The organism is Gracilibacillus phocaeensis, from assembly GCF_900626275.1.
Lineage (GTDB): Bacteria > Bacillota > Bacilli > Bacillales > Amphibacillaceae > Gracilibacillus > Gracilibacillus timonensis.
Map to the genome: position 1 here is coordinate 230687 of NZ_LR131144.1, position 230686 is coordinate 461372.

Annotated in this window: 220 protein-coding genes, 3 tRNA genes and 1 riboswitch (2 of these 224 cut by a window edge); of the genes, 164 read left to right on the forward strand and 59 right to left on the reverse strand. The window is 40.9% G+C overall.

The window, feature by feature from the left end; translation table 11 throughout:
• The 6 genes from E0E32_RS08830 to E0E32_RS08855 form a co-directional block, all read left to right on the forward strand.
• Positions 1–704: the final stretch of a carbohydrate-binding domain-containing protein gene (locus E0E32_RS08830; RefSeq protein WP_130859619.1), read on the forward strand. Its footprint begins 1372 nt before the window's first position; the window shows 704 of its 2076 coding nt (coding positions 1373–2076); its start codon lies off the left edge, out of view; the stop codon is at positions 702–704.
• 152 nt (positions 705–856) lie between these two features.
• On the forward strand, positions 857–1537 hold the full coding sequence (locus E0E32_RS08835; RefSeq protein ID WP_130859620.1) for a response regulator transcription factor: 681 nt from the start codon (positions 857–859) through the stop codon (positions 1535–1537).
• Between the two features lie 13 nt (positions 1538–1550).
• Positions 1551–2942 (forward strand): HAMP domain-containing sensor histidine kinase, encoded by a 1392-nt coding sequence (locus tag E0E32_RS08840; protein ID WP_286171852.1) that lies wholly within the window; start codon positions 1551–1553, stop codon positions 2940–2942.
• Between the two features lie 318 nt (positions 2943–3260).
• On the forward strand, positions 3261–5156 hold the full coding sequence (locus tag E0E32_RS08845) for a PrkA family serine protein kinase (RefSeq protein WP_130859622.1): 1896 nt from the start codon (positions 3261–3263) through the stop codon (positions 5154–5156).
• A gap of 227 nt (positions 5157–5383) precedes the next feature.
• Entirely contained in the window at positions 5384–5617 is a 234-nt protein-coding gene (locus E0E32_RS08850; protein ID WP_130859623.1) for a hypothetical protein, read from the forward strand.
• A gap of 199 nt (positions 5618–5816) precedes the next feature.
• Positions 5817–6770 (forward strand): 2-hydroxyacid dehydrogenase family protein, encoded by a 954-nt coding sequence (locus E0E32_RS08855; protein WP_066191774.1) that lies wholly within the window; start codon positions 5817–5819, stop codon positions 6768–6770.
• Positions 6771–6842: 72 nt separating this feature from the next.
• On the opposite strand, the gene panF is transcribed toward E0E32_RS08855, so the two are convergent.
• Positions 6843–8285 carry a sodium/pantothenate symporter gene (gene panF, locus E0E32_RS08860; protein ID WP_130859624.1) on the reverse strand — a complete coding sequence of 481 codons (1443 nt, stop codon included), beginning with the start codon at positions 8283–8285 and terminating at the stop codon, positions 6843–6845.
• Positions 8282–8551: a YhdT family protein gene (locus E0E32_RS08865; RefSeq protein ID WP_066191776.1), complete on the reverse strand. Its 270-nt coding sequence runs from the start codon at positions 8549–8551 to the stop codon at positions 8282–8284. Before E0E32_RS08865 ends, panF begins: the two co-directional genes overlap by 4 nt.
• Positions 8552–8727: 176 nt before the next feature.
• Here E0E32_RS08865 and E0E32_RS08870 point away from each other — a divergent pair, with 176 nt between their 5' ends.
• The 5 genes from E0E32_RS08870 (at position 8728) to E0E32_RS08890 (ending at position 15171) form a co-directional block, all read left to right on the forward strand.
• A complete protein-coding gene (locus E0E32_RS08870; RefSeq protein WP_066191779.1) occupies positions 8728–9312 on the forward strand; it encodes a chromate transporter in 585 nt (194 codons plus the stop codon).
• 43 nt (positions 9313–9355) lie between these two features.
• The gene (locus tag E0E32_RS08875; protein ID WP_066191782.1) at positions 9356–9892 is read left to right on the forward strand and encodes a chromate transporter; all 537 of its coding nucleotides are present in this window, start codon (positions 9356–9358) and stop codon (positions 9890–9892) included.
• A gap of 31 nt (positions 9893–9923) precedes the next feature.
• A complete protein-coding gene (locus E0E32_RS08880; protein WP_066191785.1) occupies positions 9924–10868 on the forward strand; it encodes a formylglycine-generating enzyme family protein in 945 nt (314 codons plus the stop codon).
• Positions 10869–11177: 309 nt separating this feature from the next.
• Positions 11178–13091, forward strand: a complete 1914-nt coding sequence (locus tag E0E32_RS08885) for a BglG family transcription antiterminator (protein ID WP_130859626.1) — start codon at positions 11178–11180, stop codon at positions 13089–13091.
• Positions 13092–13185: 94 nt separating this feature from the next.
• Positions 13186–15171 (forward strand): PTS fructose transporter subunit IIABC, encoded by a 1986-nt coding sequence (locus E0E32_RS08890; protein ID WP_066191791.1) that lies wholly within the window; start codon positions 13186–13188, stop codon positions 15169–15171.
• Between the two features lie 115 nt (positions 15172–15286).
• On the opposite strand, the gene E0E32_RS08895 is transcribed toward E0E32_RS08890, so the two are convergent.
• Positions 15287–15520, reverse strand: a complete 234-nt coding sequence (locus tag E0E32_RS08895) for a hypothetical protein (protein ID WP_066191793.1) — start codon at positions 15518–15520, stop codon at positions 15287–15289.
• A gap of 297 nt (positions 15521–15817) precedes the next feature.
• Here E0E32_RS08895 and E0E32_RS08900 point away from each other — a divergent pair, with 297 nt between their 5' ends.
• From E0E32_RS08900 to E0E32_RS08930, 7 genes are all read left to right on the forward strand, one after another.
• The gene (locus tag E0E32_RS08900; protein WP_066191796.1) at positions 15818–17002 is read left to right on the forward strand and encodes an ROK family transcriptional regulator; all 1185 of its coding nucleotides are present in this window, start codon (positions 15818–15820) and stop codon (positions 17000–17002) included.
• Between the two features lie 329 nt (positions 17003–17331).
• Entirely contained in the window at positions 17332–20208 is a 2877-nt protein-coding gene (locus E0E32_RS08905; RefSeq protein WP_130859627.1) for a 2-oxoglutarate dehydrogenase E1 component, read from the forward strand.
• The gene (gene odhB / locus E0E32_RS08910) at positions 20195–21487 is read left to right on the forward strand and encodes a 2-oxoglutarate dehydrogenase complex dihydrolipoyllysine-residue succinyltransferase (RefSeq protein ID WP_130859628.1); all 1293 of its coding nucleotides are present in this window, start codon (positions 20195–20197) and stop codon (positions 21485–21487) included. The genes E0E32_RS08905 and odhB overlap by 14 nt, the downstream gene beginning before the upstream one ends.
• A gap of 110 nt (positions 21488–21597) precedes the next feature.
• Positions 21598–22029, forward strand: coding sequence for a hypothetical protein (locus E0E32_RS08915; protein ID WP_130859629.1), 432 nt, complete (start codon positions 21598–21600; stop codon positions 22027–22029).
• 54 nt (positions 22030–22083) lie between these two features.
• Positions 22084–23235 (forward strand): sporulation protein YhbH, encoded by a 1152-nt coding sequence (gene yhbH / locus E0E32_RS08920; protein WP_130859630.1) that lies wholly within the window; start codon positions 22084–22086, stop codon positions 23233–23235.
• Positions 23236–23354: 119 nt separating this feature from the next.
• The gene (locus E0E32_RS08925; RefSeq protein WP_130859631.1) at positions 23355–24536 is read left to right on the forward strand and encodes a NupC/NupG family nucleoside CNT transporter; all 1182 of its coding nucleotides are present in this window, start codon (positions 23355–23357) and stop codon (positions 24534–24536) included.
• Between the two features lie 344 nt (positions 24537–24880).
• Entirely contained in the window at positions 24881–26305 is a 1425-nt protein-coding gene (locus tag E0E32_RS08930) for an aldehyde dehydrogenase family protein (protein WP_130859632.1), read from the forward strand.
• Between the two features lie 23 nt (positions 26306–26328).
• On the opposite strand, the gene E0E32_RS08935 is transcribed toward E0E32_RS08930, so the two are convergent.
• Positions 26329–27693: an MATE family efflux transporter gene (locus tag E0E32_RS08935; protein WP_066191811.1), complete on the reverse strand. Its 1365-nt coding sequence runs from the start codon at positions 27691–27693 to the stop codon at positions 26329–26331.
• A gap of 124 nt (positions 27694–27817) precedes the next feature.
• On the opposite strand from E0E32_RS08935, the gene murG reads away from it, so the two are divergent.
• Together murG and E0E32_RS08945 are read left to right on the forward strand one after the other, a co-directional pair.
• Positions 27818–28888: an undecaprenyldiphospho-muramoylpentapeptide beta-N-acetylglucosaminyltransferase gene (murG, locus tag E0E32_RS08940; RefSeq protein WP_130859633.1), complete on the forward strand. Its 1071-nt coding sequence runs from the start codon at positions 27818–27820 to the stop codon at positions 28886–28888.
• A gap of 62 nt (positions 28889–28950) precedes the next feature.
• Positions 28951–29781, forward strand: a complete 831-nt coding sequence (locus E0E32_RS08945; RefSeq protein ID WP_130859634.1) for an aldo/keto reductase — start codon at positions 28951–28953, stop codon at positions 29779–29781.
• Between the two features lie 79 nt (positions 29782–29860).
• Here E0E32_RS08945 and E0E32_RS08950 read toward each other — a convergent pair whose 3' ends face one another.
• Positions 29861–30406 carry a beta-class carbonic anhydrase gene (locus E0E32_RS08950; RefSeq protein ID WP_066191818.1) on the reverse strand — a complete coding sequence of 182 codons (546 nt, stop codon included), beginning with the start codon at positions 30404–30406 and terminating at the stop codon, positions 29861–29863.
• Positions 30407–30562: 156 nt separating this feature from the next.
• On the opposite strand from E0E32_RS08950, the gene E0E32_RS08955 reads away from it, so the two are divergent.
• The 4 genes from E0E32_RS08955 (at position 30563) to E0E32_RS08970 (ending at position 33723) form a co-directional block, all read left to right on the forward strand.
• A complete protein-coding gene (locus tag E0E32_RS08955; RefSeq protein ID WP_130860172.1) occupies positions 30563–31378 on the forward strand; it encodes a S1C family serine protease in 816 nt (271 codons plus the stop codon).
• A 142-nt stretch (positions 31379–31520) separates the two neighbouring features.
• Positions 31521–31799: a hypothetical protein gene (locus E0E32_RS08960; protein ID WP_130859635.1), complete on the forward strand. Its 279-nt coding sequence runs from the start codon at positions 31521–31523 to the stop codon at positions 31797–31799.
• A gap of 311 nt (positions 31800–32110) precedes the next feature.
• Positions 32111–32842: an RNA polymerase sigma-I factor gene (sigI, locus tag E0E32_RS08965; protein WP_066191825.1), complete on the forward strand. Its 732-nt coding sequence runs from the start codon at positions 32111–32113 to the stop codon at positions 32840–32842.
• On the forward strand, positions 32839–33723 hold the full coding sequence (locus tag E0E32_RS08970) for an anti-sigma-I factor RsgI family protein (protein ID WP_066191827.1): 885 nt from the start codon (positions 32839–32841) through the stop codon (positions 33721–33723). The genes sigI and E0E32_RS08970 overlap by 4 nt, the downstream gene beginning before the upstream one ends.
• A gap of 135 nt (positions 33724–33858) precedes the next feature.
• On the opposite strand, the gene E0E32_RS08975 is transcribed toward E0E32_RS08970, so the two are convergent.
• On the reverse strand, positions 33859–34092 hold the full coding sequence (locus E0E32_RS08975) for a YhdB family protein (RefSeq protein WP_078060083.1): 234 nt from the start codon (positions 34090–34092) through the stop codon (positions 33859–33861).
• Positions 34093–34270: 178 nt separating this feature from the next.
• Between E0E32_RS08975 and E0E32_RS08980 the strand changes: the two genes are divergently transcribed.
• The 8 genes from E0E32_RS08980 (at position 34271) to E0E32_RS09015 (ending at position 41629) form a co-directional block, all read left to right on the forward strand.
• Positions 34271–34843, forward strand: a complete 573-nt coding sequence (locus E0E32_RS08980; protein WP_066191832.1) for a YhcN/YlaJ family sporulation lipoprotein — start codon at positions 34271–34273, stop codon at positions 34841–34843.
• Positions 34844–35032: 189 nt separating this feature from the next.
• On the forward strand, positions 35033–35500 hold the full coding sequence (locus E0E32_RS08985; RefSeq protein WP_066191833.1) for an S-ribosylhomocysteine lyase: 468 nt from the start codon (positions 35033–35035) through the stop codon (positions 35498–35500).
• 179 nt (positions 35501–35679) lie between these two features.
• A complete protein-coding gene (locus E0E32_RS08990; RefSeq protein ID WP_130859636.1) occupies positions 35680–37050 on the forward strand; it encodes a dipeptidase in 1371 nt (456 codons plus the stop codon).
• A 51-nt stretch (positions 37051–37101) separates the two neighbouring features.
• On the forward strand, positions 37102–37476 hold the full coding sequence (locus tag E0E32_RS08995) for a rhodanese-like domain-containing protein (protein WP_066191837.1): 375 nt from the start codon (positions 37102–37104) through the stop codon (positions 37474–37476).
• Between the two features lie 444 nt (positions 37477–37920).
• Positions 37921–39207: a globin-coupled sensor protein gene (locus tag E0E32_RS09000; RefSeq protein WP_161485703.1), complete on the forward strand. Its 1287-nt coding sequence runs from the start codon at positions 37921–37923 to the stop codon at positions 39205–39207.
• A gap of 122 nt (positions 39208–39329) precedes the next feature.
• Positions 39330–39650 carry a hypothetical protein gene (locus tag E0E32_RS09005; RefSeq protein ID WP_130859637.1) on the forward strand — a complete coding sequence of 107 codons (321 nt, stop codon included), beginning with the start codon at positions 39330–39332 and terminating at the stop codon, positions 39648–39650.
• A gap of 69 nt (positions 39651–39719) precedes the next feature.
• Positions 39720–41135, forward strand: coding sequence for a SpoVR family protein (locus E0E32_RS09010; protein ID WP_130859638.1), 1416 nt, complete (start codon positions 39720–39722; stop codon positions 41133–41135).
• Between the two features lie 80 nt (positions 41136–41215).
• Positions 41216–41629, forward strand: coding sequence for a hypothetical protein (locus E0E32_RS09015; protein ID WP_066191841.1), 414 nt, complete (start codon positions 41216–41218; stop codon positions 41627–41629).
• 42 nt (positions 41630–41671) lie between these two features.
• Here the strand turns inward: E0E32_RS09015 and E0E32_RS09020 are convergent, their stop codons facing one another.
• The 4 genes from E0E32_RS09020 to E0E32_RS09035 all read right to left on the reverse strand — a co-directional run bounded on the left by E0E32_RS09020 (position 41672) and on the right by E0E32_RS09035 (position 45126).
• Complete coding sequence (locus E0E32_RS09020; protein WP_066191844.1) at positions 41672–41980, reverse strand: ArsR/SmtB family transcription factor; 309 nt, start codon at positions 41978–41980, stop codon at positions 41672–41674.
• Between the two features lie 10 nt (positions 41981–41990).
• Positions 41991–42908 carry a cation diffusion facilitator family transporter gene (locus tag E0E32_RS09025; RefSeq protein WP_130859639.1) on the reverse strand — a complete coding sequence of 306 codons (918 nt, stop codon included), beginning with the start codon at positions 42906–42908 and terminating at the stop codon, positions 41991–41993.
• A 150-nt stretch (positions 42909–43058) separates the two neighbouring features.
• Positions 43059–44444, reverse strand: a complete 1386-nt coding sequence (locus E0E32_RS09030) for a sensor histidine kinase (RefSeq protein ID WP_130859640.1) — start codon at positions 44442–44444, stop codon at positions 43059–43061.
• Positions 44434–45126: a response regulator transcription factor gene (locus E0E32_RS09035; RefSeq protein WP_066191852.1), complete on the reverse strand. Its 693-nt coding sequence runs from the start codon at positions 45124–45126 to the stop codon at positions 44434–44436. Before E0E32_RS09035 ends, E0E32_RS09030 begins: the two co-directional genes overlap by 11 nt.
• A gap of 471 nt (positions 45127–45597) precedes the next feature.
• On the opposite strand from E0E32_RS09035, the gene qoxA reads away from it, so the two are divergent.
• The 6 genes from qoxA to E0E32_RS09065 all read left to right on the forward strand — a co-directional run bounded on the left by qoxA (position 45598) and on the right by E0E32_RS09065 (position 51888).
• Positions 45598–46602, forward strand: a complete 1005-nt coding sequence (gene qoxA / locus E0E32_RS09040) for a cytochrome aa3 quinol oxidase subunit II (protein ID WP_066191853.1) — start codon at positions 45598–45600, stop codon at positions 46600–46602.
• A gap of 17 nt (positions 46603–46619) precedes the next feature.
• Positions 46620–48566, forward strand: coding sequence for a cytochrome aa3 quinol oxidase subunit I (qoxB, locus tag E0E32_RS09045; protein WP_066191855.1), 1947 nt, complete (start codon positions 46620–46622; stop codon positions 48564–48566).
• The gene (gene qoxC, locus E0E32_RS09050; RefSeq protein ID WP_066191857.1) at positions 48563–49159 is read left to right on the forward strand and encodes a cytochrome aa3 quinol oxidase subunit III; all 597 of its coding nucleotides are present in this window, start codon (positions 48563–48565) and stop codon (positions 49157–49159) included. The genes qoxB and qoxC overlap by 4 nt, the downstream gene beginning before the upstream one ends.
• Complete coding sequence (qoxD, locus tag E0E32_RS09055) at positions 49160–49465, forward strand: cytochrome aa3 quinol oxidase subunit IV (protein ID WP_130859641.1); 306 nt, start codon at positions 49160–49162, stop codon at positions 49463–49465.
• A 1081-nt stretch (positions 49466–50546) separates the two neighbouring features.
• Entirely contained in the window at positions 50547–51437 is an 891-nt protein-coding gene (locus tag E0E32_RS09060; RefSeq protein ID WP_066191862.1) for a diacylglycerol/lipid kinase family protein, read from the forward strand.
• A 19-nt stretch (positions 51438–51456) separates the two neighbouring features.
• Positions 51457–51888 (forward strand): N-acetyltransferase, encoded by a 432-nt coding sequence (locus E0E32_RS09065; RefSeq protein WP_066191864.1) that lies wholly within the window; start codon positions 51457–51459, stop codon positions 51886–51888.
• 67 nt (positions 51889–51955) lie between these two features.
• On the opposite strand, the gene E0E32_RS09070 is transcribed toward E0E32_RS09065, so the two are convergent.
• From E0E32_RS09070 to E0E32_RS09085, 4 genes are read right to left on the reverse strand one after another with little or no spacing between them, the layout of a single operon-like run.
• Entirely contained in the window at positions 51956–52729 is a 774-nt protein-coding gene (locus E0E32_RS09070) for an energy-coupling factor transporter transmembrane component T family protein (protein ID WP_066191866.1), read from the reverse strand.
• Positions 52726–54297, reverse strand: coding sequence for an ABC transporter ATP-binding protein (locus E0E32_RS09075; RefSeq protein ID WP_066191868.1), 1572 nt, complete (start codon positions 54295–54297; stop codon positions 52726–52728). The genes E0E32_RS09070 and E0E32_RS09075 overlap by 4 nt, the downstream gene beginning before the upstream one ends.
• Complete coding sequence (locus E0E32_RS09080) at positions 54275–54880, reverse strand: ECF transporter S component (RefSeq protein WP_066191871.1); 606 nt, start codon at positions 54878–54880, stop codon at positions 54275–54277. Before E0E32_RS09080 ends, E0E32_RS09075 begins: the two co-directional genes overlap by 23 nt.
• Entirely contained in the window at positions 54881–55471 is a 591-nt protein-coding gene (locus E0E32_RS09085) for a YkoF family thiamine/hydroxymethylpyrimidine-binding protein (RefSeq protein ID WP_130859642.1), read from the reverse strand. It abuts the gene before it with no gap.
• 98 nt (positions 55472–55569) lie between these two features.
• A riboswitch (TPP riboswitch) is annotated at positions 55570–55674 on the reverse strand.
• A gap of 232 nt (positions 55675–55906) precedes the next feature.
• Here E0E32_RS09085 and E0E32_RS09090 point away from each other — a divergent pair.
• The 7 genes from E0E32_RS09090 to E0E32_RS22170 all read left to right on the forward strand — a co-directional run bounded on the left by E0E32_RS09090 (position 55907) and on the right by E0E32_RS22170 (position 61341).
• Positions 55907–56749, forward strand: a complete 843-nt coding sequence (locus E0E32_RS09090; protein WP_066191873.1) for a DegV family protein — start codon at positions 55907–55909, stop codon at positions 56747–56749.
• A gap of 22 nt (positions 56750–56771) precedes the next feature.
• The gene (locus tag E0E32_RS09095) at positions 56772–57905 is read left to right on the forward strand and encodes a trans-sulfuration enzyme family protein (RefSeq protein ID WP_130859643.1); all 1134 of its coding nucleotides are present in this window, start codon (positions 56772–56774) and stop codon (positions 57903–57905) included.
• Positions 57906–57915: 10 nt separating this feature from the next.
• Entirely contained in the window at positions 57916–58668 is a 753-nt protein-coding gene (locus tag E0E32_RS09100; RefSeq protein ID WP_066191877.1) for a (S)-benzoin forming benzil reductase, read from the forward strand.
• Between the two features lie 123 nt (positions 58669–58791).
• The gene (locus tag E0E32_RS09105) at positions 58792–58893 is read left to right on the forward strand and encodes a YjcZ family sporulation protein (RefSeq protein ID WP_078060086.1); all 102 of its coding nucleotides are present in this window, start codon (positions 58792–58794) and stop codon (positions 58891–58893) included.
• Between the two features lie 283 nt (positions 58894–59176).
• A complete protein-coding gene (gene map, locus E0E32_RS09110; RefSeq protein WP_066191879.1) occupies positions 59177–59938 on the forward strand; it encodes a type I methionyl aminopeptidase in 762 nt (253 codons plus the stop codon).
• A 408-nt stretch (positions 59939–60346) separates the two neighbouring features.
• Entirely contained in the window at positions 60347–60874 is a 528-nt protein-coding gene (locus tag E0E32_RS09115; protein ID WP_066191880.1) for a GNAT family N-acetyltransferase, read from the forward strand.
• A gap of 155 nt (positions 60875–61029) precedes the next feature.
• Positions 61030–61341: a hypothetical protein gene (locus tag E0E32_RS22170; protein WP_165445003.1), complete on the forward strand. Its 312-nt coding sequence runs from the start codon at positions 61030–61032 to the stop codon at positions 61339–61341.
• On the opposite strand, the gene E0E32_RS09120 is transcribed toward E0E32_RS22170, so the two are convergent.
• Positions 61338–62228 carry a cation diffusion facilitator family transporter gene (locus E0E32_RS09120; RefSeq protein WP_130859644.1) on the reverse strand — a complete coding sequence of 297 codons (891 nt, stop codon included), beginning with the start codon at positions 62226–62228 and terminating at the stop codon, positions 61338–61340. The two genes, E0E32_RS22170 and E0E32_RS09120, sit on opposite strands and share 4 nt — an antisense overlap.
• Positions 62229–62382: 154 nt before the next feature.
• Here E0E32_RS09120 and E0E32_RS09125 point away from each other — a divergent pair, with 154 nt between their 5' ends.
• Complete coding sequence (locus E0E32_RS09125) at positions 62383–62625, forward strand: IDEAL domain-containing protein (RefSeq protein ID WP_066191885.1); 243 nt, start codon at positions 62383–62385, stop codon at positions 62623–62625.
• A gap of 102 nt (positions 62626–62727) precedes the next feature.
• On the opposite strand, the gene E0E32_RS09130 is transcribed toward E0E32_RS09125, so the two are convergent.
• The gene (locus E0E32_RS09130) at positions 62728–63975 is read right to left on the reverse strand and encodes a helix-turn-helix domain-containing protein (protein WP_066191887.1); all 1248 of its coding nucleotides are present in this window, start codon (positions 63973–63975) and stop codon (positions 62728–62730) included.
• Between the two features lie 134 nt (positions 63976–64109).
• Between E0E32_RS09130 and E0E32_RS09135 the strand changes: the two genes are divergently transcribed.
• The 9 genes from E0E32_RS09135 (at position 64110) to E0E32_RS09175 (ending at position 74306) form a co-directional block, all read left to right on the forward strand.
• Positions 64110–65420, forward strand: coding sequence for an ABC transporter substrate-binding protein (locus tag E0E32_RS09135; protein WP_130859645.1), 1311 nt, complete (start codon positions 64110–64112; stop codon positions 65418–65420).
• A 57-nt stretch (positions 65421–65477) separates the two neighbouring features.
• Positions 65478–66395, forward strand: coding sequence for a carbohydrate ABC transporter permease (locus E0E32_RS09140; protein WP_434059208.1), 918 nt, complete (start codon positions 65478–65480; stop codon positions 66393–66395).
• Positions 66395–67222: a carbohydrate ABC transporter permease gene (locus E0E32_RS09145; RefSeq protein WP_187374479.1), complete on the forward strand. Its 828-nt coding sequence runs from the start codon at positions 66395–66397 to the stop codon at positions 67220–67222. Before E0E32_RS09140 ends, E0E32_RS09145 begins: the two co-directional genes overlap by 1 nt.
• Before the next feature lie 22 nt (positions 67223–67244).
• Positions 67245–69281: a beta-galactosidase gene (locus tag E0E32_RS09150; protein ID WP_130859646.1), complete on the forward strand. Its 2037-nt coding sequence runs from the start codon at positions 67245–67247 to the stop codon at positions 69279–69281.
• 151 nt (positions 69282–69432) lie between these two features.
• Complete coding sequence (locus E0E32_RS09155) at positions 69433–69567, forward strand: maltose acetyltransferase domain-containing protein (RefSeq protein ID WP_130859647.1); 135 nt, start codon at positions 69433–69435, stop codon at positions 69565–69567.
• Between the two features lie 166 nt (positions 69568–69733).
• On the forward strand, positions 69734–70489 hold the full coding sequence (locus E0E32_RS09160) for a M15 family metallopeptidase (RefSeq protein WP_078060088.1): 756 nt from the start codon (positions 69734–69736) through the stop codon (positions 70487–70489).
• A 1148-nt stretch (positions 70490–71637) separates the two neighbouring features.
• A complete protein-coding gene (yabG, locus tag E0E32_RS09165; protein WP_066191893.1) occupies positions 71638–72498 on the forward strand; it encodes a sporulation peptidase YabG in 861 nt (286 codons plus the stop codon).
• A gap of 134 nt (positions 72499–72632) precedes the next feature.
• Positions 72633–74018, forward strand: a complete 1386-nt coding sequence (gene fumC / locus E0E32_RS09170; protein WP_130859648.1) for a class II fumarate hydratase — start codon at positions 72633–72635, stop codon at positions 74016–74018.
• 87 nt (positions 74019–74105) lie between these two features.
• Positions 74106–74306 carry an alpha/beta-type small acid-soluble spore protein gene (locus E0E32_RS09175; protein ID WP_066191897.1) on the forward strand — a complete coding sequence of 67 codons (201 nt, stop codon included), beginning with the start codon at positions 74106–74108 and terminating at the stop codon, positions 74304–74306.
• Between the two features lie 431 nt (positions 74307–74737).
• On the opposite strand, the gene E0E32_RS09180 is transcribed toward E0E32_RS09175, so the two are convergent.
• The 3 genes from E0E32_RS09180 to E0E32_RS09190 all read right to left on the reverse strand — a co-directional run bounded on the left by E0E32_RS09180 (position 74738) and on the right by E0E32_RS09190 (position 78255).
• Entirely contained in the window at positions 74738–75838 is a 1101-nt protein-coding gene (locus E0E32_RS09180) for an ABC transporter ATP-binding protein (RefSeq protein ID WP_066191899.1), read from the reverse strand.
• Between the two features lie 144 nt (positions 75839–75982).
• On the reverse strand, positions 75983–76882 hold the full coding sequence (locus E0E32_RS09185) for a PucR family transcriptional regulator (RefSeq protein WP_066191902.1): 900 nt from the start codon (positions 76880–76882) through the stop codon (positions 75983–75985).
• Between the two features lie 122 nt (positions 76883–77004).
• Entirely contained in the window at positions 77005–78255 is a 1251-nt protein-coding gene (locus E0E32_RS09190) for a YheC/YheD family protein (protein ID WP_130859649.1), read from the reverse strand.
• Positions 78256–78357: 102 nt separating this feature from the next.
• Between E0E32_RS09190 and E0E32_RS09195 the strand changes: the two genes are divergently transcribed.
• The 7 genes from E0E32_RS09195 to E0E32_RS09225 all read left to right on the forward strand — a co-directional run bounded on the left by E0E32_RS09195 (position 78358) and on the right by E0E32_RS09225 (position 87572).
• Positions 78358–79470, forward strand: coding sequence for a DUF445 domain-containing protein (locus tag E0E32_RS09195; protein ID WP_066191906.1), 1113 nt, complete (start codon positions 78358–78360; stop codon positions 79468–79470).
• Positions 79471–79608: 138 nt separating this feature from the next.
• The gene (locus E0E32_RS09200) at positions 79609–79959 is read left to right on the forward strand and encodes a YlbF/YmcA family competence regulator (RefSeq protein WP_066191908.1); all 351 of its coding nucleotides are present in this window, start codon (positions 79609–79611) and stop codon (positions 79957–79959) included.
• A gap of 301 nt (positions 79960–80260) precedes the next feature.
• Positions 80261–80842: a helix-turn-helix domain-containing protein gene (locus E0E32_RS09205; protein WP_130859650.1), complete on the forward strand. Its 582-nt coding sequence runs from the start codon at positions 80261–80263 to the stop codon at positions 80840–80842.
• A 141-nt stretch (positions 80843–80983) separates the two neighbouring features.
• The gene (locus E0E32_RS09210; protein WP_066191911.1) at positions 80984–81883 is read left to right on the forward strand and encodes an ABC transporter ATP-binding protein; all 900 of its coding nucleotides are present in this window, start codon (positions 80984–80986) and stop codon (positions 81881–81883) included.
• Positions 81876–83135: an ABC transporter permease gene (locus tag E0E32_RS09215; protein ID WP_066191912.1), complete on the forward strand. Its 1260-nt coding sequence runs from the start codon at positions 81876–81878 to the stop codon at positions 83133–83135. Before E0E32_RS09210 ends, E0E32_RS09215 begins: the two co-directional genes overlap by 8 nt.
• 414 nt (positions 83136–83549) lie before the next feature.
• A complete protein-coding gene (locus tag E0E32_RS09220) occupies positions 83550–84740 on the forward strand; it encodes a metallophosphoesterase family protein (protein WP_066191916.1) in 1191 nt (396 codons plus the stop codon).
• A 12-nt stretch (positions 84741–84752) separates the two neighbouring features.
• On the forward strand, positions 84753–87572 hold the full coding sequence (locus E0E32_RS09225; protein WP_130859651.1) for an ATP-binding protein: 2820 nt from the start codon (positions 84753–84755) through the stop codon (positions 87570–87572).
• A 215-nt stretch (positions 87573–87787) separates the two neighbouring features.
• Here the strand turns inward: E0E32_RS09225 and E0E32_RS09230 are convergent, their stop codons facing one another.
• The 4 genes from E0E32_RS09230 to E0E32_RS09245 form a co-directional block, all read right to left on the reverse strand.
• Complete coding sequence (locus E0E32_RS09230; protein WP_066191922.1) at positions 87788–89014, reverse strand: hydrolase; 1227 nt, start codon at positions 89012–89014, stop codon at positions 87788–87790.
• A gap of 141 nt (positions 89015–89155) precedes the next feature.
• Complete coding sequence (locus E0E32_RS09235; RefSeq protein ID WP_130859652.1) at positions 89156–90160, reverse strand: peptidylprolyl isomerase; 1005 nt, start codon at positions 90158–90160, stop codon at positions 89156–89158.
• A gap of 236 nt (positions 90161–90396) precedes the next feature.
• Positions 90397–90576, reverse strand: a complete 180-nt coding sequence (locus E0E32_RS09240) for a hypothetical protein (protein ID WP_066191926.1) — start codon at positions 90574–90576, stop codon at positions 90397–90399.
• A 281-nt stretch (positions 90577–90857) separates the two neighbouring features.
• Positions 90858–91397, reverse strand: a complete 540-nt coding sequence (locus E0E32_RS09245; RefSeq protein ID WP_066191928.1) for a metalloprotease family protein — start codon at positions 91395–91397, stop codon at positions 90858–90860.
• A 140-nt stretch (positions 91398–91537) separates the two neighbouring features.
• Here E0E32_RS09245 and E0E32_RS09250 point away from each other — a divergent pair, with 140 nt between their 5' ends.
• The gene (locus E0E32_RS09250) at positions 91538–91753 is read left to right on the forward strand and encodes a hypothetical protein (protein WP_165445004.1); all 216 of its coding nucleotides are present in this window, start codon (positions 91538–91540) and stop codon (positions 91751–91753) included.
• A 28-nt stretch (positions 91754–91781) separates the two neighbouring features.
• Here E0E32_RS09250 and E0E32_RS09255 read toward each other — a convergent pair whose 3' ends face one another.
• A complete protein-coding gene (locus E0E32_RS09255) occupies positions 91782–92141 on the reverse strand; it encodes a YtxH domain-containing protein (RefSeq protein WP_066191931.1) in 360 nt (119 codons plus the stop codon).
• A 67-nt stretch (positions 92142–92208) separates the two neighbouring features.
• Positions 92209–92628 (reverse strand): HIT family protein, encoded by a 420-nt coding sequence (locus E0E32_RS09260; protein ID WP_066191933.1) that lies wholly within the window; start codon positions 92626–92628, stop codon positions 92209–92211.
• A gap of 250 nt (positions 92629–92878) precedes the next feature.
• Between E0E32_RS09260 and E0E32_RS09265 the strand changes: the two genes are divergently transcribed.
• Positions 92879–93625 (forward strand): ABC transporter ATP-binding protein, encoded by a 747-nt coding sequence (locus tag E0E32_RS09265; RefSeq protein ID WP_066191934.1) that lies wholly within the window; start codon positions 92879–92881, stop codon positions 93623–93625.
• The gene (locus E0E32_RS09270) at positions 93618–94826 is read left to right on the forward strand and encodes an ABC transporter permease (protein ID WP_066191937.1); all 1209 of its coding nucleotides are present in this window, start codon (positions 93618–93620) and stop codon (positions 94824–94826) included. Before E0E32_RS09265 ends, E0E32_RS09270 begins: the two co-directional genes overlap by 8 nt.
• A gap of 37 nt (positions 94827–94863) precedes the next feature.
• Here E0E32_RS09270 and E0E32_RS09275 read toward each other — a convergent pair whose 3' ends face one another.
• On the reverse strand, positions 94864–96027 hold the full coding sequence (locus tag E0E32_RS09275; protein ID WP_130859654.1) for an amidohydrolase: 1164 nt from the start codon (positions 96025–96027) through the stop codon (positions 94864–94866).
• Positions 96028–96354: 327 nt separating this feature from the next.
• On the opposite strand from E0E32_RS09275, the gene E0E32_RS09280 reads away from it, so the two are divergent.
• Together E0E32_RS09280 and E0E32_RS09285 are read left to right on the forward strand one after the other, a co-directional pair.
• Positions 96355–96777 carry a disulfide oxidoreductase gene (locus tag E0E32_RS09280; protein WP_207302283.1) on the forward strand — a complete coding sequence of 141 codons (423 nt, stop codon included), beginning with the start codon at positions 96355–96357 and terminating at the stop codon, positions 96775–96777.
• A 1-nt stretch (position 96778) separates the two neighbouring features.
• Positions 96779–97258: a thioredoxin family protein gene (locus tag E0E32_RS09285; RefSeq protein ID WP_286171855.1), complete on the forward strand. Its 480-nt coding sequence runs from the start codon at positions 96779–96781 to the stop codon at positions 97256–97258.
• Positions 97259–97290: 32 nt separating this feature from the next.
• Here the strand turns inward: E0E32_RS09285 and E0E32_RS09290 are convergent, their stop codons facing one another.
• Entirely contained in the window at positions 97291–97764 is a 474-nt protein-coding gene (locus E0E32_RS09290) for an antibiotic biosynthesis monooxygenase (RefSeq protein WP_130859656.1), read from the reverse strand.
• 897 nt (positions 97765–98661) lie between these two features.
• Here E0E32_RS09290 and E0E32_RS09295 point away from each other — a divergent pair.
• The 7 genes from E0E32_RS09295 to E0E32_RS09325 all read left to right on the forward strand — a co-directional run bounded on the left by E0E32_RS09295 (position 98662) and on the right by E0E32_RS09325 (position 108891).
• Complete coding sequence (locus tag E0E32_RS09295) at positions 98662–100836, forward strand: transglycosylase domain-containing protein (RefSeq protein ID WP_235817524.1); 2175 nt, start codon at positions 98662–98664, stop codon at positions 100834–100836.
• Positions 100837–100946: 110 nt separating this feature from the next.
• A complete protein-coding gene (hemE, locus tag E0E32_RS09300; protein WP_066191944.1) occupies positions 100947–101978 on the forward strand; it encodes a uroporphyrinogen decarboxylase in 1032 nt (343 codons plus the stop codon).
• Positions 101979–102111: 133 nt separating this feature from the next.
• Positions 102112–103047, forward strand: a complete 936-nt coding sequence (gene hemH / locus E0E32_RS09305; protein ID WP_130859657.1) for a ferrochelatase — start codon at positions 102112–102114, stop codon at positions 103045–103047.
• A complete protein-coding gene (gene hemY / locus E0E32_RS09310; protein ID WP_130859658.1) occupies positions 103044–104459 on the forward strand; it encodes a protoporphyrinogen oxidase in 1416 nt (471 codons plus the stop codon). Before hemH ends, hemY begins: the two co-directional genes overlap by 4 nt.
• A gap of 1231 nt (positions 104460–105690) precedes the next feature.
• On the forward strand, positions 105691–106686 hold the full coding sequence (gene lplA, locus E0E32_RS09315; RefSeq protein ID WP_066191951.1) for a lipoate--protein ligase: 996 nt from the start codon (positions 105691–105693) through the stop codon (positions 106684–106686).
• 76 nt (positions 106687–106762) lie between these two features.
• Positions 106763–107932, forward strand: coding sequence for a M48 family metalloprotease (locus tag E0E32_RS09320; protein WP_066191953.1), 1170 nt, complete (start codon positions 106763–106765; stop codon positions 107930–107932).
• A gap of 14 nt (positions 107933–107946) precedes the next feature.
• Positions 107947–108891: a hypothetical protein gene (locus E0E32_RS09325; protein ID WP_130859659.1), complete on the forward strand. Its 945-nt coding sequence runs from the start codon at positions 107947–107949 to the stop codon at positions 108889–108891.
• On the opposite strand, the gene E0E32_RS09330 is transcribed toward E0E32_RS09325, so the two are convergent.
• On the reverse strand, positions 108888–109181 hold the full coding sequence (locus E0E32_RS09330) for a TIGR04104 family putative zinc finger protein (protein ID WP_130859660.1): 294 nt from the start codon (positions 109179–109181) through the stop codon (positions 108888–108890). The two genes, E0E32_RS09325 and E0E32_RS09330, sit on opposite strands and share 4 nt — an antisense overlap.
• A gap of 99 nt (positions 109182–109280) precedes the next feature.
• Here E0E32_RS09330 and E0E32_RS09335 point away from each other — a divergent pair, with 99 nt between their 5' ends.
• From E0E32_RS09335 to E0E32_RS09350, 4 genes are all read left to right on the forward strand, one after another.
• Complete coding sequence (locus tag E0E32_RS09335) at positions 109281–109859, forward strand: chloramphenicol phosphotransferase CPT family protein (protein ID WP_066191961.1); 579 nt, start codon at positions 109281–109283, stop codon at positions 109857–109859.
• A gap of 78 nt (positions 109860–109937) precedes the next feature.
• Complete coding sequence (locus E0E32_RS09340) at positions 109938–110729, forward strand: carbon-nitrogen family hydrolase (RefSeq protein WP_130859661.1); 792 nt, start codon at positions 109938–109940, stop codon at positions 110727–110729.
• Between the two features lie 5 nt (positions 110730–110734).
• Positions 110735–111907 carry a pyridoxal phosphate-dependent aminotransferase gene (locus E0E32_RS09345; RefSeq protein WP_130859662.1) on the forward strand — a complete coding sequence of 391 codons (1173 nt, stop codon included), beginning with the start codon at positions 110735–110737 and terminating at the stop codon, positions 111905–111907.
• An 18-nt stretch (positions 111908–111925) separates the two neighbouring features.
• Positions 111926–112213, forward strand: a complete 288-nt coding sequence (locus tag E0E32_RS09350; protein ID WP_066191967.1) for a hypothetical protein — start codon at positions 111926–111928, stop codon at positions 112211–112213.
• Between the two features lie 30 nt (positions 112214–112243).
• Here the strand turns inward: E0E32_RS09350 and E0E32_RS09355 are convergent, their stop codons facing one another.
• The 6 genes from E0E32_RS09355 to E0E32_RS09380 all read right to left on the reverse strand — a co-directional run bounded on the left by E0E32_RS09355 (position 112244) and on the right by E0E32_RS09380 (position 118506).
• Complete coding sequence (locus E0E32_RS09355; RefSeq protein WP_165445005.1) at positions 112244–113149, reverse strand: sensor domain-containing diguanylate cyclase; 906 nt, start codon at positions 113147–113149, stop codon at positions 112244–112246.
• 357 nt (positions 113150–113506) lie between these two features.
• A complete protein-coding gene (locus tag E0E32_RS09360; RefSeq protein ID WP_286171856.1) occupies positions 113507–113959 on the reverse strand; it encodes a DUF2269 family protein in 453 nt (150 codons plus the stop codon).
• A 45-nt stretch (positions 113960–114004) separates the two neighbouring features.
• Positions 114005–114436 (reverse strand): small multi-drug export protein, encoded by a 432-nt coding sequence (locus E0E32_RS09365; protein ID WP_066191973.1) that lies wholly within the window; start codon positions 114434–114436, stop codon positions 114005–114007.
• A gap of 147 nt (positions 114437–114583) precedes the next feature.
• Positions 114584–115027 (reverse strand): flavodoxin domain-containing protein, encoded by a 444-nt coding sequence (locus E0E32_RS09370; RefSeq protein WP_066191975.1) that lies wholly within the window; start codon positions 115025–115027, stop codon positions 114584–114586.
• Between the two features lie 18 nt (positions 115028–115045).
• Entirely contained in the window at positions 115046–116095 is a 1050-nt protein-coding gene (locus tag E0E32_RS09375; RefSeq protein ID WP_130859665.1) for a ribonucleotide-diphosphate reductase subunit beta, read from the reverse strand.
• Between the two features lie 119 nt (positions 116096–116214).
• Positions 116215–118506, reverse strand: a complete 2292-nt coding sequence (locus tag E0E32_RS09380; protein ID WP_130859666.1) for a ribonucleoside-diphosphate reductase subunit alpha — start codon at positions 118504–118506, stop codon at positions 116215–116217.
• A 359-nt stretch (positions 118507–118865) separates the two neighbouring features.
• Here E0E32_RS09380 and csaA point away from each other — a divergent pair, with 359 nt between their 5' ends.
• The 4 genes from csaA (at position 118866) to E0E32_RS09400 (ending at position 121987) form a co-directional block, all read left to right on the forward strand.
• Positions 118866–119195, forward strand: a complete 330-nt coding sequence (gene csaA / locus E0E32_RS09385) for a chaperone CsaA (RefSeq protein WP_130859667.1) — start codon at positions 118866–118868, stop codon at positions 119193–119195.
• 234 nt (positions 119196–119429) lie between these two features.
• Positions 119430–120299, forward strand: a complete 870-nt coding sequence (locus E0E32_RS09390; RefSeq protein ID WP_078060091.1) for an ROK family protein — start codon at positions 119430–119432, stop codon at positions 120297–120299.
• Between the two features lie 131 nt (positions 120300–120430).
• Positions 120431–121348, forward strand: coding sequence for an aldo/keto reductase (locus tag E0E32_RS09395; protein ID WP_066191986.1), 918 nt, complete (start codon positions 120431–120433; stop codon positions 121346–121348).
• Positions 121349–121591: 243 nt separating this feature from the next.
• Positions 121592–121987: a DUF5412 family protein gene (locus E0E32_RS09400; RefSeq protein ID WP_066191988.1), complete on the forward strand. Its 396-nt coding sequence runs from the start codon at positions 121592–121594 to the stop codon at positions 121985–121987.
• Between the two features lie 175 nt (positions 121988–122162).
• Here the strand turns inward: E0E32_RS09400 and E0E32_RS09405 are convergent, their stop codons facing one another.
• From E0E32_RS09405 to E0E32_RS09415, 3 genes are all read right to left on the reverse strand, one after another.
• Positions 122163–123149 carry a polyprenyl synthetase family protein gene (locus E0E32_RS09405; RefSeq protein ID WP_066196344.1) on the reverse strand — a complete coding sequence of 329 codons (987 nt, stop codon included), beginning with the start codon at positions 123147–123149 and terminating at the stop codon, positions 122163–122165.
• Positions 123150–123176: 27 nt separating this feature from the next.
• Entirely contained in the window at positions 123177–123728 is a 552-nt protein-coding gene (locus tag E0E32_RS09410; RefSeq protein ID WP_066191990.1) for a Gx transporter family protein, read from the reverse strand.
• Between the two features lie 131 nt (positions 123729–123859).
• Complete coding sequence (locus tag E0E32_RS09415) at positions 123860–125755, reverse strand: FAD-dependent oxidoreductase (RefSeq protein ID WP_130859668.1); 1896 nt, start codon at positions 125753–125755, stop codon at positions 123860–123862.
• A gap of 344 nt (positions 125756–126099) precedes the next feature.
• Between E0E32_RS09415 and E0E32_RS09420 the strand changes: the two genes are divergently transcribed.
• From E0E32_RS09420 to E0E32_RS09445, 6 genes are all read left to right on the forward strand, one after another.
• A complete protein-coding gene (locus E0E32_RS09420; protein ID WP_392388609.1) occupies positions 126100–127155 on the forward strand; it encodes an FAD:protein FMN transferase in 1056 nt (351 codons plus the stop codon).
• Positions 127156–127171: 16 nt separating this feature from the next.
• Entirely contained in the window at positions 127172–128113 is a 942-nt protein-coding gene (gene menA / locus E0E32_RS09425; RefSeq protein ID WP_130859669.1) for a 1,4-dihydroxy-2-naphthoate polyprenyltransferase, read from the forward strand.
• A 36-nt stretch (positions 128114–128149) separates the two neighbouring features.
• Positions 128150–128956 carry an energy-coupling factor transporter ATPase gene (locus tag E0E32_RS09430; RefSeq protein ID WP_130860176.1) on the forward strand — a complete coding sequence of 269 codons (807 nt, stop codon included), beginning with the start codon at positions 128150–128152 and terminating at the stop codon, positions 128954–128956.
• Positions 128947–129804, forward strand: coding sequence for an energy-coupling factor transporter ATPase (locus E0E32_RS09435; RefSeq protein WP_066196347.1), 858 nt, complete (start codon positions 128947–128949; stop codon positions 129802–129804). Before E0E32_RS09430 ends, E0E32_RS09435 begins: the two co-directional genes overlap by 10 nt.
• Positions 129801–130601 (forward strand): energy-coupling factor transporter transmembrane component T family protein, encoded by an 801-nt coding sequence (locus E0E32_RS09440; RefSeq protein WP_066192000.1) that lies wholly within the window; start codon positions 129801–129803, stop codon positions 130599–130601. The genes E0E32_RS09435 and E0E32_RS09440 overlap by 4 nt, the downstream gene beginning before the upstream one ends.
• A gap of 313 nt (positions 130602–130914) precedes the next feature.
• Positions 130915–131451 (forward strand): hypothetical protein, encoded by a 537-nt coding sequence (locus E0E32_RS09445; RefSeq protein WP_066192002.1) that lies wholly within the window; start codon positions 130915–130917, stop codon positions 131449–131451.
• 270 nt (positions 131452–131721) lie between these two features.
• On the opposite strand, the gene E0E32_RS09450 is transcribed toward E0E32_RS09445, so the two are convergent.
• Both E0E32_RS09450 and E0E32_RS09455 read right to left on the reverse strand, forming a co-directional pair.
• Entirely contained in the window at positions 131722–132912 is a 1191-nt protein-coding gene (locus tag E0E32_RS09450; protein ID WP_066192004.1) for a M14 family metallopeptidase, read from the reverse strand.
• A 171-nt stretch (positions 132913–133083) separates the two neighbouring features.
• Positions 133084–133683, reverse strand: a complete 600-nt coding sequence (locus E0E32_RS09455; protein WP_130859670.1) for a TetR/AcrR family transcriptional regulator — start codon at positions 133681–133683, stop codon at positions 133084–133086.
• Positions 133684–133973: 290 nt separating this feature from the next.
• Between E0E32_RS09455 and E0E32_RS09460 the strand changes: the two genes are divergently transcribed.
• The 9 genes from E0E32_RS09460 (at position 133974) to zupT (ending at position 144451) form a co-directional block, all read left to right on the forward strand.
• Complete coding sequence (locus E0E32_RS09460; protein ID WP_066192010.1) at positions 133974–134900, forward strand: AEC family transporter; 927 nt, start codon at positions 133974–133976, stop codon at positions 134898–134900.
• A 15-nt stretch (positions 134901–134915) separates the two neighbouring features.
• Positions 134916–136187, forward strand: a complete 1272-nt coding sequence (locus E0E32_RS09465; protein WP_130859671.1) for a nickel pincer cofactor-dependent isomerase, group 22 — start codon at positions 134916–134918, stop codon at positions 136185–136187.
• Between the two features lie 32 nt (positions 136188–136219).
• Positions 136220–136990 carry a glucose 1-dehydrogenase gene (locus tag E0E32_RS09470; RefSeq protein WP_066192015.1) on the forward strand — a complete coding sequence of 257 codons (771 nt, stop codon included), beginning with the start codon at positions 136220–136222 and terminating at the stop codon, positions 136988–136990.
• Between the two features lie 19 nt (positions 136991–137009).
• Entirely contained in the window at positions 137010–137846 is an 837-nt protein-coding gene (larE, locus tag E0E32_RS09475; protein WP_130859672.1) for an ATP-dependent sacrificial sulfur transferase LarE, read from the forward strand.
• A 72-nt stretch (positions 137847–137918) separates the two neighbouring features.
• Positions 137919–139382: a gluconokinase gene (locus E0E32_RS09480; protein ID WP_066192019.1), complete on the forward strand. Its 1464-nt coding sequence runs from the start codon at positions 137919–137921 to the stop codon at positions 139380–139382.
• A 21-nt stretch (positions 139383–139403) separates the two neighbouring features.
• A complete protein-coding gene (gene larB, locus E0E32_RS09485; protein ID WP_066192021.1) occupies positions 139404–140144 on the forward strand; it encodes a nickel pincer cofactor biosynthesis protein LarB in 741 nt (246 codons plus the stop codon).
• A gap of 436 nt (positions 140145–140580) precedes the next feature.
• Positions 140581–141063, forward strand: a complete 483-nt coding sequence (locus E0E32_RS09490; RefSeq protein WP_066192023.1) for a PH domain-containing protein — start codon at positions 140581–140583, stop codon at positions 141061–141063.
• Complete coding sequence (locus tag E0E32_RS09495) at positions 141056–142519, forward strand: PH domain-containing protein (protein WP_066192025.1); 1464 nt, start codon at positions 141056–141058, stop codon at positions 142517–142519. Before E0E32_RS09490 ends, E0E32_RS09495 begins: the two co-directional genes overlap by 8 nt.
• 1122 nt (positions 142520–143641) lie before the next feature.
• Complete coding sequence (gene zupT / locus E0E32_RS09500; RefSeq protein ID WP_078060093.1) at positions 143642–144451, forward strand: zinc transporter ZupT; 810 nt, start codon at positions 143642–143644, stop codon at positions 144449–144451.
• An 18-nt stretch (positions 144452–144469) separates the two neighbouring features.
• Here zupT and E0E32_RS09505 read toward each other — a convergent pair whose 3' ends face one another.
• Positions 144470–144604 (reverse strand): lmo0937 family membrane protein, encoded by a 135-nt coding sequence (locus E0E32_RS09505; RefSeq protein ID WP_130859673.1) that lies wholly within the window; start codon positions 144602–144604, stop codon positions 144470–144472.
• A gap of 146 nt (positions 144605–144750) precedes the next feature.
• Between E0E32_RS09505 and E0E32_RS09510 the strand changes: the two genes are divergently transcribed.
• From E0E32_RS09510 to E0E32_RS09525, 4 genes are all read left to right on the forward strand, one after another.
• Positions 144751–144824 (forward strand) — tRNA-Gly (locus E0E32_RS09510).
• A 190-nt stretch (positions 144825–145014) separates the two neighbouring features.
• The gene (locus E0E32_RS09515) at positions 145015–146715 is read left to right on the forward strand and encodes an ABC-ATPase domain-containing protein (RefSeq protein WP_130859674.1); all 1701 of its coding nucleotides are present in this window, start codon (positions 145015–145017) and stop codon (positions 146713–146715) included.
• Positions 146716–146767: 52 nt separating this feature from the next.
• On the forward strand, positions 146768–147895 hold the full coding sequence (queG, locus tag E0E32_RS09520) for a tRNA epoxyqueuosine(34) reductase QueG (protein ID WP_130859675.1): 1128 nt from the start codon (positions 146768–146770) through the stop codon (positions 147893–147895).
• Between the two features lie 133 nt (positions 147896–148028).
• Positions 148029–148553, forward strand: a complete 525-nt coding sequence (locus E0E32_RS09525) for a methylated-DNA--[protein]-cysteine S-methyltransferase (RefSeq protein ID WP_078060218.1) — start codon at positions 148029–148031, stop codon at positions 148551–148553.
• A 174-nt stretch (positions 148554–148727) separates the two neighbouring features.
• Here the strand turns inward: E0E32_RS09525 and E0E32_RS22175 are convergent, their stop codons facing one another.
• Entirely contained in the window at positions 148728–148880 is a 153-nt protein-coding gene (locus tag E0E32_RS22175) for a hypothetical protein (RefSeq protein ID WP_161485705.1), read from the reverse strand.
• 186 nt (positions 148881–149066) lie between these two features.
• On the opposite strand from E0E32_RS22175, the gene E0E32_RS09530 reads away from it, so the two are divergent.
• A complete protein-coding gene (locus E0E32_RS09530; protein WP_235817526.1) occupies positions 149067–149891 on the forward strand; it encodes an amidase domain-containing protein in 825 nt (274 codons plus the stop codon).
• Between the two features lie 71 nt (positions 149892–149962).
• Complete coding sequence (gene trmL / locus E0E32_RS09535) at positions 149963–150436, forward strand: tRNA (uridine(34)/cytosine(34)/5-carboxymethylaminomethyluridine(34)-2'-O)-methyltransferase TrmL (protein ID WP_130859676.1); 474 nt, start codon at positions 149963–149965, stop codon at positions 150434–150436.
• Positions 150437–150485: 49 nt separating this feature from the next.
• Here trmL and E0E32_RS09540 read toward each other — a convergent pair whose 3' ends face one another.
• Positions 150486–151208 (reverse strand): metallophosphoesterase family protein, encoded by a 723-nt coding sequence (locus E0E32_RS09540; protein ID WP_066192032.1) that lies wholly within the window; start codon positions 151206–151208, stop codon positions 150486–150488.
• A 118-nt stretch (positions 151209–151326) separates the two neighbouring features.
• Here E0E32_RS09540 and E0E32_RS09545 point away from each other — a divergent pair, with 118 nt between their 5' ends.
• Together E0E32_RS09545 and E0E32_RS09550 are read left to right on the forward strand one after the other, a co-directional pair.
• Positions 151327–151761 (forward strand): DUF5392 family protein, encoded by a 435-nt coding sequence (locus E0E32_RS09545; protein ID WP_066192034.1) that lies wholly within the window; start codon positions 151327–151329, stop codon positions 151759–151761.
• Positions 151762–152268: 507 nt separating this feature from the next.
• Complete coding sequence (locus E0E32_RS09550) at positions 152269–152934, forward strand: response regulator (RefSeq protein ID WP_066192035.1); 666 nt, start codon at positions 152269–152271, stop codon at positions 152932–152934.
• Here E0E32_RS09550 and E0E32_RS09555 read toward each other — a convergent pair.
• Complete coding sequence (locus E0E32_RS09555; RefSeq protein WP_066192037.1) at positions 152931–153704, reverse strand: helix-turn-helix transcriptional regulator; 774 nt, start codon at positions 153702–153704, stop codon at positions 152931–152933. The genes E0E32_RS09550 and E0E32_RS09555 overlap by 4 nt on opposite strands.
• Positions 153705–153878: 174 nt before the next feature.
• Between E0E32_RS09555 and E0E32_RS22180 the strand changes: the two genes are divergently transcribed.
• The 23 genes from E0E32_RS22180 (at position 153879) to E0E32_RS09665 (ending at position 175899) form a co-directional block, all read left to right on the forward strand.
• Complete coding sequence (locus tag E0E32_RS22180; RefSeq protein ID WP_165445006.1) at positions 153879–154103, forward strand: hypothetical protein; 225 nt, start codon at positions 153879–153881, stop codon at positions 154101–154103.
• A 285-nt stretch (positions 154104–154388) separates the two neighbouring features.
• Entirely contained in the window at positions 154389–155099 is a 711-nt protein-coding gene (locus E0E32_RS09560; protein WP_066192039.1) for a ThuA domain-containing protein, read from the forward strand.
• Between the two features lie 24 nt (positions 155100–155123).
• Positions 155124–156152, forward strand: a complete 1029-nt coding sequence (locus E0E32_RS09565; protein ID WP_066192041.1) for a Gfo/Idh/MocA family protein — start codon at positions 155124–155126, stop codon at positions 156150–156152.
• 15 nt (positions 156153–156167) lie between these two features.
• Positions 156168–157136: a sugar phosphate isomerase/epimerase family protein gene (locus E0E32_RS09570; RefSeq protein ID WP_066192043.1), complete on the forward strand. Its 969-nt coding sequence runs from the start codon at positions 156168–156170 to the stop codon at positions 157134–157136.
• A 19-nt stretch (positions 157137–157155) separates the two neighbouring features.
• Positions 157156–158196 (forward strand): Gfo/Idh/MocA family protein, encoded by a 1041-nt coding sequence (locus E0E32_RS09575; RefSeq protein ID WP_066192135.1) that lies wholly within the window; start codon positions 157156–157158, stop codon positions 158194–158196.
• Between the two features lie 119 nt (positions 158197–158315).
• Positions 158316–159080 (forward strand): sugar phosphate isomerase/epimerase family protein, encoded by a 765-nt coding sequence (locus E0E32_RS09580; protein ID WP_066192138.1) that lies wholly within the window; start codon positions 158316–158318, stop codon positions 159078–159080.
• Positions 159081–159434: 354 nt separating this feature from the next.
• Positions 159435–159926, forward strand: coding sequence for a PTS sugar transporter subunit IIA (locus tag E0E32_RS09585; protein ID WP_066192140.1), 492 nt, complete (start codon positions 159435–159437; stop codon positions 159924–159926).
• Positions 159927–160007: 81 nt separating this feature from the next.
• A complete protein-coding gene (locus E0E32_RS09590; RefSeq protein ID WP_066192142.1) occupies positions 160008–161012 on the forward strand; it encodes a zinc-dependent alcohol dehydrogenase family protein in 1005 nt (334 codons plus the stop codon).
• A gap of 12 nt (positions 161013–161024) precedes the next feature.
• Positions 161025–161510 (forward strand): hypothetical protein, encoded by a 486-nt coding sequence (locus E0E32_RS09595; protein WP_066192144.1) that lies wholly within the window; start codon positions 161025–161027, stop codon positions 161508–161510.
• Positions 161511–161982: 472 nt separating this feature from the next.
• Positions 161983–163275: an ABC transporter substrate-binding protein gene (locus E0E32_RS09600; RefSeq protein WP_066192146.1), complete on the forward strand. Its 1293-nt coding sequence runs from the start codon at positions 161983–161985 to the stop codon at positions 163273–163275.
• Positions 163276–163334: 59 nt separating this feature from the next.
• Entirely contained in the window at positions 163335–164267 is a 933-nt protein-coding gene (locus tag E0E32_RS09605; RefSeq protein ID WP_078060094.1) for a carbohydrate ABC transporter permease, read from the forward strand.
• 18 nt (positions 164268–164285) lie between these two features.
• Entirely contained in the window at positions 164286–165119 is an 834-nt protein-coding gene (locus tag E0E32_RS09610; RefSeq protein WP_066192149.1) for a carbohydrate ABC transporter permease, read from the forward strand.
• A gap of 18 nt (positions 165120–165137) precedes the next feature.
• Positions 165138–166016, forward strand: coding sequence for a sugar phosphate isomerase/epimerase family protein (locus tag E0E32_RS09615; protein ID WP_066192151.1), 879 nt, complete (start codon positions 165138–165140; stop codon positions 166014–166016).
• 34 nt (positions 166017–166050) lie between these two features.
• Positions 166051–167133, forward strand: a complete 1083-nt coding sequence (locus E0E32_RS09620) for a Gfo/Idh/MocA family protein (protein ID WP_066192153.1) — start codon at positions 166051–166053, stop codon at positions 167131–167133.
• Positions 167134–167210: 77 nt separating this feature from the next.
• Positions 167211–168296 carry a Gfo/Idh/MocA family protein gene (locus E0E32_RS09625; protein ID WP_066192155.1) on the forward strand — a complete coding sequence of 362 codons (1086 nt, stop codon included), beginning with the start codon at positions 167211–167213 and terminating at the stop codon, positions 168294–168296.
• A 23-nt stretch (positions 168297–168319) separates the two neighbouring features.
• Positions 168320–169027, forward strand: a complete 708-nt coding sequence (locus E0E32_RS09630; protein ID WP_066192157.1) for a YesL family protein — start codon at positions 168320–168322, stop codon at positions 169025–169027.
• A gap of 64 nt (positions 169028–169091) precedes the next feature.
• Entirely contained in the window at positions 169092–169202 is a 111-nt protein-coding gene (locus E0E32_RS22825; protein ID WP_078060095.1) for a type II toxin-antitoxin system prevent-host-death family antitoxin, read from the forward strand.
• Positions 169203–169681: 479 nt separating this feature from the next.
• Positions 169682–170803 carry a GntR family transcriptional regulator gene (locus E0E32_RS09640; RefSeq protein ID WP_066192159.1) on the forward strand — a complete coding sequence of 374 codons (1122 nt, stop codon included), beginning with the start codon at positions 169682–169684 and terminating at the stop codon, positions 170801–170803.
• A gap of 247 nt (positions 170804–171050) precedes the next feature.
• Positions 171051–172079 (forward strand): substrate-binding domain-containing protein, encoded by a 1029-nt coding sequence (locus E0E32_RS09645; RefSeq protein ID WP_066192161.1) that lies wholly within the window; start codon positions 171051–171053, stop codon positions 172077–172079.
• An 86-nt stretch (positions 172080–172165) separates the two neighbouring features.
• Positions 172166–173434, forward strand: a complete 1269-nt coding sequence (locus tag E0E32_RS09650) for an extracellular solute-binding protein (RefSeq protein WP_066192163.1) — start codon at positions 172166–172168, stop codon at positions 173432–173434.
• A gap of 57 nt (positions 173435–173491) precedes the next feature.
• Positions 173492–174412, forward strand: coding sequence for a carbohydrate ABC transporter permease (locus E0E32_RS09655; RefSeq protein WP_235817528.1), 921 nt, complete (start codon positions 173492–173494; stop codon positions 174410–174412).
• 17 nt (positions 174413–174429) lie between these two features.
• Positions 174430–175263 carry a carbohydrate ABC transporter permease gene (locus E0E32_RS09660; protein ID WP_078060097.1) on the forward strand — a complete coding sequence of 278 codons (834 nt, stop codon included), beginning with the start codon at positions 174430–174432 and terminating at the stop codon, positions 175261–175263.
• 27 nt (positions 175264–175290) lie between these two features.
• Entirely contained in the window at positions 175291–175899 is a 609-nt protein-coding gene (locus E0E32_RS09665; RefSeq protein WP_161485706.1) for a DUF624 domain-containing protein, read from the forward strand.
• A 995-nt stretch (positions 175900–176894) separates the two neighbouring features.
• Here E0E32_RS09665 and E0E32_RS09670 read toward each other — a convergent pair.
• The 3 genes from E0E32_RS09670 to E0E32_RS09680 form a co-directional block, all read right to left on the reverse strand.
• On the reverse strand, positions 176895–177851 hold the full coding sequence (locus E0E32_RS09670) for a ribose-phosphate diphosphokinase (protein ID WP_066192167.1): 957 nt from the start codon (positions 177849–177851) through the stop codon (positions 176895–176897).
• Between the two features lie 85 nt (positions 177852–177936).
• The gene (locus E0E32_RS09675) at positions 177937–179064 is read right to left on the reverse strand and encodes a glycerate kinase (protein ID WP_066192168.1); all 1128 of its coding nucleotides are present in this window, start codon (positions 179062–179064) and stop codon (positions 177937–177939) included.
• A gap of 185 nt (positions 179065–179249) precedes the next feature.
• A complete protein-coding gene (locus E0E32_RS09680) occupies positions 179250–179528 on the reverse strand; it encodes a spore morphogenesis/germination protein YwcE (RefSeq protein WP_066192169.1) in 279 nt (92 codons plus the stop codon).
• A gap of 431 nt (positions 179529–179959) precedes the next feature.
• Here E0E32_RS09680 and E0E32_RS22185 point away from each other — a divergent pair, with 431 nt between their 5' ends.
• On the forward strand, positions 179960–180103 hold the full coding sequence (locus E0E32_RS22185) for a hypothetical protein (RefSeq protein ID WP_165445007.1): 144 nt from the start codon (positions 179960–179962) through the stop codon (positions 180101–180103).
• A gap of 108 nt (positions 180104–180211) precedes the next feature.
• On the opposite strand, the gene ppc is transcribed toward E0E32_RS22185, so the two are convergent.
• The gene (ppc, locus tag E0E32_RS09685) at positions 180212–182962 is read right to left on the reverse strand and encodes a phosphoenolpyruvate carboxylase (protein ID WP_066192171.1); all 2751 of its coding nucleotides are present in this window, start codon (positions 182960–182962) and stop codon (positions 180212–180214) included.
• A 475-nt stretch (positions 182963–183437) separates the two neighbouring features.
• Between ppc and E0E32_RS09690 the strand changes: the two genes are divergently transcribed.
• The 7 genes from E0E32_RS09690 (at position 183438) to dhaM (ending at position 190674) form a co-directional block, all read left to right on the forward strand.
• Complete coding sequence (locus E0E32_RS09690; protein WP_066192173.1) at positions 183438–183974, forward strand: glycerol-3-phosphate responsive antiterminator; 537 nt, start codon at positions 183438–183440, stop codon at positions 183972–183974.
• A 203-nt stretch (positions 183975–184177) separates the two neighbouring features.
• Positions 184178–184984, forward strand: a complete 807-nt coding sequence (locus tag E0E32_RS09695; protein WP_066192175.1) for an MIP/aquaporin family protein — start codon at positions 184178–184180, stop codon at positions 184982–184984.
• Positions 184985–185045: 61 nt separating this feature from the next.
• Positions 185046–186536, forward strand: coding sequence for a glycerol kinase GlpK (gene glpK, locus E0E32_RS09700; protein ID WP_130859677.1), 1491 nt, complete (start codon positions 185046–185048; stop codon positions 186534–186536).
• Positions 186537–186600: 64 nt separating this feature from the next.
• Complete coding sequence (locus tag E0E32_RS09705; protein WP_130860178.1) at positions 186601–188250, forward strand: glycerol-3-phosphate dehydrogenase/oxidase; 1650 nt, start codon at positions 186601–186603, stop codon at positions 188248–188250.
• 402 nt (positions 188251–188652) lie between these two features.
• Positions 188653–189642, forward strand: a complete 990-nt coding sequence (gene dhaK, locus E0E32_RS09710) for a dihydroxyacetone kinase subunit DhaK (RefSeq protein ID WP_130859678.1) — start codon at positions 188653–188655, stop codon at positions 189640–189642.
• A 19-nt stretch (positions 189643–189661) separates the two neighbouring features.
• Positions 189662–190282 (forward strand): dihydroxyacetone kinase subunit DhaL, encoded by a 621-nt coding sequence (gene dhaL, locus E0E32_RS09715; protein WP_066192182.1) that lies wholly within the window; start codon positions 189662–189664, stop codon positions 190280–190282.
• Between the two features lie 2 nt (positions 190283–190284).
• Positions 190285–190674, forward strand: coding sequence for a dihydroxyacetone kinase phosphoryl donor subunit DhaM (dhaM, locus tag E0E32_RS09720; protein WP_066192184.1), 390 nt, complete (start codon positions 190285–190287; stop codon positions 190672–190674).
• A 38-nt stretch (positions 190675–190712) separates the two neighbouring features.
• Here dhaM and E0E32_RS09725 read toward each other — a convergent pair whose 3' ends face one another.
• The gene (locus E0E32_RS09725) at positions 190713–191897 is read right to left on the reverse strand and encodes a Gfo/Idh/MocA family protein (protein ID WP_130859679.1); all 1185 of its coding nucleotides are present in this window, start codon (positions 191895–191897) and stop codon (positions 190713–190715) included.
• A 166-nt stretch (positions 191898–192063) separates the two neighbouring features.
• Here E0E32_RS09725 and E0E32_RS09730 point away from each other — a divergent pair, with 166 nt between their 5' ends.
• From E0E32_RS09730 to E0E32_RS09745, 4 genes are all read left to right on the forward strand, one after another.
• A complete protein-coding gene (locus E0E32_RS09730; RefSeq protein WP_066192187.1) occupies positions 192064–192876 on the forward strand; it encodes a helix-turn-helix transcriptional regulator in 813 nt (270 codons plus the stop codon).
• Positions 192877–192992: 116 nt separating this feature from the next.
• On the forward strand, positions 192993–194144 hold the full coding sequence (locus tag E0E32_RS09735) for a Gfo/Idh/MocA family protein (RefSeq protein ID WP_066192189.1): 1152 nt from the start codon (positions 192993–192995) through the stop codon (positions 194142–194144).
• Positions 194145–194156: 12 nt separating this feature from the next.
• Positions 194157–195335, forward strand: a complete 1179-nt coding sequence (locus tag E0E32_RS09740) for a dihydrodipicolinate synthase family protein (RefSeq protein WP_066192191.1) — start codon at positions 194157–194159, stop codon at positions 195333–195335.
• Positions 195332–196156 carry a sugar phosphate isomerase/epimerase family protein gene (locus E0E32_RS09745; protein ID WP_066192193.1) on the forward strand — a complete coding sequence of 275 codons (825 nt, stop codon included), beginning with the start codon at positions 195332–195334 and terminating at the stop codon, positions 196154–196156. The genes E0E32_RS09740 and E0E32_RS09745 overlap by 4 nt, the downstream gene beginning before the upstream one ends.
• 484 nt (positions 196157–196640) lie before the next feature.
• Here the strand turns inward: E0E32_RS09745 and E0E32_RS09750 are convergent, their stop codons facing one another.
• Positions 196641–197168 (reverse strand): GNAT family N-acetyltransferase, encoded by a 528-nt coding sequence (locus E0E32_RS09750; protein ID WP_066192194.1) that lies wholly within the window; start codon positions 197166–197168, stop codon positions 196641–196643.
• Positions 197169–197392: 224 nt separating this feature from the next.
• Here E0E32_RS09750 and E0E32_RS09755 point away from each other — a divergent pair, with 224 nt between their 5' ends.
• The 3 genes from E0E32_RS09755 (at position 197393) to E0E32_RS09765 (ending at position 199294) form a co-directional block, all read left to right on the forward strand.
• Positions 197393–197911 (forward strand): DoxX family protein, encoded by a 519-nt coding sequence (locus tag E0E32_RS09755; protein ID WP_066192196.1) that lies wholly within the window; start codon positions 197393–197395, stop codon positions 197909–197911.
• 62 nt (positions 197912–197973) lie between these two features.
• Positions 197974–198492: a DoxX family protein gene (locus tag E0E32_RS09760; RefSeq protein WP_066192200.1), complete on the forward strand. Its 519-nt coding sequence runs from the start codon at positions 197974–197976 to the stop codon at positions 198490–198492.
• Positions 198493–198820: 328 nt separating this feature from the next.
• Positions 198821–199294, forward strand: a complete 474-nt coding sequence (locus E0E32_RS09765) for a hypothetical protein (RefSeq protein ID WP_130859680.1) — start codon at positions 198821–198823, stop codon at positions 199292–199294.
• 301 nt (positions 199295–199595) lie between these two features.
• Here E0E32_RS09765 and E0E32_RS09770 read toward each other — a convergent pair whose 3' ends face one another.
• The gene (locus E0E32_RS09770) at positions 199596–200771 is read right to left on the reverse strand and encodes an ROK family transcriptional regulator (RefSeq protein WP_130859681.1); all 1176 of its coding nucleotides are present in this window, start codon (positions 200769–200771) and stop codon (positions 199596–199598) included.
• A 538-nt stretch (positions 200772–201309) separates the two neighbouring features.
• Between E0E32_RS09770 and xylA the strand changes: the two genes are divergently transcribed.
• The 5 genes from xylA (at position 201310) to E0E32_RS09795 (ending at position 207022) form a co-directional block, all read left to right on the forward strand.
• A complete protein-coding gene (gene xylA, locus E0E32_RS09775; protein WP_066192207.1) occupies positions 201310–202629 on the forward strand; it encodes a xylose isomerase in 1320 nt (439 codons plus the stop codon).
• 96 nt (positions 202630–202725) lie between these two features.
• Positions 202726–204225 carry a xylulokinase gene (gene xylB / locus E0E32_RS09780; RefSeq protein WP_066192209.1) on the forward strand — a complete coding sequence of 500 codons (1500 nt, stop codon included), beginning with the start codon at positions 202726–202728 and terminating at the stop codon, positions 204223–204225.
• 202 nt (positions 204226–204427) lie between these two features.
• The gene (locus E0E32_RS09785; RefSeq protein ID WP_130859682.1) at positions 204428–205444 is read left to right on the forward strand and encodes a Gfo/Idh/MocA family protein; all 1017 of its coding nucleotides are present in this window, start codon (positions 204428–204430) and stop codon (positions 205442–205444) included.
• 142 nt (positions 205445–205586) lie between these two features.
• Positions 205587–206240, forward strand: coding sequence for an SGNH/GDSL hydrolase family protein (locus E0E32_RS09790; protein WP_066192213.1), 654 nt, complete (start codon positions 205587–205589; stop codon positions 206238–206240).
• Between the two features lie 152 nt (positions 206241–206392).
• On the forward strand, positions 206393–207022 hold the full coding sequence (locus E0E32_RS09795; RefSeq protein ID WP_066192214.1) for a hypothetical protein: 630 nt from the start codon (positions 206393–206395) through the stop codon (positions 207020–207022).
• 24 nt (positions 207023–207046) lie between these two features.
• On the opposite strand, the gene E0E32_RS09800 is transcribed toward E0E32_RS09795, so the two are convergent.
• The gene (locus E0E32_RS09800; protein WP_066192216.1) at positions 207047–208012 is read right to left on the reverse strand and encodes a LacI family DNA-binding transcriptional regulator; all 966 of its coding nucleotides are present in this window, start codon (positions 208010–208012) and stop codon (positions 207047–207049) included.
• Between the two features lie 172 nt (positions 208013–208184).
• Between E0E32_RS09800 and lacZ the strand changes: the two genes are divergently transcribed.
• From lacZ to E0E32_RS09820, 4 genes are all read left to right on the forward strand, one after another.
• On the forward strand, positions 208185–211286 hold the full coding sequence (gene lacZ / locus E0E32_RS09805; protein WP_130859683.1) for a beta-galactosidase, LacZ type: 3102 nt from the start codon (positions 208185–208187) through the stop codon (positions 211284–211286).
• Positions 211287–211348: 62 nt separating this feature from the next.
• Positions 211349–211531: a cold-shock protein gene (locus E0E32_RS09810; RefSeq protein ID WP_066192221.1), complete on the forward strand. Its 183-nt coding sequence runs from the start codon at positions 211349–211351 to the stop codon at positions 211529–211531.
• Between the two features lie 195 nt (positions 211532–211726).
• Positions 211727–212368, forward strand: a complete 642-nt coding sequence (locus tag E0E32_RS09815; RefSeq protein WP_161485707.1) for a DUF624 domain-containing protein — start codon at positions 211727–211729, stop codon at positions 212366–212368.
• Positions 212369–212556: 188 nt separating this feature from the next.
• Complete coding sequence (locus E0E32_RS09820; RefSeq protein WP_130859684.1) at positions 212557–212793, forward strand: hypothetical protein; 237 nt, start codon at positions 212557–212559, stop codon at positions 212791–212793.
• A 124-nt stretch (positions 212794–212917) separates the two neighbouring features.
• Here E0E32_RS09820 and E0E32_RS09825 read toward each other — a convergent pair whose 3' ends face one another.
• The 3 genes from E0E32_RS09825 to pxpB are packed head-to-tail and all read right to left on the reverse strand — an operon-like array spanning position 212918 to position 215284.
• On the reverse strand, positions 212918–213652 hold the full coding sequence (locus E0E32_RS09825) for a 5-oxoprolinase subunit PxpA (protein WP_066192226.1): 735 nt from the start codon (positions 213650–213652) through the stop codon (positions 212918–212920).
• Positions 213649–214611: a 5-oxoprolinase subunit C family protein gene (locus E0E32_RS09830; protein ID WP_130859685.1), complete on the reverse strand. Its 963-nt coding sequence runs from the start codon at positions 214609–214611 to the stop codon at positions 213649–213651. The genes E0E32_RS09825 and E0E32_RS09830 overlap by 4 nt, the downstream gene beginning before the upstream one ends.
• Positions 214601–215284 carry a 5-oxoprolinase subunit PxpB gene (pxpB, locus tag E0E32_RS09835; protein ID WP_130859686.1) on the reverse strand — a complete coding sequence of 228 codons (684 nt, stop codon included), beginning with the start codon at positions 215282–215284 and terminating at the stop codon, positions 214601–214603. Before pxpB ends, E0E32_RS09830 begins: the two co-directional genes overlap by 11 nt.
• 221 nt (positions 215285–215505) lie before the next feature.
• Here pxpB and E0E32_RS09840 point away from each other — a divergent pair, with 221 nt between their 5' ends.
• Positions 215506–217203 (forward strand): methyl-accepting chemotaxis protein, encoded by a 1698-nt coding sequence (locus tag E0E32_RS09840; protein WP_066192231.1) that lies wholly within the window; start codon positions 215506–215508, stop codon positions 217201–217203.
• A 57-nt stretch (positions 217204–217260) separates the two neighbouring features.
• Here the strand turns inward: E0E32_RS09840 and E0E32_RS09845 are convergent, their stop codons facing one another.
• On the reverse strand, positions 217261–218322 hold the full coding sequence (locus E0E32_RS09845) for an FUSC family protein (protein WP_066192233.1): 1062 nt from the start codon (positions 218320–218322) through the stop codon (positions 217261–217263).
• A 322-nt stretch (positions 218323–218644) separates the two neighbouring features.
• Between E0E32_RS09845 and E0E32_RS09850 the strand changes: the two genes are divergently transcribed.
• The 4 genes from E0E32_RS09850 (at position 218645) to E0E32_RS09865 (ending at position 220245) form a co-directional block, all read left to right on the forward strand.
• Positions 218645–219088, forward strand: coding sequence for an IDEAL domain-containing protein (locus E0E32_RS09850; RefSeq protein ID WP_066192234.1), 444 nt, complete (start codon positions 218645–218647; stop codon positions 219086–219088).
• A gap of 70 nt (positions 219089–219158) precedes the next feature.
• Entirely contained in the window at positions 219159–219908 is a 750-nt protein-coding gene (locus E0E32_RS09855; protein WP_066196374.1) for an SDR family oxidoreductase, read from the forward strand.
• Positions 219909–220020: 112 nt separating this feature from the next.
• A tRNA-Thr gene (locus E0E32_RS09860) sits at positions 220021–220093 on the forward strand.
• 59 nt (positions 220094–220152) lie between these two features.
• Positions 220153–220245, forward strand: a tRNA-Ser gene (locus E0E32_RS09865).
• Positions 220246–220273: 28 nt separating this feature from the next.
• Here E0E32_RS09865 and E0E32_RS09870 read toward each other — a convergent pair.
• From E0E32_RS09870 to E0E32_RS09880, 3 genes are all read right to left on the reverse strand, one after another.
• Complete coding sequence (locus E0E32_RS09870; RefSeq protein WP_130859687.1) at positions 220274–220786, reverse strand: hypothetical protein; 513 nt, start codon at positions 220784–220786, stop codon at positions 220274–220276.
• A gap of 234 nt (positions 220787–221020) precedes the next feature.
• Complete coding sequence (locus tag E0E32_RS09875; protein WP_130859688.1) at positions 221021–223024, reverse strand: penicillin-binding transpeptidase domain-containing protein; 2004 nt, start codon at positions 223022–223024, stop codon at positions 221021–221023.
• Between the two features lie 72 nt (positions 223025–223096).
• Positions 223097–223672, reverse strand: coding sequence for a class D sortase, LPxTATN-specific (locus E0E32_RS09880; protein ID WP_066192241.1), 576 nt, complete (start codon positions 223670–223672; stop codon positions 223097–223099).
• A 480-nt stretch (positions 223673–224152) separates the two neighbouring features.
• Here E0E32_RS09880 and E0E32_RS22190 point away from each other — a divergent pair, with 480 nt between their 5' ends.
• Positions 224153–224299 (forward strand): hypothetical protein, encoded by a 147-nt coding sequence (locus E0E32_RS22190; RefSeq protein WP_161485708.1) that lies wholly within the window; start codon positions 224153–224155, stop codon positions 224297–224299.
• Between the two features lie 151 nt (positions 224300–224450).
• Here E0E32_RS22190 and E0E32_RS09885 read toward each other — a convergent pair whose 3' ends face one another.
• A complete protein-coding gene (locus E0E32_RS09885) occupies positions 224451–225092 on the reverse strand; it encodes a YigZ family protein (protein ID WP_066192245.1) in 642 nt (213 codons plus the stop codon).
• A gap of 180 nt (positions 225093–225272) precedes the next feature.
• Here E0E32_RS09885 and E0E32_RS09890 point away from each other — a divergent pair, with 180 nt between their 5' ends.
• From E0E32_RS09890 to E0E32_RS09915, 6 genes are all read left to right on the forward strand, one after another.
• On the forward strand, positions 225273–226418 hold the full coding sequence (locus tag E0E32_RS09890) for a sensor histidine kinase (protein WP_066192247.1): 1146 nt from the start codon (positions 225273–225275) through the stop codon (positions 226416–226418).
• Positions 226419–226504: 86 nt separating this feature from the next.
• Positions 226505–227206, forward strand: a complete 702-nt coding sequence (locus E0E32_RS09895) for a response regulator transcription factor (protein ID WP_066192249.1) — start codon at positions 226505–226507, stop codon at positions 227204–227206.
• A gap of 423 nt (positions 227207–227629) precedes the next feature.
• Positions 227630–228472: a DegV family protein gene (locus E0E32_RS09900; protein ID WP_066192253.1), complete on the forward strand. Its 843-nt coding sequence runs from the start codon at positions 227630–227632 to the stop codon at positions 228470–228472.
• Between the two features lie 59 nt (positions 228473–228531).
• Positions 228532–229866 carry an ATP-dependent helicase ComFA gene (locus E0E32_RS09905; protein WP_130859689.1) on the forward strand — a complete coding sequence of 445 codons (1335 nt, stop codon included), beginning with the start codon at positions 228532–228534 and terminating at the stop codon, positions 229864–229866.
• Positions 229866–230564 carry a ComFC family protein gene (locus E0E32_RS09910; RefSeq protein WP_130859690.1) on the forward strand — a complete coding sequence of 233 codons (699 nt, stop codon included), beginning with the start codon at positions 229866–229868 and terminating at the stop codon, positions 230562–230564. Before E0E32_RS09905 ends, E0E32_RS09910 begins: the two co-directional genes overlap by 1 nt.
• A 42-nt stretch (positions 230565–230606) precedes the next feature.
• A protein-coding gene (locus E0E32_RS09915) for a TIGR03826 family flagellar region protein (RefSeq protein WP_066192259.1) crosses the window boundary here: on the forward strand, positions 230607–230686 show its beginning. Its footprint extends 328 nt past the window's final position; only the first 80 of its 408 coding nucleotides appear in the window; the start codon lies at positions 230607–230609; the stop codon falls past the right edge of the window.

Here is a 230686-nt window from a genome sequence, read left to right on the forward strand (position 1 = left end):
ACATTCACGTGGTAGCTGCAGATGATGGGGTGAATATTAGTGGGAATGGAAGCTCCGCTGTTTCTGAAACAAATCAGGAGGAAACAAATGAAACAACAACAGGACAGCTGTTAATCGAAGACGGTTATCTATATATAAATGCCGATGGTGATGGCTTGGATTCGAACACATCGGTAGAAATGACGGGAGGAACCGTGCTTGTTTATGGCCCGACCACGAATCAAAATGGTGCATTAGATTATGATCAATCTTTCACCATTACAGGTGGTACCCTACTAGCAGCAGGTAGCAGTGGTATGGCCCAAGGAGTATCGGACACGTCGACGCAAAATAGTGTGATGATGACCTTCCCCGAACAGCAGGATGCTGATACAATGGTATATGTGACGGACAGTGAAGGGAATCTGATGACGGCCGTGAGTCCAGAAAAGGCATTCCAATCAATTCTTATTAGTTCTCCAGAATTACAGCAAGATGAACAGTATATACTTTATACTGGAGGACAGTGGAAGACAGAAACGACAGATGGTTATGCAGGAGCAGGAAGTGTGGAGAATGGTAGTGAGGTCGTGACGTTTACCTTGAATCATTCGATGATGTATTTAAATGAAGACGGGGAAACAGAAGGTGGCAATGAGATGTTTGGTCCCCCAGGCGGACAAGAAGGTCAAGACAGACAAGCAATTCAGAACAGAATGCCATGAAGACCTGAGCTATTGATAGCTTGGGTCTTTCCACATAGAACAAGATGGCAGATGTTTTTTTGGGGAAATGGTATGTTCTTTCTAAATCAATGAGAATGGACATGTGTGTGGTATGATAATAGCAAAGTTGATCAAAGACGGAGTGGAAGAAGATGGAGAAAATTTTAATCGTCGAAGATGAAGCAGCCATTAGCAAGGTGCTCCACGCCTACTTGAAAAAGGCCGGTTTTGAGACCAGAATAGAGGTGGATGGAAATATGGCGATGACAGCATTCAAAGAGTGGAGACCAGATTTAATTTTGTTAGATGTCCTTCTTCCATATAAAGATGGATGGGAAATTTTGCGAGATATTCGCCAAGAAAGCGACTGTCCTATCATTATGTTAACGGCACTTGATGATGTGAATTATCGTTTAGATGGTTTCAATGGAGGAGCAGATGACTACATTGCAAAACCCTTTAATGGGGAAGAAGTGGTTGCAAGGGTATCCGCTGTTCTGCGTCGGGCCGGACATAAAGGTGAAGCACTTCGGAAATTTGGTGGATTGGAAATCGACCAAGAGGCCTACCGTGTGCGTTTAAAAGGTCAAGAAGTTGAGCTGACTCCTAGAGATTTGGCATTATTGCTTTTTTTATCCGAATATCCGAATAAAACATTTAGTCGTGATCAATTAATCGAACAAGTCTGGGGATGGGACTATGACGGCAGTGATCGAGCAGTTGATTTATCAATTAAAAGACTAAGAAAAATGCTGCATTTCTGGTCTAGCGAAGAAGGAGAAATCAAAACCATTAGAGGGGTAGGTTATCAATTCAGTGTTTACATCAAATAAACAAAAAATTCCTATGCAAACATACTGGACAACTTGGTATCTCGTTTCTCTCGTTATTGGCCTAGCGATTGTGGCTGTTGTTTCTGCCCTTTGGATTCGTCATAACACGCTGGAAAATAGATTGAATATCATGGAGTTTATGGCAGAGGAAACCGCCGATCGGATCGCAAATATAAGTGAAGCAGATGATATACCACCTAACTTTGATCAGCGTCATATCCTGGACAATCCCGGGAGATTTATGGATATAGAAGGGAACCCGACCATATATGTAACTGATATGAACGGTCGTATCACAGATAGCAACTTACCTCCCCATCGACAAGATCAACTCATCGACACTGCGGTATTAGAGAGTAATGAGACAGTGCAAAACATATCTACTGATAATGGAGTGGTGTATGTCATTAAGAAAGCTATTCAAACAGAGGAAGAGCAGTTAGGCTGGGTGTTTTATCTCGAAACAAAGGCCAATTTATCACACGTGAATCAACAATATGGTCAGTTAATTCTGATGATTATCAGTTTATTAATCATTGGTTGGTGCGCCATTTATTTTTTAACAGGTAAGCTAACCAAACCAATGAAAGAGGTAGCCCATGCGGCGAAGCAAATTGAACAAGGAAATTACCAGGTCACCTTTCATCATCAAGCGAAGGAAAAAGAAGTAGCAGATGTCATACAATCCTTTCAAGAAATGTCTCAGAAACTAGAGAATTTGGAAGCACTGCGTACGGAGCTGTTAGCAGGTGTTTCACATGAATTAAAGACACCGATTACCTCGATTAATGGATTGTTAAAGGCCATACAAGACGGGGTGGTCGAGGATAAAGAAGAAGTCAGCGAATTTTTGAACATGTCTGTAAAAGAAACCGATAAAATGAGCAGGATGGTGGAAGATCTTCTGGATTTTAATAAGTTTGCAGCAGGTGCTATATCGGTTGCAGTTGATACGTATCTCCTTCGTGATTTATTTGTAGACGTGATGGAGAGCTGGTCAAATATACCAGTGACAGCCGAAATCCAGGTAGAATTACAAATAAGTGATGAAGATTTGACTGTAGATGTTGACCCTATCCGTTTTGCCCAAATAGTAACGAATTTATTGAATAATGCCGTTCATGCTATGAAAGGTAAAGGGACGATTCAGATTAATGTCCATCATGATGAACAGAAAGTAAATATGGATGTGAAAGATAGTGGGTTAGGGATTCCTAGCGAAGAACAACCGTATATTTTTGAACGGTTTTATCGTGGTGAGTTAAAAAAGCAGCAAGTGGGAGGTTTGGGCTTGGGGCTTCCTTTTAGTCGAATGGTTGCCAGAGCAATGAACGGAGACCTATTTCTGGTAAACAGTTCATCGGCAGGGACAACATTCTGCTTTACACTTCCACGCCTTAAATAGCACAACAAAAGCTTGCCCTCATCAAGAGAGCAAGCTTTTTGTTAATTTCATTAATGCTTCGCTTCATACCCCGCAGCAAAAATAGCAACCAAAAAGGAAATAGACACACCAATAATTAACGCAACACCCATACAAGTAGCCTCCTTTATTTATCTTCATCTGTCCATTATGTACGTTTTTCTATTATCTCCATATATTATAACGAAATACAGTTCATTTGTGAAGGGCTCATTTCCATTCATGATTTTGATTCTTTCATCATACATTTAGTTATAGTCACAAGCCATGAAAAGCTTCACATCACTGGGAGGTTGTTGAATGGATATTTTAAGAAGAGTACAGGAATATCGCCAAACACAACAGGCTTTAAAATGGGAGGGAACCTTTGTTGAGTACCTGGAGTTACTAAAGGAAAAGCCTTATCTGGCGCAATCGGCGCATTCACGGATATATCAAATGATTAAAGATAAGGGGATAGAAGAAACGAATGATGGGCGCAGGTACCATTTTTTTAGTGAGCAATTGTTTGGCCTAGAAGATGCCTTAGAAAAATTAGTAGAGGAATATTTCCATCCTTCAGCCAAGCGATTAGACGTGAAGAAACGGATCTTGCTGCTGATGGGACCAGTAAGCGGTGGGAAATCTACCTTGGTCACCATGTTAAAAAGAGGGCTGGAGCAATATAGCTTAACGGATCGTGGTGCCGTCTATGCAATTAAAGATTGTCCTATGCATGAAGATCCACTACATCTAATCCCAGCGCACTTACGAGCTGACTTTGAAAAAGAATATGATATCAAAATTGAAGGAACACTCTCTCCCCTAAATCGTTTACGCCTAGAGGAAGATTATGATGGGCGGATTGAAGATGTTATTGTTGAACGGATTTTCTTCTCGGAGGATAATCGTTCGGGGATTGGTACATTCAGTCCATCTGATCCTAAATCACAGGATATCGCTGACTTAACAGGTTCGATTGATTTTTCAACGATTGCTACCTATGGTTCCGAGTCAGATCCACGTGCCTACCGATTTGACGGGGAATTAAACAAAGCCAATCGAGGATTAATGGAGTTTCAAGAAATGCTCAAGTGTGACGAGAAATTCCTCTGGCACCTACTTTCTCTAACACAGGAAGGAAATTTCAAAGCGGGAAGATTTTCCCTGATCTCCGCTGACGAAATGGTGATAGCCCATACGAACGAAACAGAATATCGTGCGTTTATTTCCAACAAAAAGAATGAGGCGCTGCACTCCAGAATGATTGTGATGCCGATCCCGTATAATCTAAAACTGGATCAAGAAGAACGAATTTACCAGAAAATGATCGAGGAAAGTGATATTCAGGATGTGCATATTGCTCCGCATACCTTGAAAATTGCTGCCATGTTTACCATCCTGACTCGTTTGAAGGAATCGAAGCAGAATCAGCTCAGTTTGTTAAAGAAGCTCTACCTATATAATGATCAAGACGTAGAAGGGTTTAGCGAACAAGATGTTGCTTCCTTGAGGAAAGAGTTTTCCGATGAAGGCATGTCTGGTATTGATCCGCGGTATGTCATCAACCGTATTTCATCCACGATTATTCGCAAAGAAATGCAGGCAATCAATGCTTTGGATGTGTTGCGTTCCTTGAAGGATGGGTTGGATGATCATGCCTCCATAACCAAAGAGCAAAAAGAAGACTACTTGGATTTTATTTCTACGGCAAGAAAAGAATATGATGAGTTAGCTAAGAAAGAAGTGCAGAAAGCCTTTGTTTATTCTTATGAAGAATCTGCCAAGACGTTAATGGACAATTATTTGGATAATGTCGAGGCATTTTGCAATAAAACAAAGCTGGAAGATCCATTGACAGGCGAAGAAATGCAGCCTGATGAAAAACTAATGCGCTCCATTGAAGAACAAATTGGCATTTCAGAGAATGCGAAAAAGGCTTTTAGAGAAGAGATCTTGATTCGAATCTCGGCCTACGCTCGCAAAGGCAAGAAATTCAACTATCAATCCCATGAACGATTGCGGGAAGCGATCCAAAAGAAATTATTTGCGGATCTTAAAGATGTGGTCAAGATCACGACATCCTCCAAAACTCCTGACGAACAGCAATTAAAGAAAATGAATGAGGTCGTAGCAACACTAGTCGAGGAATACGGTTATACCTCGCAGTCGGCCAATGATTTATTACGATATGTAGGAAGCTTGTTGAATCGATAAGAGATCGTAACGAATCTTATACGTTGGATTTTAAAAACGTAATAAAAAACAAATAGTACGCTTTTTAAGCTGTTTTCAACCGTCAAAAACCTTAGATTGATAGTGTTTTTGGCGGTTTGTTAGTGAGGATCATTGTATTTTAGATATCCATTTAAATTATAAAAAGTACACCTGTTCTTGTTTTTGTGTATAACAATTCAAACAAAGGTTCTGTTTTGGGGTATTTCATGAGAGCCAATCAGAAAATCATGATGTACTATTTGGATGACAACCATAAAGTCACGCAGCGTATGATAAGAATTGTGAAAATAAAAGACACTCATATCATTGTTTATTGTTATTATCGCAAGCAAGTACGACCGTTTAAGGTAGCGAATATTTTATCGTATGGACCAGTCGGCAGAAGACAAACAAGAGGCTTGAATGTTAGTGAGAATACATCGGAGGTTGCTGTGGATTAGTATGAGGTATTAGCTGCTGTTTGATATTTGATATCTGATATCTGGAGCAATGATGCCTCTGCTATAATGGAGTTAGATGATTTAGAAAAACGTAACCCCTGATTCTTTGTGATATAATAAACCCATCGACAAAACAAGTGTCATCACATAGTGGAAACGATGGCTTACCACAAACAATCCAGAAAGAGGTGCATACATCATGGCAAGCATATTTATATCCGGAGAAATTCCTGAGACAGGTTATGGCATGCTAAAAGAACATGACTATCACGTACATGAAGGAGAGCAGCTGATTACAGAAGAACAGCTGATCGAAGGAGCAAAAGAGGCAGAGGCATTATTAACCCCTTTGTCTACAAAAGTAACCCGAAAAGTATTGGAATCGGCGCCTCACTTAAAGATTATTGCCAATTTTGGAGCTGGTTTTGATAATATCGATATCGAGGCAGCTAAGGAAAAAGGGATCGCAGTGACCAATACGCCGAAAGTATCGACGGAGGCAACGGCAGAACTGACACTTGGCTTAATGATCGCCTTAATGCGGCGTATTCCAGAAGGCGATCAGTTATGCCGAACGACTGGATTTAACGGTTGGGCTCCGCTGTTCTTTTTGGGCAGGGAATTAACAGGCAAAAAGTTAGGGATTGTTGGGTTTGGCAAGATTGGACAGGCAGTGGCTAAGCGGGCGCAAGCCTTTGGTATGGAGATTTATTATACGGGACGTTCACGTAAACCAGTGGAAATAGAAGAACCGTATCAAGCGACTTATCTGAGTCAAGAAGAGTTGCTGGCAACTTGTGATGTAATCACGGTTCATTGTGCCTATACGCCAGAAACCCATCACCTTTTTACAAAAAAAACGTTTCAATCCATGAAAAAGGATGCCTATTTTCTGAATGTATCCAGAGGTCCCGTAGTAAAGGAAATAGATTTGGCGGATGCCTTAAAAGAGGAAGAAATCGCAGGAGCGGCACTGGATGTGTTTGAATTTGAACCAGTTATCACGGAAGAGTTAAAACAGATTGAACAATTAGTGATTACCCCGCATATTGGCAATGCAACCGTTGAGACACGAGATAATATGGCAATACTATCGACAGAAAATATCCTTAAGGTGTTAGCAGGTCAATCACCATTAACGCCTGTTTATTAATGTTTCTCCGATTTAAGAATAGAAAAGCTCTAATGATGGCAGCGTGGTGTCATTAGAGCTTTTTCATTTTTTTCAATGTTCTAGAACCTTCTGTGGCGTCTCTTTTATGAACCAACTCATTCCAACATAAGCGATCAACGACAAAGCAATCGAGCTTACAACGCTGTGCATGCCGAAGGGCGTAGGGTAGAAGGCTTGAAATAAAATATAAGATATAAGCCCAGTGACCATGGCGGCGATAGCTCCGTATTTATTCCCTTTTTTCCAATAGATACCCATAACAATTGGCCAGATAAATGCCGCTTCTAAACCACCGATGGCATAGAGATTCAGCCAAATAATCAAGTCAGGTGGTTGAATGGTGATCAAATAAACGATAATACCTAGTAGGGCAGTGATACTCATGCTGATGGTCTTTACTTGTTTCCTGCTTGCATGAGGTTGAACGTAATTGACGTATACATCCTTGACGATTGTGGAGCTCACGAGCAACAGTAGAGAGTCCACGGTAGACATAATGGCGGCTAATGGTGCCGCTAGGACAATTCCTGCCAGCCAAGCGGGAAGAACCTCCAAGGCAATTAACGGTATCACGGCGTCTGGTACATCAATACCAGGTAGAATGGGGCGAGCAAACACACCAATGATATGCATGTTTAACATTAATACGCCGACTACGATCGTGCCAATAATTAAGGCGCGATGAAAGGCCTTGGTGCTTTGATAAGACATGGACCGTACGACAATTTGTGGCAAAGCAACAACGCCGAGCCCGACGAGTATCCAAAAGCTGGACACATAATGAGGAGTAAGCGTACCATCTGCTCCATATGGCGTGATCAAATGGGGATTTTCCGTTTGAAGATCCTGCATGATAGCTTCTACACCACCGCCAGAAATGATGATCGCTGCTAGTAAAATAATCGTACCAATCACCATAATACTGCCCTGAATCGAATCGGTTAAGGTTACCGCACGAAAGCCGCCAAAGGTAACATAGATTAAAACGGTGATGACAAAAAGAAGGAGTGCGGTATGATAAGACAGACCGGTCACGGATTCAATTAATCTACCGCCGCCAATCCATTGAGCAGCCATTGCCGAGAATAGAAAAATTATAATACTGACTGCTGCTAAGAGGACGACCCATTTGGATTGGTAACGCGCCTTTAGAAAGTCGACCATCGTGATCGCCTTGTATCGTTTGGACATAATCGCAAAGCGCTTACCCAAAATCATTAAAGTGAAATAACCAGTGGCTACTTGTGTTACAGATAGAAGCACCCATCCCAGCCCTTCATTGTAAGCAACACCAGGACCGCCAATAAAACTGCTGGCACTTCCATAGGTAGCTGTCATCGTCATGGCCAGTACGAAACCACCCAGCTTCCTGCCCCCTAGATAATAATCCTCCATAAAAGAAGTGGACGGATTGGTTGTTCTGCTTGCTAACAACCCAACAAGGAAAATACCTGCAAGTGAGATAAATAAGGTAATCGTTGCAATGGCATTCATGTGTGGTACGATTCCTCCTCATCAAGCGGCATATCGGTGAAAAAATAATGAACAATGATAAAAACCAGTGTTGAAATTACCAGCACACTGCCGATACAGCTATAGAAAAACCATGCTGGAAACCCGAGGATATACTGGTATTGGCTGGGATCTTTAGTCCCTAGTCCATAGGCAAAGCCAAACCACCAAATAAAATGAAATAGCGCAAGGATGATACCAATGATTGCCTCACGATTGGCTATTTGAAAAGGATGTTTTTCCTTCATCGGACACGCCTCCTTTGTAAGTTTACATTATAATGAAGAAGGTGGGTCAATGCAATCCATCAAGCCCTTTTCGTTTAGTCCTGTTTATATTACATAAAAAAATAAATACTTTTATCCAAAATGGACGAAAGTGTGTTATACTGAATAATAGGAAGAATAATAGAGGGGGCTTCAATTTGAAATCGAGTTGGAAGTCATTAGGACAGATATTTTTAGCTTTTTTAAAGATAGCGCCCGCTACTTTTGGCGGTGGTTATGCAATGATACCGTTAATGGAAAAAGAAGTAGTAGATAAAAGAAAATGGATGGAGACGAAAGAAATATCCGAGATTTTTGCGATTGCTCAATCGGTACCAGGAGCTATTGCGATTAATTCGGCTACCTTTATTGGCTATCGTTTGGCAGGTGTACTTGGTGCGGTCACTGCAATGGTTGGTATTATGGTCCCGACTTTTCTCATTGTTGTGGCTTTAAGTATACTGTTTATCTTTGTGAATGATAATCCTTATGTTGAAGCCGCGTTTACAGGTATCCGTGCGGCGGTAGTAGCGATGATTTTGTATGCCGCTTATAAAATTGGTTTAACGGCTATTTATGATAAAACGACCTTAATGATTATGATCGTCACGACACTTGTTTTATATCTATTACAAGTACATCCTGTTATCGTGATCTTAGGAGGTATTGTTGTGGGGATTGCGGCTGTAAAGGTCCAGCGCTGGTTGGGATACGCCACAAGGTTGGATAGAGAGGATAAATAAGACAAATTGGTGTTAGTGGAAAAAGAGAAAGAGGGAGTAATACATGGAATTGTTGAGTTTGTTTTGGACATTTTTATTAATAGGTTCGGTCTCGTTCGGCGGCGGTTATGCGATGATTCCTGTTATTGAAGAAGAGGTGAGCAAACATGGCTGGATGACTACTCAGGAGTTTACTGATGTGATTGCAGTAGCAGGTATGTCGCCAGGCCCGATTGCGACAAATAGTGCGATTTTTGTTGGTTACCATACGGCATCGCTGCCGGGGGCGATCATCGCCGCACTTGGCATGATTTTGCCTTCATTGATTATTATACTAATCATTGCAGCCTTCTTTTTTAAGTTTCATGAGTTGCCGCTTGTACGTTCGGCTTTTTATGGGTTGCGTCCGATTATCACAGGGCTAATCTTATATTCGGCGATCCATTTTGCTATTTCTAATCAAGTAATTGGGGAAATATCTTACCAAACGATAACTTTGATTGGGATTTTTGCCTTATCCCTGTTTGCCTTGATGAAATTACGGTTGCATCCGGTTACCGTAATTGCTTTGGCTGGGATTTGCGGGCTCGTGTTATACTAAAGTTAAGTTAATGGAGAGGGAGTGATACTTGATGACAGAAGAAAAACGCAGCTGCTGTCAGGTAAGCAGAGCTGATTTGTTTGCGGAGAAAAAAGAGGATACGGTGCAAGTGGAACGTGGGCAGCAAAGTACAGATGGGATGGTATATCTGTCTGGGGGAGAGTTCCTAATGGGGACAGACGATGAAGAAGGTTTTAAAACGGATGGAGAGGGCCCTGTAGAAAAGGTCAAAGTGGACCCTTTTTACATAGATGAAACAACGGTAACGAATCAGCAATTTCAAGCGTTTGTGAAGGAGACTGGTTATCAGACCGAAGCAGAGAGATTTAGCTGGTCTTTTGTCTTCCATCTATTTGTTGCGAAAGATTTTCCAGGTAAAGTGCAGCAAGTTCCTCAAACCCCTTGGTGGCTGGCAACAGAAGGGGCTTATTGGTATCAACCGGAAGGTGAAGGCTCTAATTTGGACGGGAGGATGGATCATCCCGTTATTCATGTTTCTTGGAATGATGCAATCGCCTATTGTCAGTGGGCAGGAAAACGACTGCCAACAGAGGCGGAATGGGAATATGCTGCGAGAGGCGGTCTTGTGCAAAAAAGGTTTCCGTGGGGAGATGAGTTAACTCCAAACGGCGAGCATTATTGTAATATATGGCAGGGTGAATTTCCTCGTCATAATACAGAAGAGGATGGATATGTAGGGACCGCACCTGTGCAAAGTTTCTCGCCGAATGACTATGGTCTGTATCATATGTCAGGGAATGTGTGGGAATGGTGTGCCAATACGTTTCAAATCGATCGTCAAGGAAAGGCAGATCAAGAACCGGTAGATGGAAATCTTCTTAAGGTAATGCGCGGGGGTTCTTATTTATGTCATCATTCCTACTGTAATCGTTATCGTGTAGCTGCAAGGAGCTCGAATACGGTGGAAAGTTCGTCAGGAAATATAGGATTTCGTTGTGTGAAGACAGCAAATTAGTAAAGAAAAGGAGCGGGTAAACCATTTGCCCGCTCTATTTATGTAGGCGTGCATGTTCACAGTACAGACTAAAAAAGCAATGACCATCATGTAATTTCGGAAACGAACAACACAGTGATGGAAATCAGACCTTAATAATTGTAATTGTTTCGTTTGCTATCAGGTTTTCTAGGGTATCTAGCAGGAATAGGTGGTCGAGGTAAGATTTTTTGTCTCGATGGATAGAGGGGGAGGAAATTCACTCATTGTGTAAAGCGCCCCTATCGCCATGATAGAGGCAGGATATATTAACGCTAGGCGGTGTTTCTGATGAATCGCAGACAAAAAGAACTGTTACGGATATTGTTGACGGATTTGGGTGAGTTTTTTCGTATAGAGGAACTGACGGATAAACTGGATTGCTCAGAAAAGACAGTTAGAAATGATTTAAATACGGTCGAATCATTGCTCAAGCAATATCCTTCCACTGCATTAAGAAGAAAACGGGGAACGGGAATTTCTATTGTAGCTGACAAGGAAGGGAAGGATAAACTGTTAAATCATATCTATCAGCTGGAAGCGATATCAACGGAGGATCGTTTATTAGAAATGGCTTACCAATTGCTTGCAAGTGATAAACCATTGACATTATCAACTCTCGCTAAAGAATATTATACTAATACGACCACAGTTAGGCATCAGATGCAAGACATTTCCAGATGGCTGGAAGGTTATGATCTGAAATTGGTCTCGAAACAACGTATTGGTCATCTCGTCCAAGGAGATGAATTAAGCAAACGTAACGCATTAGCGAATCTAACGGAACTAATCTCATTTGAAGCACAGCAAAAGCAGCGCGTGTTTCAGTTGTTTTCTCCGCATGAAATCCATACAGTCAGGAAGTTACTACGTGATTTACAAATAGCTTATTCGCTTGATTTGACAGGGGACGAGTTTCAAAGCTTACAGATTCATGCCTTGATTATGATTAAACGTACCCGCCAGCACGCTCCAATTTTAGTCGGCAGATCGAAGGATACAGATGTTAGGTTGGATAGTTACCATTTGACGGTATGGTTTTTGAAGCGACTGGAAGAGCTTCTGAGCCTGTCGTTTCCAGAGGATGAGTATATTTACTTCACTTGGCATCTAGTAAGCTGTAGAACGCCTTATACCGGTAAAGCATCTAAACATAATGAATTATTGTCGGATGTCGTCCGCCAGCTGATGTCGCAACTGCAACGCATGACGATGATCAAATTTGAGAATGACAAGGGTCTAAGGGATGGTCTTGAAAGCCATCTTGCTTTTGCTTTACATCGTATCAGGTATGGTTTTACCATTAGAAATCCCATGCTTTCAGACATTAAGAAAAAATATGCCTATATGTTCAGCATGGTGATTTTGGCAGTGGAAAAGATCAATGAAGCCTATCATATTCATATCACCGAAGATGAAGCAGCTTACCTTCTTCTGCATTTTCAAGCTTCTGTTGAACGCATGCAGGAACACACACTACTAAAACGAGCCGTGGTCGTTTGTGATTTGGGAGTCGGGATGTCTTATCTTCTTCAGGCAAAACTGGAACAGTCTTATCATGATATTAAAATACTTGCTAGTATTGGGGAAACGAATCTTCCTGGATTTCTATATGAACATGATGTGGATATGATAATTGCTACCATGGATATAGATCATCCCGATATTCCGGTGATTGTGGTATCCCCTTTACTGGAATCAGATGATAAAGACCGACTGGAGGCATTTTTACAATCAGTTGATCAAGAAGGAACCAATGAAAAAGAGGTGCTGCCTGTCATCAAGAGGTTTATCAATCCAGACACCATTTATCTTGGAATGAATATCAAACATCGATTTGAAATTGTTGAAATGCTAGCCCGTCAATTGGTTCAAAAGGGCTTTGCTGAACAATCATTTATTCATCGTGCGATGTTAAGGGAAAAAACAGCGGCAACGGCTGTTGGTGGGGGTATCGCTATTCCGCATGCAGATCCAAATTTTGTGAAGAAGTCCGTAGTATCGCTAGCTATACTACGTCATCCAGTGCAATGGGGAAGAGAGATGGTCTCTGTTGTGTTTTTCTTGGCAATTGCCAAAGAGGATCGAGATATGCTAAAACCTCTAATGCAAACCGTACTCTCCATCAGTCAAAATCCGGCGATGGTGGAAGCATTAAACGAAGCAGAAAGTGTAGCGGAAATGCTGCAAATCTTTGAACAATAATTCATTTTTTCCGATCTTCCGGTAAAAATGAATTATTTTATTGGGCAGAAGGTGTTTTATCATAGAAACAAAATAATAAAAGGAGGAAACACCGATGCGAATATTAGCTGTTACCGCATGTCCGACAGGTATTGCACATACCTACATGGCTGCTGAGAATTTGCAAAAAGCTGCAGAGACCATGGATGTTGATATGAAAATTGAGACACGAGGTTCAATTGGTGTTGAAAATGAACTCACCGAGCAGGATATTGCCGAAGCTGATGGGATTATTATTGCTAGTGATACGGATGTTTCCAAAGATCGTTTTGCTGGCAAAAAGTTGCTTGAAGTTGGTGTTCAGAAAGGAATAAGGGAACCGGAACAATTGATCCAACGCATACAAACTGGAGACGCAGAGGTTTATCAAGCAGCGAAGCAATCGGTGGATCAGGTGAAAAAGGAACGAAAAGAAAAGGAAAATCCGATTTACCGGCACTTAATGAATGGGGTCTCCTATATGATTCCGTTTATCGTCGTTGGTGGTTTGTTGATGGCTATATCATTAGCCATTGGCGGAGAACAGACACCTGAAGGTATTGTCGTACCCGATGATTCATTTTGGAAACAAATTGAAAACATTGGCAATGCCTCTTTTAGTTTTATGGTTCCGATACTTGCAGGTTTTATTGCAGTGAGTATTGCTGATCGTCCCGGTCTGGCACCAGGTATGATCGGTGGTTATATTGCCAGCACGGGAAGTTTTTATGGAAGTGAGGCTAATGCAGGATTTATCGGGGGCATAATTGCAGGATTTCTAGCAGGCTTTGTTGTTTTAGCTATAAAAAAGATAAAAGTTCCACAAGCGGTACAGCCGGTTATGCCAATCATATTTATCCCGATCATTGCTTCATTGATTGTTGGCGTGTTATTTATTAGCGTGATTGGAGCGCCAGTGGCGAGTATCTTTGCCGCATTAACCACATGGCTTGAAGGAATGCAGGGAGCTAGTTCGATTCTGTTAGCGTTGATTCTTGGAGCGATGATCGCTGTTGATATGGGTGGACCATTTAATAAAGTGGCATTCCTGTTTGGTTCAGCGATGATTGCGGAAGGTAACTATGCTATCATGGGATCAATCGCTGTTGCTATCTGTACACCCCCGCTTGGGATGGGACTGGCCACGTTTTTAAACAAACGCAAGTATCAATCCGCTGAAAAGGAAACGGGAAAGGCCTCCTTTACAATGGGACTGTTCGGTATTTCCGAGGGGGCGATCCCTTTCGCTGCTCAAGACCCACTTCGAGTGATACCCAGTATTATCGTCGGTTCCATGACCGGTGCTGTGATTGCCATGCTTGGTAATGTGGGAGACAGGGTTGCTCATGGCGGACCGATCGTTGCCGTTCTCGGTGCCGTAGATAATGTGCTCATGTTCTTTATTGCAGCGATGATCGGGACGATTGTCACCGCTTTATTGGTGAATCTTTTGAAAAAAGATGTGCAGCCCGCTGCTGGAACACCAGAAGGGATGGAAGTGACAGCGGATACAGAAGCTGATACATCAGATACTTCAGATCATCAAGCTGAAAAGGAGATCCAAACGGGTACCAATAAACAAATGTCGAAAGAGAATCGCACCATTCATCAATTGACCGATATCTTAAATCGAGATTTGATGACCATGCATGTGGCTGGATCTACACAAGCAGAGGTTATCGATGAATTTGTTCAAATGCTGGATGATGGAGAATATATTACATCTCAGGAGACGATCAAACAGGCCATTTTCGATCGTGAAAAGGAAGGTACAACCGGTCTTGGTATGAACATTGCTATTCCGCATGCCAAATCAGCTGCGGTCAGGGAATCAACAGTGGTTTTTGGAATCAGTCAAGAAGGTATCGACTGGCATAGCCTGGATGGCACTAAGGCCAAATTGATTTTTATGATTGTGATTCCGGAAGAAAGGGCAGGTGATGATCATTTGAAAATCTTGCAAATGCTTTCGCGCAAGTTGATGGATGATACGTTTCGGGAGCAATTGCAGAATGCTGAAACGAAAGAGGACGCCTACCAACTACTAGACATGATTCAATAAGAGGCGCTAAGGACAGTTGACGAGTAGCTGTCCTTATCACTATACAAAAAAGTGAAAGAGCGGGTAAACCATTTGCCCGCTCTATTTATGTAGGCGTGCATGTTCACATGGAAAGCTAAAAAATTCCTCCATTAAAAATAGCCATAATTTGATTGCGAAAACTGAATACTAGGAAAACTACAGCGATGGTGATCAGATATTTTAATAAATGATTGGTTCGTTTGCCGTCAGGTTTTACGATGGTGTCTAATGTAATAATAACTGCTGCAACAATAAATCCTGCTAATGATTGATCTACGTATGATAGCATAAACAGAAAAGTAACCAAAATAAGCAATATAAAGCGCATCCAATCCTCCTTTTTCAAATTATCAGAAAGGGTATTTAACTTCGAACGTTCTGCCCTTTACTTTTTCCATTGTTTGTTAGTATAACAGAAAGGTTAGATAATTCCATAGGACTTTTTTCATGAAAAGTTAGCCAGGCAAAGATCGGACATACAAAGGAATGGTGAGAATAGGTGATCGTTTGTTATAATGAAGAAAAGAGAGGAATACATATCCATTGCGACCACGATCAATAATGAGAACAAGAGACTGCTTCCCTTTTGTTGCAGTGCCTTGGATTAGTAAAGGAGCAAACCAATATGCTAAAAGACTTCTTACAACAGACCTCAACAAAGTACAGCGGAATGAAACAAGTTTATCAATGTATATTTGATCAAGGACCAAGCACCAAAGCAACACTTCTGGAGCAGACAGGTATGAAACAGACCACATTAACGAGACATTTAGATTATTTACTTCAAGAAAAATATATAGACGTTGCGGCATACCAAGCGTCTTCAGGCGGGCGTCCACCTGCCCTTTATCATATTAATCCAAATGCCGGCTATATGGTTGGAGTCGATCTATCTCGTATGAAATCAACGGTTGTATTAGTCAACATAGAAATGGAAGAAATAGATCATTATACATTAAATATGACAGAGACACATACAGGTGAAAAAACACTAGCAGAGATTGATCAAGCGATTCAGCAATTACTTCAGCTACATCAGATTCCTCGAGACAAGTTCTTGGGTATTGGGATTGGTACGGTTGGACCACTGGATCGTAAGCGTGGGATGATGTTGGATACAAAAGGATTTATGGCGTCAGGGTGGCGAAATTTCAGCTTGATTGATCATTTACCGAGTTTTCAACAGGAGAAGATTATATTGGAGAATGGTGCCAATGCAGCAACACTTCATACCTATAGTCAGGGAGAATTAAACGAACTATCGATTCTTTATTGCATTAGTGGTCGGGGCTTACGTTGTGGCGTATTAGCGGATGGACGTCTGTTAAAAAATGAAACAGGGGATGTCAGTTCTTTCGGTGAAATGATTATTGATATTAAGACTCGGCAGACACTATCTTCTCTGATTACTTATGATTATTTATTACAAGAAGTGAATCGGCGCTATCTAGCAGAAACCTCATCCCCTTTTTACCCAGAGACATTTACGAAAAGCCTTTTAATGGAACTGCTTTTAGATGGACTGCGACAGCACGACCCTATTATAGAAGCCGTTTTGCTTGAATCGGCAGAAGTATATGGGATTGGTCTAGCGAATATTGTTAATATTATACAGCCGGATCGAGTAGTTTTGAATAGTGTTCTTATTCAGGCCTATCCCTCTTATTATGAGAAGGTAGTAGAAACGGCCGTGAAATATATTGATCGACAAGAGCGAGTGCCTATTCTGTTTCATCAGGAAAACGATCCCGAAAAGGCAATTGCAAATGGAGCGGCGGCCATGATATTTAAGTCTTTTTTTCCTTCTTAAGCAAGAGGGAGGTCAGTTATCGTCAAAAATGGGGATCCTACTTTTAATAATAATACCAGTCTCAGGTATCAAAGTTATTCCATATAACGGAAATAGATAGAGTCAAAATAAATCATATTCATGAATAAGAAACGGCTTGTTTTTTCTTTGATGAACAGCCGTAATGGTAACGATTTGTTTTGAAAAAAAGAATTCAAATATTCCCATCATATCTGTTGTTTCCCATAGTAAAATAGGTTATATTTAGAGATGTAGTGTTTATACATTGCATCTTTTGGATGGGAATAAATCAAAGCAGGAGTAAGTGAAATGTAATGGGGGTATAAGACGTGACACAGCATGAGTCTAGTGAGAAAATATGGGAAAATTTTTATGGTCCCAACATGGGATATGTAGAAGAGCAGTATGAGCTGTATTTAGGAAATAAAGACTCTGTGGATCCATCCCTGAAACAAATGTTTGATCAGTATGGGGCGCCAGAGGAAATCCAAGCAGCAGTAGCAGTACAAACAGCAGGAGCAGGGAACAAAGATTTTTCTGCCAATATCAGTGCCAAACAGTTAACCTCAGCAATCAAACTTGTTGAGGCTATTAGACGTTATGGGCACTTGAAGGCAAATATCTATCCAGTTGGATCGGGTATACACAGTGATACTTCTTTAGTAGATCCAGCACAATATAATCTTAATAAAAGCATTTTGGAAGCGATTCCCGCAGATTGGGTATGGGAACAAAATATTGAAAATGTGCAGACCGCACAAGATGTCGTCGACTATCTCATGGAACAATATGCAGGAACCATTTCTTTTGAATACGATCATGTGAACAATGATGATGAACGTTCTTGGTTTCAAGAAAACATTGAGTCAGGGAAGTATCGCTTCCCATTCTCAGATAGTGAAAAACAAGAATTATTAGGGCAGATTTTAGATGTGGAAGGCTTTGAAGACTTTTTAGCCAAAACCTTTGTGGCGCAAAAACGATTTTCCATTGAAGGTTTAGAAATGATGGTGCCAGTGATCGACCGTATGGTGCAGAATTCCTTTTATGATGATACAGAAGAAATCATGATGGGGATGGCTCACCGCGGCAGATTGAGTGTACTGACCCATATCTTGGGCAAGCCTTATGATAAGTTATTTTCAGAGTTTCATCCTTCCGCAGATAAAGAACTGGTTCCATCGTCACCTGGTTCCAAAGCGATTACGTATGGATGGACAGGAGATGTGAAGTATCACTTCGGTGCTGAGCGTGCCGTAGGTGAAGAGAAACCGTCACCAACTAAAATTACGTTGGCGCATAATCCCTCCCATTTGGAATTCGTTAATCCAGTGGTAGAAGGCTTCACCAAGGCCGTGCAGGATTTTCGTTTTCAAAAGGGGGCACCAGAACAAGATGTGAGTAAGGCATTTGGTATTTTGGTTCATGGGGATGCGGCCTTTATTGGGGAAGGTGTAGTTGCCGAAACATTTAATTTGAGCGCATTGGACGGTTATCGTACGGGAGGCTCTTTGCACATTATTTCGAATAACCTTCTTGGATTTACAACGGGACAGCGGCAAGGGCGTTCCACTACGTATGCTAGTGATTTGGCAAAAGGTTTTGAGGTGCCGATTATTCATGTCAATGCTGATGATCCTGAGGCGTGTATTTCCGCTGCTAACTTAGCCTATGATTATCGCCATAAGTTTCAAAAGGATATCTTGATTGACTTGGTTGGTTATCGTCGATACGGGCATAATGAAATGGATGAACCTCGTGCAACACAACCTGAGCTGTATCAAGCCATTGATCAGCACGCGACATGTGCCTCGATTTATGCAGATAAATTGCATCAAGAAGGAATTGTATCCGAAAACGCTTATGAAGAAATGAAGGAAGCGGTTTTTGATAAACTGCAAGGTATTTATGATGATATGACAGAAAGTGTGAATGAAAACCCAGAAGCTATGCCAGTGCCGCAAGCATTACGGCAAGGATTAAGTGATATTGAAACGGCAGTGCCTAAAGAGATATTAGAGACGTTAAATAAAGATTTATTAAAGCGTCCAGAAGGTTTTCATTCACTGAAAAAGTTGGAGAAGATTTTAACCAAGCGTCATAACACGTTTGAAGAAGAAGGAAAAGCCGATTGGGCTGTAGGTGAAGCATTAGCCTATGCGTCTATACTACAAGATGGCATACCGATCAGGCTGACAGGACAGGATTCCGAGCGGGGAACCTTTGCTCATCGTCATTTAAAACTGCATGATGTCGAGACAACAGAGACCTATTGTCCGATGCACGGCTTAGAGGACGCCAAGGCAACTTTTGATATTCATAATAGTCCGCTATCGGAGGCGGCTGTAATCGGATTTGAATATGGCTATAGTGTGAAGGCACCCAAAACACTTGTTATTTGGGAGGCACAGTTTGGCGATTTTGCTAATGCAGGTCAAGTCATCTTTGATCAGTTTATTTCTGCTGCACGTGCCAAATGGGATGATCGCTCGAATATGGTTCTCCTACTACCACATGGCTATGAAGGGCAGGGACCTGAGCATTCCAGCGGCAGAGTAGAGCGTTTTTTAACGATGGCAGCAGAGAACAACTGGATTGTTGCCAATGTAACTAAAAGTGCCCAGTTCTTTCATTTGTTGAGACGTCAAGCTGCATTAGTGGATAGTGAAGCTGCCCGTCCGCTTGTCTTGTTTACACCTAAGAGTTTACTAAGGAGTTCGCGTGTTATTTCTGAAATAGATGAATTTACAAGTGGCAGATTTCAGCCGCTCATCCCACAGCCTGGTTTAGAATTAACCTCTAACAAAGCAAAACGATTGTTGATTGGAACAGGGAAAGTTATGGTAGATATTGAAGAAACAATGAGTGAACAACCACAGAAATATGAACAAATTCATGTGGTGCGTCTAGAGCAAATCTATCCATTTCCTGAACAAAAGCTTGCAGAGATTATTGAAGCTTGTGAGAACTTAGATGAGGTTGTGTGGGTACAGGAAGAACCTCGTAATATGGGAGCATGGAATTTTGTGAAAGAGCGTTTGTTTAAGATGTTGCAAGATACGAAGCTAGAGTTGCATTATGTTGGACGTGGGGAACGGTCTTCGCCTTCCGTAGGTGATCAGCATATTCATAAAACAGAACAACGAAAAATAATCACAAATGCATTAGATATGGCTGAAGGAGGAGAAACCAATGAAGGAAATTAAGGTCCCGGAATTAGCAGAATCCATTACAGAAGGTACGATAGCAGAATGGCTTGTTAAAGAAGGTGACTCCGTTGAAAAGGGTGATCCAGTCTGTGAGCTGGAAACGGATAAGGTAAACGTGGAGGTTAATGCAGAGTATGCCGGAGTGTTAACCGAACATATCAAACAAGAAGGCGATGATGTTGAGGTAGGTGAAGTCATTGCCAAGATAGATGAAAATGGCGAAGCAGGTGGCGATACATCGGCTGAAGAGGAAAATGAACCGGAAGCAAGTACCGATTCAAGCTCAGATGCAAGTGAGCAGACAGAAAAGCAGCAATCCAAAACAGAAGCTGCTTCACAAACACCTTCAGAACCTAAAACTGCGGGTGAGGATCAAAAAGTAGTTGCCTCACCAGCTGCAAGAAAGCGTGCTCGTGAGTTGGGAATTGATTTGAATGATATTTCACCGTCAGATCCATTAGGTCGGATTCGTACGGAAGATGTAGATAACGCCAATAAAGTGGATCGTTCATCATCTTCCAAGCCAGAAAAGAAAGCGCCAGAAAAAGAACAAGAACAACAAGATCCAGCAGGGAAGCCGGTTAAACGTGAGAAAATGACACGTCGTCGTCAAACCATCGCCAATCGTTTAGTGGAGGCACAACAATCAGCTGCCATGCTGACAACGTTTAATGAAGTGGACATGACTGCGATTATGAAACTTAGAAGTGAGCGGAAAGATAAGTTCCAAGAAAAACATGGTATTAAATTAGGTTTTATGTCCTTCTTTACGAAAGCAGTCGTTAGTGCTTTGCGCGAATTCCCATATTTAAATGCGGAAATTCAAGGAAATGAGATTTTATTGAAACAATTCTATGATATCGGCATTGCCGTGTCTACCGATGATGGCTTGGTGGTACCAGTTGTCAGAGATGCCGATCGTTTGGATTTTGCCGGGATTGAGTCAGAAATTGCTGATCTAGGTAAGAAGGCGCAAGAAAAACAGCTGCAAATTAGTGATCTTCAAGGAGGATCTTTCACGATTACAAATGGAGGTATTTTTGGATCGCTGTTGTCAACACCGATTATTAATGCGCCACAGGTTGGTATTCTAGGTATGCATTCGATTCAAAAACGTGCCATGGTAATGCCAGATGATTCCATTGAAGTTCGTCCAATGATGTACACTGCCCTTTCCTACGATCATCGTATTGTTGACGGGAAAGAAGCTGTACAGTTCCTTGTTCGGCTGAAACAATTGCTAGAAGACCCTTATGATTTATTGTTAGAGGGATAAACACATTCGTATCACATGACGGAAAGCGTGAGAAGAGTTATTTAGTACTCTTTTCGCGCTTTTTTATGATAGGGCACGGGAGCGGACGGAGCTCAAAGGTCAGTTATAAAATGACGGCCAAAATCCGAAGGAAAGCCGCCAAAATGGTCGTCATTCCGAAAATGACGGCCAAAATCCAAGGGGAAGCCGCCAAAATGGTCGTCATTCCGAAAATGACGGCCAAAATCCAAGGGAAAGCCGTCAAAATGGTCGTCATTCCGAAAATGACGGCCAAAATCCAAGGGGAAGCCGCCAAAATGGCCGTCATTCCGAAAATGACGGCCAAAATCCGAAGGAAAGCCGCCAAAATGGTCGTCATTCCGAAAATGACGGCCAAAATCCAAGGGAAAGCCGCCAAAATGGTCGTCATTCTGAAAATGACGGCCAAAATCCGAGAGAAAGCCGTCAAAATGGTCGTCATTCTGAAAATGACGACCAAAATCCGAAGAAAAAACCAACCAATGGTCATCATCACCATTCCCCATTCTCCAAAAAAAGCTTAATCATTCTTCGTGCCTTTGCATAGAATAAATTAATACACACGAAGGAGGGTTGGCATGGCTAAAGATAATTTTATCATTGCAGAAGAAGATTGGTCCCTCCATCGAAAAGGATTCGATGATCAAAAGCGTCACCAAGACAAAATAAAGGAAGTAATGAAGAAGAAGTTACCAGATATGATTAGTGAGGAAAGCATCATCATGTCTAAGGGTAAAGAGATTATTCGAATACCAATCCGTTCGTTAGATGAGTATAAGATCCGTTATAATCATTCCACCAAACAACACGTGGGTCAAGGCAAGGGAGATAGTCAAATAGGCGACGTTGTTGCACAAAGCCCTGAGCAGGCAAAAAAGGGACAACAACCCGGCAATGCAGGTGATCAGCCAGGAAGTGATTATTATGAAGCAGAAGTAGATTTTGAAACCTTAGAAGAAACTTTTTTTGCAGAACTTACCTTGCCTAACTTAAAAGAGAAAGAGAAGGAGAATATTACGATCACCGATGTAGAATTTCGTGATATTCGTAAAAAAGGTTTAATTGGTAATATCGATAAGAAAAGAACAATGCTTGCTTCCTACAAACGCAATGCCTTGGAAGGGAATCCATCGTTTATGCCGATTTATCCGGATGACCTGCGTTTTAAGACATGGGATCATATAGAAAAGCCGGAATCAAAGGCGGTTGTACTCGCTTTAATGGATACAAGCGGATCGATGGGAATTTGGGAAAAGTATGTGGCAAGAAGCTTTTACTTTTGGATGACCCGTTTTCTAAAAAAGAAATACGAAACCGTCGATGTGGAGTTTATCGCTCATCATACGGAAGCGAAGGTAGTTGATGAGGAATCCTTTTTCACCAAAGGAGAGAGCGGTGGAACCATTTGTTCATCGGCGTATAGAAAGGCATTAGAGCTAATAGAAAATAAATACCCAGCAAGTCGTTATAATATCTATGTATTTCATTTTTCAGATGGGGATAATCTCACATCTGATAACCGCCGATCGATTCAAGCAGTGCAGCAATTATTAGAAGAGGCTAGTTTGTTCGGTTATGGTGAAGTGAATCAATATAATCGTTTTTCTACACTCATGCAAGCCTTTAAAGAAATTGATCATTCTCATTTTAAGAAATATATGTTGCGTAATAAAGCCGATGTATATTATGCGATGAAGCATTTCTTTCATGCCGCTCAAACTAGAGAGTGAAACGGCTTACAGATTGTAAAAAATTTCTCAAAAAAAATAATATGCTGCTCCTCTTTTTCATGCTAGAATGAAGATGAAACACCCATTAATTTCTAACCATGTTGGAGGAGGAGCAGTATATGAGTATTTTATTAGGATTAGTAGCTATTATTCTTCTATTAGGTATCGCCTATCTCATGTCGAACAATCGAAAGCGCATTAATTATGTAGGAATCGGTGTTATGCTAGTTGCACAGGCCATTACGACGGCTTTTATGTTTATGACAACCATCGGTGAAACCATTATCAATAAAATATCCGCACTGTTTAATAAACTCATTGAATTCGGAACGAGCGGTGTGGATTTTGTTCTAGGTGGGATAGAAGGAGAAGGTGTCTTCTTTTTTAATGTGGCATTGATCATTATTTTCTTTTCTACCATCTTATCGGTATTAACCTATTTGAAAATATTGCCCATTATTATCAAGTATTTTGGGTGGTTTATTTCGAAAATAACGGGACTGCCGAAAATCGAATCGTTTAATGCGGTAAACAGTATGTTTTTCGGTCAATCAGAGGCGCTATTAGCGGTTAAATCGCAATTCCATCATTTATCCGATAATCGACTTTATATTGTGAGTGCTTCGGCGATGGGATCGGTATCTGCTTCTATTGTCGGTGCTTATCTGCAAATGCTGCCTGCACAATATGTATTGGTTGCAATACCGCTTAATATGTTTAGCGCCCTCATCATGGCATCGATCATTGCACCAGTGAAGGTGGAAAAAGATGATGATGAAGTAGATGTGAAGAACGTTTCAGAAGCAAAAAGTTTATTTGAAGCAATGGGAACTGGTGCTTTAGACGGTGGGAAGATTGCATTAATTGTTTCGGCTATGCTGATTGCCTTTATCGCAGCTCTAGAGTTGGTTAACTGGGTCTTTGCAGCAATTTTTGCTGGGACAACCCTTCAAGATGTACTTGGTTATGTGATTGCTCCATTGGCTTATTTGATGGGCATTGCGCCAGGGGAATTACTGCAATCAGGTAGTATTATGGGAACAAAGATTATTACTAATGAGTTTGTAGCAATGGGTGAACTGCAGACGATAATGGGAGATTTATCGGAGAAAACAATAGGTATTGTGACTGTCTTTCTGACTAGCTTTGCGAATTTTAGTTCGATCGGCATCATTGCAGGCTCGGTTCAAGGTATTGATAGTGAGAAAGGGAAAGCCGTGTCGCGCTTTGGTATGAAGCTGTTAATTGGAGCTACCTTAGCATCTGCCTTATCTGCTACCATGGCTGGATTGTTTTTATAAGTATCATTATTAAGAAAAAACGAGCAAACTCTGCTCGTTCCTTTCGTACCCTAGATACGGACTCTCGGTTCGTTCAAGGTCAAAATCGTTCCACATCCTATTATATCAAGAATGCCAATGCTATAGTTCCTGTATCAGCATGAAGGGTGAACCCCGACTCAAGCAATGAAGCGAAAATAATCCCTCACAAAACTGCAGTGAGGGGTTATTTTTTATGATCCAATAGGAATAAAGACTGTATCTATTTAAACTTTAAATCTTTACAGGAAACGATCTAATGGTTTACTGCAAAAAAGAAAGTGGAATACTGTTAATAAACAATCAAAAAAGAGGTGTCTAGCACGATGAAACATTTTCAATTATTTATTGATGGAGAATGGACGGACTCCAGTGAGACGATTGACGTTTTAGATAAATATACGCAAACATTATATGCAACGGTAGTGAAAGCTGATGAACAGCTGGTAGACAAAGCAATAGCCAGTGCTACCAAAGCATTTAGTGAGCAACAATTAACGCCATTTGAACGATATCAAATATTGCACAAGGCATCAACACTCATTAGCGAGCAAAAAGACGAGCTTGCGATGATTATTACCAAAGAAGCAGGGAAGCCTTTAAAGCAGGCACAAACAGAAATTGATCGTACGTCTCTTACCTTTCTATGGGCTGCAGAGGAGGCAAAGCGGATTCATGGGGAAGGTGTTCCAGTAGAAGCGGCACCAGGTTCGGAAAATAGAATGGCATTTACCATCAAGGTTCCTGTTGGGGTTGTTGGTGCGATCAGCCCGTTTAATTTTCCAATGAATTTAGTTGCTCATAAGCTAGCGCCAGCCTTGGCTGCAGGAAATGCCGTTGTGTTAAAACCAGCGAGCAAAACACCGGTTTCCGCGCTTAAGTTAGCCGAAATTTTAGAGGAAGCAGGTTTGCCTAAGGGATTACTCCAAGTTATCGCGGGTTCTGGTTCAACCGTCGGCAATCAAATGATGAAGGATAAACGCATTGCTTTATACACGTTCACAGGCAGTGCAGAGGTCGGTTTGAAATTAAAACAAGAGACCGGTTTAAACCGGTTGATCTTGGAGCTGGGGAATAATTCACCAGTAATTGTGGATAAGGAAGCGGATATTGCGTTGGCTGCAAAAACCCTTGCCGCACAATCCTTTGCCTTTGCCGGGCAAGTCTGTATCTCGGTTCAGCGGATTTATGTCGATGAAGCGATAAAACAAGCATTTATCGAAAAATTAACTGAAGAAATGCAGCATCTAAAAGTGGGAAATCCAGCTGATGTTGATACAGATGTCGGTCCGATGATTGATGAAAAAGAAGCGGAAAGAGCAGAAACATGGATAATGGAAGCACAAAAAGATGGCGCAGAAGTCATCCATGGAGGACAACGCCATGGAGCGCTATTGGAACCAACCATTATTTCAAATGTAACCAAAGACATGCGAGTTGTTTGTGAGGAAATCTTTGCACCCGTCGCCAGTATTATAAGCTATACCGATCTAGAATCATGTATAAGGGAAATCAACCAGTCTCCCTATGGTTTACAAGGTGGTATTTTCACTCAAAATATCGATACGGCTTACTATGCAGCTAAACACGTGGAAGTTGGCGGCTTTATGATTAACGATGGCTCTCAATACCGGGTAGATTTGATGCCGTATGGTGGTGTGAAAGATAGTGGTAACGGTAAAGAAGGTCCGAAATATTCGATCAATGAAATGACAGAAGAAAGGTTAATCGTGATGAATTTGAAGGTGTAGCATTCCGCTGCACCTTCAAATGTTTAAGATTCAGCTATCTTTACTCTCTTCGCTTTATTTTGTAAGTAGTACATTCTGCCAAACAAGGTAATCGCTCCGGCAAAGAGTCCGATGATTAAGCCAAGCCAGTAACCAAAGGCGTCAAGACTTGTATAATGGGCAAATAGCCACCCACTTGGCAATCCGATCAGCCAATAGGAGACAAGCGACATCCAAAAGGTAATATTAACATCCTTATACCCCCTGAGTATTCCTTGAACCGGGGCGCCAACTGCGTCTGCAAATTGAAAGAAAATCGCGTAATAAAGAAATTGTTTGGTTAATGCCAATACCTCCGGATGATCACTATATAATCGAGCGATTGGATCATCGAGTAGATAAATAACAGCCCCAGCTAAGACAGCAACTACAATTCCGGAAGCAATCCCGATGTAGGAATAAACCCTGGCATCGCGAGCTCGATTGGCACCTATCTCAAAGCCGACGGTAATCGTTAACGTCATGGCGATACTAAGTGGGATCATATAAAGTAATGATTCAAAGTTCATGGCCGCTTGATGTGCAGCAATCGTATTAGTACTATACACACTTAGCATAAAAGTGACGGCAGAGAAAATACTAACTTCGAAAAAAATGGAAAAACCAATGGGCACGCCTAATTTTAAATGAGCTAACCATTCTTTTACATCCGGTTTCCGTAAACGGCGAAAAATATGATGTTCACGGAAAGGACGGACATAATGGACAATCCAGATAGCAATGATTGCGTTAATAAAGAAGGTTAAACCAGAAGCTACGCCAGCTCCAATACCTCCTAGGGCAGGAAATCCCCAATTGCCGAAAATAAACAAGTAGTTCAGTAAAATATTAATGGGAAGAGATATTAAGATAATAATCATTGATAATCGTGTTTGTCCTAATCCATCCATATAAGATCGCAATAGATTATAGACAAATAATGGAATGATACCCAGCCCAATCGAGATAATATAATATTTTGCTACATAAGCCACCCTGTCTTCCAAATCCATTAATGATAAAATAGGTTCTAACAGAAAAATAGCCACCACCGTTACAGTAACACCTATAGCAACTGCTAAATAGAGACCTTGCTGTACGGTGAAGGGGATCTTTTCTTGCTGTTTAGCCCCGGAAAATTGAGCAACAACTGGCGATATGGCCATTAAAATCCCAACAACCATCATTTCAACAGGAACAAATAGACTAGAGCCTATAGCCACCCCAGCAAGATCAGCCGGACCAGCTTGACCAGACATAATCGTATCAAAAAAGTTCATTAAATACATACTTACTTGCGTGATTAGAATAGGTATCAGTATAATCAAAAAGAGTCTTATTTTTTCTTTAAGCGTTTTGGTTTGAAACATGATGTATCTTCCTTTTTGTTAGTGAAATAAAAAGATACAAAAAGCACAGCGTGATGCCGTATTTTTTGCACATAAGCTAGAGGGATTATAACATATATTGTGAATAGAGAGGTTGGATTTGCATATGGAACGTAAACAAATTATTTTCACTGGTGGTGGATCAGCCGGCCATGTCATGGTTAATTTGGCGATTATCCCTGTTTTCCTCGAAGAAGGCTGGCAGGTGGATTATATCGGGTCTCATAACGGAATCGAGAAATCTTTGATAGAGCCAATAGAAGGGGTGACCTATCACCCTATTTCAACGGGAAAGCTACGTCGCTATTTCTCTAAGGAAAATTTCAAGGATCCTTTCAAAGTCATGAAAGGGACGATACAAGCTGCTCGCATTATTGGAAAGAAAAAGCCGGTGGTGATTTTTTCTAAAGGAGGATTTGTTTCGGTACCTGTACTAGTCGCTGCAAGGCTGCGTCGTGTTCCAGCGGTTATTCATGAATCCGATTATACACCTGGATTGGCGAATAAACTCGCGATTCCCTTTGCGAAAAAAGTGCTTGCCACTTTTCCAGAGACGATGAAATATCTTCCTGCAGATAAGGCGGAATGGGTTGGAGCAGTCGTTCGCGAGGCGTTATATACAGGCAGTCGTGAAAGAGGATTTGCTTTTACCGGTTTTACTTCTGGAAAGAATGTACTTATGGTGATGGGTGGTAGTAACGGTTCACAAAAGGTAAATCAGGCTGTAAGGGATGGGCTAGAACAGCTACTGAAAGAGTTCCAGATCGTACATATCTGTGGTAAAGGTAATATCGATCACTCGATACAAGAAGAAGGCTACCGACAATACGAATATATACAGGACGAACTTCAGGATTTATTAGCGATAACGGATATGGTTTGTTCCCGGGCTGGGTCTAATTCTATCTTTGAATTCCTTGCTTTGAACAAGCCGATGCTCTTGATTCCTTTATCCCTGCAAGCGAGCCGAGGAGATCAAATTGTCAATGCTGAGTCTTTTGAAAAGCAAGGATATGCTCAGGTATTGCAAGAAGAAGCGTTAACGACAGAATCCTTGATCCGTTCACTAAAACAGCTAAAAGCAGATAAAATTACGATGAAAGAAAAAATGATGGCTTATCATGCTAGCGAGGCAAAAGAAAAAGTCATTAATACCATTAAACAACAAGCAAAATAAGTCTTTTATTTTGGTTAAGCTTGGCTATTATATTAAAATAGTGGAAAAGGAGGCAATGATCTATGAGTTTAACGAGCACATTAACACTAAACAATGGTACGAAGATTCCAGCAATCGGATTAGGTGTCTACAAAGCAGAGCCTGGGGATGAGGTCTATTATGCGGTACGGTCTGCGCTAGAACTAGGCTATCGTCATATCGATACGGCCTCCCTCTATGCCAATGAAGAAGGAGTAGGGCAGGCAATTAAGGACAGTGGTATTCCTCGTGAAGAATTGTTTGTAACCACCAAAGTTTGGAATGATGAACAAGGGTTTAAAGAAACCAAAGAAGCCTTCCAACGCAGCTTAGAGCAACTTCAGATGGATTATGTCGATTTATATCTAGTCCATTGGCCAGTGACAGGAAAGTTTATCGAGACATATAAGGCATTGGAAGATATTTATCGCAGCGGTCAGGCGAAAGCAATTGGGGTAAGTAATTTTGAACCGCATCATTTAGAGGAGTTGCTAAAGGAAACGAAAATCGTTCCTGCCGTAAATCAAGTTGAATTACATCCACAACTGCAGCAGAAGGAAGTGCGTGCCTTTGGCGAGGCCCATCAAATCCTGACAGAAGCATGGGCGCCTTTAGGAAAAGCCCGTTATTTTGATCATCCTGTCTTAACAGAACTGGCTGAAAAATACGATAAAAAGCCGTCTCAGATTATCGTACGCTGGCAGTATCAAAGCGGGATAATCACCATCCCAAAATCGGTTCATAAAGAACGCCAGCAAGAAAATGTAGATATCTTTGATTTTGAACTTTCTGCAAAAGATATTCACAAAATAGAACAGATGGACGCAAATCATCGCTTAGGTAAACATCCAGATGAGTTTGATTATGAGGCGTGATCTGTGAACTGAGAATATAAATAAGACTGTCGTCTAGGTGGTTGAAGAAACCATCCAACTGGCGACAGTCTGTTTTATCTTAGTACCCTTTCTGCACAAGATCAAGCTTACCTGTTTTCGGATCAATAACCAGACCGTGCACAGGAACGTCTGCTGGGAGAAGCGGATGGTTTTCGATCGTCTGGACGGATTGTTTCACGGAGTCGTTGACATCTTCAAAACCATTCAGCCATTCCTCTGGCGCCTTATCAAGACGATCAATCGCTGTTTGGTCAATCCCTCTTTCCTTCATCAATTCTACAAAACCATCAGATTCAAGCCCTGTCATACCACAACGATGGTGCCCGATTACAAACACTTCATCTGCTTGCAAAGCGTGGATGGCAACTAGAATACTCTTCATCACACTATCATAAGGGTCTTTCAAAATGGCACCAGCATTCTTAACCATTTTGACGTCTCCATTTTTGAGGTTTAAGGCCTGCGGCAATAATTCAATGAGGCGAGTATCCATACAGGTAAAAATAACGGCTCGTTTGTTTGGGATTTTATCCGTTACGTAGCGCTCATATCCTTTTTCCTCTACAAATTTCTCATTAAATGCCAGTATGTCATCTAATAACATCCTATCACTCCTCTATCTTTACTTTAGTTACGAATTCAAAAACCAAAAAAAAATATATATGTTTTTTGTCGGATTTTGAACAACCTCTTTTAGTTTATCATTGTAATCAATAAAATGGTATAATAATGCTGTCAAATCGTCAGAGGATGGTGGATGATGAAGAACACCGACGACCAAACGAACGATATTATTGATAAGGATTTATATGAAGATATTGAACCTGAAGAAATGTATGTGCTTATTGAGGAAGAGCGTCGTAAACTTCAAGAACGAGAGCAGCAAGAAGAAGAACAGCCTAAAAAACGTTTTCCTAGATGGATTTTCTGGCTGATTGCTGTTGTTATGTTTATTCAAGTCATTGCGATTTTTCCGCAGACTTTTTCCATACCAGCTATTCAATTTCTCCAGACATCGATCGCTATGATGCAAGATGATGCCGTTAAGCAATATCGGGAGGCCGTTGTTGTCATTGAAGGAGCTGACAACAAAGGGACAGGATTTGCTATTTCAGAGGATGGCTATGTTATAACGAATCATCATGTAATTGAAGATCAACCAAACATAACGGTCGCTTTCGCAGATGAAGGGTTGTTTCAAGGAGAAGTAGTGGCGTCTTTTCCCCAGATTGATCTGGCTCTGTTAGATGTGGAAGGTTCCGGTTTGCCCCATTTACCATTAAGTCAGCAAGCACAGCCAGAGACAATGGAAGAAGTGACGTTTATTGGTAATCCACTACAATTTAATGGTATAGCTAATCAAGGAGATATTATTGGTTCGATTACCTTATCTTCTTGGGAGAAGCCTGTGTATATGTTGGACGCGCCGGTTTATCGGGGAAATAGCGGCAGCCCGGTTATTGATGATCAAGGTGAGGTAATAGCCGTTATTTTTGCCACCTTGAACCATGATGAATATGGAAAAATAGGGTTAGCCGTTCCGATTGATTATTTTCACGAATTATGGAACGAATGAAAGGGTCTGTAATCTACTATTAGGTTATAGACCCTTTTTGTATGGAACTTTGGGTGAACGAGCTTGGATCAATCAGGCACAAATCCATGAATAATATGCCAGGAAGCTGAATCTAACAGACAAAAAAACGGTGGATCACGAAATGTTGTCCGTAAGAACGGATCTAACAGACAAAAAATCGCTAAATCACGAAATGTTGTCCGTAAGAATGGATCTAACAGACAAAAAAACGCTAAATCACAAAATTGTGTCCGTAAGAACAGATCTAACAGACAAAAAATCTCTAAATCGCAAAATTGTGTCCGTAACAATGAATCTAACAGACAAAAAAACGCTAAATCACGAAATTGTGTCCGTAAGAATGGATCTAACGGAAAAAAAACCGCTAAATCGCAAAACACTGTCTGTAAGAATGAGTTGATAACTAGAGAATAACGGATCATCTTGCTTTTTTATTAGAGGTGATACTATATAATCAAAGTCAGGATAACTGATTTAGGTATATAGGGTTATGGTAAGCATAAATACCCACCGTTTGCAAATGAATTTTAATGATTTGTAAATAAATCATGGTAGATACAATCGTTAATTTCTTTTATCCTATAACAAATGGCAACATTATCATAATAAATATGACAAAAAAACTGGTGAAATAATGAAACTTTTAGATAAAAACAGACAAAAAGAGATAAATATACTACGAATTTTTATAAAGGACTGGTGGTGCATAATATGTTAGGAAGCCAGTTAATGGATAGAGAAAGAACACTTGAAGAGCAAATTGAGCTGATTCAGCACGGAGATGATGAATTAAGAAATCAAGTAATCAAGGCATATCAACCGTTTATTGCAAAATGTGTGTCAGATGTATGCAAACGATACATACAGAAAAATCATGATGAGTTTAGTGTAGGAATGATAGCTTTTAATGAGGCTTTGGATATTTATGCAAGAGAAAGAGGAGCTTCTTTCCTGTCCTTTGCACAGGTAATTATCAAACGTAAGGTAATCGATTATATACGAAAAGAACAAAGGCAGTATATGTATCCTTCGTTGGACGCAACCGATGATGACGACCTGGAAGAGAGCCCCATTCAAATTGTTGAGGCAAAAAAGGTATTTCAGTTAAAAGAAGAAACCTGGCAGCGCAAGCAGGAAATTGAGCAGTTGTCCAAACAGTTACAAGGATATCGTATTTCTTTTGCTGAGTTAACCGAGATTTCCCCGAAACACAAGGACGCACGGGAGTCTGCCATTTTTGCAGCCCAACAATTGGTTCATCATGATGATTTAAAGGCGTATGTATTTCATAAAAAGAGAGTACCAATCAAAAGGTTGCTGCAACTGGTATCTGTCAGCAAAAAGACACTAGAACGAAATCGAAAATATATCTTAACCATTTTTATTATTTTAACGGGGGATTATGTCTACCTAAAAGAATACCTCAAGGGGGTAGATCTGTGAAAAAAGGAATTATTGTGGAACACCGTCCATTTTATACAATTATCATGGACAGAGAAGGGGTGTTCCACAAAGCAGAACCAATAAGAGAGAAGGATATTGGTGTGGAAACCATCTATAAACCCAAGCCTTCCCGGGTCCGTTCTTTTTTTATGATGTTTCAAGATCATAAATGGAGATGGCTACCTATGGCATTAGTGTGTTTATTGATTATAAGCCCACTTTATTTACTATTAGGTAAAAATGAGACCTATGCCGTTATAAGCATTGATATTAACCCGAGCTTGAATATTAAAATCAATCAAAATTATGAGGTGCTGGAAGCCGTTCCAATGAACAAATCTGCTGAAGAAATGTTAAAGCAGATAGATATACAAGGCAAATCCCTTACTGCCTTTACGGACGATATGCTCGACTATCTCCCTGCACATCAAGAAAATGCGGTACCGTACTCTTTGTTAATGGCGATTAGTTATTTTGATGAAAAAGATAATCCTGCTTTTCAAGAAGCATTCCATCAACATTTGCAAAAATTGGGTTATTCAACGGCTATTTATGAGGTTTCTGATCAATTAAGACGAATGGCAGAAAAAGAATATATTTCGATGAATAAGGTAGTTGCTAATTTGTTAAAGACAAATGAAACAGATGCGATTCAACCGGTTTCTGTTGATCAAGAGGATTCCGCTCTTTTTTTGAGTAAAGAGAAACAAGAACTTATTAAAAATTTTTATGATCATGCCTCGGAAGAAGAGAAGGAAGCATTTAACATCGACCAAAATCATTCATCGAAGCATCACTCTCATTTTATGTGTGAGATCGTACGAATTCCAGAAAAAAGGGATACAATAAAGATGAAGGACCTCCCCAAGAAGGCAGTTTAATGAAGGGTAAGAGTCCGCCACCCCAACAAAGGTAGTGGAGCCGCGGACAGTTTTGTGTTTTTATGATCCTGGTGTAACCGCTTGTTATTAAAAAATATTCCAAAGGCATTCGGTAACACCCCGGTAGGTCTCGCTTTATGATTCAAGGTGGTACATGTGTTCAATCAAAGCATAATCAATATAAAGAATCAATTGGTTATACATATCAGTTAAATACATATCGGAAACAGGATAGTGGTATGCGTGTAAAAAATGTTCGATTTTCTTAGAGAGGAGGTCGTCTTTTGTTCGTACCATCAAAACAAGTAAATTATCCCATTCGCCCCAAAGTGTGTAATACAATGCCTTATCATAATCAACGGTGTACAAATAAAAGCCCCCTTGCCTTGTTTTAGTCATTAATCATCGGGGTTGCGTTTAGTTTGTGTTAAAGCTCGAAATTAAAACTGGATAACTCTTGGACTTGTTACCATTTTTTGAAAAGCATAGTCTGTACCGATTTTACCAATACTACGGAAGAATAAGGTTAAAGAAGGAGGTAAAATCGATGAAATTGCCAAAACTGGCTGTAGGTTTAGCAGTAACTACTATGTTAACATTAGCTGCTTGTAACGGGGACAATAATCCGGATAATGCAGCCGATGATGGAAATGGAACTCGTCCAATCGGTTATAATCAAGCGACGGACAATCCGCAAATGGAGCGAGAAGGAAATCGTGACGTGGCAGAAGAACGCATGCAGGATGACAATGGACAGACGGAAAACAAATATGATGTATCTGAAGAAGCGGCTGAAAAAATATCTGCCGATGTAGAAGAAGTGGACAGGGTATATGTATTGAAAACGGACAATAATGCCTATGTTGCTGCTTCTTGGAATAAGCAAGCAGATAATGCCAACCAAGATAAACAAGAGCTTTCCGATGAAACCAAGAAAAAAATTACAGATGTCGTTCAGTCTGTCGATAAAGATGTGGACCATGTTTATATCTCGACCAACCCAGACTTTTTCCAATTAAGCGGACAGTACATTGACGATATGGAAAATGGACAACCGGTGGAAGGATTTTTTAAACGGATGGGTAATATGATTGAGCGTGTATTCCCGGATAGAGGTTAATCATTCATTTGGAAAGAAGCTCTTACCATGCATGTCATGGTGGGGGCTTTTTTTGCTGGCAAAAAACAAATTCCTATATGTCGATTAAATACACAGCAAAATCAATCTAGTGAATGAAAAAACAACCTATGGTACAATAGTATATATAGTAAGACAAGCTCTAAACGAAATTGACAAGGAGTGTTTACGATGGTAAATAAAATGAATGTAGAAAGCTTTAACTTAGATCATACAAAAGTAAAGGCACCATATGTGCGTTTGGTTGGGGTCACAACAGGTGAACATGGAGATAAGGTGTATAAATATGATATCCGTTTTTGTCAACCTAACCAAGATCATATGGATATGCCGGGCTTACATTCTCTCGAACACTTAATGGCAGAGAAAGTTCGTAACCATATTGATAATATACTAGATGTTAGTCCAATGGGCTGCCAAACAGGCTTTTACTTGTCCATTATAAATAACGATAGCTTTGATGAAGTAGTGGATGCTCTGGATCGCACCTTAAATGATGTTTTAAACGCGACAGAAGTTCCTGCTTGTAATGAAGTTCAGTGTGGCTGGGCGGCTAGTCATAGTTTGGAAGGTGCTCAAGCCATTGCTCGTAATATGTTATCCCATAAAGAAGAGTGGGACGTAGTGTTCGCTGATTAATATTAGAAAAAAAGTGATAGTCCCGTGCAAAAGGGGAACTATCACTTTTTTGATTAGAAGAGGAAAACGGACTAACTTGGATATATGCCACCATTGAAAAAAATGAAGCATTTCTGATGTATCATTTCCTGTAATCATGTTAAACTATGGAAGTGAATGAAGAAAGGAATGAGCGACACATGAAAGAAGTACTAGATTATTTAGAAAAAACACAAACGACACATCTGGAAGAACTCAAGCAATTTTTACATATACCGAGTGTAAGCACAGACTCTAATCATAAAGAAGATATCAGAAAAGCAGCACAATTTGTTGCCGATTACTTAAAAGAAGCTGGATTTACACGTTCAGAAATGCAAGAGACACCAGGTCATCCGCTAGTTTACGGGGAATGGATGGAAGCTGGAAAATCGGCACCAACGGTATTAATTTATGGGCATTATGACGTGCAGCCGCCAGACCCATTAGACCAATGGCAGAGCGAACCTTTTGCCCCAGAGGTAAGAGAGGGACGTTTGTTTGCCCGGGGAGCCAGTGATGATAAGGGTCAAGTATTTATGCATTTAGCTGTATTAAAGGCTTTTTTAAAGACGACAGGGGAACTGCCTTTAAATGTGAAGGTTTGTATCGAAGGCGAAGAAGAGATTGGCAGTGCTCATTTATATGACATATTGCAGCAGCGCAAAGAGCAATTTCAAGCCGACTTTGTAATGATTTCAGATTCGGGAATGGTTGCCAAGGATCAACCAACGATTCTGTATGGCTTAAAAGGATTTACTGGTCTGGAAGTAACACTCAAGGGGCCAGAAAATGATCTCCATTCAGGCTTATATGGCGGCGCGGTAAAGAATCCGGCAATGGCCTTGGCCCAACTATTAGCAACGATGAAAAATGCAGAAGAGGTTGTAACAGTAGCCGGTTTTTATGATGAAGTTGAACCTTTAAGCGAGGATGAAAGGGTATTGATGAAAGAAGCGCCAGGCGAAGATTATCCTACTTCAACAGGGGCACCATCAACGATTTCTGAAAAAGGTTATACAGCCAAGGAACACACCATGGCACGACCTACATTAGAGATTAATGGTATGTATAGCGGGTATCAAGGCGAAGGAACAAAAACAATAATTCCTGCAGAAGCAACGGCCAAATTGACCTGTCGTTTAGTACCAGGTCAAGACCCATCGGCTATTCAGGATTTGCTTGTTGCGCATTTGGAAAAGCATGTACCAGAAGGTGTTACTTTGTCAATTACTCGTGAGCCATTATCGGCAAAGGCCTACAAGGTATCACCAGATCATCCATTGATTCAACATGCAGCAGCGAGTCTTACAGAGACGTTTGCAAAGGAGGCTGTCTTTGTTAGAATGGGTGGCTCTATCCCAGTAGTAGAATGGTTTGACGCTCTGTATCAAATTCCTGTTGTTTTGCTGGGATTCGGTACACCAGAAGACCGTCTTCACTCGCCAAATGAAAGCTTTCCTGTTGAACATTTTCACAAAGGAATGCAAACCCTCGTTCATTATTGGGAAAAGGTTAAAAACATGCAATAGTAAAACAAGGAACCGGCACAACATATACTGTCGGCAGGAGGATGTAAATAAATGATATTCATATGGCTTGGTATATTATTGTTGGTCGTATATGGTGTGTCGTATTTGGCTTATATTCGATATGTGCCTGTAAAAGGTGTTCCGTGCTTAGAGAAAGAACGTGTGCAGCGGAATCAACAAACCATGGTAGATATTCGGGATTACCATGAGGCCGCTAATGATCGTGTAGAAGAAGCGATGAGTATTCCCCTTGCTTATTTAGGCAGATACTATAAAGAAATCCCTACTTCTACTGTCCATATTATTGCCGCAAACCAATTAGAAAAAAATCTGGCCATTCGATTGTTGAAGGGTAAAGGATTGTATGTGAAAGGTTATACCTTAACCAATTGCGGTTGCCAGAAAAAACTTCATAACATTGCGTGAAGAGAAAGACAGATGGTATGCGCACCATCTGTCTTTTCTATTATGAACAAATGAAGTATTTCTAAGTAATTACCTTGAAAGTATTAAATCTTTGGCATAACAGTATGGGGATAGATTTTGACCTTGGCGGAACGGAGTACTGAAAAGACGGAGGATGTAAACAGTCGGTGCTAGACAGCGCTCCGAAAATAGGTTCCGCTTTCACCCACAAGGCATAAGTCAACTGCCAACAAAAATGGTATACTTAACATAACTCCTCTTTATCGGTAGTCAGTATTTTCTTTTGACTATATATGTTGAATGAAATAATGTCTCATGGATCAAACTAGGTATTTTTTACTGCAAAAATGGTATAATACATCCCTTTACACGTGAATGTATGGTAAAATAGTGTAAGACATGTTTCGCAATATAGATTGGCATGGAATGATGGGGGTTTTTAAAGTGAAGGGCATATTTAAGAAAAAAACGACAGCGCCAGTGATAGAGGAAACGGAGGTCGTTTTAAACATTCCAGAACAAAGTACTTATGATAAACAATTGCAGATGATCGATTTAACGGAAGAAGATCTGAAAATCTTACGACATATTCAACCTTGGATCACGATGAATATTGAATCTATGGTTGATCAATTTTATTTAAATTTAGAGAATGAACCAGCTTTAATGGAGATTATCGAGGAGAACAGTTCTATAGAACGCTTAAAACAAACGTTAACGATACATATCCAAGAAATGTTTAATGGTCATATTGATCAAGGTTTTATTGACAAACGGATGCAAATAGCCCATATACATGTCAAGATAGGGTTAGAGGCCAAGTGGTATATGGGTGCCTTTCAAGGATTGCTGCGCTCCATCATTGACACATTACAGCAGCATATTCAGGATCAGATCTTCTTCGCAGATGCTGTATTGGCTACTACGAAAATTATCTCATGGGAGCAGCAGTTAGTGCTTGAAGCCTTTCATGATGAAATCATGCGTGAGTATAAAGAACAGGAAGCGGAAAAAGAAGCCTTGCATCAGAAGATCAAGGAAACTTCCGAGCAGTTGGCGAGCATTTTTCAACGATCACAAAGTTCCACAACTACATTGGTTGGTCAGCTTGATGACATCCTGCAGTTTGCTCAACAAGGTTTGGCGACGAGTGAGTCGGTAGAAACAGATTCTCTTTATCGGCATAAGGATTTACAAAAGCAAGAACAACAAATGGCAGATATTGATGAAAAGATGGAGGGAATTAGGCAAGAAAGTAAAGCCCTCTCGAAAATATCGCAACAAATTGATTCGATTGTCCGGCTAGTGACAGATATTGCTGAGCAAACTAATTTATTGGCGTTGAATGCAGCAATTGAAGCGGCTCGGGCAGGAGATGAAGGCAAGGGTTTTGCAGTTGTTGCGGATGAAGTGCGTAAATTATCAGAACAAACCAAGCGTTCGGTTAGCAATGTAACAGAGTTAATCGGAGAAACGAACAGCCAGGTAGCTAAGGTAACCAAATATGTGAACGACATGCAACAATCTATTTCAAGCAGCACTCAAAACATGCGTTACCATTCCCAGTTTTTTGAAGAGTTAATGAAAAAAATGCATGAGGCAAAGGAACAAAATAATACGATTGAAAAAGAGATGGAGCAATTCTTTCACAAGATGGATGAAGTAAACCAATCATTTGGTGAAATATCCGAGGCGATCAATGATCTGGTAGAAATGATAGAAGAAGGTTAGGAACGATAAGTCTGGAGATACTTCTTGTCATGAACAAATGATTAGCAATCCAAAAACAGCTATTGCAGTAGCTGTTTTTTTATCGTTCGTTAGGAATTTTCGAGGTTAGCGTCATCCCGAAAATGACGACCAAAGTCGGAGGTGCAAGCACTGAAATGGGCGTCATCACGGAAATGACGGCCAAAATCGGAGGTGCAAGCGCTGAAATGGTCGTCATTCCGAAAATGACGGCCAAAATCCGAGGGAAAAGCGCTGAAATGGGCGTCATTCCGAAAATGACGGCCAAAATCGGAGGTGCAAGCGCTGAAATGGTCGTCATTCCGAAAATGACGACCAAAATCGGAGGTGCAAGCGTTGAAATGGGCGTCATCCCGAAAATGACGGCCAAAATCCGAGGGAAAAGCATTGAAATGGGCGTCATTCCGAAAATCCCGAATGCCTAGTTGTCCCATTTTCAGTCTATACTAATTATTTTTGGTCGTTGTTCATATAGTGTAGTGGAGGTGTTGTGTTTGAAAGCAGAGGATCAATTGACATTAGAAAAGGCGATTCATGATATTACGGAGATTGCCAAAGGGTTTGGTTTGGATTTTTATCCGATGCGTTATGAGGTATGTCCGCCTGAAATCCTCTACACATTTGGAGCGTATGGAATGCCGACGCGTTTCTCTCATTGGAGCTTTGGTAAACAATTTCATCGGATGAAATTGCAATATGACTTGGGGTTAAGCAAGATATATGAATTAGTGATCAATTCAGATCCGTGCTATGCCTTTTTGCTACACTCCAACAGTTTGATTCAAAATAAGTTGATTGTAGCCCATGTGTTGGCACATTGTGACTTTTTCAAAAATAATCTACGCTTTCAACATACCAAAAAAGACATGGTGGAAAGTATGGCGGCGACAGCGGATCGCATTGCTGCATATGAAAAAGAGCATGGTATACATGAAGTAGAGACATTTCTGGACGCGGTTCTTGCGATACAGGAACACATTGATCCAACCTTGGTAAAAGCACGTTCACAAGATGACGAAGAACAAAAGACAGCAAATAAACCTTTATCAGAATACAACGATTTATGGGAGCTTGATCAAAAGGGACATTTGAAACCTTTCGCTGCAACAAGTAAGAAAAAAAGATCTTTTCCATCAGAGCCAGAAAAGGATATCCTCTTATTTATTGAACAGCACAGTAGAGAGCTGGAAGAATGGCAACGTGACATTTTAACGATGATGCGAGAGGAAATGTTATATTTTTGGCCACAGCTGGAAACAAAAATTATGAATGAGGGCTGGGCTTCTTTCTGGCATCAGCGAATTCTGCGTGAATTAAATTTGACCCCAGCAGAAACCATTGAATTCGCCTCTTTGAATGCAGGAGTTGTCCAACCGTCTACCACTCAAATCAATCCCTATTATTTAGGGGTAAAAATGTTTGAAGATATCGAAGAAAGGTATAATCATCCCACGGAGGAGATGAAAAAAGCAGGAGTAAAGCCAGGTTCAGGCAGGGATAAAATATTTGAAGTTCGTGAGATTGAATCAGATATTTCCTTTCTAAGAAATTATTTAACAAAAGACTTCGTCAATAAGGAAGATATGTATGTATTTCAAAAACAGGAACGGCAATATAAAATTGTCGATAAGGATTGGCGACAGGTACGTGAACAATTGATTACCAGTCGTTTTAATGGTGGATTCCCATATATTACCGTAACAGATGGAGACTATCTGCGGAATGGCGAATTATATTTGTGCCATCATTATGAAGGAGTAGAGCTTGATCTGCGTTATTTAGAAAAGACGTTACCTTACATTTATCAACTGTGGGGGCGACCAGTACATCTAGCTACTGTTGTCGATAAGCAAGGCTGTTTATTCTCATGCAGTGGTACGAAGGTTATAAAAAAACAATTAGATGAGTAGTACAATAAAGAAAAAATAGCTGGACAAATTACCTAATCAATAAATAGGACATATAGTGGTAGAGATAGGAGGTTGTTGTGATGGAGACATACTATTCCGTTGATCCATATATGTATGATGCAAATATAGAGACCAGGCCAGTTTCCTGGTTGCCATTTCCACCGTTTGGGCAAGGTGGACCAGGAGGAGCGCCTCCCTTTGTTTCTCCAGGGCAGGGACCGCCACAAGCACCACCGCCACCTGGGCCGCCACCAAATCAAATCCCTCAAGTAATGAGCGGACCTGGAGGAGCTCAAGTGTTGGCGGTTGATTCCGGGTCGATGAGGCGTTGTTTATTCCGTTATACCTATATCTGGGAGAGCCCTCGCCGAGGTTTTTGGTTTTATCCTACTTTCTTGGGCAGAAGGTCTGTGGCAGGTTATCGTTGGACCGGATTCAACTGGATTTACTTTGGTGTTGATTTAAATCGAATTCAGTCTTTTACTTGTGTGTAAGAAAAAAACTTGGCAGCTGCTATGCCAAGTTTTTTCATTCCTTTAATGATGTGTTGCATGATCGATGGATTGCTGCAAAATCTTCATGACATGCTCATCATCTTGTGAATAGTAAATCGTCTTTCCCTCTCGTCTATATTTGACGAGGCGTAAATTTTTCAAAAAACGTAATTGATGGGATACATTGGACTGATTGAGATGTAGGGTTTCAGCTATGGCAGATACCGATAATTCACACTCAAATAACAAATGCAAAATACGAATTCTAGTGGGATCTGCCAGGGCCTTGAACGTTTGTGAAACAAGAAAAAGCGTCTCTTCATCGAGTGATTGATAACTGTTTTGTTCCATTGTCTCCCTCCTAGTTACAATGATTTTCCGATGCCTTAATATTAGCATGAATTCCTTCAATTTGTATCGTGGTATGTTGGATAGAGAAGCGATCCTTTAATAACTTGGATGCTTCTTTGATCAGCTGATCACGGTCTACCTTCTCTTCAACCACCACGTGGCAGGTGAAGGATGGAAAATCAGAAGTAATCATCCAAATGTGCAAGTCATGAATGGCTATGACACCATCCAATTGTACAAGTGAATTCTCAATATCTTGATAAGACAGATTATGAGGTGTTCCTTCCATTAAGATATGAAAGGAATCACGCGTGATGCGAAGACCACTAAAAAGAATTAAAAGAGCGACAACGATACTGGCGATGGGGTCTGCTATATTCCAATCCAAGAACATAATCAACAGTCCCGCAATAATGGCGCCGACAGAACCTAATAAATCCCCCATCACATGCAGTAAGGCACTGCGCATATTCAAGTTTTCTTTGGTGTCACCGCCAGACATAAGAATAAAGGCGACCACGACATTGATGAGGAAACCGATGATGGCAATCCATAACATCGTTGCGTTAACATTAGGTGGATCAAAAAAACGTTGAAATGCCTCATAGAAAATATAAATAGAGATGGCAATCAAGGCGACTCCATTAATAAGAGCGGCGAAAATCTCAAAGCGTTTGTAACCAAAGGTGTTTTGCTGATTAGCCTCTTTCTCACTTAATTTAAAGGCAAATAAGCTCAGTCCTAAAGCGAACGAGTCACTTAACATATGACCTGCATCTGACAGTAGGGCTAAACTATTTGTCAAAAATCCCCCGATTACTTCGACAATCATAAATAAAGTAATCAAGCTGAAGCTAAGCAATAATGCCTTTTTGTTATTGGTGTGGTGGTGCTCATGACTGTGACCGTGATGATAATCATGACTCATGTGAAACCCTCCTATACATATATGAACATATATTCATATTATAATATGAGAAAGGGTAACATTCAACCCTTTCAGAAAAATATGATTATCATCCCACTTATCGTCTATTTTTGCAATAAAAAAACCGGGCTGTCTGTCGCCCGGCTGTTCTTATTTAGGAAATCTTAAGCTAAAGGTAGTTCCTTCATTAAACTGACTGTCAATCTTAATCGTACCTTCATGCATTTCTACTAAGTGTTTGACAATGGCTAAGCCAAGACCCGTTCCGCCATTTGCCCTGGAACGAGATTTATCCACTCGATAGAAACGTTCAAATAAATAAGGGACATCCTCTTGCTTGATACCAATGCCTGTGTCGATCACTTCGATCCACACATCTGATGAAAGATCACGAATCTTTAGGGTGATTTGTCCTGTTTCCGTATAACGGACGGCGTTTTCTACTAAATTTGTTAAGATTTGATCGATACGGCTGCGATCGGCCTTTAATACGACATCGTGATCTGGAACGGAAAGATGCAGTTTCAATCCTTTATCAGCTGCCTTGAAATGGGATCGTTTCAATATCTCTTTCGCTAATTGATTCATATGCAGGTTTTCTTTATTTAAATCAATTTTGCCTTCTTCAATTTTGGACATATCGGTAAGATCGTCCATTAAATTACTGATATGGTCACTCTCATCCTCAATAATCTCAAGGAACTCATCTCGCTCCTCTTTGGATTGATAAATTTCATGACGGACGGCATTAGCGTAACCTTTCACATAAGTGAGCGGTGTTTTTAATTCGTGCGTAATATTAGAAAAGAACTCATTACGATTGGTTTGATAACGTTCCAGTGTTTCCGATAAATGATTAATTGCTTGTGCCAAAGAACCTATCTCGTCATTTGCCTTGTAATCGACACGTAAGGAAAAGTCCTTTTGTTCCGAAATTTGTTTGGTTACTTTTTCCATTGCGATTAAAGGAGAGCCTAGTTTTTTAGAAATAAAGATGGTAAAACCAATGGCTAAAATGACGGCGCCTAGGCTGGCTAATACCACCAAGACAATAATATTGTGAATCGAATTACTGATTAATCCAAACGAAGAAAATAGAACGACACTTCCTTGCGTACCATTTTGATTGGTAATTGGTTGTGCCACCTTTAAATAATTGGATCCATTAAAATTGTACTCCTCCACAATCGTTTCCCCGGATTCCAACTGTTGGATTTGTGGATTTTCCAAGATTTCCTCCGTAATATCATCATTCCAATTCGTTTGCAGAACCATGTCACCGTTTTGATCCAGAATGGCGGCACTTGTATCCGTCATCGTGGTTAAATGTTCGAGTAATTGCATATTCTCTGGGGATTCCAAATCTTCAACCTGTGTTGCGTAGTTCTCCGATAATCGGATAAGCTGTGTTTCCGTTTGATTGACAGAATAGTTAAGAATCAATTGTAAAATGACGTATCCCAATGGAATAAGGATAATTAATTGTAAAAATAAAATCGTGGCTCCTAACTTAAAGACAACGCTATTAAGTTTCATTTTTCCCCTCCCATTCAAATTTATAGCCTACTCCCCAAACGGTCTGAATCGGCTGATATGACATCCCCGCCCTTTTTAACTTGTCACGGACATATCGTACATGGGAGTCAACGGTGCGAATATCAACAACTTCATCCAACCCCCAGATAATATCCAGCAGTTGTTCTCTGGTATACACTCGATTTGGATGAGAAGCTAGTAAATAGAGCAGTTCAAACTCTTTTGGGCTGTATTTGATCTCCCTGTCTGTCACTTTCACTTGATGGGAAGCAGGGTCGATTTCTAATTCAGCAAATTTCAAGGTATGGAAGGGGGCTGCTTTTTGAAAATGACGTAATTGAACTTGTATTCTAGCCATTAATTCTGGTGGTTCAAATGGTTTTACAATATAATCATCTGCACCTACCGTTAAACCTTCTACCTTCTGTGATGTATCGTTCAATGCCGTTAATAACATAATCGGCACATCAGGCTTCAAGGTTTTCATTTGTTTACAGGTCTCGACACCATCAATCCCTGGCATCATGATATCTAATAAGACTAGATCCAATTCTGTATCTTGCAAAGTTTGAATCGCTTCTTTACCATCAGCTGCTTCAATCACTTCAAATTCATTTCTTAGATATAGTCTCAACATATGACGCATCTGTTGTTCGTCATCGACAATTAAAATCTTTGTCATGTTATTATCCCTCGCACATCTCAAAATTTATCCTCTATTTCAAATAGTATATAAAAACGGGAGAATAGTAAAATAATTGCCTTATAGAGGATGTTCCAAGAACACCTTGTATTTTCACATGCATGATAATCATTTTTGTGTCCAAACCCATAGAGACACCCAGATACATGATAACATAACCTGGGGATCTTCGTATGCAAGAACGAAAGGTGTAACAAAGAACTTTCGTGTACTTGTTTTGTTCCAGCATAGGGTGGGTAGAGCATGTATAATTATGAACTTTTTATGACGATTCTGTTTTCATCATAATTTCATCATATTTTCTTGGCATCATAAGAAAATGACGTTTTTTCGTGCGTGTTCAGTTCCGTTATGACCAACGCAGAAGTTCAATACGTCCTTTTTGTTGGGTTTTTGAACATTCTATTTAGGGGTGTCGAAAAAAAAGTACTTATAGAGAGGGGAAGGGCCATGACAATGAGGAAGAAGTTACTGTATGCTTTTACATTGTTATTACTGCCTGTGTTTCTTGCTGGCTGTGAGTCAAAGCTGTTAGTTTTTGATCCTAAAGGGCCGATCGCAAGAAGTTTAACAGATTTAATTGTATATTCAATTATTTTTATGCTAGTCATCGTAGTAGTGATATTCATTTTATTCGGCTACTTCATCTGGAAATATCGTGCGAAGAAAGATGACGGGGATTTCGAACCGAAAGAAGAAAAAGGAAATCATTGGCTTGAAATCACTTGGTTTACCATTCCTGTTCTTATTGTGATTGCATTAATGATACCAACTGCTAAAACCATTTATGATGTTGATGAAGTTCCGCAAGGCTATGAAGAGGAAGAGCCGCTGGTCATTCATGTAACATCAGCAGATTGGAAATGGATATTTAGTTATCCGGATCAGGATATTGAGACAGTGAATTATATTAATATCCCAGCAGATCATCCCGTTCAGTTTAAAATGACCTCTGCCGGTACGATGCAATCGTTTTGGGTTCCGGAATTAGCCGGTCAGAAATATACGATGGCTAATATGCAGACCAATCTTTACATGGTAGCAGATAATCCAGGGAGTTTTTATGGGCGAAACACCAATTTCAATGGTCAAGGCTATGCGCACATGAATTTTGATGTTGAGGCATTAGAGTCAGATGACTTTAACGAATGGGTCAATGATGTCAAAAATGCGGAGAATGAATTGACGGAAGCACAGTATGCAGAATTGTTAAAACCAAGTGTCATCGGACGTATGACATTTAATGGAACCCATTTAGATTGGATTGACCATGCTCATGGCGGATCAGAAGAGTATATAGATCCAGAACTATATCGTGAATATGAAGATGAAGGTGGATCAGAAAATAGTATGGAGTCTGCTCAAGAGAGAATTGAAGAAGCGGAAGAAGCAGAAACCAATCAAGATACAGAAGAGAGTAGTGAATCTGACGCAGCAGATCACTCACATCATTAAATAGAGGTGGTGACGGCATGTCATTAGATGAATTTTTTGTTACGGGTGATCCATTAATTTTGGCTTCACAGGTAGCAATCGGCTTAACGATGATTGGGCTGATTGCGCTAATTACGTACTTAAAGCGCTGGAAATGGTTGTGGAGCGAATGGTTTACAACCGTTGATCATAAAAAAATTGGGATTATGTACATCTTATCAGGTGTGTTGATGTTTTTTAGAGGTGGTGTCGATGGTTTATTAATGAGGACACAGACATCACGGCCGGAAATGGGTCTGTTAGATGCACAGCACTATGATGAGATTTTTACAACACACGGTGTCATTATGATTTTGTTCATGGCGATGCCGATGTTGATCGGGATTATGAACGTTGTTGTACCTTTGCAAATTGGGGCAAGGGATGTTGCCTTTCCGAAATTAAATGCATTTAGTTTCTGGACGTTCTTTGTAGCAGCGATGCTATTCAATCTTTCCTTTGTAATTGGGGGTTCTCCTGATGCAGGATGGACATCCTATTTCCCATTAGCGGGGAAAGAATTTACACCTAATGTCGGCAATAACTACTATGCGATTGCTTTACAAATTGCAGGGATTGGTACACTGACAACAGGGATTAACTTTGTCGTAACGATTATCAAAATGCGTGCTCCGGGTATGAAATGGATGCGGATGCCGATTTTTACATGGTCGACTTTTATTACATCGATTATTATCGTGGCAGCATTTCCAATTTTAACAATTGCCTTGCTGTTTATGACAATGGATCGGTTATTCGGTACTCACTTCTTTACCGTTGCGGCCGGTGGGGATCCAATGTTATGGCTAAATCTGTTCTGGTTGTGGGGGCACCCAGAAGTATATATTGTGGTACTTCCAGCCTTTGGTATGTTCTCTGAGGTGATTGCAACGTTTGCCCGCAAAAATCTCTATGGTTACAAGTCAATGGTGTTTGCGGTAGCAGGTATCGCCTTTTTGAGTATGCTTGTATGGGTACACCATTTCTATACAATGGGTAACAGTGCAGCCGTTAACTCTATTTTCTCGTTAACAACGATGATGATTGCGATACCGACTGGGGTCAAGATATTCAACTGGTTGTTTACCTTGAGGAAAGGCCGGATTGAATTCTCCTCGGCCATGATGTGGGCATTAGCGTTTATCCCTTGTTTTACGATTGGTGGGGTTACAGGTGTCATGCTAGCAATGGCTGCTGCCGACTATCAATATCATAATACCATGTTCTTAGTGGCACACTTCCACTATGTATTGATTCCAGGTGTGGTGTTTGCTGTTTTTGCAGCTATATACTATTGGTGGCCAAAAATGTTTGGTTTCAAATTAAACGAAAAAATCGGAAAATGGCATTTCTGGTTGTTTGTAATCGGCTTTAACATGACGTTTATGCCTATGTTCTTTGTTGGGTTAGACGGTATGTCACGTCGGATGTACACATACTCAGAGAGTACCGGTTGGGCACCATATTTAGGCTTTTCGGCAATCGGCGCATTTATCATGGCAGCAGGTTTTGCGGCCTTATGTTATAACATTTATTGGAGTTTTCGTTATGCGTCCAGAGATATTGGAGGAGACCCATGGAATGGACGTACCCTTGAATGGTCAACGGCATCTCCAGCTCCCGAGTATAACTTTGCAGTGGAGCCACAAGTAGAGAGCCTAGATGATTTTTGGTATAAGAAAAAACAAGGAAGAACCGATTTGAAGAAATCAGATATCCAATCGATTCATATGCCAAGCAATTCTTGGACGCCGATCGTCTTATCAATTGCTTTCGGTGTGGTAGGTTTCTTCTTGGTATTTGAATGGTTTACCTTGGCGATTATTTCCTCGATAGGTATTGTTATTGGTTTAATCGCAAATAGCTTTGATTATGATGAGGGTTATCATATTGAAGCAGAGGAAGTAGAAGAAGAGGAACGAAAATGGAGAGGTGATTTAAAATGACATCACAGACAACCCCATTAGAATATCGGTCACATCAAAATCAAATGAATATAGCCGGATTTTGGATTTTCCTTGGCGCAGAAATTGTGCTGTTTTCCACCTTGTTCGCTTCCTATTTTATCTTGGAACACAACACAGCAGGTGGGCCAGCGGGTCAAGACATCTTTGTTTTGAAAGATGTCATGATCGAGACCTTCCTGCTGTTAACAAGTAGTTTTACTTGTGGGTTGGCAATCCATTCGATGCGACACCAGGATAAAAAAGGCTTAATGGCATGGATGATAGTAACACTTATCCTAGGTGCCGGATTCTTATATATGGAGATTAATGAGTTTATTCATTTTGTCCATGAGGGTGCGACGATCCAAACGAGCGGCTTCACTTCTGCTTTGTTTACGTTGCTAGGCACACACGGGGCACACGTAACGTTTGGTATCTTTTGGGTTATTATGCTGCTTATTCAGCTAGCACGTCGAGGTATTACGGAAAAAACATCTAGCAAACTATTTATCGTTAGTTTGTATTGGCACTTCTTAGATGTTGTGTGGATCTTTATTTTTACCTTCGTCTATTTGAAAGGAATGGTGATGTAAATGAGTGCACAGTCTTATCGTTTTCCGTGGAATCACTTAATCGGTTTTGTATTGTCAGTTTTATTCACACTCCTTGCTGTGTTCGTTGCTTTTAATACCGACTTTTCATCAACAGTTGTTTTATGGATTATTGGTATATTTGCTGTATTCCAAGCGATCATTCAGTTGTTTATGTTTATGCATGTCACTGAGGGTCAAGAAGGGTTGCTGAATATCATTAACATGTTCAATAGTGCCGTACTTGCCTTAATTATCGTATTTGGTACCATCTGGGTATTGACTTCCGGTCATGCAGGGGGCCATTAAGTATCATTAGAATACAGCTGCCTTTTCGAGGCGTTTAAAAGAGGGAAGAACCATGAGATGTGGTTTTTCTCTCTTTTTTGTAAGTTTAGAAAATATAAAATCTTTGACATAATAGGATTTGAAACGATTTTGATCATGAACTTATCGAAGTACCGATAAGACGGATTATGTTAAGTAACAGGCTATTCCAAGTGATCATGTTGAACGTTTTTAATGTGCTAGGAAGCGCTCCGGAAATAAGTTCCGCTTCGATGCATAGGACATGCAAGTGCAGGCATGGCGATTGTCGTCGTGATCTTAGCCTGCGAACCTTCATGGCTTGATTCAGCCTCCTGTTTAGAGAATGATTCACAATCATACGTTATGGTTCTATGTAAAGAACGAAACTACCTGGTAACGTGTGTTCATCATGATGTCGAAAAAGCCGTTGACCGTTCTTTTTGGCTGCAACACTGTCTAGGTACCTAGAACGTTTCCTCCTTGCAGTGATAAACATTGTTGTACTTTTACCTAGCGGAGGGAATATGCGGAGACTGGAAAATGGTTTACAGGCTAAAAACGCAACGTCCTGGGACTGCGATTACTCGCCCCACCGAAGCCCATTTGTTGCAACGCCTGCACTTGCACGTCCTGTGCATCGCAGGACGAGCTGAAGATCCACTAAAAAGTGCTTTTCTTTTTAGTTAGCTGAAGCCATCCCCATGGAAAGCGCAGCATATTCCCGTAGCGCTTGCTTCACACAAATAAAACAATCAAACTCACTGCTAATGAAAGGGCTCTACTTAACATAATCCGTCTTATTGGCAGTTCAGTGACTTATTCGTAAAGGATTGGTCAGTTTTAAGCCTAGTTTTGCTTTGCAGGTATGATAATGAATCTAACAGACAAAAATAACTCCATCATAAAATGCTGTATGTGACAATTCAGCAACCAACTGGGAGGAACCGATAAAGCATAAACCGAATGTTACTTCTAGAATCAGAGTGCAAGTGTGTAAGTAAAAGAAAACGGGTAAAGAACTATGGTGATAAGGTTGTTAAAAAAAGAGACTTACATTAATATAAGAAGAGGATGTGCAGGCATGAAGAGTGCAGCGGTTATTTTGAATCCTAATGCAGGAAATGGAAAGCTCAAAAAAGAAACAGATACGATCCAAGCCAGATTAGCTGAGGTGTTTGAAGAGGTTCATCTCTATATAACTGAACAAGAAGGTGATGGCAAAAAATATGTAGAGTTGCTGGCAAATAACACCGATGTCATCATTGGCGCAGGTGGTGATGGAACTATTTTTGAATTGGTAAACGCCATCGCTCCATTAGGGCAACGACCGATATTTGCCATTTTACCTGGGGGAACCTGTAACGATTTTTCCAGGGCAATAGGAATGAGTCAAGACCCGCTGTTAGCATTGGAACAGATTATACAAAAACATATAAAAATAGTTGATATTGGCTATTTTAAAGAATACTACTTTCTCAATTTCTTAGGCATTGGCTTGATTGCCAAGGTGGCAGAGGAAATGGAAGATAGCAATAAAAAACTCCTTGGTAAAATGTCTTACTATCTAAATACGTCCAAGATAGTCTTTCAAAATCAGCCCTTCCATTTGCATGTAAAAAGCGAAGAACAAACATATAATGGAGAAGCGGTGATGTTAGTCATTGGCAATGGTCCCTTTCTTGGCGGTATGAAATCATTTTTCCCTCATGCCGATATGGAAGATGGCAAGCTTGATGTGTTAATTATGAAAGAAACGAAATTTCAACAATTCTGGACATGGCTGGAAGCGCAAACGCAACAAGATTATCCGCAAGACAGGGATGATCAACTAATATACTTTCGCACGAGCCAGCTTCAAATAGAGACAAGGCCTGTACAGCATATCGACAGTGATGGTGAAATATTAACAGAGACACCAACAGAGGTATCTGTCCTCCCACAACACTTACAAGTACTGTCGGGAGATGAATGAAATAGGAAGGAGAAGAAACATGAATATTAGAAAATATCAGGCAACCGATGCGAAACAATTATCTGATATATGGTATCAAACATCTGTTATTGCCCATCATTTTATCGATAGTCGCTACTGGGAATCGCAAAAACAAGCGATACAAGATCATTACTTATCGGAAGCAGAAACATATGTGCTTGAGGATAACCATCAAGTGATTGGTTTTCTTTCGATCAAGGAGGATTACTTAGCAGCATTGTTTATCGATGCCGCCTATCAAGGTAAGGGCTATGGTAAGCGACTCCTCCAATTTATTAAAGAAAAAAAAGATCACTTAGAACTTAAAGTATATCAAAAAAATCAACCAACGATTTCCTTTTATCTCAACAATGGCTTTGAATTAAAAAAGGAGACCATCGACGATAATACAATGGAAAAGGAGTTTGTGATGGAATGGAGAGCCTCCTAACAGCGAGAACAGCAAGGAAGGGAGGCTTCCAGACCAACCTCCATTCCTCCCTGCCTGTATATAGCTATCAACCGCTAAAAATTTGAAGATAGCCAAATGAATAAGAAGTATAGTAAGCAAGGGTTAAAAAGAAAAACATGACCGCTAAGAATAGCCAATCTTTCATGTTAACCCTCATTTCATGGTAATAGGTGCGATGCCTGCTGCCGGTGAAGCCTTTCGATTCCATAGCAAGAGCTACACGCTCTGCCTTGCGGATAGAATTGGCAAGTAAAGGGATAGCATATTGTCTACCTTGTTGCAATTTATTTCGAAGTCCTTTTGCTCGGTGCACGCCACGAATACGATGGGCTTGACGCAATAGATCCAATTCATGCTTGAAGGTAGGTAGAAAGCGATAACCTGCCAAGATACCGTAAGTAAGCTTTGGCGATAATCTAACCTGCTGCATTAAGCTCAGCATAAATTTAGTTGGGTCTGTTGTTAAGGCGAACAGTAAAGACAAAGAGATAAAACATAAAGAACGCAATGCCAAACTAACCCCAACTTGAAGGCTGCCTGAGGTAACCTCAAACCAAAGAAATTGGAAGATAACAGGTCCTGTTGCGTACGCTTTATCGGTATAAAGCATCGACATCCAGGCAACACTTATAGCAAAGAAGGAAAGTGGCAAGAAAAATATAAGCCATTTTTTAACGGATATGTTAGCGAAAAACAACGTTAACAACAGAACAAAGACAAAGAAAATCAACGGTGTAATGATATCAAAGGCAAAGCTTAGCAACACCCCAGGAAGAAGTATTGCTAATGCCTTGATACTGGGGTTAATCGTCTGTATCATAAAGACCCTGCCTTCTGCTTCTCTCGCCTCTTAAAATAAGGTGGACGAAGTCTTGCTTCCTGTAAAAGCAGAGGATGTTTCCATAATTCATCCGGAGTATGATCAAAGGCGATTTCCCCTTGATGTAACACCAAAGCTCGTTCACAATGACTAGCCACTACATCCATATCATGTGTAACAAAAACAATGGCCGTCCCCTGCTGGCGTAATTCTTCTATTAAGTGAAGCAGTTCTTTTGTCGTTTGGGCATCCTGACCAAATGTAGGTTCATCGAACAGCAATAGATCAGGGGTTTCATCTAACATGGCAGCAACACTTAGCCGTCTTTTTTGGCCACCGCTTAGCATAAATGGGTTTGTCCATCGATGCTTTTGCAAATGTAACGTTTGTAAGAGTTTCTCCGTACGTTGATCAATCCTATCTGGAGGTTGCCCATTAAGCCTCATACCAAAACTAATTTCATCATAAACAGTTGAGCAAATAAATTGATGTTCTGGTTGCTGAAAGACAAAGCCTGTTCTTTGTCTTAATGCTTGTTCCTGCCAATTCATTATGTCTATACCATGAAAAGAAATCTGACCATAGCGGGAAGTTTTTAGCCGGGATAGCAGCTGCAACAAGGTGGATTTTCCCGCTCCATTTTCGCCTAAAATAGCTAAAAATTCACCCTTGCAAATGGAAAACGATATGTTATTTAAAACCAACCGCCCTTTCTGGTGAAAAGACAATGCATCGACGCGTACAATTTCTTTCCCGTTGGAAGCAGCCCGTGTAGCCCTAACAGTTGACTGCTCAAATGCTGCAGGCGTGATAATGTGATAAGAGGCTAGTTCTTTGCTGTGTGATGTAAAAACCGTGTGTGGCTGATCATCCATTACTAGTTGATTGTCCTGGTTTAACACGAGCATCCGATCGGCAATGCCTATCCAGTCTTCTGCCTGATGCTCAATAATAAGTATTCCCAGCTGCCGTTTTTGCTGAATGGTTGTTATAGTGTTGACTAATTCTAATCTGGACATTGGATCAAGATTGGCAGCTGGTTCATCAAGAATCAAATATGCTGGTTCAAGCAGCAGAGTAGAGGCGAGGGCAATTTTTTGTTTTTGCCCGCCAGATAGATGATGAATTTTATGATGGATAAACGGACGCATGTCAACTAACTCGAGTACTTCGATCATACGAGAGCGCATTTGCTCTTTAGGTACAGATAAGTTCTCCAGCACAAAGGCCAATTCATCTTCGACATGAATCATACAAAATTGACTTTCAGGGTCCTGAAAAACAATACCCACTTGTTGATTTAACTGTCCCTTCGGATAATCTTGAATAGCCTTTCCCCGAAAAAAAATGTCTCCAGCTATAGAACCCTCGACTGCTTCAGGATATAGCCCGTTAAGGCAGAGGGCGAGCGTGCTTTTACCCGAACCACTTGATCCCATTAATAGAGTTATTTCATCGCTGTATAAGGAAAGAGACATCTGCTTAATGGTCGGTTTCTTCTCCTGTTGGTAAGTAAATGAAAAATCTTGTAATTGAAACAATGGACTACGAGGCGCGGTCGTCTTCACGTTGTTGTTGATGCTCCTTTCCTAATGGATATCCCGTTAATACACCAGTAGCCGCTAATTGATCGGCTATAAATTTACCTATTATACCTGCAAAGATGGCACCACTGACTAATCGAGTGATTATCATAAGGATGAGAAGCCATGAAGCATAAGCATCATATCCCGATACAAAGTAGTTATATGGAAAGCTGACCAAGGCTGCACCCATTCCAGAAAGGATAAGAATTCTTAAGCGATAGTCCTTCCAGCCCGTCGCTGCAAAGGCGAGCTCCGCCCCTGCTCCTTGAACAATCCCGCTTAGAATCAATGATGGACCAGCTGTTGAACCAATTAATACCTCGGTTAATGCCGCAATGATTTCCGATGTCAGTGCAACACCCGGTTTGCGGATGATGTAGGCAGCAATAACAGATACCATAAACCAAACCCCGAAAATAATTTCATAACTAAGGGGACCTAAGCCAAACGGTGTTAATATCCCAAATAAAACATTGCCTACTCCAAAAAAGGCTAAATAAATCAATCCAAAAACAACCCCGAGCATAGACATTAAGACAATGTCTTTTAATTTCCACTGCTTCATTTATTGTCCCCCTTTAGATGGACTATTTGCTGAAATGGTAAATGACATGGTGACATGTGACACTTTCTGTTGCACTTGCTCAAAGCAATGCTCCAATACACGAAAGATATCATGGACATCGCCATCTAACCTTGTTGCATAATGGCTATGGCTGACGTCAACCCCTGCCGTTTTGGACCAATCGATTTGTTGGTAGATTTGCTCCATATAATCTTCTCTACCTAACGGATATAATGAAAATCTACAGCCCGCTGATTGGTTTAGTGAGTCAGCTGCTTGGTTCATGACTTGACTGGATTCATCCATATATACATCTCCAGTTGAATCACCAGGACATCCGATGGAAAAGGTTCCACTCATAGCCACATGTACACCTGTTTTAGCAGCATGAAAAAAAAGGGCTTTCGTCACATCGAAAAGGTGCACACGTTTCCCACGAATACAGGTAGAGACATCATCTGTGTGCATCCATACTTTGGAGCTGTCTACTTCCCGTAAACTCGATAAGATAATATCAACAAAACGATCACTCATCGGGAATAACGTAAATTGACACCCTGCAATCCGACTTGTTCCACAATGACTTGTCATAAAAAATACCTCCAGTCTATTTTTGATCACAAAAAAACTGCACTCCGAAGGGAATGCAGTTTGTACGTATGTAAAGAAGCTAGGTAAACAAATCGTCCATACGACCAACTACACTTCCCCACGCTAGTATTATCTAGTTCGGGTAATAAGGGTCAGGTCACAGACCTTCTCAGCCATTTCACAAAGCTCCCCTAGTGTACTACGGTTTATGCAATTTTTTACGGTTGGAACCGCAGCTAAACTTTTTTCGATAAACGTTTAGCCTGTGATAGTTTCTATCTTACAAAAACTTTTGCTATCTGTAAAGCCCTGTTTGTTCTCTCCCTATAATCTATTCCACAGGTATGGTATGATATGAATAGGAATACACGGCATGAAATAAGCAAAATAAGCGCTTAATAATAGACAAATATGAAAGAAACGAGGGGATTGCATATGACGAAGGTAGCTTGGGTCACAGATAGTTCATGTGGACTGGATGCCACTTTTGCAGAGGAAAATAATATTTTTATTATACCTTTAAATGTCGTTATCGATGGTAAGGCATATAAAGAAGAGGTGGATTTATCCAAAGAGGAAATATACGAACTGTTGCTTCAACATGGTGAGGGAGCAAAGACAAGTCAGCCGGTGTTTGGCGATTTTACTGATTTATATGAGCGATTAGAGAAGGAATATGACGTAGTGATTGCTATCCATGCCTCTAGTAAACTAACGGGAACCTATCAAAGCTCTGCAGCTGCGGCTAACATGAGTTCTTTGCCAGTCACGGTCATTGATTCTCAGATTGGTGATTTTGCCTTGGGCCAAATGATTCGTCACGGTGTATCGATGGCAAAACAAGGGGCAGATGTTGCAGAAATTGTCGAATATTTAAAAGGATGTCCGAATCGAGCCCAAATGTATTTAATGCCACAAAGTTTTGAACAATTACGTAGAAGCGGAAGGGTTAGCGCGGCCCAAACGTTATTTGCCTCCCTGTTGAATATTCATTTAATTCTTGGTTTTGACGAGGGGAAAGTAGTCGTAAAGGATAAAGTGCGAAGTAAAAAGAAGGCAAAACGTCACATGTTCCAGCTATTAGCAGAGGCAATGCAGGAGCACCAATTAAAAGAAATTTGTATCTTACATGCTGGTGTGAAGGAAAAAGCGCACCAGTGGAAAGATGAAATAGGCAGTCTTTATCAAGGGTTAAAAATACAAGTGCAAACCCTGGTGCCCGTTGCTGGTGTTCACACTGGTCACGGTACCTTGTGTTTGGCATGGTTGCGAAATTAAAGGATAGATGGGAAGTGAGAGTATGGAACAAGGTTTTGATACAAAGTCGGTACATGTAACGATGGAACGAGAAGGGATACCAACAAAGGTTACCCCTATCCATCAGACATCTGCTTTTACATTTAAAGACTTGGAGGATATGGAATCTTATTACAGCGGAGAACGTGACTATTTATATACCAGGGTTGGTAATCCCAATACAGATGAGTTAGGTACTGCTGTGGCGCAATTAGAAGGGGCACCTGCAGGTATCGCTACCTCATCTGGCTTATCTGCTATTTTGGTTGGTATACTAGCTGTTGCTAAAGCAGGTGATCATATTATCGCAGCAGAAGATTTGTACGGGGGTACTTATGAATTATTGGAAAAGGAGTTAACGGGCTTTGGCATTGAAGTAAGTTTTGTAGATTTTGGAGAGGATTTAACCTCCTCATTGCAGGATAATACCGTTTTATTGTATACAGAATCATTGACCAATCCCTTGTTACGTGTCGAGGATTTGCCGAAAGCTAACGAGTTTGCCAAAAAGCATGATTTAAAATGGATGGTAGACAATACTTTTGCCACACCATATTTGATTCAGCCTTTTGTAGAAGGCGCGGATTTAGTCGTACATAGTGCAACTAAATATATAGGTGGACACAGTGATATTACGGCAGGGGTGCTCGTAGGTCATGCGGATCTAATCGCAATTGCGCGAGAAAAGATGGTTAACTTAGGAAGCAATCTCAGTCCGTTTGAGGCATGGCTAACGGTTCGTGGCCTCAAGACATTAAGTGTAAGAATGGAGCGGCATGTCAAGAATGCGTCCGCCTTGGCCGAGGCATTAAGAGGGCATCCAGCGGTGCAAAAGGTATACTATCCAGCCTTTCTGTCAGAACAAGGTAATGGTGCGCTTGTGACGATTGAGCTAAGTGATGCAGCAAATATAGAAACTTTTTTTCAATCGTTGGGATGGGTGAAGATTGTTGCCACCCTAGCTGGGGTAGAAACAAGTGTGTCGTATCCAACCAAAACCTCTCATCGAAATATGCCACCCACCACTCAACAGGCTTTGGGGATAAGTGAAGGGATCGTTCGAATTTCGGTAGGGATAGAAGAGGCACAGGATATTATCACCATGATTGTCAACGCCTTAGATCAAGCACAGAAATGAGGGGATTCGTATGAAATATGCGGTAGTTACTGGCACATCAAAAGGTTTGGGGGCAGCGATTGCGAGACTATTTATGCAAGCTTCTATCCATGTCATCGGACTGGCACGGCATGAGAATCAGGATTTAGCCAATGAAGATCTTCCTGGCCAGTATCATCATGTGACAGTGGACCTAGCAGATCTTCAGCAAACCGAGCAGAAGTTGCAAGAGGTGATGGACGATCTGAAAACAAAACCACTGCAAGCTGTATATTTAGTGCAAAATGCAGCGGTTGTTACACCGATAGAGCAGGTAGGGAAACAAACGAGTGGTGAATTAACAAGACATGTCCATGTGAATTTGCTGTCTCCTATGATAATTACCAACCTGTGGCTTCAAGGCTGGCGAGAGTCTGATATTTCATGTGTGATTGCCCATGTTACGTCTGGTGCAGCGAATCGATCGGTCTATGGTTGGAGTGCTTATGGCAGTTCCAAGGCCGGATTGGATCGGTATACACAAACTGTGGCTCTAGAACAAGAACAACTTGGCACAGGAAAAAAAGTACTGCTGTTTGACCCAAGTATTATGGATACGGATATGCAAGGAGAAATCCGCTCTTCCGACGAGAGTCAGTTTAGCGATGTACAGCAATTCAAAGACTATAAACAGCATAATCAATTGCGCAGCACAGAGAAAGTCGCGCGTGTGTTGGTTGATCGCTTGTTGAAGCCAGAGGATCTTGTTAATGGGCAATACCTTAGCGTGAAGGAGCTACTGTAGCCGATCGCTTTTTGCCTGTACATCAAAAAATAATTAGGTATCCACCCATTTTTTTAAATAATAAGGACTTTTTTTCCCTTTTGACATACCTTATAAGTGTAAGTATGAAAAGGAGGGATTTTGATGAGCGGACAATATGGTTACGGTTCGGGATTTGCATTGGTTGTGGTGTTGTTTATTCTTCTAATCATCATCGGTGCTTCTTGGGGTTATGGCGGCTATTAATATATGATGGGAAGAACCTGACAAACCAACGTGTTGTCAGGTTCTTTCGCATAAGGAAAAACAGTATATACTTTTTGTAAAATAAAATCTCGTTCACAAAATACATCCTTGCTGATCCGATACTTTTTACAGGCGTTTAATTAGCGGATTCAGTTTCGTAACAAGAAGGCAGTGAAGCACCTGATTGGATTTTGTAATAGTTTTTAGCACAACTTTTGATCGAAGTATGATAAACTTTAAAGGAGTAAGGTCTGTTAGAAGAGTAAGAAAGGAAGTTTGTTTAATGATTACAAGGAAGAGTAAACGTGAAATAGAAATGATGAAAGAAGCAGGGAAGTTATTAGCACGTTGTCATCAGGAAATTTCCAAACGCATCCAGCCAGGTGTTACTACAAAGGAAATTGATGATTTTGTAGAGGACTTTTTAGCGGCAAATGGAGCCACACCTGAGCAAAAAGGGTACAACGGCTATGAGTATGCAACATGTGCATCAGTAAATGACGAGATTTGTCACGGATTTCCACGGGATGAAAAGCTGGTAGAAGGAGATATTGTCACAATTGATATGGTGGTCAATTTAAACGGTGGATTGGCTGATTCCGCTTGGACTTACTGTGTCGGTGAACCAGATGAAAAGACAAAAAAGTTATTAGATGTTACGAAACAGTCTTTATATGTGGGCATGGAACAAGCCTTGCCGGGAAATCGCATTGGAGATATTGGCCATGCGGTGCAGCAATATGCTGAGGCGGAAGGTTTCTCTGTTGTGCGTGACTTCACTGGTCACGGGATTGGTCCAACCATTCATGAAGATCCGCAAATACCTCACTTTGGTTTAGCAGGGAAAGGGCCACGATTGAAAGAAGGAATGGTTATTACGATTGAGCCGATGATTAATGAAGGAGCATGGCAAAGCAAGATGGATAGCAATAATTGGACAGCACGAACAGTGGACGGAAAGCGATCTGCCCAATATGAACATACATTAGTAATTACCAGTGACGGACCCATGATTTTGACAGATCAAGAGGGGCTGACAGATTAGATAAATTGAATATAACATAAATATAAGTCGGCTTGTTGGTGGAATATCCACTGATTTTGATTTTGTGATTTGCAAGGTATTAGCCCAACAGGCCGGCTAGCTTAAGGAAAAACGAAGCCTATTTTCAGAAGCGCTTGTTAAGCAGGGATACTAATGCAACAAGCTCTGTACAGTAGCTATTTTATTTATTGACCAATTTGGAAGGGTTTCCATTGTTGCCATGTGTGATTGGAAAGCATAGTTCAATGGTGGTGATGATCAGCATTTGTGCTATGTTGATTAACTATGTAGACAAAATGGACAAGGAGGGTCATTATTTTTCCGGATACAGCATGACCATCAGCTTGCAGACATGATTTTAAAAACAACAGTTTCTACACATAATAAAAGGTTAGGGTGTAAAATACGATGTATCAAATTCGTAAGGCGACGATAAATGATGCCAAAACGATTGCAGAGGTTTACGTGCATAGTTGGAAGGCAACTTACAAAGATTTAATTAATGAACAAGATGTCTCAAACACAACAGTAGAGTATCATCAAGTTTATTGGGAAACGATTTTGAAGTTATCCAGAAAGCAACAACCTGTATCCGTGATAGAGGTAGAAGGTGATATCGTTGGCTTTATCGCTGGAGGAAAAGAGCGCACTGAACGTTTTGGGTTTGATGGAGAAATCTCAGCTATTTATTTATTACCTGATTACCAAGGAAAAGGTTTCGGCAAGAAATTATTAAAAGCGTTTGCAGAAGAGATGCAAGAACTAAATTATAATTCCTTGTTGATCTGGGTGCTCACGAATAATCCCACCCATCATTTTTACTTGCGACTCGGAGCTGAGAAGATCGAACAAGAACAAACAACTATCGGAACAGGGACTTACCAGGAAACAGCTTATGGTTTTCCTAGTATTACAGCGTTATTGGAGAAATTATAAAATGGAGGGCCACGGCGGGTAGAAGCCATGGTCCTTTTTGGTAATAGTGAAGAAGAGCGATGACCAATTGCTTTGTCGGAATTTTGCGGTTTAGGAGATACTGAATAATTGCTACCCCGATTTGAATACAATGAAGAACGCAATTTCTCATAAGAATGGATCTAACGGACAAAAAACGGGCACCCCGCAAAGTTTTGTCCGTAAGAATGAATCTAACGGACAAAAAAACGCCGAACCGCAAAGTTTTGTCCGTAAGAATGGATCTCACGGACAAAAAACCGCCGAACCGCAAAGTTTTGTCCGTAAGAATGGATCTCACGGACAAAAAACCGTCGAACCGCAAAGTTTTGTCCGTAAGAATGAATCTAACGGACAAAAAACTGTCGAACCGCAAAGTTTTGTCCGTAAGAATGGATCTCACGGACAAAAAACTGCCAAGACACGAAATTCTGTCCGTAAGAATTTAGTTGGATTGTCCTTTGTCCTCTTCCACAAAAGGTTCAATATGAATATGGGCATGAGGAATATCATGCTTTTGTTTTAAGATATCTTCAATCTGATCGGCTATTTTATGGCTTTCTTTTACCGTCATATCAGGATCAACATAGATAGTTACCTCTATGTAAGATTGGTTACCATGCAGTCTGCCTTTGATATCTTTGATTTGCAGCACATGGGGTTCTTTCTCTATTGTCGCTTTAATATCTTCTGCCTCATCTGGTGAAAAGCCATCTGTCAGTGTATAGGTTGCTTCGCTAAAAGTATCCCAGGCCGTTTTGCATATAATAAGACCAACTAGGGCGCCAGCTAATGGGTCCAGCCAATACAATTGAAATTGTGCGCCGACAATACCAACAAAGGCCCCAATACTGACCAATGCGTCGGATTTATTATCTCGAGCCGCCGCTTTCAAGGCAGTACTATTCGTTCGCTTTCCAAGCCGAAGGTTATATAGATATACAGCAAACATGACGATGGCAGCTCCTAGAGCAGTCCATGCGGTCAACATACTTGGTGGTTGAAATTCCCCGGTAAACATCGTTTGGATGGCATCCGATAAAACATGGAGACCGACTGTCATCATAATAAAGGCAGCGATAAGAGAGGCGATCATCTCCGCTCGAAAATGACCATAATGATGATCAGCGTCTGGTGGTTTCCTTGATATTTTCAAGCCAATAAGAATGGCTACAGAGGCAATAACATCAGTTGTATTGTTTAGACCGTCTGCACGTAAGGCGGCAGAATTACCGATAGTGGCAATCAACAGTTTGACGCAAGCGAGGACAAGGTAGGTAATAATGCTTAACCATGCCCCTTTTTCCCCTTCTTTATATTTATCATATTGATTCATAGACATCCTCCAGTAGAGCAATGATAAGCTCAGTTTACCAAATAAAGTTCATCAGAAACAACTATCTTCTTCTAATGAACAGACAGAACGATGTTTGAAATGTCTGTGGTTGGGGAATATGTAAGTAACTAAGCAAGAAAGGGAGGCGTGCTTGTTGAAAAAACATATGGTGAATTATCATTTGCAACGTTTTGACCGCAATCCAGTAAAGGTTATACAGGCAAGAAGGGAAATTTCTTCCGAGATTCGTTTAGCTGCTAAAATGGTGTTGGACGATATTTGTTTTCAAGGCAATAAAGCGCGTCTGGACGAGGCAATCAATCAAGCATTGGATCAGAGTAATGAGGAAGCTTTTCAGACCTTGACAAAAGAATATCGATATATTTGGGAGCTATAAGCAATGGTAGACAAACACATAAGTTAAAAGAATATCCTCCATAAAAAAAGAACGGGCAAATAGGTTGTCTGTTCTTTTTATATTGCTTCTAAGTTTTCACGATTATAAAAGATTGCTATCCATGTCAATCCATTGTTTCATATATTGTTTAGGTGTATGTCCTGTATGCTTTTTAAACACCTTAGTGAAATAACTTTGATCGGTGAAATTAAGCAATGTATAAATCTCTGCTAAGGAGTAATCCGTGAATGTCATTAATTTTTTTGCCTCTTCAATCTTGGTTTTTTGAATGTATTCGGTTATTGGAACACCTACTTCTTGTTTGAAAAGGTTAGATACATATTTTGGTTTTAATGAAACCACTTTTGCAAGTACGGAAAGGGTTAGTTCATCATAAATATGCGTGAAAATATAGTTGATGCAGTCGCCTATTGGCTTGGAGTAACGTTGTTTTTGGCTTTTTTTTACTCTTTCCGCAAATTCGGAAAGAGCATTTTCGATAAACATTTCGACTTCTTTAATCGTTCGAATTTCTTCGAGTTCTTGAATGAAATTATCCCCTAGTGTATAAGCAACTTCAGGATGCAATCCACCGGCTATGGCGGCACGAGTAGCTAGTGTAATGGTAGCAATCTTTAAGTTTTTTTGATTTCGAAGTTCCCCCTGTCTAGCTAACTTGCCAAATTGAATATCCGATCTGTGATGAAAGGTTAGATTATATAAGACCAAACCATCCTTATCTCCTTCTTTAATAAATTGATAAAGTCTTTTTTCGGAAATAGGGTCTTGATGAAAAGCCTCATTTTGCAGTAAAACAGACACCTCTTTATCGGGTTGTTGGTATCGTTGAAAAACAGCTGGCTGGAGTAGGTTCTGTTTTGCTAGCTCTTCTATCTCAAACTTTTTTTCGAAAATCAGATAACAAGTAAGTATACTTATTTGCAATAATTTCCAACTGCTGAACGCTGGTACATTATAAAAATACTCTCTTACCTCTGTTTCAATATCCCATAACTTGTATAGGCTGATTATATCTTTTAAAAAATTTTCCGAAGGTTTAGGAGAGATGGATGGTCCTAAAATAACGGAGCCAGTATATCTCTCATTTACTATAATTGGTATTTGAACAAATTGTTCTAAAAATTCATTTGTATAAAGTTTGGGCAATAGCTCAGAGGGTTTCTGTATCGTTAAACTGTTTATATGCTCTTGTCTGGATGAGAATAAGGGATTGAGAGGCACATTTAGAGAGAAATCTAACTCGATATGACCATGCTTATCTAATACATAAATAGGGATATTGTTCGTTTCACTGACTAAATAGCAACTATATTTTAAATGATGATCCATTTTCAAATCTCCTCGTTAAAATGATATAAAAAATGATATCATTCTATTTTTGTAGAAATTATACCATAAATGCAATCAAATTGTTTTTATAATATATCTTGTAAGCGATTAAAACAAAAAGGGGTGTATGACAAATGAAAAAATATTGGTTAATGACACTTGTAGCCATTTTCACTATCTTTTTAGCAGCTTGTGGGGGTTCTTCAACCGATGCAGAAGACGTAACCATGCCAGACAATCTAGAAGACTTGGAAGGGGATATCACTATTTGGGCTTGGGAATTAGAAGCAAACTATTTGGAGCAGGATGTGGTACCAGCGTTTAATGAGGAGTATCCAAATGTAAACGTCAACATCGAACAAAGTGGTGTCGATCAAGTGTATCAAAAGGTGAGTGCAGGTTTATCCAGTGGAGGAAGTGGATTACCAGATATTTTCCAAGTAGAAAATAATCGGATTCATTCCTTTACCAACGAGTTCCCAGACGGTTTAACAGATTTAAATGAGTTAGGTTTTGATGAACACGAGGATAAGTTCGCGGAATCAAAAGTAGAAGGGTTGAAAACGGATGACGGTATGCTAGCAGCAGCACCTAGAGACTTAGGCCCTGTTGGGGTCATGTATCGTACGGATGTTTTTGAGGAAGCAGGTGTTGATCCAGCAAGTATTGAAACATGGGATGATTATATCGAAGCAGGTAAACAAGTGGTGGAGCATACGGGTAAAGCATTTTTAGGTATGGATAATGAAGGTTTATTCCGAATTATGCTGCAACAGCAAGGGGCTTATTTCTTTACGGAGGATGGAAAATTAGATTTAACTTCCGAAGAAGCTAACAACGCTATCGAAGTGATTCAAGAAATGCGAGATGAAGATCTTTTAGTATATACCAATAACTGGGATGGACAAGTGGCAGCCATGAAAAATGGGGAAGTGGCAACCCACCCTGGTGCGGTATGGTGGAGTGGAACAATGATTGAACAAATGCCTGAATTATCTGGGAACTGGGACGTATTTGAATTGCCAGCCTTTGAAGAAGGTGGTAACCGAGCAGCGAACGATGGTGGTTCGGCCCTAGCAATTCCATCAGCATCTGAGAATAAGGCAGCAGCCTATGCCTTTGTTGAATTCGCTTCCACTGATGTGGATTCTCAAATCAATGGATTAACAAACAGAGGGTTATTTCCGTCTTTAACAGCGGCTTATGATGAACCTATCTTCTCTGAGGATCAGGAATACTTTAACAATCAGCCATTTTTTGAGAAATTTGCAGAAACAGTAGAAGACATTCCACCAGTTAATCACGCACCAGGGGAGCTAGAAGTTCGGTCGATTATGGAAAGTGAATTTGAGTCTTTCTTATTAGAGGACAAAGCGGCAGATCAGGTGTTAATTGATGGCCAAAGTCAGTCACAACAACAAACAGGATTAGAAACGTCCGAATAATCAAGCTGACGCGAAGAGACTGGCATAAATGCACAGCCAGTCTTTTCCCAAGGAGGGATGACATTGCAAACCAGTCAACAGGAAAAAATGGCGAAAAATAAAGAAGATAGAAAAGCCTTGATCACACCTAAAACAGCGCCGTACATTTTTGTCGCACCAGCTGTTCTATTATTTTTAGCATTCATGGTGTATCCGATTATCTCTTCCTTTATTTTAAGTTTTCAAACAAGAACGGGGGGAGCTTACACCTTTTCCGGTCTTGACAATTATATCCGATTATTTAATGATCCATTGTTTTATAAAGCGATGGGGAATACGTTTATTATCCTCCTCGTTCAAGTACCGATCATGTTATTTTTGGCGGTGGTATTAGCCGTATTCTTAAATTCTGCTTTATTGTCGATGAGAGGCTTTTATCGCGTGGCCTTTTTTACACCGGCAGTTACTTCCTTAGTAGCCGCCTCGATCATCTTTGTCTTGTTGCTCAATACGGATTATGGGCTGATCAATTATCTCTTAACCTCGATGGGGATGGAGCGGATCGGCTGGTTAACGGATGCAACGTGGGCCAAGATATCCTTAATCATTGTCACCACGTGGAGATGGACAGGTTATAACATGGTCATTATCCTAGCCGGATTACAAGGGATACCACATAGTCTATATGAGGCCGCCAGTATTGATGGAGCCAGCAATATACGAAAATTCTTTACTATTACTTTACCGCAGCTTAAGCCTGTATTGCTGTTTACGTTTATCTTGTCAACGATTGGTACCTTCCAATTGTTTGATGAGCCATATAACTTAACAAATGGTGGACCAAATAATGCCACGTTAACGATTACCTATTACCTGTATAACCAAGGTTTTGAGTATTTTGATTTTGGTTATGCATCGGCGATCGCCTATATCATTGTATTATTTATTGCGATATTGTCGTGGTTACAATTTAAAGTAGCAAGGGATGATGACTAATGAAAAACAAAAAATTACTGCAAAAAATTGGATTACACGCCTTTTTATTAGTCGGTATTGTCGTATCATTGGCCCCGTTTTACTGGATGGTAGTGGCAGCTACGAATCCATCAGGGGATGTCCTGTCATTCCCGCCTAAATTAATTCCAGGCGATTATTTGGTGGAGAATTTTATTGGGTTGAGTGAATCCATTGATATTTTAAGGGCTTTAATGAATTCCATTGTTATTGCTGGCATATTTGTGGTGTTAAGCTTGTTTATCTGTTCATCAGCAGGTTATGCCTTTGCCAAATATAAATTTAAGGGAAGCAATCTCATTTTTGCCGCTATTTTGCTAGCTATGATGGTGCCATATCAAGCAACGATTATTCCGCTGTTTCAAGTATTTGGTTCCTTAAATTGGATCAATACGTATCATGCGGTGTTTTTACCACAGCTTTGTTATCCATTTGCGATATTCTTGATTAGGCAGAATATGAAAGGTATACCGGATTCCTTAATCGAAGCAGCTAGAATTGATGGGGCAGGAGAATTGTATATTTTTTTCCGCATCGCACTTCCAACGATGAAGCCGGCACTCGCGGCAGTGGGAATCTTTCTGTTTACATTCCAATGGAATAACTTTATGTGGCCATTAATTGTCATGACCACACAAGATAACTATACATTACCAGTCGCATTATCCACACTCGCTGGGCTGAACTCGATTGATTACGGACAATTAATGCTTGGTACAGCAATTTCTGTTATACCAGTAATGACAGTATTTTTAATCCTGCAAAAACATTTTGTATCTGGTATTTTAGGAGGAGCTGTGAAAGAATAATACATCTTAGGGGGACTTTCGAATGAAGAAACGAGTAAATGAAGACAAATTAACATTAGGGGTATGTTATTACCCGGAACATTGGCCAGAAGAAATATGGGAAGATGATTACAAGCGAATGAAAGAGCTAGGTTTTACCTATGTGCGAATGGGCGAGTTTGCCTGGACCATTTTTGAACCAGAAGAAGGCATCTTTTCGTTTGATTTATTTGATCGTGCCGTTGCCAAGGCGCATGAATTCGGATTAAAGGTCATCATGGGGACACCAACGGCTACACCACCAGCTTGGCTGACAGAGAAATACCCTGATGCTTTAAATGCGACACAAGATGGCATACCTTATCAACATGGGGCGCGCCGCCACTATAATTATAATTCAGAAAATTACCGGAGACTGTCGGCGATTGTCGTGACCGAAATGGCCAAACATTTTCATGATCATCCGGCTATCGTGGGCTGGCAAATTGATAACGAACTAAATTGTGAAACCGATGTTTTTTATTCGAAGGCGGATCATGATGCTTTCCGAGAATGGGCCAAGCATAAGTATCAATCACTCGACAATTTGAATGAAGTATGGGGTACGGTTTTCTGGAATCAGACCTACACTAGCTGGGATCAAGTTTATTTAACACGTAAGACGGTTCCTGATTCACCAAACCCGCATCATGCTTTGGATGAAAAGCGCTTTTTCTCAGATAGTGCGATCTCTTTTGCCAAATTGCAGGCAGACATCTTACGTGAACATGCACCGAATCAATGGGTAACCACGAATGGCATGTTCGGTAACTTGAATAATCATCAAATGACCGATGACTTGTTAGATTTCTATGCTTATGATTCGTACCCAAACTTTGGCAGGATCAGTCAAGATGATTCTGAAAAACCATTGCGAGATCGTAAATGGAGTTGGAATTTGAGCATGGTACGAAGTATCTCTCCTAACTTTGCCATATTTGAGCAGCAATCTGGACCTGGCGGCTGGACGACAAGAATTGAACAGCCTTCGCCAAAACCCGGTCAGCTGCGCTTGTGGACCTACCAATCGATTGCGCACGGGGCAGATATGATCTTGTATTTCAGATGGCGAACAGCGACGAAAGGAACCGAAATCTATTGGCATGGTATTAATGATTACCATAATGTTCCGAATCGTCGTGTCAAAGAAGTAGACAGAGTGAGTAAAGAATTACAGCAATTAGGAAAGGTTGCCGGCTCTACTTATCAAGCAGACATTGCCTATTTGAACAATTATGATAACGAATGGGATGGAGCATTTGATAATTGGGTTGGACCTTATGAATCCAAGAGTAAAGAAGCATGGTTTAAGGCTTTGCAATATAATCATGTACCGATGGATATATATGATTTTACAAATGACACCACCTTGGAAGATTTGAAAAAATATAAGGTGTTAGTTTACCCTCATCCGGCTATTCTAACGGAAGAACATGCCAAACTGTTTACGGGCTATGTCGAACAAGGTGGGAAAATTATTTTTGGCTGCCGTTCGGGTTACAAAGATGAAACGGGTCAGGTCTACATGAAAGAATTCCCTGGCTATCTAGCGGAATTGGCAGGAGTGACGGTGGAAGAATTTACAAGGGTGGCTGAATTTGAACCAACTCCTGGCATTCAGCTGCAGAATACCTATGAGGTAGAGGCCAATGACTTTAATGAGGTATTACGCCCACACCAGGAAGTCGATGTATTAGCTACCTTTACGAATGCCCATTTTGCAGGCAAACCGGCGTTGGTGAAACGCACTTATGGACAAGGGGAGTGTTATTACTTTGGCGGGGTGTTTAACCAAGCTTTAGTCAGTCAGCTGATCGATGAATTTGGTTTGAACAGGTATCAAGATCTATTCGAATTGCCTGAACAAGTGGAACTATCGATCCGCAAGAAAGACGGCAGGGATTACGTTTTCTTATTAAACTATGCCGATGCTCCTCAAACAGTAGGGATTAAGAAAGACTTTACCGATGCGATTACAGGCAACCATCTAACGAATAAGTATACCTTGGCCCCTTTTGATGTATTGGTGTTGGAGAGGTAGAAACACATTATTTTAAGTAAAGCTTGATGTTGAGAAGATGTAGAAAAAAGCGATCTGCATTTTCTGATGAATGAGAATGTACAAAAACTAAAGAAATGATCGTGTTGCAAGATGGACACGATCATTTCTAGTAATTGTGAGGAGAATACAAGTGAACAAAGAAGAAGTGAAGCAAATGGTGAACTCAGGAGAAATGTATGATGATGCCCATCCTGATCTGGATGCTCTTCGTAAAGAAGCGATTGCAACTTGTCGGCGTTATAATAAAAAAGTAAATAAAAGATGATCAAAAGCTCGGTAAATATCTTATATGAAGAACTTTTTCTTATGACTCATAAATTCCTCTTTCCTTCGAACATATAAAAAGTGAAGAATAACTACAACTATGTTATATTAAATTAGGATCAAATAATAATGAAAAAATTGAAAAGAGCAGGAAAGAAGGATAGATAATGAGCATAATCATGAGTGCTATGTTACTGTTTGCCTCTATTGTAGACAGCGATGAACTATTAACGGTTAAATATATGCCTAATAGCACGATTCAGTTAGTACACAAAGAACCAGCAACCGGATTACTGGAGTACATTCATAACAATCAGGAGGAAGTAGACGAAGATGGTCTGGTGATCGTTAATGATCCCGAAAGTATAGAAGTGGTGGTAAACAAACAACGTAAACTGCCAGATGGATATGAGCCGCAAAATTTAGTGGAGGCAGATGTACCATATCTTGCACCAGCCGGAGACCCTAAACGTTTAGTAAGAGAAGAGGTTGCTGGCGCGCTTGAACAACTGTTTGTCGCTGGTGAAGAAGATGGGATGGACTTGGTAGCCGTCTCAGGCTATCGAGGATATGATCGGCAAAAACAAATTTATGAAGCAAATGTGCAACAAAATGGCGAGGAACATGCCAATAAATTCTCAGCTAAGCCTGGCACGAGTGAGCATCAAACAGGATTGGCAATGGATGTCGCTTCTGCGGCTCAAGTGGCAGTATTAGAGCCTAGCTTTAGTGAAACAGATGAAGGGCAGTGGCTGGCAGATCATGCACATGAGTACGGATTTATTATTCGTTATCCAGAGGGCAAGGAAGAGACAACGGGATATAACTTTGAACCATGGCACTTACGGTATGTTGGCAAAGAAATGGCTACCTCGATCTATCAAGCAGATCAAACAATGGAAGAATTTTTTCAATTAGATTAAATCATGGAGAAAAACCGGGCTGGTTAATGCCCGGTTTTTCTTAAAATATAAGAAAGTATAGAATTCTGAGTATGAAAGGATGTGGACCGATTTTGATCTTGAATGAATGGTGGTGCCGATAAGATGGATTATGTAAAGTGGCAAGTCCATCTATTCCATGTAGTAAAGTTGATTGTTTGCCAGTGCTAGGAAACGCTCCGGAAATAGGTTCCGCTTCGATGCACAGGACGTGCAAGTGCAGGCGTTACGACAGGAGGTCGTGATCTTAGCCTGCGAACCTCAATGCCTTGGCTCAGCCTCCTCGTCAGCAAAGATCGCTTCCTGCGGGGTCTTCACACTGCGCTTTTCTCTGTCTGGCTACAAGCGTCAAAAACTAGACAACTTCCCGACAGCGCCCTACGATAAGTCATCATCGGTTCGTCCCTCACCGTGATTCCTTTATCTCAGTCGCTTCGGTCCAGTTGTTACGTTTTTACCCGACGCTTTCCGCCTTTCTTACAGGAGTCTCCACCTATTTCCTCCGCTGGGTAGCAGGACTACAATCGAATGACTGCTAGGATGAAGCGTTCCAGACACTATATTTCTGCCAATAAGAAAACCGCATAACCTTTTTCTGAGAACGGCTGGATCCTATGTTATGACTTTTATATTAGTACCGTGATCCATTACGCAGCCAAAGAATCAGTTGACGATTTTTTCCTTTTGCTACAACAGTGTCTAGGTACTTAGAACGCTTTCTCCTTGCAGAGATAACCATTGTTGTACGCCAATCTAGCGGAGGGAATAGGTGAAGACTCCTATGGGACCAGGACGAGCTGAAGATCCACTAAAAAGTGCTCTTCTTTTTAGTTAGCTGAAGCCGGCCCCATGGAAAGCGGAACCTATTCCCGGAGCGCTTGCTTTGCACAGATAAAACGGTCAAACTCACCACTAAGGAAAGTGGGCTACTTTACATCATCCATCTTATCGGCAGTTCATTAACTACTTTGAGTGGTCGATAAAGGACCAAGCGGAATTTGCTCGATTTTTCTTACTAAAGAAAGATGAGACTTAAGCTCACGTCAATATTTGGTCAGATACGAAACTCACTAGGTAAATCACCATTTATCACTCACCTTCATACGATATAGCATGATGGGGGTGAAGCAGTGAAATTAATAACCGGAATGCTGGTAACAAGATATTCTCATCAACATGACATTGTTTTTCGCGTACAACAAATACAAGAGGATAAAGTCATCTTACATGGGGAGGATTTAAGGCTGGAAGCTGATGCACCGAAAGAAGATTTATGTATACTCCCTGAGAAGGATATTCGCAAGCGACAAGATGAAATGAAGGAGCAAGAAGAATTTTCTTACCGGCTGTTTCGTCAAGATTATCAATTAATGAAAGAAAAAAAAGAAGTAGATCATCATAAACAAGAACCTCGCAGTGTCAAGCGATTTCAATTACCTGCCAAGGTGCTCCATATTGATGGGGATCGTCTGTATTTAAGGAAATGCATTGAGTTGTATCAACGCTTAGGATTACAGGTACATGGAGTCTATGTCCCTGAGTCAGAGGTGCCGCTTGAGATAGAAGGTCTCATTGAAAAAATACAGCCGGAAATTTTGGTCATAACAGGTCATGATGCTTATTCAGAGGCAAAAGGAAATAAAAAGGATATCACTGCTTATCGTAATACACGCTACTTTGTAGAAGCTGTTCGAAAAGCGCGAGTGACTACACCAAATCTTGATCAGTTAGTGATCTTTGCAGGCGCTTGCCAGTCCCATTTTGAATCCCTGATTCGGGCAGGCGCCAATTTTGCCAGTTCACCTGATCGTATTAACATTCATGCCTTAGACCCTGTCTATGTTGTTGCAAAAGTGGCTTATACACCGTTTATGGAAAAGGTAAATGTGTATGAAATCCTCAAAAACACCCTTACTGGCGAAAAAGGTTTGGGTGGTATGGAAACAAGAGGTATTTATCGTACGGGAATTCCTTATGTAGAAACAAAATAAGCAGTTTGGGTGGACTGTAGCAGGTCTGCCTTTATGCTGTTTGTAAAATTCTGAAAAGCCAGTGTTATGTCTCTATTTTTCCCTGCTTTTTTGTTACAATAGAAGGGAATGATAAGATAAAGGAGAGAATCGTAATGGATTATCGTATGGAACGAGATACAATTGGTGAAATGAAAGTGGCAAACGATAAATATTGGGGTGCCCAAACACAACGTAGTAAAGAAAACTTTCCTATCGGTAAAGAAACCATGCCCGTAGAGATTATTGAAGGCTTTGCTATTCTAAAGCGAAGCGCTGCGTTGGTGAATAACGAGCTTGGTTTGATGGAAGATATCAAGGCAGAGGCAATTAAACATGCCGCAGATCGCGTCTTGACTGGTGAATTGGACGAGCATTTCCCGCTAGTGGTTTGGCAGACAGGAAGCGGTACACAATCCAATATGAATGTGAATGAAGTCATTGCTTATGTAGGAAATCAATGGCTGGAACAACAAAATAAGGAAGAGCGTCTGCATCCCAATGATGATGTTAACAAATCGCAGAGTTCGAATGACACCTATCCAACGGCTTTACATATAGCAGCTGTACGCAAATTAGCGGAGGTAGTGCAGCCTGCATTAACAATCCTGAAACAAACATTAAAGGAAAAAATGGAAGCGTTTGAGGATGTGGTGAAAATTGGTAGGACACACTTGCAAGATGCCACTCCACTGACATTGGGTCAAGAAATCAGCGGCTGGCACCGTATGTTGGAAAAAACAGAAGGTATGATTCAAGATAGTATTCCTTATGTAAAGGAGTTAGCGATTGGCGGGACTGCAGTGGGGACAGGCCTGAATGCACATCCGGAATTTTCGGAACGTGTAACCAAAAAAATCAGCGAATATACCAAGCATGATTTCGTATCAGCTCCAAATAAATTTCATGCCTTAACTAGTCATGATGAGTTAGTCTATGCGCATGGTGCTTTAAAAGGACTTGCAGCTGATTTGATGAAAATCGCCAATGACGTACGCTGGTTAGCAAGTGGGCCTCGCTGTGGAATTGGTGAAATCACGATTCCTGCCAATGAGCCAGGAAGTTCGATCATGCCGGGCAAAGTCAATCCAACACAAAGCGAGGCCATTACCATGGTAACTACTCAGGTGATGGGAAATGATGCGGCAATTGGTTTTGCTGCTAGTCAAGGTAACTTTGAATTAAATGTATACAAACCGGTAATTGCCTACAATTTCTTACAATCGGCACAATTATTAGCGGACAGCATGATTTCCTTTAATGATCGTTGTGTAGTGGGACTTGAGCCTAATCATGAGCAAATCGAAAAGAATTTGAAAGACTCGTTAATGCTTGTTACCGCATTAAATCCTCATATTGGTTATGAAAATGCTGCAAAAATCGCCAAGACGGCTTTTGAGGATAATGCCACTTTGAAAGAAACGGCGCTTAAGCTTGGTTTAGTCACAGCGGAACAGTTTGATGAGTGGATTAAACCGGAGGAAATGACCTATCCCAAGTAATGAGGTAATTTCTATAAATTGCTAATGTATCGATAAGTATAAGGATCACCTTTTGGTTCACAATATGGGTACAGGAGGTGATCACAGATGGCAACTAACAATTCAAATCAATTGGTTGTTCCTGGCGTGGAGCAAGCTCTTGATCAAATGAAGTATGAAATTGCACAAGAATTTGGTGTGAACTTAGGTGCTGACAGCACTTCTCGCGCGAACGGTTCTGTTGGTGGAGAAATCACAAAACGTTTAGTAACAATGGCTGAACAACAATTTGGTGGGCAACAACAATAATAATAGCTAACCAAAAAAGAAGGAGAGCTTTTGAGTATTCATTAGCATCTCCTTCTTTTAATGCTCAATTCTTGGCCTAAAGTAATTATTAAACTGCCGATAAGACGGATTATGTTAAGAATTTAGTTCATTTATTTCATGTAGCCAAAATTTGATTGTTTGTCAGTGCTAATAGGTGCTACGGAAATAGGTTCCGCTTTTGCCCGAATCGCCTGTTGACTTATGCCCTGTGGGTAAAAGCGCAGCATATTTCCGCTTGCTTCGCACAGATAAAACGATCAAACTCATCACTTAGGAAAGTACATTATCCATCTTATCGGTACTTCGATTTACTCATGTTTTAAGTCATTCCACAATCTATTATGTTTTCTTTTCTTATCTTACAAGAAAAGAGGCTTTGTATTACAAAGCCTCTTTCGTCATAACCTTCATTATTTAATTCTTTCTTCTGACTCTTGATCGAAGAAGTGACATTTGTTCATGTCAAATGCTAAGTCGATGCTTTCTCCACCATTGATGTCGGTACGAGAATCTACGCGAGCGACAAATTCTTGACCGTTTACTTCGGAATAAAGATAAGATTCAGAACCCATTAACTCAGCAACGTCGATTGTCGCTTGAATTTTCTTACCTGGATTGGCATCCAAGAATACCGGCTCATCATGAATATCCTCTGGACGTACACCTAGTACGACTTCTTTACCTACGTAACCTTGGTCGCGAAGGACTTTCATTTTTCCTTCTGGTACTTCTACATTGGTATCCCCAAGCTTAATCGTTCCTTCATCTAAAACACCATTGAAAAAGTTCATAGCTGGTGAACCGATGAAACCACCAACGAAGATATTGTTTGGTTTATCGTAAACTTCTTTTGGTGCCCCAACTTGCTGGATAAGACCATCTTTTAATACGACCAATCGCGTTGCCATTGTCATCGCTTCTGTTTGGTCGTGTGTAACGTAGATAGTAGTTGTTTGCAGACGGTGGTGTAGTTTTTGGATTTCCGCACGCATTTGTACACGTAACTTGGCATCCAAGTTGGATAAAGGCTCATCCATTAAGAACACTTTTGCGTCACGAACGATTGCACGCCCTAGTGCCACACGCTGACGTTGACCACCAGAAAGTGCTTTCGGTTTACGATCTAAGTATGCTTCTAGACCTAAGATACGAGCTGCTTCGGATACACGACGCTCGATTTCGTCTTTTTTAAATTTACGTAGTTTTAGACCAAATGCCATATTGTCATACACATTCATATGTGGATAAAGGGCATAGTTTTGGAATACCATCGCGATGTCGCGGTCTTTTGGAGCTACATCGTTCATTAATTTACCATCAATATAAAATTCCCCATCAGTAATTTCCTCTAAACCGGCAATCATACGTAAAGTCGTCGATTTACCGCAACCAGATGGACCAACAAAAACAACGAATTCTTTATCTCCAATTTCGAGGTTGAAATTGTCTACCGCTTTTTGTCCGCCTTTGTCATAAACTTTGTCAATACTTCTAAGTGATAATTCTGCCATTGTATTCCCTCCTAGATTTGAAAGCGTTTCATGATCTGATTATTAGTTTACTAGGTAATCGCCTACATGTAAATGGAAACCGTGCACAAAAAAAAACATTCTCTTTGTGCACGGTTACAAAAATGAAAAATGGGAGCTTATTTGTCAGTTATTCTCCCATTTTAAGATAAAACATAGATATACAGCGATGGCGCTGTTAAATTGTTTGACATCGATGCCGGTTTTTTCAATGAATTTATCGACACGATATTGCAGGCTGTTTCGGTGCATATACATTTTCTTCGCCGCCAAAGTAGCATTTGAATTAGATTCTAAAAAGACTTGGACGGTTTTCAACAATTCAGCTTCTTCTTTAACAGGGTACAAAACAGAATCTAAGATCAGCTGACGTTCTTTGGCAGTGATATGGTGTAAAAAAAGATAAGGAATGGCATCCGTAAAAGGCAACACATCATGGTTATAGCTCTTGGTGATATGGAAACATTTTTTAATCCATTGATAGAAATCAGGTGCTTGTTGGATATCATACAAAGATGGGCTGACAAATAATTTGATATTAATATAGAAGTCAGAGGTAAGCACTTCAATAATTTCCGCATAGGAAACCATATCTTCCATCGAATGTTCTGTTTCTTGAATAATAACTCCTTCATGATTGTTTTCCCAAAGAATTGGAGTTTTATCTGGGAATAGACCATAGATAGCTTCACGAAAAGATTCAGGATCGATTAATTCATCGGATAAAGAAAAATAAACAAAATGGTAGGAGGTAAATTGGTTCTCCAGCCAATGTTTTGGGATTTCACGATGAAATAAAATATCGATCCACCATTTTTCCTTGTCTGTGGTTGGTAATTGTACGGCTTTATAAGGGGTAAGGAAAAGTTCCAACAAGTCCATCTCGCGTTCTGATAAATCAGCTTGTGGAATACCAACAATCTCATTCTGTTCAGTCACATACCATTTATATGTAAAAGCGTCTGTCTTGGCTTCGTCTGAAACCATAATTAGATTTGGAAACATCTGTTGTAGTTGTTCAAGCATTATTTGTCCTCTTTCATTATTATTTTTCTCTCATCGTTCCTAGATGGTGAATACATACATTCATTATAACAAATAATCAGACAGACCCCCACTTTCACCAATTGGATGACTGTCTGATGGTGCTAATCGGCAATTTGACTTTGGAGAAGCTTGCCAAAATATTCGGTGGTGTGAGCCGCAAACTCGCTTTCGAGAAAAATGTCCCAGCTAGGCTTGGCATATACTTCTTGTAACCAGATGCGTCCTTCTTTGTCTATGGCAAAATCAAAAGCAAGCTCAGCGATCTTTTTTTTCGTCAGTGTTTGACTGATTTGCAATGCTAACCTATCCACTTTGTTGAGCTTATCCTGTGGAATATTCGTTGTTTCCAAGCGATGCGTACGCTGATTATCTGGATGCCTGCCGTATCGTAAAACAATCTCCCATTTATCGGTGTGAATGGTATGCACTCGTATCATGTATGGATAGCCTAACGAGAGCATTTCTTGTAATACGATAGCATCTAGGTTATTAGAGAAACACTCCGAGATAAGTTCTGTAAGGTTAGTAAATTGTTTGGACTTACCGAGAACAGGATAAGCAATAAAATGGTCTTGTTTTTTTTCAATCATTAGGGAATAATACTGATTCGTCTGATAGAGCTTGATGGCTTTCTCTTCTAATTGTTGTGCGATGGTGGAAATAGAAGGATGAAAGATGCATTCAGGTAAGAGATATGCCAAATCCTCCTGTTGTTTAAGCTGATCATAGACATTCCATTTGTTAAAAAACCCCTTATTAAATATAATAGCAGTGGACGATAAATCCTCAATGATCGATTGATGAAAAGGATGTGCTTCGATCTTGCGGTTGGGCAGACGATTGTATATGCGAGGCGGAATAACTATTTCCAGCGTTTGCCATTGTTTGTCCTCCCACACCGCTGCGGTTAGTCTTTTATTCGTTCGATCGACGTGCTTTAATGTGAAACATACCGTCAGAAAACCGAGTGTTTTCCCTGTTTCTGTCAATTCCTGCAATAAGGTCAGCCATTTGGACCGGCTGGGGTGTTGATGCAGCATGATAGCAAAAGGATGGTAAAGGGAACAGTGTGCTCCTTCTTTCCATAAAATCACTTGCTGGGCATCGTCTATTTGTAAATGATGAGACAGGGCGGAAGATAGATAAATGATGTGTGCCTCTTTCTGATGACCTAATATGTCACACGATGAGCGTTTCGTTTTATATTGTAGAAAATCGGTAGTTCGAAATGTGGTATATTCCTTTTGTGGAAGGATCATACGGTATTTCTGACTGGCGTATACGGTGATGGTATATATTTGTTTGATTATCAACACCTTCTTTAAAGAAGTATTAAGACTTGCTTGATACATTATATGCTCGGCTCATGGGTGTATACCTTATGGAGCAAGTTCAAGTAACCCTTGGCAATTTCGTATGGTTGTCATCAACTCATAGAAAGGTGGAAAAATCGTTTGAATACCTTGTTAATGATCTTATTTATGGTGCTTATCGGTTCTTTTATTGGTGGATTAACCAACTATGTTGCCATAAAAATGTTATTTCAACCACATCAGCCGAAGTATATTGGTAAGTGGCGTGTTCCTTTCACCCCTGGAGTGATTCCGAAAAGACGTGATCAATTGGCGAAACAGCTGGGCAGTTTAGTCATTAATCATTTAGTAACAGTGGACAGTATTCAGCTTAAAGTACAGGATCCTGTACTGAAACAAAACGTGGAAGAACAGGTGATAAAGGAGTGGGATTACTTTTTGCAGCAAACGACTAGGATCAATCAGCTGCCTGTCTCGTTAGAACCGAATCTGTTAAAAGAACATCTTGCACAACGAATAGTTGATCATATCAATGGCTTTGTGGAAAAACACCGCCAAGATAAACTTGGCTCTTTTATCGATCTGCTGGTAGACGAGGAAGATGTACGGCGAATGGCAGATCTTGTACAGAATAAACTGATGGATATTGTAGCAGGTGAAGAAACCCAACAAAAAATGGAGGAGATCATTCAAGACTATGCCGTCTCGAAAGGGTTTTTCGGTAGAATGTTGTTGTCGATGTTTAGTGGGGATGAATTAGCAGAGAAAATTCAGCGTCTCGTCATCAATTACATCCAATCACCGCAAGGGAAAGAGTGGATACAGCATACCACAAAGAAAGAGTGGCAACAGTTGCTGGAGCAAAGAATAGACGTGATCGGCACCTTTTTTAAAAAAGAACAAACGCAAGAAATCGTTCGTTCTTTTGTCCAAGAACAGCTTCCGCTCGAGCAATGGCTGGATACGCCAATACAGGATTTACTTCAACCATTATCGAAACAGGTGAAGGAACAAGTGATCCCGCAAGCGATCGATGGGCTATTTGACCATCTGTCACAGCAGATTCCAAAAATCATGCAGCAGCTGGAAGTAGAGAAGATGGTCGAGAATCAAGTTGCTTCTTTTCCCATTAAACGTGTAGAGGAACTGGTTTTGTCTATCACTCGTAAAGAATTCAGTCTCATCACTTATTTGGGCGTCTTTTTAGGGGGAATGATCGGTTTTATTCAGGCGATTCTTTTGCTCGCCGTATAACTACTTGCGGTAAATCTCCTGTCGTGAGTATGAAGGTTTCCCTTTATCGTAGTTTAATTCTTTGTTATAGTGGTATGGTACATGTAACAAGCATATGTATAAAACAGGCTAAGCCAATCTTTAGGAGGATTTTATTTTATGGCAAACATTCAAGACAGTGCCCATGCGTTGGAACAAGCAATTCAGGAGAGTGAAGAATTTCAGGATCTAAAGGCTGCTTATGATAAAGTCATGAGTGATCCCAACGCGAAGCAAATGTTCGATAATTTCCGCAACACGCAGTTAGAGTTACAGCAAAAGCAAATGCAAGGACAGGAAATTACCGAAGAAGAGATTGAAAAGGCGAAACAAGTGGTTGAACTTGTACAGCAACATGAAGATATCTCGAAGCTAATGGAAGAAGAGCAACGTTTAAACAACCTGATAAATGATATCAGCCGTATCATTACAAAACCGTTAGAAGAATTATATGGTGAGCAAGCTCAGTAAGCAGCTAGCGCCTACCTAACCGAATGGATGCAAAAGTGGGTCGCATGAAATCAAACGAAGTGCTGGATTTCATGCGATTTTTTTGTAGAGAAAATAAGCTGACATCAATCAATAGAGGTAAGCGCATAGTTATTTAGCATCATCCGCAGTCCCCTTTATAAAGTGTGAACAAGCACTTATCAATCCCGTCATAATAGCTTTGCACAATGATTTTGTCAAAGAAATTAGCTCCTATTCCTAACATTTTTGGTGGTCTGCACGCAGCTATTCTGTTAGGATACACACAGGAGGTTGCCATGTGATGGATATATATAAACAGATTCAATATTACAGAAAACAAGCGGGATTAACGCAAGAAGAATTGGCCGATAAGATTTATTGCAGTCGTAATTCGGTATCTAATTGGGAGCGAGGAAAGACATACCCCGATGTGGAAGCCTTATTACGAATGAGTGAGCTGTTTGAGACAACAATTGATCACTTAGTAAAGGGAGATCTAACAGAAATGAAAAAAGACTTAAACCTAACTCGTATCAATCGATGGGGGATCGTGATGACGTTGGCCTTCAGCCTATTAGTATTAATGCTTCTGCCAAGTTTCCATTTTTTCGATAACTATGCGTTTACGGTGCTCATACCATTGGGGTTGATTGGTATTTACGCAGGTTATCGCATAGAAATCTACAAAAAACAGATCAAACAAAATAATCACTTAAAGACATTAGAGGAAATCATCCAGTATGTAGAAAGGGAAGACGGGCATACAGCTACTTCCACGAAGCCTTTCAATAGTCGGTTAATGACAGCTATGTATGGCGTCGTTTTTTTACCCTCATCGTCCTATCTGTTTTTATCTTTTTGCCACCGCGTTAAGAGTCCGTAAGTTATTCCACTTGTAAGTGTGCTGAACCGAAATGGTGCAGGGAAACAACAGTCTCAGTGTATCCTGCTTTAGAAAACAGCCTTAAGTAAATGAAACTTTTCCTTAACCATCCACGTAAGAAAAAAGAAAGGAGTGGAGGACGTGACGTTAAAATTAGAGAATGTTACTAAGCAATTTGGCAGCTTTACCGCTGTTGATCAGTTATCGCTGGAAATACCTGCCCACAATATCTTTGGTTTTCTTGGGGCAAATGGGGCAGGTAAGACAACAACCTTCCGTATGATTTTGAATCTGATTGACCAAACTTCTGGAACGATTACCTGGAATGGGAAAGTGATTGATTACAGCAAGACGGATGATATTGGTTATTTACCAGAAGAACGAGGATTATACCCGAAATTGAAGGTGAAGGATCAACTAGTGTATCTTGGAAAACTAAGAGGTATGCAAAAAAAAGATGTCGAAAACGAATTGGTTCACTGGTTAGATCGGCTGAAGGTTCCGCATTATTTCGATAAAAAAGTCGAAGAGCTGTCTAAAGGGAACCAGCAAAAGATCCAATTTATTTCTGCGGTGATACATAAGCCGAAATTGTTAATCCTCGATGAGCCGTTTTCCGGTCTGGATCCGGTTAATGTAGAGCTATTAAAGGAATCCGTGGTGGACCTGAAAGATTCAGGTACTTCGATCGTATTCTCTTCTCATCGAATGGAGCACGTAGAAGAACTATGTCAGCATCTATGTATGATGCAGCATGGGAAGCCGATTTTAGATGGAAATCTTCGCGAAATCAAACGCTCTTTCGGCAAGAAAAATCTGGCCATCAACGCCGATTTTGATTTGAACTTTGTCGAGCAGATTCCTGGAGTGTTAAAGGTAAAGTATCTGCAAGATGGTGTCATGTGTCAAATTGAAAATGAAGAGGTTTCACAAGGTGTATTGCAGGAAATAAACGGAAAAGGATTCATCCGAAAATTTGAACTAGAAGAGCCTAGTCTAAATGATATCTTTATTGAGAAAGCAGGTGAATCTTATGAATAAGTTCTGGACCGTTTTTTCTCATACGTTTTCATCCAAAATAAAGTCGAAATCATTTATTATTACTACGGCTTTGTTTATCGCCTTTATTTTCTTAATGTCTAATTTTGATTCTATTATCAATGTCTTTGATTCGGATGAATCGGAAGAGTCTGGATCAGATCAAATTGCCTTAGTGACAGAAGAGGATGCGTGGGCAGAGATGCTGCAAGCTGGTGCCCAAGGGGAAGTAGAACTGGAGCGATTTGAGGGAACCTCGGAAGAAGCACAAACAGCAACAAGCGAGGAAGAATACTCAGGAGTACTGGAAGTAACGGAATCGAATGGTCTTCCTGAAGCCATCTATTATAGCACAGGTGATATGGAGCTGACGATCCCGGGAATACTTCAAAGTCAACTCCAGCAATTAAAGGTAGCAGTAGCCACCGAAGAGGCAGGGGTTGAATCCGATGTGGTAGCTTCGATCAATGAGCCCGTTTCCTTCCAGCAAGAAGTAATATCAACAGATAGCGAGGCAGGTGAGGGCGAGAAGTCAATGGATGAAATGATGGGAGCAAGAGCGCTTGTTTATGTGATTTTATTCCTATTGTATTTCTCCGTGATTTCTTACGGGAACATGATTGCCATGGATATTGCTAACGAAAAAACGTCAAGGGTTATGGAAATTCTAATATCCAGTTCTTCTCCTGTCAGTCAGATGTTCGCCAAGATTCTGGCTATCGGTCTGGCGGGATTGGTACAAATGCTTCTTTTCTGTGGGGTAGGCTATTATATGCTGATCCAGCAGCAAGAAGATGGCTTTCTAAGTGACTTAGGATTGAATGATGTGAGTCCCAGCACGTTTGTTTATGCCGTAATCTTTTTTATCTTAGGATATTTCTTATACGCTACCCTGGCAGCTATGCTTGGATCATTGGTAAGCCGTACCGAAGATGTGCAGCAATTAATGATGCCAGTTACTTTGTTAATTGTCCTTGCCTTTTTCATTGCAATGTTCGGTCTGGCCATGCCAGAATCACCATTAGTTGTTATTTCGTCTTATATCCCATTCTTCTCGCCGATGACGATGTTTTTGCGGGTTGGTGTGCTCGATATTCCATTCTGGGAGATTGCGATCAGTATTGCCCTTCTAGTTGCTGCTATCCTTCTGTTGGCAGCATTAGGAGCAAGAATCTATCGCGGGGGTGTATTGATGTATGGTACATCCACTTCGCTAAAAGACTTCAAAAAGGCCTTGCAATTGTCTAAAAAATAAAGAGAAGACAAGCCACTTTTTTTAAAAGATGATGACGGACAACACTACGCTGTTTTTCAGTAGTGTGTCCGTCTTTTTTGATAGGATAGGAAAGCATATAATCCTTAGTATAATAGGACTTGGAATGATTTTGACCTTGAATCAACGAGAGTACCGATAAGATGGATGATGTAAAATAGCCAGATCATTTATTCCATGTAGTAAAGTTGATGGTTTGTCAGTGCTAGGAAACGCTCCGGAAATAGGTTCCGCTTCAATGTATAGCACACGCATGTCCTATGCGTTGAAGCAGGAGCGCTCGTCTAACAAAAAAACAGGCAAACTTACCGCTAAGAAAACTATCCTTTCTTTTTACACATCGAACGTGCATTCTGTTTTTGGTTCTGTTACAATGAAAGAAAGGAAGTGAGAGACATGCAAACAGTGACGTTTATCCATTGTGCAGACTTGCATCTGGATAGTCCCTTTAAAGGATTATCACATTTACCAGAGAATGTCTTAAGACAAGTGCGTCAAAGTACATTTCAAGCATTAGACCGGTTGGTAGAAGAGGCCATTCACCACCAAGTCGATTTTGTATTAATGGTTGGCGATATATTTGATCAAGAGGAACAGAGTATGCGGGCACATATGGCATTTCGCCATGCCTTGCAGCGTTTAAAGGAACATGAGATTTCCGTCTACTTGTCTTTTGCCAATCATGATTATCTTAAGAGTCATACCTTTCCACATCATTACCCCAGCAATGTCCATTGGTTTGACAGAGAAGAGGTTCAGACGTTTCCTTTTAAAAAGGAGGGGCAATTGTTGGCACAAATTTATGGCTTTAGCTATGAAAACAGGGCAGTTTCTATTGATAAGACCAGTGAATATCGGAAAACGGCAGACGATTGCTTCCATATTGGGATGCTGCACGGAAGTAAAGGGGACAGCGACCATGTACCTTACGCTCCTTTTTCCTTACAATCGCTGAAGCAAAAGGGATTTGACTACTGGGCGCTGGGCCACATACATAAACGAGAGGTACTTTCCACCAAGCCAGCGATTGTTTACCCTGGTAATATGCAAGGAAGGTCTAGTAAGGAAACAGGGGAGAAAGGATGTTATCTAGTTACGTTAACCGAACAGGAAACGACCTATCACTTCTTACCACTTGCTCCGATTTTATTTGAGAAAAAACAGTTGTCATTAACAGAATGGGACAAGCTGGACCTATTAGCAGATAACCTGTTTGAGCTGGCAACTCAGGCAAGTGATCGGACGGTCTTTATACAATTAGCGTTTGATCAGGTACAAGGCGAACAGCGGAATTGGTTTCTCGACCGTCATATGGATGACATGATCGATTATGTAAACGAACAAGCACAGAAATCCTTTTTGATTGGGTACAAATGGAGAGAAGCGGCGTCATTTAATTGGCAGGATGGCGGTGCTTTTATGGAAGAGCTATCTAAGGCTTTTGCTGCAGAAGATATCACAGAAGCGATTCAACCGATCACTTCTCATACAGAAGGAAAGAAGTGGGTGCACACGGGAAAAGGGTTAGATCCAGCTGAAATTACCAGAGAGGCAGAAGCCTTACTTGCGCGGTTATTACGGGAATAGGAGGTGAAGTAGATGAGAATTATGCAAGTAGATATTTATGGATTCGGAAAATGGGTCGATGCCAGCTTTTCGTTTGATCAAGGAAATTATATAGAGATTTCAGGCGATAATGAGTCTGGCAAAACCACGCTAAGACAGTTTATTCTCTATATTTTATTTGGATTAAAACCGAAGCCGCTAGCAGCTTATATGCCGAAACAAGGATCTGCACTGGGCGGGCGAATCACACTAACTGACATCTATCAGGTGCCAGTTACCGTGGAACGGGTTCGCGGTAAACAGGGAGTGAAGGTATATACAACAGATGGAGAAATATTTGACGAAAACTGGCTGAATCAACGGCTGAAGGGGATGACACGTGATCAATTTGAATCCATCTATACGTTCACCGCTTATGAATTACAACAGATTCAACAGATCGACAATCAGGCGCTACAAGAGGTGCTATTAACGATTGGTATGATTGGATCGGATCGTATTTATCAAGCAGAGAAAAACTTAAGTAAGCAGGCAGACGAGCTATTCCGTCCCCATGGTAAAAAGCCGGTAATCAATCAACAATTACAACATTTGGCTGCCACACATCAACAATGGACTAATGCAAGGGAAAAAGAACAAGGCTATCGCGCCAAATTAGAAGCAGTAGAAACAATGGAGGAACGGCATAAGGAGCTACAGCAAGACAAACAGCAAGCAGAAGCACGCTGGAAACAAGTAGAACAGTGGCTGATTCACGACAAACTTATTCGTGATTACTATTTGACGACAAAGCAGCTTGACCGTTATCCGGAAAACCTTCATTTTCCCAGTTTAGGGCTGGATCGTTTGCAGGAATGGAAGGAGCAGCTGTTACCACTGCAAAGTGAAGAGCAGGTTATTCGCAATGAAATGGAAGAAATCGAAAACAACATAGAGGAGATCGATCTGTTGACGAACGAAGAACTAGAGGAGTTGGAGCAAGAGGTTATCCTCCAGCAGCAGCAGTATGAGCAGCAGGAAACACTTCGCCAATTGGATCAGCAAATAACCGAACAGCGCCGGGAATGGACAACAACATTACAACAGTTACAGTTACCCATTTCCAGCGCTGAGGTGGAACAACTGGAGTTACCTTTCTACCTGGAAGAAGAATGGACAGATCTTGCTACACAATATGACAAACTGGAAATGGAACGGCAATATCTTCGTAATGATAACCAATCAGCTGTACGAGTGTTAAAAGATCATGAGGAAACCAAAAAACAGCTGCAGTTAGAACAGCTGTCAAAGGAAGAGCTCCAAGCCTATCAAGCCGATATACAAGCCTGGCAAGAGGCAGCAGCATCTAGTCGTCAACGGCAAAAATTAGACGAGTGGAATCAGGCGTTTGATCAACAAAAACGGCTTTCTTTGCTGATCATGGGAGGAGGCATTATCCTAGCCATCGCGCTTCTATTTTTTACGGATTGGGTTTGGTCAGTCGTACTAGCTGTTCTATCCGTATGTCAGTATGCAGCATTTCATTTATACGGAAAAACAATGGCACAATGGTTAGCACCAGAACAAACAATGACTGCCTCCTTGTCGAACTCAGAAATAGAAGCTAGGAAAGAGAAGCTTGTTGAACAGGAACAGTTGCAAACCAAGATCCAGCAATTGGACAAGGATATACAACAGCAAAAGATGGAACAGCTTAAATCGAGTGAACGGATTCGTTTTATAGAGGAACGGATGGAACAATTAGAACAACGCATGGCCGGCTATCAAAAGCAATATCCTTTTTTACAGTCGGTATCTTTTGTTTATTGGCCTAAACTGTATCAGCAATTACGTTCATTGAAGGATAGGGCAGATAAAACAGTGGCACTTAGATTAGAGCGAGAGGCATTACGAGAACAATTGGATAACGTTGAATGGGAAGGGGACCCAGTAGCCAAGAAACAAGAAGAGCGGCGGAAGCAGGAATTACAGCAGCAGCTTCAGACTAGAAGGGATTCCTTGGAGAGTAAATGGACCAACAATCAAATGAAACAGAAGCCATACTATCATGAAATCCAGCAATTATTAATAGAAGCGGGAGCGGAATCAGAGCAGTCATTCATCGAACAAGGGGAGCGATACCAACGTTATCACACGCTTCAGGAGGAGCAACAACAACTATCTGACAGCTTGCGCATGGTATTTACAGAAGAGGAGCTTCAGCAAGTTCAAGCAGGAGAGTTTGCCGAGAAGCATATCTTGCAAACAGAACAAACAGCCTTGCGTCAAACGATGGCTGACATAGAGGAACAGCTGCAAGCACAACAAGCAGCGCTGAGTGATGAAAAGGCAAACCTGACCATGCTGGAAGCCAGCGAAGATACCTCTTTATTAAAACACCGTATGGCCGAAGAACAGGATGAACTGGATCAAACAGTTCAACAATGGGCAATCTATCAAGTGGCCTTGCATAAATTAACTCAAGCTAAGGCAAGTTATACCGAAAAATACTTGCCTAAGGTACTAGAAGCAGGTAGTCGATATTTTTCTCGTTTTACCTTACAGCGTTATCGACGTATCTTATTGGAAAATGATCAGAAAATCATAGTGGAGGACAGTCAGGGCTATTGGTTTGAAATCTCAGCGTTATCACGGGCAACACAAGATCAATTGTATATCGCTATTCGTTTTGCACTTAGTCATGTGATGACAGAACGTCTGGCTGTCCCATTTCTGATTGATGACGGTTTTGTTCATTTTGATCCAAATCGAAGGGCGGAGATTATTCAGTTGATGGAGGAATTAAGTAAGGATCATCAAATCATATACTTCACCGCCAACCCTACAGCGGCTGCTGTTATTCGATTAGAATAAGAAATAAAAAAAGATAAATCTATCTATGATAAGTTGGATGAAATCATGTCTCATGAATCGGATAGGAATGGATCAAACGAGGTATTATCAGGAAATCATACGAGCAAAGACTTGCTTGAAACACGTTTTTGTTCCATTTATAAGTTCTACTTATCTAATCGTTAAAAGCCCATCTAGCGGAATAGGGTTAACATCCGTTAGATGGGCGATATGAGCTATTTTTCTTCATCTGCTTCCGTATTTTCATAGCGGCTGTCTAAATAATCGACAATATGGATCAGGTATCCTTCAATGTTTTGTGGTTTTCGCACGGCACTGCCCCATTCTGGTAAACCATGGTGGCATAAAATACAATGTGCCATCAAATGGATATTTTCCATTTCTATTGTAATTTGGTACTGTTCGATTACTTTAGATAAGACCAAGACCCCGTAAGGAATATGGCCAATCGTTGTCCCTAATGGATCCATACTAATTCCTGCTTGTTTATGGTTTTCTGTATGAAACGTTGCTGTCGGGAAAAGGAAATGAAAAATATCAAACGATTTACCAGCATAATCGTACTCTGCTAGTTTTCCAATGTCATGAAATAAGATGCTGGTGAGCAGAGCATCATAATTAATCTTATCGAATTTATAGTCTCCCATTCCTTGCAGCATGTGATAGAGATGATCAATCGTGTCACGCCAAACATAGGAAGGATAGTCGTCGTCTGCTTTTAACGTCTCCCAAACTTCTAGCTTGTACTGTGTCTCTACTTTTTGAATTAATTTCATAACCGCCCGGAAAGGATTGTCAGATTGCATCGTAATATAGCGGCAAAAGCGCATTAAGCCAACTGTATGTTTCAACAAACCTCCAAGGTAATTGTGATGAAAACCTTTGGCAGCAGGGCTGATACGGAATGACTCCCAAAGCTGTTCCATCGCTTTCAGAGCAATTTCTTGATAAGGGTCCTTTAATTCCAGCAGATAGGCAAATAATTCTTCGGTTAAGGCATGGATGTCTTGTTTAGTAAAGGGAAGCAAAAGGAATGGATCTACTGCTTTCTTAACAGGTGTCATCTCATAGATAGTGACGCTTTTGAAGCCATTAAAAACATCTACTTGTCCACGTATATCAAAGACTCCTTCTTGTTCTAAGATAGGAACCATTTGGTTTACTTCGCCATTGTTATCCCACATTTTTGCTGATATCATGCCAGATTGGTCGCCCAGTGATAATCGCAAAAACGATTTATTTGTTTTGGTTTTCTTCACCTCGAAGTCGTTCAATAATACGCGGCCGGAGACACGATCCCCTTTGCCGAGTTCTTGAAGATGCAGTCCTTGTAGGGTGTCAGGCAGAGTTGGTGCTGGGAAGCTGTCAGCAATCCATTGGCGCTGTTGATCGGTCAATGAGTAATTAATAGCAAACATATCATAAAAATAAGTAGAAGACATAAGAACATTTCCTTTCAACTAAATATATTCATTGTAGCATAAGCCCGGCTAACTACCAGAAGATTGCAGGAGGCTCAAAATGTAACAACAAAACCCTTATCTTCTGAACGATTAAGAAGATAAGGGTTGAAATAAAAGTAATTATTCAGCAGATTCGTCGGTGTTTTCTTCCTCGTTGGTCTGATCATCAGCTGGTTCCTCTTCATTCGATTCATCAGCAGGTGCTTCTTGATCGGATTCTTCGCCGCCTTCAGCAGGTGCTTCTTCAACAGGCGCTTGTTCTTCTGGATCTGGGAACTCAAATAAATCCTCGAACTGATCAATTTTCACATCAATATTAGATTCTCGCATCAGATCTTGAAGCTTTTGCTGGAAAGCAGCTTGATCTATCTTAGTAGAAGCAATTTCACGTCTTATTTGATCTCTGACATCCTCCAGTGGCTCCACATCTTCATTTTCAACGTGGTCTGTCACTTGAATGATATGGAAACCATTCGTTGTTTGGACTGGGTCACTAATCTCATCGATTTCTAGATTATAAGCGGCTTCTTCAAATTCTGGCACCATCTGTCCTAAACCAAATTCTCCAAGGTCGCCACCATTGCTTGCACTTCCAGGATCAGTAGAATATTCTTCGGCAAGTTCAGCAAAGTCGTCACCATCATCTAATCGGTCTTTCACTTCTTGAGCCGTTTCTTGATCTGCTACCAGAATATGACGTGCATTTAAGTTAGTCTGCATCTTTTCATAACGGTCTTCAATTTCCTCATCCGTAACTTCGACATCTTCTGTCGCCGCCTTTTCTTGTACGAGGCTGGCACGTAAGTCTTCTTTAAGATCATCTTCATTTTCGTAGCCGTTTTGGGTTAAGAACATGTCCCATTGGTCACCGGCTTGCTCTTTGAAGTTTTCTAATTCTTGGTCTACTTCTTCATCGCTCACTTCATAATTACTTTCCAATATTGTGGTAAGCACTAGCTGTTGTAGTACTTGTTCGCCGCCATTATCTACAAGCTCTTGATAGAACTGTTCTTTGGTGACATCTCCTGAATCGGTCTCTACTACTGTTTCTGAATCATCAGAAGAACAGGCAGATAAGGTAATAACACTTGCGGCAAATGCTGCGGAAACTAATACTTTTTTCATTTGTACATACACCCCTAATTCATTTACTATATCTAATTTTTGATTTGATTCATGCAATAATATAACACAAATAGCGTTGAAATAAATATTAAATTGTAATATTACATTAATTTTCCTTATTTATTCGTTGATGTAGTATGGGAAAAGCATGTAATAAAAAGGTTAGGCTGTCTATACTTTTCAGGTGTCGTGCACATTCCATCGAAGCCATTTGCTGCCCTTTTTTAAACAGCTTATTACACATAAATAACATCTACGTAAGAAGAAACAAGTAAAATGGTGATTAAAATATTAATAGTACGAAACACATTGGATTGCTTCTCTTGTCCCATTTCAGTTTGTAGGCAAAATCTCATGGTGAGCGAATTAAAAATAAATAGTATAAAAAAAGCAAAAAACACAAAAATGAAGAACATTCCGATATACCCCCTTAAGCTCCTTTCCTTACTTTAACAAAAAAATCATGATTTGAACAGTAGATACCTACTCATTTTCCCAACACCGACAGAAAATTCACCATATGGAGTTGAATTAATCGCTTTAAAGAAGGCGCTTTCTCAACTTGTGACATATCATTAAAACGATAAGGCTTGCACTGCGGAATAGTATAGAGGAAATGCAGTTGCTAAATCTGACTGGTTATAAAAGCGCTCCAGTCAACTATTCTGGAGCGCTGTCCAAATCATCACGGTCTTTTCTACTGATGAACTAAAATATTATACCCCTTATTATCATTAGATACCATACATTTTTTTGGAGCCTTTCGCAAGTAATGAATATAAATATAATCTGGCCAAGAAAGACTGATGGTAATGGCACTAATTATTAAAAAGTATAGATAGTAGCTTGGCAGCAAATAGCTTGCCACTAGACAAGGTATGACAATTACGATAGTCGGTGTAATTAAAGCAAACAGCAAAAGACTTTTTCTAATCTTCGTATGATAACACATCTGGAAATTTGGAAAAAACCAATAACTCCTTTTCCATTGAAACTTCACTTGTCGATGTGCCAATTTTATTGGAAGTATCCGTAATACTTTGTGTAATAAAGGTAACAAGGCCAACACAATGATTAAAGGCAACCACCCGGTATCTTGGATAGCTACTTCTTGATGAATGGCATGGAAACCTAAATATAAAATAATAAAAGAAAAAAGACCCAAAAGAATAGATAATAAAATACTGCGATAAAGCCCTAATTGTTTCCCAACACTAATGGAATCCCAACAATTCATCAAGACCCCTCCTCACCAAGAAAATATATCGTTGTTTGTTTCTGCCAATATGACTATAGTACCTTTCCACACGAAAATCAATAGTTTTTCAAAAAAAATATAAGTAATCGCTTCCAATTTGAACTGCCTTTGTTTATAAAATGAAAATGACGGCCAAAAACGGAGGGAAACGCGCCCAAACGTCCGTCATTCCGAAAATGACGACCAAAATCCGAGGTAAGCGCGCCCAAATGTCCGTCATTCCGAAAATGACGGCCAAAATCCGAGGGAAACGCGCCCAAACGTCCGTCATTCCGAAAATGACGACCAAAATCCGAGGTAAGTGCGCCCAAATGTCCGTCATTCCGTGTTATTAAAAATAGAGCCAGCAGTCGCTGGCTCTATTTAAGATTCTTTTGTCTTATCTTCTAATTCTTTGAGACTTTTTTCAATTTGTGTCAGATATTTTTGGATGTTTTTTTGATGGGGCTCCACAGTTTTTTTCCATGTTTCAATCGATTCTTTGATGTCGGCCGCTAGATCCTTAATGAGGGCAGCCCCTTCTTTGGAGGTCTTGGAGATCTGCTCTCTTAAGTCTACTCCTTCTGTTTTTAAATGATTGATATAGCGCTTGGCTTCTTCACCTTTTACCTTTACATCCGTTCTTAATTCTTTACCTGCTTTTGGTGTGCTTAATAGCGTAGCTGCTGCACCTACTACACTTCCAGCTAAAATACCGACGACTAACGATTTCGCATTCATCATTACGAACTCTCCTTTCTAAGTATAACATTCTCTTTTTTTGACGATATCAAACCATTATTTTTGAATTTTACAGATTTGTTGTAATGGCAGAAGCTAATTCTTCTAAATCAAATTGCTCTTCGTGTGTTACCCATTTGGGTTGATAACCATCATTGGCATCGTATCGCGGGATCAAATGAATATGCAGGTGAAAGACCGATTGTCCGGCATATTCCCCATTATTATTAAGGATATTAATCCCGGCTGGTTGGAATGCTTGCTTTAACGCATTGGCAATCTTCGGCACTCGTGAAAATAACGCTGCTGCAGTGGCTTCATCTGTTTGATAAATGTTTTCGATATGTGTCTTAGGTATAACAAGTGTATGTCCTTTGGTCACTTGACTAATATCAAGAAAGGCATAGACATCATCATCCTCATACACTTTGGCGGACGGGATTTCTCCAGCTATGATTTTGCAAAAAATACAGTCAGCATGTGCTGTCATTATGATCGCTCCTTTTGTTCGTATATTGTGGATTGGGAAGGATTGGCTAGCAACCGTTAAGAAACAGCTCCTTTTTGTTTGTTTTCCTATTCCATTCTATTATACATGATTTGAACGCTGAATAAAAAGTAAACCACTAAAACTTTTCCATTCCTATAGTGAATCATGTCTATCCACACTATTATTTGGTATAATGAGTGAAAATGAACCATATAGAATAAAAAGAGCACAAATGAAAGGGATGTAAGCGATGGAACCTTTATTACATATTAAAGACTTGAAGGGTGGTTATACCCATCGAGATGTGTTACATGGTATTTCCTTTGATGTACACCCAAATGAGGTGGTCGGCATGATTGGACTAAATGGGGCAGGGAAAAGTACCACGATTAAGCATATTATTGGTCTGATGCAAGCGAAAGAGGGGACGGTATCGATAAAAGGGAAAACCTATCAGGAAACACCGGATAGTTACCGTCAGCACTTTTCCTATATTCCGGAAATGCCCGTGCTATATGATGAGTTGACCTTAGAAGAACATCTAAGGCTGACGGCGATGGCCTATAACTTGTCGGAAGAGGTGTATCAAGAGCGTGTAACCCCTTTATTAAAAGAATTTCGTTTGGAGAAGAAAATGAAATGGTTTCCGATTCATTTTTCGAAGGGGATGCGACAAAAGGTGATGATTATGTGTGCCTTTTTAGTAGAACCAGCCTTGTATATTGTGGACGAGCCATTTGTTGGATTAGATCCGATCGGGATTCAGTCGTATCTGCAATTAATGAATCAAATGAAAGAGCAGGGGGCAGGGGTGTTAATGTCGACCCACATCCTGGCAACGGCTGAGCGTTATTGTGATCGGTTTGTGATTATCCATGATGGATTGATCCGTGCTTATGGTTCGTTAGATGAGTTGCGAGAAACGTTTGACCGCCCGCAGGCAACCTTGGATGATCTCTATATCCAACTGACGAAAGAGGCGGATTCCTATGCTTAATACCCGTCAGATGTTTGCGGAGCGGCTCTCTGCTCATTCTAAGGAATTAAGTAGATATTTACGCTATATCGTTACCGGGCATATCGTGATTGCTATGGTATTTATTGTGGGGGCAATGTCGGTATATTATCAGCAATTTTTAGAGGATATACCTGACTATTTTCCTTCTGGATGGGTGATTGCAGTTGTACTAGGACTGTCTGTGATGTACAGCCCGATTCAATTATTATTAAAAAGGGCAGATATCGTGTTTTTGATTCCGGCCGAACACCGTCTGCATGGTTATTTTCGCCGGGCGTTGGTATATAGTTTTTTTTCTCAGCTTTATTGGTTTGTAGCAGCGATTATTGCTGTGGCCCCTTTATATATTGAGGTCTTCCCAGATAGTTCATTTTTGTGGTTGTTTATCGTGCTCTTGATTGTGAAGGCATGGAGTCTGATGGCCAATTGGTGGATGCTGCGGGTGCGAGATCGTCAGCTGCGAAGGATAGATAAACTGGTTCGCGCCGCCTTGATTATTACGCTAGTCTATTTTTATGTGGTACAGGAGCCCCTTTTCTTATGTATAGTTACGGCGTTGCTAGCTCTTTTGTATGGTGCCAATTTTATGGTTGGCAGGAGAAATCCAGGCTTAAATTGGGATCTGTTGATTGAGAATGATTACCGTAGAATGCGCCGATTTTATCGGTTAGCCAATATGTTCACAGATGTACCACATATGGAAACAGAGATTAAGAAACGACACTGGCTGGTCCGTTTATTAACGAGTCGTTTTCCATTCAAACAATCGGCCGCTTACCCTTATTTGTATCGGATTACAACCGTAAGAAGCGGGGAGTATCTGGGCATTTATCTACGTTTACTGGTTATTGGTGGTTTGCTGATTTATTTTGTACCTAATCAATGGCTCAAACTTATTTTTGCCTTGTTATTTGTTTATATGATCTTTTTACAGATTGTTCCATTGTGGAAACACCATGTCACCATTGTCTGGTTGGATCTTTATCCGATTCCGTTTCAAGAAAGAAGGCAGGCATTTCTATCTTGGATGCAGCAAATGACAGCGTCAGCGGCAGTGGTTTTTATACTCTTGTTATTGGTGATGGGCCAATGGCTTGCTGCGCTACTCATGCTAGTGCTATCCCTGCTTTTTGTCTGGCAGCTGGTACCGGTGTACCTTCAGAAGAAAATAGAAACATGACGAAAAGCTGTCCTTTCGGTTAGGACAGCTTTTTCAACTATTGCTCCTCCAAAGTAACCGCCACAAGCGTCTTGGCGGCAATCAGCATTGCCCGCTCATCAAAATCAAACATCGGATGATGATGCGGTACAAAACCATTGTTGATTTGCGCCCCAGTAAAGAAGAAGGCGCCAGGTTTGTGTTGTAAATAATAGGAGAAATCTTCGCCGGTCATGCTTGGGCTAACCATTTCTACCTTTTCCACACTTTTGACATGTTGAGCGGCTGCGATGACCTTCTCCGCATTTGCTGCGTGATTCACAACGGGGGGATAACCATACAGATAGTCATAATCATACGCTATTTCATGCGCCGTACACACCCCTTGTGTGATTTTGCCAATTTCTTCGCGGATAAATTGCTGTATATCTGGATTAAAGGTGCGCACGGTACCTTCTATTGTTGCGGTGCTAGGAATCACGTTGTAGGCATTGCCTGCATGGAATTTCCCAATTGAAAGTACGGCCGTTTCCAGTGGATCAATCCGTCGGCTGACGATCTGTTGCAGCTGGGTGACCAAATCAGAAGCAGCTACAATCGGATCTTTCGTTTGGTGCGGAATGGCCCCATGGCCGCCTGTTCCCTTGATATCAATAATAAATCGATCGGCTGCCGCCATAAAATTACCTCGAGCACTTTCCACCACGCCATAAGGGGTACTCGTCCATAAATGGGTGCCGTAGACGACATCGACATTATCCAACAGTCCTGATTCGATCATCGGTTTAGCACCACCTGGAGCAAGTTCTTCCGCATGCTGGTGAATAAAAACAACATTACCTGGCAGTTCATGCTGATGCTGTTTAAGAACCTTGGCTATCGCTAACAAAGTGGCAGTATGTCCATCATGTCCACAGGCGTGCATCACATTGGCATGCTTGGATTTATAGGCAACCTCTTTCTCATCTTGAATCGGCAAAGCATCGAAATCCGCACGTAATGCCACGGTTTTGCCGGGTTTCTTTCCTGCTAATGTAGCAATTACCCCATTGCCGCCCACATTGGCTCGATAAGGAATATCTAATAGCTGGTACTGTTCCTGGATAAAAGCGGATGTCTTTGTTTCGTGAAAAGATAATTCGGGATATTGATGTAAAAAGCGCCTTGTTTTGACCATCTCATCAAATAAAGCATCTAGTTCGGCAAAAAGTATATCTCTCATTTCATCACCTCATAGTGGGTAGTTTCGTTTATCATTTCGTAACCTGTCTGTTAGCTGGAAATCTTCTTCTAGTATAACATATTTGCTGTTAGGGGGGATGTCTGTATAGAGATAAAAAATAGTTGGCTAGAAGTAGAGTAACTGTTAACAACAATTATGGAGGGCGAACAATCACTGTTTAACCCGTTTATGAAAGAATGAATCTACTAACTATCTTTACTTTACATGATAAAGGAATTCCCATATGATTAGAATTGAAAAAAGTGCGTTCTGATTGTGTTTCCTACCAAGGAATGTATAATGATGAGGAAAGGGGATATGCAGAAGATGAACAAGCGACAGGAGACATTCCTTTTTGTCATATGGGCACAAAGTGTCGTGGCGACATTAGGAAGTCTATTTTATTCGGAGATCATGAAGTTTGTACCATGTGAACTATGCTGGTATCAACGAATTCTTATGTATCCACTCGTTATTATTTATGGTTATGCCTTATATAAAAAGGACATCCGCTATGCCTTTCCAGGGTTAATCTTAAGTACAATTGGCGTGTTTGTGTCTACGTATCATTACCTTATTCAAAAAGTACCCAGTATGCAAGAAGCAGGGGGGGCATGTGGTGTGATCCCATGCAATACGACTTATGTCAACTTTTTTGGATTTGCAACGATTCCATTCCAGGCAATGATCGCCTTCCTCGTTATTACGGTGATTCACATCATTGTCATTGTTCAGCAAAGGAGAGCTTAAAGTGAAGAAAATGATTGTGTTTGTATTAATACTGGTGGTTATCTTTGCCGCTTTAATATTTGTGGTTAACTATCAGCAATCGCAACAGCTTGATGGGGTGGACAACCCCTATAATAAAACAGATTTACATCAGGAGACGATTGAACAGTTAGATAATGAACATTATCAAAATCAAATCCTGCCAGAAGACTTGGCTAACCGCTTAGAAAGTGGAGAAGATGTTACCGTCTATTTTTACAGTCCTACTTGTGTCCATTGTCAGCGTGTTACCCCAACTGTAGCACCAATGGCAGAAGATATGGGAGTCGATTTAGTGAAAATAAATTTATTAGAATTTGACAACGCTTGGGATCAATTCCAAATTCAATCAACACCTACCATGATCCATTACAGCGGCGGGGAAGAATCGGCACGCCTTGTAGGAGAGCAGTCAGAGGAAACATTTGAGTCATTTTTTGAACAAGAAGTACTTGGTGAGTAAAGAGGAGAAGACTAATTATGCAAATGGCATAACTAGTCTTCTTCTTTTTCACCTACATGGAAGGTTTCACTGTAGGCAGCCCCTTTGATGTAATCACTGTTTGTTTCATGAGGTAATGTGGTACCAGATTTCCACAATTGATGATCGACAGCCTCTTGCCATTCCAGCAATAAGATATAGGTATTGCCGTGCTGCGGGCGTAACAAGCGAGCGGCGATCGTACGGTTTGCTTGCTGGACGATTTTTTTATACTCCATTTCAAAAATGGGACGGCCTTCTTCTGTTGTTGGAATAAAGATAAGAACTGCATATCCGGATTCAGTTAGGTTGCCGTTGGTTGCGATAACGTGATAATCACGGCTTGTGCTAAAGGCTGATGGCTGGTCATCCTCATAGTAAGCTACCGTTTTGACCTCATTATGCATGATGAGAAAAGGGGTGATCGCCTGTTTTTCTTTTATTTTCTCCAAGTATTCCAAGGTTCCGTTCGTCATATAACCATTCATGTCTTTTCACTCCTCTTATCATTATGTTACCTATCATAACTTGATCTATATTATTCGTCCATTCCAAGCGTTCTATGATAAAATAATGTTGTTGTCTTTTTTTAGGCAAGGTGAATGATAGGTAGCCTGTTATAGTATTTAGGGCTGTGTTGCATTTGAAATTGGACAGAAGTTATGAGATAACGTCAAAATAGCAAAACGACATAAGATCGATTATGTAAAGTAGTCATTTTCCCATGCAGTGAGTTTGTCAGTTTTTTCTGAGCAAGGCAAGCGCTCCGGGAATATGCTTCGCTTTCCATGGGGACGGCTTCAGCTAACTAAAAAGAAAAACACTTTTTAGTGGATCTTCAGCTCGTCCTGTTCCCATAGGAGTCTCCGCATATTCCCTCCGCTAGGTAACAGTGCTACAATTTTTATCACTGCAGGGCTTAGAGGTTCTACGTATATGAACTGTGATTAATTAGGGAGATTACATCATAAATATGAAGTATTCTATTAGTCTGCACCACCGTATTACTATTTCCTAAGATAAGTCCCAAGAACACATTCCAAATTTGGATTTGGTTGCACGAAGAACTATTTCCTCCATCTCTCCAAATGATTGCATGGACTATTTTACATAGTCGATCTTATCGGCAGCTTGATTACTGGTAATAAGGACGAAAAATAGGAATCATCATATGTCTCTATCACCATGATTCCATGAAAAGTTGCTGTATTTGGAATCTTAGCTTAGCAGCGAAGAACGAAGTCCATCGCTTGTTTTTTTGAAATCAGTCAAGATAAATGCTATATACAACACGATGGATGTCAAACATTTGTCTTAAAATACGATTTCGATAAATGGTTTTGCAGGTAACAACATATCCTAAGGAAAGAAGGTGGTGAACAAGCTTGAAAAATAATAACATCAAAGAATATTGGCTGGCCTTTATAAAGAAAATCAAACCATATAAATGGATTGTCTTGATTGCTTCTTCCATGTTCCTGATTGCCTTGTTAGGTTATTTGTTTATTGTATTCGGCGGACGATTTGTATTCGACGAAAAGGCTGTTATTTTACCAACAACCTCTCGCGTTGTCGCAGAAGATGGGACACTATTAGGTAAACTATATACGGAGAATAGAGATTACGCCACATTGGAACAAATACCTGATCATGTGGAAAAGGCCTTTCTGGCGGTAGAAGATCAAGATTTTTATCAACATGCAGGAATTTCACTGCCTGCCGTAGCACGGGCGGTTTATCGCGATGTGATCACCATGAGTAAAGCAGAAGGTGGCAGCACGATTACACAGCAATTAGCCAAGAACTTATTCCTGCAAAATGACAAGTCATGGATGAGAAAAACCAAAGAAGTGATGGCTTCTGTTTATTTAGAACGGAATTATACGAAATCTGATATTTTAGAATTATATTTAAACGAGATTTATTTAGCACATGGCATTTACGGAATAGGAACAGCGGCTGATTACTTTTTTAACAAGCCAATTGCTGATTTGACTATCGATGAAGGGGCGTTACTTGCAGCGATGGTGAAGGCGCCCAATAGCTATTCGCCGCATCATGATATCGAGGAGGCCAAACAGCGCAGAGATTTGGTATTGCAGCAGCTGGCTAATGAAGGGGAAATTTCAACGGAAGAGCTTTTGGAATTACAGGCCAAGGAAATAAAAGTGGCAGACCAGCCGGAGGAACGGGAACCATGGCTGGATGATTATTTTGCCTATGTGTTAGAAGAAGCAGAACAAGCATATGATTTAAGTAGAGAGGCATTAAAGCGCGGAGGTTACACGATCGAAGTAAATATAGACCTAGAGATGCAGCAAGTGGCTTATCAGCAAATGCAGGATGATCAATTTTTCTCTGGATCAAATCAAAACATGTCGAGCAGTTTTGTATTAATGGATCAAGAGACAGGGGCATTAAAGGTGTTGCTCGCAAATCGCTCCTTTCAGTTAGGGGATACCAATCATTTACTCACACCTAAACAGCCAGGATCGGTAATCAAGCCTTTAGCTGTATATGGCCCAGCCTTGGAACAAGGAAGTTACCAGCCGTATGACCTTCTGCCTGATCGAGACATTGACTATGATGGTTATCATGTTAATAATGCCGATGGACAATACCAAGGAGAAGTTACCATGTATCAAGCTTTGCTTCAGTCAAGAAATGCACCAGCTGTATGGTTATTGGATCAAATTGGTATCGACTACAGTAAATCCAGCTTAGAAAAAATGGATATATCATTAGAGGACAATGGATTAGCGATGGCTTTAGGTGGCTTAAAAAAAGGCTTAACACCGATTCAGATTACCGAGGCTTATCGCACGTTTATTCACCAGGGAGAATGGCAACAATCAAAAAGTATTCAAAAGATTTATAAACAACAGGGCGAGGAACTAAAGAGCAGTGAACAAAAGCGAGCGCAAGTATTTCAACCACAGAATGCCTGGAATATACTTCGAATGATGGAGGCGGTTATCACCGAAGGTACAGGAACTGCCGGTGAATATAATAAAGCACTCGCGGGTAAAACGGGCTCTACCCAACATCCGGAAGTACCTGGAGAAGTGAAGGATGCTTGGTTTGCCGGGGTAACACCTGATTATGTATCTGCTGCTTGGATCGGTTATGACAAGGCGACCGAGGATAACTATTTAACAACTGGTTCCGAAGCAGCTGTTCGCTTAACGAAAGCCATCCTGACAGAAATCGATAAACGCACTTCGTTGGCGGAAAGTTTCGAAGTGCCAGCAGATGTAGAAGACCTTCCTGAACCGATTGAAAACCTGCCAGTGATTGATGACCTGCAGGTGAATCTGAAATTTGGTGGCTTTTCGATCATACAGGGGAATTTAAGCTGGACAACAGGTGACGATGACCGCATTGTCTATCGCATTTATCAACGGGATGGTGAGGGTGATCAGCTGCTTGGTGAGATAGAAGGACAAGGCGATTACACGATTCAATTACTCTCTCTTATTCAGACAAAAGAATATTATATTGTACCTTATAACCCATTAACGAAGCAGACTGGTGAACCGTCGAACATTGCAGGTTTTTAGTTTTAATAGACAACACTGATTCGTACAAATTAATGAACATTTTAAAAAACACTATACAGAAACGCTCAAACCTTCTATAGTGAAATGGAAAGAAAAAAAGGGTGAAACGAATGACGACATTTAATGATACGATTTTAAAGGCGTTTCGTGGAGAAGCGACCGACTACACTCCTGTTTGGTATATGCGGCAGGCAGGGAGATCACAAAAAGAATATCGAAAATTAAAGGAAAAGTATTCCTTGTTTGAAATTACGCATCAGCCAGAACTCTGTGCTTATGTGACCAGGTTGCCCGTAGAGATGTATGATGTGGACGCTGCTGTACTTTATAAGGATATTATGTCCCCACTACCGGCAATAGGTGTCGATGTGGAAATCAAATCAGGGATTGGACCTGTGATTGACCAGCCGATCCAATCATTGCGTGATATTGAGAAATTAGGAACGATTGATGCAGAAAGTGACGTGCCTTACGTTTTAGACACAATTCGTCTGTTAACCAAAGAACAGTTGAATGTGCCTTTAATAGGTTTCAGCGGCGCCCCTTTTACACTGGCTAGTTACATGATTGAAGGCGGTCCGTCGAAGAATTACCACAAAACGAAAGGCATGATGTATAGTGACGAAAAGGCATGGTTTGCGTTAATGGATGTCTTGGCTGATATGACGATCAGCTATGTAAAGGCACAAGTTCATGCTGGTGCTCAGGCCATTCAAATTTTTGATTCATGGGTCGGGGCATTACATGCAGCCGATTATCGCAAGTATATCAAGCCGGTGATGCAGCGTATTTTTAGTGAATTACGTGAGCTCAAAGTTCCATTAATTATCTTTGGTGTAGGGGCGAGTCATTTAATCCACGAGTGGAATGAATTACCCGTTGATGTGATTGGTTTAGATTGGCGCTTGTCGATTAGTGAGGCTCGCCATCTAGGTATTACCAAGCCGCTACAAGGAAATTTGGATCCAGCCTTTTTGTTATCTGATTGGGAAATGGCAAAAGAAAAGGCGAAGCAGATTATTGATGAAGGAAAAGCACAACCAGCTCATATCTTTAACCTGGGCCACGGTGTTGTTCCTGAAGTGGATCCAGAACGTTTGAAGCAATTGACGGCTTTTATTCATGAATATTCACAAAGATAAAGGGAAATAGATATAGCAAGACTATGCTAGTTCACCTTAAGCGTTGATGGAATAAACAATAAAATAGCGACAACAATGACAATACATGATAAAAAGCATCTTAATGAATTTAGTAAGAAAGGAATGTTTCTTTATGGCAAAGAAAAAAGTAGGATTATTGGTGATGGCTTATGGCACACCTTATCAAGAAGCGGATATTGAACGATATTATACCGATATTCGCCATGGTCGTAAGCCGACGCAGGAGATGCTCGATGATTTAACGGAGCGATATCGAGCGATTGGCGGAATTTCTCCGCTTGCTCGAATTACGCGAGAACAAGCGAAGGCCATTGAACAATACGCCAATCAGATGCAAGATGAAGTAGAGTTCGTTCATTATTTGGGCTTAAAACATATTGAACCGTTTGTGGAAGACGCCGTTGAGCAAATGGCTAAGGATGGTATCACGGAGGCGGTTTCGCTTGTATTAGCACCACATTATTCTACTTTTAGTGTCAAATCTTATAATGGCCGAGCTCAGGAAGAAGCTAAGAAACACCATATTACGATCGAATCGATTGAGAGCTGGTATCTGGCAGATGGATTCATTGGCTACTGGGCAGATGTGATTAAACAAGAATATCAAAAGATTGAGGACAAGGATCGGGCTGTACTGATTGTATCCGCACATAGCTTACCAGAGAAAATTTTGCAAGATGGTGATCCTTATCCAAAACAATTGGAAGCGACAGCTGCACGCATTCAACAAGAGACAGGTATTGAACATGTAGAAATCGGCTGGCAAAGTGAAGGAAATACCCCAGATCCATGGTTGGGACCTGATGTTCAGGATTTAACAAGAGATTTATATGAGCAGAAAGGATATCGCTCTTTTATTTATGCTCCAGTTGGTTTTGTTGCCGACCACTTAGAAGTTCTTTATGATAATGACTATGAGTGTAAGAAGGTCTGTGATGATATCGGAGCTGCTTACTATCGTCCACCGATGCCCAATACCGCACCAGCATTTATTGATACGCTCGCTGAAATAGTCGTGTCTAAATCCAAAAGTGTTGCTACCTCATGAAAAAAATTACGATTATAGGCGGCGGAATAACTGGTTTAACGGCTGCTTACTATCTGGAGAAACAAATCAAAGAGGCACGACTAGACTATCGAGTGGAGCTATTGGAAGCGAGCCAAAAATTGGGCGGTAAGATTCAAACCGAACATCGGGAAGGTTTTACAATTGAACGAGGACCGGATTCCTTTTTAATTCGAAAACAATCGGCGGAAAGACTGGCACGTGATGTAGGAATAGGAGATAAACTTGTGAAGAATGGAACAGGAAAATCCTATATATTAGTGGGGGATAAGCTACATAGTATGCCTCAAGGGTCGCATATGGGCATACCAACACAGGTTAGGCCTTTCCTCCAATCGAGTCTGTTTAGCATGACAGGGAAATTACGGGCTTGTATGGATTTCGTCTTACCAAAAGGAGAAGCAGCAGCAGATCAATCGTTAGGAAAATTCTTTCGCCGTCGTCTTGGTGATGAAGCAGTGGAGAATTTGATTGAGCCATTGTTATCAGGGATTTATGCTGGGGATATTGACGATTTAAGCTTAATGGCTACTTTTCCAAATTTCTATCAGTTGGAACAAGAATATGGTAGTTTAATGAAAGGGTTGCGTAAGACGTTACCAGCACCATCCTCGACTCCTGGGAAAAAAGAAAGCAAATTCTACAGTATTCAAGGTGGATTAGAGACGTTTGTGCAGGCGATAGAGGCACAACTTTCCGAGGGTACTGTTCAAACGGGAAGCACCGTGGAAAGCATTGAGAGACAAGGGGAAGCCTATCAATTGCATATGAAAAAAGGTCCTGACAAGACATCTGATATTGTCCTGATCGCTACTCCTTATCCGGTGATGAAAAAAGTATTAAAGTCGTTTGATTTTGCGGATGAATTAACCAATATAAAAGCAACCTCTGTCGCTAATGTAGCCTTGGCTTTTGATCATTCTGCCATTAAAGAAGATATTGATGGTACGGGATTTGTCGTATCTCGAAATAGTAATTACCGTATCACGGCTTGTACATGGACGCATAAAAAATGGCCGGTAAACGTCGCTCCAGAAGGTAAGGCTTTGCTGCGCTGTTATGTTGGACGACCTGGTGATGAAGATATTGTTGATTTATCGGATGAGGCATTGGAAGAGATCGTTTTACATGATTTGAATAAGATTATGAATATCGAAGGGCAGCCGTTGTTTTCCATCGTATCACGCTGGAATGACGCGATGCCGCAATATGGTATTAACCATAAACAAATGGTCGAAGAACTAGAAGACCATTTGGCAGCGGATCTTCCTGGCGTGTTTGTAGCTGGAAGTCCTTATAAAGGGATTGGGCTTCCTGATTGTATAGACCAAGGAGAAGCTGCTGTACAGGATATCTTAGATTTTATGGCAACGGAGACAAAAGGAATTATCTAGCAAATTTATATCGATAAAATACAGAAAAGGGCGGGGAAGTATCCGCTCTTTTTTTATAAGCAAGGAAAGCATAAAATCCTTGGAATGATAGGTCTTGGAATGATTCTGACCTTGAACGAATGGTGGTACCGATAAGATAGATTATGTAAAGTAGTTTGCTTTCTCTAGTGGTGAGTTTGATCGTTTTATCTGTGCAAAGCAAGCGCTGCGGGAATATGCTACGCTTTCCATGGGGCCGGCTTCAGCTAACTAAAAAGAAGAGCACTTTTTAGTGGATCTTCAGCTCGTCCTGGTCCCATAGGAGTCTCCGCATATTCCCTCCGCTAAGTAAAAGTACAACAATGGTTGTTACTGCTAGAATGAAGGGTTCTAGGTGCCTAGACAGTATTGTAGCAAAAGGAGAAAATCGTCAACTTATTTTTCGGATATGTCATGGATCACGCTACAAAATAATTCTTTCATTTATAAAAACCATAATGTATGATCGAATCATTCTCTGAACAAGTTTATCTAGCATGATGATGGTGCCTAGAATCCTACATCCTAGCAGTCATTCGATTGTAGTGCTACTACCCAGAGGAACCTATTTTCGGAGCGCCATCTAGCACTGACAAACAATCAACTTTACCACATGGAATAATGGAACTAGATACTTTACATAATCTATCTTATCGGCAGTTCAGTGGCTACTTTGAGTGGTCGGTAAAGCGCCGGGCGGGGGTTGCTCGGATTTTCTTAGGTGAATATAGCTTTCCAGTGATAATGTTCTTAGGGATATGGAAACGTGTGAGACCATCTACTTTTATTATAAGATAAAAGGGATCAATGGTTGAAGCCTGGGACGTGATCATGAAAAGAGAATTGCCTCTCATGGCAACACAAAAAAGCAGCTAATAAATAGCTGCAGATGCGTGTCTTTCACCTATACCTCTTATGGATTGGATGGGAATGTACATCATCCTAGTGATGGGCAGGATAAAATGGGATGAAGACATCAAGGTATAAGGCAAAAGACAACACAAGTTAGCGGCAAATCATAGTAGCAACATCGCTATGATTATCATCCGCACAATGACACCATTTGACATGCAATCTATCAAACTGTGTTTTTTATTGTATTATAACAAAATGAAAAAATCAAACGTTTGTATTAGTACAATTTCAAATAAATTGAGTTATGATTCTACATCTTTTATACTAAATAAAGAAGGAATCGAAAGGAGATACTTAAATGAAATTTATTGATAATAAAGGAATTACCGATCCACAAGTTAATTTGGCTATAGAAGAATATGTGTTGAAGCATTTCGGTGAAGAGGATACGTATTTATTATTTTACATAAACGGTCCATCCATCATTATTGGGAAAAATCAAAACACGATTGAAGAAATTAACACCGATTATGTAGAAGCAGAAGGAATCAAAGTAGTGCGGCGTTTGTCTGGCGGTGGCGCAGTTTATCATGATGAAGGTAACTTAAATTTTAGTTTTATTACAAAAGACGACGGAGACAGCTTCCAAAATTTCGCCAAGTTTACTGAACCAGTGGTGGATGCTCTGCGTCAGCTTGGTGTCCCAGCGGAATTAAAAGGTCGTAATGACTTGGTCGCAGACGGTCGTAAAATTTCCGGAAATGCTCAATTTACCACGAAAGGACGTATGTTCAGTCATGGCACCTTGATGTATGATTCAGAAATAGAAAATGTGGTACGTTCCCTTAATGTCAAAACAGAAAAAATAAAATCAAAAGGGATTAAATCGATTCGCAGTCGGGTCGCCAATATCTCGGAATTTGTCGATGAAAAAATATCGGTGAAAGAGCTAAAAGAGCATATTTTACGATATATCTTTGAAGTGGAAAGCCTTGAAGAGGTCCCTCAATATGTATTGACAGAAGAAGATTGGGCTAATATCTATCAATTGTCGGAAGAGCGTTATCAAAAGTGGGAATGGAATTATGGTAAATCACCTGCCTTTAACCTGCAGCGCTCCCATAAATTCGATGGTGGTCTGGTCGATCTTCGCTTAGATGTTCAGAAAGGCATGATTGAGCAATGTACGATTTATGGTGATTTCTTTGGTGTTGGCGATGTGAAGGAGTTAGAATCGTTATTACAAGGAGTTCGTTATGAGCGTCAGGCGATTTCCGAGGCCGTTAAAGATATTGATATTTCTCATTATTTAGGTAAAATAAGTGAAGAAGAGTTTTTAAGTTTGATTTATTAGAAGGAATGGCCTCTTATCTTTGTTCGATAAGGGGCTATTGTTAATTTGCTCAAAATAAAGGTGCAGGAGACGTTTGATGAAAAAAATCATACTTGCTTACACGGTTTATGTCCTCCTTATTTTTGGTTATTTTTATTTCTTTTATCCGTTAGATTCCTTTGGGGACACTCGTTATGGTGCATTGGCCCATGCTTTTTTCTTTGCCATGTGGCCGCTGCAGCTCTTGTTGTTATATGTGTTGCAAACGAAAACAAAGATACTGCAAAGGCTGGACGACATGCCCTCTTTGTTCAGAAAAGCAATCCTCTTTACGACATTGTTAATGGTTTTGGATTACCTGCTCCATTTTCCTTTTCGCCTGGTGTGGTATTGGATTGGGATTCATGAAGGGGTACGAACGCAAACGATTTGGTCTTGGTTAACCGACAGTATATTAAATAGCCTGCTTTTTTGGTTTGCTCTCTCGCTGATTGTATGCGTGGTGCAGTGGATCATCAAGAAATGGCCGGCGTGGTGGGGAATGATCGTATGGGTATTGGCGATACCAGTGGTGCTTTTTATTACGTTTATCCAGCCGATTTGGATTGACCCGTTATTTGATGATTTTTCTCCATTGGAACAGGGAGAACTACGCATGGAAATAGAGGAATTATTGACGGAAGCGGACATCGCGGATGCGACCCTGTTAGTCGTCAACAAAAGCGAGAAAGTTTCTACCTATAATGCCTACGTGAATGGCATTTTTGACCATATGCGGATTGTCCTATGGGATACGACAGTAGCCGGTATGGAAACAGATGAGGTGCTTTATATTATGGCGCATGAGATTGCCCATTATTTATTCCATCATGTCTATTGGGGAGTAGGTTTATATTTGCTAGGCAGTCTGCTTATCTTACTCGCTTTGCAGCAATGGACTAAAAGGTGGCGAAAGACTTATACAATACCTGCCCTGGCCCGGCTTTTGACGATAACAGTTGTGATCTTGATGCTTGCCGGACCGATCGAGTTATCGGTTTCACGATTAATGGAAAAACAGGCAGACGCTTATGCGATTGAGCATACCGATAATCTGGAGCCTGCCTTGGCCAGTTACCAGCAGATGGCCGAACAGTCAAAGGCGGATATTCAGCCTGCTGAATGGATTGCGTTCTTTCGATCGAGCCACCCTTCCTTAGCGGATCGGATGGAAAGCGTACGAGAAGAAATGGATCAACGTGAAACAAAACAGAATAATGATTCGTAACAAAGAGAGAGGTGATGAATATGGATACACTTTATCAAAAAATAACGAAGGCACAGCAAGACAAACGAAAGCTGCAGCGGCTCCAGCAAGAACAAAAAAATCTCACGATTGAGTTAGATTCTTTGGAACAGCAACAAGCAGATTATCATGCCAAACTCCAAGAAGAGAAAGTAGATGTGGAGAAACTAGAATCCGTGAGCTTGACCAATCTATTTTATACATTGATTGGTCAAAAGGAAGATAAATTGGATCAAGAGAAGCAAGATGTTACCAAGGTTCAACTACAGTATCAAGAGGTGCGGGAGTCAGTTGCCGATTTGAAAGAGGATAGGCATCATGTGCAAAGCAAGATTTCGGAGCTAGGCGAGCCGGATTTGCGCTATCAGCAATTGTTAGATGAAAGATATCAGCATTTACTGGATATGGGCCATGAGACAGGTCAACAGGCCTTAACTATTTTGGAGAAACTGGGAGATATGAAGGATGAGCAAACGGAAATAGCGGAAGCCGTGGACGCAGGTATGAAGGTAAGGGAAAAGCTTGCAGAGACGCAGGAGGCCTTATCTAAGGCAAAGAATTGGGGAGCGGCCGATATGATTGGAGGCGGCGCCTTTACCACAGCGATAAAGCATGGTCATATCGATGATGCCAAGCAAGCTTCGCATGATGCACAGCGTTTGCTGCGGAAATTTTCTTATGAATTAAATGATATCGGGCAAAGCTTTCAAGCAGATATGAATATCTCAGGTGGGCTCACTTTTGCCGATTATTTTCTCGATGGATTAATTGTCGACTGGTTTGTCCAGGATAAAATTAATCAATCAGCGGAACAGGTAGATGAAATGTATGGACAAGTAGAACGTACCTTAACCCAACTGGATGAATTGAATCGAGAAATCAACCAGACGATCGCCGATGCGGATAAACAGTGGGAAGAGCTTGTGATTCATGCCCATTAATAGATTTTCTCATCCTCAGTAAGTGTCAGGGTAAAAGGATAGATCATGAGAACAATGAGAGCACTAATGATCAGATAACTGATTGCCCATCTAGCAGGCACATCAAACAAAAGCAGCACCAGAGCCATCGATGGAATGATCGATAAGAAGAAGCTGTATGTTCTTGTCTTTCTGGTGGGGAATTGTTTTTGATGACAAATTGGACAACATAAGCCGTGGTCAAAGGTCACCCAAGCCTTCATAGTCTGCTTCCAATTCCATTTGCTTTGGCACGAGGGACAGGTAGGCATGATGAGGCACTCCTTTTTCCTTATTTTATCAAGTATATGAAAAAAAGAACGAAAAGTCTAATGAAAATGCCGGAATGACGGCAAGTAGGAGGGGTCAATTTGTCGAGTGATGCGTATGGTCATATCGTGATTTTGAATGGACCGCCACGTTCGGGGAAGTCATCGATTGTAGAAGAAATACAAGCCACTTTTCCAGGGGTATGGCTTAATATTGGTGTGGATCATTATATGAAAATGATCCCTCAGCAATTTCAACCAGGCATCGGCTTGCGTCCTGGAGGCGAACGACCGGATTTGGAAGAGACTATTGTGCAAATGTATCAAGGGTTATATCAATCGATTGCTGCCCATAGCCGTCTCGGTTTGAATGTGGTGGTAGACGTTGGTCATCATGATTTTTATTCGCAAAAGCGTGACATCTTTTCATGTTGTCGGGCAATTTTGCAAGGGCTTCCTGTGTTGTTGGTAGGGATTCATTGCCCGATTGATATCATTATGAAGCGCAGGTTAGCTACATGGGGTGCTGGTTATCAAGAAGATGGGACGATCCCATTACCTGTACAGCGCTGGCAGCATGCAGTTCACGACGGACATTCGTATGATGTAGAGATCGATACTTCTGTGTCCAGTCCGGCGCAATCGGCAGCGTTGATTGAGGAAAAGCTTCGGTCTTTATAGTGGTAATCACGCTTTATTCGCGTAATGGCCGCCGATGCTTTACAATAAAGAAAAGAGACAAAAGTGGGGTGCAGGCAAATGAAATATGCCATTTATCAAATGGATGTGATGGTGGCAGATCCTTCAGCCAATCGAGCAAAAATAACAAAGTGGATTGAGGCACAAATGGTGCAAGACAATCCGGATGTACTGGTGCTTCCAGAAATGTGGAATACAGGTTATGCCTTGGATCAATTGGAAGAAATCGCTGACCAAAACGGAGAAATTACGATTCCATTTTTAAGCTCCATGGCTCGCGATTTTCAGGTGAATATTATAGGTGGATCGATTGCCAATCAAAAGGCGAAAGGTATCTATAATACAGCTTATGTCTTCAATCGAGCTGGTGAGCTTATCTATGAATATGACAAGATGCACCTTGTACCCATGTTGGATGAACCGATCTATTTGCAAGGTGGTGAACGCAAGGGACGGGTCTTTGCATTAGATGGTGTCAAGATGGGGCTGGCTATTTGTTATGACCTGCGTTTTCCAGAATTGTTAAGGGACTTGGCCTTACAAAAGGCGGAAGTGATTCATGTCGTGGCACAATGGCCGGCTGCGCGAAAAGATCACTGGCGTTATCTTCTGCATGCACGAGCAATCGAGAATCAATGTTTTATGATGGCAGCCAATAGCAGCGGCAGTTGTAATGACACCCAGTTTGCTGGTGATTCCTTGGTGATTAATCCAGCCGGTGTATTAGTAGAGAAAGGTGCCAGTGAAACAGAAGCTACGATCAAAGCAGCCATCGATCTGGAAGAAGTGGCAACTATGAGAAAAAATATTCCTGTGTTTGACAGCAGGGTACCTGAACTGTATGGAGAGTGAAGTAAATGATCGAGTTTGAATATGCAGCGGCATTAAAACGATTGCCGGAACAATTTTTTGCTCAATTAGTTAAAAAAACGCAAAACTTAATCCAACAAGGGCACGATGTCATTAATCTGGGACAAGGCAATCCCGATTTGCCTACACCCGATTTTATTGTGGAGGCTTTACAGCGGGCTGCCACTCATCGCAAATTTCATAAATATGCCCCTTTTCAAGGATTTCCCTTTTTAAAAGAAGCGATTGCCGATTTTTATCAGCGAGAATATGGGGTAGAGGTGGATCCGAAGACAGAGGTGGCCATTTTATTTGGTTCCAAGACAGGTTTGGTGGAAATAAGCCAATGCCTGTTAAACGCTGGTGATAAAGTGTTAGTTCCTGATCCTGGTTATCCTGATTATATGTCTGGTATTAGCTTAGCGGGTGCTGAAGCGGTTTATATGCCTCTAAAAGCGGAGAGACAATTTCTTCCGAATTATCAGCAAATGGCCGCCACTGATTTAGAGCAGGCCAAGCTAATGTTTTTGAATTACCCCAATAATCCTACGGCAGCTATTGCGACAAAAGCGTTTTTTGATGAAACGATCGAGGTAGCTAAGCGGCATCACATTTGTGTTGTCCATGACTTTGCTTACGGCTCGATTGGGTTTGAAGACAGCAAACCGCAAAGTTTCCTGCAATCAGAAGGTGCAAAAGAGGTTGGGGTGGAGATGTATACCCTTTCGAAGTCGTTTAATATGGCGGGATGGCGTGTTGCCTTTGCAATCGGTAACCCATCAGTAATCAAGGCATTGGAATTGATACAGGATCATTATTATGTCAGCCTTTTTGGTGCCATTCAGATGGCCGCTAAAGAGGCATTAGACCATGGTCAAACAGCCATGGAACAGTTGAATCGAACCTATCGGGAACGCAGGGATACCTTTTTACAGGCAGCTGAAGCGATAGGCTGGAAAGGTGGAACAGCTCAGGGCTCCTTTTTCGTATGGATGCCCGTGCCTAAAGGCTATGGCTCCGAAGCATTTGCTGACTTACTGCTGGAAGAAGCACATGTGGTTGTCGCACCTGGTAATGGTTTTGGTGAAACAGGTGAAGGGTTTGTGCGGATAGGTTTATTGGATGAACCCCACCGATTACAAGAAGCCTGTCAAAGAGTTGGGGCATTATCCGTGTTTTAAATAGAAAGGGAGTATACGATGGGGATTTTCTTTGAGAATGATAAACGCATCAAATATCCGAAGCCAAAAGCTTTGCTGGCGGTTCAATTAATCACTGCCATGGCCATGGTCGGTTTTTTAATCTATGGTATAATACAAGAATTTGATCCGATTTACGTAGGGTTAGCTAATCTGCTTCTTGTCGTGACGTTGATAATAGATAATATCTATTACTATCAAAAAACAAAAGTATGGGATAAAAAATCGTGGCTTGTTATCATTGTATTTGGACTGTTGGCTTTATCGCTATTGTTGTCTGCTTATTAATGGATAATGGCAAACAAGCCGATCTACCTGTTATCCACTCGGCATCATCGTGAATTTTCCCTTGCCTTGTTGTTTTGCTTGATAAAGCCCCTCATCTGCTATTTGCAATAATTTTTTTAATGACTGTTTATTTTGATAATGGACAATGCCAATACTGACTGATATATCGATAGCAGGTGAGAAATCACTCCATTCAGACAAGGAAGCAATGATGGCTTGGGCACAGGTACGAGAAAAAGACTCATTCGGTGACCCAGGCAGTATGATAATAAACTCATCCCCGCCCAAACGGAATAGCCTATCTTGCTCACGCAGGTTCTGCTCTAAGCGGCGGGTTACCTCGATTAAGATTTCGTTCCCAGCAGCATGTCCATAACAATCATTTACCTCTTTAAAACCATCTAAATCAATCGATAGCAAGGTACCTTTGATGGAGGCCTTTTCAAAATACTCGTGCAAATAACGACGGTTGTAGGTTTTGGTCAACATATCTTGTTTGGCTTGTTTTTCTAGTTCCATTAGATGGGCAAAGAGCCGCGAAAACTTTTCTAACACTTCCATCGTGTGATGATCAAATTGCCCGGGCTTGAGGTTGATGGCACATAATGATCCAAATAGGCTTCCATCTTGATAATAAATTGGCACGCCTGCATAAGAGCGGAATGCCAACTGTTTGGTGAATGGCAAGCTCTTGGTTTTGCGATTTGCTGCGGTATTTTTGATCATAACAGGTGCTTTCGTGATAAATACTTGATGACAGTATGTTTCTGATAAGGCAATCGGTTTATTTTCATAAGCTTTTAAGTTGGTATCACCCTGATCGAGAATGCGTAATAAGGTAAAAGTATCTCCGTCGATACGCCCGATATATAGCTGATTATCAGGCAGTGCATTGTTCACAAGTTCCAGCAAGTTATCCAAAGCATTTCCTTCCATAATAACCTCCAGGCTAAATAATAGGAGTTTAAGCGTGGTCATAAAGCATGATATACCCTTATTATAATAGACGAAACAACGGTAAACAATAACTATTCATGGACAAAATCATGCAGGTGCCAACATGAAAAGCGATTCTTTGACAATTTCTTTCGTTTTTAATGCGTTGGAAAGCCAACTTATAGCGAATCATATCTAATGAATAGGAGCTGCTACTATGGAGAAATCATCCCATAACTATAATAAAATGAAAAACTCCAAACTGATCGTGTTGATAGGGGATTGCCGCTTTGAATAGGCTTTTGATTTCTTATTATCTTATTATTTTGTGATGCAGAGTATGGGAAACATGTTGTATCAGAATGGCTTGAGTACCATCAACAGTATAATGACAAGCAAGAGCGCGTTGACAGCGTACTCGACTCGTAATAGTCTGTTCCTCAACTCATGATAATAAGCTGGCGTCTCCGTTAAGGTTTGATCCGCCAGCATCTGTCTGATGGGGGCAGAGATCTTTCGCAAAAGAGTAGCGCCTAAGATAAGCACGAGGAGATACAGGACAAGGCTCGTTAGATACCAGCCTTGTTGAAAAAGAGAAGGGGTTATAACACCTAACAGTAATCCAGACAACAATAATAGAGCTCCTCCGACTTGGATGAAATGATGCAGACGACGCTTGACCGTGAAGGCAAAACGAATATCTGTCATGGTATGGGCATGCTTCACGATGGTTGTCAGCACAAAACCTGGCCCAATCCCGATGATAGCCGATAAAATATGAATCAATATCAGGATGTTGTAGAACGTCATCATTAGGCCCTCCATTAGTAAAGTAATTAACAAATATTTCTGATGTTATGTCTGGACAAACAGGTCGAACCCTAATGCTGTTACGAGTCCGAAGACGAGGGACCAGCCTGCTATACTGATGATGGACCAAGTCATGGTTGCCTGTTTGCTAGCACCTAAGGTCATCCCGATAAAAGCGGCTATGTGAGAACCAATTAAGATGGGCCCCAGTAATAACATACCTGGCAATCCATATTTATCCCAAAGTTTACGAGCTCGTGCGGAACGTTTCGAATTGTTATTTTGTTTTTTCATCAGCCATTGCTTCAATTTATCAAAGCCAATAATTAAAGGGAAGATAGTGATCATATTGCCAATAAAGGCCACTAAAACCACTAGCACAGGGTTTAACCCGGTCACAATCGCTACCGGTATAACCAAAGCGATCTCCAGCCAGGGAATCGCTGCACCTAATAATACAAGCAAGTACTCGATCATATAGAAAATCCTCCTTATGTTCCAATAGATAAAAAAAGAAGGCTATCACCACGGTATGGCAATAGCTCGGGCATTCAGACAATATCTATTATAGCACAAAATCAATTATTCAACACTTACTCACTATATGCAACGAATGCCAACTGACTAGGAAGTAACAGCTACTCGGCTAGTCAAACGATCGCAAAATGTATCACATTTGCTGATATCCCCTTTTTGGGGAGTGAGTTCCACCTTCAGCGTGACCGCTAGGTTGCTTTGGGCATAGAGCATATCACGGAAAAGATCGACAGCACCGCAGAAGCTGGCAAAGAAACTGTCACCAGTGCCAAATACACCAGTTGTTATCTGTTGGACATCTTCATCTTCAAATGCCTCAAATAGCTCTTCCATCTCCATTGGCAGCTCCCCGTTATCCCAAGAATACGTACCGACCGCAATGATGTCATAATCCGTTAGTTGAGCGGGATTAAAATCATCTACGGGGATTAGGTCGGTTACCACGCCGCGTTTTTCCATATGTTCATGAATCATTTCTGCTAATGTCGCTGTATTGCCAGTAACTGATGTATAAATAACTGCAGCCTTCATACAGCAACACCTCCTTTATTATAATTCATCAAATCCATTGGAAGAAGAAACTTTTGTATACGTTCTTGATTTTTGTTCAAAGAAATCTGATTTTGTTTCATTCATCATTTCATCACTAAACACATGAATCCACTGCATAGGATTTTCTTGATCTGGATAATAGTTATCTAAACCAATTTGACGACATCGTTTGTTGGCTAAATATTCGACATAACCATGGAATTCGTCCAGGTCAATCCCTTCGATATCCTTTAGAATGTAATCTGCCCATTCCTTCTCTAGCTCTACCGCTCGATTGATTGTATCATAGGCATACTGGATATTTTCGGGTGTATTTAGTTCTGGATTTTCGGTCAATAAAATACGAACAAACTGTGCGACAAAATAGGCATGCTGCATCTCATCACGCTGAATATAGCTAATCATGGTGCTTGTTTTTAACATTTTTTGCTGCCGTGCAAGATGATAGAAGAAGGCAAAACCAGCGTAAAAATAAATACCCTCCAGATTAATCGAATTAATCGCTAATTCAAATAAACGCTGTGGCGTAGGTTGCTCCCGGAATGCCTCATAACTATCTAAGATTAATTGGTTTCTTTTCTGGACAATTGGATCCTCTTTTGCTTGATTAAACCGTTTGTTTTGCTCGCTGATAGGGACTAAAGAACTCAAAATATAAGAATACGATTCGTTGTGTACCGCTTCTTGTTGTGAGATAACCGCAAAAATTGCCTTAAAGCTGGAATCAGTTACATAGTCCATGACATGTGACATGGTTGGTGTTTGCAAGCTATCTAAAGAAGCAAGTTGTGTATTAATACGTAAGAAAACATTTTTTTCGATATCAGTTAGGTTATCCCATTGCTTGATATCATCTTGCATATTGATTTCTTGTGCCTTCCAAAAGTTCGCCAGTAATGTTTGATATAAGTCATACATTTGTGGATAGGCGATATCATTCCAATTAAGTACACCAGAAGATTCGCCATTGATAATACCAGTTGATTTATTGGGATGAGTTGGATTTAATAGTTTTATTCTGTTTAGGGTTTGATCCACTTGTGTCATGCTACCCATATCCTCCTTTATTACATGCAAGCAGTGAGCCCAGTGTAAACGACTGTGTAAATATTCCGATCCGTTTTGCTTGGTCTCACCGCTTGTGTTTTCAATTGTGTCTCGATCGATTAACTATGACATGCCTCACATTCTTCAATCTCTGTTTGTGATGTGCTTCGGACATAGTAGGTTGTTTTTAATCGATTTTCCCATGCAGCTACGTGTAAGTTTAATAGATCAACGGCTTTGATGTCGTGACGGACATAGAGGTTAAAGCTGATCGCCTGATCAATATGACGCTGTCTCTTCGCGTTTTGTCTGATACTCCATAACTGGTCTAACTCATGACGTGCACGGCGATAATAGTTATAAGTGACGTGATCCAAGTCAGGTGCCGTTACTTTAAATTTAAAGTTTTTCTTCTCTTCGGCATATTCTACGTTATAGATTGGATCAATCCCATCTGTTGAACCGCCGATCTTAGCGGTAGAAGAGTTAGGGGCAACGGCCATTAACCAGCCATTACGCATTCCTTTTTCGGCAACTTGTTGGCGTAACTCTTGCCAACGGTCTGTCGTATAATCACGACGGTCAAAGTAGACGCCAGTTTGCCATTCGGATCCTTCAAATTCGTTGTACGAACCTTTTTCCTGAGCCAATTCCATCGACGCCTTAATCGTATAATAAGCAATGTCCTCATAGACTTTATCCGCATAATTAACAGCTTCCTCTGATTCCCAGTGGATGTTCTCTAGCGCCAATAGGTGGTGCCAGCCGAATGTACCTAAGCCAACTGCCCGGTATTTCTTGTTGGTTGCTTGTGCCTGACCAACAGAAATCGTATTAAGATCAATCACGTTATCCAGCATGCGAACCTGAATAGCGACAAGACGCTCCAAGACTTCTGCGCGAACCGCATTTGCCAAGTTAACAGAAGATAGATTACATACGACAAAATCACCTGGTTTACGGATAATTACGATATTGCCGTCTTCATCTTGATATTCCTTGGTGATGGATGTAGCTGACATGTTTTGTGCAATCTCTGTACATAAATTACTACAATAGATCGATGTTTTACCGATGCCGCGTTTATGTTTATTCGGATTTTGTCGATTGACTTCATCACGATAGAACATATACGGGGTACCTGTCTCTAACTGTGCGACCATGATACGAGCCATAATATCCATGGCGCGATACGTTTTTCTTGGTAATAATGGGTGGTTTACTGCTTCCCAATATTTTTCAGAGAAATATTTCTCGTTTTCTTCGTCATAGAAATCCTCTAGTCCGAGTGGATTACCATCTTCATCTTTCCAGCCCATCGTTTGCTTCACTTGATGTGGGCAGAATGTATGCCATTCACCTACACTCTTGCCTTGCTCATCCCGTTCTTGCAGCTGCTGCATGAATAAATCTGGGATGGACACTCCAGAGAAGATATCGTGTGCTTTACGTCGTTCGTCTCCATTATTCGTTTTTAAATCTAAGAAGCCGTTCATAATATCCTTGTGGAATACGTCGAGATAGATGGCAACGGCTCCTTGGCGTTGTCCTAATTGATCGACACTAACGGCGGTATCATTAACAAGGCGGATCCATGGTACTACTCCAGAAGAATTGCCTTTAAACTTCTTAATGTCGGAGCCTAACGCACGGACTTTGCCGTAATAGATACCAATACCACCACCATCTTTACTAAGGCGGGCAATATCCCAATTGTTTAGATAAATGCCATCAAGCGAGTCGTCTACCGTATCAATGAAACAAGACGATAGTTGTCCATAGCTTTTACCGGCATTGGATAAGGTAGGGGTTGCTACGGTCATATACAGGTTGCTTAAGGCCCAGTATGCTTCCTTTACCAGATCTAGTCGTTTTTCTGGTGCCTCTTTTTGCATAAGTGTCATGGCAATGATCATAAAACGTTCCTGAGGCAGTTCGTAAAGGTTACGTTCATGATCACGTGCCAGATAGCGATCGGCAAGTAAGAATAATCCAATATAGTTGAAGAGCTTATCTCGCTCTGGTTCAATAGCGGTTTGTAAAGAATCTAGTTCTTCTTTGCTGTAAGATGCTAATAAATCCGTTGAGTAGATGCCGATATCTGTCAGAGTATGAACCAATTCATACAGGCTGCCGTATTTTTGCTCGCCATCGTAGCCGCGGTTAGAAGCAGCTTCCCGATATAGGTTATCCAAGTGAAAATGAGCAGCTACAAACGTCCAATCCGGTTGATCCATCGCAATTTGGTTTAACGAGTAGAATAAGGCTTCTTGTGTTGTTTCCTGGTCTGATTTTGTTGTTTGTTCAATGCGTTGCTGAATTTCTTTGGTATCTAAGTCGAATGTTTCCCCAGCTTGTTGTAATGCATTGATGACTGAATGCCTGATACTGTTTGCTTCCGTTGTTGTCATAATTAAAGCCCTCCATATACATAATAAAAGCGCCCGAAAGAGCGATTTATATTTAATAGTGTTATGTAATATTGCTAACCAGCAAATACAATATATTGATGTTTTGAACTCTTTGTTGTCTATATATTGTATTTTAAATGATGCAGGGCATTTTGACAATAAAAAAGTATTTGGATTTGTCATTGTTTTTTATAAAGGTTGATAGGGTGAGGGTTGGTCGAAAAAGATTGAGACTTAAGTAATAGCTTACCGACTTTTTCCGACAGCAATAGAGGTGAAAAATAGACACTGAATTGTTATTATAAGATAAATTGAAGTGAAATGTCAAAGTATATTATGGAAAAAGAAGAGGTGGTTAGATGGCAACAATAGAAGACTTTTTGAAGCTGGACCTAAGATTGGGTACTATTATAGATGCCGATTATTTAGAGGGAGCTAAAAAGCCTGCTATCAAATTAAGAATAGATTTTGGAGAACTTGGTGTAAAACAATCCTCTGCTCAAATTACCAACCGATATTCACCTACACAATTAATAGGGAAACAAATAACGGCAGTAGTTAATTTTCCAGTGATACGCATTGCCGGTTTCCGGTCCGAGGTGTTGGTTTTGGGCGGTGTGCCGAGCGATGGGGATGTTATTTTGTTAACGCCCGATCAACCAGTGGAAAATGGTACGAAAATTTTCTGAAATGTGATAGCAGATAGGGATATACAGCTGTAACGAAAAGTTTTCATGAATACCTCCTTATCGGCAGTCACATCTCTTTTGATTAGCAATAAAGAACCAGACAGATTTTGCCCTGTTTTCTTTGACAAATTAGCTGAAAAATATACATTATCCGTGGTGATTATGCTAGAATAAAAGAGGATAATAAAAAGCATTTGAGCTATTATCAGGGAAGTTGAAGAGGAGGCAATCATAGTGAAATTAGGTGCAATTGAAGCTGGTGGAACAAAATTTGTATTAGGTGTAGGAACCGATCAAGGTGATATTCTGGAAAAGGAAATTATTCCAACCGAACATCCCGATATTACGGTCCCGAAGATCATTGCCTTTTTTGAAGGAAAAGGAATTGATCGTTTAGGGGTAGGAGGATTCGGACCAATTGATATTAATAAGCAAAGCGATACATATGGACAACTCCAAAAAACACCCAAACTAGATTGGGTAGATTATCCACTAGGGGCAACGTTAAAGGAAGCGCTCCAGGTTCCAATCGAGATTGATTCTGACGTAAACGTGGCAGCGATGTCAGAGGCGAAGTGGGGGAATGCAACCGATGTTGATACGTGTTTATACATAACCGTGGGGACAGGGATTGGTGCAGGAGCTTACTTCAACGGTCAAACGCTTAAAGGGCTGTCACATCCAGAAATGGGACATATAAGGGTAATCCGCCATCCCGATGATAATTTTGAAGGCGCTTGTCCGTATCATAAAGACTGTCTGGAAGGGCTTGCTGCCGGACCAGCCTTAGAGCAAAGATGGGGTAAAAAAGGGCAGGAATTAGCAGATGATGAGAAAGTATGGGAGATGGAGGCATACTACCTTGCCCAAGCGTTAACCAACTACATTTACATTCTTTCTCCTGAGCGAATTATTATGGGTGGCGGTGTGATGAAACAAGCACAATTATTCCCGTTAATTCGTAAAAATGTCTTGGAAATGCTGAATGGCTATGTCAGCTCTCCTTATTTAACAGAAAAAGAAATCGATCGTTATATAGTCGCTCCAGGCTTAACAGACGAAGCCGGTGTCAAAGGTGCCTTGTATTTGGCGATGGATCGGTAAAAATTCTACAAAACCCTGTCATGAAAATATGGCAGGGTTTTGTGAAGGAATAATGGTCGAACGTGCAATATAATCGCTTACACCCTTTTTATATGCTAAACTAGCTTTATAAAGAATAGAGGAGTGAAAGCATGAAAAAATTAGAACTTGGAAAGAGTGGTTTACAAGTTAGTGAGATTTCATTAGGCTGCATGCGCATGGATCAATTATCCGTTCAAGAGGCTAATCGTGTGATTCAAAATGCCTTGGATTTGAATATTGATATGTTTGACCATGCCGATATCTATGGTAAAGGTCGGTCCGAGGAAATCTTCGCAGAGGCGATTCAGATGTCTCCGTCGGTTCGTGAGCAAATGGTTATTCAAACAAAATGCGGTATTCGAGACGGTTTTTTTGATTTCTCCAAAGAACATATTCTATCTTCTGTAGAGGGAAGTCTAAAACGTCTAAAAACCGATTATATCGATATTCTGTTATTACATAGACCGGATACCTTAGTTGAGCCCGAAGAAGTGGCAGCGGCCTTTGATGAATTAAAGCAAAGTGGTAAAGTACGTCATTTTGGAGTGAGTAATCATAACCCGTCACAGATCGAATTATTAAAAAAGAATGTCAAACAGGATTTGATTGCGAATCAGTTACAATTAAGCATGATGTTTACTCCGATGATCGATGCTGGCTTAAATGTCAATATGGAGCATGATCCGGCCATTGTGCGTGACGGCGGTATTTTAGATTACAGTCGTTTGCATGATATGACTATTCAGCCATGGTCACCATTCCAGCATGGCTTCTTCGAGGGAGTATTTATCGATCACGAAAAGTTCCCGCAATTAAATGAAAAGTTACAGGAGTTTGCAGATAGGCACCAAGTGACCAAATCGGCGATCGCCATTGCTTGGATCTTACGCCATCCTGCCAATATGCAGCCAATCGTAGGCACGATGAACCAAGAACGATTAACGAATATTGCCAAGGCAACCGAGGTCACTTTAAGCCGTGAAGAATGGTATGAGCTCTATCGCGTAGCGGGCAATAAGTTACCATAAAACAGTTATTCAAAAGTGATAGGCATACGAAAAAAATGCCTAGTTGAAAGCATTATTGAAGCACGAAGACTCACTTAGTTAAGAAGCTTCCTTTTGCAATGAAAGGAAGCTTCTTCGTATAGAAATAGCTATCTTTAAAATGACACGTATTCGTTCGTTTCATGAATTTTAGTGTTATGGAGGTACCAAACATGTTAAAATGATCGATAAAAACGTATGATTAACATGTAAATGAGGTATTGTATGACATTAATCAAAAAGCATAAATATCTCGTCCTCTTCTTATTTTTTCTAATTTTAAGTATTTTCGTTCTTTGGATTAGACCAATGGTTTGGGGACCTTTTGGGTTCGAAAATATGGATGTATCCAATCATCAGGTGGTATCTGAGTCAGAAAATGGGGAATATGCGATTAAGGTATATTATTACCCAGGCCCTACAGCTTATTTCGAGTATACGTACATTGGAGCATTGTATAAGGAGAATGACTTTATGAAAAATATTTTTTGGATTGGACCGAGTGGCAATGATTTTGAGGTAGTATGGTTAAGTGATCAGTCTATTTTGTTAAAAAATCTGAGTGGTGATCCACAGAAAGTGGAGTTGGATGTATTAAAAGATAGCTATGATTTTCGCTGACAAATGCTATTTCTTGTGGGAGTGGAAATAGAAGAGAGGCTACGGTAATCATGTACCATAAACATATCAATAGCAGGTCCAGCAATCAGATCATTCAGAAAGAAAATGATCTGATTTGCATACAAGTACCTTTTTTCAAATCTGTTAAAGACTACGATGAAGTTTCCATATGTTCTTAAAGACTGCGATACAACAGCTTGCTGGTTAATTCAAATAAGGTTTGTTTATACTCGCCGTCGGGTAGTTTTTTTAACGCCTTTAAAGCCTTGATGGTATATTTCTTTGCTAATTGCTGTGCATACTCAATCCCTTTTGTTTCTTCTACGATGGCCATTATTTCCATTAATTCTTCATCGGTTAGCTCCTCTTTTTTGTCTAAATAAGGAGTTAATAATTCAGGTTTTTCCCGCATGGCATAAAGAAGCGGAAGGGTATAGACACCTTGGCGAATGTCCGCTAACTGGGGTTTTCCCATGGTCTTGCGATCCCCAGTGAAATCTAGTATATCGTCGATGATTTGAAAGGCCATTCCAATATAATGCCCCATATTCCAGGCAATCATCGCTTGTCTGCGTGAAGTCTGGCCGGTAATGGCCCCAGAATAACAGCTGACTGCAAACAACTGTGCCGTTTTACCAGATATACGATTCAGATAATCTTTGACACTTGTCACCTGTTGATAACGGGAATGGAGTTGATCTAATTCACCAGTCAAAATTTTCTCCATACTACGAGCATTGAATTCTAGATGAGATAGTGATTTGGCATATTTAGACAAAATCGTAAAGCATACACAAAATAAATAATCACCGGAATAAACAGCAAATTGATTTCCTTGGTGCGTGTGAATCGTTGGTGATCCGTGGCGGGCGTCTGCTTCATCAATCACATCATCATGAACGAGCGTTGCCATGTGCAATGTCTCCAGTGCTGCCGCTACAGCAACCGCTCTTTCTTTTTCCTCCGATGTGGTCCCCCCTATCTGAGCACATAAGAGGGTATAAGCCGGACGCAGCAATTTCCCTCCAGAAGAAAGTAATCCACGGATAATCGCCTCAATTTGTTTATCATGAATGTGCATGTGGGCTGCGATAATCTGTTGGACAGCGCGCAAATCCGTTTTTAATTGCGGATATGATTCCCACATTGGATGAACTTGGATAGTCATCATTATCACCCCTGTTAAATGTTAAAAAGAATAACGTTTTTTATACTCCCATTCTTGCAAACTACGATAATAGTGGAGCTTCTCCACATGATTTAATAGATAATTGGCTACGATACCTACCGCAACCCCTGTCAGAATACCGATAAATGATAAAACAGGTAAGTAGAGCAGTACGGTCCATGTTTGGGCAATCCAGCTGGCGATAGTTAATTGCCCGATGTTGTGCAAGATAGCGCCTGTTACACTGACGCCAATAAGACTAACACGTGATGGACCAAGCTTTTTCACTCCCCACATACCTATAAAACTGAACAAGGCTCCTAATGCGCTGTACATAAAGGAAGAAATCGTTCCTCCCAGTAAAGCAGCCAGGGTAATGCGTATCGTTACGACTTTGGCAACATCTTTGGTGTGCAGGGTGTATAACGCCATACAGGTAATAATGTTGGCTAAACCAAGCTTTGCACCAGGAGCAATCACAAAGGGGGAAGGAATCGCGCGTTCCAGCAAGCCGATAATCACCGCTTGAGCAGCTAGTAATGCAATATACACAAGGCGCTGGTTATTTGTCATGATCGATCCTCCCCTTCTATTGGAATACATACTTTCTAGGTGTCAACATCCATTTTGTATAAATAACGGAAGATAATGGACACAAAATGATCAGTTATGATCAATGGGGGAGAACCCCCACTGATGTCAGTCTATTGATCATCTTTATAAATCGCTCGTTCCTTACCGTACCAGATGTCACCAGCTTTTTTCTGTAACCAAGGTACAACCCAATAATCTAAACCAATGGAACGTCCGGAACCATTAAGCAAGGCAATGGAGGCAGGAAGTGCCCAAACTTTATCCCAACCTAGCATAGCAGACAGGGTAAACATGGTCAGGAATCCAACACTCGCTACGTTCGCTAACCAAGTAAAGAGACCGAAAACAATCGCAAGTCCCATAAATAATTCAATGAATACAACAACTTTTTGCATAAATACGGCCATCTCAGGTGTTGGTAAGACAAGTTTCATAAACCATTCAAAGATACCAGGCATTTCGCTTAGGATAGGAGTAGCCCATTCTACAGCTCCTTCAGCCGCTTCACTTGCGCCACTAGCAGCCTCAGAGGCACCGCTGTTTGGTGTTTGTAGCCATTCAAACGGCATCCTCACGGTATTACCAGTCAACCAAGAACCTTCACCTAAACCTTGGAATAATTGAGGTATATTTTTGAAACTGGATGTCGCTTCTTCCCAAGTCGCCGCTCCCCAGATTTTCGAACCAGCTTCCACTAACCAAAAGCCACCAACGAACAAGCGTAACGGTAAACTCCATAAGACATTACCGTATCGAGTGGATAGCCCGCGGAAGATATTTCGCTTATCTTTTGTGTGAAAAAACTCATGCATAATATAATGGAACATATAATAGCCGCTTCGAATACCAAAGAAATAGTATAGGTTAACCATGTGTTTCATAAAGTTGGCAAACCAGCCACTGAGACGTAGTCCCATTAAATTAGCGACACCGTATCTTGCCCCTATGGAAACCATTGTGCCGTGATATTTACCGTCATAAGCCTCTTTTTGGCCGTTATCGATCTCGGCAATAATTGATTTAGCTGCAGTTACACCTGTTTGCTCTGCTGCTTCGACAATTTGCGGGGTTGGTTTTCCCTCTTCTTCTTCAAAGTAAGCCAAGTCCCCTATGACATAGACATCTTCCAAATCTTCCGCTTCCATATACTCATTTACTTTTAAGCGACCTGCTCTAGCGCTTGGAATACCATATTCCTCTGTATCCGAGTTTGCTTTGACACCTGCTGTCCATATTAAGGTGTGGGTAGGCAGGGTCTCTCCAGATTCAAATACCACACTGTCCTCTTTTACTTCGACAATTGGTGAATTTTTCAACAGTTTGACGCCTTTTTTATTTAAATAGGCTTCCGCTTTGTCGGCACTTTTGCGGTCCAACATATTCAGAATAGTAGACATTGCTTCTACTACATACAATTGAATATCCTCTTCGTCTAGTTTATTTTCTTTGGCCAGTCGGTATTTCCATTCGATTAATTCCCCAATCATTTCAATGCCAGTAAAACCAGATCCGCAAACGGTAAAAGTTAACATGGCTTGTCGCTTCTCAGGGTCACGCTCTAACGCAGCTCGTTTCACCACATCTTCTAAGTGATGACGAACGCGAACAGCATCCTCCCAAGACCAAAGGGTGAAACCATGCTCTTTTACACCAGGTGTGCCGAAATCATTGGCCTCTCCACCCATTCCTAAAATAAGATAGTCAAATGCATATTCCCCATGTTCAGTATGGATGGTTTTACTATCATGATCCACCTTTGTGACATTGTCTGTGACAAGATTCACTTTTGTACGATTAAATAACCGCCGTAAGTCAAATTGAATAGCAGAAGGCTCCACACGATGTGCAGCTACCTCGTGTAATTCTGTCATCATCGTATGATAGGAATGACGATCAATTAGCGTGATGGTGACTTCATCATTTTTTTTGTACTTTTTCGCTAATTTCTTAGCGGCATGAACACCAGCATAACCTGCCCCAATGATAACAATATTCTTCTTGGTCATTATCTCTCCACTCCTTTACTTAATAAATATCCTTGATCACTTTACTTTGTGAAATTGTGATCAATTACATTGTAACACACTTTGCTCATTTGTCTATAAAAATGATAAAGATTTCACAAATTAAACAAAAATAGAATCATGTTATAGAAAACAGGATCACAGAAAAAACATTGGTATATAACAATATATGCAATATTTTTATAGACATACAGACAAAAACGTTGTACAATTAAAATATAAAGTTTGTGAAATAATTAACAATAAATATAACTAAAACATTGTGAAAAGAATAACTAGTTTGATGGGGAATGCAATGGATTAGTCAAACGAATAAGAAGGGGTGGATAAACATGTGGAGACAAACGTGGATTTTAGGCATCATTAGTATGTTGATTATGGCAGGATGTTCTAATGGTACTAGTCAAGCAGACGATCAGCGCAGCTTAACCGACAAACCTTATGAAGAAACCGAGTTTTTATTGGGTACTGTGGTAACGGTCAAAATTTATGACGAAGAGAAAGAAGCGGTACTAGACAAAACCTTTGATCGAGTAAGAGAATTGGAAGATAAAATCACGATGAATGAAGATGGCAGTGAGGTCAATGAAATAAATCAGCAAGCTGGGAAGCAGCCTGTTCCAGTATCAGACGATGTATATAGTGTGATTGAGGCAGGGAAGAATTATAGTGAGTTAGCTGACGGTTCCTTTGATATTACGATCGGTCCAATTACCGGTCTTTGGAATATTGGTATGGATAATGCAAGAAAACCAACAGAAGAAGAGATTGATCAGGTATTGCCACTCGTTCATTACGAACAAGTGGCATTAGATCAAGCCGATCAATCGGTTCTGCTTCAAGAAGCGAATATGCTGTTAGACTTAGGGGCGATTGCTAAAGGTTATATTGCTGATGAGATTGTACAGCTTCTGGAAGAGCAGGGTGTGACAACGGCTATTATTGATTTGGGAGGAAATATATACGTGTTGGGTGATCAGCCATCAGGTGGACAGTGGACAGTAGGTATTCAAAATCCTTTTATGGATAGGGGAGAAACGGTTGGTAAGCTGATGACGGTCAATCAATCTATTGTTACTTCAGGGATTTATGAACGCTATTTGGAAGTGGATGGGCAAAGGTATCACCACTTATTAGATCCTAAAACAGGTTATCCATTTGATGGTGAATTAGCCAGTGTTTCAATTATTAGTGATGATTCGATCGACGGTGATGCCTTGTCTACGATTTTGTTCTCAAAAGGTCTCCAAGCAGGAATGGAATTTATCGAGGAGTTTGAGGGTGTAGAGGCAATATTCATTACGAAGGATAAGGAAGTATACACAACAGAAGGGCTAGTTGATCAATTTGAGTTAACGAATGAGGCGTTTAGCCTGGAATAATAGGGGGGAGATTAGGATGAGGGGTACTACATTTTTGAAATTAGTAGAGATTCGTACGAAATTAGCGAGTTTATTTCCATTTTTGATTGGTCTGTTATTTGTGATATATCGTTATGAGGTTATTCAACCAGTCAATACCATCATTTTCTTTTGTGCGATGTTGTTGTTTGATTTGACGACAACGGCGATTAATAATTACATGGATTATAAAAAAGCAGTAAGCGATGACTACCGAGAACAATCTAATGTGATTGGACAAGAGAAAATCCCGGAAAAAGTAGTAGTAGCAACGATTATCACGATGCTGGCTATTGCTTCTTTACTAGGAGTTTGGCTGGTATTTCGTACCGACTTGTTTGTATTAATCATCGGCATGTTATGTTTTGCGATTGGTATTTTTTATACGTTTGGGCCGATTCCGCTGTCTCGTATGCCGCTTGGCGAAGTGTTTTCAGGTGTTACCATGGGGTTTGGTATTACCTTTCTCATTATTTACGTCAATGCATTCGATCAAGGGATTGCCCATTTAGGCTGGAGCGGCCGTATGATTACGTTTGAACTAGATGTCTTATTGATGTTGGAGATTTTTCTCATATCATTACCAGCCGTGTTGACGATTGCTAACATTATGCTGGCCAACAATATTTGTGACTTAGAAGAGGATGTTGCCAACCAGCGTTTTACACTACCTTATTATATTGGCAGAAAAAACGCCTTAAGATTATTCCATTTGCTTTATTTTTTGGCATTTCTCGCTATTTTAGGTGCGGTATTGATACAGGTTTTACCTGCTTATGTCCTGCTGGTATTTCTTGTTTTGTGGCCTATTATGAAAAGTATCAAGTTATTTAAGCAAAGACAAAGCAAATTGGAAACATTCCCATTGTCCTTAAAGAATATGATGCTGGTGAATGGGATGATGACGATTACCTTGCTTGCAGCGGTATTCTTATCATGATAGTTTGATAGAGAAGGGGAGGGGAGTGTGATGGTCATGTCTTGTGTAAAGGTGGAGAATTTGACCTTTCGCTATGATTTGCGTCAAGAGAAACAAACAATTGAAGATGTCTCATTTACGATGGATCCAGGAGAATGGCTAGCTATTGTAGGCCATAATGGTTCAGGAAAGTCAACGATTGCCAGACTGCTAGTCGGTTTGTTAACGCCGGCTCAAGGTCATATTTATATTAACGGAACCGAATTAACAGAAGTGACAAAATGGGAACTTCGTCATCAAATTGGTTTGGTGTTTCAAAATCCGGAAAACCAATTTATCGGTACGACCGTCAAAGACGATGTGGCCTTTGCTTTAGAGAATCTCAATATGCCTTATGAGGAGATGAAGCAAAGGGTCGATCACGCACTAGAAAGGGTTGGGATGACACCTTACGCCAATTATGATCCTTCCCATTTATCAGGCGGGCAAAAACAGCGGGTTGCCATCGCTGGATTACTTGCCTTACACCCGTCGGTCCTTGTCTTAGATGAGGCGATGGTCATGCTAGATCCAGCCAGTAAACAAGAGGTCATGGCTATCCTACATGAATTAAAGGAACACCATCAGCTTGCAATTATTTCGATTACCCATGATATGGATGAAGCTGAAGCTGCAGATCGCATGCTAGTACTCCAACAAGGGAAAGTGGTTGAGACGGGTGAACCTGCCCAAGTGTTTCAATCAGGGGCACAGCTAGAAGTCCCTTTTATTGAACAACTGAGAAGAAAGTTAAAAGAACGAGGTAGCACAATACCGGTTAGCTATATGACAGAAGATGAAATGGTGCGATGGTTATGCAAGTAACATGGGAGCAGGTAACCGCAGATTATCAAGTCGGTCCGATTCGCAGTCCAGAGATTTTAAAGTCTGTCACGGCAACGGTAAAAGAGGGGGCCTTTACAGCGGTGGTAGGTCAGACTGGATCAGGAAAGTCTAGTCTGCTTAAATCGACCAATGGTTTATTGTTGCCGATTCATGGTCGAGTAGGCATAGGTGATTTGGAATTGACCCCTGAAAATAATAAAAAATTACTCAAAGCCGTGCGACGTAAGGTGGGGATGGTTTTTCAATTTCCCGAATCACAACTGTTTGCTGAAACAGTAGAGAAGGATATCATGTTTGCCCCGATGAATTTCGGTTCAACGGAAGCAGAGGCCCGTCGTAATGCCCAAGAAATTATTCAACGATTACAATTAGATGCTTCCGTTCTACAAAAGTCTCCTTTTTCCTTATCGGGTGGCCAGAAACGTTATGTAGCCATTGCCGGGATATTAGCGATGGACCCTGTTATACTGGTGCTGGATGAACCAGGTGCAGGGCTGGATCCAAAGGGAAAAAGAGAAATGATGAAGCTTATTCATAACTGGCATACGGAGCGAGGCTTAACCACCTTATTTGTAACCCATGATATGGATGATGTTGCTTTATATGCGGATCAAGTCATAGTGATGGAAGCGGGAGGGGTTGTCTATCATGGGACCCCAGCTGAGTTATTTACGGATGCAGTGCAGTTAAGAGAATGGGAGTTGGAACTACCCAAGGCACGTCGTCTGCAGTTGAAGATAGAACAAGCGTCGGATATAAAATTATCGCGAACTTGTCTTACCTTAGATGAGCTAACCGATGCATTGATAGAGGCGGGATTAGCATGAATAAGTTAATCTTAGGACGCTATTTTCCTGGAAACTCACTGTTGCACCGGAACGATCCACGTGCCAAGCTGATCGCGGGTATCTCTTTTATTGCTATTTTATTTATAGCGAATAATTGGCAGACATATACGATACTTTGGCTGTTTACATTTTCGATGATGCGTTTATCCGGTGTTTCTTTTCGCGTCTATCTGCGTGGAGTCCGACCTTTAATCTGGCTGATTCTTTTTACCGTCATGTTACAATTGTTATTTACGGCAGGTGGTGAAATTTATTTGGATTGGGGACCTATCACCATTTCATCCTTTGGTTTAATAAATAGTGTTTATATTTTCAGTCGGTTTACCATGATCATTTTTATATCCACAGTGATTACATTAACGACGAAGCCCATTGATTTAACGGATGCGATTAACTATTTACTCCAGCCTTTAGGCAGGTTGAAGTTGCCAGTTAACGAGATATCGCTTATGCTCTCGATATCCTTACGCTTTATCCCCATTGTGTTAGATGAGACGCAGAAGGTAATGGATGCCCAGCGTGCCCGAGGTACAGAGTTTGGTGAAGGTTCCCTTCCACAGCAAATGAAGAAAATTGTACCGATTTTTGTGCCGTTATTTGAAAGTTCGTTACAACGAGCAGAGGATATGGCGAATGCTATGGAGGTTAGGGGTTATCAATCCAACAAGCCTAGATCTTCTTTCCGTCGTTTGAGCTGGCATGGAATCGACACAATCACGCTTCTTGTCATGGTATTATTAACGTTCATTCTGATTCTGCTGCGAACGGGAGGGTGAGTGTGATAACCAAGCGTTCTGCAGTGGTTGGCCGGGGCATTGTCGTGCACCATCTTCAGCTTAACGTGATTTAACGTGCGGTAGTCTAGCTGGAAGTGTCAGTTTATGACGTTTATTCTTCTTTAAGAGGGAGCTTTCTGCTAGAAATGCCGCACGCATAAGAGCACAAAAAACGAGCGACATCATTCGATGGGTTTCCTCTTATTCAATATTTCACAAACTATTCACAAAACTACCGTTCACAACGTTTGATCACATGATATAATTATTGTGAAAGAAATCACATAATGAAATTTATTGGGAGGTAATTCGAATGAGAATCAAGTTATTCGCAACATCTATTTTATTAGTAGGTTTATTAGCTGCATGTGGCTCAAATGGGGAAGATCAAACCGAGGATACTGCAGCAAATGGAAATGGGGAAGAGGATGCAGTTACAACGGCATCTATTGTCAACGAATCAGAGGCTTTTGTAGATGCAGTAGGTGAAGATGGCACATGGATCATTGCCACTTTGGAAGATATTACAGTGGACGAAGATGTCGTAGTCGCTGGTGAATTCCATGACAAAGGTGATGAGGCAAATGATATTTATCGAAAAATTGCGCCTTATACCCAAGATGAGGATCACAACATTACCGATTCTTATACGATCACCGTACCGAGTTTGACCGTTCAGAGCGAAAACTTAAATTTCCAAGGCGGAACACTAGCTGGTGATGTGATTGTAGAAGCCAATGGTTTTACGCTTGATGAGTCAGCGACAATTGATGGTAACCTGCAGTTTGCTAATGAAGATGTCGAAGCTTCTGCAACGATTGATGGTGAAGTGACGGGTGAAATAGAATAAAAAAGAAAGTGGCACACCAACACAGATTGGCCGTGCCACTTTTGTGTGTTCGTTGGACTTCATTACAATCGGTGTTGGCAAGGCTGTGATTTTGAAATAGCAGATCTGATGACGACTAAAATGAGTAAACATCGCGAAAAAATGGTTGTCATTTGGAAAATGACGACCAAAAGGAGTGCAAATCTCAAGATAATGTCCGTCATTTGTATGGACAAAGGAGTAAACTTCTTGCCATGATGACGCATAGTTTTCTCGATCAAGCAAGTCTTCTTACAGATACAACGTCGCTAGAAAAATTCCCAGCATATCTTGATAGATTTGTTCAGATTGGCGAATCGGCAGGGGATTCATTCCTAATCCTAATTCAATCGTGAAACCGGGTTTTTGAAATTCTTGAATAAACCAATCCTTATAACCAGCAAAGCTGTCGACATATTGAACAGACTTATAGCCGCTTACGCGTTGATATTCACTGGCAATGCGGTGTGCGGCGGCTGGTTCTAAGCCTTGATACCCCCAATAAAATTCCTGACCTTGTGTATGTAGAGCGTTCATAATATCAAAAGAATGATGTTGTGCCAAAGCAGACATAGCGATTGCTTCTGGTTCAGTTAATGGCTGGTAGCCTGGGAAATCCCTAAAGCTCGGTGCTGTTGGTTTTCTGGAGGCATCCACTTCCCATAATGCAGCGAATTGATTGTTAAGGTCAACGCCATGGATATTAGCTTTCCAATTGGTGAAATCATGGTTTCCTTGGTTGATGGACAATACATCGTTCTGTTTGTCCTCAGCCGCCTGTGCTCCAAATAATACTAGGTCTACGCCGTCCGGATTGACCATAGGAACAAGTGAAAGCGTATTTTGTACAAAATAAGGTAATAAGTCGAGACCTTTAAGTGGTAGTCGGTTGGTTAATGCAAGCAGGTATTGGTTGATGAACTGCATGATAATAGAAGTAGTAATCCATTCATTGGCATGAAAAGAACCATTGATATGTTTTTTCTGAGATCCCCAACCAATCTGCAGTTCGATCATTTCCTTGTCTAACACACTATGACCAATAATTTTTTTTTGCAAAAAAGGATAAACGGTCAATAAACGGTCTATATCCCGTCGAAATTTTACAAAGGAGTATTGATCTGTATCCGTAATGAGCATGTGTCTTACTCTAACGGGCAGTAAAATCAATTCTCCTTGTTGTAAGGGCTGGGATATCGTCGTTTGGTTAAGCAGTAATATTTGATCAAGCGGGAGTTGGCGCTGTTGGGAAAGGGTCCAGCAAGTATCGCCAGCTTGAATGGTATAAGGGACTGTTGTGTAACCAGGGATGTGCAGTACTTGTCCGGTAGCTAGTGAATCATCGGATAGAGTAGGATTAGAGGCAGCGATTAGTGGTAAGGGCAAGTCAAATAATTGACTGTAATACGAAAACGTATCATGATGACGTACGGTAATCTCCATAACCAATAACCTCCACTTCTTTATTCATAATTAAATATATGAAGGAATGGCAGGTTTCATGAGATAAACAACTCTGGTTGTCAGATTCCCACTTCAAAAAAGGATGCATGGGAGATCAACAGCCAGTAACGGGCCGCTTGGTTTAACTAACCGGAATGAAGTTGCACTTTATTATAAAGCTACGGTATGATGACCATTATTGAGCAATTGTAAATCTTGTGAAAAATTATAAACAGCAGCCTCTAATGGAAGAATTTGCGTATGGGCCTCAATAAAATTATGAATCATCGTCGCAGAAATCACCCGAAGTAAGTGCGAGAAGTAGGTTTTATTTTCAAAAGGTGCTGGTGCCACTTCTAGCTGCAAATGAAAAATGACTTCCGTATCAATAGTAAACACCGACGTGATCGCCTGATGTATGTGACCGTTTAGATTTAACAGAGCTTGTGTTAAAAGGGAGAAATGTTCTCGCTCTTTCAGCAGCCAGGAAAACAAATACTGGCTTGATTGAAAGATATCGCCTCGTTCTTCTCTTAATATTTTCATTAATTGATCAGCTACTTCGGTGATTTGCTGGTCGAACATATAAAAATAGGCATCGGATAAATCAGAAAAATATTGATAAAAACTTCCACGAGGTATTTCGGCAGTCGCTATTATTCGAGCAATGGACGCATTAATGAGCGGATGTTGTGAAAATTCTTTATGCAATGCCTGAACTAGCTTGCGTTTTTTTTCATCAGGTAAATTAAAAAAAGTGTCTTTCGGCATGTTGTGTCACCTCTTTATTTTAGGTACTAGTAAAGGATGTTCAAATGATGTATCGAGTTTCCGCTAATGTCCTGTGGATGTGTGCAAGTCAGCACACCTGTATCTGGGAAAAAAAGATTAATTTGTTCATGTACTAGTAAGTATTATATCGGTAGAATTTATAAAGATTAAATACAATCTCCATAAAAAAATCAGCAATTTCTTTTTATTCCAGTTGAACCTTATTTCATTTGCTGGCAAAATGTGATAAACTATAATAACAACGTTGTTAAACGGAGGTGGCTAACTACTTGACAGAGTTTTTCTTTATTTTTAAAGATGTTATCTTGCCTGTTTTTATATTATTAGCTATTGGCTTTGTTTTACACATGAAATTTCAATTAGATTTAGCTACCTTGGCCAAACTAAATATTTATTTTTTGGTGCCAGGTTTTATCTTTGTCCGATTGTATGAAACATCGTTTGATGGCAAGCTATTCTTTTATGTGTTTGCTTTTTTTGTATTATTGGTGCTATTGCTTTATCTAGCTGCCTTGTTATTAGCAAAGCTTTTACATATTAGCGGAGGCAGAAAAACAACTTTTACCAACAGTGCGATTTTTTTTAATTCAGGTAACTATGGTGTGCCAGTTAATGACCTGGTTTTTCGCGGAGATCCTTATGCCATGTCTATTCAAGTGATTGTTTTAACCTTACAGAATATTTTTCTATTTTCCTATGGTATTTTCTCGTTAAGGGCAGCTCAGGATGGCAAATGGAAGGCGATTTTAGGTTATTTTCGTATGCCAGTTTTATACGCAATGCTTGCCGGCGTATTACTTAATATTGGTAATATCCCGATTCCAGCTTCCATCTGGACGTCAGCAAGTTATATTGCTGACGCAATGGTAGCGCTTGCCTTGATCACATTAGGAGCACAAGTGGCTCGATTAAAGTTTAAGAAGGTCTTGACCAGTGTTTACGTCAGTATTGGTTTGCGTCTTATCGGGGGACCGTTACTTGCCTTCGTGATTATTGCTTATGTCTTTCGGCTAGATGGAATATTAGCACAAGCCCTATTGATTGCCTCTGCTATGCCAACATCTGTAAACAGTGCCGTGATTGCAGAGGAGTACAACAGTCATCCCGATTTGGCGGCACAAACAGTGCTTTATTCTACGATTGTTAGTATGATAACAGTGACGGCAACGGTATATATTGCACAAATCATATTTTAAGAGAGGTGACAGTTCATGGGTATTTTACAGGAGTTAGTTGGGGATATCCCTATTCCACAAGTGGCAAAGGTAAAACAGTATTTTGATAATCAGCAAATAGATGATTTTACAACCGCATTATCCAATCGTTTATATGTAAAAAAGATAGAAAATCAAGTGCAACCAGGAATGGAAATTGCGGTAGCGGTAGGCAGCAGAGGGTTGGATAAACTGGTGGAAATGACAAAGCTTACGATTGATTTCCTTAAAGATCAAGGTGCGAAGCCATTCATCGTACCGTGTATGGGAAGTCACGGAGGAGCAACCGGTCCAGGACAAAAGGCGGTTTTGGAACATCTCGGTATCAGAGAAGAGGTAGTTGGTGCGGAGATCCGTTCTTCTATGGAAGTAGTAAAGATTGATGAATTGGAAAATGGCTTACCGATCTATGTGGATAAATTAGCATCTGAGGCAGATGGTATCGTTGTAATTAATCGTGTGAAACCACATACGGCTTTCCGGGGTCCATTTGAAAGCGGCATTATGAAAATGATTAGTATCGGGTTAGGAAAGCAAAAAGGAGCAGAAGCTTGTCATCAATTAGGTTTTAAGCATATGGCGGAGCATGTCCCAGCAATGGGAAAGATCATTCTGGATAAAATGCCCATCCTGTTTGCTGTTGCTACGGTGGAGAACGCTTTTGATAAGGTAGCGGTTCTGGATGTTCTCTTGCCAGAGGAGATTGAAGACAAAGAACCTGTGCTGCAAGAACAAGCGAAACAATCATTGCCACAAATCATGTTTGACAAAATCGATGTATTGATTATTGATGAAATCGGTAAAAACATTAGTGGTGATGGGATGGACCCAAATATTACTGGAAGATATCCCACTCCATATGCTTATGGCGGACCTGATGTAACGAAGATGGTGGTGCTTGATTTAACCGAAGAAACCGAAGGCAATGCCAATGGGGTAGGAACTGCCGATTTTACGACGCAACGTTTGGTAGATAAGATGGATCGTGAAGCGACTTATGCCAATGGTTTAACTTCTACTGTAGTAGGTCCTACACATATTTCAACTGCCATGCCAAACGATAAAACGGCAGTACAGGCAGCTATTAAGACATGTAATATCTTACATTTTGAAAAAGCAAGAGTCGTTCGTATTAAGAACACCTTGGAAATCGGGGAAATTGAAGTATCAGAGACCATGTTAGATGATGTAGAACAGCACCAAGGCATAGAGAAGCAAACGGATTTCTACACATGGGAATTTGATGAAAAAGGAAATTTCATAAATTAATCAGACGAAATACATTTTTGGAGGGTGATCATATGCATTCATTATTTGATTTATCAGGGAAAGTAGCAGTAATATTAGGAGGAAACAGTACCTTGGGCAGCTCCATGGCGAAAGGTCTAGCAGATCATGGTGCCAAAGTGGCCATCGTCGGCCGCAATATCAAGACAGCCGAAGAAGTGGCGACAGAAATCGCACAAAGTGGGGGAGACGCGAAGGCCTTTCAAGCCGATGTCAGCGATTTAACAACGATTGACCAAGTCATCGATGAGATTGAGACATGGTCAGGTGGTTGGGACATTTTATTAAATGCACCTGGAACAAACAGCACGACACCGTATCTCGAACTAGAAACCGAAGAATGGGATCAGATTATGGGTGTGAATCTAAAAGGGGTTGTTTTTGCCACTCAAGCCTTTGCTAAAAAAATGATCGACCAAGGGCGTCAGGGAAGTATTATTAATATTTCATCGGTTTCGTCGACCACCCCTTTATCAAAAGTTTTTACTTATTCGGCCTCCAAGGCCGCGATAAACAATGTGACACAATATCTGGCGAGGGAATTTGCTCCGCATAACATTAGAGTAAACGCGATTATCCCAGGCTTTTTCCCAGCGGAACAAAATCGCAAAATCTTAAGTGAAGAACGTATTCAGTCGATTATGGGTCATACCCCGTTGAATCGCTTCGGCAATCCAGAAGAATTACAAGGGGCTGCGGTATACCTTGCCTCCGATAAGGCAAGTGGTTATGTGACGGGCGAATTATTACGAGTAGATGGCGGATTTGGCAGCATGACAATTTAGAGGATAAAGGAGAGATCATATGCTAGAGCAAAAGTATCAATCCTTGGTTGCTATTCTCCAAGACATGAAAAAAGTGGTCGTAGCCTTCTCAGGCGGGGTAGACAGCACCTTTTTACTAAAAGTGGCGGTCGATACACTTGGCAAGGAACAGGTCTTAGCAGTGACTGCTGATTCTGAGACATATCCTACTAGCGAACGGATAGAAGCTCAATCATTAGCGGAAAGAATAGGTGCTAATCATCAAGTGATTGAGACAAGTGAATTAGCCATCCCGGGTTATACCGAAAATGATAAAAACCGTTGTTATTTTTGCAAGAACAGTTTATTCGATCATTTGGTCCCCATTATGAAGGAACGAGGATTTGCCAATATTGTGTATGGTGTCATTGCCGATGATATGAGCGAATATCGCCCAGGTATGCGGGCGGCCAAAGAACAAGGAGTTCGAGGTCCGCTCCAAGAGGCAGATTTATATAAAGAAGAGATTCGCGAACTATCGAAGCAAATGGATTTACCGACATGGGATAAACCATCGTTTGCTTGTCTATCCTCTAGAATTGCTTACGGTGAAACCATTACCAAGGAAAAATTAACGAAGGTGGAAAAATCGGAAGCCTTTTTAAAGACTGTTGGGGTTAGACAAGTCAGGGTGCGTACACATGAAAATATTGCGAGAATTGAAGTAGAGCCTCAAGACATGGATAAGATCGTGAAGAATTATACTAGAATAACAGAAAAACTGCAGGAATATGGTTATCAATTTGTTACAATGGATTTAGCAGGATATAAAAGCGGCAGTATGAATAAGGAATTGTCCCATAAAAAACAAGAGGCCATTCTCACGGTGTATAACTAATGGCGAAACAACTGGAACATCCTCTTTTAAGGGGATTCCAGTTGTTGTGTGATGGGGAAGAAGGAGGATTGTATGGAAGAGCTAGTTATTGGTTTAGATATTGGTACAACAAGTGTGAAGGCCGTTGCCTTTGATTTACAAGGAAAAGTAAAGGCGGAGGCAGAGCAATTAATTGATACCTACTACCCGGCGTCTCATTTTGTTGAGCAGAACCCTCAGCAGATTGAGGCGTCTACGAGGGATGTCTTACGACAAGTTTTTCGGGATACCACATCATTCAACGTGGTATCCGTGGGGATATCATGCGCCATGCATTCCTTAATCTGTGTGGATCCATCGGGAAATCCCCTCTCTGATATGCTGATTTGGTCAGATGGCCGAAGCAGTGATCTGGTGCAATCAATGGACGCTAACTTAAAAAAAGAGTTGTATCGGAAAACAGGTACCCCGATCCATCCGATGTCTCCTTTGTTAAAGCTGATGTGGATGAAGGAACAGAGTTACCCAGCCTATCATCAGGCTGCTTATTTTATGTCGATGAAGGAATACCTTTTATTTCAATGGACGAACCAACGTGTAATTGACTACTCGATGGCCTCAGCAACAGGTCTGATGAATATAAAAACGTTAGAGTGGGATGAACAAGTCCTTACATTAGCTGGTGTGGAGAAAACACAATTGGCTGCTATTGTAGAGCCGACAACGGTGATAGAACCGCTCAAGCAAGAAGTAACGGCAGATATTGAATGGCCGGAAGGTATCCCGCTTGTGATAGGTGCGGCCGATGGGCAGTTAGCCAACTTGGGGGATGGAGCTATTCAGCCAGGTGAAGCAGCCGTAACCGTTGGAACCAGTGGTGCGATACGACAATTGATTAATGGACAACACGTCAACGAAAACGGTGAAACGTTCAGCTATGCTTTCACTAAAGATAGCTCCATTATCGGCGGGGCAACAAATAATGGTGGAATTGCTTTACAATGGCTAAAAGATATATTGGAGTTTAAGGGTAGTCATGAGGAATTTTTAGCTGGTGCAGAAACGGTGGAACCTGGCGCTGATGGGCTTTTATTCCTGCCTTATATTAATGGCGAACGTGCACCGGTATGGAATCAACAGGCACGCGGGAATTTCTATGGTTTGAATATGATACATAAACGCCCTCAACTTGTCCGAGCGGTTTTGGAAGGAATTGTATTCAATCTATACCAGATCTCGCAATCAGTGGAAGAGGTTGTGGGGCGTCCAACAGCCATATCGATTAATGGCGGCCTATCCAAATCACCATTGTGGGTGCAAATCTTTGCTGATGTTTTTGGTCAGCCTGTACAAGTGGCGGATACGCATCACGGTGCCGCATGGGGAGCTAGCTGGACGGCGCTTGTTGGAGTTGGCAAGGTGGAATCTTTTGAACAAATTAAAGAAAATATACCGGCCAAACAAACGATTGAGCCTAACCTGGACAATCATCGGGCCTATCAAGCGATTGCCTATAAGTACCGCGCACTAGCCAAGGCAATTGAGCCATTTTTTTAATATAAGGACGAGGGTGAGACGATGCTCGGAGACATTTTACAACAAGTAGCAAATGGAACGATAACGCCAGAAGAGGCAGAACAACGACTAGAGAACTTTGAGGATCTTGGGTTTGCCAAGCTTGATCATCACCGAAAAAAACGTCAAGGATTTCCGGAAGTTATCTTTGGTGAAGGGAAAACGGCTAGTCAATTAATTAATATTTCCCGGGCAATGGTGGCTAAACAGGAAAATATCTTGATTACCAGAGTGGAAGAAAAAAAGGCACAACAAGTAAATGAATCATTACCTTTGTTTGATTATGACCAAGTGAGCAGGACCCTAATCATGCGAAATGACAATAGCTTGCCAGTCACGCAAGGATATATAGCGATCGTTTGTGCTGGAACATCCGATTTGCCAGTCGCGGAAGAGGCGGCCAGGACTGCAGAGGCATTTGGAGCTGAGGTAAGGCGCTTTTATGATGTGGGAGTAGCGGGAATACATCGTTTATTTGCCCATATAGAAGAGATCCAGCAAGCTACGGTCTCCATAGTCGTTGCAGGTATGGAAGGTGCCTTACCCAGCGTGGTAGGCGGCTTGGTAGCACATCCAGTTATCGCTGTGCCGACCAGCGTTGGTTATGGGGCCAATTTTCAAGGGTTGTCTGCTTTATTAACGATGCTCAATTCGTGTGCAGCCGGCATCAGTGTTGTCAATATTGATAATGGTTTTGGCGGTGCCTATAATGCCGTCATGATACACAGAATAGCGAATCAATAGTGTCTTATTCATGAGGAATAGACACTATTTTTGTAAAAAAATGTTGCGACAGTCTAACAAAAAATACTATAGCGTATGGATTCTTATGGATTGAGAAACGAGAATCGCGCTCTCCAGTCCGCGAGCTCACTCTGATGGACCGGTATAGAAAATGCGCCTTCCAGTCCTTAAGAACAAATTCTTGTGGGCCTTGGAACAGGCATTGCTCTTTTAAGCCAATAGACAAACTTTTATATTTTAAATAAATCACTTTTCAGGAATAAGCATAGTGTCAAACATAGCCAAATGATTAAAATCGGTCCATGTATAAGAATTCTATTCCTCGCCATTTTCTTGTTGTTAATTATGGCTTGTATCTGCCATAATGTAAATGGACATGATAGTGAAACCTTTTGGTAAACAACAACGTATAAAAATGGAGAAGGAGTGAAAAGAGATGAGAGAACAACCGAACGTGAGAATCGCCAGAGATGCCATCAAGGCCTGGCAGCTTACAGCGCATTTATTTGCAGTGATCGCACTATTAATTACGATTGCGTACTTTGTCTTAGTATATTTTATAGATGATCTGCCGCTATGGATTGGTTTTGCCGTTGCAGGGGTATCTTTATTGGAATGGGTCTTGACGGCGCAGGTCATTCCTAGACTAAGATGGCGGAGATGGCGCTATCAGATTTATGATCAAGAAATCTACATACAACATGGTATATTAATCGTGACGAGGACGATCGTGCCAATGATCCGCGTACAGCATGTGGACACACAGCAGGGACCGATTTTAAAGAAATACAAATTAGCTACACTAGAAATATCGACGGCGGCAACCACGCATCAAATACCTGCTTTACTAGAATCGGAGGCCTCTGATTTACGAGATCAAATCTCCGAATTAGCAAGGGTGGAACAAGATGATGTCTGAGCCAAAACGATTACATCCAGCAGCCGTCATATTTAATATTATCCAAGCGATTAAGCAGTCCGTCCTTGGTTTATTACCATTGGCTATTGTGATTATTAGTAATGGTGCCCTAATATATCTAGTTATTGGCGCCGTCGTATTGCTAGCCCTAGGTATCTTATTCAGTGTCTTATCTTGGATGCGGTTCACGTATCGGGTCGAAGATGACCAGCTGCTGATTGAAAAAGGGATATTGATCCGTAAGAATCGGACGATATCGAAGCATCGTATCCAGTCGATTGATTTAACACAAAATATCATTCATCGCATCTTTGGCCTGACCAAGGTGCAAATAGAGACTGCTGGGAATGATCCATCCACAGATGCAGCCTTATCTGCTGTTTCGATGGAGGATGGTAAAAGAGTCCATGATCAACTAAAATATAAAAAACAAGAAGCAGAAGGGTCAGAGGACGAGGCGGACCAGGCTAGCCAAGAAGAAGTGGAGAAAGAACAACCCGTCAAAGACTATCCACAGCAGAAGATAACCTTAAAAACATTGTTAGTTGCAGGCTCAACTTCTGCTGGGTTTGGGATTGTTCTTGGTATTTTTGGTCTTGCCTTTTCTCAAGTAGAAAGCCTGATTCCTGATCATGTCTACAATGATGCCGCTAACTGGGTGATCTCCTTAGGGATGCAGTTAATGATTATTTTCGCGGTGATAACGATTTTTGTGCTCTGGTTGTTAAGTATTCTACAGACCGTGCTTAAATATTGGAACTTTACAATTACTCGTTATGACAAAGAATTATTTATTACAAGAGGGTTATTGGAGAAGAAACAGTCAACTATTCCGTTGAACAGAATCCAGGCAGTTGGCTTCAAGGAGTCTATCATTCATCAGCCACTAGGGTTTGTGACGGTCTATGTAGAGATTGCAAGTGGGGAAGCAACGCAAAATCAAGAGATGTATACCGTTATTTTTCCTTTAATTAGAAAAAGTCAGATTACGGAGTTCTTAGCCGCTTTACTGCCAGAATATCACTATTCGGATGAAAAAATGACGCGACTTCCGAAAAAAGCATTACCTTATTATTTGTTTAGATCGGCGATTATCCCATTAATTGCAACGGTAGTGGTAGGTATTTTCTTTTTGAAATTCATTTGGATTCCGGCGATATTTTTCGTTTTAGCTTGCTTATTGGGTGTCGCTATACATCGTACTTGTGGATATCACATAGATAATAGGCAGATAATGGTGCAAAACCGAACTATAGGTAAGGACACGGTTCTTATTCAGCAAAGAAGAATTCAAGCATTTCAACGAAAACAGCATATTCTGCACCGTAAACAAGCCTTGGCTACTATTGATATGGCGGTCTTGAACAAAATATCAGGCAGGCATGTGGTTGTAAAGGAAATGAATGTCGAAAATAGTAACGCAATAGCAGATTGGTACTCGTACCGCAAAGAATAAGGTCTGAAGTCACTTTTGACTCCAGACCTTTTTGGTAAGAGAGCATATAATCTTTGGTATAATAGGACTTGGGATGATTCTGACCTTGAATGAATGGTGGTACCGATAAGATAGATTATGTAAAGTATCTAGTTCCATTATTCCATGTAGTAAAGTTGATTGTTTGTCTGTGCTAGCCAGCGCTCCGGAAATAGGTTCCGCTTTCCGCGAGCTTGGCTCAGCCTCCTCGTCAGCAAAGTTCGCTTCCTGCGGGGTCTTCACACTGCGCTTTTCTCGCAGGAGTCTCCACCTATTTTCTCCGCTGGGTAGCAGGACTACAATCGAATGGCTGCGAGGATGAAGCGTTCCAGACACTATATTTCCGCCAATAAGAAAACCGCATAACCTTTTTCTGAGAACGGTTTGATCCTACGTTTTGACTTTTATATTTGTACCGTGATCCATTACGCAGCCGAAGAATTAGTTGACGTTTTTTTCCTTTTGTAACCATACTGTCTATGTATCAAGAATTCTTCATCCTTGCAGTGATAGATAACCATTGTTGTACCTCTACCTAGCGGAGGGAATATGCGGAGACTCCTGTGGGACCAGGACGAGCTGAAGATCCACTTGTAAAAGTGCTCTTCTTTTGCAAGTTAGCTGAAGCCGGCCCCGCGGAAAGCGCAGCATATTCCCGGAGCGCTTGCTTCTCACAGATAAAACGATCAAACTCATCACTAAGGAAAGTGGGCTACTTTACATCATCTATCTTATCGGCAGTTCATTAATTACTTTGAGTGCCCGGTTTTTCTTATAAGTTAAGAAAGCACAGATTCCCAGGTACAATAGGATTTGGATCCATTTTGAGCTCGAATTAATCGGAATACTGATAAGATGGATGAGGAGAAGGAGCCGTACTATCTCCTCTATGTAGTATGTATTTGGAAGCGCTCTGAAATATTCTCCTCGTATTTGCCTGTACAAAGTTGAATTATTCGAAAAGTAGCTGCCTTTATTTATTCATCAATATATTGACGTTTCATGCTCTAAAGGGTAAAATTTTGCCTAGGGTAAACTTTTGGCGCTAAGCAACATACTATAGAGAACAGAATGTAACAGTGACTAGATGAGGTGAGCAAACAAGTGGTACTCGACGGAAGTCTATTATTTGCATTTAGTTTAACATTAATGGCAGGCCTTGCAACAGGGGTTGGCAGTTTACTAGCCTTTTTCACCTCTAATACCAATACCAAATTTTTATCTTGGGCGCTTGGCTTTTCAGCAGGGGTTATGATTTATGTATCGATGATTGAAATATTTGTGAAGGCCCAGGATTCGCTTGTTGGCGAACTAGGATCTACTACAGGTCAATGGGTGACAGTAGTAAGTTTTTTTGCCGGCATGGTCGTTATTGCTCTTATTGATAAATTCATTCCCAAACAAGGTAATCCACACGAATTGAAGAAAGTAGAAGAGATGCAAAAAAACCCTAACGGAGATGGAGAATTATTGAAAATGGGTACGTTTACTGCTTTGGCGATCGCCATTCATAATTTTCCGGAGGGGATCGCTACCTTTACCGCTGCCTTACAGGATCCAGTATTAGGAATTCCCATTGCAACGGCTATAGCGATCCATAATATTCCAGAAGGCATTGCTGTATCGGTTCCCATTTATTTTTCAACCGGTGATAAAAAGAAGGCCTTTCGTTTGTCCTTTTTATCTGGGTTATCGGAGCCTGTTGGTGCTATTGTTGCCTTTCTCTTTTTAATGCCTTTTCTTAATGACATGATCTTCGGTATTATTTTTGCGGCTGTGGCAGGCATTATGGTGTTTATATCATTGGATGAATTATTACCTGCCGCCAAAAAATATGATCAAACACATACCTCTATCTATGGTTTGATGCTGGGGATGGGCGTAATGGCTCTTAGTCTATTATTGTTTATCTAAACATGTGCTTTAACTGACTCAACGGCGAATCATTTTGACAATGAATACAATTAAGGCAATAATTAATAAGATGTGAATGAACCCACCTGCAATTTTAAAGACAAAGCCGAGTAGCCAAATTAATATCAAAATTCCAATAATTGTCCAAATCAATGCATTCACCTCTTTCCTTTGTTAGCATTAAAATACCCAATATCTAAAATTTTAAACTTTTTTGACAATATCTATTGCAAGGAAGGGGGCTGCTTGTTATAATAATGGACGTGGGTTTGATAAGGAACCTCTTACATATTACATATGCGGGTGTAGTTTAGTGGTAAAACCCCAGCCTTCCAAGCTGATGTCGAGGGTTCGATTCCCTTCACCCGCTCCATACATAGGTGTGAACGTAGTGTTTTGTTTTTAATAAAGCATTACGTTTTTTTCTGTGTTTTTTAATATATTCCCTCAGCTTAAAAAAGTACAATATCTCCACTGCTTCCTCGACTATAACGCTTGCGTCAACCTCTATTAGCTTGTATCCTATGAAATGACGATACTGAAAAGAGGAGTTTTATATTATTATGAGAAAACTACAACAACTCTTACGCAATATGGACGGAAAAAGCTATAAGGCATATAAACAATTACAAGGCAGCTATTCATTTGAACGGTACGAGCTGTTTATGGACTATATTCAGGGAGACCCATTTGCTGCTCCCTCTAAAATCAGAATTCGTATTGGGGAAGCGCAACGTCCGATCAAGAAAACATGGCGCAATAACAAACAACAAAATATTTACGTAGCAGATCGCATAGCACGATCGGTTGCCAAGGCTATCCAGCAGCAGTCTAGCCAAGCAAGAGGATCTGGTAAGAGTGGCCTCGTTCAGATTGATCAACCAGGTCAGGAAATTTTGGAACGAACAGCGGTTCAGATACGCCAAGAGGAGCTAGTTATTTGTTTATCGATCGGACTGCCTGCAAATGGACGGCGCATTAACGGTAAAGAAGCAGAAAAACTGATCTTTACGATTATTCCAGCACTTTTGAAACAGTCGATATTTACGATAACCGATCAGGAATTAGAACGAAGTGCAGAACTTGCCGATCAGCATGTGGCAATCCGCGAGAAAATGGAAGCGAATGATTGGCTTGCTTTTATTGCGGACGGAGCCATCTTGCCAAGGGAAAGCGGTATTAGTAATCGGCCGATGAAGCAAGCCGTTCCCTTTCAAAGCCCGACAGAAAACCAAGTAACGATTGACCTCCCCCATCGTGAGCAGCCTCTAACAGGAATGGTCATGAAAAAAGGGATAAATGTGATTGTCGGGGGAGGCTATCATGGGAAAAGTACGTTACTGCAGGCACTGGAAAGAGGTGTGTATCATCATATTCATGGAGATGGACGTGAGTATGTCCTAACTGATCCGGCCGCTGTTAAAATCCGGGCAGAGGATGGACGTCAGGTTACTTCGGTAAATATATCTCCATTTATTAATGATCTGCCCCATGGCCAAGATACGGTGCGATTTACGACAGAAAACGCAAGTGGCAGTACCTCGCAGGCAACCAATGTCATCGAGGCAGTAGAAGCAGGTGCCCATGCCTTACTTATCGATGAGGATACAAGTGCAACCAATTTCATGATCCGTGACGCGCGCATGCAGGAGCTAGTACATCAAGAGAAAGAGCCGATCACGCCATTTATTGACCGTATTAAGCAGTTGCGTGATCAATTACAGGTATCAACAGTCTTGGTAATGGGCGGATCGGGTGACTATTTCGATGTGGCAGACGAGGTCTGGATGATGGACCAATACCGCATGGTGAATGTAACCAATAAAGCACAAGAGATTGTCGCCAATTATCCGATTTCGCGTCAGCCTATCAGTGACTCTCCGCTAACCGAAATAGGAGAGCGCGTCTTTTTAGCAGATAGTTTCCATTTGTATAAAGGGAGAAAAAAGAAAGTACAAGCAAAGGATCAATCGACTATTTTGCTTGGTACAACCACCGTGCAGCTACAAAATGTAGAACAAATCGTTGACAGTTCACAAACAAGGGCGATAGCAGAAATATTACGGTATTTAGAGGCAAAACAAATCTTAAGACAAAAACGGTCATTACCTGCTTTATTAAATGAAATTGAAGAAACGATGAACAAGGAAGGACTGGCTGCGTTTAGTCCTTTTCCACAGCAACACCCAGGTGATTTGGCACGACCGAGACGATTTGAGATTGCCGCCTGTCTGAATAGGTTGCGCACAGCGAAGGTGCAATAAGTCGAGCAAGCTATCAGGAAAGTTTGTGCTAGGACAGAAAGGAGAGAGTGCCGTGGCATATCAACAATTGAAAGAAGAGCTGATCCAATACAGCAAAGAAATAGGCATCGATCAGATTGGCTTTGCCAGCGCAAGCGCCTTTTCCGAATTAAAGTCCAGGTTACAAGCACAAGAAGAGGCAGGCTACTTGTCAGGATTTGAAAAAGGTACCATCAGAGAGCGAACCGAACCAGACAGATTACTGCCCGAAGCAGAATCAATTATTGCGATTGCATTGGCTTATCCAACCAAACTAAAACATAATGTAAAAAGTGTAAAAGGGGATCGGCGCGGGATGTTTTGTCGTGCCTCATGGGGAACGGATTACCATATCGTGTTGGAAGAAAAGCTCGCTAAGCTGTCCGCTTTTTTGCAGGAAAGAGTTTCTGGTTTTGTGCAGCGATCGATGGTGGATACTGGCGAATTATCTGATCGTGCTGTAGCTGAAAGGGCAGGCATAGGCTTTAGCGCCAAGAACACTTTTATTATTTCACCGGAATTTGGCTCGTATATTTATTTGGGTGAAATGATCACCAATATCCCTTTTTCACCTGACGAGCAAATGGTCGAAGGCTGTGGTAGCTGTACCAAATGTCTAGACGCTTGTCCAACCGGCGCCTTGGTAGAGCCGGGGCGTCTCAATGCTCAGCAGTGTTTGGCTTTCTTGACACAAACGAAAGGTTATCTGCCTGATGAACACAGGGATAAGCTGGGGAATTTTATTTATGGTTATGAAACCTGCCAAGTTGTCTGCCCTTATAACAAAGGAGTGGACTTCCATCATCACGAAGCGTTCGAACCAGATCCCGATTTGGTCAAACCACGTTTACTTGAGTTATTATCTATCTCTAATCGTCAATTCAAGGATAAATTTGGTAGAATGGCAGGTTCGTGGCGAGGTAAAAAACCGCTACAACGCAATGCTATCCTTGCTCTCGCCCATTATAAGGAAACAGAGGCGGTGCCCGAATTGATTCGCTTGATGAAAGACGATCCCAGACCAGTGATTAGAGGCACAGCGGCCTGGGCGCTTGGTAAAATAGGGGAAGTGTCCGGTGTAGAAGCAGTGAAAACAGCGATGACAATAGAAGAAGACACTGAAGTATTAGCAGAAATGAAGAAAGGTTTATCACAGCGCTAACCGCCCTACACAGATCAAGTAGGTGGTTAAACATCCTGATATGTTTCGCCAGCCATCAGTAAGGGATGAAGAAAACTCTAGCTTCACTTTAATAATGTTTCAGAAACTAAAAAAAATGAAGGCGGGGACAATTATGAGTCAGATCTATTATGCCACCTATTCGTCAACAATTGGACCATTAGTATTGCTGCGTTATCAAGGGAAGCTGATTTATGTAAAATATGGAACGATGGAAACGGTAAAAGAACGTTTGACAAAATGGTCTGAGAAGCATCAATTACCCACGACTTTCCAAGAATCAACGGCAGAACTGGAGCCGGTTATTACACAGTTGGATGAATATTTCCAGCAAAAACGTACGACTTTTTCGATCGATTATCGTTTCTATGGCACGACTTTTCAAAAAAAGGTATGGCAGGCATTAGCGTCAAGGGTTGCTTATGGTGCGACTTGTTCTTATCAGGATATCGCTGATTATATTGCTGCACCGAAAGCTGTAAGGGCAGTAGGTGGGGCGAACAACAAGAATCCGATATCGATCATTGTTCCATGCCATCGCGTCATTGGTAAAAATGGTAAGCTGGTAGGTTACGGCGGTGGACTGGATAAAAAAGAATATTTATTGGCCTTGGAACAAGCCGATACAGAAAACAGGTAGACCGTATGTGGCCTACCTGTTTTTATTTATCACTACGCTAAGTGTCCGTAAATTTTCTCGCTGTAAAAGCGCAAAATTGAAATGGTTATGGAAACCAACGGCCACTATATATCCTGATAAGTCTTGCTTTATCGCAGCGCTAACCTTTCATAACCCCACTACTTTTTTGGGTAATTAATTTTCACCTTCAGCAGGATTATCGTCTTGATCAGGGGCTTCTTCTAGGGGCGGTGGTGTTCCGTCATCTTGGTTTCGAACATCCATACAACCCGTTAAACTGCCAATGGCTATGGTAGATATACTTAACATCGCTAACCATCTTTTCATAGGATTAACCTCCTAAATTATACTCTCCTATTCCATACTCTAATCATACATGTTTTAATCACGATAAGCGAGCTAAAACCCCATCCACTTTTACTGGTTCATAACTCATCTTATCTAGTCATATTTATACGATAGTATGGAATAAATTATGGGTAGGGATAAAAAATTTTTGAAGGAGATGAGATAGTGTCGGAATGGAACTTGGTATATCAGTATTGGCAATCCATGTGGGCACACCATTTGCACACCATTTATTCACTTCAGCAACAACGACAAAAACGGTTGAAACAAGTTGATTTATTTGCAAAACAACGACAAGAAAGCAGAAAGAATGGGCAGCAGCAAATCGGCTATCAATTACATACGAAGCTGCTGATCGAAGATAAAGGAACTTATTATCATGAAGAAATCGTACAAGACCGCACCGCCTACTTAGAGAATGGTCATGTAATAGCTGAACAGCCCAATCCAATTAATAAAGGAACAGGGCAGCGGGAGATAGAGGTGACAAGCGATTTTACTCGTTTTTATTATGATCGCAGAGCGGCCGTTCAATATGCAGAACGGTGGTGGAATGGGGCGAATCCAGCCTATCCTTTTTTTGAAGAGGATGATTGTACCAATTATATATCACAATGTCTGAGAGCTGGCGGTATCCCGATGACGGGCATGCCCAATCGTTCGAAAGGATGGTGGTACCAAGATTATCAATGGAGTTACAGCTGGTCTGTTGCCCATTCTTTTCGTTGGTATCTAAGCGGGGCAGTTGCTGGGTGGAATGGAGGTGAGGTCAGTCAAGCGAGCGACCTCTGGCCAGGGGATGTCATTTGTTATGACTTTCAAGGGGATGGCAGGTGGGACCATAATACAATCGTAGTGGCAAAGGATAGCAACAATCAACCGTTAGTGAATGCGCACACCAATAACAGCAGAAATCGATATTGGACCTATGAAGATTCAGCAGCTTGGACACCAGCATGTGAGTATCGTTTTTTTCGAATTAGCGATTGACCATACGTGCAAAAGCCAGCGAGTATGATATAATATGATAGGTTAACAAGCGATAGTTGAGGTGAAGCAGATTGGCAGTACATATCGTATTATATCAACCAGAGATACCAGCTAATACGGGGAATATCGCCAGAACGTGCCTGGCAACCAACGTCCACCTGCATTTAATTCGACCACTCGGGTTTTCAACGGACGATAAAATGTTGCGTCGGGCTGGGCTGGATTATTGGCATGATGTGAAAATAAATTATTATGATTCATTAGAGGAATTATATCAGACTTATCCAGCTGGTAGTTTTTATTATATTGAAAACTTTGGCTCGCATTATTATTCGGATTTTGATTTTAGTAACGCAGAAGGGCAATGGTTCTTTGTATTTGGACGAGAGACAACGGGGATACCAAAAGAATTGCTGGAAGGTAAGGAAGATCATTGTTTGCGTATTCAGATGACGGATAAGGTTCGCTCCTTAAACCTGTCTAATACAGCTGCCATTGTTATTTATGATGTATTAAAACAGCAAGGATTTCCTGGTCTGCATTAAATACGAGAAGCATCCCTCGCCAGTGAGGGATGCTTTTTTACAAAGCGTATCATGTATTGTGTCCTGTCCGTAAAATTGTCTGCATGGCTTCTATATTGGGATAATCACCTGCTTCATATTGTTGGCATACCTTTTCGATGTCATAAGCTACCCGAATATGGCTGGTTTGTAGCTGGTTATCCGTTATATCTGCTACTACATAAGACGCCTTGGTTATACCATCAAAAGGCAATCCAACACTACCAAGGTTCATAATGGTTTTCCCCTCAATAACCCGCTGATAAGCCTTGTGGATATGACCATATACATATAAATCTGCATCTTCATTAGTGGTCAGGCTGTCGATTAATTCATGGTCAGAAAAATGCGGAAGCACCACATCAAATAAGCTATTCGGTGTGGCATGAAAGGCGTGTATTTTTGTACCTTCCGTTGTAAGAATTAGCTCTGTTGGCAGATTACTTAGATAGTTAATGTCATCTTCGCTCAATTGTTTACGGGTCCACTGCTGTTCTTCCTGCATGATCGGAAGCGCTTTTTGCGGAACTTCCCCTTCACGAACCCCTCGAACTACCCACTCGTCCGCATTTCCTTTAATGACATCCGTTTGAAGGGAACGAATCAGTTGAATCGATTTGGCAGGATCCGGACCACGAAAGGCAAGGTCCCCTAATACAACGATTCGGTCCACTTGTTTTTGCTCTATATCTTGAAGTACTGTTTCTAACGCCACTGCATTCCCATGAATATCTGATAAAAATGCTATTCTCATGTTATCCCTCCTATCTCTATCATAAAATATTAAAACGGCGGAAGGCAAAGGTTTTGACGCGGGAAACAGTGGAGACATATAATAGTAAGGTAATCAATTTTATCATTGGAGGGGTAGCATGTTCTCCTATTTTGCGAAAGACTTACCTGTTTTTATGAAGAAAGAACTAGAAGGTTTGTTTGAAAAGTTAACGCCATTGCTTAAAAAGAATGCTAAATATAAAATGTTTGCTTTGCCACTTTTATTTTTTTCAGTCATTAACCTTATTCTGTGGTTGATGATGGATGGTTTAGCATATGGTTTCTTGATTGTTTACGCCTTGATTGCGGCGATAGGTGTTGCCTTATACAAGGAGTCTCGTCACATTAAGAAACAAATTAGAACGATTGAACAGGAACATATGGTAGATCGGATTCAAACAAGTGATGTCATCAATGACTATCAGAAGAAGGATTATATTTCCATAATAAAATCTCAACCTCGATTAAGCTTGCAGACATTTCTGCAATTTTTAACGGAAGAGAATGATCGAAAAAATAGAATGACAGGTTAATGAACGAACGCTATCATCATAGAGCATAGTTAGTGGTGTTATCATGCGTTCATCATAGAAAAACCGGAAGAAGAGCTAACGAATTACCGCCTCCTCTTCCGGTTTTTTTTAAATGACAACTTGTGCGTGCTTGATGTAAACACCTGTCATAGCTATTATTTATTGGTGAATAGTCCAACATTTTATCAAAGCGATTCATATCATTTGAGTGAGTTTGTCACCAGTCAATTTCTCACTTTTTATGTTTATATTCAAAGGTTGTTAAAATGGACCAAAAAAGTGCAAGGCAACACAAAATTTCAATGTGTCCTTTGTAATGGATTTTTCGAACGGAACTCTTTAAGATCAACGCTTAGCGATCACATCATGTATGTGGCTTTCGAAATGAAAGATTATTCAAAAAATTGTACAAATCAATAATTAGGCTTTTTTTACAAGTTTTTATTGTTTATGTAGTTCAAAAGATATATAATTTACTTATACCTTTTGATAAAGGAAGTGTATAAAATGGCATATACAGTTATTGTTGGAGAAGCGCAAACGTTATTCAGGGAAATGATCACAAGCTTTGTCGAAGAGATGGAAGAATTTGAAGTGATTGCTAAATTCGGGGATGGGCAGCAGGTATTAGATTTTATCGAACAGGAACAATCCGAACCATCTTTGGTATTATTGAGCTCACAATTACCGAATTTGCAAGGGTGGGAATGTGTCAAAAGGATCAAGCAGGTGTATCCTGACGCAAAGGCAGTTATATTGTCTACACATGATGATGACTCAACTTTTGAAGCGGCATTGATGGTAGGAGCAGATGGGTATATTTTAAAAGATACAAGCTTAGATCGATTTAAGGAAGCCCTTCGCTTTGTAATTGCCGGAGATTTTATTGCACCACAAACCTTCATTCGTTATTTCTCCAGCCGGTTAAGTGTACTTCGGCAAATGGAACGGGAACAATCCTTTGCCTATATCGAGGATAGGCTTCCTATACAGTCAGATATGACACAACGCGAGAAAAACATCATCCAGCTGATACAAAAGGGCTGGATCAATAAAAAAATTGCCGAAAAACTCAAGGTAAGTGAGGGAACAGTGAAAAAGAGTCTATCCCAGATTTATCAGAAGCTCGGCATAAAAAGCAGGGTAGAATTAATTGAGCTTCTCACGGATTAAAGCTCAAATATCCGCTGGCGATATGTCTTTGGTGAGACATGGTAAGCCTGTTTAAAGACACGATGGAAATAAGAATAGGAGCCAAAGCCACAATTTTGTGCAATATTTTCTAAGGTCATTGTGGTGTACTTCATTTGATTGATGGCGGTTGCGATACGAATGGATTGGGCATATTCAATGATCGTTTGATTGACATATTCTTTAAAAAGATGCACACACCTAGAACTGCTCAAGTTACAATAGTCAGCAATTTGTGCAATCTTGAATCCCTGTTTGGTTGCATTTTCTTCGATATAACGCATCATCTTCGTCACAATATAGGGTCGAGAGATATCGTCTGTCTTCTTATCCAGTGATCTTTCTAACGAGACAAGCAATGCATTGAGTAAATGGTAAGTAAGCTCACTATTTCTCTCTTTTTCGGGTCTTCTTTCTTCAATGATAAGATGCTGCCACAGGTCCAGACTTGAATCATCTGTAGCGATTTTGCTGATAGTTGGACTATTTCGAAATCGCTCAGCCACTTCGTCCCCTTCACAATATAAATGAAAGTCGCCGCTTTGCTGTCCAGCTAAAACGTGTAATTCGTAAGCTTCACCCGGCTTGATTATTAATAAGTCCCCTTTTTCAATCATCTGCTCTTCCTTATCCACGGTGATCTGTGCCTGTCCTTCTATTTGTAAACGAAAAAGATAAGAGGCATAGCGTGATTGGTGATTAGTATGAAATAATTGATCGTGGTAGGAATAACCACAAAAGTCAATGCGCATGATAAACATTCCTTTCCTATAGCCGTGATTAGGTTCGCCATAAACTTATCGCCTGGCATACAACGTTCACTAGCAAAAACCTATCATTGATGATATTAAAAATCCCCTTGTTCTTGAATCGATAAGAATCTAACGGACAAAAAAACGGAGAATCGTGAAATACTGTCCGTAAGAATGAATCTCACGGACAAAAAACCGGAGAATCGCAAAATACTGTCCGTAAGAACGAATCTAACGGACAAAAAACCGGAGAATCGTGAAATACTGTCCGTAAGAATGAATCTCACGGACAAAAAATCGCCGAATCGTGAAATACTGTCCGTAAGAATGGATCTCACGGACAAAAAACCGCTGAATCACAAAATTCTGTCCGTAAGCAACCACAGGCAGACCTTCTGATATTCTCTTAATAAAAGCTTCCTATCAAATAAGCAATTTATAGCTAACTTGCAGAGGATGTTCAAAATCTCTCAATAAGAAAATGTGTCTACCGTTAATCTTATTTTATAGCAAAATTGTTCATGTTTTGATTATATCACTTATGTTCAAATATGCGAATATCCTATATGATAAAAAATAGATTATTTTGCTAATGAAAGGGATAACATTTTTAAAATGGGTTTAATTCTGTTAAAATGCTTATTCAAGACGTTACGCAAATAAGATAACTAAGGAGGAAAAACAATGAAAGTATTAGTATGGAATGAATATCGACATGAACAGAACAACGAAGAAGTAGCCAACATTTATCCAGAAGGAATTCATGGTGCTATTAAAGCTTTCTTGGAAACGGATGATATCGAAGTTGAAACGGCTACCTTAGATGAGCCTAATCATGGAATAACCGAAGAGCGATTGGCAGAGACAGATGTCTTAGTTTGGTGGGGCCATATGGCACATCACGAGGTAGCAGATGAAATTGTAGAAAAAGTACATCAGCGTGTATTAGAGGGAATGGGTTTAATTGTTCTTCACTCTGGGCACTTTTCAAAAATATTCAAAAAATTGATGGGAACTGGCTGTGACTTGAAATGGCGTGAAGCGAATGATACAGAGCGTTTGTGGGTTATCAACCCCTCTCATCCGATTGCTGAGGGAATTGGTGAATATATCGAAATCGAAAATGAGGAAATGTATGGTGAACATTTCGATATCCCAGCGCCAGATGAGCTTGTATTTCTCAGCTGGTTTACTGGTGGAGAAGTATTCCGTTCAGGGTGTACATATCGCAGAGGACATGGGAAGATCTTCTACTTCCGTCCAGGACATGAATCTTATCCAACCTATTATCATGAAGATGTTCAGCGTGTGATTCAAAATGCTGTTCGTTGGGCGAAACCAACAACTAGAACATTCTCTAGCTATGGAAATGCACAACCAATAGAAAAACTTTAATAGATGAAGAGGAGAGGAACAAGCATGAGTAACTTAAAAGTAGCCGTAATTGGCGCAGGGAGTATTGCAGTACACCGGCATTTACCAGAATATCAGTCACGTCAGGGGGTAGATATTGTAGCAGTCTGTGATATTTTAGAAAAGCGAGCACAAGAAGTGGCGGCAGAGTATGGCGCAAAGGCCTATACAGATTATAAAGAAGCAATTACAGACTCTGGTGCTGATCTAGTAAGTGTTTGTCTGCCAAACTATTTACACGCACCGGTTTCCATTTTTGCCTTGGAGCAAGGGAAACACGTACTTTGTGAAAAACCAATGGCTACATCCGATGAAGAAGCCCAACAGATGATTGAAGCAAGTAATAAGTCTGGTAAAAAATTGATGATTGGTCATAATCAGCGATTCGTAGCAAGTCATGAGAAGGCTCGTGAATTGATTGCGAATGGAGATCTTGGCAAGATTTACAGTTTCCGTACCACATTTGGTCATGGCGGCCCAGAAGGCTGGAGTGTAGATGGTGCAGAAAGTTGGTTCTTCCGTAAAAAAGAGGCATTTATTGGTGCGCTGGGAGATTTAGGTGTACACAAAGCAGATGTGATTCGCTATATCTTAGGAGAAGAGATGAAGGAAGTAGCAGCTATGGTGGAATCATCTGCAAAAGAGAATAGCGATGTAGATGATCAAGCTGTGAGTGTACTACGCAGTGAGAATGGTATTATTGGCACCCTTACAGCAAGCTGGGCTTATAAAGGGGGAGAAAATAACGCTACTGTAATTTATGGCGAAAAAGGCAATTTACGTTTAGAAGATGATCCCACTTACAGTTTAATTGCGACCTATACAGACGGTACGCGTGTGAACTATGAACTGGGTCAGATTCAAACCAATGACGGTGGGGGTCAAACGTCCACAGGTGTCATCGATCATTTTGTCGATAGCGTCTTAAATGATACCAAGCCATTAATCGATGGAGAAGAAGGATACAAGTCATTGAAAATTATCTTAGCAGCACTGGAAGCAAATGAAACAAAACAAAATGTGACCATTTCCTAAAGGAGGCCGTTATTTATGAAATTAGGTGTATTTACTGTATTATTTGCAGATAAGAATTTTGAAGATATGTTAGACCATGTAAAAGAAAGCGGCTTAGAAGCTGTTGAAATTGGAACCAGCGGGTACCCTGGGGGCGCTCATTGTGATCTTGATGCATTATTAAACGATGAAGCTAAACGACATGCTTATATGAAGGCTGTATCGGATCGTGGTTTGACCGTTAGCGCCTTTAGCTGTCACGGGAACCCTTTAACACCAGAGAAATCCTTTGCCAAAGAATCAGACGAAGGATTACGCAAAACCATCGAACTAGCTGGTTTAACCGGTGTACCTGTTGTCAATTGTTTCTCTGGTACGCCAGGTGATCAGGAAAACGCCAAGGCTCCAAATTGGCCGACTGCCCCGTGGCCAACAGATTATGCGGATGTCTTGGAATGGCAATGGGAAGAAAAACTAGTGCCGTATTGGAAAGAAATTGCTGAATTAGCAGAAAAGAATAATGTGAAGATTGGGATTGAACTGCATGCAGGTTTCTTAGTACACACTCCTTATACCATGTTAAAACTGCGTGAGAAAACGAGTCCGGCAATTGGTGCTAATTTGGATCCAAGTCATCTCTGGTTCCAGGGGATTGATCCGGTAGCGGCGATCAAAATTTTAGGTGCAGAAGACGCAATTCACCATTTCCATGCAAAAGATACTTATATAGATCAAGATAATGTGAATATGTATGGCCTTACCGACATGCAGCCATATAGTAATATTCAAACAAGGGCATGGAATTTTCGATCGGTAGGTTGTGGGCACAGTTTAGAAGAATGGTCAGATATGATGAGTGCGCTACGAATTGCTGGTTATGATTATGTGGTCAGTATTGAGCATGAAGACCCAATCATGTCAATTAATGAAGGATTTGCAAGAGCCGTAACGAATTTAAAATCTGTTATAATCTCGGAGTCGCCAACAGAGATGTGGTGGGCGTAAGGAAAGGAAGCGTTTATTGATGTCCAAATTAAGAATTGGTTTAATTGGCGCAGGGGGGATTGCAACATCAGTTCACATCCCTGCCTACGAAGCTATTGCAGATAAGGTGGAGATAGTCGCCATCGCGGATGTTGCCTATGATCGAGCAAAACTGATCGCAGAGCGACATCAAATTCCTGCAGTATTCGATAATTATGAAACCATGTTAACAGAAACAGAGATAGACGCTGTGAGTGTCTGTGTTCCAAATAAATTTCATAAGGCAGCCGTGATTAATGCCTTAACAGCTGGTTGTCATGTATTATGCGAAAAGCCGCCAGCCATGAACCAAGAGGAAGCTAAAGAAATGGAAGATACCGCAAGACGTGCGGGCAAACTATTGATGTATGGTTTTCATTACCGCTTTCAATCGGAAACGCAAGCGGCCAAACGTTTTATTGATGCAGGGGAGTTAGGTGACATTTACTCTGGACGTGTGCAAGCGATCCGACGTCGAGGCATTCCAGGCTGGGGAGTCTTTACCAATAAAGAACTTCAAGGTGGCGGACCACTTATTGACATCGGTGTTCACATGCTTGATACAGCCCTATACTTAATGGGATACCCTGAGCCGGCTGTTGTCTTAGGAAAGACACACCAGCAAATAGGTACCAAAAAAGGTGTAGGACTAATGGGTGACTGGGACTACCAAAACTATTCAGTAGAAGATATGGCAATTGGAATGATCACCTTTAACAATGGAGCTTCCTTGGTGCTGGAATCTGCTTTTGCGGCGAATGTTGAGAAGCAGGATACTATGCAAGTTTCCTTAATGGGGAATAAAGGTGGAGCGGACATCTTCCCGTTAAAAATGTATCAGGAGAAACATGATACATTAGTAGATGTTACGCCTGCTTATTTACCAGAGGTTCATGCGCATCAAGTGGAGATACATTCCTTTGTGGCACAATGTCTTAGCGGAAATGTGACCGACCATTACGCCAAACAAGGTACCAATATCCAAAAGATAATCGACGGATTATACCAATCCGCTGAAACTGGAAAGGCTGTATATTTATAAGTACAGCTTTGAGGATAAGATGTAAACAAAATGATCTGATTGACAGGCAGCAGGGGCTTATTCAAGAAGAATAAGCATGCTTGTTGCTGTCAACAGGTAACAAAAAGGAGACGAAATGAATGGGTAAAATTGCGATTCAATTATATTCGGTACGTGAACACACGGCAAATGATTTTTTAGGCACCTTATCCAAACTAGGAAAAATGGGCTATGAAGCCGTCCAATTTGCTGGCTTTTTTGATACCCCAGCAGAAAAACTAAAGCAAGTAATGGATGAAGCTGAATTGGTGGCAGCGGGAAGTCATATGCCATTTGATAGTTTGACTGGTGATCAATTAGAAGATTCTTTAGCATACAATCGCACAATTGGCAATGATTTAATTATTTGTCCGATGTTACCTGAAGAATACAGAAAAGATGAGGGCGCTTATTATCGTGCTGCGGAAGAATTAAATGAAATCGGTCGCAAGTGTAAGGAAGCTGGTTTTACATTTGCCTATCATAATCATGATATGGAATTCTTTGATTTAGGGAATGGCAAACGCGGCTTCGACATTATTTTTGAAGAAACCGATCATGAATATGTCAAAATGGAGCTGGATTGCTACTGGGCAACGCATGCAGGGGTAGATCCATTACAAACGATTAAGGCATATGACGATATCGCGGTTTCCCTACATATTAAGGATATGACTGTCGAAAATGGCGAAAAGCGCAGTATCGAGATTGGCAGAGGCTCTTTAGATATTAAAACGCTTTGGGAGACCGGAGAAGCTGTTGGTGTTGAATGGTATGTTATTGAACAGGAGAAATTTGATGGAGACCCATTAGATAGTGCGCAAGAAAATGTTGTGAAACTAAAGGAATTAATCGGAAGTAATTGATGTTTTTGGTCCCCCCTTTTAGGTAGTAAAAGGGGGATATCTTATGGAATGAATATCCCGACCTTCTCTTTTCAATAAAAGAACTTCTAATGTACAAAGCATAGATAAACATTTCCCGTTAGATTGATTATATGGGTAACATCGAGTCACATTATCCCATTGCGTTTCCTGAAACTATTTGTCAGCTTATTAAACTAGATAGGATAGAAAAGCTGGTAAAATCCGTTCACAGGGCTCGTTAATGGTATAATCCCATCCCTTTCTGTTATGCTAAGAGAGAAGGCTTCTTATGGTTTTATCCACAAAAAATAGGGTATGAAAACAAATAAGAGGTGAGGAATTGGAGGGATTTGTATGTTAGGGAATTTATTCAAAAAGAAAGAAACAAATATGGAAGTCGTATCACCAATGACAGGGGACGTCGTTACTCTAGAAGACGTTCCTGATCAAGTTTTTTCACAGAAAATGATGGGAGAAGGAATCGCTATTGCCCCAGTTAATGGAGAGGTTGTAGCCCCTATTGATGGAGAAGTTGTCGATGTTTTCAGAACGAAACATGCCATTAGTTTGCATGCTAATAATGGGGCAGAAATATTAATTCACATGGGTTTAGAAACGGTTGAATTGGATGGCAAGGGTTTTGAAATCCATGTAACGAATGGACAAAAGGTAAAAAAAGGTGACGATTTGGCCAGCTTTGATTTGGAAAGTGTGACGACAGATGGTTATAAAACCATTACACCGCTGATTGTCTTGAACAGTAAAGAATTTGAACTCACCGATTATGTGTCTGAACAACAAGTTCAAGCAGGTCAAACCCCACTCTTTCAATTAGATAAACAATAAATAGAAGTGCAGACGTCCGTAGATGGACGTTTGCGCTGATCTCATGTCAAAAGTGTAAAAATAACAAAGGGGATGAGACAAATGAGTAATTCGGCCGTGTTGACGGGCTTAAAACAGCTTGAGGTATCGTCTCAGACAACGCCTGAGGTGGCACTTGATGAGGTGATCATTCGAGTGAAAAACTGTGGTGTTTGTGGAACCGATTTACATATATATCATGGTTATCCTGGAAGTGCAGAAGTAGTTCCGCCAAGGGTTTTAGGGCACGAGTTGGCAGGTGAGATTGTTGAGGTTGGAGAAGCGGTAAAAGACTTACAGGTAGGTGACCGCATTTCCGTTGATCCTAATATCTATTGTCATACGTGTGAGTTCTGTAGAAAAGGTTTACCAAATCTTTGTGAAAATCTGCAAGCAATCGGGGTGACCAGGGATGGTGGTATGGCGGAATATTGTGCCGTACCAGCTGCGAACTGCTATCCTATTCCTGATCAGATGACATTTGAAGAAGCAGCATTAGTGGAACCACTTGGCTGTGTACTTCATGGTTACAAAAAATTAACCATCCGTCCAACTGACCATATCTTGATTATTGGTGGAGGTTTTATTGGTCAACTATTTCTTCAACTAGTAAAACAACAGGGAACAGCTAAAATTACCGTCAGCGAACCAATGACGGATAAGCATGATAAGTTAAAGCAATTGGGAGCAACCGACACCATTAGTCCAGATGCCGTATCTGATGCTGCGCCAGCGGATATTGTTATCGAGTGTGTTGGGAGAAAGGATAGTGTAGAAACAGCGATTCAACAAGCAAAAAAAGGTGGACAGGTTTTGTTGTTCGGTGTCGCTTCTCCCGAACTAAAGGCAGAAATTGCACCATTTGAGATTTTTTCTAAGGAATTAAGGATATTTGGTTCTTTTGTAAATCCTTATACACATGAAGACGCCATTCAATTGATCGCAAATAAGCAGGTACAGGTAGAGGGGCTTATTAGTCATCGATTGAAATTAGACGAAGTGCCAGAGTTGTTGCATGATTATGCAAGTTTCCATGTTAGCAAAGCAGTTATAAACTTGGAACAGTAACGAGGCTATTTTATGTTAGTGACGATTGTACTGTTATTGATTTACGCTCTGTCATTTGTATTGATATACCAAATAACAAAGCAAGACAAGGAAGAAGGAATGTCAGTTGTTATCGTTGCCACGACATTACTTGCCCTGATACCAACGGCTGTTATTGCCTTGATAGGTTTTGTGATCTTTGGGTCTACTAGTTTGATCAACCAGTTGTTTTCTTTAGAGATTCCGACTAGTCAATTGATTATGTTAGCGATCGGTATATTGGTCTATTTATTTACGTTGGATAGTATTATAGAAATATTTATTAAGTATATCTTTCGGAAGCCATTGTTGGTTCATTTGATGATGGGTGTGATACGGATTGGATTATTCTACATAGTTAGCGGGATGGTTGGTTTGCCAGATCACATGTCACTTATTTTGGCGGTGGGTGTTTCGGTGATTGTACTATTGTTTGAACGCCTATATGAAATACAAGAAAAAAATAAAGAGAAAGAATAGATGAAAAGCAAGGAAGAGAGTATCATATCTCATCCTTGCTTTTTTTTGTAAGATCAGACAATATAACATTCACGATTTTGTTACATTTATAAGTTCAACTTATATCGTAATAAAGGAACGAGCGGGGTTTTCCTGGTTGTTCTTACAAGATCAAACAATGGGTATGTTTACTTTTATTCAATAAAGATATATTTGATATATTTTTATGTTCAAAAATCGGGAAATGAAAGTAAAATAGAATAAAACATTGATATAAAGGTGTAATGAAGGTATGTCTATTTGATATAATAACATATAAATAAGTTATTGACATAGAAATTAAAATATGTATAATTGATGACAACGGTTACATATGATATATAGTATATAGTTATATCATTTAAGTGGCTGTTTATTTGGCACTTAAAGAAGGGGGGAGGCAGGTTATCGTTTGGTAGGTCCAGGAATTTGATGAAACCAAGGGGGTATAACATTGCGACACTCTATACATGGAAAAATGTTGGTTGTTTTAAGCTGTTTCATTGTCATTATCTTAGTTGCTTGTTCTTCAGATGAGGAAAGTGGTGGAAGTGGGGGAGACGCTAATACCGTAGAGTTCTGGCACCCGATGACTGATACGTCTGGAGAGGCGGTAGAGAAGGTTATTGAAGAGTTTGAAAAGCAAAATTCTGATATTAAAATCGACGCAACCTATGTAGCGAACCAGGGAGAGGGGCAGAATGAAAAGCTGCTCACAGCTATTGCGGGCGGTAACCCTCCTGACGTAGCCTATTTTGATCGATTTGAAGTAGCGGCATGGGCGGCGCAGGGTTCTTTGGAGCCATTGACAGAGTTAGCCGAACAAGATGGTATAAGTCAAGACAACTATTACGATTTTGCATGGGAAGAAGCCAATTATGAGGACGATTTGTATGCGATTCCAACCACGACCGATTCACGATTGCTTTTCTATAATAAAGATCATTTTGAGGAAGTTGGATTAGATCCAGACAGCCCGCCAAGCACAATCGAGGAGTTAGAAGAGGCGGCTGAAAAATTAACGATCAAGGAAGGGAATCGTTTTGAAAGAATCGGTTTTATTCCTTGGTACGGTCAAGGTTGGTTCTACGGCTGGGGCTGGTCATTTGGCGGAGACTTCTACGATCCAGAAACTGGTGAGGTAACGGCAGATGATCCGAAGAACGTCGAAGCATTAGAATGGATGACGGAATTTGGTCAAGAGTACGGTGTGGAAGATATTGCAGGCTTTACCGATTCTCAGGGGAGCGGAGCGATGGATCCATTTGTATCAGGTCAGCTTAGCATGAAAATAGATGGGAATTTTGGTGTAGCTTCACTGGAAAAATTCGCTCCTGATTTGAATTATGGGGTAGCTCCAATTCCGACACCTACAGGTGATAACTTCACCACATGGTCTGGCGGTTGGTCTGTAGTGATGCCAAAGGGAGCGGAAAATCAGGAAGCGGCTTGGGAATTCTTAAAGTTTTTTGGTAGTGAAGAAGGACAAAGAATTTTTAGTGAAACAAGTAGAGATTTTTCTGTTATAGAATCCGTGAATGACTCCTTAGAATATACCGATGACCCAATTTTTGCTGAATTTATCAATATACTTCCAGAATCTAATTCTCGTCCTGTTATGACGGAAGGTTCGCTATATTGGAATTCGCTTGCTGATGCGGTTGAAGCAGCAACTAGAGGCAATGGTACACCGCAAGAGAATTTAGAAAAAGTAACCCAGCAAGTAACGGACGCTTTGGGAGAATAAAATCGTAAAGGAGAAGTTCATCCTTCTCCTTTACCCTTTACATGAAGGAGGTAATACCCATGAAGAATAAAGCGCAGATGGAGGCATCGCTTGGATCGATAAAGAAAAAATCAAAATGGCAAGGCTCATCATTAAATGGTTGGTTATTTGCTTCGCCTTGGGTGATTGGTTTAATCCTGTTTTATGCATTCCCGTTATTCTCTTCTATTTATTTTAGCTTCACTACATACAGCATATTGAGTCCGGGTGAGTTCGTTGGCTTAGGTAATTACAAACAATTATTTAGTGACGGATTATTCTGGCGATCGATTTATAATACCGTCTATTTTGCGGTTTTATTTGTACCTCTGAGTATTATTATCGGGGTAGCGCTGGCAATGCTGTTAAACATGCGGGTGAAAGGAATGGCAGTGTATCGTACCATTTTCTTTCTACCTACATTGGTTCCTCATGTAGCGTTAGCGGTCTTGTGGATGTGGCTGTTAAATCCAGGTTTTGGACTCGTGAATGGGGTGTTGGACGCGATTGGCATTACGGGACCGAACTGGTTAGGCAGTGTGACCTGGTCCAAACCATCGCTTATTTTAATGTCGTTATGGGCAATTGGTCAGCCGGTGATTATTTACCTCGCAGGTCTTGGCGATATTCCGCAAGAATTATATGAGGCAGCCGATGTCGATGGAGCAAGCTGGCTGCAGAAGACGTTCAAGGTAACCTTGCCGTTACTTACCCCGGTTATCTTCTTTAACTTGGTGATGGGAGCGATTGGTGCCTTCCAGCAATTCACTTTACCTTATACGATGACACAAGGACAAGGGACACCAGATAACTCCCTGACCTTCTATGTCATGTATCTGTACGACAATGCCTTTAAATATTTTAAGATGGGGTATGCGTCTGCGATGGCTTGGATTCTGTTTATTGTCATTATGCTCTTAACGGCAGCTATATTTATCTCATCCAAGCGATGGGTGCATTACCAAGGTAAATAAAAAGGGAGGTAGTAGAACATGCAACCAAAAGTCAGGCAAAACGTGTTAAGAACATCTGCTCATGTAGGTCTAGTCGTTGCTTCTGTATTTTTCTTGGTACCGTTTTTGTGGATGGTATCTACTTCTTTGAAGCCGGTAACACAAATATTCACGTATCCACCGGAGTTTATCCCGAATCCTTTTCAATGGAGTAATTATCTCGAAGCGACCGAGTATATCCCATTCTTTAGTTATTTGTCAAATACTGCGGTGATTACCGTGTTCAGTACAATTGGGGTGATCATTTCTTGTCCGTTAGTCGCTTATAGCTTTGCGAAATTAGAATGGAAAGGACGCAATACGATGTTTATCATCACGATTGCCGTCATGATGATTCCTATGCAAGTGACGATGATTCCGCTCTTTCTCTTATTTAATAAAATCGGCTGGGTAGGCACACCATTACCACTAATTGTGCCAGCATTTTTTGGGGTGCCATTCTCGATATTCCTCATGCGGCAATTTTTTATGGGGTTACCGAATACCTTGCGTGATGCGGCGAAGATTGACGGAGCAAGTGAGTTTCGAATTTATTGGCAGATTATGTTGCCACTTGCCAAGCCGGCTGTATTAGCGGTAGGGTTATTTCAATTTATGAATGTTTGGACGGATTTTATTGGTCCCTTACTATACCTGACCGATGAATCGCAGTATACACTGTCGCTGGGGCTGCAGCAATTCCAAAGTCAGAAGGGTACCGAATGGGGCTTAATGATGGCCGTCTCGACGATGATGACTTTACCTATTATTGTGTTATTTTTCTTTATGCAACGTACCTTTATCCAAGGGATTACGTTTAGTGGGATTAAATAATTAAGGAGATGATAGACAATGGATTTTCCAATTGGTATGCGCCTATCGCCGAAGCTTGCAGCAAAAGGACTGGAATATGTCGCTGATTGGGCGGCGAATCAAGGTATGGACGTGATCGATGTTCCGGAGTGGAATCAAACCACCAAAACAATATTTGATAAGTATGGACTCCAGGTAGGATCGATTGATGGTCGAGGAGCAGTTGGTAATACCAAGCTATTAAGTCTGGATGCGGAAAAAAGAAAACAAGCCGTTTCCGATATAATGGAACAGATGTCAGAGGTGGGTGCATTAGGTGGTAAGGTGCTCTTTATGTGCTTAATACCTGAAGATAATCAAACACCGAAAAAACAGAGCTTTGCCTTATGGAAAGAAACCTTTCCAGATATTATCCATCATGCAGAAAAAGAAGATGTCTATATTGCATTAGAAGGGTATCCTGGACCCGCACCGTACTATCCAACAATTGGTTGCACGCCTGAAATGCTAAGAGCGATGTTTCAAGCAATACCTTCCAAACATTTTGGATTAAATTTTGACCCTTCTCACCTTGTTCGATTAGGAATTGATTATATGCGGGTCTTGACGGAGTTCGGAGATCATATTACCTATTGCCACGGCAAGGATACCGAGTTACTGAGAGAGGAATGGTATGAATATGGTGGATTGCCTGCTGTATTTGGGCCCGCATTCGATTTTTCTGAAGGGTCATGGCGCTACACCATTCCAGGTCATGGAGAAGTGAACTGGAGTAAAGTAGCTTCCGGCCTTGAGAAAATAGGCTATAAAGGACCGATTAGTATTGAATTAGAAGATCATAGGTATTGGGGCTCGCTAGAATTAGAAAAACAAGGTATGATAAAAGCAAGGGAACATTTAGTAAACTATTTTAAATGATCCTTTGTATATGAAAATGAGGAGGCTTACATGCATGAAAAGAACAGTTAAAGTGGGGATTGTAGGTTGTGGAGGTATTGCTAATGGCAAGCATATGCCTAGTTTGAGCAAATTGAAACATGTGGAGATGGCTGCATTCTGCGATATCGAAGCAGACCGTGCAGAGAAAGCGGCTCAGGAATATGGAGTGGACGGAGCGAAGGTATACCAAAACTATCAGGATATGCTGCAAGATACGAGTATAGAAGTGATTCATGTTTGTACACCAAATCACGTTCATGCGGAGATTACCGTGGCTGCATTGGAAGCGGATAAGCATGTGATGTGTGAAAAGCCAATGGCCAAGACAACCGAAGAGGCTCAAGAAATGGTCGATGCAGCCAAAAGGACAGGTAAGAAACTGACGATTGGCTATAACAACCGTTTTCGTCAAGATAGTCAATACTTACATAAAGTATGTGAACAAGGGGATCTTGGTGAAGTTTATTTTGCAAAAGCTCATGCAATTAGAAGAAGAGCAGTACCGACTTGGGGTGTGTTTTTAGATGAAGAAAAACAAGGTGGCGGCCCATTAATTGATATTGGAACACATGCCTTAGACCTTACCCTTTGGATGATGGATAATTATAAACCGAAAGTGGTGATGGGTTCTTCTTATCATAAGCTAGGTAAGAAAAAGGATGCAGCGAATGCTTGGGGTCCCTGGGATCCAGAAGAATTTACTGTGGAAGATTCTGCTTTTGGTTTTATCACGATGGAAAATGGCGCGACGATCGTATTGGAATCTAGCTGGGCCTTAAACTCTTTAGAAGTAGATGAGGCAAAATGTTCCTTAAGTGGTACAGAAGGCGGGGCCGATATGAAGGACGGTTTGCGATTAAATGGCGAGAACTTTGGGAAATTATATGAAACCAAGGTGGAACTCAATTCTGGCGGTGTTGCTTTTTACGATGGAAAGGCGGAGACAGATGCCGATTTAGAGGCAAGACTATGGATTGATAATATCATAGAGGATACTGAACCGGTCGTAAAACCAGAAGAAGCCATTGTTGTCACGCAAATTTTGGAAGCAATCTATGAATCGGCAAAAACCGGTAAAGCGGTTTATTTATCATAATTATAGTTGCTCCTAAGCGTCTACTGGATATGATTAGTGAATTTTTAACATTAGATTAGAATTAAAGGGGTTATGACATGAGTGATAAAGCAAAAATTGGAATTATCGGGAGCGGTGGCATTGCTGCCGCTCATGCAAAGGCTTATCTTAGCTTTTCAGATGTGGAAATCGTAGCGGTTGCCGATATCATTCCTGGTAAAGCAGAAGGTTTCATTGAACAATTAGGCATAAAAGGGGCAACTAGTTGTGATAGTGTCGAAGAATTGCTTGCCCTAGACTTAGAAGCAGTTAGTGTTTGTACGCCGAATGTTGCTCATCATGCGACATCTGTGGCAGCTTTAGAGGCTGGGAAACATGTTTTAGTGGAAAAACCACTTGCAGTGACCTTGGACCAGGGTGTGGAAATGGTTAGGACAGCCAAAGCAAACGATAGAATCCTAAGTGTAGGCTTCCAACCTAGATATGATCCAAATATGAAAGCGATAAAAGACTTGATTAACTCTGGTAAGTTAGGGGATGTCTATTATATGCAAGCTGGTGGCGGACGGCGCCGCGGAATGCCTGGAGGAACATTTATTAATAAGGAGTTGGCCGGTGCAGGGGCGATGGCGGATATTGGGTGTTACTCCTTAGATCTTGTCTTAAATGCACTAAATTATCCGAAGCCGCTGACGGTTTCGGCATTTACTTCCAATCTGTTCGGTACCAACCCTACTCATCATCCAGAGGCAGATAAGTTTGAGGTAGAAGATTTTGGTGTGGCCATGGTTCGTTTAGAGGGTGGTAAAGTACTAAACTTCAAGATATCTTGGGCGATGCACATGGATTCGCTAGGTCCTACCTTATTTTTAGGTACAGAGGCAGGCTTGAAATTAACGCCAGCTGGTACCGGACCGTGGAGTGGTGTTTGGGATGGTGGAATCGGTTCGATCGCACTGTTCCATGATTTAGATCATCACCATGTCGAGACCAGTATACCGGTTCAACAGCATACGCTGGATATTTTTACCGAGAAGGTGCGAGATTTTGTAACAGCCGTAAAAGAAGGGAAACCTGCTCCTATACCTGCCGAAGAAATTTTGATCAATCAGGCGATCATTGATGGGATATTGCGTTCAGCCGAGTTAGGAAGGGAAGTAGAGATATCCATACCGGAAATCTAATCATTAACTAAAGGAGTGCTTGTATGGAACTGGATGGTCTAACAGGAAAGGTGCATAAGGTAACCGAGTGGTTAATGGCAATCGTAGTCACCAATTTATTGTGGTTCCTGTTTAATCTGCCAATCGCTTATCTAGGTTTTATGCTGCTAATCGTTGATAATATGCAAGAGATCATTGCCTTGGTGGTATATATTGGGGTATTAACGCCGATTATGTTTTTTCCAGCTACGACTGCTATGTTTGCTGTCTTGCGTTATAAAATACTGTTTCCAGATGAGGACATCGGAATTTTCAAATTATTTTGGAAACATTGGAAGCAGCATTACATTCAAAGTCTGCTTGGTGGAGCTGTTTTGACGTTTGTATGGCTTATTTTAGTCATTGATGGTTACTTTTTTGTAAACCGAGTGCATGAAAACTTTCTCTATCTTTTTATTGTCATTGGTTTTTTTATGTTGGTGATGACCTTGCATTTCTTTTCTGTGACCGTCCATGTGCATACCCAGCTCTTTCAAGGGATGAAAAACGCCTTGATTATAAGCTTGGTTAATCCATTGCTAACCCTTATTCTTGGTCTAGCTAGTCTGGTTATTGTGTACAGCAGCTTTCATGTCAGCACTTTCTTGATTCCTTTTTTCTTAGGTTCACTGATTGCGTATATCTCCTTTTTCGGCTTTCATCGTTTCTTTACCAAAATAATAGATCAACGCTCCCTATCTGCAAAAGGTTAACTGGTGTATTGCTGGTTAACCTTTTTTCGAGTGGCACTTAAATGTTCCTGTATTAATCCAACTAATGCAAGATAAAACCTTTACCAATTTGATTAAACAAGTTAATGATGATCATACACCAATTGAAATCACAAGTGCAAAAAATGGTGATGACGCTGTTCTGGTCAGTAAATGAAGAGACATCAGTGTATCTTACTATTACAGACGTCTAATGGTTTATAGTGTGGATGAAGAACAGAAGGAAATAATTATTTTGTCCGTATATTCACCATACGAAAGAGGACTATAATAAAGAAATACTGAAAAGAGCAGTTGCTATGATGAAGAAATTGTAGCAACTGCTTTTTTTATATTGGAAGCAACATTTCTACTGACAGTTTCTTTAAGCAACCTATATAAGTTGAACTTATAAATGTAACAAAAACGTGTGACAAGCAAGTCTTTGCTTGCTCATATTATTTCCTGATAATACCTTGTTTGATCCATTCGTGTGCATAGTCAGACGTACGTAGACCGAAATTTGGACCGCTTCTTTCACCTGCTGTTTGTTTTTTCTAGTGGAAAATGTCGAAATTTTTCATTAGGCTTCGATTTTTTTGATATAATAGTATATTAATGCAGTAAAAGTACATCGTGGATCTTGAGGTGATATTAATGGGAGCATTGTATGAACAAGTATATGAATCACTAAAGCAAGATATCCTTTCTTTAAAGTACAACATTGGCGAAAAGATACCATCGGAGCAAGAGATAGCAGACGCCTTTTCCGTCAGTCGAATAACGAGTAAAAGAGCACTGGAAAAGCTGGTTCAGGAAGGATTTGTTAAGCGGCAGCGGGGGAAGGGCACCTTTGTGCTGAAGACAAACGAGTCTGCTGTAAGGAGTGAAAAAGAGAATAACTCCAAGCCAGTGTTTGGTTTAATCGTACCTAATTTTGACACTAGCTTTGGAATAGGGATCATAGAAGGTATTGAAGAAGCTGCTCATGGTGAATGTTTGATTATGCTCAAACGCTCACTAGGAATACCAGAACGAGAAGAGGATGCGATCAAAGAGCTGTTGGAATACGGGGTAGATGGGCTTATCGTTTTTCCAGCTAAATCTCAGTATTACAGCTCTGAAATTTTGAAAATGATTGTGAATAAATTCCCATTCGTTTTAATCGATCGCAGCTTCCATGGAATTGCGGCACCATCTGTCACAACCGATAATTTTCATGCAGCGAAGAAAGGAATTAACTATTTATTTGATTTAGGGCATGAACAGATTGGGATATTGATTCCTGAAGATTATGAAATAACTACGATCAAGGAACGGTTAAATGGGATTGTTAGTGCCTTTGCAGAGAATAAAGTAAGTGTGAATCGGGCTTATTGGTGTGATACAATTAAGCGAATCTCAGCTACAGAGAAAAGAGATATTGCATTAATGAAGCAGTATCTAGAGGAAAACCCAGATTTGACGGCGCTGATGGCTTTGGAATATAAGATCGCAGTATTAGCCAAAATTGCCGTAGAACAGTTAGGGAAAAAGGTGCCAGAGAATATTTCGATTTTATCATTTGATAGTCCAACCGTAACGAGTAGTCAGTGGCGTTTTACCCATTTGAAACAAAATGAAAGTGAGATTGGCAGACGCGCCTTGCAAATGCTACTGTATATGCAGGAACATGGGCTTGGCTCCGACAAAGAACAAGTGAAGGCAACGTTCCAGGAGGGGAATTCTACTCGATCATTGATTGATACCTCTATTTCCGATGTAGATTTGGAAAAATAATATAAGGGCGGGAGGCTTCCCGCTTTTGTTTTATGCTGCAAATTTATTCCCCTTCATTTTGAGAATAATGGATATCATGGAACGTGTTGTTTATGACACCTTACTTAGTCATGAAACCACCAATTAACCAATAAGTAATTATCTTCCTGTAATAAGAAAAAAATAACCATTCCAATTAATGATTATAACATCTATAATAATGTTTGACTATAAAGAATAACAAAACTAACAAAAAAGGATGAAGGATATGGCTTCAAAAATCACTGTGCAAATGATTGCAGATGCAGCCGGTTATTCTAAGTATGTGGTTTCTAAAACTTTAAATAAGCAACCGGGCGTCAAAGAAAGTACTAGAAATAAGATACTATTTGTTGCGGAACAACTAGGATATTTTAATAATAATCAAGAGAAGAGGGCAGTCACAGCTAGAAACGATGGGTTTGTATTAGTGGTTATGCCAGATCAGCGCTATCAAAATGCAAAGTCTAATTACTGGGGCAAGGTATTTGATGGTATTCTCAGTACATTGGAACAATTGAATTATGGATCTGTTGTTATTTCTAGTAAAGACCATTTGGTGGATAAGATAAAGGGGGATTCATTATTTGGAATAATAACGGTTGGATACATACCTACTGATATGCTGTTGAGTTTAAGTAATCTGTATCCAGTGCCGTTTGTGATGGTGGATCATGAGGATGACATCATTCAGGCGGATCGCATTTTTGTTGATAATTTTCAAGGGATGTATAAATTGACTAAACATGTGCAGATGTTGGGCCATAAGCAAATCTGTTTTATAGGGGATAATGGTTTCGCGCCGAGCTTCTATGACAGATGGTTAGGTTTTAAAGAAGCGTTGGAGGAGCAAGGGATCTTCCATTCTAATCAACGGAATCTTTTAGAGTTGGATTACAATAGTAATGGAATTGAGCAAGAGTTCTTACATCACATCAACCGTTGGGAAGAAGAAAGAAATATACCGACAGCCCTCATGTGCGCAAATGATGAAATGGCTACTAAAATATCGAAGGTTGTAATAGATAAGGGTCTAAGTATTCCTAGTGATATCTCAGTAACAGGATTCGATAACATTGACTATAAGATGAAAAATATACCACCGCTTACCACTGTTCAAGTGCTGAAAGAAGCAATCGGTCAACGAGCAGTTAGTGAATTAATGTGGCGTTTAGAAAATCGTTTTTTTCCAAATGAACGTGTTCAGATCGCTTGTGAGCTTCTTATCAGAAAATCGACAGCAAAACCGAAAAAATAAAACGTTTACACTTCATGATTTTTGTGATAACATCTTTCTTGTAATAACAAATAAAATAACAAAAATAACAAGAAAGGGTGTTAGCATTGAGAAACAAAGTCTTTTTGCTATTAGCTGTATTTGTGCTGCTATTGGCTGTGTTAGTAGCATGTAATAGTAACGAAAGTTCTTCTGAAAGTAATGAAAGCGCTTCAGAATTAACGATGTGGGCATGGCCAGGCTTTGGTTTAGAAGAACTGGCGGCGGAATATGAAGAAGAAACAGGTATAACGATTACGATTCAAGAAGCAGAATATGGAGATGTTCATCAAAATTTAATAACAGCCCTTGCTTCTGGCTCTGGTGCCCCTGATATTTCAGCCGTGGATCAGGGATACCTTGACCAAATGAAGCAAAATCAGGATCAATTTAATAATTTATTTGATTTTGGAGGAGAAGAATTAGAAGGTGTTTATTTAGATGCAAAGTGGGCACAAGCAACTAACGTAGAAGAGGATTTTCTGTTAGGCGTGCCAACAGATGTTGGTCCGATGGTAATGGCTTATCGAGAAGATATATTTGAAGAAGCGGGTTTACCAACTGATCCAGATGAGGTGGCAGCGGCGATTGATTCTTGGGATGCATATGTAGAGGCAGGCAGACAAGTACGAGAAAATACCGACGCTTATATGATTAACCGAACAACGGATTTATATTTAGCTATTTTAGATCAAGCAGAGACGCAGTATTTTACAACAGATGAGGAGTTTATTGGGGATGAAAGCGAGCAGAGCTTGAAAGCCTGGGAGATTGCTTCAGATGCTACTGATATTTCGATGAATATAGAAAGAAGTACTCCTGAGTGGGGAACAGCGCTAGGTAATGGGGAAATTGCCACTGTATTGCTGCCACCATGGATGCTGCAAAATGTAAAAAATGCGGCACCGGATACTGCTGGACAATGGAATATTACCTTTATGCCAGAGGGATCAGGCAACTTCGGTGGTTCATTCTTAACCGTTCCAAAGCAAAGTGAGCACCCACAAGATGCTTATGATTTTGCTAAATGGATCATGGCACCGGAGCAACAATTAAGAATATTTGAGAATGGTGGTCCGTTCCCTTCTACACCAGGGGTATATGATGAGCCAGCTATTCAAAACCTGGAAGATGATTTTGTAAACAGTGATCAATTAGGTGTGTTATATGCGGAAGCGGCTGAAGAAATAGTAGCAGGGTACAAGGGTGTAATGCATGACCCAATTAGTGAGTTATTTCAAGATGCACTGATATCCATTGAAGATGGAAGTGTTTCCGAAGAAGAAGCTTGGAACCAGGCGCTCGAGGAAGCAGAACGCCAGCTAGGTCGTCAATAATTTTTTACTTAGGATAGGGGAGTTACTAGCTTCTCTATCCCTAAATGGAAGGAGGCAATGGTAATGCAAACAGAACAAAGCTTATCGAAACCGATCAAAAAGTATCATCAAAAAATGAGTGAATTAAAATCTGGATATTTGTTTATATCGCCATTTTTTGTTTTGTTTGGTATCTTTGGTGTTTTTCCACTTGTGTTTACGTTATATATATCTTTTCATAAGTGGGATATTTTAGGGACAACGGAGTTTATTGGTCTAACAAACTATATTGGTTTAATTGTAAACGACCCGTTATTTTGGAAATCGGTAGGTAATACCTTTAGTATTTGGGCATTATCCACCATTCCTCAATTAATCATGGCACTGTTCATTGCTTTTTTCTTAAATCAAACATTTTTGAAGTATAAGTCCTTTTTTCGGTTAGCGATCTTTATGCCTAACGTCACTTCTGTCGTAGCAGTAGCCTTGGTTTTCTCCGTGATTTTTGGATCGCAATATGGTTTAGTCAATTATTTATTATCCGTTTTAGGGCTTGATGCGATTAATTGGAGTGGATCATATTTTGGTACACATATTGCGATTGCAGTGATGGTGATGTGGCGCTGGATAGGTTATAATGCCATTATTTATTTAGCGGGGCTTCAAGGAATTCCTAAGGATTTATATGAAGCTGCCACTATTGATGGGGCGAGTAAACTACAACAATTACTACATATAACGGTACCGCTTTTACGCCCAATTATCATCTTTACGGTCGTACAGTCGACCATCGGTGGTATGCAGTTATTTGCAGAACCGTTATTGTTTGGAGAAGGTTCGCAATCTCAGGGGCTAACGATGACTCTCTATTTATATCAAGAAGCATTTAACCGTTTTTCATTTGGTTATGCTGCTGCTATTGCTTGGATGTTATTTTTTATCATCATTATCTTTTCTTTAGTCAATCTTTATCTAACAAGAAAAATTAGTACAACGTAAGAAGGAGGGGAAACCAAGTGAGTCAAGTGGGCGAAAAGAAACTATCACAAATAGTAATGTACACATTTATGTTTGTTTGTTCGATATTGTCAATTTTTCCTTTTTATTGGATGTTTGTCGTCGGTTCCAATACTACTTCTGCCATCAATCATTTTCCGCCAGCTATTATCCCAGGATCAAATTTTTTTGATAATACGCTAGCAGTATTTGATAAGATTCCTTTTTTACAGGTGCTTTGGAATTCGGTGTTTATTTCGGTAGTGGTCACGGTTTCTGTGTTGTTTTTCTGTTCCTTAGCTGGTTTTGCCTTCTCAAAACTGAACTTCAAAGGCAGAGATGGTTTTTTTATTTTCGTGATTGCTACGATGATGATCCCACCACAGTTAAGTTTAATCCCGAATTTTATGATCATGACCAATTTGGGATGGGTAGATGACTTAAAAGCCGTTATTGTTCCAGCTGCCGTGAATGCGTTTGGGGTATTTTGGATGAGGCAATATATATCATCAGCCGTACCTTATGAATTAATCGAAGCAGGCAGGATAGATGGGTGCAGCAATTTTCGGATTTTTCTCAATATCGTCTTACCTGCTGTACGACCAGGATTGGCAACACTAGGTATCTTTACATTTATGGCTACTTGGAACGATTTTCTTTGGCCTTTGGTCGTGTTAAAAGATAGTAGTGTACAAACCTTACAAATCGCATTAAGAACTTTGAATGATGTATATAATACCGATTACTCTCTTATCTTGACCGGGACATTTTTAGCTACCTTGCCTATTTTATTAGTATTTCTTATCTTTAGCAGGCAATTTATTTCTGGATTAACAGAAGGGGCTATCAAATAATCTAATTGATTAGGACGGTATATGATCATGAATAGAACGTTTGTATTTTCAGATTGGCTATGGGAGCTATTACAATTACATCTGTTATGGTTATGGCATATCCTAAAAGGAGCAGTAGTTTTGGGGGTGTTTCCTGCTACAGCGGCACTATATGCGATTGTAAGACACTGGATGTTACATAGACCAACAGAGAAACTCAGTCACCTTTTTAAAACCTATGTTCAAGACAATTATTGGTTAGCCAATAAAATCGGTTACACATTACTTTTTTTGACCGTTATGATGATGCTTAATTTCTTATATGTTCCCCTTTATAGTGAAGTGTTTCGGTTGATAATGTATGCATTGTTGACCTTATTCTCCATTATTTTATTGATTGAGTGGATCTATTTTATTCCGGTGATTATTCATTGGGAGGGGATGGGTCGAAGCTATTTTGTGCTGATATTTCAATTCGGTGTTCAATCATTGAGCGCGTTTCTCTTGCAATTATTATTTGCTGGTATTTTTCTATGGATTGTTTATCTTTTTCCGGCGTTGTTGCTATTGTTTGGTATGATTCCCATAGCATTTCTGCAAATGGCGGTGATCAATCATTTATATGAGCGATTACAGAGTAATTCTAATCATTCATAGAAGGATCATTTAGTAAGAAAAACCGGGCAAAATTCGCCCGGTTCTTTACTGCTACCCAAAGCTAGATATGAACTGCCGATAAGATGGTTTATGTTAAGTAGACCACTTTTGTGGGCAGTTGACTTTGACCGTTTTTTTGTGCTAGGCGAACGCTCCGGGAATATGCTGCGCTTTTACCCGCGGGGCATAAGTCAACAAGCGACTCGAGCAAAGACCACTCTCGCCGTGTTTCCTATACCGTGGGGCCGGCGTCAGCTAACTAAAAAGAAACCCGCTTTTTAGTGGATCTTCAGCACGTCCTGCGATGCACAGGACGTGCAAGTGCAGGCGTTGCAACAAATGGGCTTCGGTGGGGCGAGTAATCGCAGTCCCAGGACGTTGCGATTTTAGCCTGTAAACCATTTTCCAGTCTCCGCATATTCCCTCCGCTAGATAGACGTACAACAATGGTTGTTACTGCAAAAAGGAAGGCTTCTAAGTATATAGATAGTACGTTAACAAAAAGAAACAAACCGTCCACCGATTTTTCGGCATCGCGATAGATCCATGCTACGAAATAATCCTTCTATCTATAAGAATAATAACGAGCAAATCATTCTCTAAAAAGGTGTTGTGGCTAGCTTATTTTGCAGGATGATAGTGCCTCGATTCCTTCATCTAAGCAGTCCATTCGATTGTAGTAGTACTACTACTCAGCGGAGAAAATAAGTGGAGACTCCTGTGGGAAAGCGCAGTGTGAAGCCCCCGCAGGAAGCGGTTTTGGCTGACGAGGCTGAGCGCAAGCCCACGGAACGCGGAACCTATTTTCGGAGCGCCATCTAGCAGAGACAAACACTCAACTTTACTACACGGAATAGATGGACTTGTTACTTAACATCATCCATCTTATCGGTATCGCGATTCGTTCCAGATCAAAAACATTTCAAGTCCTATTATACCAAGGATTATACTTTGCTTATAAATAAAAGACCGAGCATTGACCCGGTCTTTTTACACTAGATGGTACGATACAAGGAACTGATCGATTGCTGTTCGTAGAGGCGAACAATAGCTTCAGCCAAAACAGGTGCAACCGTCAATTGGGTAATGCGGTCGATCTTCTTATCTTCAGAAAGAGGGATCGTATTCGTTACAATTAATTCCTTTAATACAGAATCCGTTATTCTGCCAATTGCATCATCAGAAAGTACGGGATGCGTCGTACAGGCATAAATTGCTTTTGTCCCGTTATTCTTTAATGCCTGTGCACTTGTGGTAATGCGATAGGCTGTGTCAATAATGTCATCAATGATAATCGCCGTCTTATCTTCTACTTCTCCCACTACATCGATATTAGCGGCATGATCACGAGGGCCACGACGGTCAATAATCGCTATGGGGGCCTTAAGACGGTCTGCCAATTGGCGAGCGCGTGATACACTGCTATGGTCAGGAGCAACGACGACAACATCCTCCAATTGTTTGGTTTCTAAGTAACTGCCGATCAGCGGGATAGCTGTAATCGGATCAACAGGAATATCAAAAAAGCCTTGTGCTTGAGGGGCGTGTAAATCAACGGATATAATTTTCGTTGCCCCAGCTTGCTCGATTAAATCGGCAAGTAGCTTAGCCGTAATAGGTTCCCGTGCACGAGATTTGCGGTCTTGCCTTGCGTATCCAAAATAAGGGATAACCACGTTGATAGAGCGAGCGGAAGCCCTTTTTAAAGCATCCACCATAATCAACAGCTCCATCACATGATCTTCTACTGGTTGATAGGTGGATTGGATAACAAATACATCACAACCTCGGATGCTTTCTTCAATATTGATTTGCATTTCTCCATCACTAAATCTTTTCACCGAAGTTTTCCCCAAATCAATACCAATATGTTGTACGATTTCCTCGGCTAAGGGTATGTTTGAATTTAATGCAAGTACTTTTAATTTAGTGTTTTGATATCTATCACGCAAGCAAAAGACCTCCTATATGTTATTGAAAATGTTTCAAGTAATTTACTTTATTCTTATTATCGCAAAAAGTGGTGAAAGACTCAAGTTATCTTTGCTTAAAAAAGTGTTGAATGAAAGTGAAAATTTGCTTGGTCTGTTCCCTCAATAATTCTCTTGTTTGTGACATGCATTCTTCTAATGAAAGAGGTCGGTTGACAATGGAAAAACAACCATAAAAGTGCTGTCGCAATTTTTCAGATGGAACAATGGCACCAGATAATAGAATTACCGGTTTTTGATATTGATTGGCTAGTTCTGCCACATATCCAGGAGCTTTACCATATAAGGTTTGTTCATCACTTTGCCCTTCACCTGTAATAATAAAGTCTGCTTCCTTGATATGCTGCTCCAAATCGATTGCTTCTGCAATTAATTTAGCACCAGAGGACAAGTGACCATTTAAGGTAAGAAAGGCAAAACCTAATCCCCCAGCTGCGCCAGCACCGGCAGTATCTCTCCAATGACCATGAAGCTGTTCTTCTAACAACGATGCAAAGCGATTTAGGGCCTGATCATACTGTTTGATTTGTTCAGGGGTAGCGCCTTTTTGCGGTCCGTAAATCAAACTAGCTCCGTGCTGACCGCATAATGGATTGTCTACATCACATGCAATCTGAAAATCGGCTTGAAAGACACGTTTATCAATGCCAGATGTATCAAGACGGTCCATTTCCAGCAGGTCCTGCCCATACTTATCTAAAACATTGCCGGCAGTATCAAATGCTTTTAAACCTAACGCCTGCAGCATGCCTAAACCTCCATCATTAGTGGCACTGCCCCCTAGTCCAACGATAAACTGTGTACAACCTTGATCAAGGGCTGCGGAAATCGCCTGCCCAATGCCAAATGAAGTTGTCCAGTCAGGATTTCTTTTGTGTTCAGGGACCTGATAAAGTCCAGCATGCATAGCCGTTTCAATCACAGCGGTCTGCTTATCGATAATTGCATAACTCGTCTCGATTACTTCTCCTAATGGACCAGCTGTCATTAATTTCATACGTCTTGCCTGTTTAGCAGATAAAATAGCCTCAATTGTACCCTCACCGCCGTCCGCCATTGGTTTGGTGATAACGTGAGAGTCGGAAATTTCCTCTATGGCCATTTGTATATTTTCGGCCACTCCTGCGGCAGATAGACTGCCCTTAAATGAATCGGGTGCAACAACGACTTTCATCTTTTATTTCCTCCAGTATGTAATTGATAACTTGATTATAGTAAAGTTATCGTTTTCGAACAAGTGAAGTATGTTTCTACATGATTCGATTAGTCTAAGACTTAACAGATCTTTAGTGATCGATGGATGCGCGCCTGGTCCATAAAAAAACGCACTTAAATAAGTGCGTTTTTTAGCAGGAAGCATTAATTTTCGCCAATAAGGGTTCGACGGATGTTTTTGGATTTTCGAAGTTCCAATAGAATGATGGTGAAGGCGATATGACCATAGATAAGGTTCGCGAAAAACAGCCCCCATAGATACATTTCACCTGATCCGATTCCAACCGTAATATATTTAATAAACGTAAACCAAGCTCCAATTACAAACGGTATTTGCCCTATTGCCGTCTTTTTCCATTTATCAGCCCATAATAAAAAAGGTGTAAAGCTAAATATAAACAAGAAAATCAAAAGAATATCCATTGATTATCACCTCATTAAGTAGTCTTTGTAAGTGTTTACAGTTGTATTATAACACACTCGTTCATTTTTTTGTAACAATTAATTCGAATTTTGGACACAAATTAGATAAAAAATGTTCATAATATTCGATGAAATACAAGAACCAACTACTATATTGGGAAAATCAAAAAATCCCGCCTTTATTCCCTGGTTATCTCATCATACTGCGTAAATGGATCAAGAGCATCTATCAGAAATTATTTCATTCAACTTATAGAGGATGTTCAAAAAGACCAACAAAAATGACGCAGCGAATTTCTGCGTTGGCAATATAGGATCTTCTACTAAGGTCGCCCACGTCCTGTGGGCAACGTAGAAATCAACACATCCTGCGTGAGTCCGTTCCTCACGTATGAAAAGCATACGTTCCGGTACCGGGAGGCTGCACCGCCTTGAACTTTCGACGTACAGGACGTACTAGTGTCGGCGTTGCAACAAATGGGTTCGGTGGGGCGAGTAATCGCAGTCCCAGGACGCCTGAGGTTTTAGCCAACGAGGTCCTTTTTATCGGCATTTTTGAACACGCACTTATATAATCAAAAGAAAATGTTGACTACCGATATGCGAGCAAAGACTTGCTTGTCACGCGTTTTTCTTATAAAAAAAACCTTTTCCCCAGTTAAGGAGGGGAAAAGGATGAAATATCAACCTGTGTTACGAAGTCCAGCGGCAACACCATTGATGGTCAATAATGCCTCCGATAATAATTCTTGATATTTCTCGCTGTCTTCATCGATATCTCGCAATTTAGACACGAGCTGTACTTGCATGAAGTTTAACGGATCAATTAATGGATTACGAGCACGCACCGAATCTTTAATATTCTGGCGGTTATCCAATAGTTCTTCTTGATTTGTTATTTTAAGGACAATATCTTTTGTCACTTGGTACTCTTCTTTGATAGCTCCAAAAATACGCGAACTAATCTCTTTATCTTTCATCATATTGGCATACTCTTGCGCTGTTTGAATATCTGCTTTGGTTAGAGCCATTTGCAGATTGTTGATCGTTGCATGGAAAAAAGGCCAGTGCTTATACATTTCCTGTAGTAACTCTAAGTTGTTGGTTTCGTCAAGGTATTGCTTCAGTCCTGTTCCAGTCGCATACCAAGCAGGAAGTAACTGGCGACTCTGTGTCCATGCAAATACCCATGGAATGGCACGAAGGTCTTCGAAACGATCACTGCCTTTACGTTTCATAGGTCTTGAACCGATGTTTAGGTCTCCTAACTCATGTAGCGGTGTTGCTTGGTTGAAGTACTGGATAAACCCTGGATCTTCAAATACCAATGCTTGATATTTCTTTAAGGCATAGTCAGAAATAAGATTCATCGCCGTTACTTCTTCAGAAGATGGCTGCATGGTCGAATGATCTTCATTCAGCCCCATAATACCAGTGAGTAAAGTAGCTGTTGCCTGTTCTAAGCTTCGATAGGCAATGTCTTCTAATAGATAACGTGATGATAAGACTTCCCCTTGTTCGGTAATTTTCACACCGTCCCCTAGAGTGACAGCAGGCTGTGATAATAAACTAGAATATAATGGACCACCACCACGTCCTAGTGAACCGCCTCGGCCATGGAAGTACTTCAATTTCACATGGTAGCTTGCTGCGATATCATGGATTTCTTGCTGTGCTTGGAATAGCTCCCAGTTAGCAGTAATGTTTCCACCGTCTTTACTGCTGTCAGAATAGCCAAGCATGATTTCCTGTAGATCACCACGAGCTTCTAGATGTTTACGATATAGTGGAATATCAAACAATTTTTTGATCATTTCAGGTCCGTTTTTCAAGTCGTCAATTGTTTCTAACAAAGGAGCGACATGGATTCGGCTGGTAACATGGCCATTTGGATACACGCGATATAGACCGGCTTCTTTCGCTAATACTAGCACCTCTAGTAAATCACTGACATTGTCAGTCATACTGATTAAGTATACCTCAATTGCTCGCAGACCAAAGGTATCTTGCGCCCTTTTAATCATGCGGAATGTATCGATTACCTCCGAGGTGTCCGCAGTAAACTCATCATAAATCGAAATCATTGGACGAGGGTTCTCTAAAACAGAGACTAACGTGTCCACTTTTTCTTCTTCACTCAATGACGGATAGTCGGATGTAATATTTACTTTCTTGAAAATTTCAGAGAGCGCTGATTCATGCTCACCGCTATGATTACGAACATCAAGTGAAGCCAAATGGAAGCCGAATAAATCCACCTGTCGAATCACCTTACGTAATAGTTTGATAGGATTATCAACGGGATGATGGAGTTTCATGCTTTCCTGGATTAATTGTAAATCGGCTAATAGCTCTTCTGAATTGGCGTAACCCTTACGATCATCTTGTTCCGTATATTGAAGTTTTTTCTGCATAAGTGATAATTTCACTCGATAGACTTCATCTTCTTTATACCAGCCGTTGAAGCCTAGTTCGCGACGATCTTTTTCAATCGAATTTAATAATGCTTCACTTACCGTAATTTCAGAACTGGAATGACTAAGTCTGTTTTTTAACGTATCAATGGCCTTTTCATATTTGCTTAAAACCAACTCACGATGTTTTTTTAATGTATCAAAGGTGGTCGTTGCTTTGACATTTGGGTTGCCATCACGGTCGCCGCCAATCCAAGAACCAAAACGCAAAAATGAAGGAATTTTCCAACGTTGCTGATATTTTTCATATAGTAAATCTTCCAAGTCGTCATGTATCTTTGGTAAAACATCAAATAATACACGATCAAAGAAGTATAAACCATTAGAAACTTCTTTCATTACAGAAGGTTTATTCTGTCTAATTTCTTGAGTTTGCCACAAAATGGTTATTTCATTGGCGATTCGTTCTTTTATCATTTTTTTATCGTATCTTGTATAAGAATAGTCCCATTGTGTTAATAGTCGAGCAATCCGTTTATGAAGTTGCAGAATGGTTCTTCTCGTTGCCTCGGTAGGGTGGGCGGTCATAATCAATTCTAACGATAATTTGCCCAGTAATTCAGTAATTTGATCTGGTGAAACATCGTTATCGATTAATGTATTAACTCCTGCCTCTAATGATCCAGGTTGAACTACTGTTTCGTCTTGTGCTTGGTATTCACGACGTCTTCTTGTACGAAAATTTTGCTCTGCTATATTCATTAGGTGCAGATGAATGGAGAAGGCGTGGATAACACTTTGTCGTAAACCAGGCTCTAGTTCACTGATTTTCTGTTTAATGAGCTCCTGATTGTCTGCCCCTTCTTCTTCTCTTGATTCCCGTGAAAGCAGACGAATTTCTTTTACAGTATTTAATAAAGTATCACCACCCACACTGTGCAAGACTTTATCTAAAATTTGTGTTAAGAAATCTACATCTTGCCATAAGGTGATGGTGGATTTCTGTTCTGTCGTTGTCATATTGCTTCACTTCCCTTCGAAATTTTCGGATTTGTTTTTCGATAAGCTATGTTGGAGGGTGAGTTCATTACCTATCACACCTGTCCAAATATGTGGCTGGAATTGATAGAGGATGACCTTGAATGAATGTTACTTTTTGCCTTTTTGGCACTCATACAAAATACGACATGAAATAAGCACACGTTCTATCATAACATGAAATTGCACAAATGAATAATTTTTTCAATTTTCATACTAATCTACTATTCCGAAAATCCTTCTCATGGCAGGGATTACGCACTCTTTTGTTTATTTAGAGAGGGTGTCTCAATCAATGGAACAAGTCCCACTCATTTATGATTTCTTAACCTCAACTATGTCTGTATACAGTCTTGTCTCTAAGATAGCTGTCTTCTTATGAAAGTTATATTTTGCAATAATCAGTAGCGCATGGTAAATATAGGAGGGGGGTTACTAGAGAAAGGGACGTGGAGAGATGGAATTAAGAGGTGTACTACCAGCCGTAAGGAAGATGAAGGACTTTGAGAAGGTGATAAAAAGCGAACATCCGTTGTTAATCGTGTTAGAAACACGGATTGATCAGCTGTCAAAGATTGTACAGCTTGCCAAACAACATGATAAGTTGGTTTTCGTCCATGCTGATATGATTAATGGGTTAAAAGTGGATCAATATGGTATGGAGTACCTGATTCATCATATAAACATCGATGGTATTATTTCAACGAGAGCCAGTGTGATTGCCTTGGCGAAGCAATACCAAATATATGCCATTCAGCGGTTATTTGCTATTGATAGTTCCGCCATCGAAAAAAATCTGGAATTAATTCACAAGGCTAAACCTGATTATATTGAGGTGTTGCCGGGGATTATTCCCTCTATCGTTAGTGATATCGCCAACCAAATAGATGTCCCTGTTATTGCAGGAGGATTAATTAAAACCAACGAAGAAGTTCAAGCGGCACTGAGTCATGGAGCGGTTGCTATTACGACCTCCAAAGCAGCTTTATGGTGATTGTTGGTTGACAGCGTTTTTATCATATAGTATCTTGTACAATAACAAGTTAATTGATGTGTCGGAGACAAGGAGTCCACACAAACTATATCGTGCTTTCCTAGGAATTAGTGCGATGTAGTTTGTGTGGGCTTTTTTGTTCAGGCGCAAGGGGTGCATCCGTCTCTTGTTAAATTTGTATATTGGTATAAGGGGTGGACAATATGTCTGAATTTTTAGCTGAATTAATTGGAACGATGATTCTGATTATTTTTGGTGGGGGTGTGATAGGAGGAGTCGTCTTAAAAAAATCGAAAGCAGAAGGAGCTGGCTGGGTATTGATTACCTTAGGCTGGGGATTGGCTGTAACAATGGGAATTTATGCAGTTGGCAATGTATCAGGGGCACATATTAATCCAGCGGTGACGCTAGGATTTGCTTCTATTGGTGAATTCCCATGGTCAAAAGTGCCTATGTATATTGCTGCTCAGCTGATCGGTGCGATTATCGGAGCGGTGATTGTCTTTTTTCAATATTTACCTCATTGGAAGGAAACCGAAGATAAAGCAGCCAAATTGTCGGTATTTGCCACAGATCCGGCGATTAAAAGCCTGCCATCCAATCTAGTCAGTGAAATAATTGGAACCTTTGTATTGGTTATGGGATTATTATTTATAGGGGCCAATGAATTTACAGAAGGTTTAAACCCTGCGATTGCTGGTTTATTAATTGTGGCGATTGGGATGTCGCTAGGGGGAACAACTGGTTATGCGATTAATCCAGCTAGAGATTTAGGACCAAGGATTGCCCATGCTCTATTACCGATCAGTGGAAAAGGCGATTCCAATTGGAGTTACGCTGCGATTCCCGTAATTGGTCCAAGCATTGGGGGCATTTATGGCGCGATGTTTTATCATGCGATGTTTACTGGAAATAGGACACTATGGTTTTGGATAATGTCTATTGTGGTAGCCATAATACTAGGGGTAGCTTTATTTATGGAATTAAAGAAAGAGAATCATTCGAACTAGGTTTCATCATCCACCAATCAATAGGTGGTTTTAAAATAAACAGGGATAGGGAGGCTTCAACATGGAGACGTATATTTTATCAATTGATCAAGGGACAACAAGTTCAAGGGCAATCATTTTTAACAAAAAAGGTGAAATTGTCGAAACAAGTCAGCGCGAGTTCGAACAATTTTTTCAAAAGTCGGGCTGGGTAGAACACGATGCCAATGAAATCTGGACATCGGTACTGGCTTGTATTACTGATGTACTGCGGAAGGCAGATATAGAGGCAAACCAAATCGAGGCGATCGGTATTACTAATCAGCGTGAAACGGCCGTGGTTTGGGATAAAGAGACAGGTAAGCCGATATATAAAGCGATTGTTTGGCAATCACGTCAGACAGAAGATATTTGTCGTGAATTACGAGAAGCTGGCTATCAAGATACTTTCCGCAGCAAAACGGGCTTATTGGTTGATGCCTATTTTTCTGGTACGAAGGTTAAATGGATCTTGGACAATGTAGAAGGGGCAAGAGAGAAGGCAGATCAGGGTAAATTATTGTTTGGTACGATTGATACATGGCTGATTTATAAGTTTACCAATGGAGAGGCACACGTAACCGACTATTCTAATGCCTCTAGAACGCTGATGTATAATATTTATGAATTAAAATGGGATGACGAATTACTGGATATTCTTGGTGTGCCGAAGAGCATGCTGCCAGAAGTGAAGGCCTCTTCCGAAGTATATGGAGAAACGAAGGGTTATCATTTCTTTGGTTATAATGTGCCAATTGCGGGTGCAGCAGGTGACCAGCAAGCTGCCTTGTTCGGTCAGGCATGTTTTGAGAAAGGAATGGTAAAAAATACTTACGGCACAGGTTGTTTTATGCTGATGCATACGGGAGAGGAGCCAGTACGGTCTGATCATGGCCTGTTGACGACGCTTGCTTGTGGCGTGGATGGTAAAGTGGAATATGCCCTGGAAGGCAGTATTTTTGTGGCTGGTTCTGCGATTCAATGGCTGCGCGACGGACTACGTATGTTTAAAGATGCCAAAGACTCTGAAAAATATGCTGCTAGAGTAGAATCCGCGGAAGGCGTATACTTAGTACCAGCATTTGTTGGTTTGGGAACCCCACACTGGGATAGCGATGCCAGAGGAGCGGTATTTGGCCTTACTCGTGGTACAACCAAAGAACATTTTATCCGTGCGACATTAGAATCCATCGCCTTTCAGACCAATGATGTATTAGGAGCTATGATTGAGGATTCGGGCATGGAGGTAAAATCGCTACGAGTAGATGGCGGTGCGGTTGCCAATGACTTTCTCATGCAGTTTCAAAGCGATCTGTTAGCTGTTCCGGTACAGCGTCCAGAAGTAATTGAAACAACGGCCTTAGGGGCAGCCTATCTAGCTGGTTTAGCGGTAGGTTATTGGGATAGTAGAGATAAAATAAGTGAGCAATGGCAGATTGATAAAGAGTTTACCAATGAAATGAACGAAGAACAACGTCAGGCCTTAAATGATGGCTGGCAGAAAGCGGTGGAAGCTACCAGAGTATTTAAATAAAGCGAGACTTATCAGAGTGTTTAGAGCTGTGATGAATCAGAAGAAAATAAAGGGGCGAATCATGATGAATTTTTCTAGCAAAAATCGGGAATATTTATACCAGGAAATGAAACAACAGCCATTAGATCTGATCGTAATCGGCGGTGGAATTACCGGAGCAGGCATCGCTTTGGACGCCGTGCTTCGAGGTTTGAAAGTGGCGGTTGTAGAAATGCAAGACTTCGCCGCAGGTACCTCCAGCAGGTCTACCAAGCTGGTACACGGTGGCTTACGTTACCTCAAACAGTTTGAGGTAAAGATGGTAGCAGAAGTAGGGAAGGAAAGAGCGATTGTTTATGAGAATGGCCCACATGTGACGATACCAGAATGGATGATGCTGCCATTTTATCAAGGTGGAACGTTTGGACCGCTATCAACTAATGTTGGGTTGAGGGTTTATGACTTTTTGGCAGGTGTGAAGAAGGATGAGCGTCGTCAAATGCTTTCGAGAGAGGAAGCATTAATCCGTGAGCCATTATTAAAAAAAGAGGCATTAAAAGGGGCAGGATATTATGTCGAGTATCGTACCGATGACGCCAGATTGACCTTGGAGGTAATGAAGAAGGCTGTGGAAAAAGGGGCATTGGCTCTTAACTACGCGAAGGTTACCCAGCTGAACTATCAGGAAGGTCAGGTAACAGGGGTAGAAGTAGAAGATCAATTGACAAAAGAGATACACGAACTCTCAGCAAAATATATCGTTAATGCAGCAGGACCTTGGGTAGATACAATTAGAGAAAAGGATCAATCCAAACAAGGGAAAACGCTGCATTTAACGAAAGGTATTCACCTTGTTTTTGATCAAACACGCTTCCCGTTGCAACAAGCGATCTATTTTGATGCGCCGGATGGACGTATGATATTTGCCATTCCTAGGGAAGGGAAGGCTTATGTCGGAACAACGGATACTACGTATGAAGGAGATATTGCCCATCCGACAATGACCGAAGCGGATCGAGATTATGTATTGAAGGCAATTGATTATATGTTCCCTAGCCTGGAGATAAATGCTGAAGATGTAGAATCCAGCTGGGCAGGACTGCGGCCTTTAATTCATGAAGAAGGCAAGGATCCATCAGAGATATCACGAAAAGATGAGATTTTTGAATCGGAGTCTGGACTTATTTCCATCGCTGGTGGAAAATTAACAGGCTATCGAAAAATGGCCGAAGATACGATTAATGTAGTTCGGGATAAAATGATTCAGGCAGAACGCAAGGTGTTCTATCCAACTGATACAAAGTATGTACCAATTTCTGGTGGTGATGTGGATGGTTCAAAAGGATTTATTGCCTATAAGACGGAGCAGATTCAAAACGGTTTAGAGCTAGGCTTGTTAACGGAAGAAGCTGGAGAAATAGTGCAACGTTATGGCTCCAATGTTCCTCTCGTTTATGATTATTACAGTAAGGCATTGGAGAATCAGGCGAAAGATCCCATCGTCAAAGCTATGCTGCATTATGGTATCGAGCATGAAGCCGTTTGTACACCGACTGATTTTTTCGTGCGTCGTACCGGTGCGCTGTTCTTTCATATCAATTGGGTTCAGCAGCATAAAGAGGCTGTTATAGAAGAAATGAAACAGGTGTTAAATTGGACACAGGCGCAAACGGAAGCGCACCGCCAAGAATTAGAACAACTTTTATATGAAGCTATTCATCCTACAAAGTCGTGAGAACCATCCCACGGCTTTCTAAGGGTGTAAATACGAGATGATGAATATGACGATATTTCTTAGGTTTTTATGGACTGAGGAGTGGGATTTGTCTTCTCCAGACCGCGAGATTGATTCTTATGGATCCAGGAACGGGATTTGTTTTCTCCAGTCCGTAAGATTCGATCTTATGGACCCAGGAACGCGATTTACGCTCCTCAGTCCGTAAGATCACCAATAACAAGAGCAATCTACAAACAAACTATATAAGTTGAATGAAATCATTTCTCATCATTAAATATGGCGATCCAAGACTTGCTTGTCACACGTTTTGGTTACATTTATAAGTTCAACTTATATAGAAGATGATTTACTATGATAAATGGCTAGATATGCTAAAATAGTAAAGAAGAGGTGATAAGCATGAAAAAGGTGGTTAACAATCCAGAACAAGTCGTGGAAGAAATGGTGGATGGTTTGGTGAAAGCGCAACACCAGAATCTAAGAAGAATTTCTGGTACGACAGTGATCGTGAATCAAGACGCTCCAATTACAGACAAGGTAGGATTAGTCAGTGGAGGCGGTAGCGGGCATGAACCGGCCCATGCAGGCTATGTTGGAAAAGGGATGCTTGACGCAGCTGTGGTTGGAGAGGTATTTACATCACCAACTCCCGATCAAGTGTTAGAGGGGATAAAAGCGGTAGATAGCGGAGCTGGTGTATTATTAATCATCAAGAATTATACCGGTGATGTGATGAATTTTGAAATGGCAGCAGAGCTTGCCGAGGCAGAAGGAATACAAGTAGAAAAGGTGATTGTGAATGATGACGTAGCTGTAGAAGATAGCACGTCAACAACTGGACGTCGTGGAGTTGCTGGTACTGTTTTTGTCCATAAAGTAGCTGGGGCAATTGCCGATTCTGGTGCTAGTCTAGCAGACGTAAAGGCAGCAGCCGAGAAGGTCGTTGACCATGTTCGTTCGATGGGAGTGGCGTTAACACCCTGTACCGTACCAGCTTCTGGTAATCCTAGTTTCACTTTAGCAGATGATGAGATGGAAATAGGCATTGGCATTCATGGAGAACCAGGCATTGAGCGTGTCGAATTGCAGCCGGCCGACAAGATTGCAGAGACATTATTGGAAAAAATATTGGCAGATAAAGATTATATTGGTCAAGAAGTAGCTATAATGGTTAATGGAATGGGAGCAACTCCTGAAATGGAATTGTTTATTGTCTATCGTCAGGTGGAAAAGATATTAGAAGATAAGGGTATTAGAATCCATGCTGCTTGGGTAGGGGAATACATGACATCCTTAGAAATGGCAGGCTTCTCCATTACATTATTGCAGGTAGATGAGGAGTTAAAGAACGCATTGGCTGCTCCCACAGCGGCAAAAGCATTTGATTAAATCATAAAGGAGAGCTTTGATGATCATATTAAACGTAGACCAAACCAAGCAATGGATGGTAGAAATCCATCAAAGAATGGATGAGCATAAGGAGCAACTAACGTCCTTGGATCAGGCCATCGGAGACGGGGATCACGGGACGAATATGGTGAGAGGTTTCCAAGAGGTAGTGCATAAAACGGAAGACACCGATTATGAGAATGTAGCAGATGTTTTGAAATCAGCTGCCATGACATTAACGGCGAAGGTAGGAGGAGCATCAGGACCGCTATATGGTACGGCTTTTCTTCAAATGGCTATGTCATTGCAGGGCAAGGATGTGACAGACAAGGCATTTATCGAGGCCATGGACGCTGCTACAGAAGGTATTCAATCGAGAGGGAAAGCAGAATTTGGAGACAAGACGATGTATGACGTCTGGTTTCAGGTTGCCTCTTTTCTCCATTCGGAGCCTTATGAGACATGGAGAGATATGCTGGAAGTATGTCAGGCTATGATTGAAGATACCCGTGAAATGGTCGCCAAACGCGGTAGAGCTTCTTATTTGAAGGAACGCTCTAAAGGTCATATTGATCCGGGCTCCATGTCTTCTTTTTATATTTTTGAGGCGTTAGTTGCCGTACTAGATTTGGAGGGATAAAGGTGGCAGACAAAGTAGGGATAGTCTTGATTTCCCATAGTGCGCAGATTGGGCAAGGTGTATTTGATCTTGTTCAGCAAGTAATCACAGAGGTACCCATTGCAGTAGCGGCAGGTACAGATGAAGAAGAGATAGGCACAAGTATGGAAAAAATTCAACAGGCCATCGAGCAGGTGGATCAAGGGCAAGGCGTGTTATTGCTTTATGATTTAGGCAGTGCGAAGATGAATGCCGAAATGGCGATCGAGTTTACGGAAGTAGAAAATGTCCAGATCGCTGAACACGTCGCGCTTGTAGAAGGAGCATATATTGCCGCGGTGGAGGCGAATATGGGGAAATCACTGGCGGAGGTCCGCCAAAGTCTGCGTAAATTAGAAATAGCTGAAATGTGAAGGAATCAGGGAGGCCTGATTCCTTTGTGTTTTTTCATTTAAAAGGTGACTGTTTCCCCCGCTGAACTCCAAGGCACATCGAGTTCATGCGGTAAGCAGAATTGTAAATAACAGTTCTTCCACAACCCTTCCAGACCATCAACGGTTGTTAACTTATTGGAGGGGTGATAATGAATCAAATGATCCGGAAAGCTTGGTACATTCGGTACGGACTGGTGCATGGCATAAATGGCCTCCACGTGAGTGCTTGCAGCTTCAGGTCCACATAATATCGAATCATCATCATTTTTCATTGCACTTAACATCACGTCCAGCTTGGCCAAATGGTCTTTTTCTGGATCCTCATAGGTTGTTTCCGTGCCATCTTTCCACTGAACAACGATTTGATCATCTTCTTCAACAGGTTCATAGTGTATCACTGCCTTTTCAAATACAAGCTTGTATCTCGGTCGATGCTCGTTGGCTACGGCATGGGAAGCAAGATAAAGGATATTTACGTGATTGGTTGTTTGTATTTCTACAGCGCACGTGTCAAAGGTCTCAATTGGATTGGCACGATAAAGCTCGCATGTCAGTTCTTTGATGGAGGCACTTGTTTCCATCGTGTCACCAGCTAAATAGAATAAGTGGTGCAGGAAGTGTGCCGTGGCATTGTTCGCTACACTATCAAAAATCCAGTCCCCATCAGAGCTATATTGTTTACCTGCCCAGCTGGAACGATTAAAATAGTCCGCGTTGCGAGGCCATAATACTAGGCTTTTCATGCTGATCGCACGCCCGAACGTCCCTTTTAGAATGTCGTGTTTTAATTGCTGTATCGTGTTGGTAAATGACCAATTAAAGCCAATCGCCAGTTTTTTTCCTGTACGATCTCTTGTCTGGATCATCTCTTGCAATTGTTGAGGGTTGCCTGTTGCTGGTTTTTCACACAGGACATGGCTTCCTTGTTCCATCGCTAAACATGCTTGACTTTTATGTAAATGAATCGGTGACGCAATAATGGCCAAATCAGCCGTTTGTTCTTGGTAAAAATCTTCTAGTGTGTGATAAATAGGTATTTCTTGATTCATAACCTCTTGATAAAAACGAGATCGCTCAGGGGCTATATCTACAAGACCTGTAACGTATACGTTTTCATAATGTCCGGAAAAAATTCGCTCCAAGTAAATTTGTCCATAGCCACCCATGCCTACAAGCACGATCGATATTTGTTGATTAGTCATTCATTTGTCCTCCCTTTTGCTTTTTAGAAAAACTATATCATATAATATGACTATAGCAAAATAAATCTATTTATCTGGTTTATAAGAATACTAGTATGCATTTTCCTATTACTGTAAAAAGCGCAGCCGCTTAACGATATGAAAAAAAGAGAGGGATGGTTCACCGATGCTTAAACCTATTAACTTAGATCCCTTTGGTGTACAGCTGTACGAAAGCAAACACCATGCAGGAAATCGAATTGATGAACACCATCATGATATCTATCAACTGATCTATACACTGGAAGGAAGCGGTAAGATCATGTTGGATGGCGAGGTCTACCAATTAAAACAGGATCATCTAACCTTTATTACCCCATTCACACATCATGCGATTATAGCCGATCACAAATTGACGGTTTTGGTATTGGCCTTGGATCACCGAGCCATCAACGTTAGTACCGAAAAGCTATTTGAACACTCGTTGTCTGAGTCGAAGTTGATCGGGTTAAACCCATTTATTAGCAGTGAGGTGCGCCCATTGTTACGTACCATGTTATATGAGCAAGCCCATGCAACTCTCTATCAAGAATCGGCGTTACATATTTATTTGTCGCAGTTACTGCTATTGATTTCCCGAAGCGAACAACATCAAGAAAACTTTGATGCGAATTCTCTGCGTGCGGAAAGATTAAGGGAATATATCGATACACACTATTATAAAGCCTTACACGCGGAGAATCTGGCTGCCAAATTAGCGATTAGTACACGGCATATGAACACCATATTCAAAGAGACGTTTCATATGACGCCTATGCAATACTTAACCGAGATACGTATTCAGCTATCAAAAAAAATGCTCATGGAAACAGATAAAGAAATCGCCGTTATTTGTTTTGAAGTCGGGTTTGAATCGTTATCCACTTTTTATCGCACATTCAAACATCATACGTCGCTGTCACCTCATAAATATCGAATCAATCAAACGGGAGTATCTTGATAAAAAGAAACAGTATTCAAATTCCGAAATTGAGAATTTTATTCTTAGATTAATAAGACAATTTTTTTTCAATGCCTTAGAATAGAAATATCTAAAGAAAAGAGAGGAGAAAGCAGATGGCACAGCATAAAATAGGAATCATTATGAATGGGGTAACCGGCCGAATGGGGACCAATCAACATCTCATTCGTTCCCTTAAAGCGATTAGAGAGCAGGGAGGGGTCTTGTTACAAAACGAAGATACCTTAATGCCAGATCCCATTCTGGTAGGGAGAAACGAGAAGAAATTGAAAGCGTTAGCAGAGGAGCATGGAGTAGAGCGCTATACAACAGACCTAGAGGCTGCCTTAGCAGATGAATATAACGAAATTTATTTTGATTCACAGACCACCGTACGCAGGGCAGAGGCAATCAAACAGGCAATTGCTGCTGGCAAGCATATCTATTGTGAGAAGCCTACTGCAACTAATTTAGAAGGTTCCATTGAATTGGCAAGATTGGCAAGAGAGGCAGGAGTGAAAAACGGAGTTGTCCAGGATAAGTTGTTTTTACCAGGATTACTTAAGTTGAAGCGATTGATTGACTCAGGCTTTTTCGGGGAGATGTTAGCTGTCCGCATGGAATTTGGCTATTGGGTATTTGAAGGTGATTGGCAAGAGGCGCAACGACCTTCATGGAATTATCGTAAAGAAGATGGCGGTGGAATTATTGTCGACATGTTTGCCCATTGGCGTTATGTGATTGACAATTTATTCGGTAATGTGAAGGCTGTTTCTTGTATTGGTGCCACCCATATTCCCGAGCGTATCGATGAACATGGCGAGCCTTATCAAGCAACAGCGGATGATGCGGCTTACGGCACTTTTGAATTAGATAACGGTGTGATTGTACAAGCTAACTCATCCTGGGCTGTAAGGGTCAATCGCGATGATTTATTGACGATTCAAGTCGATGGTACGGAGGGAAGTGCCGTTGCCGGTTTAAGAGATTGTAAGGCACAGCACCGTGTTCATACGCCGAAGCCAACTTGGAATCCTGATATTGACAATCCTTTTGACTTCCAAGCACAATGGCAGGAAGTACCAGCTAACGATGTGTTCGATAACGGATTTAAAGTACAGTGGGAATTATTCCTAAAACATGTCCATGCCGATGAGCCATTCCCGTGGGATTTATTAGAAGGGGCGAAAGGAACACAACTATCTGACCTTGGTTTGCAATCATGGGAAGAGCGTCGCTGGATTGATGTACCGGAGATAAAATTGTAGGAGGTATGCGGTTTGACTAAATTACTTTTACCAAGTCAAGAAGGGAAATTGTATAGCTATCAGCCAAGTGCGGCAACCTCATTCCATATACCTGAAAATCGACCTTTTTCCAGCCGTATCGCTTATTCGGCTGCACATGTGGTAGCTGATCCACTTGCCAATGTGGATCCAACATTAGAGGTCGCCATTGATTGGGACAAAACAATGGAGTATCGTCACTATTTATGGTCGCTAGGTCTATCGGTTGCCGAGGCAATGGATACGGCGCAACGTGGAATGGGATTGAATTGGGAAGGGGCTAAACAGCTTATCTCGCGCTCGATTCAAGAAGCGAAAACAGTTGGCGGTCAAGTTGCTAGTGGAGTAGGTACGGATCATTTAGCACCTTCTGCTGATGTAACCTTAGCAGATGTCGAGCAGGCGTATGAAGAGCAAGCGGCATTTGTTGAAGGGGAAGGCGGCCGGATCATTCTGATGGCAAGCCGTGCATTGGCTGCTTGTGCTCAAGGACCTGAAGATTATCAACGTGTGTATAATAAGATTTTAAGTAGTGTTTCCCAGCCTGTTATTCTCCACTGGCTTGGGGATATGTTTGACCCTGCTTTAAAAGGTTACTGGGGCTTCACGGATCTGGATCAAGCCATGGAAGTATGTCTGCAGATTATTCGTGATAATGAAGATAAGATTGATGGTATAAAGATTTCATTGCTGGACGATCAAAAAGAAATCGACATGCGCCGTATGCTGCCTGACAGTGTGCGTATGTATACTGGAGATGACTTTAATTATCCGGATTTAATCAAAGGCGATGAACAAGGATACAGTCATGCCTTACTAGGAATCTTTGATGCGATTGCGCCAGCTGCCTCTGCCGCCTTGCATGCCTTAGATCAAGGGGATGAGGCAACATATGATCAATTATTAGAGAAGACCGTGCCATTATCACGCCATATTTTCCAAGTACCTACTTTTTCTTACAAAACAGGCGTCGTCTTTATGGCCTATCTAAACGGTCATCAAGACCATTTTCGGATGATCGGTGCAAAAGAAAGTGCCCGTTCGATTACCCATTTATCTGATTTATTTGTGATGGCTGATCAAGCAGGTTTGTTAAGAAATCCTGAGCTGGCGACAACACGTATGCAACAAGTGCTTGCTTTATCAGGTATCAAACAGGAGGGGATGAGATGACGGTAGATAGATCCTTATCCGATCGTCTAAGCTTGAATCAAATTACGACCGATCAATGGAATCTGGAGCAAGCCGTTGATGGTTGCTTAAGACATGAGATACCGTGGATATCGGTATGGCGACATAAAATAGAAGAGATAGGTTTAAAGCAGGCAAAAAAACTGATTCAGGATGCCGGTTTGTCAGTCTCCAGCATCTGTCGTGGCGGGATGTTCCCCGCTGCCACCGCTAAGGAAAGAGGAGAGCGATTGGATGATAACAAACGTGCCATTGAAGAAGCCGCTGAATTGGGAACAGACACCCTGGTTTTAGTATGTGGCCCAAGTGCAGGCCGCGATATCGCAACTGCTCGCCTCCAGGTGGCCGAAGGAATCGATCATTTAGTACCTTATGCAAAGGATTATGGGGTAAAGCTTGCGATCGAGCCATTACATCCTATGTTTGCTGCCGATCGATCGGTGATTAATACGTTGAATCAAGCATCGAATATTGCTGAAAGATATCAACCTTCTGAGGTAGGGGTGATTGTCGATGTGTACCATGTCTGGTGGGATCCCCAGTTATATCAAGAAATGGATCGCGCCAAGGGGAGAATTCTAGGTTTCCACGTTTCCGATTGGAAAGTGCCAATGCCAGATATGTTCAAGGGGCGAGCAATGATGGGAGACGGTGTCATCGAAATTAATCGCATGCGTCAAGCTGTTGAGCAAGCCGGTTACCACGGCCCGATTGAAGTAGAAATTATTAATCAGTCACTTTGGGATCGACCAGGTGATGAGGTATTAGCCGAAGTAAAGCAGCGTTTTTTAGAACACGTGTAAAACGTAAAACTCTCAGTGATCTGGGAGTTTTGTTATGTTTTAATGGAAAGAATCAGTCGAATCGTGAAATATTGTCCATAAGAATGAATGTCGCGGACTGAGGAGAGAAAGTCTCATTCTTGGGTCCATAAGAATGAATCTCGCGGACTGAGGAGAGCCAGTCTCGTTCTTGGGTCCATAAGAATGAATCTCGCGGACTGAAGAAGAGCAAATCGTATTCTACAGTCTGTAAGAACGAATCTCACGGACAAAAAAACGCCAAATCACGAAATACTGTCCGTAAGAATGACCCTAAACAGTAAAAAAGATCAGCTAAAACCACTTCATTTTACCCGCTAGATTGGATGACTACCCGTATGTAATAGTTATGAGAGGGAACTATTGGATCAGCGCAAAGCAATCAAACTGTGTTCCAGAAAAATAAGCTATCATTGTTTTCGCTACAATCTTCAAACTAGTTACCCATTTTATCTTGCGCCTCAGGTTATTCAGCTAAATATTCCGCTCTACCAATGGAGAAACCGTAATGGGGCATATCCATTCCATAGTAATGACGAGTGAATCTTCCTTTTATTGTCATGCCATTACGGATGGCGACATTCATGGAAGCAATATTGTTGTCACGAATAATAGAATAAACTTCATCCACATCCAGTGATTCAAAGGCATATTTTTTGGTAGCTTTCGCCGCTTCAACTGCAAATCCCTGATGCCAACAATCCCGTCTTAGCAGGTAACCAATTTCCAATACAGACTCTCCAGCGAAATCTTGATAAGTTAAGCCGCATTGACCAATCATTTCATCCGTATCCTTGTGTATCAATGCCCATAGCCCATGGCCATCTTTTCGGTAGCGATCGATTTGACCATCCAACCACTCGATTGTTTCTTCATCACTAAACGAATGTTCATAGGCGTACATCGTTTGTGGATCTTGCAGAATCCTGGATAAAGCACGCAAATCACTTGCTGCCATTTCTCTTGTGTATAATCGTGTGCTTTCAAAAATCATTGATCATTCCACCTTTCTATACTAGAATATCATGGCTGGAGAATCACCAGAAGTGATAAGAACTGTATAAAACCTATCCATTCACAATTCAGACACAATTATATGTGAAAATATACACAAACTTATTGACGTATTAAAAAGGGGATGATATGATATACATGTAATAGTTAATAACACATTAAAAACTATTATGTGAATAATTGAACAAAAGGGAGTGGGGAGAAATGTTTGTACAGTTTTTAAGGGGTAATCGTTATGTAGCAGCAGTCTTGGCGGTGATTCGAGTGTATTTGGGGTATCAATGGCTCACGGGGGGCTGGCACAAAATAACCGGAGGGTTTGACGCAAGCGGCTATCTACAAGGGGCAGTAGCCAATGCTGGCGGCGAGAATCCAACCGTGCAAGCGTGGTGGGGTGTTTTCTTAGAAAAAGTAGCCTTACCTGGCGCTGATATCTTTAGTATTTTGGTAATGTGGGGTGAATTTCTTGTTGGTATAGCATTAATCTTAGGTTTATTCACTAATTTTGCAGCACTAATGGGAATCATGATGAATTTCGCTTTCTTATTCAGCGGTACCGTCAGCACCAATGCTCAAATGGTATTATTGACCGTCTTCTTATTAGTGGCAGGCTATAACGCTGGCAGATATGGACTAGATCGCTATGCTTTACCATTTTTGAAAGCAAAACTATTTCACAAAGATCCAAAAGAACCGTTCCAAAAACCAGTTATTACTCATTAATAGACGGAATCGTTCACCATTTTATGTGAAGTATTGAACAAAAATAAAAGGGAGTGGGAGAAATGTTTGTACAATTCTTGAGGGAGAACCGTTATGTAGCTATCGTGTTAACTTTTATTCGAGTATATTTGGGGTATCAATGGCTCACAGGGGGCTGGCACAAAATAACCGGAGGGTTTGACGCAAGCGGCTATCTACAAGGGGCAGTAGCCAATGCTGGCGGCGAGAATCCAACCGTGCAAGCGTGGTGGGGTGTTTTCTTAGAAAAAGTAGCCTTACCTGGCGCTGATATCTTTAGTATTTTGGTAATGTGGGGTGAATTTCTTGTTGGTATAGCATTAATCTTAGGTTTATTCACTAATTTTGCAGCACTGATGGGAATCATGATGAATTTTGCTTTCTTATTCAGCGGTACCGTCAGCACCAATGCTCAAATGGTATTATTGACCGTCTTCTTATTAGTGGCAGGCTATAACGCTGGCAGATATGGACTAGATCGCTATGCCTTACCATTTTTGAAAGCAAAACTATTTCATAAAGATCCCAAAAACGTCGTTCCTAACACAGTAGAAGCACATTAAATATAAATAAAGTAAAGCACCTCTTTCCATTAGGAAGAGGTGCTTTTTGCATAAAAAAAGACACCCTATTATTAAATAGGATGCAAAGGGGGACAATCTATTTTGAATCAAAACACTGTACACTTTGTTCATCAGATGAAACAAAGTATGTACAAAACAACTAATATTGCAACTGAATTTATTATATAAAATAAAGAAAGCGATTACAATAGGTAATTAGAACTATTTGTATAAAAAATGAATAACATGAAGATTAATAAATGAACATGAATTGGAATATAGTGTAGAAAACCCGCTTTTTTTACTTTGAAATTTATTAGGTGATGACATGCGTAGAAGAAGGCTAAACAAACAATCAAAAAGGCTCATCCTGCTATCTATTGTGCTGGTTATATTGATCTTGTTGTTCGTTTTTTTGCTGTTATATCTTTTTTCTGATGAACGGCAGGCGGTCAAGGTAGCTGACACCTTTTATCAACATGAACAGCAGGGCGATTTTGGTGATTCTTGGGGATTGTTCCATTCATCTATGAAGGAGCGGTTTAGTAAAAGTGAGTATGTGCAAGATCGTGCCCATGTGTTTTTAGAGCATTTTGGGGTGACCGCTTTTGATTATCAATTGAGTGAAACGGAAAAGGTAAAGGATTATCAAGTCAATGAGAACACCTCTTTACAAACGGCCTATCGCCTGACAGCTACCTACATATATGAGAGTAAATATGGGTATCTAGAAATAAGCCAGCCCGTTTTTTTGGTGCAGGAAGAAGGGGAATGGTGCGTTACATGGGAATATAATCAATAACCAATGACTGATGTTTTTTAATGAACGGAGGAACGGAATTCGCTCCTCCGTTCGCAACCAATCTTATGGACTGAAGAATTGAAATGGCGTTCTCCAGACCGAGAGAATGAATCTGATTCATTTCATCATCCTATTTCTCCATGAAGGGTAGTTCCTGTATCTAGAACTGTTCATTCTAAAATGTTGTCGTACGGTTGTACAGTTTTGATGTAGCATATTCCCTTAGCCTCCTATCATCCATTGTAAGGCTAGCAGTTAGGCCATTATGGCTCGTTATAAGTGACTAATCCACCTGTTCTTTCTAACTAGTGACAACCTGGTCACCAGTTGTTTCAAAAAACTTTTCAATCGTAAAGGCTGCCATTCCTAGTACGGTAGAATGCTTGGTCAACTGGGCACTATTGATATGCACATCATCTTTATTAAAGCCGATTGCATTTTGTTCAATTCTTTTCTGAATGGCTGGAAAAATATATTTCTCCGCTTTTTGTAAAATGTTTCCGATAATCACTTGTTCTGGATTGAAAATATGAATAATATTAGTGATACCAACGCCCAAATAGTCGCCAATCTCCTCAAACAATGACAATACATTGGCATCACCTCGATCGGCGTCTGCAATGAGTTGTTCGATGGTTGGATGGACATATCCAAGGGCTTCAGCTTTATTAAGCAAAGCCTGCTGTGAGGCATATAATTCCCAACAGCCTTGATTACCACAACGGCAGATCAGTCCATCCTTTTCAATGGTCATATGCCCTAATTCACCAGAAAAACCTCGTAATCCTTTATAAAGCTTACCGGCTAGAATAAGCCCTACTCCAATTCCGATGCTGGCACTGATATAAACGATCTCATTGGATAGCCTGCCTGCACCATAAACCCTTTCTCCATAAGCACCTGCATTGGCTTCATTTTCTACAATAACCGGTACTTGATAACGTTCGAGCAGTTGTTGCTTTAACGGTACTTGTTTCCATCCTAAATTTGGCGCCAAAAGAATTTTCCCCTCATTGGTAACCACCCCAGGAACTCCAATACCAATCCCCACAATGCCATAAGAAGAGGCAGGAGCCTGACTCTTTAATTGATCAATGCATTCAAACAAAAGTTTATGTACAACTTCCACCTCACTGTTTTCGAACTCGACTCTTTGTTCGGCAATGAGTTGACCACGTAAATCAGTGAGTACCGCTAATATACTGTGTACCCCTAAATCAACGGAAATCGTATAACCGGCTTTTTCATTTAGTAACAGCATGACGGGTCTTCTGCCACCGCTGGACTCTCCCGTGCCAGATTCATAAATAAAATGTTCTGTGATTAACTCACTAATCAGGGAAGAGACAGTTCCTTTATTTAAACCGGTGACCTGAGCAATCGAGGCCCGTGAGATGGGTGCCTTCTCTAGCACGGTTTGTAAAACAAGTGCTTTATTCTCTTTTTTTACGACGTATTGATTCCATGTTTGATTCAATCATTTCACTTCCTTCTATCATAGTTAGATGCGACCGGGCAGGCTAACGTCGCAATGTCTTGCGCACCTCTGAACCTCATTTATTGCACCACCTGCATGTCGGAATGTGTAGGTGAAATCGAATAAGTAGGGGGGCGCTAGCATTTATGAACTTACGTTTTTGTTAGGTAATATATCTTGTAAAGACATTGAATATAGAACATTGTAATAAGAATGGTAACTTTGTCTCCCGTATAATATTCCAGTCCAATATGTCATCCTAGGCACATCAACGTGTCAATTCCAATGATGATTCATTATCATGTTGTAAAAAGTTGATACTCAAGAAAACGTCACTTCTCCATTTTTTGATAAATGTTTATCCAGCTTCTAGGATCTTCCTTCTATTGTAGCATACCGTGGAATGAATTTCTATTTTCTTAGTTTATCCGCTAGACAAACTAAGGAGAGATTGCTATACTAAAGGCAAGGTGTTGAAACAAAGCATGATGTTGGACACCGTATTTCAAATGAATGATTTAAAGATGGAGGGAATAAAATGGTATGGTTTGAAAACGTTAACAAGATTAAATATGAAGGAGCGACTTCATCCAATCCGCTTGCATTCAAATTTTATAATCCGGAAGAAAAGATCAATGGTCAAACGATGGAGGAATTTTTGCGCTTTGGAGTGGCTTATTGGCATACGTTTACCGAAGATTTGAGCGATCCATTTGGTACAGGGACAGCCATTCGTAATTGGGATACATATGGCGGCATGGATCGAGCCAAGGCAAGAGTGGAAGCGGCATTTGAATTATTTGAGAAGCTTGGAGTGAAATATTTCTGTTTTCATGATGTCGATATAGCACCAGAAGGCGATACATTAAAGGAAAGTAACGATAATCTCGATACGATCGTTGCTATGATCAAAGAATATATGAACACGAGCGATGTGAAATTGCTTTGGAATACGGCCAACAACTTTACGCATCCGCGTTTTGTGCATGGTGCTGCCTCTTCCAATAATGCGGACGTATTTGCTTATGCAGCAGCCAAAGTAAAAAAACAACTGGAAATAGGTAAAGAATTAAATGGAGAAAGCTATGTGTTTTGGGGAGGTCGTGAAGGATATGAAACGTTACTAAATACCGATCTAGGCTTGGAACAAGATAATTTGGCACGCTTTTTCAACATGGCGGTTGATTATGCCAAGGAAATTGATTTTGGTGCTCAATTCTTACTGGAGCCAAAACCGAAAGAGCCAACCACACATCAGTATGACTTTGATGCGCAATCATCGCATGCCTTTTTGTTGAAATATGGTTTGCAAAATGATTTCAAACTAAATATTGAAGCCAATCACGCTACATTGGCAGGACATACCTTTGAACATGAATTGCGTTATGCACGTGTCAATGGTATCTTAGGATCCGTTGACGCCAATCAAGGGGACCCATTGCTAGGCTGGGATACCGATGAATTCCCTGCTGATATTTATTCTACGACATTGGCTATGTATGAAATAATCAAAAATGGTGGACTTGGCGCAGGTGGTTTAAATTTCGATGCCAAGGTAAGGCGCGGTTCCTTTGAACAAGACGATTTATTCCATGCACATATTGCCGGGATGGATCACTTTGCGATTGGATATCGTGTCGCTAGTAAATTAGTCGAGGATCAAGTATTTGAAAAACTGATCGATGAACGCTATGCAAGCTTTAAAGAAGGAATTGGCAAGGATATCGTAGAAGGAAAAGCAGATTTCAAGTCATTAGAAGAGCATGCCTTGAACCTGCGAGAAATAAAAAATAAATCTGGTCGTTTAGAAGTTATTAAAGCAACGATTAATCGATATCTCTTAAATATGAATGCCTAAAAACGGCAGAAGGAATGGCTTAGTTGATTAAGCTCGACTAGGCCTTTCTTGTAGCTTAACACTGCATTTCAATGAAACGGAAGGATGAGTTGAATAGTGAGTTACGTAATAGGCGTAGATTTAGGCACTAGCGCAGTAAAATTGTTGTTGGTGAATAAATCAGGAGAAGTAGTAAAGGAAATAGCCAAAGATTATCCGCTATATCAGGATAAAACGGGGTATTCCGAACAGGAACCAGAGGATTGGGTGCGTCAAACGATTGCTGGTGTTAAAGAGCTGGTTCAATCATTTGATGGAGAAGTCAAAGACATTGAAGGGATTAGCTTTTCCGGTCAAATGCACGGGCTAGTATTATTAGACAAAGATAATCAGCCTTTACGTCGAGCCATTTTATGGAATGATACAAGAACAACCAAACAATGTCAGGAAATTTATCAAAAGGTAGGCAAGGACCATTTTATTGAGTTGACCAAAAATTTGGCCTTGGAGGGTTTTACTCTGCCCAAGCTGTTGTGGGTGAGAGAGCACCAACCGGCATTATTTGATCAGGCGACGACATTTGTATTGCCGAAAGATTATTTGCGGTACCGGTTAACGGGCAAGATACACATGGATTATTCGGACGCTGCGGGAACTAGTCTGTTGGATATTGCAAAACAAGATTGGAGTCAAGAAATTTGTGATTTGCTTGATTTAGACGTTTCGCTTTGTCCTCCATTAGTAGATTCTCATGCGAATGTGGGATCAATAATGCCAGCTATCGCTGATGAGATGGGGCTTGATCCAGCTACCCAGGTATTTGCCGGTGGTGCTGATAATGCCTGTGGCGCTATTGGGTCCGGTATTTTATCAGAAGGGAAAACCTTTGTCAGTATTGGTACATCTGGTGTGATATTATCTTATGAAGCGACAGGTGATAAGGATTACCAAGGAAAAGTGCATTACTTTAACCATGGGGAGTCCAATCGTTATTATTCCATGGGCGTTACATTGGCGGCGGGATATAGTCTTGACTGGTTTAAGAAGACCTTCGCCCCAGAAAAAGGATTTGATGAATTGCTAGCAGATGTAGGTGACATATCAGTTGGTGCCAATGGATTACTATTTTCTCCATATATTGTTGGAGAAAGATCACCGCATGGGGATTCGAGTATTCGCGGCAGCTTTATCGGGATGGATAGCTCCCATACCCTTAATCATTTCACCCGTGCGGTGCTAGAAGGAATCACCTTTTCTTTAAACGATTCCCTGGCCATTCTGCGCGAAAAGGGAAAACGCATTGACGCCATTTATTCAATTGGCGGTGGTGCGAAGAATACAACTTGGTTGCAAATGCAAGCAGATATATTTAATGCAGATATTATCCGATTAAAAAGTGAGCAAGGACCTGGTATGGGAGCGGCGATGCTAGCCGCATATGGCTCAGGCTGGTTTGATTCATTACAGGCGTGTGCAGATGTCTTTTTAGAAGAAGCTGATACCTATTATCCGATCCCAGAGAATGTCGAAGCCTATCAGCAATTGTTTCCTTTATACCAGGGTGTATATAACCAAACCAAGCAATTAAGCCAACAGTTGATGGCATTTCGTCAGTGAAAATGAATGTGAACGGACAAACTCGGAACCGTTGATGCAGTCAGAGGTTTCGAGTTTTGTGCGTAGGAAAGGAATGTGCAATTACTATCTATCAGATGTTTACCATCCTTTTCTGATTCCCCTATTTCTTTTTCCAGTTTATCAGAAAAACATTGGAAATTGACCAATTAATCCGCTATCATAAATAAAGGGGTGAAGAAATATGAATATACATAAAGTGATCATGGTTGGCTGTGGTGTCATGGCTAATATTTGGCTGGATTATGCAGACCAGCAAGAAACTATAGAATTAGCAGGTCTGGTTGATGTAAAGAAAGAGGCTGCTCAGCAAAAGGCAGAAGAAAGGGAATTACAAGTCCCTATTTTTACAGATTTACAGGTAGCTATCGAGACAACAGGGGCAACGATTGTTTTTGATGCAACGATCCCCGCTGCTCATCCACACATTGTTTCTACTGCGTTACAGGCGGGCTGTCACGTCTTCGGAGAAAAACCGATGGCCGAGAGTTTAACAGATGCAAACCAAATGCTTGAATTGGTAGTGAAAACAGACAGAGCCTATAATGTCATGCAAAACCGTCGTTATCTGCAGGAAATCAGGACATTGCGTGCTGCTGTGGAACAAGGGCTGTTGGGCGAGGTTCATACGATCAACAGCGATTTTTATTTGGGTCCCCATTTCGGTGGATTTCGAGAAAAGATGGAGCATCCGCTGCTGGTGGATATGGCGATTCATACGTTTGATCAGGCGAGGTTTATTTCAGGATGTAATGCTACCTCTGTCTATTGTCATGCCTTTGATCCGGCTGGATCTTGGTATGATGGTTATGCCTCGATGACTTGTATATTTGAAATGGAGAATGGTTCTGTTTACACTTATCGAGGTTCTTGGGCGGCAGAAGGCTTGCGCACGTCATGGAATGGAGATTGGCGCATTATTGGCACAAAAGGAACGGCTACGTGGGATGGTTTTGATAAGGTAGAGGCAGAAGTAGTTCAAGAAAAGAAAGACATGCAATTTTTGCGGGAAATGGAAAGATATTCGTTGCCTAACAGCTGGCAAGGTCGCGAAAGTCATTTTGGCTGTTTGGATGAGATGTTTGCTGCCTTGGATCAAGAACGTTCAGCCGAAACGAGTTGTTTCGATAATATAGAAAGTATGAAGATGGTATTTGCGGCGATGGAAAGTATAGAAACAGGTAAGAAAGTAAACCTGTAAGAAGTTGTTTAAAGCCGGTATTTAAAAGAGGAATCTCTTTGAATTTTCGACGTACAAGACGTTACAGTATTAGCCGGCGAGACCTTTCATCAGGATTGTGAACACGCACTATAAGAAAAAAACGATAAAAAGGATGAAAACAATGGATATTCCAGCAAGGAAAAAATTGTTGTTTATTGGCGATTCGATTACAGACTGCGACCGGGAAAAGCCAGTAGGTGAGGGGTTATTTGGTGCGTTGGGAAATGGCTATGTTTCTATCGTTGATGCCTTTTTGCAAGCGAGCTATCCAGAATTAGGTATTCGCGTTGTGAACAAAGGATTGTCAGGTAATACGGTAAGGGACCTGAGCGAGCGTTGGGAAATAGATGTCATGGAACAACAACCGGACTGGTTGGTGATCATGATTGGTATTAATGATGTGTGGCGTCAATTTGACTCGCCGTTTATAACGGAGAAGCATGTGTATCTTGACGAATATGAGCGGACATTAAATAGGCTTATCGAAGAAACGAAGTCGAAAGGAACAAAAATCGTTTTGATGACCCCGTTCTTTATCGAAACCAATTCAAACGATGCCATGCGTGCTGCAATGGATCGTTATGGGAAAGCGGTTGTACGGTTAGCGCTTGCGCATCAATTAACCTATGTGGACAGCCAAGCGGCGTTTAATGCCGTATTAGAGCATACACATCCTACTTTTCTAGCTTGGGATCGTATCCACCCTGGGGCGACGGGTCACACCGTACTGGCGAAGGCTTTTTTAAATAGTATAGGATTTGATTGGAATAAATAAAGCAGACCCAATCTTATTTTATCATGGTGGAAACTCTCATTCCTAGACAGGAAGAGAAATGAATGTAACGTCCCTAATAAGTCTCGCTTGATTCTATCAAACTATGTTATACTTGATTATCAGAGACAGAAACAAGGGGATGAGACAGGCGTATGAAGAAATTATGGGAAACATTGAAAACGATGTCTTTTAAGGAAGCGGTTGATTACATATGGGAATATTATAAACTACATATTATTGGTACCATATTGGGAGTGGCGTTTTTATGGTCGATCTTAGGAACGGTATTTGGCGAGAAAGAAGAAACCTTTCAGATCACTGTACTGGGACAGGTTCCTTATGATACTGCCGAGGCCTTTTCAACCGATTTAAATGATCATTATCTGAATGATTTTCGCGTCATAACAGATAGTATGATCACAGAAAGTGGTTCCCTGGAGGATGTGGACTACGCTCAGGTACAGAAATTTTGGGCAAATATGGGGGCAAATATGATCGATGTGATTATTGCTAGTGAGTCTTTGGCCGATCAATTTCAAGGAGAACAAGGATTAATGCCTGTCGATCAATATGTTGATCTTCCTTCGCTAGAAGAGCAGGAAGCGACATTATACCGTTTCGGCACCGAAGATGTATATGGCATAGCGACCGAAGATATCCCCATGTTTGAGGCTTACCCTGCCTTTCATGACCTGATTATTATGTTCCCCGTTAATTCAGAAAATCATGAAAGAACCGAGGAAGTTATGGACATATTAATGTCCGAGCCTCCATCCGAATAGGAAACAGAAACCACCTGATTGCACTCAGGTGGTTTCTCTTATGATCAGCTCCGTATCAAGATAGACCTTTTTAGCTACTTCCCGGTTATCCTTTATCCTTTCCATCATCAACTGCACGGCGGTTTTTCCCATCCATTCCTTTTCGATCCTTACACTTGTTAAGGCAGGATAGACATATTTCGATACGCTAATATCATTGATCCCAATCAGCTTTATTTGATGAGGGATGTCGATATCGGCTTGATGCATGGCCTTGAGGGCGCCGATCGCTAACGGGTCATTGGCCGCAATAAAGCCAAGTTTAGCAGGGGGAGTTTTTGTTAAGAACTGCTGCATAGCTTGATAGCCATCATCCACACTAAACGGTGTCTTTATGATCAATTCTTCTTTTAACAGATGATGGGCTTGTAAGTAGTCACGAAAAAACTGCTCCCGGATATCGATCTCGTCTTGCAGGTTACCTCCAATGAAACCGATCGTTTTGGTCTCATGACTAAGTAAATAATCAATCGCTTGCTTCATCACGGTTTGAAAATCAACCAAAACGGCATCACAGCCTGGATGCTGTACATCTGAGTCAATCAAAATAACATGTTTTGTAATTTTCTGCAAACGGTCCACTTGCTCTGCACTAAATCTACCCACAGCAATAACACCATCGATTTGTTTAGGTATTTTATTGATTTCTTTTACCGTATATTTTACTAAATGTAAATGTTCCTCTTTGGCTTGTTGTTCTACCCCATGTCGAATGCCCATATAATATAAATCCGTTAATTCCTCTTCCTCGGTTACCCAGTGAACGAAAGCAATTCTTCTCGTTATTTTTTTACGTGCGGCATTTTTTTGATAGGAGAGTGATTCCGCGATTTCAAATATTCTTTTTTTCGTTGCTTCACTGACAGATAAGCTGGGGTCATAGTTTAAAACACGGGACACTGTAGCGATAGAAACATTTGCCTTTTCTGCTATATCTTTAATTGTCGCCATTTATCACACTACCTTAAAGTAAAATTTAACTTGACTATTTTTACTCGTTATTTTATGATGCTATCAAAGAAAAATCAATCTTTTATCTCGATGTAAGCGTTTGGTATTTTTGGAGATTCACAGACACAGGCGCTAGTATCAGATAAATCATGCAGGAAGGGTGGTCAATATAATGTTAAACAAAGAGAAGTTAAATTACAAGCGTCCCGTCAATGGATACCCGGAATGGAATAACAATCCAGAGATTTTTTCATTGAATCGCTTACCACAGCATGCCCTAGCAATTCCATATCTTCATAAGCAACAAGCTTTTGAAAGAAAGAAAGCGGATTCGCCATTTTACCATTCCTTAAATGGACAGTGGTTTTTCCATTTTTCAGAGAGACCGGATCAGCGAATCCCTGATTTCTATCAAACCACATATGATCATACGGACTGGAATACAATCAAGGTGCCTGCCCACTGGCAGTTAGAAGGTTATGATTATCCGCAATACACCAATGTGACCTATCCATGGGTAGAACATGATGATATCAAGCCACCATTTGCGCCGACTAATTATAACCCAGTCGGTCAATATGTTACTCATTTTAGCATCACAGAGGGATGGGAGGAACTGCCTGTCATCCTGCATTTCGCTGGTGTGGAAGCGGCCTTTTATGTTTGGTTGAATGGAGAACTAGTAGGTTATAGCGAAGATAGTTTTACCCCTGCTGCCTTTAACATTACCCCATACCTTGTAAAAGGGGAGAATAAGCTGGCGGTAGAGGTGTATCGTTGGGCAGATGCCAGCTGGTTAGAGGATCAGGATTTTTGGAGAATGAGTGGCATTTTCCGCGATGTGTTTCTCTATGCCTTGCCCGATGTCCACTTGTATGATCATCGTATTAGAACAAATTTGGATAAAGATTATCAGCATGCAGCGTTAGAGGTGCAAGCAGAACTAGTAAACTATCATAAAAAGTCCATTGCGGCTTGTCGTTTGGAAATTGAATTGTTATCAGAAGAGCAAGAAACGGTCATCAAGCAATCCATTGATTTGGATATTTCTGATCAAGAAAAGATGGAAATAAAAACAACCGCAACCGTGGAGAACCCAAAGAAATGGAGCGCAGAAACTCCTTATCTTTATACCTTGCAGTTTACTATTTTAGATGAAAACCTCCAAATAATCGAAACATATTCGACAAGAATAGGTTTCCGTCAATTTGAATTAATCGACAACATCATGCACATTAACGGACAAAGAATCATCTTTAAAGGGGTGAATCGTCATGAATTTACTGCAGATCATGGACGGGCGGTGACCGAAACAGATATGCTGGCAGATATTACTCTGATGAAACAATATAATATTAATGCTGTACGGACATCACATTATCCTAATCATCCTTATTGGTATGAACTATGCGATCAATATGGGCTGTACGTGATTGATGAGGTGAATTTGGAGACACATGGGACGTGGCGATATGGACAGCAGGAGTTGGAGGATACAGTGCCAGGCAGCAAAGCGGAGTGGACGGCCAATCTACTGGATCGTTGCCAATCGATGTTTGAACGCGATAAAAATCATCCGTCTATCCTGATTTGGTCTTTAGGCAACGAATCGTTCGGCGGAGATAATTTCTTGCGGATGGCAGACTATTTTCGTGAGCAAGACCCTACACGCCTGGTACATTACGAGGGAACCTTCCATTACCGGCCTTCGGATGCGGCAAGCGATATTGAATCAACCATGTATATTCCGCCACACCGGGTAGAAGCGTATGCCAAACAACCTGGTGAGAAAAAACCGTATATTATTTGTGAATACAGTCATGCGATGGGGAATTCAAACGGAAATCTCCATAAGTATACCCGTCTGTTTGATCAATACGAGGTACTACAAGGCGGTTTTATTTGGGATTGGAAGGATCAGGCGTTAAGACGTCAAATGGAGTCAGGCGAGTCGTTTTTGGCTTATGGTGGCGATTTTGGCGAATCACCTCATGATGGGAATTTTGCTGGTGATGGCCTTATTTTTGCAGACGGTCAGATTTCACCAAAATTAATGGAGACGAAGGCCTGTTATCAAAACGTCGATTTTCACTGTGAAGATAAAGAAAAAGGCAGATTTGTTATTCATAACAAGCACCTTTTTCAATCATTGACAGATTACCGGTTGATCTGGCTGGTGGAAGAAAATGGGGAAGAGCTCCAATCTGGTACCATGGTATTACATACAGCACCAGGGCAAGAAGAGAGCATTTCATTGGACTATGACACTTCAACATTTGCCGTGGAAAAAGAACAAGTGATTACCCTGCGCCTGGTATATCAGGAATCTCCAGTGTGGGCAGAGACGGATCACGAAATTGCCTTTGCACAGTTTTTTATTCCGGCAGCTAAACAGCGACCACTGGCAACAGGCACCATCCAATTAAACGAAACAGATCAAGCCTACTTGGTGCAGGCGGGAGATGCTTGCATCCATTTTGATAAGGAAATGGGTTGTTTAACGAACTACAGCCAAAAGGGGCAGCCTCTTGTTTCTACACCGCTTTTGCCTAATTACTGGCGAGCTACTACGGATAACGACCGTGGCGCTAAGATTGATCAAACGAGTCAAGAATGGTACCAGGCTAGTCTGTCAAGAGAATTGGTAAACATGCAGGCCAGTCAAACAGGTACAGAAGTAAAGATTACCGCCCATTTTCGAATGCCGACAGAGCCCATTTCAACAGCGCGTTTGACCTATTTGGTGGATAGTCAAGGAGAAGTGGAGATCGAACACCAGCTTATCCCTGGAGAAGGAACATCATTTATTCCTGAAGTAGGTCTGCGCATGGAGATGCCCGATGATTTTCAGACGTTAACATGGTTTGGTCAAGGCCCGCATGAGACCTACTGGGATCGGGAGACTAGTGGTAAAGTAGCGATTCATCATGCCGATGTGGCAAGTCAGCTACAGCCTTATTTGAAGCCACAAGAGAGTGGTAATCATCGCGGTGTTCGCTGGTTCCGCATCATCGATACAACTGGTAAAGGACTACAAATTACGGGAGACCCTGTGGTGGACGTGAGTGCCGTACCATATAGCCCGTTTGAATTAGAAGCCGCCAGTCATCATTATCGCTTACCAAAAACAGATAAGGTATCGATCCGAATTAACGGTTGGCAAACTGGTGTTGGCGGAGATGATAGTTGGGGCCAGCTGCCACACACCGAGTATCGCTTGCATTCAAATCGAAGCTACCAATATCGCTTCTATTTAAGAGGTGTTTCGGAATAACTTTGAATTTAATGCCCAATAGGCGTATAATAAAGGTATCACCCATTGAAAGGGAGTGCCAAATGGCTTATTTTAATAATCAAAAAGAGCCTGTCAAAAATGTAGAAACCAATGTATGGGTTTGCGAAAGCAATGATTGCCAAGGCTGGATGCGGGAAAACTACTCATTCGATGAGAAACCAAAGTGCCCGATTTGCCAATCCAACATGGAAAAAGAAGTTAGGGTATTACCTGAAATGAAGTAGGGCTTTATAGAATAAACAAGCAAGCCGCTGGAATGTTTAGATTCCAGCGGCTTATTTGTGAGAGTGATTTGTGTAAGATGGAAAACAGCCAACCAAATAAGGAGGCTTTTTTTGATATGCTTCGCTGCGTTTAATCTAGCTACAAACGGATATACTATAAATAACGAATGATGGACAATGGGAAGGAGTGAGATAGTGATAAATTTGGATCAACCAGAATCCCCTCTGTTTCGTGTGCTGCAGATTATCGCAGCTTTCTTAGCGTTACAACTGTTGTGGCTGTTCTTTTCCTTAGGTGTGGTAACGGTTATTCCTGCAACCCTTGCCTTGTATACGGTAGCTTTGGATTGGTCCAAGCATGGCATAAACTTAAGAATTTGGAAGTCCTTCTACTATGCTTTCGTTAGTTATTTTAAAAGGACGATTTATGTAACCTTATTCATCCTTTCAATTTTGACTGTCTTTGGTTTGAAGCTGATAGTGCTTCCTCCATTTCTAAACAACGAATCCATTCTTTTTCAAGCAAGTGAGATATTTATAGGTATCGTCTTTTCCATGGTATTATTGGCTATGCTCCCATTATTAGTCAGCACCCATTTAAAAGGGAGGCTGTTATGGAAGAACGCGTGGGTCATCTCCCTAGCGGCTTTACCTGATTTATTATTGATTGCCTCATTTGCACTCGTGCTTTCACTGGTTATCTTTTATCTACCAGGTGCTTTAATGGTGGTGTTGTGTCCCTTTGTGTTTATTCATGTCAGCCTGTGGAAAAAGGCAGTAAATAAATTACCTCAAGATTTTTTAGATCGCTGCCTGCTCAAATATCATTATCGTTAAAACCCTTATCTGCATTTGGATAAGGGTTTTTTATAAAGGGAGTTTTTTGACGGATAGGGTAGGGGGTGAGTCTTAGTAGGGAGGCGGCTTATTTTTTCACAAGAACGTGGGCCGATCTAACAGACAAAAAAACGCCGAATCGTGTAATACTGTCTGTAGAATCTCGCGGACTGAGGAGAGCAAATTGCGTGCTACAGTCCGTAAGAACGAATGAATCTAACGGACAAAAAACCAGCGAATCACAAAGTTTTGTCCGTAAGAACGAATCTAACGGACAAAAAACGGCCGACTCGCAAAGTTTTGTCCGTAAGAATGAATCTAACGGACAAAAAACGGCCGACTCGCAAAGTTTTGTCCGTAAGAATGAATCTAACGGACAAAAAAACACCGAATCCCAAAATACTGTCCGTAAGAAACGAATCTAACGGACAAAAAACCACCAAATCGCAAAATGTTGTCCGTAAGAATCTCGCGGACTGGAGAAAGCAAAATCCGCCCCTGCGCCCATAACAATCCCAGCAATCCGCCTTTCATATCTGTGTAATGAAGTTAACGTGACGTCAGAATGGTTCGGATCTGCTTAACTAATTCCAAGGCGGCAGTATTGTCGCCATGTACACAGATAGTATCGGCTATAATAGGGATTTCGTTGCCTTCTTGTGTCATCACGGTTCCATTGTCAAGCATCTGCCTTACTTGTTGTATAACGCTTTCGGTATCATGGAGCAGCGATCCGGGAGTTCCACGGGCGACGAGTCTGCCATTGTTATGATAACGTCGATCAGCAAATACTTCATTGACAACGGCTAATCCCACTGTTGAACCCGCATGGATCAGCTCACTTCCCGATAGTCCAACTAATCGAAGGGATGGGTCTAGATCAAAAACAGCTTGAGCAATTGCCAGGGCTAACTGCTGATCTTGGCAAGCCATATTATATAAAGCTCCATGCGGTTTGATGTGGTGTAGTTTCACATGCTGGATCTCGGTAAATGCCTTGAGCGCCCCAATCTGATAAACGGTCCAATCGTAGACCTCTTGCGCCGTTACTTGCATCCGTCTCCGGCCAAAGCCTTGTATGTCTGGCAAGCCGGGATGCGCTCCGACTTCCACATGATGTTGTTTAGCAAGCCTTATCGTTTGGTTCATTGTATGTGCGTCACCGGCATGAAAACCACATGCCACATTGATTTCATCAACTAAGGGAATAATAGCCTGATCATTTCCTGTTTGGTAAACCCCAAAGCTTTCCCCAAGGTCACAATTTAAGCTAATTCTCCTCATAAGTGCTCTTCCTTCCATTTTTCGCGAATCAGCTTTTGTCTGACTCCCAAACTATATTGTCGTTGTTTCCATTTTCTAATGGCCTCTGCTAAGGAAACCTTCTTGAAATAAAAAGGACATCCGGGTTGAATCTGGCTTAGAGTGGCCAAATCCGTCCGAATCACTTGTCCAATTTTTGGGTAACCGCCCGTCGGCTGCCCATCCGCCATTAGAATAATCGGTTGTCCATTGGCAGGGATTTGAATTGCCCCAAAGCTGGTTGCCTCTGTTGCTAGTTGTTTTTGTTCATTTGCTGCAATGGCTTCTCCTTGTAAACGATATCCCATCCGGTTAGAAGTCGTGGAGATCTTCCATGGCTTATTTTCCAAAGCAGAAGGAGGGAACCAATCTGTTTGTGCACCCTCAAGGTAACGGATAACCTGGGGTTGGTTAGTTATATAAGAAAAAAACGAGGAATCAATTCCCCAATGAAAAGGGCATTTCCCTTTGTCCTGTGGAAGACAAGGAATCATATCACCGACAGCCAGGGGGCTGCCCAATAAACCTGTAATATTTGTACGCACTACCATGCTTTTGCTTCCTAAAACGGTCGGTATTTCGAAGCCATTTTTAACAGCGATATAACTGTATGTCCCCACTTTTGCGGTGCGAAGTTGTAAGGTATCACCTGCCATTATTTGAATGGGGCGCCCTAATTGAATCGGCTGTTGATTGAGATTAGCTGACATATCAGCACCAGTAATAGCGATAATCGCTGGATGATGAAATTGTAATGTTGGTCCAATAAAACTTAATTCCAACAGTTCCTGTTTCATTGGGTTACCTACTAGTATATTAGCTAATTGAGCAGCATATTCATCCATCGGACCGCTGAGCGAAAAGCCATAGGACTGGTAACCACTTCTCCCCGCATCTTGAATGGTACTATGTAAACCTGCCTCAATCACTTCAATGGTCACGGCTATCTCGCTCCTTTTTTTGGATGTTATGGTAGTCCTCGCTGCTGATAGCATAGAATTGTAGTTGATCACCTGGCTGCAGCAGGGTGGGATGTTCTGTATCCTCGAGAGTAAGTAAATCGATCGGTGTTTGTCCGATAATTTGCCAGCCACCAGGAGAAGAAGCTGGATAAATACCCGTTTGATGACCGGCAATTCCTACTGCACCTGTTGGGACATGGGTTCTAGGCGTTTCTTTCCTTGGGGTAGCCAATTCAGGATTTAACCCAGACAAAAAAGGAAATCCAGGAGAAAAGCCGAGAAAGCAAACATCGTATGTCGGCGTAGTATGCAGCCTGATGATTTGTTCAAACGTTAATTGATGGTACTCACTAAGATGTTCTATATCAATACCATAAGCTTGTTCATAACAAACAGGTATGCGATGGAGCACGCCTTGAACCGGCTTCTCCTTTTTTTGAGAAAAAAGGACTGTCAGCTCTTGCTTTAAGCTCGCATGATCGGACTGATCAATCCTGAAATAGACGGTGATGCTTTGATATCCTAATATGACTTCAGTTACGGCTGGGTGTTGACGAAGCTGTTGTCGGCAATTGAGCAGCTGGTTTACATCCGTTTCTTGTTCTGAGAAGACAGCCATTACGGCATATTCTGAAATATCGAATAGTTTCATAAGATTTCCTGCCTTTATGAGTATACTATCTATATTGTAACGAAAAAGCCTTATTTAGCACAATCATTTACCAGATTCATTGAGTTGAATTATAAAAATCACTTTCTAAATGTTACAAAATATTCACACCAAAAATAGGACAAAAGTATCTGTTGATGTTACAATGATTATGAGTTTTTACCTAAAAATATAGAAAAACAAGTACATCAAGGGGGAAACAAATGAAAATATTTAATAATTTAAAGCTTGGCAGAAAATACGGAGTCATACTTAGCGTTGTATTACTATTATTTTTCGCCTCGTCTATTATGGTTGGTATATTTCTAAATAATATGTATCAGGAAATTGACGTTATGGAGAATCGTGGGGAAAAGTCTGTTCAAGTCACCGAGTTAGGTTCTTTGATCCGGGCAAAGATGATCTGGATTTCCCAGTATAAGGATAACCCATCGTTAGAAACGGAGGCGGATTTTTCTGAGAGAAATGACAGATTCGAAAAAATAAAAGAGACACTAGAGCAGAACATCACGGATGCAGAACAAAAGAATCTGCTTCAAAGGGTAATTTCATTAAATTATGCCTTGAATGAGAGTTTTACCAATATTGTGTCTTATATGAATCAAGACGATCTGGAAATGGCAGAGGGGGAAGTTCAAAATGCTACTGCCTATCAATTGGAGGTGATCAATCAATTAGAAGAGCTGGAAGACATGGTTAACATGGAATTTATGGCTGCTTCCGAGCATGCCAAAGATAGTCAAAGAGAGGCCATGGTGACATTGGTCATTACGATTAGTGTTTCTGTTGTATTGAGTGTTCTCTTGATTTATGTGGTTACCCGCCGCATTTCCCGTCCTTTATCTCAGCTGCTTTACGTCAGTGAAGAGATTGCAGATGGAAACTTACAAGTAGAGCCAATTGATTATTCGTCAAAAGATGAAATTGGCCAATTATCCACCGCCGTTAATGTAATGAGTAATAACCTGAGAAATATACTCCAACAGGTAACATCGGTTTCGAATACCGTTACCAGTCAAAGTAATCAATTAAACCAGTCTGCTAATGAGGTGAATGCTAATGCACAACAGATTAGTGTTACCATGGAAGAGATAGCTTCTGGTACGGAAACACAAGCAAACCACGCTGGTGACGTCGCAAGCAAGATGGGAGATTTTTCTCAGAAATTAAAAGCTGCCAGTGAAGATGGGGAGAGTCTTGGCAAAACGTCAGCTCATGTATTAGATATGACGAAGGACGGCCAGAAAATGATGCGTTCATCGGTTGAACATATGGAACAAATTCATCATGTAGTTCACGAGGCCGTTGATAAAGTAAAAGTTCTGGATGCTCAGTCTCAAGAAATATCGAAGTTGGTTGCTGTTATTCGTGATATTGCGGAACAAACGAACCTGCTGGCACTAAATGCAGCGATTGAATCGGCTCGAGCGGGGGAGCATGGTAAGGGGTTTGCTGTGGTAGCAGATGAGGTTAGAAAACTTGCTGAACAGGTAACTGCATCGGTCAGCGACATTACGGGGATTGTCACGAATATTCAAACGGAATCATCAAATGTGTCTCAGTCATTGGAAGAAGGATACCAATCCGTTGATGACGGATCTGTTCAGATTGAGAAGACAGGATCGACCTTTGAATCGATTAATGAGGCGGTCAATGAAATGACTATGCACATTAAACATTCAACCAGTAATCTAACGTCTATTGCCCGTTCCAGTGAGGAAATCAATACCTCCGTGGAAGAAATTGCTTCTATTACCGAGGAATCAGCGGCAGGTGTGCAACAAACGTCAGCTTCAGCGGAAGAAGCCAGTGGAGCAATGGAAGAAATAACATCAAACTCCAAAGAACTGACCAGCCTGGCAGAACAGCTTAATGGTTTAGTAGGCAAATTCCGACTGTAGTGTGTCATTAACAGACAAACAGCGCCATGCCTATTTAAGGATTTGGTGCTGTTTTTATTAAGCTTTATCCTCGTCTTCGTAATAATGATATCTTTGCTCGCTAATCAATATCGCTTCAACAATGTTATAAATAGACACTAATTCATATAAAATGATGACCTCTGGTGTAAACATCGAGGTATGTGATTGTTCAGGCTGCTTGCTTTCCCAGAACTGCTCCATAAGTGCTTTTAACTGAAGCTTATAATCACTTGCCTTATAATGGTCTGGGTGTTTCATAAAATCAGTTAATGTTTCGACCATATTTGAAATATCTTCACATTGCTTATCGGACCAACATACATTATTAATAGACGTGTTAACCAAATTACCTATGTGATAATGAATCAGCCTTAATCGGGAGAGATTCTTTTTTTCAAAAGCAAACATTTTCTGCATCTCTTTCGAATGACGATGATATTTCGCTTCTTCCTCCTGAAACTGAAGCAGTCTCTCTGTTTGATCTAAACTTTTTTTCAATGTGTGAAATCGCCGAACCATTTCTTCTTTCTGTTTAGATTCATTATTTGTATGCAGCTTCTGTTTAATAATAATATCCAATTCTTCACCAATTTTCTGCAAAAGGTCATGGATATTTGTCATAATCTGTTTAGAATAATTCGGTGGAAAGACAAACATATTGACAAGCGTTGAAACGAGTAAACCAATGGTGGTTGTTCCCAATCTGGTAAAAAATGATATAAATAAATTCGTATCGATTACCTCAATCATCGCAACGGAAGTCAAGGTTGCCACCAACAGACCTGCATGCAGCTTTAATCGATAACAAGTGATGATCGTAAAGAAGGCTGCTAAGGCATAGGTAAGTGGTGAATTCTCAAATAAAAAGATAAATAATACTGCAAAGGCAGATCCAATGGCAGAGGCAGGGAAGCGCACGATCCCTTTTTTTATAGAAGCTGCCGCAGTTGGTTCAATCGTAACAATAGCCGTAATCACTGCAAAGACAGGGGGCCACCCTATCCATTGACAGATTAATGATGTTAAAAAAACCGCTAAAGCCGTTTTGATGACACGCCGCCCAAATAATTTTCGATTACGCCATATCTTCGCTTTCATGTTAAAGACTCCTTCAAATGATCTAAGGCTTAGTATACCGCAGATATCATACACTTTCCAATCCTTTTTTTGTTAGCAAAAGGAGTGCGATCTGTTTCATCAAAATAAGCTCTGCTTCATAAGATAGGAGAAAAAGGGGAGGTGGCCGTTGTAGTCATACGGTCTGTTAGAATATGATCCATTTCATTTTCTAAAACGTAATGATTGCAATCTGATGAGAAATTATATAAAATTGTCTGCAAACGCTTTCTTATTTTCGGTATATCATGTAAAATAAGAAGTATAGTAAAGTGCGTTGTGAATTCTTGAGGAGGTGCTCCATATGTTTTCAGTGAAAATGTTAAAGCCATATTACATTAAGGAAGAGCAAGAATATATAAGAGTGGTATTAGCATATCAATATTTTTCCCTGCTGATGGATGAGGAAGTTTATCATTTCGTCCCGCTTGAAGCACGAGAAATCCGAATCAAACGTGATACACAACAGATTGAGAATAAAGAGGCTGTCTTTGTTTTTCAAAAAGGAAAGCAGTTTCATCGAATTCATTTAGCTGATCTAATGAAAGTGAAGGACTTCCAGCAGCATTTATCAACGATTCTAAGCCCCTATATGATGCTCCCTAAACCAGAGGAGAAAAAGGATAATATTGATCAAGTCATCATGGAATTAGAACGCACCAATTTATTACGCTTAGTGGATCAAGCATTAGATGAGCAAAATGAAGCCCATTTTTATTTATATACAAATAAACTAACAGAAATGTAATATAATACATGATAGTCCCGTGTTACACTTTTGTGGCGCGGGATATACTTTGATGATGATAGGTGATGGAATGGATTTGCAGCTAAAAGGCAAGAAAGTTCTTGTAACAGCAGCAAGTAAAGGATTAGGTATGGCTTGTGCCCAATTATATGCGGAAGAAGGGGCACAGGTTTGGATAGCAAGCCGCAATAAACAACAGCTGGAACAAGCGAAACAAACAATCATTCATCAGACAGGCAATGCACAGGTTGAGGCTGTCATGTGTGATTTAACGAAAGAAGAAGAGATCAAGCAATTATTCGCTGAGACTGGTTCTATCGATATTTTGATTAATAATATTGGTGGGCCACCAGCGGGTGCATTTGATGAATTTGCTGATCAAGATTGGCAGCAAGCGTTTGAGCGCTTACTGATGAGTGTGATCCGAACTGTACGCGCAGCTGCACCTTCCATGAAGGACAGGCAGTTTGGTCGGATCGTGACAATCACCTCAAGCTCGATGAAACAGTCGTTAGATGGACTGCTTTTATCGAATACGTTTCGTCCTGCGATTGTGGGTTTATCCAAAAGTCTATCTCAGGAATTAGCGGGCGACGGCATTTTGATTAACTCAGTTGGCCCAGGTACGATGGAGACTGATCGCATCCGTGATCTTTATCAGCCAGCACAAATCCAACAGCTTGGCGAAAACATTCCCATCGGCAGAATAGGTCAGCCAGATGAATTTGCAAAGGCGGTTGTATTTCTTGGATCAGGTGCCAATACTTATATCACGGGACAGACATTAGTTGTAGACGGTGGTTCCATGAAAGCTTTGTAAGGATAAGGAAAACCATCCGTATGTATGGCGGATGGTTTTTGTGTGTTTTTTAATTCACAATGGTTGAAAAATCGTGTCATTCGTATTATGATATTTCTTGTGGTTAAAACATGCTGGTGTAGCACAGTTGGCAGTGCACTTCTCTCGTAAAGAAGGGGTCGGAGGTTCGAGTCCTCTCATCAGCATTTGGATAACCAAGCTTATATTACCGAAGTGCGGTGATAAGCAATGACCATCAATAATTGGAGAAGTACCCAAGCTCGGCTGAAGGGGGCGCACTCGAAATGCGTTAGGGCGTGCAAGCGTCGCGTGGGTTCGAATCCCACCTTCTCCGCCATACATACCTTGCCGCATTTTTTATCCCTCTATTTCTTTGTAAAACATAACCTTATTTTTTCGCCGATCTTATCACTTTTTTCTTCATCAAGATAAACCTCCCAAGGCTCTGCAATTTCCAATGTGAATTTCTTTGGTACTTTTTTATTCATTGGAATGAGAATAAATGCCTCGACTACTTCATCAGGTGCCGATTCTCCAATCGCATAGGCTAAGTCTGTTTCTGTCTGTTCTTGTCGCTTTGTTATGATTTTTACGTCTCCGTTGAAATGAATGTTTGTCGCTGTGAGATTGATCGTTTCTCCTACAAGGGTGATATGATTCTTTTGGTTATGTAAGGATCTTACGGCAAGAACCGAAAATTGGAATGCATAGTGATCAAAATAAACGCAATTAAAACCATTTTCATCAGTGATGTTCGTTTGATAAGTATGAACGATTTTATACTTGTCCTGCCATTCATCCACAAAGTAATCGTACTTGTTCTTGGTATGCCCAAATTCCATGGTGGAATCGGTCACCCATTTTTTTTGGAATAACATTGGTATATCCTTTCTTTAATAAAATACACATAGGAAAATTGTATCATATCAATAGATAAAAAAACAGCTGTCTATTTATGCAAGAAGAAGGCATCAAACCAACCTTTATTGCAAAATCACGCTTGTTATGAAACTGCCGATAGTTTGCATGACGTAAACGATCCGGATTGTTACCAAAAAAAGCTACTTCATGGCGGCGATCATGCCTGCCATAAAGCAGCTTTCTACTTTTCTTTATTCACTTAATACCCGACCGACCTTTTCGGCGACGTAACCACTGCCGCCATTTTGATTTTCGATATGTTCTACCATCATTGCAACGATCAGGTTTTCATCTTCAGGATAACCGACAAACCAGCCATTCTCTGCTGCGCCTTCTTCATCCAATGATTGCTTCAATTCAGCCGTTCCCGTTTTGCCTAATATTGTTTTTTCTTCTATATTTGCTGGACTCCCTGTTCCTTCAGTGACAACACCACGCAGGGCATCATTCATAAGTGCGACATTGTCTTCTGATAGAAGATTCTCTTTCCAATTTACCCCTTGCTCCTCATCGGATAACAAGGTCGGTTGAATCATGTTCCCGTTATTTTTAAAGATCGAATAACTAGTGGCCAAGTGCAAGGCACTCATTTCAATTTGACCTTGACCATAGCTTGTATCTGCGAGCAATACTTCATTATCCAAGCTTCCATCTGCAGAGATGGTGCTAGAGGTGATCGGATAGGTGTAAGGCAGATCTTCTCCAATACCAAACTGTTGCAATCCTTCTACAAAGGTTTCTGCCCCCATGTCAATCGCCTGGATAGCAAAATAGATATTGTCTGAACGGACCAGTGCGTCCCTTAAATCAACAGGACCGTTTGATTCAGAAACACGACGTACGGAGTAATCACCCCAGTTTTCTTTTTGCCAAGTAAGTCCATTGATGGTGATTCCTTCATTTGGGTCCAGACTGCCATTCTGTAAACCGATCGCACTAGTAACAGGTTTAAAGGCAGACCCTGGGGCGAATGTAGCAGCAAAACGGTTCAATAAAGGGTTTTGCTCATCATTTTGCCATTCTTCCCATTGTTCATTGCTTAATCCATATAGAAAAGCATGCGGATCAAAGGCGGGACTGCTAACTAATGCGAGTGTTTCTCCGGTAGTAGGATCAATTGCCGCTGCAGTTCCAGCATCATCGCCTAACGACTCAAAGATTTGCTGTTGGCGGCTAGCGTCGATGGTAAGTTGAACATCCTCACCGTCTTGCACTTCTTGCTCCGCCAGCACAATCGGATCTTCGCCCTCTTTGTTCACTACGATTTGCACGCCATTTTGTCCGTGCAGTTCTTCTTCAAATAATTCTTCTAAACCTCGATAGCCGACTAAATCATTTTGCGAATATATACTAGAATCAAGTTCCTCCAATTTTTCAGCTGTTACCGGTGCGATATACCCGGTTAAGTGGGCGGCTGCTTCACCTAAAGGATAAACCCGGCCAGTTGTTGATTGGTAGGTGAGGGCCTCGACAGATTGTATAGCTTCCTCCAAATTCTCCCCAAGCGACGGGAATACCTTCAATGGAACGAACGTATCGGAAGTAACCCAATCAGCACTCAAGGCCTGATCGATCTCGTCCACTGAAATATCCAGCGCCTCAGCGATGGTCTCTTTTTCTGCTGCTTCATCACTGAAAAGGCCAGGCTGTACCCCTAATTCATAGACCTCATCATTGATAGCTAGCCCTTCTTGATTTCGGTCGAAAATTTCACCCCGAGTAGCCTCTATGTTATCGATGCCGATCTCACCACCATCTGCCAGCTCTGGAAAAATCAAACCCGGGTTCCAGTTGACGACCCAATCGATTTGTTCCTCACCGTCAATCGTTTCGGTCGTTTTGACCATCTCCACATCTGTTTCAAAAGAAATCGGACCGGCAAATGTATCCATGCTGACTTGTATAGGGAAAACCTGCGATTCGATTTCCTCTAAATCGCGTTCTTCCTCATCGACTTCTGCCTCAAAGGAAACGTCTAGATTTTCTACCTCCACATCCTGATAAATCTTTTCATAACGATTGAATGCTTCTCCCTCGACATCTTCTGGAACCATCGTATACATTTCCGTAAAATCTTGTTGATTCCAAAGATCTACATATTCTTGCAACTTGTCTTCCGGCTTGGCGATATCGTCATTGGAACAACCAACTAACGCTACCAAACCGAGGATGATAAGCCATGCTATTTTTTTCATATGTTTTCCCCCTCATCTGTCTATTCAAAAGAAAAAGCGTATTGCTTCATTTGATCAATACGCTTTTTACCACTAAATTGGTTTTGCATAAATAATGTATCGGTCCGGTGCATTCCCAACAAAGGAAAAAGGATAGCAGGTAGTGATTACAAGTTCTTCATCTGGGGCAGTAGATTTAATGATGGAAGTATCCTCCGCGTCAACGATTTTGGAGTCGACCATCTCATATTCAAAGGATCCGTATTCTAAATGAACGATAAAGGTATCGCCAACCTCTACGTCCCCCAAACTGCGAAAAACGGTATCCCGATGTCCAGATAAGACGATTTGATCATTTTGTTCAGGATATGCAGAGCCGAGATAGTGCCCCACTCCTTTGTCTAAATCATCTGGGTCGGTGCCCTCAACAATAGGTAGTTCTGCCTCTAATGTTGGGATTTCCAATATACCTACTGTTTCATTCATATCAGGTTCAAATTCCTCTGGTGTGGTTCGTTCGGCTTCATCCTGTTTGGAGGAGCGTTCGATCAGAGACTGAGCTTCTGTCATCGCTTGCTTTTCGGCTGCTTGTATCTTGAAATACTGATAGCCACCAACGCTTAACAAAACAACGCCAACTAACATCAACAAAAATGCCAACTTTTTCATATGTACACCTCATTTAGTCTAATCATGCACAAACTTATCCTTATTTTATCAATGACTAGCGTTTTTTTCAATCTCGACTAGGGAAAAAGTACAATATTTTACTTTCGAATTCCCTTGAGAAATGGAAGACAATTTGTTCAATCGGGAACTAATTTCAAAATAAGGAACAGAAATGACGGACAAAATCCAACTGCTTTCTATCGTATTACTATTTTGTCGCTAAAAAATAGAAGCTTATACTGGTGTAGAGGCTGCCTGGAATGGTTGTGCAGCACCAAAGGAGCCAGGAAATTCGCTTGCTATAAGCGTATGAACATATCTTTTTGCATCCTCTATTAAAATAGTGTATAGTTTTCTTTGTGCGTAAATGTGAAAAAATTATCATGTTTTAATAGAAAATGAAGTGGTATAACTAGAGTAGTTACGAAAAGGACGCGACGGACATAATATATTCATAGAACAGCTAAGGAGATGAGGAATTTGACAGAACAAGAGGTGTACCGTTCCATTTTGCAAAGGATGTTAGATCAAACCGAAGAGCAATTAATCGATAACCCCAAAGATTTTCTTCATCAATTAACGCAAGAGATTAAAGCGACGAGTACGTTTACAACTGAAAAGCATTAATTCATTAAACATGCTATCCAGATGAAAGAACGAGACGTTTTTCCATTCTGTATAGCATGTTTATTTTGAACAAAGCGTGGGCTGTGGGTTTACATTTGATTAATTTTCCTCTTCCGAAATGAGGCTTCACGTTATTTCCCGGGGAATAAAATCAGGAGGTCGGAACGTCTATTTCGACATATGTAGCTCCTTCTTCTTGTATCTCCTGTTTTCCACTTGTCTGGTTCATGATCCAGTCTTGGAAGCTATCTTCCTCTCCAGCTTGCACACGGACATGAAAGGTTACTTGATCGGTATAGTCAATATCACCTAACAAATAATGGGCTTGACGTAATTCATTTTCGATTTTGCCAAGCAATGTGTAATCTACAGTTACTGCAAAGCCGGACATTTGTTTTCTTTCAACGATTCCAGTTTGGTTGATCGCTAACGTAGTTGTACTGGCATATGCGCGTATTAAACCTCCGGCACCAAGTTTAATACCGCCAAAATACCTGGTTACCACCACGACTGTATCCTTTAACTGGCGCTTTTTAAGGACTTCCAAGATGGGTACTCCTGCTGTTCCGCTTGGTTCTCCATCATCATTTGCCTTTTGAATCTGATCATGTTCCCCAATCATATATGCCGAACAATTATGAGTGGCATCGGCATGCTTCTTTTTAATCTCTTGGATAAACTGTTGTGCTTCCTCTTCAGATGTCACTCGCTTGACATATCCAATGAATCTGGATTTTTGGATAACTTGTTCCTCTGAACCTTGTGTCTTCACCGTAAAATAATTTGCTAGCATCGGCACTTCCTCCTTTTATTTTTGAGAAATATGTGTAAACTATTATTGAATGAATTTTTAATTTATAGACAGTCAGTGTACAATGTACCTAATAGGAAGTAAAGAATATTGTAACGCACCCCTAAAAAGGAACTAAACATTTCGTATTGTATGAATGACATTAGATAGAGAGGTTTTCTTATGGTAAATAATGACCGTAAACTAGACTATATAATAGATGAGATGGTGAATACAGTAGAAAACAGTAAGGATGAAGTTTTTGGTATTGCGGAAGAGTCTAGAAAAGAATATGAATTATTAACGGAAGAGCTGGCAAGTTTGAAACATTCCGTGCTCGAAAAAATCCGAGAGAATGAACAACTGGATAAACAGTCTGCCTTATCCAGACAACATCTGGCAGAAGTGAGCAAGAATTTTCGTGACTATTCAGAGGATACGATTAAAGAAGCATATGATAGGGCCCACAAATACCAAACCGCCTTACAAGTCAATCGTGATAAGGAACAAATCTTGCGAAAGAGAAGAGATGAAATTGAATTACGCCTCAAATCTATGGAGCACATGGTGGAACGTGCCGATGGTCTAGCAGGAAAAATCTCCATCGTGTTGAATTATTTGAATGATGACTTTAAGCATGTGTCCGATATCATTCAAGACGCCCATGCCAAACAACAATTTGGTTTGAAAATTATTGAAGCACAAGAAGAAGAGAGAAGAAGGATTTCTCGAGAAATTCATGATGGGCCGGCCCAAATGCTTGCTAATATTATGCTGCGATCGGAAATCGTTGGTCGTACATATAAAAAAGGAGACGTGGAAAGTGCCGTTTCTGAAATGCGTAATGTCCGTTCCTTAATCAAGGATTCTTTACACGAAGTAAGGAGGATTATTTATGATCTTAGGCCAATGGCATTAGATGACCTTGGCTTAATCCCAACGATCAAGAAATATATATCTACCTTGCATGATCAGCACGCAAACATCCATTTTTCATATAATGGCTCTTCGGACAGATTGGATAGTCAATATGAGGTAGCTCTATTTCGCTTAATACAAGAATCGATTCAAAATGCTATCAAACATGCAGAAGCGGATCAAATCAAGGTGCTTTTAGAGGTTTCTGCAGAAAAGGTGATTGTATTAGTAGAGGACGATGGGGAAGGTTTTGATCAAAATCAAAAAAAAGAAAAATCTTTTGGTTTAATAGGTATGCAAGAACGGGTAGAAATGCTTGAAGGCGAGATTAGAATCAAGAGTCAAATCGCAAAAGGGACAAAAATCATGATAAAAATCCCGATTAAACAAAATATTGATACAGATATTTAATATTTCGTGTATAATATAAGAACAAATCACAGTGAAATACAGAGAATAAACGCGAAAATTAAATATGAAAAGAGGAGGCTGTACACATGACAACAAATATTGTTTTGATTGATGACCACAAATTATTTAGAGAAGGCGTAAAACGTATTTTAGAACTCGAAAATGACTTTACGATCTTGGCTGAGGGTGATGATGGCCATATGGCTGTGGAGTTAGTAAAAAAATATAAGCCGGATATTGTCTTAATGGATATTAATATGCCAGGCGTTAATGGTGTAGAGGCAACGGCAGAATTGTTGGAGCGTTATCCTGGCGTAAAGGTAATCATTCTGTCTATTCACGATGATGAGAATTATGTGACGCATGCATTAAAGTCAGGGGCTCAGGGATATTTGTTAAAAGAAATGGATTCTGATGCACTTATTGACGCCATCACCGTTGTTTCAGAAGGTGGATCATACTTACATCCGAAAGTCACTCATAATTTGGTAAAGGAATACCGCAGACTTGTTTCAGAAGAAGATTCATTATACGAAAATGATGATTCAGTAAACAAACTTAAAGAAATCGAGCACCGTAAGCCATTACACTTACTGACTAGACGTGAATGCCAAGTCTTGCAGTTATTGGCAGAAGGAAAGAGTAATAAAGGAATCTCTGAATCTTTATACATCAGTGAGAAGACGGTAAAGAACCATGTGAGTAGTATTTTACAGAAAATGAAGGTGAAAGACCGGACCCAGGCCGTTGTCATCGCGATTAAACAAGGCTGGGTAGAAATTCTATAAGATGAATGTACCAAAAGCAGATCAGTGCACCACGTGGTCCCGATAATATAAGAAAAGACTCGGACCACCAGTACCTGACCAGATTACGCTCGTCGTTGTGATAGATATAATCAGCTTCCTGAATATTTCTAGAATATATGTAGAAAATAGCTCTTCGCTTTATGGAGGGCTATTTTTTTCGTGGTGTGTAGTTGTCATCTCGGGAATGACGGCCAAAATAAGAGCGAATCTCGAAAAAACGCCGCCTCCTCAGTAAACACCATCTCTCAAATGTTTACATCATCGCCCACATTCCCCAAAAATTCTATGCCATTCACGCAACATGGAAATAAACCATGCACGAAAGACTAGGCAACGGAGAGAATATTAGGTAAAATAAAGAGAGAGAGTCTGACAAGTTCATAAAGGAGAGGTAGGTAGCTTATGAGAGTGGCTGTTATTACGGACAGTACATCGTACATACCCGAATCAACAAGACAGGAATTAGACATCCATATGATTCCATTAAGTGTGGTATTTGATTCGGAATCGTTTCGTGAAGAAATCGACATATCGACAGAAGATTTTTATCAAAAAGTAAGGGAAAGTGAACAACTGCCCAAGACATCCCAACCTGCCATTGGTGAAATGACGGATAAGCTCACACAATTGGCTGCGGAATATGATCAAGCAATATTTATTACCCTTTCGAGTGGTATAAGTGGAACCTATCAATCAGCAGTTAGCGCCGGAGCGGCGATGGAAGATATAGAAGTCGTGACGTTTGACTCGGAAATCAGTTGCTTGGCACAAGGTTTTTATGTGCTGGAGGCAGCCAGGCTTGCGAAACAGGGACAAGATATCCAGGCGATGGTGGCAAGATTGGAGCAGATGAAAAAATCCTTGCGTGCCTATTTTATGGTGGATGACTTAAATAATCTTCATCGCGGCGGACGACTGAATGGTGCCCAGGCAATACTCGGTAGTATGCTACAGGTCAAACCCATCCTTCATTTTGAAAATACCAAGATTGTCCCCTTTGAAAAAATCCGCACTAAGAAAAAGGCAGTAAAACGGATGTTGGACTTATTCGATGAAGACGCGAGAACAGGTGCTGTGATAGAGGCATCGGTGATTCATGCCAATAGAAAAGATGAAGCGGAAGCCCTACGACAGCAATTAATGGAACAATATCCACATGCCACTATTACGATTAGCTATGTCGGTCCAGTTATTGGCACGCATCTAGGTGAAGGTGCCATTGGCCTGACGTGGTATCAAAAATAAATCCTGATATACTCGCAAGTTCACGGCTTGCGAGTATCATTGAGCTAGGAGGAGTGCCCATGAATGTTGCTAGTATATTAGATGGAAAAGTATTATTATCCTCAGAAATCCCCCTGTCAAAGCCTACGATAGCGTATCTTCAACGCACTGAACAATTACTTCCCATTCGCTCTATCGAACACAATTTAACAGGTATGCAATGCAAACGATGCGGTAACCAAAAGCGGAACCTTTTTGCCCAGATAGATTGCGGCAGATGTGGTCACACCCATTTGTATTGCCGACAATGTGTGGAATCAGGCCGAGTGTTAGCCTGTGAACCGCTCTGGCTTTGGCAAGGAAATCAGGCAAGCTGGCTTTGGCAAAACGAACCATGTCATTGGCAAGGCAGCTTAACCCCAGCGCAGCAGCAAGCGGCTGACGTGATTACGCAGGCTGTGGCAACGCAGCAAAAAGAACAACTGGTTTGGGCCGTTTGTGGCGCAGGCAAAACGGAGATGCTCTTCCCTGCTATCACAAAGGCGATCACAAGCCAGAAGCGAATATGCTTGGCAACTCCGCGTGCAGACGTAGTAAGAGAGCTTTTCCCCCGTTTTTGTCAGGCTTTTCCTGAGACCGCAATGGAGGCACTTTATGCAGGAACAGAGGATCGAACAGGCGTCGGCCAATTGGTGATTAGTACCACCCATCAACTGATTCGCTATCAGCAAGCCTTCGATGTTATGATCATTGATGAAATCGATGCCTTTCCCTTCCACCATGACCCAACACTACCCAAATTAGCAGCTCGTGCCTGCAAGGAATATGCCACCAACATCTATTTGACCGCAACTCCTCGTCCAAAGCAGCGCCGGCTTATCCGTCAGAAGAAACTGCCCGTCACCTTTGTCCCATTGCGTTTTCATGGTCATCCTTTACCGGTTCCTCAATTAAAACAAGAATTTAACCTACGTAAGAAATACAAACAACATAAGCCATCTGCCGCACTAGAACAATTGCTGCATGCACATAACCAAACCCGCCAACTATTGATTTTTGTACCAACAATCGAATGGGCAATTGCTATCGCTTCCGATCATAAGGCTACTTTTGTACACGCAGAGGACACTAACCGCAAAGAAAAAATTGATCAGTTTCGTCAAAAAAAACTACAGCGATTAGTCACTACTACCATTCTAGAACGAGGTGTTACCTTTCCATCTGTTGATGTGATTGTGTTAGATGCTGGTCATTCCGTCTTTGACGAGGCAGCCCTAGTCCAAATCGCCGGACGTGCCGGCAGAAGTCCAGATGATCCAACCGGCAATGTCTGGTTTATTCATCAAGGCAAAACAGAAGCAATTAAAGAAGCGATCCGACAAATAAAAAGTATGAATAAGAAAGCAAGAAAATAATGGACCATTGTTTATTCTGTCATCAACTCATCCACACCGACATATCATGGCGCACTCTCTTTGTAGCCGATTCATCAATACCGCTTTGTGCTGCTTGTCAAGCACGCCTGGAGATCATTGGAGAATCGATTTGCAGGCAGTGCGGAAGAAAAACCGAACAGCAAACGCGATGTCCGGATTGTGAAAACTGGCAAACGACGGAACCATATGCCGGATTATTACAAATGAATCGCTCGTTATTTACTTACAATTCATTTATGCAGGAGGTGATGACCAAATGGAAATACCGTGGTGATTATATCCTGAAACAATTATTCACCCCTTATATCAACAAACGTTTTCCTACACTTTTCCCAATAACGGATTATACGATTGTCCCGGTTCCGTTGACCCAAGCAAGATTCGAGGAACGCGCCTTCAATCAATCGCAAGAAATTGCTAGGATGATCGCCAACAAGAACAAAAAACCAATTGTGCCCGCTTTATCTAGGTATGAACAACGATCGGAGAAACAATCAAAACGGACAAAAACAGAACGAATGGCAACAGCAAATCCATTTTTCTTTAAAAAAATGGTTGAAACAGACGTCTTATTGGTCGATGATATATATACAACCGGTATGACATTACATCACGCGGCAGCGGAATTAAAAAAAGCAGGCGTCAAACAAGTATATAGTTTTACCTTGATTCGATAACCAGATAGGATAGACATAACAAAAAAGCGGGGAGGACATACAATGGGGGAATTAGCCAATTGTATCAAATGTGATAAAATATTTATTAAAACAAACAAAACCATTTGTCCGGATTGTATACA

What these genes read in the sequence shown, in the direction of transcription:
- E0E32_RS09200 (WP_066191908.1), top strand. Translation starts at nt 79,609, where the DNA reads ATGGCAAACATTCAAGACAGTGCCCATGCGTTGGAACAAGCAATTCAG.
- E0E32_RS09015 (WP_066191841.1), top strand. Translation starts at nt 41,216, where the DNA reads ATGGAGACATACTATTCCGTTGATCCATATATGTATGATGCAAATATA.
- E0E32_RS22180 (WP_165445006.1), top strand. Translation starts at nt 153,879, where the DNA reads ATGAATCTCACGGACAAAAAACCGGAGAATCGCAAAATACTGTCCGTA.
- E0E32_RS09590 (WP_066192142.1), top strand. Translation starts at nt 160,008, where the DNA reads ATGAGTAATTCGGCCGTGTTGACGGGCTTAAAACAGCTTGAGGTATCG.
- E0E32_RS09910 (WP_130859690.1), top strand. Translation starts at nt 229,866, where the DNA reads ATGGACCATTGTTTATTCTGTCATCAACTCATCCACACCGACATATCA.
- E0E32_RS09320 (WP_066191953.1), top strand. Translation starts at nt 106,763, where the DNA reads ATGAAAAAAATCATACTTGCTTACACGGTTTATGTCCTCCTTATTTTT.
- E0E32_RS09025 (WP_130859639.1), bottom strand. Translation starts at nt 42,908, where the DNA reads ATGAGTCATGATTATCATCACGGTCACAGTCATGAGCACCACCACACC.
- E0E32_RS22170 (WP_165445003.1), top strand. Translation starts at nt 61,030, where the DNA reads ATGGATCTAACGGACAAAAAACGGGCACCCCGCAAAGTTTTGTCCGTA.
- E0E32_RS09345 (WP_130859662.1), top strand. Translation starts at nt 110,735, where the DNA reads ATGATCGAGTTTGAATATGCAGCGGCATTAAAACGATTGCCGGAACAA.
- E0E32_RS09850 (WP_066192234.1), top strand. Translation starts at nt 218,645, where the DNA reads ATGTTTTCAGTGAAAATGTTAAAGCCATATTACATTAAGGAAGAGCAA.
- larB (WP_066192021.1), top strand. Translation starts at nt 139,404, where the DNA reads ATGCTCGGAGACATTTTACAACAAGTAGCAAATGGAACGATAACGCCA.
- E0E32_RS09725 (WP_130859679.1), bottom strand. Translation starts at nt 191,897, where the DNA reads ATGACTAATCAACAAATATCGATCGTGCTTGTAGGCATGGGTGGCTAT.
- E0E32_RS09250 (WP_165445004.1), top strand. Translation starts at nt 91,538, where the DNA reads ATGAAAATGACGGCCAAAAACGGAGGGAAACGCGCCCAAACGTCCGTC.
- E0E32_RS09160 (WP_078060088.1), top strand. Translation starts at nt 69,734, where the DNA reads ATGAGCATAATCATGAGTGCTATGTTACTGTTTGCCTCTATTGTAGAC.
- E0E32_RS09580 (WP_066192138.1), top strand. Translation starts at nt 158,316, where the DNA reads ATGGGTAAAATTGCGATTCAATTATATTCGGTACGTGAACACACGGCA.
- E0E32_RS09060 (WP_066191862.1), top strand. Translation starts at nt 50,547, where the DNA reads ATGAAGAGTGCAGCGGTTATTTTGAATCCTAATGCAGGAAATGGAAAG.
- E0E32_RS09785 (WP_130859682.1), top strand. Translation starts at nt 204,428, where the DNA reads ATGAATATACATAAAGTGATCATGGTTGGCTGTGGTGTCATGGCTAAT.
- dhaK (WP_130859678.1), top strand. Translation starts at nt 188,653, where the DNA reads ATGAAAAAGGTGGTTAACAATCCAGAACAAGTCGTGGAAGAAATGGTG.
- E0E32_RS09680 (WP_066192169.1), bottom strand. Translation starts at nt 179,528, where the DNA reads ATGGATATTCTTTTGATTTTCTTGTTTATATTTAGCTTTACACCTTTT.
- E0E32_RS08835 (WP_130859620.1), top strand. Translation starts at nt 857, where the DNA reads ATGGAGAAAATTTTAATCGTCGAAGATGAAGCAGCCATTAGCAAGGTG.
- E0E32_RS09215 (WP_066191912.1), top strand. Translation starts at nt 81,876, where the DNA reads ATGAATAAGTTCTGGACCGTTTTTTCTCATACGTTTTCATCCAAAATA.
- E0E32_RS09095 (WP_130859643.1), top strand. Translation starts at nt 56,772, where the DNA reads ATGGAACAAGGTTTTGATACAAAGTCGGTACATGTAACGATGGAACGA.
- sigI (WP_066191825.1), top strand. Translation starts at nt 32,111, where the DNA reads ATGTTAGGAAGCCAGTTAATGGATAGAGAAAGAACACTTGAAGAGCAA.
- E0E32_RS09885 (WP_066192245.1), bottom strand. Translation starts at nt 225,092, where the DNA reads ATGCTAGCAAATTATTTTACGGTGAAGACACAAGGTTCAGAGGAACAA.
- E0E32_RS09540 (WP_066192032.1), bottom strand. Translation starts at nt 151,208, where the DNA reads ATGAGAATAGCATTTTTATCAGATATTCATGGGAATGCAGTGGCGTTA.
- E0E32_RS09745 (WP_066192193.1), top strand. Translation starts at nt 195,332, where the DNA reads ATGACGGTAGATAGATCCTTATCCGATCGTCTAAGCTTGAATCAAATT.
- E0E32_RS09185 (WP_066191902.1), bottom strand. Translation starts at nt 76,882, where the DNA reads ATGCTTGAACAACTACAACAGATGTTTCCAAATCTAATTATGGTTTCA.
- E0E32_RS09105 (WP_078060086.1), top strand. Translation starts at nt 58,792, where the DNA reads ATGAGCGGACAATATGGTTACGGTTCGGGATTTGCATTGGTTGTGGTG.
- E0E32_RS09880 (WP_066192241.1), bottom strand. Translation starts at nt 223,672, where the DNA reads ATGAAAAAGTTGGCATTTTTGTTGATGTTAGTTGGCGTTGTTTTGTTA.
- E0E32_RS09610 (WP_066192149.1), top strand. Translation starts at nt 164,286, where the DNA reads ATGCAACCAAAAGTCAGGCAAAACGTGTTAAGAACATCTGCTCATGTA.
- E0E32_RS09895 (WP_066192249.1), top strand. Translation starts at nt 226,505, where the DNA reads ATGACAACAAATATTGTTTTGATTGATGACCACAAATTATTTAGAGAA.
- E0E32_RS09840 (WP_066192231.1), top strand. Translation starts at nt 215,506, where the DNA reads ATGAAAATATTTAATAATTTAAAGCTTGGCAGAAAATACGGAGTCATA.
- E0E32_RS09845 (WP_066192233.1), bottom strand. Translation starts at nt 218,322, where the DNA reads ATGAAAGCGAAGATATGGCGTAATCGAAAATTATTTGGGCGGCGTGTC.
- E0E32_RS09515 (WP_130859674.1), top strand. Translation starts at nt 145,015, where the DNA reads ATGAGAAAACTACAACAACTCTTACGCAATATGGACGGAAAAAGCTAT.
- qoxC (WP_066191857.1), top strand. Translation starts at nt 48,563, where the DNA reads ATGACATCACAGACAACCCCATTAGAATATCGGTCACATCAAAATCAA.
- E0E32_RS09120 (WP_130859644.1), bottom strand. Translation starts at nt 62,228, where the DNA reads ATGAATCAATATGATAAATATAAAGAAGGGGAAAAAGGGGCATGGTTA.
- E0E32_RS08950 (WP_066191818.1), bottom strand. Translation starts at nt 30,406, where the DNA reads ATGTTATTAGATGACATACTGGCATTTAATGAGAAATTTGTAGAGGAA.
- E0E32_RS09570 (WP_066192043.1), top strand. Translation starts at nt 156,168, where the DNA reads ATGAAATTAGGTGTATTTACTGTATTATTTGCAGATAAGAATTTTGAA.
- E0E32_RS09020 (WP_066191844.1), bottom strand. Translation starts at nt 41,980, where the DNA reads ATGGAACAAAACAGTTATCAATCACTCGATGAAGAGACGCTTTTTCTT.
- E0E32_RS09795 (WP_066192214.1), top strand. Translation starts at nt 206,393, where the DNA reads ATGAAGAAATTATGGGAAACATTGAAAACGATGTCTTTTAAGGAAGCG.
- E0E32_RS09665 (WP_161485706.1), top strand. Translation starts at nt 175,291, where the DNA reads ATGAATAGAACGTTTGTATTTTCAGATTGGCTATGGGAGCTATTACAA.
- E0E32_RS09640 (WP_066192159.1), top strand. Translation starts at nt 169,682, where the DNA reads ATGGGAGCATTGTATGAACAAGTATATGAATCACTAAAGCAAGATATC.
- E0E32_RS08900 (WP_066191796.1), top strand. Translation starts at nt 15,818, where the DNA reads ATGCTAAAAGACTTCTTACAACAGACCTCAACAAAGTACAGCGGAATG.
- E0E32_RS09230 (WP_066191922.1), bottom strand. Translation starts at nt 89,014, where the DNA reads ATGTCTTCTACTTATTTTTATGATATGTTTGCTATTAATTACTCATTG.
- E0E32_RS09430 (WP_130860176.1), top strand. Translation starts at nt 128,150, where the DNA reads ATGTCTTGTGTAAAGGTGGAGAATTTGACCTTTCGCTATGATTTGCGT.
- E0E32_RS08840 (WP_286171852.1), top strand. Translation starts at nt 1,551, where the DNA reads ATGCAAACATACTGGACAACTTGGTATCTCGTTTCTCTCGTTATTGGC.
- E0E32_RS08990 (WP_130859636.1), top strand. Translation starts at nt 35,680, where the DNA reads ATGAAAGAAGTACTAGATTATTTAGAAAAAACACAAACGACACATCTG.
- E0E32_RS08890 (WP_066191791.1), top strand. Translation starts at nt 13,186, where the DNA reads ATGCGAATATTAGCTGTTACCGCATGTCCGACAGGTATTGCACATACC.
- E0E32_RS09810 (WP_066192221.1), top strand. Translation starts at nt 211,349, where the DNA reads ATGGCTTATTTTAATAATCAAAAAGAGCCTGTCAAAAATGTAGAAACC.
- E0E32_RS09655 (WP_235817528.1), top strand. Translation starts at nt 173,492, where the DNA reads ATGGTAATGCAAACAGAACAAAGCTTATCGAAACCGATCAAAAAGTAT.
- E0E32_RS09085 (WP_130859642.1), bottom strand. Translation starts at nt 55,471, where the DNA reads ATGACAAGTCATTGTGGAACAAGTCGGATTGCAGGGTGTCAATTTACG.
- E0E32_RS09145 (WP_187374479.1), top strand. Translation starts at nt 66,395, where the DNA reads ATGAAAAACAAAAAATTACTGCAAAAAATTGGATTACACGCCTTTTTA.
- E0E32_RS09855 (WP_066196374.1), top strand. Translation starts at nt 219,159, where the DNA reads ATGGATTTGCAGCTAAAAGGCAAGAAAGTTCTTGTAACAGCAGCAAGT.
- dhaL (WP_066192182.1), top strand. Translation starts at nt 189,662, where the DNA reads ATGATCATATTAAACGTAGACCAAACCAAGCAATGGATGGTAGAAATC.
- qoxA (WP_066191853.1), top strand. Translation starts at nt 45,598, where the DNA reads ATGACAATGAGGAAGAAGTTACTGTATGCTTTTACATTGTTATTACTG.
- E0E32_RS09545 (WP_066192034.1), top strand. Translation starts at nt 151,327, where the DNA reads ATGTTCTCCTATTTTGCGAAAGACTTACCTGTTTTTATGAAGAAAGAA.
- E0E32_RS08945 (WP_130859634.1), top strand. Translation starts at nt 28,951, where the DNA reads ATGAGTTTAACGAGCACATTAACACTAAACAATGGTACGAAGATTCCA.
- E0E32_RS09760 (WP_066192200.1), top strand. Translation starts at nt 197,974, where the DNA reads ATGTTTGTACAATTCTTGAGGGAGAACCGTTATGTAGCTATCGTGTTA.
- E0E32_RS09175 (WP_066191897.1), top strand. Translation starts at nt 74,106, where the DNA reads ATGGCAACTAACAATTCAAATCAATTGGTTGTTCCTGGCGTGGAGCAA.
- E0E32_RS09605 (WP_078060094.1), top strand. Translation starts at nt 163,335, where the DNA reads ATGAAGAATAAAGCGCAGATGGAGGCATCGCTTGGATCGATAAAGAAA.
- E0E32_RS09180 (WP_066191899.1), bottom strand. Translation starts at nt 75,838, where the DNA reads ATGGCAGAATTATCACTTAGAAGTATTGACAAAGTTTATGACAAAGGC.
- larE (WP_130859672.1), top strand. Translation starts at nt 137,010, where the DNA reads ATGCTAGAGCAAAAGTATCAATCCTTGGTTGCTATTCTCCAAGACATG.
- E0E32_RS09550 (WP_066192035.1), top strand. Translation starts at nt 152,269, where the DNA reads ATGGCATATACAGTTATTGTTGGAGAAGCGCAAACGTTATTCAGGGAA.
- E0E32_RS09240 (WP_066191926.1), bottom strand. Translation starts at nt 90,576, where the DNA reads ATGTTCTTCATTTTTGTGTTTTTTGCTTTTTTTATACTATTTATTTTT.
- E0E32_RS09645 (WP_066192161.1), top strand. Translation starts at nt 171,051, where the DNA reads ATGGCTTCAAAAATCACTGTGCAAATGATTGCAGATGCAGCCGGTTAT.
- E0E32_RS09140 (WP_434059208.1), top strand. Translation starts at nt 65,478, where the DNA reads ATGACATTGCAAACCAGTCAACAGGAAAAAATGGCGAAAAATAAAGAA.
- E0E32_RS09135 (WP_130859645.1), top strand. Translation starts at nt 64,110, where the DNA reads ATGAAAAAATATTGGTTAATGACACTTGTAGCCATTTTCACTATCTTT.
- E0E32_RS09480 (WP_066192019.1), top strand. Translation starts at nt 137,919, where the DNA reads ATGGAAGAGCTAGTTATTGGTTTAGATATTGGTACAACAAGTGTGAAG.
- E0E32_RS22175 (WP_161485705.1), bottom strand. Translation starts at nt 148,880, where the DNA reads ATGAAAAGATGGTTAGCGATGTTAAGTATATCTACCATAGCCATTGGC.
- E0E32_RS08915 (WP_130859629.1), top strand. Translation starts at nt 21,598, where the DNA reads ATGACGGCCAAAATCCGAAGGAAAGCCGCCAAAATGGTCGTCATTCCG.
- qoxD (WP_130859641.1), top strand. Translation starts at nt 49,160, where the DNA reads ATGAGTGCACAGTCTTATCGTTTTCCGTGGAATCACTTAATCGGTTTT.
- E0E32_RS09905 (WP_130859689.1), top strand. Translation starts at nt 228,532, where the DNA reads ATGAATGTTGCTAGTATATTAGATGGAAAAGTATTATTATCCTCAGAA.
- E0E32_RS09465 (WP_130859671.1), top strand. Translation starts at nt 134,916, where the DNA reads ATGGGTATTTTACAGGAGTTAGTTGGGGATATCCCTATTCCACAAGTG.
- E0E32_RS08930 (WP_130859632.1), top strand. Translation starts at nt 24,881, where the DNA reads ATGAAACATTTTCAATTATTTATTGATGGAGAATGGACGGACTCCAGT.
- E0E32_RS09730 (WP_066192187.1), top strand. Translation starts at nt 192,064, where the DNA reads ATGCTTAAACCTATTAACTTAGATCCCTTTGGTGTACAGCTGTACGAA.
- E0E32_RS09205 (WP_130859650.1), top strand. Translation starts at nt 80,261, where the DNA reads ATGGATATATATAAACAGATTCAATATTACAGAAAACAAGCGGGATTA.
- E0E32_RS09585 (WP_066192140.1), top strand. Translation starts at nt 159,435, where the DNA reads ATGTTAGGGAATTTATTCAAAAAGAAAGAAACAAATATGGAAGTCGTA.
- E0E32_RS09030 (WP_130859640.1), bottom strand. Translation starts at nt 44,444, where the DNA reads ATGAAACTTAATAGCGTTGTCTTTAAGTTAGGAGCCACGATTTTATTT.
- E0E32_RS09890 (WP_066192247.1), top strand. Translation starts at nt 225,273, where the DNA reads ATGGTAAATAATGACCGTAAACTAGACTATATAATAGATGAGATGGTG.
- E0E32_RS09065 (WP_066191864.1), top strand. Translation starts at nt 51,457, where the DNA reads ATGAATATTAGAAAATATCAGGCAACCGATGCGAAACAATTATCTGAT.
- E0E32_RS08955 (WP_130860172.1), top strand. Translation starts at nt 30,563, where the DNA reads ATGAAGAACACCGACGACCAAACGAACGATATTATTGATAAGGATTTA.
- E0E32_RS09675 (WP_066192168.1), bottom strand. Translation starts at nt 179,064, where the DNA reads ATGAAAGTCGTTGTTGCACCCGATTCATTTAAGGGCAGTCTATCTGCC.
- hemE (WP_066191944.1), top strand. Translation starts at nt 100,947, where the DNA reads ATGACGACATTTAATGATACGATTTTAAAGGCGTTTCGTGGAGAAGCG.
- E0E32_RS09005 (WP_130859637.1), top strand. Translation starts at nt 39,330, where the DNA reads ATGACGACCAAAGTCGGAGGTGCAAGCACTGAAATGGGCGTCATCACG.
- E0E32_RS09370 (WP_066191975.1), bottom strand. Translation starts at nt 115,027, where the DNA reads ATGAAGGCTGCAGTTATTTATACATCAGTTACTGGCAATACAGCGACA.
- E0E32_RS09220 (WP_066191916.1), top strand. Translation starts at nt 83,550, where the DNA reads ATGCAAACAGTGACGTTTATCCATTGTGCAGACTTGCATCTGGATAGT.
- E0E32_RS09375 (WP_130859665.1), bottom strand. Translation starts at nt 116,095, where the DNA reads ATGACACAAGTGGATCAAACCCTAAACAGAATAAAACTATTAAATCCA.
- E0E32_RS08845 (WP_130859622.1), top strand. Translation starts at nt 3,261, where the DNA reads ATGGATATTTTAAGAAGAGTACAGGAATATCGCCAAACACAACAGGCT.
- E0E32_RS09565 (WP_066192041.1), top strand. Translation starts at nt 155,124, where the DNA reads ATGAGTAACTTAAAAGTAGCCGTAATTGGCGCAGGGAGTATTGCAGTA.
- xylA (WP_066192207.1), top strand. Translation starts at nt 201,310, where the DNA reads ATGGTATGGTTTGAAAACGTTAACAAGATTAAATATGAAGGAGCGACT.
- E0E32_RS09255 (WP_066191931.1), bottom strand. Translation starts at nt 92,141, where the DNA reads ATGATGAATGCGAAATCGTTAGTCGTCGGTATTTTAGCTGGAAGTGTA.
- E0E32_RS09705 (WP_130860178.1), top strand. Translation starts at nt 186,601, where the DNA reads ATGAATTTTTCTAGCAAAAATCGGGAATATTTATACCAGGAAATGAAA.
- E0E32_RS09035 (WP_066191852.1), bottom strand. Translation starts at nt 45,126, where the DNA reads ATGACAAAGATTTTAATTGTCGATGACGAACAACAGATGCGTCATATG.
- E0E32_RS09870 (WP_130859687.1), bottom strand. Translation starts at nt 220,786, where the DNA reads ATGTTATTCCAAAAAAAATGGGTGACCGATTCCACCATGGAATTTGGG.
- E0E32_RS09400 (WP_066191988.1), top strand. Translation starts at nt 121,592, where the DNA reads ATGACATTAATCAAAAAGCATAAATATCTCGTCCTCTTCTTATTTTTT.
- E0E32_RS09490 (WP_066192023.1), top strand. Translation starts at nt 140,581, where the DNA reads ATGAGAGAACAACCGAACGTGAGAATCGCCAGAGATGCCATCAAGGCC.
- E0E32_RS08895 (WP_066191793.1), bottom strand. Translation starts at nt 15,520, where the DNA reads ATGCGCTTTATATTGCTTATTTTGGTTACTTTTCTGTTTATGCTATCA.
- E0E32_RS09330 (WP_130859660.1), bottom strand. Translation starts at nt 109,181, where the DNA reads ATGCCTACCTGTCCCTCGTGCCAAAGCAAATGGAATTGGAAGCAGACT.
- E0E32_RS09280 (WP_207302283.1), top strand. Translation starts at nt 96,355, where the DNA reads ATGAACAAGCGACAGGAGACATTCCTTTTTGTCATATGGGCACAAAGT.
- E0E32_RS08980 (WP_066191832.1), top strand. Translation starts at nt 34,271, where the DNA reads ATGAAATTGCCAAAACTGGCTGTAGGTTTAGCAGTAACTACTATGTTA.
- E0E32_RS09350 (WP_066191967.1), top strand. Translation starts at nt 111,926, where the DNA reads ATGGGGATTTTCTTTGAGAATGATAAACGCATCAAATATCCGAAGCCA.
- E0E32_RS09275 (WP_130859654.1), bottom strand. Translation starts at nt 96,027, where the DNA reads ATGAGAGATATACTTTTTGCCGAACTAGATGCTTTATTTGATGAGATG.
- E0E32_RS09575 (WP_066192135.1), top strand. Translation starts at nt 157,156, where the DNA reads ATGTCCAAATTAAGAATTGGTTTAATTGGCGCAGGGGGGATTGCAACA.
- E0E32_RS09290 (WP_130859656.1), bottom strand. Translation starts at nt 97,764, where the DNA reads ATGAATGGTTATATGACGAACGGAACCTTGGAATACTTGGAGAAAATA.
- E0E32_RS09690 (WP_066192173.1), top strand. Translation starts at nt 183,438, where the DNA reads ATGGAATTAAGAGGTGTACTACCAGCCGTAAGGAAGATGAAGGACTTT.
- E0E32_RS09735 (WP_066192189.1), top strand. Translation starts at nt 192,993, where the DNA reads ATGGCACAGCATAAAATAGGAATCATTATGAATGGGGTAACCGGCCGA.
- glpK (WP_130859677.1), top strand. Translation starts at nt 185,046, where the DNA reads ATGGAGACGTATATTTTATCAATTGATCAAGGGACAACAAGTTCAAGG.
- E0E32_RS09790 (WP_066192213.1), top strand. Translation starts at nt 205,587, where the DNA reads ATGGATATTCCAGCAAGGAAAAAATTGTTGTTTATTGGCGATTCGATT.
- E0E32_RS09450 (WP_066192004.1), bottom strand. Translation starts at nt 132,912, where the DNA reads ATGGAGATTACCGTACGTCATCATGATACGTTTTCGTATTACAGTCAA.
- E0E32_RS22825 (WP_078060095.1), top strand. Translation starts at nt 169,092, where the DNA reads ATGCAAGATAAAACCTTTACCAATTTGATTAAACAAGTTAATGATGAT.
- E0E32_RS09245 (WP_066191928.1), bottom strand. Translation starts at nt 91,397, where the DNA reads ATGAATTGTTGGGATTCCATTAGTGTTGGGAAACAATTAGGGCTTTAT.
- E0E32_RS09755 (WP_066192196.1), top strand. Translation starts at nt 197,393, where the DNA reads ATGTTTGTACAGTTTTTAAGGGGTAATCGTTATGTAGCAGCAGTCTTG.
- E0E32_RS08885 (WP_130859626.1), top strand. Translation starts at nt 11,178, where the DNA reads ATGAATCGCAGACAAAAAGAACTGTTACGGATATTGTTGACGGATTTG.
- E0E32_RS09445 (WP_066192002.1), top strand. Translation starts at nt 130,915, where the DNA reads ATGAGAATCAAGTTATTCGCAACATCTATTTTATTAGTAGGTTTATTA.
- E0E32_RS09615 (WP_066192151.1), top strand. Translation starts at nt 165,138, where the DNA reads ATGGATTTTCCAATTGGTATGCGCCTATCGCCGAAGCTTGCAGCAAAA.
- E0E32_RS09115 (WP_066191880.1), top strand. Translation starts at nt 60,347, where the DNA reads ATGTATCAAATTCGTAAGGCGACGATAAATGATGCCAAAACGATTGCA.
- E0E32_RS09495 (WP_066192025.1), top strand. Translation starts at nt 141,056, where the DNA reads ATGTCTGAGCCAAAACGATTACATCCAGCAGCCGTCATATTTAATATT.
- E0E32_RS09440 (WP_066192000.1), top strand. Translation starts at nt 129,801, where the DNA reads ATGAATAAGTTAATCTTAGGACGCTATTTTCCTGGAAACTCACTGTTG.
- E0E32_RS08875 (WP_066191782.1), top strand. Translation starts at nt 9,356, where the DNA reads ATGGAATTGTTGAGTTTGTTTTGGACATTTTTATTAATAGGTTCGGTC.
- E0E32_RS08995 (WP_066191837.1), top strand. Translation starts at nt 37,102, where the DNA reads ATGATATTCATATGGCTTGGTATATTATTGTTGGTCGTATATGGTGTG.
- E0E32_RS09150 (WP_130859646.1), top strand. Translation starts at nt 67,245, where the DNA reads ATGAAGAAACGAGTAAATGAAGACAAATTAACATTAGGGGTATGTTAT.
- E0E32_RS09800 (WP_066192216.1), bottom strand. Translation starts at nt 208,012, where the DNA reads ATGGCGACAATTAAAGATATAGCAGAAAAGGCAAATGTTTCTATCGCT.
- E0E32_RS09380 (WP_130859666.1), bottom strand. Translation starts at nt 118,506, where the DNA reads ATGACAACAACGGAAGCAAACAGTATCAGGCATTCAGTCATCAATGCA.
- E0E32_RS09365 (WP_066191973.1), bottom strand. Translation starts at nt 114,436, where the DNA reads ATGATCGAGTACTTGCTTGTATTATTAGGTGCAGCGATTCCCTGGCTG.
- E0E32_RS08855 (WP_066191774.1), top strand. Translation starts at nt 5,817, where the DNA reads ATGGCAAGCATATTTATATCCGGAGAAATTCCTGAGACAGGTTATGGC.
- E0E32_RS08935 (WP_066191811.1), bottom strand. Translation starts at nt 27,693, where the DNA reads ATGTTTCAAACCAAAACGCTTAAAGAAAAAATAAGACTCTTTTTGATT.
- lplA (WP_066191951.1), top strand. Translation starts at nt 105,691, where the DNA reads ATGAAATTTATTGATAATAAAGGAATTACCGATCCACAAGTTAATTTG.
- panF (WP_130859624.1), bottom strand. Translation starts at nt 8,285, where the DNA reads ATGAATGCCATTGCAACGATTACCTTATTTATCTCACTTGCAGGTATT.
- fumC (WP_130859648.1), top strand. Translation starts at nt 72,633, where the DNA reads ATGGATTATCGTATGGAACGAGATACAATTGGTGAAATGAAAGTGGCA.
- E0E32_RS09395 (WP_066191986.1), top strand. Translation starts at nt 120,431, where the DNA reads ATGAAAAAATTAGAACTTGGAAAGAGTGGTTTACAAGTTAGTGAGATT.
- E0E32_RS08850 (WP_130859623.1), top strand. Translation starts at nt 5,384, where the DNA reads ATGAGAGCCAATCAGAAAATCATGATGTACTATTTGGATGACAACCAT.
- E0E32_RS09360 (WP_286171856.1), bottom strand. Translation starts at nt 113,959, where the DNA reads ATGACGTTCTACAACATCCTGATATTGATTCATATTTTATCGGCTATC.
- lacZ (WP_130859683.1), top strand. Translation starts at nt 208,185, where the DNA reads ATGTTAAACAAAGAGAAGTTAAATTACAAGCGTCCCGTCAATGGATAC.
- E0E32_RS09325 (WP_130859659.1), top strand. Translation starts at nt 107,947, where the DNA reads ATGAATATGGATACACTTTATCAAAAAATAACGAAGGCACAGCAAGAC.
- E0E32_RS09875 (WP_130859688.1), bottom strand. Translation starts at nt 223,024, where the DNA reads ATGAAAAAAATAGCATGGCTTATCATCCTCGGTTTGGTAGCGTTAGTT.
- E0E32_RS09130 (WP_066191887.1), bottom strand. Translation starts at nt 63,975, where the DNA reads ATGGATCATCATTTAAAATATAGTTGCTATTTAGTCAGTGAAACGAAC.
- E0E32_RS09825 (WP_066192226.1), bottom strand. Translation starts at nt 213,652, where the DNA reads ATGAGGAGAATTAGCTTAAATTGTGACCTTGGGGAAAGCTTTGGGGTT.
- hemH (WP_130859657.1), top strand. Translation starts at nt 102,112, where the DNA reads ATGGCAAAGAAAAAAGTAGGATTATTGGTGATGGCTTATGGCACACCT.
- E0E32_RS09265 (WP_066191934.1), top strand. Translation starts at nt 92,879, where the DNA reads ATGGAACCTTTATTACATATTAAAGACTTGAAGGGTGGTTATACCCAT.
- E0E32_RS08865 (WP_066191776.1), bottom strand. Translation starts at nt 8,551, where the DNA reads ATGAAGGAAAAACATCCTTTTCAAATAGCCAATCGTGAGGCAATCATT.
- E0E32_RS08880 (WP_066191785.1), top strand. Translation starts at nt 9,924, where the DNA reads ATGACAGAAGAAAAACGCAGCTGCTGTCAGGTAAGCAGAGCTGATTTG.
- yhbH (WP_130859630.1), top strand. Translation starts at nt 22,084, where the DNA reads ATGGCTAAAGATAATTTTATCATTGCAGAAGAAGATTGGTCCCTCCAT.
- E0E32_RS09750 (WP_066192194.1), bottom strand. Translation starts at nt 197,168, where the DNA reads ATGATTTTTGAAAGCACACGATTATACACAAGAGAAATGGCAGCAAGT.
- qoxB (WP_066191855.1), top strand. Translation starts at nt 46,620, where the DNA reads ATGTCATTAGATGAATTTTTTGTTACGGGTGATCCATTAATTTTGGCT.
- menA (WP_130859669.1), top strand. Translation starts at nt 127,172, where the DNA reads ATGAGGGGTACTACATTTTTGAAATTAGTAGAGATTCGTACGAAATTA.
- E0E32_RS09270 (WP_066191937.1), top strand. Translation starts at nt 93,618, where the DNA reads ATGCTTAATACCCGTCAGATGTTTGCGGAGCGGCTCTCTGCTCATTCT.
- E0E32_RS09470 (WP_066192015.1), top strand. Translation starts at nt 136,220, where the DNA reads ATGCATTCATTATTTGATTTATCAGGGAAAGTAGCAGTAATATTAGGA.
- csaA (WP_130859667.1), top strand. Translation starts at nt 118,866, where the DNA reads ATGGCAACAATAGAAGACTTTTTGAAGCTGGACCTAAGATTGGGTACT.
- E0E32_RS09560 (WP_066192039.1), top strand. Translation starts at nt 154,389, where the DNA reads ATGAAAGTATTAGTATGGAATGAATATCGACATGAACAGAACAACGAA.
- E0E32_RS09630 (WP_066192157.1), top strand. Translation starts at nt 168,320, where the DNA reads ATGGAACTGGATGGTCTAACAGGAAAGGTGCATAAGGTAACCGAGTGG.
- E0E32_RS09455 (WP_130859670.1), bottom strand. Translation starts at nt 133,683, where the DNA reads ATGCCGAAAGACACTTTTTTTAATTTACCTGATGAAAAAAAACGCAAG.
- E0E32_RS09225 (WP_130859651.1), top strand. Translation starts at nt 84,753, where the DNA reads ATGAGAATTATGCAAGTAGATATTTATGGATTCGGAAAATGGGTCGAT.
- E0E32_RS09435 (WP_066196347.1), top strand. Translation starts at nt 128,947, where the DNA reads ATGCAAGTAACATGGGAGCAGGTAACCGCAGATTATCAAGTCGGTCCG.
- E0E32_RS08925 (WP_130859631.1), top strand. Translation starts at nt 23,355, where the DNA reads ATGAGTATTTTATTAGGATTAGTAGCTATTATTCTTCTATTAGGTATC.
- E0E32_RS09340 (WP_130859661.1), top strand. Translation starts at nt 109,938, where the DNA reads ATGAAATATGCCATTTATCAAATGGATGTGATGGTGGCAGATCCTTCA.
- E0E32_RS09555 (WP_066192037.1), bottom strand. Translation starts at nt 153,704, where the DNA reads ATGCGCATTGACTTTTGTGGTTATTCCTACCACGATCAATTATTTCAT.
- pxpB (WP_130859686.1), bottom strand. Translation starts at nt 215,284, where the DNA reads ATGAAACTATTCGATATTTCAGAATATGCCGTAATGGCTGTCTTCTCA.
- E0E32_RS08985 (WP_066191833.1), top strand. Translation starts at nt 35,033, where the DNA reads ATGGTAAATAAAATGAATGTAGAAAGCTTTAACTTAGATCATACAAAA.
- murG (WP_130859633.1), top strand. Translation starts at nt 27,818, where the DNA reads ATGGAACGTAAACAAATTATTTTCACTGGTGGTGGATCAGCCGGCCAT.
- E0E32_RS09595 (WP_066192144.1), top strand. Translation starts at nt 161,025, where the DNA reads ATGTTAGTGACGATTGTACTGTTATTGATTTACGCTCTGTCATTTGTA.
- E0E32_RS09080 (WP_066191871.1), bottom strand. Translation starts at nt 54,880, where the DNA reads ATGAAGCAGTGGAAATTAAAAGACATTGTCTTAATGTCTATGCTCGGG.
- ppc (WP_066192171.1), bottom strand. Translation starts at nt 182,962, where the DNA reads ATGACAACGACAGAACAGAAATCCACCATCACCTTATGGCAAGATGTA.
- E0E32_RS09525 (WP_078060218.1), top strand. Translation starts at nt 148,029, where the DNA reads ATGAGTCAGATCTATTATGCCACCTATTCGTCAACAATTGGACCATTA.
- E0E32_RS09190 (WP_130859649.1), bottom strand. Translation starts at nt 78,255, where the DNA reads ATGTATCAAGCAAGTCTTAATACTTCTTTAAAGAAGGTGTTGATAATC.
- E0E32_RS09355 (WP_165445005.1), bottom strand. Translation starts at nt 113,149, where the DNA reads ATGGAAGGAAATGCTTTGGATAACTTGCTGGAACTTGTGAACAATGCA.
- E0E32_RS09625 (WP_066192155.1), top strand. Translation starts at nt 167,211, where the DNA reads ATGAGTGATAAAGCAAAAATTGGAATTATCGGGAGCGGTGGCATTGCT.
- E0E32_RS08960 (WP_130859635.1), top strand. Translation starts at nt 31,521, where the DNA reads ATGTTGTCCGTAAGAACGGATCTAACAGACAAAAAATCGCTAAATCAC.
- E0E32_RS09900 (WP_066192253.1), top strand. Translation starts at nt 227,630, where the DNA reads ATGAGAGTGGCTGTTATTACGGACAGTACATCGTACATACCCGAATCA.
- odhB (WP_130859628.1), top strand. Translation starts at nt 20,195, where the DNA reads ATGAAGGAAATTAAGGTCCCGGAATTAGCAGAATCCATTACAGAAGGT.
- E0E32_RS09260 (WP_066191933.1), bottom strand. Translation starts at nt 92,628, where the DNA reads ATGACAGCACATGCTGACTGTATTTTTTGCAAAATCATAGCTGGAGAA.
- E0E32_RS09415 (WP_130859668.1), bottom strand. Translation starts at nt 125,755, where the DNA reads ATGACCAAGAAGAATATTGTTATCATTGGGGCAGGTTATGCTGGTGTT.
- E0E32_RS09070 (WP_066191866.1), bottom strand. Translation starts at nt 52,729, where the DNA reads ATGATACAGACGATTAACCCCAGTATCAAGGCATTAGCAATACTTCTT.
- E0E32_RS09090 (WP_066191873.1), top strand. Translation starts at nt 55,907, where the DNA reads ATGACGAAGGTAGCTTGGGTCACAGATAGTTCATGTGGACTGGATGCC.
- E0E32_RS09620 (WP_066192153.1), top strand. Translation starts at nt 166,051, where the DNA reads ATGAAAAGAACAGTTAAAGTGGGGATTGTAGGTTGTGGAGGTATTGCT.
- E0E32_RS09695 (WP_066192175.1), top strand. Translation starts at nt 184,178, where the DNA reads ATGTCTGAATTTTTAGCTGAATTAATTGGAACGATGATTCTGATTATT.
- map (WP_066191879.1), top strand. Translation starts at nt 59,177, where the DNA reads ATGATTACAAGGAAGAGTAAACGTGAAATAGAAATGATGAAAGAAGCA.
- E0E32_RS09235 (WP_130859652.1), bottom strand. Translation starts at nt 90,160, where the DNA reads ATGAAAAAAGTATTAGTTTCCGCAGCATTTGCCGCAAGTGTTATTACC.
- hemY (WP_130859658.1), top strand. Translation starts at nt 103,044, where the DNA reads ATGAAAAAAATTACGATTATAGGCGGCGGAATAACTGGTTTAACGGCT.
- E0E32_RS09100 (WP_066191877.1), top strand. Translation starts at nt 57,916, where the DNA reads ATGAAATATGCGGTAGTTACTGGCACATCAAAAGGTTTGGGGGCAGCG.
- E0E32_RS09765 (WP_130859680.1), top strand. Translation starts at nt 198,821, where the DNA reads ATGCGTAGAAGAAGGCTAAACAAACAATCAAAAAGGCTCATCCTGCTA.
- E0E32_RS09410 (WP_066191990.1), bottom strand. Translation starts at nt 123,728, where the DNA reads ATGACAAATAACCAGCGCCTTGTGTATATTGCATTACTAGCTGCTCAA.